This is a genomic window from Streptomyces sp. NPDC052040 (assembly GCF_044548405.1).
Taxonomy (GTDB): domain Bacteria; phylum Actinomycetota; class Actinomycetes; order Streptomycetales; family Streptomycetaceae; genus Streptomyces.
The window spans coordinates 1-230,686 of sequence record NZ_JBIUBV010000006.1; the positions used below are offsets into that span (position 1 = coordinate 1).

General features: G+C 72.0%; 188 protein-coding genes, 2 pseudogenes and 2 riboswitches (1 of these 192 cut by a window edge). Of the genes and pseudogenes, 83 read left to right on the forward strand and 107 right to left on the reverse strand.

Going from position 1 to position 230,686, the window contains the following annotated elements; translation table 11 throughout:
* Positions 1-293 precede the first annotated feature (293 nt).
* From ACIHAA_RS14505 to ACIHAA_RS14520, 4 genes are all read right to left on the reverse strand, one after another.
* Positions 294-983 carry an AAA family ATPase gene (locus ACIHAA_RS14505; protein WP_399816799.1) on the reverse strand — a complete coding sequence of 230 codons (690 nt, stop codon included), beginning with the start codon at positions 981-983 and terminating at the stop codon, positions 294-296.
* Between the two features lie 34 nt (positions 984-1,017).
* Positions 1,018-1,836, reverse strand: coding sequence for an ABC transporter permease (locus tag ACIHAA_RS14510; protein ID WP_399816801.1), 819 nt, complete (start codon positions 1,834-1,836; stop codon positions 1,018-1,020).
* Between the two features lie 91 nt (positions 1,837-1,927).
* Positions 1,928-2,899, reverse strand: a complete 972-nt coding sequence (locus ACIHAA_RS14515) for an ABC transporter ATP-binding protein (protein ID WP_399817409.1) — start codon at positions 2,897-2,899, stop codon at positions 1,928-1,930.
* Positions 2,900-3,010: 111 nt separating this feature from the next.
* Entirely contained in the window at positions 3,011-4,225 is a 1,215-nt protein-coding gene (locus tag ACIHAA_RS14520; protein ID WP_399816803.1) for an NYN domain-containing protein, read from the reverse strand.
* 225 nt (positions 4,226-4,450) lie between these two features.
* Here ACIHAA_RS14520 and ACIHAA_RS14525 point away from each other — a divergent pair, with 225 nt between their 5' ends.
* A complete protein-coding gene (locus ACIHAA_RS14525; protein WP_399816805.1) occupies positions 4,451-4,636 on the forward strand; it encodes a hypothetical protein in 186 nt (61 codons plus the stop codon).
* Positions 4,637-4,756: 120 nt separating this feature from the next.
* On the opposite strand, the gene dnaE is transcribed toward ACIHAA_RS14525, so the two are convergent.
* A complete protein-coding gene (dnaE, locus tag ACIHAA_RS14530; protein WP_399816807.1) occupies positions 4,757-8,296 on the reverse strand; it encodes a DNA polymerase III subunit alpha in 3,540 nt (1,179 codons plus the stop codon).
* Between the two features lie 344 nt (positions 8,297-8,640).
* Here dnaE and ACIHAA_RS14535 point away from each other — a divergent pair, with 344 nt between their 5' ends.
* From ACIHAA_RS14535 to ACIHAA_RS14550, 4 genes are all read left to right on the forward strand, one after another.
* The gene (locus ACIHAA_RS14535) at positions 8,641-9,966 is read left to right on the forward strand and encodes a DUF2252 domain-containing protein (protein WP_399816809.1); all 1,326 of its coding nucleotides are present in this window, start codon (positions 8,641-8,643) and stop codon (positions 9,964-9,966) included.
* Between the two features lie 93 nt (positions 9,967-10,059).
* Positions 10,060-10,752 carry a hypothetical protein gene (locus ACIHAA_RS14540; RefSeq protein ID WP_399816811.1) on the forward strand — a complete coding sequence of 231 codons (693 nt, stop codon included), beginning with the start codon at positions 10,060-10,062 and terminating at the stop codon, positions 10,750-10,752.
* Positions 10,753-10,833: 81 nt separating this feature from the next.
* Positions 10,834-11,673, forward strand: coding sequence for a thioredoxin domain-containing protein (locus tag ACIHAA_RS14545; protein WP_399816813.1), 840 nt, complete (start codon positions 10,834-10,836; stop codon positions 11,671-11,673).
* A 123-nt stretch (positions 11,674-11,796) separates the two neighbouring features.
* Entirely contained in the window at positions 11,797-13,458 is a 1,662-nt protein-coding gene (locus ACIHAA_RS14550; RefSeq protein WP_399816815.1) for an alkaline phosphatase D family protein, read from the forward strand.
* An 18-nt stretch (positions 13,459-13,476) separates the two neighbouring features.
* Here ACIHAA_RS14550 and ACIHAA_RS14555 read toward each other — a convergent pair whose 3' ends face one another.
* On the reverse strand, positions 13,477-14,046 hold the full coding sequence (locus ACIHAA_RS14555; RefSeq protein ID WP_399816817.1) for a dienelactone hydrolase family protein: 570 nt from the start codon (positions 14,044-14,046) through the stop codon (positions 13,477-13,479).
* Positions 14,047-14,150: 104 nt separating this feature from the next.
* Between ACIHAA_RS14555 and ACIHAA_RS14560 the strand changes: the two genes are divergently transcribed.
* Complete coding sequence (locus tag ACIHAA_RS14560; RefSeq protein ID WP_399816819.1) at positions 14,151-15,326, forward strand: mechanosensitive ion channel family protein; 1,176 nt, start codon at positions 14,151-14,153, stop codon at positions 15,324-15,326.
* A 12-nt stretch (positions 15,327-15,338) separates the two neighbouring features.
* On the opposite strand, the gene ACIHAA_RS14565 is transcribed toward ACIHAA_RS14560, so the two are convergent.
* From ACIHAA_RS14565 to ACIHAA_RS14590, 6 genes are all read right to left on the reverse strand, one after another.
* Positions 15,339-16,079, reverse strand: a complete 741-nt coding sequence (locus ACIHAA_RS14565; protein ID WP_399816821.1) for an SDR family NAD(P)-dependent oxidoreductase — start codon at positions 16,077-16,079, stop codon at positions 15,339-15,341.
* A 65-nt stretch (positions 16,080-16,144) separates the two neighbouring features.
* Entirely contained in the window at positions 16,145-17,731 is a 1,587-nt protein-coding gene (locus tag ACIHAA_RS14570) for a Na+/H+ antiporter (protein ID WP_399816823.1), read from the reverse strand.
* Positions 17,732-17,816: 85 nt separating this feature from the next.
* Positions 17,817-18,284: a GNAT family N-acetyltransferase gene (locus ACIHAA_RS14575; protein WP_399816825.1), complete on the reverse strand. Its 468-nt coding sequence runs from the start codon at positions 18,282-18,284 to the stop codon at positions 17,817-17,819.
* A complete protein-coding gene (locus ACIHAA_RS14580) occupies positions 18,281-19,225 on the reverse strand; it encodes an RluA family pseudouridine synthase (protein WP_399816827.1) in 945 nt (314 codons plus the stop codon). Before ACIHAA_RS14580 ends, ACIHAA_RS14575 begins: the two co-directional genes overlap by 4 nt.
* A 52-nt stretch (positions 19,226-19,277) precedes the next feature.
* Positions 19,278-19,877, reverse strand: coding sequence for a signal peptidase II (gene lspA / locus ACIHAA_RS14585; protein ID WP_399816829.1), 600 nt, complete (start codon positions 19,875-19,877; stop codon positions 19,278-19,280).
* 78 nt (positions 19,878-19,955) lie between these two features.
* A complete protein-coding gene (locus tag ACIHAA_RS14590; protein WP_399816831.1) occupies positions 19,956-21,137 on the reverse strand; it encodes a TraR/DksA C4-type zinc finger protein in 1,182 nt (393 codons plus the stop codon).
* Between the two features lie 1,249 nt (positions 21,138-22,386).
* Between ACIHAA_RS14590 and ileS the strand changes: the two genes are divergently transcribed.
* Entirely contained in the window at positions 22,387-25,518 is a 3,132-nt protein-coding gene (gene ileS / locus ACIHAA_RS14595; RefSeq protein ID WP_399816833.1) for an isoleucine--tRNA ligase, read from the forward strand.
* Positions 25,519-25,723: 205 nt separating this feature from the next.
* On the opposite strand, the gene ACIHAA_RS14600 is transcribed toward ileS, so the two are convergent.
* The 16 genes from ACIHAA_RS14600 to rsmH form a co-directional block, all read right to left on the reverse strand.
* Positions 25,724-26,920, reverse strand: a complete 1,197-nt coding sequence (locus tag ACIHAA_RS14600) for a DivIVA domain-containing protein (protein ID WP_399816835.1) — start codon at positions 26,918-26,920, stop codon at positions 25,724-25,726.
* A gap of 52 nt (positions 26,921-26,972) precedes the next feature.
* Positions 26,973-27,263, reverse strand: coding sequence for a YggT family protein (locus ACIHAA_RS14605; RefSeq protein ID WP_399816837.1), 291 nt, complete (start codon positions 27,261-27,263; stop codon positions 26,973-26,975).
* A gap of 49 nt (positions 27,264-27,312) precedes the next feature.
* On the reverse strand, positions 27,313-27,954 hold the full coding sequence (gene sepF, locus ACIHAA_RS14610; RefSeq protein WP_399816839.1) for a cell division protein SepF: 642 nt from the start codon (positions 27,952-27,954) through the stop codon (positions 27,313-27,315).
* Between the two features lie 129 nt (positions 27,955-28,083).
* Entirely contained in the window at positions 28,084-28,803 is a 720-nt protein-coding gene (locus tag ACIHAA_RS14615) for a YggS family pyridoxal phosphate-dependent enzyme (protein WP_399816842.1), read from the reverse strand.
* A 6-nt stretch (positions 28,804-28,809) separates the two neighbouring features.
* A complete protein-coding gene (pgeF, locus tag ACIHAA_RS14620; RefSeq protein WP_399816844.1) occupies positions 28,810-29,538 on the reverse strand; it encodes a peptidoglycan editing factor PgeF in 729 nt (242 codons plus the stop codon).
* Complete coding sequence (gene ftsZ, locus ACIHAA_RS14625) at positions 29,535-30,737, reverse strand: cell division protein FtsZ (protein ID WP_399816846.1); 1,203 nt, start codon at positions 30,735-30,737, stop codon at positions 29,535-29,537. Before ftsZ ends, pgeF begins: the two co-directional genes overlap by 4 nt.
* Before the next feature lie 279 nt (positions 30,738-31,016).
* Positions 31,017-31,802, reverse strand: a complete 786-nt coding sequence (locus ACIHAA_RS14630; RefSeq protein WP_399816848.1) for a cell division protein FtsQ/DivIB — start codon at positions 31,800-31,802, stop codon at positions 31,017-31,019.
* Positions 31,803-31,909: 107 nt separating this feature from the next.
* Positions 31,910-33,007, reverse strand: coding sequence for an undecaprenyldiphospho-muramoylpentapeptide beta-N-acetylglucosaminyltransferase (murG, locus tag ACIHAA_RS14635; protein ID WP_399816850.1), 1,098 nt, complete (start codon positions 33,005-33,007; stop codon positions 31,910-31,912).
* Between the two features lie 6 nt (positions 33,008-33,013).
* Positions 33,014-34,372, reverse strand: a complete 1,359-nt coding sequence (gene ftsW / locus ACIHAA_RS14640) for a putative lipid II flippase FtsW (RefSeq protein ID WP_399816851.1) — start codon at positions 34,370-34,372, stop codon at positions 33,014-33,016.
* Between the two features lie 129 nt (positions 34,373-34,501).
* Complete coding sequence (murD, locus tag ACIHAA_RS14645) at positions 34,502-35,929, reverse strand: UDP-N-acetylmuramoyl-L-alanine--D-glutamate ligase (protein ID WP_399816853.1); 1,428 nt, start codon at positions 35,927-35,929, stop codon at positions 34,502-34,504.
* Positions 35,911-37,002, reverse strand: coding sequence for a phospho-N-acetylmuramoyl-pentapeptide-transferase (mraY, locus tag ACIHAA_RS14650; RefSeq protein ID WP_399816854.1), 1,092 nt, complete (start codon positions 37,000-37,002; stop codon positions 35,911-35,913). Before mraY ends, murD begins: the two co-directional genes overlap by 19 nt.
* Positions 36,999-38,414 (reverse strand): UDP-N-acetylmuramoyl-tripeptide--D-alanyl-D-alanine ligase, encoded by a 1,416-nt coding sequence (gene murF / locus ACIHAA_RS14655; RefSeq protein WP_399816856.1) that lies wholly within the window; start codon positions 38,412-38,414, stop codon positions 36,999-37,001. The genes mraY and murF overlap by 4 nt, the downstream gene beginning before the upstream one ends.
* Before the next feature lie 4 nt (positions 38,415-38,418).
* Entirely contained in the window at positions 38,419-39,948 is a 1,530-nt protein-coding gene (locus ACIHAA_RS14660) for a UDP-N-acetylmuramoyl-L-alanyl-D-glutamate--2,6-diaminopimelate ligase (RefSeq protein ID WP_399817411.1), read from the reverse strand.
* A 204-nt stretch (positions 39,949-40,152) separates the two neighbouring features.
* Positions 40,153-42,114 (reverse strand): peptidoglycan D,D-transpeptidase FtsI family protein, encoded by a 1,962-nt coding sequence (locus ACIHAA_RS14665; RefSeq protein ID WP_399816858.1) that lies wholly within the window; start codon positions 42,112-42,114, stop codon positions 40,153-40,155.
* A 5-nt stretch (positions 42,115-42,119) separates the two neighbouring features.
* Positions 42,120-42,698, reverse strand: a complete 579-nt coding sequence (locus tag ACIHAA_RS14670) for a septum formation initiator family protein (protein WP_399816860.1) — start codon at positions 42,696-42,698, stop codon at positions 42,120-42,122.
* Between the two features lie 182 nt (positions 42,699-42,880).
* Positions 42,881-43,837 (reverse strand): 16S rRNA (cytosine(1402)-N(4))-methyltransferase RsmH, encoded by a 957-nt coding sequence (gene rsmH, locus ACIHAA_RS14675; RefSeq protein WP_399816862.1) that lies wholly within the window; start codon positions 43,835-43,837, stop codon positions 42,881-42,883.
* A gap of 443 nt (positions 43,838-44,280) precedes the next feature.
* On the opposite strand from rsmH, the gene ACIHAA_RS14680 reads away from it, so the two are divergent.
* The 4 genes from ACIHAA_RS14680 to ACIHAA_RS14695 all read left to right on the forward strand — a co-directional run bounded on the left by ACIHAA_RS14680 (position 44,281) and on the right by ACIHAA_RS14695 (position 49,977).
* Positions 44,281-44,823 (forward strand): beta-class carbonic anhydrase, encoded by a 543-nt coding sequence (locus tag ACIHAA_RS14680; protein WP_399816864.1) that lies wholly within the window; start codon positions 44,281-44,283, stop codon positions 44,821-44,823.
* A gap of 293 nt (positions 44,824-45,116) precedes the next feature.
* Positions 45,117-46,142 carry an AAA family ATPase gene (locus ACIHAA_RS14685; RefSeq protein WP_399816866.1) on the forward strand — a complete coding sequence of 342 codons (1,026 nt, stop codon included), beginning with the start codon at positions 45,117-45,119 and terminating at the stop codon, positions 46,140-46,142.
* Entirely contained in the window at positions 46,142-47,500 is a 1,359-nt protein-coding gene (locus ACIHAA_RS14690; protein ID WP_399816868.1) for a DUF58 domain-containing protein, read from the forward strand. Before ACIHAA_RS14685 ends, ACIHAA_RS14690 begins: the two co-directional genes overlap by 1 nt.
* A complete protein-coding gene (locus tag ACIHAA_RS14695; protein WP_399816870.1) occupies positions 47,497-49,977 on the forward strand; it encodes a DUF3488 and DUF4129 domain-containing transglutaminase family protein in 2,481 nt (826 codons plus the stop codon). Before ACIHAA_RS14690 ends, ACIHAA_RS14695 begins: the two co-directional genes overlap by 4 nt.
* 606 nt (positions 49,978-50,583) lie before the next feature.
* On the opposite strand, the gene ACIHAA_RS14700 is transcribed toward ACIHAA_RS14695, so the two are convergent.
* The 3 genes from ACIHAA_RS14700 to ACIHAA_RS14710 form a co-directional block, all read right to left on the reverse strand.
* Positions 50,584-50,967, reverse strand: coding sequence for a DUF3040 domain-containing protein (locus ACIHAA_RS14700; protein ID WP_399816872.1), 384 nt, complete (start codon positions 50,965-50,967; stop codon positions 50,584-50,586).
* Positions 50,968-51,243: 276 nt separating this feature from the next.
* Positions 51,244-52,014: a methyltransferase gene (locus ACIHAA_RS14705; protein WP_399816874.1), complete on the reverse strand. Its 771-nt coding sequence runs from the start codon at positions 52,012-52,014 to the stop codon at positions 51,244-51,246.
* Between the two features lie 299 nt (positions 52,015-52,313).
* Positions 52,314-52,910, reverse strand: coding sequence for an SAV_6107 family HEPN domain-containing protein (locus ACIHAA_RS14710; RefSeq protein ID WP_399816875.1), 597 nt, complete (start codon positions 52,908-52,910; stop codon positions 52,314-52,316).
* A 195-nt stretch (positions 52,911-53,105) separates the two neighbouring features.
* Between ACIHAA_RS14710 and ACIHAA_RS14715 the strand changes: the two genes are divergently transcribed.
* The 4 genes from ACIHAA_RS14715 to ACIHAA_RS14730 all read left to right on the forward strand — a co-directional run bounded on the left by ACIHAA_RS14715 (position 53,106) and on the right by ACIHAA_RS14730 (position 58,820).
* A complete protein-coding gene (locus ACIHAA_RS14715; RefSeq protein WP_399817413.1) occupies positions 53,106-54,119 on the forward strand; it encodes an ATP-binding cassette domain-containing protein in 1,014 nt (337 codons plus the stop codon).
* Positions 54,091-56,175 carry a YhgE/Pip family protein gene (locus ACIHAA_RS14720; protein ID WP_399816877.1) on the forward strand — a complete coding sequence of 695 codons (2,085 nt, stop codon included), beginning with the start codon at positions 54,091-54,093 and terminating at the stop codon, positions 56,173-56,175. The genes ACIHAA_RS14715 and ACIHAA_RS14720 overlap by 29 nt, the downstream gene beginning before the upstream one ends.
* A gap of 56 nt (positions 56,176-56,231) precedes the next feature.
* On the forward strand, positions 56,232-56,864 hold the full coding sequence (locus tag ACIHAA_RS14725) for a TetR/AcrR family transcriptional regulator (RefSeq protein ID WP_399816879.1): 633 nt from the start codon (positions 56,232-56,234) through the stop codon (positions 56,862-56,864).
* A 447-nt stretch (positions 56,865-57,311) separates the two neighbouring features.
* Complete coding sequence (locus ACIHAA_RS14730) at positions 57,312-58,820, forward strand: phytoene desaturase family protein (protein WP_399816881.1); 1,509 nt, start codon at positions 57,312-57,314, stop codon at positions 58,818-58,820.
* A gap of 107 nt (positions 58,821-58,927) precedes the next feature.
* Here ACIHAA_RS14730 and ACIHAA_RS14735 read toward each other — a convergent pair whose 3' ends face one another.
* The 5 genes from ACIHAA_RS14735 to ACIHAA_RS14755 all read right to left on the reverse strand — a co-directional run bounded on the left by ACIHAA_RS14735 (position 58,928) and on the right by ACIHAA_RS14755 (position 63,458).
* The gene (locus ACIHAA_RS14735) at positions 58,928-59,902 is read right to left on the reverse strand and encodes a hypothetical protein (protein WP_399816883.1); all 975 of its coding nucleotides are present in this window, start codon (positions 59,900-59,902) and stop codon (positions 58,928-58,930) included.
* 56 nt (positions 59,903-59,958) lie between these two features.
* Positions 59,959-60,882 (reverse strand): methylenetetrahydrofolate reductase [NAD(P)H], encoded by a 924-nt coding sequence (gene metF / locus ACIHAA_RS14740; RefSeq protein ID WP_399816885.1) that lies wholly within the window; start codon positions 60,880-60,882, stop codon positions 59,959-59,961.
* 96 nt (positions 60,883-60,978) lie between these two features.
* Positions 60,979-61,632 carry a thiamine phosphate synthase gene (thiE, locus tag ACIHAA_RS14745; protein WP_399816887.1) on the reverse strand — a complete coding sequence of 218 codons (654 nt, stop codon included), beginning with the start codon at positions 61,630-61,632 and terminating at the stop codon, positions 60,979-60,981.
* Between the two features lie 111 nt (positions 61,633-61,743).
* Positions 61,744-62,109 carry an Rv2175c family DNA-binding protein gene (locus ACIHAA_RS14750; RefSeq protein WP_399816889.1) on the reverse strand — a complete coding sequence of 122 codons (366 nt, stop codon included), beginning with the start codon at positions 62,107-62,109 and terminating at the stop codon, positions 61,744-61,746.
* A gap of 122 nt (positions 62,110-62,231) precedes the next feature.
* The gene (locus ACIHAA_RS14755; RefSeq protein ID WP_399816891.1) at positions 62,232-63,458 is read right to left on the reverse strand and encodes an NAD(P)/FAD-dependent oxidoreductase; all 1,227 of its coding nucleotides are present in this window, start codon (positions 63,456-63,458) and stop codon (positions 62,232-62,234) included.
* Positions 63,459-63,677: 219 nt separating this feature from the next.
* Positions 63,678-63,789: riboswitch (TPP riboswitch) on the forward strand.
* Between ACIHAA_RS14755 and thiO the strand changes: the two genes are divergently transcribed.
* The 5 genes from thiO to ACIHAA_RS14780 all read left to right on the forward strand — a co-directional run bounded on the left by thiO (position 63,787) and on the right by ACIHAA_RS14780 (position 68,947).
* Positions 63,787-64,962, forward strand: a complete 1,176-nt coding sequence (gene thiO, locus ACIHAA_RS14760) for a glycine oxidase ThiO (RefSeq protein WP_399816893.1) — start codon at positions 63,787-63,789, stop codon at positions 64,960-64,962. It overlaps the preceding riboswitch by 3 nt.
* Positions 64,959-65,159: a sulfur carrier protein ThiS gene (thiS, locus tag ACIHAA_RS14765; RefSeq protein ID WP_399816895.1), complete on the forward strand. Its 201-nt coding sequence runs from the start codon at positions 64,959-64,961 to the stop codon at positions 65,157-65,159. Before thiO ends, thiS begins: the two co-directional genes overlap by 4 nt.
* Positions 65,160-65,164: 5 nt before the next feature.
* Positions 65,165-65,959: a thiazole synthase gene (locus tag ACIHAA_RS14770; RefSeq protein ID WP_399816897.1), complete on the forward strand. Its 795-nt coding sequence runs from the start codon at positions 65,165-65,167 to the stop codon at positions 65,957-65,959.
* A gap of 113 nt (positions 65,960-66,072) precedes the next feature.
* Positions 66,073-68,007, forward strand: coding sequence for a Stk1 family PASTA domain-containing Ser/Thr kinase (pknB, locus tag ACIHAA_RS14775; protein WP_399816899.1), 1,935 nt, complete (start codon positions 66,073-66,075; stop codon positions 68,005-68,007).
* 58 nt (positions 68,008-68,065) lie between these two features.
* Complete coding sequence (locus ACIHAA_RS14780; RefSeq protein WP_399816900.1) at positions 68,066-68,947, forward strand: deoxyribonuclease IV; 882 nt, start codon at positions 68,066-68,068, stop codon at positions 68,945-68,947.
* A gap of 49 nt (positions 68,948-68,996) precedes the next feature.
* Here ACIHAA_RS14780 and ACIHAA_RS14785 read toward each other — a convergent pair whose 3' ends face one another.
* Positions 68,997-69,629 carry a sulfite oxidase-like oxidoreductase gene (locus ACIHAA_RS14785; RefSeq protein WP_399816901.1) on the reverse strand — a complete coding sequence of 211 codons (633 nt, stop codon included), beginning with the start codon at positions 69,627-69,629 and terminating at the stop codon, positions 68,997-68,999.
* Between the two features lie 159 nt (positions 69,630-69,788).
* On the opposite strand from ACIHAA_RS14785, the gene bfr reads away from it, so the two are divergent.
* Positions 69,789-70,268 (forward strand): bacterioferritin, encoded by a 480-nt coding sequence (bfr, locus tag ACIHAA_RS14790; protein ID WP_399816903.1) that lies wholly within the window; start codon positions 69,789-69,791, stop codon positions 70,266-70,268.
* Between the two features lie 9 nt (positions 70,269-70,277).
* Here bfr and ACIHAA_RS14795 read toward each other — a convergent pair whose 3' ends face one another.
* Together ACIHAA_RS14795 and ACIHAA_RS14800 are read right to left on the reverse strand one after the other, a co-directional pair.
* Positions 70,278-70,529 (reverse strand): bacterioferritin-associated ferredoxin, encoded by a 252-nt coding sequence (locus ACIHAA_RS14795; protein WP_399816905.1) that lies wholly within the window; start codon positions 70,527-70,529, stop codon positions 70,278-70,280.
* A gap of 169 nt (positions 70,530-70,698) precedes the next feature.
* Positions 70,699-72,051 (reverse strand): class II 3-deoxy-7-phosphoheptulonate synthase, encoded by a 1,353-nt coding sequence (locus ACIHAA_RS14800; protein WP_399816907.1) that lies wholly within the window; start codon positions 72,049-72,051, stop codon positions 70,699-70,701.
* A gap of 96 nt (positions 72,052-72,147) precedes the next feature.
* On the opposite strand from ACIHAA_RS14800, the gene ACIHAA_RS14805 reads away from it, so the two are divergent.
* On the forward strand, positions 72,148-72,204 hold the full coding sequence (locus ACIHAA_RS14805) for a trp operon leader peptide (protein ID WP_399817415.1): 57 nt from the start codon (positions 72,148-72,150) through the stop codon (positions 72,202-72,204).
* A 109-nt stretch (positions 72,205-72,313) separates the two neighbouring features.
* Positions 72,314-74,194 (forward strand): anthranilate synthase family protein, encoded by a 1,881-nt coding sequence (locus ACIHAA_RS14810; protein WP_399816909.1) that lies wholly within the window; start codon positions 72,314-72,316, stop codon positions 74,192-74,194.
* Between the two features lie 90 nt (positions 74,195-74,284).
* Here the strand turns inward: ACIHAA_RS14810 and ACIHAA_RS14815 are convergent, their stop codons facing one another.
* The 4 genes from ACIHAA_RS14815 to ACIHAA_RS14830 all read right to left on the reverse strand — a co-directional run bounded on the left by ACIHAA_RS14815 (position 74,285) and on the right by ACIHAA_RS14830 (position 78,348).
* On the reverse strand, positions 74,285-75,313 hold the full coding sequence (locus tag ACIHAA_RS14815; RefSeq protein WP_399816911.1) for a 6-phosphofructokinase: 1,029 nt from the start codon (positions 75,311-75,313) through the stop codon (positions 74,285-74,287).
* A gap of 210 nt (positions 75,314-75,523) precedes the next feature.
* A complete protein-coding gene (locus tag ACIHAA_RS14820) occupies positions 75,524-76,228 on the reverse strand; it encodes a response regulator (protein ID WP_399816913.1) in 705 nt (234 codons plus the stop codon).
* On the reverse strand, positions 76,225-77,457 hold the full coding sequence (macS, locus tag ACIHAA_RS14825; protein ID WP_399816915.1) for a MacS family sensor histidine kinase: 1,233 nt from the start codon (positions 77,455-77,457) through the stop codon (positions 76,225-76,227). The genes ACIHAA_RS14820 and macS overlap by 4 nt, the downstream gene beginning before the upstream one ends.
* A 114-nt stretch (positions 77,458-77,571) precedes the next feature.
* On the reverse strand, positions 77,572-78,348 hold the full coding sequence (locus tag ACIHAA_RS14830) for a 1-acyl-sn-glycerol-3-phosphate acyltransferase (protein ID WP_399816917.1): 777 nt from the start codon (positions 78,346-78,348) through the stop codon (positions 77,572-77,574).
* Between the two features lie 181 nt (positions 78,349-78,529).
* Between ACIHAA_RS14830 and ACIHAA_RS14835 the strand changes: the two genes are divergently transcribed.
* Positions 78,530-79,309, forward strand: a complete 780-nt coding sequence (locus tag ACIHAA_RS14835; RefSeq protein WP_399817417.1) for an alpha/beta hydrolase — start codon at positions 78,530-78,532, stop codon at positions 79,307-79,309.
* Complete coding sequence (locus ACIHAA_RS14840) at positions 79,302-79,862, forward strand: hypothetical protein (protein ID WP_399816919.1); 561 nt, start codon at positions 79,302-79,304, stop codon at positions 79,860-79,862. The genes ACIHAA_RS14835 and ACIHAA_RS14840 overlap by 8 nt, the downstream gene beginning before the upstream one ends.
* Before the next feature lie 30 nt (positions 79,863-79,892).
* On the opposite strand, the gene ACIHAA_RS14845 is transcribed toward ACIHAA_RS14840, so the two are convergent.
* The 6 genes from ACIHAA_RS14845 to ACIHAA_RS14870 form a co-directional block, all read right to left on the reverse strand.
* Positions 79,893-80,669 carry an endonuclease/exonuclease/phosphatase family protein gene (locus ACIHAA_RS14845; RefSeq protein ID WP_399816921.1) on the reverse strand — a complete coding sequence of 259 codons (777 nt, stop codon included), beginning with the start codon at positions 80,667-80,669 and terminating at the stop codon, positions 79,893-79,895.
* Between the two features lie 187 nt (positions 80,670-80,856).
* On the reverse strand, positions 80,857-81,810 hold the full coding sequence (locus tag ACIHAA_RS14850) for an ROK family glucokinase (protein ID WP_399816923.1): 954 nt from the start codon (positions 81,808-81,810) through the stop codon (positions 80,857-80,859).
* 175 nt (positions 81,811-81,985) lie between these two features.
* The gene (locus ACIHAA_RS14855) at positions 81,986-82,570 is read right to left on the reverse strand and encodes a DUF5304 family protein (RefSeq protein ID WP_399816925.1); all 585 of its coding nucleotides are present in this window, start codon (positions 82,568-82,570) and stop codon (positions 81,986-81,988) included.
* A gap of 104 nt (positions 82,571-82,674) precedes the next feature.
* On the reverse strand, positions 82,675-83,844 hold the full coding sequence (locus ACIHAA_RS14860; protein ID WP_399816926.1) for an ArsA family ATPase: 1,170 nt from the start codon (positions 83,842-83,844) through the stop codon (positions 82,675-82,677).
* 270 nt (positions 83,845-84,114) lie between these two features.
* Entirely contained in the window at positions 84,115-84,558 is a 444-nt protein-coding gene (locus tag ACIHAA_RS14865; RefSeq protein ID WP_399816928.1) for an SRPBCC family protein, read from the reverse strand.
* A 159-nt stretch (positions 84,559-84,717) separates the two neighbouring features.
* Positions 84,718-85,515 carry a metallophosphoesterase gene (locus ACIHAA_RS14870; RefSeq protein ID WP_399816930.1) on the reverse strand — a complete coding sequence of 266 codons (798 nt, stop codon included), beginning with the start codon at positions 85,513-85,515 and terminating at the stop codon, positions 84,718-84,720.
* A gap of 306 nt (positions 85,516-85,821) precedes the next feature.
* Between ACIHAA_RS14870 and ACIHAA_RS14875 the strand changes: the two genes are divergently transcribed.
* On the forward strand, positions 85,822-87,618 hold the full coding sequence (locus ACIHAA_RS14875; RefSeq protein ID WP_399816931.1) for an AMP-dependent synthetase/ligase: 1,797 nt from the start codon (positions 85,822-85,824) through the stop codon (positions 87,616-87,618).
* Positions 87,619-87,637: 19 nt separating this feature from the next.
* Here the strand turns inward: ACIHAA_RS14875 and ACIHAA_RS14880 are convergent, their stop codons facing one another.
* Both ACIHAA_RS14880 and ACIHAA_RS14885 read right to left on the reverse strand, forming a co-directional pair.
* On the reverse strand, positions 87,638-89,224 hold the full coding sequence (locus ACIHAA_RS14880) for a GMC oxidoreductase (RefSeq protein ID WP_399816933.1): 1,587 nt from the start codon (positions 89,222-89,224) through the stop codon (positions 87,638-87,640).
* Positions 89,225-89,374: 150 nt separating this feature from the next.
* On the reverse strand, positions 89,375-90,517 hold the full coding sequence (locus ACIHAA_RS14885; protein WP_399816936.1) for a glycosyltransferase family 4 protein: 1,143 nt from the start codon (positions 90,515-90,517) through the stop codon (positions 89,375-89,377).
* Positions 90,518-90,658: 141 nt separating this feature from the next.
* Between ACIHAA_RS14885 and ACIHAA_RS14890 the strand changes: the two genes are divergently transcribed.
* Positions 90,659-91,891: a glycosyltransferase 87 family protein gene (locus ACIHAA_RS14890; protein WP_399816939.1), complete on the forward strand. Its 1,233-nt coding sequence runs from the start codon at positions 90,659-90,661 to the stop codon at positions 91,889-91,891.
* A gap of 43 nt (positions 91,892-91,934) precedes the next feature.
* Here the strand turns inward: ACIHAA_RS14890 and ACIHAA_RS14895 are convergent, their stop codons facing one another.
* The 5 genes from ACIHAA_RS14895 to ACIHAA_RS14915 all read right to left on the reverse strand — a co-directional run bounded on the left by ACIHAA_RS14895 (position 91,935) and on the right by ACIHAA_RS14915 (position 98,109).
* Positions 91,935-93,167, reverse strand: a complete 1,233-nt coding sequence (locus ACIHAA_RS14895; RefSeq protein WP_399816941.1) for a hypothetical protein — start codon at positions 93,165-93,167, stop codon at positions 91,935-91,937.
* A gap of 569 nt (positions 93,168-93,736) precedes the next feature.
* A complete protein-coding gene (locus ACIHAA_RS14900; protein ID WP_399816943.1) occupies positions 93,737-94,840 on the reverse strand; it encodes an NlpC/P60 family protein in 1,104 nt (367 codons plus the stop codon).
* 259 nt (positions 94,841-95,099) lie between these two features.
* Entirely contained in the window at positions 95,100-96,140 is a 1,041-nt protein-coding gene (locus ACIHAA_RS14905) for an NlpC/P60 family protein (RefSeq protein ID WP_399816944.1), read from the reverse strand.
* 346 nt (positions 96,141-96,486) lie between these two features.
* The gene (locus ACIHAA_RS14910; protein ID WP_399816946.1) at positions 96,487-97,836 is read right to left on the reverse strand and encodes an NYN domain-containing protein; all 1,350 of its coding nucleotides are present in this window, start codon (positions 97,834-97,836) and stop codon (positions 96,487-96,489) included.
* A gap of 33 nt (positions 97,837-97,869) precedes the next feature.
* Positions 97,870-98,109, reverse strand: a complete 240-nt coding sequence (locus ACIHAA_RS14915) for a hypothetical protein (protein ID WP_399816948.1) — start codon at positions 98,107-98,109, stop codon at positions 97,870-97,872.
* 153 nt (positions 98,110-98,262) lie between these two features.
* On the opposite strand from ACIHAA_RS14915, the gene ACIHAA_RS14920 reads away from it, so the two are divergent.
* Entirely contained in the window at positions 98,263-98,958 is a 696-nt protein-coding gene (locus ACIHAA_RS14920) for a rhomboid family intramembrane serine protease (RefSeq protein ID WP_399816951.1), read from the forward strand.
* Positions 98,959-99,046: 88 nt separating this feature from the next.
* On the forward strand, positions 99,047-99,328 hold the full coding sequence (locus ACIHAA_RS14925; RefSeq protein ID WP_390742073.1) for an Lrp/AsnC family transcriptional regulator: 282 nt from the start codon (positions 99,047-99,049) through the stop codon (positions 99,326-99,328).
* 96 nt (positions 99,329-99,424) lie between these two features.
* Here ACIHAA_RS14925 and ACIHAA_RS14930 read toward each other — a convergent pair whose 3' ends face one another.
* From ACIHAA_RS14930 to ACIHAA_RS14955, 6 genes are all read right to left on the reverse strand, one after another.
* Complete coding sequence (locus ACIHAA_RS14930) at positions 99,425-100,786, reverse strand: aminotransferase class V-fold PLP-dependent enzyme (protein ID WP_399816954.1); 1,362 nt, start codon at positions 100,784-100,786, stop codon at positions 99,425-99,427.
* A 204-nt stretch (positions 100,787-100,990) separates the two neighbouring features.
* Positions 100,991-101,107, reverse strand: a riboswitch (SAM riboswitch).
* A gap of 140 nt (positions 101,108-101,247) precedes the next feature.
* A complete protein-coding gene (gene trpD, locus ACIHAA_RS14935) occupies positions 101,248-102,312 on the reverse strand; it encodes an anthranilate phosphoribosyltransferase (RefSeq protein ID WP_399816956.1) in 1,065 nt (354 codons plus the stop codon).
* Between the two features lie 136 nt (positions 102,313-102,448).
* Positions 102,449-104,110 carry a cytochrome bc complex cytochrome b subunit gene (locus ACIHAA_RS14940; protein ID WP_399816958.1) on the reverse strand — a complete coding sequence of 554 codons (1,662 nt, stop codon included), beginning with the start codon at positions 104,108-104,110 and terminating at the stop codon, positions 102,449-102,451.
* A complete protein-coding gene (locus ACIHAA_RS14945; RefSeq protein ID WP_399816961.1) occupies positions 104,107-105,165 on the reverse strand; it encodes a Rieske 2Fe-2S domain-containing protein in 1,059 nt (352 codons plus the stop codon). Before ACIHAA_RS14945 ends, ACIHAA_RS14940 begins: the two co-directional genes overlap by 4 nt.
* The gene (locus tag ACIHAA_RS14950; RefSeq protein ID WP_399816963.1) at positions 105,162-105,974 is read right to left on the reverse strand and encodes a c-type cytochrome; all 813 of its coding nucleotides are present in this window, start codon (positions 105,972-105,974) and stop codon (positions 105,162-105,164) included. Before ACIHAA_RS14950 ends, ACIHAA_RS14945 begins: the two co-directional genes overlap by 4 nt.
* A 112-nt stretch (positions 105,975-106,086) precedes the next feature.
* The gene (locus ACIHAA_RS14955; RefSeq protein ID WP_399816965.1) at positions 106,087-106,707 is read right to left on the reverse strand and encodes a heme-copper oxidase subunit III; all 621 of its coding nucleotides are present in this window, start codon (positions 106,705-106,707) and stop codon (positions 106,087-106,089) included.
* A 190-nt stretch (positions 106,708-106,897) separates the two neighbouring features.
* On the opposite strand from ACIHAA_RS14955, the gene ACIHAA_RS14960 reads away from it, so the two are divergent.
* Positions 106,898-107,299, forward strand: a complete 402-nt coding sequence (locus ACIHAA_RS14960; protein WP_399816966.1) for a hypothetical protein — start codon at positions 106,898-106,900, stop codon at positions 107,297-107,299.
* A 256-nt stretch (positions 107,300-107,555) separates the two neighbouring features.
* Here ACIHAA_RS14960 and ACIHAA_RS14965 read toward each other — a convergent pair whose 3' ends face one another.
* From ACIHAA_RS14965 to coxB, 4 genes are all read right to left on the reverse strand, one after another.
* Complete coding sequence (locus ACIHAA_RS14965; protein WP_399816968.1) at positions 107,556-108,830, reverse strand: Ig-like domain-containing protein; 1,275 nt, start codon at positions 108,828-108,830, stop codon at positions 107,556-107,558.
* 128 nt (positions 108,831-108,958) lie between these two features.
* Complete coding sequence (locus ACIHAA_RS14970; RefSeq protein WP_399816970.1) at positions 108,959-109,357, reverse strand: cytochrome c oxidase subunit 4; 399 nt, start codon at positions 109,355-109,357, stop codon at positions 108,959-108,961.
* Complete coding sequence (gene ctaD / locus ACIHAA_RS14975; protein ID WP_399816972.1) at positions 109,354-111,090, reverse strand: cytochrome c oxidase subunit I; 1,737 nt, start codon at positions 111,088-111,090, stop codon at positions 109,354-109,356. The genes ACIHAA_RS14970 and ctaD overlap by 4 nt, the downstream gene beginning before the upstream one ends.
* Positions 111,087-112,046, reverse strand: coding sequence for a cytochrome c oxidase subunit II (gene coxB, locus ACIHAA_RS14980; protein ID WP_399816973.1), 960 nt, complete (start codon positions 112,044-112,046; stop codon positions 111,087-111,089). Before coxB ends, ctaD begins: the two co-directional genes overlap by 4 nt.
* Positions 112,047-112,304: 258 nt before the next feature.
* Between coxB and ACIHAA_RS14985 the strand changes: the two genes are divergently transcribed.
* Complete coding sequence (locus ACIHAA_RS14985) at positions 112,305-113,687, forward strand: cysteine desulfurase/sulfurtransferase TusA family protein (RefSeq protein ID WP_399816975.1); 1,383 nt, start codon at positions 112,305-112,307, stop codon at positions 113,685-113,687.
* Between the two features lie 78 nt (positions 113,688-113,765).
* Here the strand turns inward: ACIHAA_RS14985 and ACIHAA_RS14990 are convergent, their stop codons facing one another.
* Positions 113,766-114,740, reverse strand: coding sequence for a carbohydrate kinase family protein (locus ACIHAA_RS14990; protein ID WP_399816977.1), 975 nt, complete (start codon positions 114,738-114,740; stop codon positions 113,766-113,768).
* A 132-nt stretch (positions 114,741-114,872) separates the two neighbouring features.
* On the opposite strand from ACIHAA_RS14990, the gene ACIHAA_RS14995 reads away from it, so the two are divergent.
* On the forward strand, positions 114,873-115,082 hold the full coding sequence (locus tag ACIHAA_RS14995; protein ID WP_399816979.1) for a hypothetical protein: 210 nt from the start codon (positions 114,873-114,875) through the stop codon (positions 115,080-115,082).
* Between the two features lie 184 nt (positions 115,083-115,266).
* Positions 115,267-116,856, forward strand: coding sequence for a hypothetical protein (locus ACIHAA_RS15000; protein ID WP_399816981.1), 1,590 nt, complete (start codon positions 115,267-115,269; stop codon positions 116,854-116,856).
* A gap of 82 nt (positions 116,857-116,938) precedes the next feature.
* Here ACIHAA_RS15000 and ACIHAA_RS15005 read toward each other — a convergent pair whose 3' ends face one another.
* Positions 116,939-117,295 (reverse strand): HesB/IscA family protein, encoded by a 357-nt coding sequence (locus ACIHAA_RS15005; RefSeq protein WP_399816983.1) that lies wholly within the window; start codon positions 117,293-117,295, stop codon positions 116,939-116,941.
* A gap of 331 nt (positions 117,296-117,626) precedes the next feature.
* On the opposite strand from ACIHAA_RS15005, the gene nadA reads away from it, so the two are divergent.
* The gene (gene nadA, locus ACIHAA_RS15010; RefSeq protein ID WP_399816986.1) at positions 117,627-118,811 is read left to right on the forward strand and encodes a quinolinate synthase NadA; all 1,185 of its coding nucleotides are present in this window, start codon (positions 117,627-117,629) and stop codon (positions 118,809-118,811) included.
* A gap of 89 nt (positions 118,812-118,900) precedes the next feature.
* Here nadA and ACIHAA_RS15015 read toward each other — a convergent pair whose 3' ends face one another.
* The 5 genes from ACIHAA_RS15015 to ACIHAA_RS15035 form a co-directional block, all read right to left on the reverse strand.
* The gene (locus ACIHAA_RS15015; RefSeq protein ID WP_399816988.1) at positions 118,901-122,026 is read right to left on the reverse strand and encodes an efflux RND transporter permease subunit; all 3,126 of its coding nucleotides are present in this window, start codon (positions 122,024-122,026) and stop codon (positions 118,901-118,903) included.
* Positions 122,027-122,215: 189 nt separating this feature from the next.
* Positions 122,216-122,890, reverse strand: coding sequence for a response regulator (locus tag ACIHAA_RS15020; RefSeq protein ID WP_399816990.1), 675 nt, complete (start codon positions 122,888-122,890; stop codon positions 122,216-122,218).
* Between the two features lie 19 nt (positions 122,891-122,909).
* Positions 122,910-124,247, reverse strand: coding sequence for a sensor histidine kinase (locus ACIHAA_RS15025; protein WP_399816993.1), 1,338 nt, complete (start codon positions 124,245-124,247; stop codon positions 122,910-122,912).
* Between the two features lie 236 nt (positions 124,248-124,483).
* On the reverse strand, positions 124,484-124,762 hold the full coding sequence (locus ACIHAA_RS15030) for a hypothetical protein (protein ID WP_399816995.1): 279 nt from the start codon (positions 124,760-124,762) through the stop codon (positions 124,484-124,486).
* A 66-nt stretch (positions 124,763-124,828) separates the two neighbouring features.
* Positions 124,829-125,626, reverse strand: a complete 798-nt coding sequence (locus ACIHAA_RS15035) for a PspA/IM30 family protein (RefSeq protein ID WP_399816997.1) — start codon at positions 125,624-125,626, stop codon at positions 124,829-124,831.
* Positions 125,627-125,926: 300 nt separating this feature from the next.
* Between ACIHAA_RS15035 and ACIHAA_RS15040 the strand changes: the two genes are divergently transcribed.
* From ACIHAA_RS15040 to ACIHAA_RS15050, 3 genes are all read left to right on the forward strand, one after another.
* The gene (locus ACIHAA_RS15040) at positions 125,927-126,556 is read left to right on the forward strand and encodes a DUF3043 domain-containing protein (RefSeq protein WP_399816999.1); all 630 of its coding nucleotides are present in this window, start codon (positions 125,927-125,929) and stop codon (positions 126,554-126,556) included.
* 218 nt (positions 126,557-126,774) lie between these two features.
* Positions 126,775-127,476 carry a class I SAM-dependent methyltransferase gene (locus ACIHAA_RS15045; RefSeq protein WP_399817419.1) on the forward strand — a complete coding sequence of 234 codons (702 nt, stop codon included), beginning with the start codon at positions 126,775-126,777 and terminating at the stop codon, positions 127,474-127,476.
* 84 nt (positions 127,477-127,560) lie between these two features.
* Complete coding sequence (locus tag ACIHAA_RS15050) at positions 127,561-128,625, forward strand: S1C family serine protease (protein ID WP_399817001.1); 1,065 nt, start codon at positions 127,561-127,563, stop codon at positions 128,623-128,625.
* A 130-nt stretch (positions 128,626-128,755) separates the two neighbouring features.
* Here ACIHAA_RS15050 and ACIHAA_RS15055 read toward each other — a convergent pair whose 3' ends face one another.
* Positions 128,756-128,968 (reverse strand): hypothetical protein, encoded by a 213-nt coding sequence (locus ACIHAA_RS15055; RefSeq protein WP_399817003.1) that lies wholly within the window; start codon positions 128,966-128,968, stop codon positions 128,756-128,758.
* Between the two features lie 113 nt (positions 128,969-129,081).
* Between ACIHAA_RS15055 and ACIHAA_RS15060 the strand changes: the two genes are divergently transcribed.
* Positions 129,082-130,281, forward strand: a complete 1,200-nt coding sequence (locus ACIHAA_RS15060; RefSeq protein ID WP_399817004.1) for a bifunctional adenosylcobinamide kinase/adenosylcobinamide-phosphate guanylyltransferase — start codon at positions 129,082-129,084, stop codon at positions 130,279-130,281.
* Here the strand turns inward: ACIHAA_RS15060 and ACIHAA_RS15065 are convergent.
* On the reverse strand, positions 130,270-131,256 hold the full coding sequence (locus ACIHAA_RS15065) for a class I SAM-dependent methyltransferase (protein WP_399817006.1): 987 nt from the start codon (positions 131,254-131,256) through the stop codon (positions 130,270-130,272). The two genes, ACIHAA_RS15060 and ACIHAA_RS15065, sit on opposite strands and share 12 nt — an antisense overlap.
* 205 nt (positions 131,257-131,461) lie before the next feature.
* On the opposite strand from ACIHAA_RS15065, the gene cobT reads away from it, so the two are divergent.
* The 3 genes from cobT to ACIHAA_RS15080 all read left to right on the forward strand — a co-directional run bounded on the left by cobT (position 131,462) and on the right by ACIHAA_RS15080 (position 135,238).
* Complete coding sequence (gene cobT / locus ACIHAA_RS15070) at positions 131,462-132,529, forward strand: nicotinate-nucleotide--dimethylbenzimidazole phosphoribosyltransferase (RefSeq protein ID WP_399817008.1); 1,068 nt, start codon at positions 131,462-131,464, stop codon at positions 132,527-132,529.
* A 146-nt stretch (positions 132,530-132,675) separates the two neighbouring features.
* Positions 132,676-134,517: a phosphatidylglycerol lysyltransferase domain-containing protein gene (locus ACIHAA_RS15075; protein WP_399817010.1), complete on the forward strand. Its 1,842-nt coding sequence runs from the start codon at positions 132,676-132,678 to the stop codon at positions 134,515-134,517.
* Between the two features lie 13 nt (positions 134,518-134,530).
* A complete protein-coding gene (locus tag ACIHAA_RS15080; protein ID WP_399817012.1) occupies positions 134,531-135,238 on the forward strand; it encodes a hypothetical protein in 708 nt (235 codons plus the stop codon).
* Here ACIHAA_RS15080 and ACIHAA_RS15085 read toward each other — a convergent pair.
* A complete protein-coding gene (locus tag ACIHAA_RS15085) occupies positions 135,172-135,939 on the reverse strand; it encodes a hypothetical protein (RefSeq protein ID WP_399817014.1) in 768 nt (255 codons plus the stop codon). The two genes, ACIHAA_RS15080 and ACIHAA_RS15085, sit on opposite strands and share 67 nt — an antisense overlap.
* A gap of 90 nt (positions 135,940-136,029) precedes the next feature.
* Between ACIHAA_RS15085 and ACIHAA_RS15090 the strand changes: the two genes are divergently transcribed.
* The 7 genes from ACIHAA_RS15090 (at position 136,030) to ACIHAA_RS15120 (ending at position 146,801) form a co-directional block, all read left to right on the forward strand.
* Entirely contained in the window at positions 136,030-136,815 is a 786-nt protein-coding gene (locus tag ACIHAA_RS15090; protein WP_399817017.1) for an adenosylcobinamide-GDP ribazoletransferase, read from the forward strand.
* A 181-nt stretch (positions 136,816-136,996) separates the two neighbouring features.
* On the forward strand, positions 136,997-138,544 hold the full coding sequence (locus tag ACIHAA_RS15095; RefSeq protein WP_399817019.1) for a leucyl aminopeptidase: 1,548 nt from the start codon (positions 136,997-136,999) through the stop codon (positions 138,542-138,544).
* Positions 138,545-138,897: 353 nt separating this feature from the next.
* Positions 138,898-140,286 (forward strand): dihydrolipoyl dehydrogenase, encoded by a 1,389-nt coding sequence (gene lpdA / locus ACIHAA_RS15100; RefSeq protein WP_399817021.1) that lies wholly within the window; start codon positions 138,898-138,900, stop codon positions 140,284-140,286.
* A gap of 103 nt (positions 140,287-140,389) precedes the next feature.
* Positions 140,390-142,204, forward strand: coding sequence for a 2-oxoglutarate dehydrogenase, E2 component, dihydrolipoamide succinyltransferase (gene sucB / locus ACIHAA_RS15105; protein WP_399817023.1), 1,815 nt, complete (start codon positions 140,390-140,392; stop codon positions 142,202-142,204).
* A 222-nt stretch (positions 142,205-142,426) separates the two neighbouring features.
* Entirely contained in the window at positions 142,427-143,050 is a 624-nt protein-coding gene (locus ACIHAA_RS15110; protein WP_399817025.1) for a GntR family transcriptional regulator, read from the forward strand.
* Positions 143,051-143,377: 327 nt separating this feature from the next.
* Positions 143,378-146,080 carry a pyruvate dehydrogenase (acetyl-transferring), homodimeric type gene (aceE, locus tag ACIHAA_RS15115; RefSeq protein WP_399817027.1) on the forward strand — a complete coding sequence of 901 codons (2,703 nt, stop codon included), beginning with the start codon at positions 143,378-143,380 and terminating at the stop codon, positions 146,078-146,080.
* Between the two features lie 202 nt (positions 146,081-146,282).
* Complete coding sequence (locus ACIHAA_RS15120; protein ID WP_399817421.1) at positions 146,283-146,801, forward strand: DUF4240 domain-containing protein; 519 nt, start codon at positions 146,283-146,285, stop codon at positions 146,799-146,801.
* On the opposite strand, the gene ACIHAA_RS15125 is transcribed toward ACIHAA_RS15120, so the two are convergent.
* Positions 146,791-147,639: a peptidoglycan recognition protein gene (locus ACIHAA_RS15125; RefSeq protein ID WP_399817029.1), complete on the reverse strand. Its 849-nt coding sequence runs from the start codon at positions 147,637-147,639 to the stop codon at positions 146,791-146,793. The two genes, ACIHAA_RS15120 and ACIHAA_RS15125, sit on opposite strands and share 11 nt — an antisense overlap.
* A 184-nt stretch (positions 147,640-147,823) precedes the next feature.
* Between ACIHAA_RS15125 and ACIHAA_RS15130 the strand changes: the two genes are divergently transcribed.
* Positions 147,824-149,017, forward strand: a complete 1,194-nt coding sequence (locus tag ACIHAA_RS15130) for a MarP family serine protease (protein ID WP_399817030.1) — start codon at positions 147,824-147,826, stop codon at positions 149,015-149,017.
* A gap of 68 nt (positions 149,018-149,085) precedes the next feature.
* Here ACIHAA_RS15130 and ACIHAA_RS15135 read toward each other — a convergent pair whose 3' ends face one another.
* Positions 149,086-149,574: a GNAT family N-acetyltransferase gene (locus tag ACIHAA_RS15135; protein WP_399817032.1), complete on the reverse strand. Its 489-nt coding sequence runs from the start codon at positions 149,572-149,574 to the stop codon at positions 149,086-149,088.
* A gap of 93 nt (positions 149,575-149,667) precedes the next feature.
* On the opposite strand from ACIHAA_RS15135, the gene ACIHAA_RS15140 reads away from it, so the two are divergent.
* Positions 149,668-150,570: a TIGR01777 family oxidoreductase gene (locus tag ACIHAA_RS15140; protein WP_399817034.1), complete on the forward strand. Its 903-nt coding sequence runs from the start codon at positions 149,668-149,670 to the stop codon at positions 150,568-150,570.
* A 208-nt stretch (positions 150,571-150,778) separates the two neighbouring features.
* Positions 150,779-152,215: an NAD(P)/FAD-dependent oxidoreductase gene (locus ACIHAA_RS15145; protein WP_399817036.1), complete on the forward strand. Its 1,437-nt coding sequence runs from the start codon at positions 150,779-150,781 to the stop codon at positions 152,213-152,215.
* A 3-nt stretch (positions 152,216-152,218) separates the two neighbouring features.
* On the opposite strand, the gene ACIHAA_RS15150 is transcribed toward ACIHAA_RS15145, so the two are convergent.
* A complete protein-coding gene (locus ACIHAA_RS15150) occupies positions 152,219-153,691 on the reverse strand; it encodes a regulator (RefSeq protein ID WP_399817037.1) in 1,473 nt (490 codons plus the stop codon).
* 299 nt (positions 153,692-153,990) lie between these two features.
* Here ACIHAA_RS15150 and lipB point away from each other — a divergent pair, with 299 nt between their 5' ends.
* The 4 genes from lipB (at position 153,991) to ACIHAA_RS15170 (ending at position 157,257) form a co-directional block, all read left to right on the forward strand.
* Positions 153,991-154,788 (forward strand): lipoyl(octanoyl) transferase LipB, encoded by a 798-nt coding sequence (gene lipB, locus ACIHAA_RS15155; RefSeq protein WP_399817039.1) that lies wholly within the window; start codon positions 153,991-153,993, stop codon positions 154,786-154,788.
* A 134-nt stretch (positions 154,789-154,922) separates the two neighbouring features.
* Positions 154,923-155,888 carry a lipoyl synthase gene (gene lipA / locus ACIHAA_RS15160; RefSeq protein ID WP_399817041.1) on the forward strand — a complete coding sequence of 322 codons (966 nt, stop codon included), beginning with the start codon at positions 154,923-154,925 and terminating at the stop codon, positions 155,886-155,888.
* 339 nt (positions 155,889-156,227) lie between these two features.
* Complete coding sequence (locus tag ACIHAA_RS15165) at positions 156,228-156,434, forward strand: hypothetical protein (protein ID WP_399817043.1); 207 nt, start codon at positions 156,228-156,230, stop codon at positions 156,432-156,434.
* 124 nt (positions 156,435-156,558) lie between these two features.
* On the forward strand, positions 156,559-157,257 hold the full coding sequence (locus ACIHAA_RS15170; RefSeq protein WP_399817045.1) for a DUF4191 domain-containing protein: 699 nt from the start codon (positions 156,559-156,561) through the stop codon (positions 157,255-157,257).
* Between the two features lie 189 nt (positions 157,258-157,446).
* Here the strand turns inward: ACIHAA_RS15170 and ACIHAA_RS15175 are convergent, their stop codons facing one another.
* Positions 157,447-157,914 (reverse strand): RDD family protein, encoded by a 468-nt coding sequence (locus ACIHAA_RS15175; RefSeq protein WP_399817047.1) that lies wholly within the window; start codon positions 157,912-157,914, stop codon positions 157,447-157,449.
* Between the two features lie 199 nt (positions 157,915-158,113).
* Between ACIHAA_RS15175 and glnA (ACIHAA_RS15180) the strand changes: the two genes are divergently transcribed.
* The 3 genes and pseudogenes from glnA (ACIHAA_RS15180) to ACIHAA_RS15190 form a co-directional block, all read left to right on the forward strand.
* The gene (gene glnA / locus ACIHAA_RS15180; RefSeq protein WP_399817049.1) at positions 158,114-159,523 is read left to right on the forward strand and encodes a type I glutamate--ammonia ligase; all 1,410 of its coding nucleotides are present in this window, start codon (positions 158,114-158,116) and stop codon (positions 159,521-159,523) included.
* 198 nt (positions 159,524-159,721) lie between these two features.
* Positions 159,722-160,642, forward strand: coding sequence for a zinc metalloprotease HtpX (gene htpX / locus ACIHAA_RS15185; RefSeq protein ID WP_399817051.1), 921 nt, complete (start codon positions 159,722-159,724; stop codon positions 160,640-160,642).
* A gap of 85 nt (positions 160,643-160,727) precedes the next feature.
* Positions 160,728-161,342 (forward strand): annotated as a pseudogene (locus ACIHAA_RS15190) (hypothetical protein); the annotation flags it as partial.
* Positions 161,343-161,578: 236 nt separating this feature from the next.
* Here the strand turns inward: ACIHAA_RS15190 and ACIHAA_RS15195 are convergent.
* Together ACIHAA_RS15195 and ACIHAA_RS15200 are read right to left on the reverse strand one after the other, a co-directional pair.
* Positions 161,579-161,854 carry a hypothetical protein gene (locus tag ACIHAA_RS15195; protein ID WP_399817053.1) on the reverse strand — a complete coding sequence of 92 codons (276 nt, stop codon included), beginning with the start codon at positions 161,852-161,854 and terminating at the stop codon, positions 161,579-161,581.
* A gap of 683 nt (positions 161,855-162,537) precedes the next feature.
* Positions 162,538-162,855 (reverse strand): hypothetical protein, encoded by a 318-nt coding sequence (locus tag ACIHAA_RS15200; protein ID WP_399817054.1) that lies wholly within the window; start codon positions 162,853-162,855, stop codon positions 162,538-162,540.
* Between the two features lie 389 nt (positions 162,856-163,244).
* Between ACIHAA_RS15200 and ACIHAA_RS15205 the strand changes: the two genes are divergently transcribed.
* The 5 genes from ACIHAA_RS15205 to ACIHAA_RS15225 all read left to right on the forward strand — a co-directional run bounded on the left by ACIHAA_RS15205 (position 163,245) and on the right by ACIHAA_RS15225 (position 169,327).
* Positions 163,245-164,006, forward strand: coding sequence for a hypothetical protein (locus ACIHAA_RS15205; RefSeq protein ID WP_399817056.1), 762 nt, complete (start codon positions 163,245-163,247; stop codon positions 164,004-164,006).
* A 329-nt stretch (positions 164,007-164,335) separates the two neighbouring features.
* Entirely contained in the window at positions 164,336-165,373 is a 1,038-nt protein-coding gene (gene glnII / locus ACIHAA_RS15210) for a glutamine synthetase (RefSeq protein WP_399817058.1), read from the forward strand.
* Between the two features lie 483 nt (positions 165,374-165,856).
* Positions 165,857-166,582, forward strand: a complete 726-nt coding sequence (locus ACIHAA_RS15215) for a winged helix-turn-helix domain-containing protein (RefSeq protein ID WP_399817061.1) — start codon at positions 165,857-165,859, stop codon at positions 166,580-166,582.
* 78 nt (positions 166,583-166,660) lie between these two features.
* On the forward strand, positions 166,661-167,719 hold the full coding sequence (locus ACIHAA_RS15220; RefSeq protein WP_399817062.1) for an NAD-dependent epimerase/dehydratase family protein: 1,059 nt from the start codon (positions 166,661-166,663) through the stop codon (positions 167,717-167,719).
* A gap of 114 nt (positions 167,720-167,833) precedes the next feature.
* Positions 167,834-169,327 (forward strand): DUF1996 domain-containing protein, encoded by a 1,494-nt coding sequence (locus ACIHAA_RS15225; RefSeq protein WP_399817064.1) that lies wholly within the window; start codon positions 167,834-167,836, stop codon positions 169,325-169,327.
* 101 nt (positions 169,328-169,428) lie between these two features.
* On the opposite strand, the gene ACIHAA_RS15230 is transcribed toward ACIHAA_RS15225, so the two are convergent.
* Positions 169,429-169,848 (reverse strand): hypothetical protein, encoded by a 420-nt coding sequence (locus ACIHAA_RS15230; protein ID WP_399817066.1) that lies wholly within the window; start codon positions 169,846-169,848, stop codon positions 169,429-169,431.
* A gap of 170 nt (positions 169,849-170,018) precedes the next feature.
* Here ACIHAA_RS15230 and ACIHAA_RS15235 point away from each other — a divergent pair, with 170 nt between their 5' ends.
* Together ACIHAA_RS15235 and ACIHAA_RS15240 are read left to right on the forward strand one after the other, a co-directional pair.
* A complete protein-coding gene (locus tag ACIHAA_RS15235; RefSeq protein WP_399817422.1) occupies positions 170,019-171,935 on the forward strand; it encodes a hypothetical protein in 1,917 nt (638 codons plus the stop codon).
* Between the two features lie 125 nt (positions 171,936-172,060).
* On the forward strand, positions 172,061-172,750 hold the full coding sequence (locus tag ACIHAA_RS15240) for a TetR/AcrR family transcriptional regulator (RefSeq protein ID WP_399817067.1): 690 nt from the start codon (positions 172,061-172,063) through the stop codon (positions 172,748-172,750).
* Positions 172,751-172,825: 75 nt separating this feature from the next.
* On the opposite strand, the gene pulA is transcribed toward ACIHAA_RS15240, so the two are convergent.
* The 6 genes from pulA to ACIHAA_RS15270 all read right to left on the reverse strand — a co-directional run bounded on the left by pulA (position 172,826) and on the right by ACIHAA_RS15270 (position 185,151).
* Positions 172,826-178,234: a pullulanase-type alpha-1,6-glucosidase gene (pulA, locus tag ACIHAA_RS15245; protein ID WP_399817069.1), complete on the reverse strand. Its 5,409-nt coding sequence runs from the start codon at positions 178,232-178,234 to the stop codon at positions 172,826-172,828.
* A 49-nt stretch (positions 178,235-178,283) separates the two neighbouring features.
* Positions 178,284-179,666: an alpha-amylase family protein gene (locus ACIHAA_RS15250; protein ID WP_399817071.1), complete on the reverse strand. Its 1,383-nt coding sequence runs from the start codon at positions 179,664-179,666 to the stop codon at positions 178,284-178,286.
* Between the two features lie 280 nt (positions 179,667-179,946).
* On the reverse strand, positions 179,947-181,626 hold the full coding sequence (locus tag ACIHAA_RS15255) for a glycoside hydrolase family 13 protein (RefSeq protein WP_399817073.1): 1,680 nt from the start codon (positions 181,624-181,626) through the stop codon (positions 179,947-179,949).
* Between the two features lie 223 nt (positions 181,627-181,849).
* A complete protein-coding gene (locus tag ACIHAA_RS15260) occupies positions 181,850-182,761 on the reverse strand; it encodes a sugar ABC transporter permease (protein ID WP_399817075.1) in 912 nt (303 codons plus the stop codon).
* Between the two features lie 13 nt (positions 182,762-182,774).
* Positions 182,775-183,779, reverse strand: a complete 1,005-nt coding sequence (locus ACIHAA_RS15265; protein WP_399817077.1) for a carbohydrate ABC transporter permease — start codon at positions 183,777-183,779, stop codon at positions 182,775-182,777.
* A gap of 97 nt (positions 183,780-183,876) precedes the next feature.
* Complete coding sequence (locus ACIHAA_RS15270; RefSeq protein WP_399817079.1) at positions 183,877-185,151, reverse strand: extracellular solute-binding protein; 1,275 nt, start codon at positions 185,149-185,151, stop codon at positions 183,877-183,879.
* Positions 185,152-185,604: 453 nt separating this feature from the next.
* On the opposite strand from ACIHAA_RS15270, the gene ACIHAA_RS15275 reads away from it, so the two are divergent.
* Together ACIHAA_RS15275 and ACIHAA_RS15280 are read left to right on the forward strand one after the other, a co-directional pair.
* A complete protein-coding gene (locus tag ACIHAA_RS15275; RefSeq protein WP_399817080.1) occupies positions 185,605-186,639 on the forward strand; it encodes a LacI family DNA-binding transcriptional regulator in 1,035 nt (344 codons plus the stop codon).
* A 184-nt stretch (positions 186,640-186,823) separates the two neighbouring features.
* A complete protein-coding gene (locus ACIHAA_RS15280; RefSeq protein WP_399817082.1) occupies positions 186,824-187,690 on the forward strand; it encodes a phosphatase PAP2 family protein in 867 nt (288 codons plus the stop codon).
* Between the two features lie 105 nt (positions 187,691-187,795).
* Here ACIHAA_RS15280 and ACIHAA_RS15285 read toward each other — a convergent pair whose 3' ends face one another.
* Complete coding sequence (locus ACIHAA_RS15285; protein ID WP_399817084.1) at positions 187,796-190,801, reverse strand: bifunctional [glutamine synthetase] adenylyltransferase/[glutamine synthetase]-adenylyl-L-tyrosine phosphorylase; 3,006 nt, start codon at positions 190,799-190,801, stop codon at positions 187,796-187,798.
* Between the two features lie 238 nt (positions 190,802-191,039).
* Between ACIHAA_RS15285 and ACIHAA_RS15290 the strand changes: the two genes are divergently transcribed.
* From ACIHAA_RS15290 to ACIHAA_RS15300, 3 genes are read left to right on the forward strand one after another with little or no spacing between them, the layout of a single operon-like run.
* Positions 191,040-191,948, forward strand: coding sequence for an alkaline phosphatase family protein (locus tag ACIHAA_RS15290; protein ID WP_399817086.1), 909 nt, complete (start codon positions 191,040-191,042; stop codon positions 191,946-191,948).
* Position 191,949: 1 nt separating this feature from the next.
* Complete coding sequence (locus tag ACIHAA_RS15295; RefSeq protein ID WP_399817088.1) at positions 191,950-193,260, forward strand: MFS transporter; 1,311 nt, start codon at positions 191,950-191,952, stop codon at positions 193,258-193,260.
* Positions 193,257-194,276: a TolB family protein gene (locus tag ACIHAA_RS15300; RefSeq protein ID WP_399817090.1), complete on the forward strand. Its 1,020-nt coding sequence runs from the start codon at positions 193,257-193,259 to the stop codon at positions 194,274-194,276. The genes ACIHAA_RS15295 and ACIHAA_RS15300 overlap by 4 nt, the downstream gene beginning before the upstream one ends.
* On the opposite strand, the gene ACIHAA_RS15305 is transcribed toward ACIHAA_RS15300, so the two are convergent.
* The 4 genes from ACIHAA_RS15305 to ACIHAA_RS15320 all read right to left on the reverse strand — a co-directional run bounded on the left by ACIHAA_RS15305 (position 194,264) and on the right by ACIHAA_RS15320 (position 197,237).
* Positions 194,264-194,719, reverse strand: coding sequence for a GNAT family N-acetyltransferase (locus ACIHAA_RS15305; protein ID WP_399817092.1), 456 nt, complete (start codon positions 194,717-194,719; stop codon positions 194,264-194,266). The genes ACIHAA_RS15300 and ACIHAA_RS15305 overlap by 13 nt on opposite strands.
* Before the next feature lie 71 nt (positions 194,720-194,790).
* Positions 194,791-195,114 (reverse strand): winged helix-turn-helix transcriptional regulator, encoded by a 324-nt coding sequence (locus tag ACIHAA_RS15310; protein ID WP_399817094.1) that lies wholly within the window; start codon positions 195,112-195,114, stop codon positions 194,791-194,793.
* Between the two features lie 110 nt (positions 195,115-195,224).
* A complete protein-coding gene (locus ACIHAA_RS15315; protein ID WP_399817096.1) occupies positions 195,225-196,136 on the reverse strand; it encodes an NADP-dependent oxidoreductase in 912 nt (303 codons plus the stop codon).
* 30 nt (positions 196,137-196,166) lie between these two features.
* A complete protein-coding gene (locus tag ACIHAA_RS15320) occupies positions 196,167-197,237 on the reverse strand; it encodes an alkene reductase (RefSeq protein WP_399817098.1) in 1,071 nt (356 codons plus the stop codon).
* Positions 197,238-197,448: 211 nt separating this feature from the next.
* Here ACIHAA_RS15320 and ACIHAA_RS15325 point away from each other — a divergent pair, with 211 nt between their 5' ends.
* Together ACIHAA_RS15325 and ACIHAA_RS15330 are read left to right on the forward strand one after the other, a co-directional pair.
* Positions 197,449-197,991 (forward strand): MarR family winged helix-turn-helix transcriptional regulator, encoded by a 543-nt coding sequence (locus tag ACIHAA_RS15325; RefSeq protein WP_399817100.1) that lies wholly within the window; start codon positions 197,449-197,451, stop codon positions 197,989-197,991.
* A gap of 259 nt (positions 197,992-198,250) precedes the next feature.
* A complete protein-coding gene (locus tag ACIHAA_RS15330; RefSeq protein ID WP_399817102.1) occupies positions 198,251-199,786 on the forward strand; it encodes an FAD-dependent oxidoreductase in 1,536 nt (511 codons plus the stop codon).
* Between the two features lie 204 nt (positions 199,787-199,990).
* Here ACIHAA_RS15330 and ACIHAA_RS15335 read toward each other — a convergent pair whose 3' ends face one another.
* Both ACIHAA_RS15335 and ACIHAA_RS15340 read right to left on the reverse strand, forming a co-directional pair.
* Positions 199,991-201,220 (reverse strand): aromatic acid exporter family protein, encoded by a 1,230-nt coding sequence (locus ACIHAA_RS15335; protein WP_399817104.1) that lies wholly within the window; start codon positions 201,218-201,220, stop codon positions 199,991-199,993.
* A gap of 455 nt (positions 201,221-201,675) precedes the next feature.
* Positions 201,676-201,846, reverse strand: a complete 171-nt coding sequence (locus ACIHAA_RS15340; protein ID WP_399817424.1) for a hydrophobic protein — start codon at positions 201,844-201,846, stop codon at positions 201,676-201,678.
* A gap of 139 nt (positions 201,847-201,985) precedes the next feature.
* On the opposite strand from ACIHAA_RS15340, the gene ACIHAA_RS15345 reads away from it, so the two are divergent.
* Positions 201,986-202,159, forward strand: a complete 174-nt coding sequence (locus tag ACIHAA_RS15345; RefSeq protein WP_399817106.1) for a CsbD family protein — start codon at positions 201,986-201,988, stop codon at positions 202,157-202,159.
* 303 nt (positions 202,160-202,462) lie between these two features.
* On the opposite strand, the gene ACIHAA_RS15350 is transcribed toward ACIHAA_RS15345, so the two are convergent.
* The 3 genes from ACIHAA_RS15350 to ACIHAA_RS15360 all read right to left on the reverse strand — a co-directional run bounded on the left by ACIHAA_RS15350 (position 202,463) and on the right by ACIHAA_RS15360 (position 207,176).
* Positions 202,463-203,311 (reverse strand): RNA polymerase sigma factor SigF, encoded by an 849-nt coding sequence (locus ACIHAA_RS15350; protein ID WP_399817108.1) that lies wholly within the window; start codon positions 203,309-203,311, stop codon positions 202,463-202,465.
* A 567-nt stretch (positions 203,312-203,878) separates the two neighbouring features.
* On the reverse strand, positions 203,879-206,119 hold the full coding sequence (locus ACIHAA_RS15355; protein WP_399817110.1) for a catalase: 2,241 nt from the start codon (positions 206,117-206,119) through the stop codon (positions 203,879-203,881).
* Positions 206,120-206,303: 184 nt separating this feature from the next.
* Positions 206,304-207,176, reverse strand: a complete 873-nt coding sequence (locus ACIHAA_RS15360; protein WP_399817111.1) for an SDR family oxidoreductase — start codon at positions 207,174-207,176, stop codon at positions 206,304-206,306.
* Positions 207,177-207,336: 160 nt separating this feature from the next.
* Here ACIHAA_RS15360 and ACIHAA_RS15365 point away from each other — a divergent pair.
* Positions 207,337-207,927 (forward strand): annotated as a pseudogene (locus ACIHAA_RS15365) (transposase); the annotation flags it as partial.
* 69 nt (positions 207,928-207,996) lie between these two features.
* On the opposite strand, the gene glnA (ACIHAA_RS15370) reads toward ACIHAA_RS15365, so the two are convergent.
* Positions 207,997-209,358 carry a type I glutamate--ammonia ligase gene (gene glnA, locus ACIHAA_RS15370; protein ID WP_399817113.1) on the reverse strand — a complete coding sequence of 454 codons (1,362 nt, stop codon included), beginning with the start codon at positions 209,356-209,358 and terminating at the stop codon, positions 207,997-207,999.
* Between the two features lie 336 nt (positions 209,359-209,694).
* Here glnA (ACIHAA_RS15370) and ACIHAA_RS15375 point away from each other — a divergent pair, with 336 nt between their 5' ends.
* Positions 209,695-210,876 carry a globin domain-containing protein gene (locus ACIHAA_RS15375; protein ID WP_399817114.1) on the forward strand — a complete coding sequence of 394 codons (1,182 nt, stop codon included), beginning with the start codon at positions 209,695-209,697 and terminating at the stop codon, positions 210,874-210,876.
* Between the two features lie 34 nt (positions 210,877-210,910).
* Here the strand turns inward: ACIHAA_RS15375 and ACIHAA_RS15380 are convergent, their stop codons facing one another.
* Positions 210,911-211,345: an RrF2 family transcriptional regulator gene (locus ACIHAA_RS15380; protein WP_399817116.1), complete on the reverse strand. Its 435-nt coding sequence runs from the start codon at positions 211,343-211,345 to the stop codon at positions 210,911-210,913.
* 185 nt (positions 211,346-211,530) lie between these two features.
* Between ACIHAA_RS15380 and ACIHAA_RS15385 the strand changes: the two genes are divergently transcribed.
* The 4 genes from ACIHAA_RS15385 to ACIHAA_RS15400 all read left to right on the forward strand — a co-directional run bounded on the left by ACIHAA_RS15385 (position 211,531) and on the right by ACIHAA_RS15400 (position 217,142).
* The gene (locus tag ACIHAA_RS15385) at positions 211,531-212,244 is read left to right on the forward strand and encodes a DUF3105 domain-containing protein (protein WP_399817118.1); all 714 of its coding nucleotides are present in this window, start codon (positions 211,531-211,533) and stop codon (positions 212,242-212,244) included.
* Positions 212,241-212,867 carry a DUF305 domain-containing protein gene (locus ACIHAA_RS15390; RefSeq protein ID WP_399817119.1) on the forward strand — a complete coding sequence of 209 codons (627 nt, stop codon included), beginning with the start codon at positions 212,241-212,243 and terminating at the stop codon, positions 212,865-212,867. Before ACIHAA_RS15385 ends, ACIHAA_RS15390 begins: the two co-directional genes overlap by 4 nt.
* A 442-nt stretch (positions 212,868-213,309) precedes the next feature.
* Entirely contained in the window at positions 213,310-215,247 is a 1,938-nt protein-coding gene (locus ACIHAA_RS15395; protein WP_399817121.1) for a protease pro-enzyme activation domain-containing protein, read from the forward strand.
* A 140-nt stretch (positions 215,248-215,387) separates the two neighbouring features.
* On the forward strand, positions 215,388-217,142 hold the full coding sequence (locus ACIHAA_RS15400; protein ID WP_399817123.1) for an NAD+ synthase: 1,755 nt from the start codon (positions 215,388-215,390) through the stop codon (positions 217,140-217,142).
* Positions 217,143-217,349: 207 nt separating this feature from the next.
* Here ACIHAA_RS15400 and ACIHAA_RS15405 read toward each other — a convergent pair whose 3' ends face one another.
* The 4 genes from ACIHAA_RS15405 to ACIHAA_RS15420 all read right to left on the reverse strand — a co-directional run bounded on the left by ACIHAA_RS15405 (position 217,350) and on the right by ACIHAA_RS15420 (position 222,330).
* Entirely contained in the window at positions 217,350-218,579 is a 1,230-nt protein-coding gene (locus ACIHAA_RS15405) for an MFS transporter (protein WP_399817125.1), read from the reverse strand.
* Positions 218,580-218,751: 172 nt separating this feature from the next.
* A complete protein-coding gene (locus tag ACIHAA_RS15410; RefSeq protein WP_399817127.1) occupies positions 218,752-219,711 on the reverse strand; it encodes an endonuclease/exonuclease/phosphatase family protein in 960 nt (319 codons plus the stop codon).
* A 300-nt stretch (positions 219,712-220,011) separates the two neighbouring features.
* The gene (locus ACIHAA_RS15415) at positions 220,012-220,632 is read right to left on the reverse strand and encodes a TetR/AcrR family transcriptional regulator (protein WP_399817129.1); all 621 of its coding nucleotides are present in this window, start codon (positions 220,630-220,632) and stop codon (positions 220,012-220,014) included.
* 105 nt (positions 220,633-220,737) lie between these two features.
* Positions 220,738-222,330 carry an MFS transporter gene (locus tag ACIHAA_RS15420; protein WP_399817131.1) on the reverse strand — a complete coding sequence of 531 codons (1,593 nt, stop codon included), beginning with the start codon at positions 222,328-222,330 and terminating at the stop codon, positions 220,738-220,740.
* Positions 222,331-222,684: 354 nt separating this feature from the next.
* On the opposite strand from ACIHAA_RS15420, the gene panB reads away from it, so the two are divergent.
* The 3 genes from panB to ACIHAA_RS15435 all read left to right on the forward strand — a co-directional run bounded on the left by panB (position 222,685) and on the right by ACIHAA_RS15435 (position 225,799).
* Positions 222,685-223,572: a 3-methyl-2-oxobutanoate hydroxymethyltransferase gene (gene panB, locus ACIHAA_RS15425; protein ID WP_399817133.1), complete on the forward strand. Its 888-nt coding sequence runs from the start codon at positions 222,685-222,687 to the stop codon at positions 223,570-223,572.
* Between the two features lie 383 nt (positions 223,573-223,955).
* Positions 223,956-224,981, forward strand: coding sequence for an ATP-binding cassette domain-containing protein (locus ACIHAA_RS15430; RefSeq protein ID WP_399817134.1), 1,026 nt, complete (start codon positions 223,956-223,958; stop codon positions 224,979-224,981).
* Positions 224,978-225,799 carry an ABC transporter permease gene (locus ACIHAA_RS15435; protein ID WP_399817136.1) on the forward strand — a complete coding sequence of 274 codons (822 nt, stop codon included), beginning with the start codon at positions 224,978-224,980 and terminating at the stop codon, positions 225,797-225,799. The genes ACIHAA_RS15430 and ACIHAA_RS15435 overlap by 4 nt, the downstream gene beginning before the upstream one ends.
* A 27-nt stretch (positions 225,800-225,826) precedes the next feature.
* Here the strand turns inward: ACIHAA_RS15435 and ACIHAA_RS15440 are convergent, their stop codons facing one another.
* Complete coding sequence (locus ACIHAA_RS15440) at positions 225,827-229,270, reverse strand: AfsR/SARP family transcriptional regulator (protein WP_399817138.1); 3,444 nt, start codon at positions 229,268-229,270, stop codon at positions 225,827-225,829.
* Positions 229,271-229,760: 490 nt separating this feature from the next.
* On the opposite strand from ACIHAA_RS15440, the gene ACIHAA_RS15445 reads away from it, so the two are divergent.
* The gene (locus ACIHAA_RS15445; RefSeq protein ID WP_399817141.1) at positions 229,761-230,558 is read left to right on the forward strand and encodes a site-2 protease family protein; all 798 of its coding nucleotides are present in this window, start codon (positions 229,761-229,763) and stop codon (positions 230,556-230,558) included.
* Here the strand turns inward: ACIHAA_RS15445 and ACIHAA_RS15450 are convergent.
* A protein-coding gene (locus tag ACIHAA_RS15450) for a hypothetical protein (protein ID WP_399817143.1) crosses the window boundary here: on the reverse strand, positions 230,548-230,686 show its 3' portion. The gene runs 74 nt beyond the window's last position; the window shows 139 of its 213 coding nt (coding positions 75-213); its start codon lies off the right edge, out of view; the stop codon is at positions 230,548-230,550. The two genes, ACIHAA_RS15445 and ACIHAA_RS15450, sit on opposite strands and share 11 nt — an antisense overlap.

Sequence of the window (230,686 nt, forward strand, 5' to 3'; positions counted from 1 at the left end):
ACCCCGCCCCGCGGCCACCGGGCCCCCCTGGGGCGGGGCGGCCCCCCCCCCCCCGCCCGGGGGGGGGGGGGGGGGCGGGACCCGGCCCCGCAGACCGCCGCCAGCGACCCTGACCGCTCGACGAACGGCCCGTCCTGCGCTACTACGGAAACATGTCGAAGAGGACACGCAAGCGCAAATGGCGCATGAAGAAGGGCCACGCGAATCACGGCCACCGTCCTGCATGACACCCGTCCAGGCGCCGGCCGGCCCCGCAGGGGCTGTTCCGGCGCCTCCGAGAAGGTCAGCGACGGCTAGGCCGAGGGGGGTGCGGCCGGGCCGTACGGGGTCGCGTAGGGGTCCGGGTCCCGGGGGCCGAACAGTGCCGTGAGGCCGAGGTGCACCACCAGGGTCGCCACCGACCAGGCCAGCAGCGCCCCCTTCGCCCCGAGCTTCAGCGGCGCGGAGAACGTCACGCCCTTGCCCACGGCCTTGGCGTGCGCCAGCACATCGCCCGAGGGGCCGAGCCAGACGCCCACCCGCCAGGCGAGCAGTGAGCCGAGCAGTCCGCCCACCGCGAGCGCCGCGACCAGGGGCACCCCGCCCCGCCTGCGCAGCAGGAACACGGCCAGCGCGCTGATCAGGCCGAACCCGGCCGCCAGCAGCGTGAACGTGCCGTCCACCCCGATGGCCTGCTCCCCCTCGGAGTCCTTGAGGTAGACCACCCAGGCGTTGTCGACGACGTCCCCCACGAGGGGCACCCGCGGCGCGAGCCAGGACCACAGCACCCCGAGCAGCGCCCCGGCGACCGCCACGGCCACCGTGATCACGGCGGCTTCCCGCAGCTCGGTCCTCATCCCGGGTCCGTCCGCCGGATACGCGGCCGTGGCGCCGTGCGGAGCGGGTCCCTCCCCGGCAGGCTCGGAGACGGCTTGCCACCCGTCGCCGGAGGAGTGCGAGGGCTGTTCGTGCGGCGGCGGAGGCGGAGTCAACGGAGCGGTCACCTTCACATCCTGCCAGTCGAATCTGTGCGCCGTGTCACCGGACGGCCGCCCGGCGGTACGCCCAGGTGGCCATGGCCAGCGAGACGGCCCCGACCCCGGCGCACACGGCCAGGTCGCCGAGGACCAGCGGCCAGTCCGGGTGCCCCCCGAAGGTCCGCGCAAACGCCTCGACCCCGTAGGTGGACGGCAGCAGATCCCGTACGAGCTGAATGGCCCCGGGCATCCGCCGGGCGGGCAGCACCCCGAGGAGCAGCGCCGCGGACATGCCCAACTGGCCGAGCAGGGTGGCCAGTTCGGGGCGTGGTGCGAGCAGCCCCAGCGCGGCGCCCAGCCCCGACAGGGCCGCCCCGGCGAGCGGGATCACCGCCACCAGCACCCAGAGATGGCCGAGCGGCAGTCCGAACAGGGCGCAGCCGAAGACGGCGGTGACCACCGTCCCGGGCACCGTGAAGGAGGCGTAGGCGCCCGCCGCTCCCAGGACCACCGCGGCGGCCGGCACCGGCAGTGTCGCGTAGTGGTCGAGGCCGCCGCTGCCGCGCAGCTGCCCGAAGTACTGGGCCAGCAGGTTGAGGCCGACGTACGCGACCACCAGCACGGACGACCCGGCGACCACGGAGCGGGCGTCCGCCCCGCCGTCCACCACCCCGCGCATCATGATCATGATGCCGACCGACTGGAAGACCGCCACGAACAGCAGCGGGATCCGTGCGACCCGCGCCCGGGAGAGCTGCGCCCGGTAGACGGCGGCGAGCGACGGCCACAGCCGGGCCCGGGGCCCGAGGGCGGCCTCGCCCCGGACGGCTTCCTCGGCCACCCGCGCGCCGGGCAGAACCTCGGCGGGTACGACACTCACCTCGTGCTGCTCCTCTTCGTTCCTGCCGCCACCCCGTCCCCCGCGGGGGCGGCACCCCTGCCGCTGCATACGGATCCGGCGCCTTCGGTGCTCATGCCTTCACCAGACCCTGGGTGCTGCCGCCGAGCGCCAGATAGACGTCCTCCAGGCTGGGCGTGGCCAGGGTGAAGTCGTCGAGGGCGGCGAAGGCCGTACCCCCGGTGACGGTGGCGACGGCCGCGCGCGCCTCCTCCGGGGCCATCCGCAGCGTCCAGCGGCGGCCGGACTCCACGGCGCGGGTCCGCAGCTCGGCGACCTCCGGGACCTCCAGCGGGGCCCGTTCGCGCCAGACGAGCTCGACCCGCACCTCCCCCGCGACCCGCTCCTTGAGCCCGGCGGGGGTGTCGCAGGCGATGACCCGTCCCCGGTCGAGGACGGCGACCCGGTCGAGGACGGTCTCGGCCTCGATGACGTTGTGGGTGACCAGCAGGACCGTCGTGCCGTACGCGGCCCGCCGCCGGTCCACGGCCGCCCAGACGGCACGCCGGGCGACGGGGTCCATCCCGGTGGTCGGCTCGTCGAGCACCAGCAGGGGGCGCTCCCCCATCAGGGCGGCGGCGAAGCAGGCGAGCCGTCGCTGACCGCCGGACAGCTTCTTCAGGGGGCGCCCGGCGATCGGCGTCAGTCCGAGTTCGTCGAGCACCGCGTCCCGCCGGGCACGGGCCTCGCGCAGATCGAGGCCGCGCAGCCGCCCGGTCGTCTCGGCCGCGAGGGAGACGGTGAGTTCGTCCAGGGCGGTGGACTCCTGCCCGAGGTAGGCGAGGATCCGTGCGGCCCGCTCGGGGTGGCGCACGATGTCGTGGCCGAGGATCTCCACGCTGCCGTGGTCGGGCCGCATCAGCCCGGTCAGCTGGCGTACGAGGGTGGACTTGCCGGCGCCGTTCGGCCCGAGCAGTCCGAAGACCTCCCCGCGCCGGACGTCCAGCCGTACGCCGTCGGTGGCCCGCACCTCGGGCGTTCCGGGGGCGCCGCGGCGCCCGCGCACGGCCGGATAGGTCTTGGTCAGCCCGCGCACGGCGCACACCACGTCGCCGTCCTGCCGTGGTGCCTGTCCGGTGCGCGTGTTCACAAAGGACGAGGGTAAGGGGTGGCGGACGCCGGGCGGCCCTCGGGGCCCGTCGGAGCCCCGGGCCGCCTACTCCCGCGCCGGGGCGGTCTCCGCCGTGGTGCGCTGGTCGATCTCCCGCCAGAATCCCGCCCGGATCGCGTACCGGTCGTGCTCGTCGATCTGGTCGTCCTTGTGGGCGAGCAGGCCGAAACGCGCCGCATAGCGCAGCAGTTCCCCGTCGATGCGGTGCGGCACCCGCGGGTACATGCCCGAGAGCTTCGGGAGCTGAGCGGGGTCGGCCAGACGTTCGATCCACCGTCGGGCGAACACCTGTCCTACCTCATAGGGGTCACCGCCGACCGTGGTGATGTCCTCCTCCCGGTCGGCCCACCGCTGTTCCGCGGTCGTCAGCTGCGCCAGCGTGGGCAGGGTGGAGGCCTCCGGCGACTCGGCCGCGACCGGCCGCTCCACCCAGCCCTTGTCGGACGACCAGCGCAGGGTGGCCCCGGCGGGCTGCTGCGCGGCCCCCTGCCCGGTCGAGCGCAGCGCGGCCAGGTCCTTCGGCGTGGGGACGCCCTTGGGTGCCGGGAGGCGCTCCGGGGAGCCGTTCCGCGAGACGGCCGCGGCGGCGTGCTCCGGCTCGGGCGCGGGGCGCTCGGCCGCCGCCGCGAGCGCCGACTCGGGCAGCGGCGCGGAGAGGATCGCGGTGATCTCCGGGCGCGGGTCCGGCGGGGGCGCGCACACCCCGCCCTGCTCCTTGGCCCGCAGGGCCCGGGTGATCCAGGCCCGGTCCAGCACCCGCCGCTCGTCGGCCTCGGCGACCAGGTCCTCGGACTGGTTGTAGTCGCCGTCCGCGGCCTGCACGGCCCACAGATGTACGGCGACCCCGTGCTCCTTGGCGGCCATCATCCCCGGCAGCAGGTCCCCGTCGCCGGTGACCAGCACGACGTCCGAGCAGGCGCGGTTGCGGGCCAGCTCGGTCAGCTCGGCGTGCATCGCGGCGTCCACGCCCTTCTGCGCCCAGCGTCCGTCGCTGCGGGTCAGCGCGCCCAGCCGCACGGTGACCCGGGGCATCACCCGCAGCCTGCGGTGCTCGGGCTGCGGGACCCGGTCGGGGGCGCCGTCGAACCAGTAGATGCGCAGCAGGGGCCGTTCCGTGTCGGACTCGGCGCGCTCGCGCAGCCCCTGGATGAGAGCGGCGTGGTCGACGGTGATCCGGGACCGCGAGGGCTCCCCGGCAAGCAGGCTGGCGGCAGCCCCCAGCAGATACCCGGCGTCCACCAGGACGATGCAGCGGTCCACGCGATCCACCCTCTTTCCGGGAGGTTTGCTTCGGGCTTGCTTCGAGTCTGCCCGACCACCGGGAGGTTAACGGCCCGAACTCGATCTTCGGCGTGGCGGATCGGAGGGCCTGCGCACGAACAGGCGTTGTCACACACGGTAATTATCCGACATGCGGCTGTTGTCAGCCTATGTGAATCTGGTCCCGGCTCTGGCCCTCAGATCCCCCTTAGGAGGCAGATCACCATGGCCAAGAACAAGAACCGCAAGCAGTCCGGTCCGCAGAACCGCTCCGCCAAGGCCGAGCAGGCCCAGGAGCAGAAGCCGCGCCGGGATGCCGCCTCGGAGTCGCACGAGTCCCCCATAGCCCACGTCCAGGGCAGCCCCTCGGAGGCCGCCCGCAAGAAGCAGAAGAGCTTCGGCCACAACTGAAGCCGTTTCCAGGGAACCTGAAGCCTCGTGCGGCCAGGGGAGCCCGGATATGCACCGAGGGGCGCACCCAGTGGCTGGTGCGCCCCTCGCGTATCGCCGCGGACCCGTCGGCCGGGGCGGTCAGCCCGTCAGGCAGGAGGGTCCGAGCAGGACCTTCAGGTCACCGTAGAGCGCGGGGTCCGGCTTGACGCGATGGCGGTCCAGCCGCAGGACGGTGGTCTTGCTCGGGCCCTGGAGCTTGATCCGCACCTCGCTGTCGCCCTTGTGGTGGCTGAGGATCTCGCCGAGGCGGCTCACCATCGGCGGGGTGACCTTCATCGCGGGGATGGTGAGCACCACGGGCGCGTTGGCGCCCGCGTTCGACAGGTCCGGGACCATGAGTTCCATCGCGACCAGCCGCGGCACGTCCTCGCGCTTGTCGAGGCGGCCCTTGACGAACACCACGGCGTCCTCGACGAGTTGGGTGGACACCAGCTGGTAGGTCGCCGGGAAGAACATGCACTCGATGGAGCCGGCGAGGTCCTCGACCGTGGCGATCGCCCAGGCGTTGCCCTGCTTGGTCATCTTGCGCTGGAGGCCCGAGATGATGCCGCCGATGGTGACGACCGCGCCGTCCGCGTGCTCGCCCCCGGTGAGCTGGGCGATGCCCGCGTCGGCCTTGTCGGACAGCACATGCTCCAGGCCGAAGAGCGGGTGGTCGGAGACATAGAGACCGAGCATCTCCCGCTCCTGGGCGAGCAGATAGGTCTTGTCCCACTCCTCGTCGGTGAACTGCACATCGAGTCCGAAGCCGGGCTCGCTGCTCTGCTCCTCCCCCATGCCGCCGAAGAGGTCGAACTGCCCCTCCGCCTCCTTGCGCTTGACCGCGACCACGTTGTCGATCATCGGCTCGTACTGCGCGGTGAGGCCCTTGCGGGTGTGCCCCATGGTGTCGAAGGCGCCCGCCTTGATCAGCGACTCGGTGGTGCGCTTGTTGCAGGCGACCGCCTCGACCTTGTCGAGGTAGTCGGGGAAGGAGGCGTACTTCCCCTTGGCCTTGCGGGACTTGATGATCGACTCGACCACGTTCGTGCCGACGTTGCGCACGGCTTCGAGGCCGAAGAGGATCACGTCGTCGCCCTGCGCGGCGAAGTTGTGCACCGACTCGTTGACGTTCGGCGGGAGCACCTTGATGCGCATGCGGCGGCACTCGTTGAGGTAGATCGCCGACTTGTCCTTGTCGTCCTTGACCGAGGTGAGCAGCGCCGCCATGTACTCGGCGGGGTGGTTGGCCTTGAGGTAGGCGGTCCAGTACGAGACCAGGCCGTACGCCGCGGAGTGGGCCTTGTTGAAGGCGTATCCGGCGAACGGGACCAGCACGTCCCACAGGGCCTGGATGGCCTCGTCGCTGTAGCCGTTCTTGCGGGCGCCGCCCTGGAAAATGGTGAAGTTCTTCGCCAGTTCCTCGGGCTTCTTCTTGCCCATCACCCGGCGGAGGATGTCGGCCTCGCCGAGCGAGTACCCGGCGATGATCTGGGCGGCCTTCTGCACCTGCTCCTGGTAGACGATCAGGCCGTGGGTGACGTCCAGGACCTCCCTGAGCGGCTCCTCCAGCTCCTTGTGGATGGGGGTGATCTCCTGCTGGCCGTTCTTGCGCAGCGCGTAGTTGGTGTGGGAGTTCATGCCCATCGGGCCCGGGCGGTACAGGGCCGACACGGCGGAGATGTCTTCGAAGTTGTCCGGCTTCATCAGGCGCAGCAGGGAGCGCATGGGGCCGCCGTCGAACTGGAAGACGCCGAGCGTGTCACCGCGCTGGAGCAGTTCGAAGGTCGTGGGGTCGTCCAGCGGGAGGCTCAGGAGATCGATGTCGATCCCCTTGTTGGACTGCACCATCTTGACGGCGTCGTCCATGATCGTCAGGTTGCGCAGGCCGAGGAAGTCCATCTTCAGCAGGCCGAGCGACTCACAGCTCGGGTAGTCCCACTGGGTGATGGTCACCCCGTCGGTGTGCCGGACCCAGACGGGGACGTGCTCGGTGATGGTCTCGCTGGACATGATCACACCGGCCGCGTGCACGCCCATCTGCCGCACCAGGCCCTCCACACCGCGCGCGGTGTCGATGACCTTCTTCACGTCCGGCTCGTTCTCGTACATCCCGCGCACCTCGCCCGCCTCCGAGTAGCGCGGGTGGTTCGGGTCGGTGATGCCGGCGAGCGGGATGCCCTTGCCTAGGACGTCGGCGGGCATGGCCTTGGTGATGCGGTCGCCCATCGCGTACGGATAGCCCAGCACGCGCGCGGAGTCCTTGATCGCGTTCTTGGCCTTGATGGTGCCGTAGGTGCCGATCATGGCGACCTTGTCGGCGCCGTACTTCTCCGTCACATACCGGATCACCTCGACGCGCCTGCGCTCGTCGAAGTCGATGTCGACGTCGGGCATCGAGATGCGCTCGGGGTTGAGGAACCGCTCGAAGATCAGACCGTGCGGGATCGGGTCGAGGTCGGTGATGCCCATGGCGTAGGCGACGATCGAACCGGCCGCGGAGCCTCGGCCGGGGCCGACCGCGATGCCGTTGTTCTTGGCCCACATGATGAAGTCGGCGACCACGAGGAAGTACCCGGGGAAGCCCATCGAGATGATGACGTCCATCTCGTAGTCCGCCTGCTTCTGGCGGTCCTCCGGGATGCCGCCGGGGAAGCGGCGCTCCATGCCGCGGCGCACTTCCTCCTTGAACCAGGTGACCTCGGTGTAGCCCTCGGGGATGTCGAACTTCGGCATCAGGTCGCGCTTCTCGAACATGCCGGTGGTGTCCACCATCTCGGCCACGAGGAGCGTGTTGGCGCAGCCCTCCTGCCAGGCGTCCGAGGAGTCGATGGCGTACATCTCGTCCGTGGACTTCAGGTAGTAGCCGGTGCCGTCGAACCTGAAGCGGTCCGGGTCGGAGAGGTTCTTGCCGGTCTGGATGCACAGCAGCGCGTCGTGGGCGCCGGCCTCGTGCGCGTAGGTGTAGTGCGAGTCGTTGGTGACCAGCGGCGGGATGCCGAGCTTCTTGCCGATCTCCAGCAGTCCCTCGCGGACCCGGCTCTCGATCTCGATGCCGTGGTCCATCAGCTCCAGGAAGTACCGGTCCTTGCCGAAGATGTCCTGGTAGTCGGCGGCGGCCTTCAGGGCCTCGTCGAAGTGGCCGAGGCGCAGCCGGGTCTGCACCTCACCGGAGGGGCAGCCGGTGGAGGCGACGATGCCCTCGGACCACTGGGAGATCGTCTCCTTGTCCATCCGGGGCCACTTCTGGAGCCAGCCCTCGGCGTAGGCGTCCGAGGAGAGGCGGAAGATGTTGTGCAGACCGGTGCTGTTCACCGCCCACATCGTCTTGTGGGTGTAACCGCCGGAGCCGGAGACGTCGTCCCGCTTCTGGTGCGGCTGGCCCCACTGGATCTTGCGCTTGTTGCGCCGGGACTCGGGGGCGACATAGGCCTCGATCCCGATGATCGGGGTGATGCCGGACTTCTGCGCGGTGTGGAAGAAGTCGTACGCGCCGTGCAGGTTGCCGTGGTCGGACATGGCGATGTGCGTCATGCCCATCTCATTGCACGCATTGAACATGTCCTTCAGCCGCGCGGCACCGTCCAGCAGCGAGTACTGGGTGTGGACGTGCAGGTGCGTGAACGGCGGCTTTGACACGGTTTCGGCCTCCAAGTGCTGATACGACGTACAGCGCCCGGCCCGGGGCGGTGGTCCGGGGGGCGCGCGCAGGCGGCGGTCGTCCGGCCGTCGGCGGACGGTCCGGGGGGACAGCTTGGAAGTCTATGCCTCGGGACTGACACTCGGCGGGCTCGGCCGCGTACCGTCCTCCGGAGGAAAACGCGGACCCCGCATCCGTACTTTTGTGCGATGGACACGGTTCCGCCTCCCGGGCCCTCGTGCCGGGGCGGCGGGCACTTTCCGCGTACGGTCGTCCGTTGGAAGGGAACGGGCGATCCGCTCCCACACGTCACGCACCATCCCGTACCTGGAGGCACCCCGCGATGTCGGTTCCGCAGCTCAGTGCTGAGCAACGCGGCGAGGAGATCCTCGCCGTCTTCGACACCGCCTTCGGCGAGCTGCTCGCCGCCGACCCGGCCGCGTTCCGCGTGAAGTTCCGCAAGATGGCGGCCTCCGCCTTCGCGTTCTACCGCGGCACGGCGTGCCTCTTCTGCCACGACCTGTCCGCCGAGAAGCGCGGCGGCCCCTATCTGGACGACCGCACCTCGCGGGTCTGGATCCACGGCGACCTGCACGCCGAGAACTTCGGCACCTACATGGACTCCACGGGCCGCCTGATCTTCAATGTGAACGACTTCGACGAGGCCTACGTCGGCCCCTTCACCTGGGACCTGAAGCGCTTCGCGGCCTCGGTGGCGCTGATCGGGTACGCGAAGGCGCTCGGCGACGAGCAGATCACCGAGCTGGTCCGGGTCTACGCGACGGCGTACCGGGAGCGCATCCACGCCCTGGCGACCGGCGCCAAGAGCGACGAGGTGCCGCCCTTCACCCTGGACACCGCCCAGGGCCCGCTGCTGGACGCGCTGCGCGACGCCCGCTCGCTGACCCGCTTCGAGCTGCTGGACTCGATGACCGAGATCCGCGACTTCGAGCGGCGCTTCGCCCCCGGCGGCGGCTCCGTCGAGCTGGACGCGGCCACGCGCTACAAGGTGCTCGCGGCCTTCGACGGCTATCTGGAGACCCTTCCGGAGTCGTCCCTGACCCGCCCGGACTCCTACCGGGTGAAGGACGTGGTCGGCCGCCGCGGCATCGGCATCGGCTCCGCGGGCCTGCCCTCGTACAACATCCTCCTGGAGGGCAACAGCGACGCCCTGGAGAACGATGTGGTGATCTACATCAAGCAGGCCCAGACCCCGGCGGTCTCCCGCCACATCACCGACCCGGCGATCCGCGGCTACTTCCAGCACGAGGGGCACCGCACGGTGATCTCCCAGCGTGCCCTTCAGGCACACGCCGACCCCTGGCTGGGCTGGACGGAACTGGACGGCGCGGGCCAGCTGGTCGCCGAGATCTCGCCCTACGCCGTGGACCTGGACTGGAGCGACATCGACGACCCGGAGGAGATCGCCGCGGTCGTCGCCGACCTCGGCCGCGCCACGGCCGCGATGCACGCGGCGGCGGACGACCAGTCCGGCGAGTCCCTGGTGCCCTTCTCCACCGAGCGGGCCATCGACGCGGCGATCGCCGCCGACGAGGAGGGCTTCCCGGAGCTGCTGGTGGACTTCGCGCACGCCTATGGGACCCGCGCCCGCACCGACCACCAGATCTTCGTGGACCTGTTCCGCAACGGCCGGATCCCGGGTCTGTGATCCGGCCCCGATCACACCTCCCACAACGCTCCCGTAACACCTGACGCCCCTTTAAGGACCCCTTACGGGAGCACGTGGGAAACTCTCCACGCCATGGACATATCCGGGACCCAGCTCAGAGCCGTGCGCGCGGCGCTGTTCACGACGGTGGTCGTGACCCTCAGCGGCGCGTCGCACGTGGTGCTCTCCGAGGTCCCCCTGCCGAGGGGGACGGTGGCCGCGGTCGCGGCCACCGTCTTCGTCGTCTCCTACGCGCTGGCGGGCCGCGAGCGGGGCTTCGCGCACATCGCCGCCCTGCTCGTCCCGCTGGAGCTGGCCGCCGACACGGTGTTCACCACGGGCCAGCACGCCTGCTACGGACGCGCGGGCGGCCCGGTCACCGGACCGCTGCACTCGGTGGGCCTGGACGTCCTGTGCGACGGCGGCAGCATGGGCTCCCCGCTCGCCCGGGTCGCCGGACCCGGCACGGACCGTCTCGCGGCGCTCCTCGCGCACGCCGACCCGGCCACCGCCTGGCTGCTGCTCGCCGCCCATGTGAGCGTCGGGCTGCTGGCGGCGGCCTGGCTGCGCCGGGGCGAGCGGGCGCTGACCCAGCTGCTGGGCGCCCTGGTCGCGACGGGCTTCCGCCCCCTGCTGCTGGCGGTCGCCGCGGTGCGGGTACGGCTCGAACCGGCCGTCCGGGCACCGCGCCCGGCCCTGCGCACCGCCACCGCCCGCATTCGGCTGTTCGTGCACTCCCTGGGACGGCGGGGCCCGCCGCGTCCGGTCGCGGCCGCCCTCGGCTGACGCCGGGGCGCCACCCCGAGCACGGACGTCCCCGAATCCAGTGCGCGCACCACCGGTGCGCGCGTCCCCAGGAGAACACCCATGAGCAAGCGGAACAGCCAGGCGGCGAAGACGGCGGCCCGGGAGCGGCTGCGCCAGGAGCGCGAGCGCGACGCCAAGCGCGCCAAGGTCAGGCGGCAGCTGGTCGTCGCCGCCTCGGTCGTCGCCGTTCTCGCGGCGGCGGGCGGCATAGGCTACGCCGTCGTCCAGAACAACAAGCCGGGCCACTGGGAGGCCGTGAAGAAGGACAAGGTCGTCGCCCCGGCCAACACCTCCGGCACCGACGGCACCACCGTCGTCCTCGGCAAGAGCAGCGCCACCAAGGTCCTCAAGATGTACGAGGACCCGCGCTGCCCGATCTGCAGCGAGTTCGAGCAGGCCGTCGGCCCCACGGTCAAGTCGGACTACGACGCCGGCAAGTTCAAGATCCAGTTCGTCGGCGGCACCTTCATCGACGGCGACGCCCTCGGCAAGGGGACCATCGGCTCGCGGGGCGAGGGCTCCAAGGCCGCGATGAGCGCCCTCGGCGCGGCGCTGAACGTCAGCCCGGAGGCGTTCCTGGAGTACAAGACCGCCCTGTACTCCAAGAAGTTCCACCCGGACGAGACCGAGGACACGTTCAAGTCCCACGACTACCTGATCAAGGTGGCGAACACGGTCCCCGCCCTGAAGAACAACGCCACCTTCGACAACGCGGTCAAGAACGGGACCTACGACGCCTGGGCGCTGGCCATGTCGAAGTCCTTCGACACCAACAAGGACGGCGTGACGGGCACCCCCACCCTCATGATGAACGGCAAGAAGATCACCGGCCCCGACGGCAACGCGCCCATGTCGGCGGGCGACTTCACCACGGCGATCAACGCGGCCCTCAAGGGCTGACCCGGCGTGCCGTCCGCGCGCGGGATTCGATAAACCTGCCGCAGACGACCGCATGTTGAAGAGCGGGCGAACATTTCGTGTTCGCCCGCTCTTTGTTCGTACCGGTCAGTAATCTGATCGGCCGTGACCAGTCGATACACATCGCCCGAGAGCTCCGGCTCCCTCTCCCCCCGCCGCCGCACGGTCGTCAAGGCCGCTGCCGCGACCGCCGTGCTCGGCGTCCCGCTCGCCGCCGCCCTGCCCGCCCGGGCCGCCGCCGACACCCCCGCCTTCCTGCACGGTGTCGCCTCCGGCGACCCGCTGCCCGACGGCATCCTGCTGTGGACCCGGGTGACGCCCACCTCCGACGCGGTGCCCGGCTCCGGGGTCGGTCCGGACACCCGGGTGGACTGGGTCGTCGCCACGGACAAGGCGCTCACCCGCGTGGTCGCCAAGGGGTCCGTCACCGCGACCGCCGCCTCCGACCACACCGTCAAGGCGGACGTGCGCGGCCTGACGCCGGCCACCGACTACTGGTTCGGCTTCTCGGCCGGAGGCACCGCCTCCCCGGTCGCCCGCACCCGCACCGCCCCGGCCGCGGACGCCTCCGTGGCGGGCCTGCGCTTCGGCGTGGTCACCTGCGCCAACTGGGAGGCGGGCTACTTCTCCGCCTACCGCCACCTCGCCGCCCGCAGCGACCTCGACGCCTGGCTGCACCTCGGTGACTACATCTACGAGTACAAGTCCGGCGAGTACGCGGCCCGGGGCACGGTGGTCCGCCCGCACGCCCCCGCCAACGAGATCATCACCCTCGCCGACTACCGGATCCGGCACGGCAAGTACAAGACCGACCCCGACCTCCAGGCACTGCATCTGAAGGCGCCGGTCATCGCGATCTGGGACGACCACGAGTTCGCCGACAACGCCTGGTCCGGCGGCGCGGTCAACCACACCGAGGGCGCCGAGGGCACCTGGACGGCCCGCAAGGCGGCCGCCAAGCAGGCCTACTTCGAGTGGATGCCGGTCCGCCCGGCGATCGAGGGCACCACCTACCGCAGGCTGCGCTTCGGCAAGCTGGCCGACCTGTCCCTGCTGGACCTGCGCTCCTTCCGCTCCCAGCAGGTGTCCGGCACCAGCGGCTCGGTCGACGACCCCAACCGCACGATCACCGGCCGCGCCCAGCTCGACTGGCTCAAGGCGGGGCTGAAGGCGTCCGACACCACCTGGCGGCTGGTCGGCAACTCCGTGATGATCGCGCCCTTTGTGGTCGGCTCCCTGACCGCGGACCTCTTCAAGCCGCTGGCCAAGCTGCTCGGGCTGCCGCAGGACGGCATATCCGTCAACACCGACCAGTGGGACGGCTACACGGACGACCGCCGTGAGCTGCTCGCCCATCTGCGGGACAACACCATCAGGAACACGGTGTTCCTGACCGGCGACATCCACATGTCCTGGGCCAACGACGTGCCGATCGACGCCGGGACCTACCCGCTGTCCGCCTCGGCCGGCACCGAGTTCGTGATCACCTCGATCACCTCCGACAACCTGGACGACATCGTCAAGGTCCCCCAGGGCGTGGTCTCCGCGGTCGCCGCACCGCTCATCGAGGCCGCCAACCGCCATGTGCACTGGGTGGACACCGACCGCCACGGCTACGGCGTGCTGGACATCACCGCCGACCGCGCGCAGATGGACTACTACGTCCTGTCGGACCGCACCAGCCCGAACGCCACCTCCTCCTGGGAGCGTTCGTACCGCACGCGCAGCGGCACCCAGCAGGTCGAGCGGACCTACGACCCGGTGTAGGGCGGGACGCCCGAGCGGCTACAGGCTTTCGAGGAAGCCGAGCGCCACCCGCCAGGTGGCCTCGGCGGCCTCCTCGTCGTAGTCCGGCAATTCGGGGTCGGTGTAGAGGTGGCCCGCGCCCGGGTAGCGGTAGATCTCCACGTCCGCGCCCGCCCGGCCCATCTGGAGATACCAGGCGCTCAGCCAGTCGTCCGTCTCGAACGGGTCCGGCTCGGCGACATGCAGCTGGACCGGCAGCTCGTCCACCGAGGCGCTCGGCGCCAGGTCCGAGGTGCCGTGCAGCAGCAGGAGCCCGCGCGCGTTGCTGTCGCCCAGCGCCAGGGTCTGCGCGACGGACGCGCCGAGGGAGAAACCGGCGTAGACCACGCCCCGCTCCGAGTACGGGGCGGCGGCCAGGACGGCCCGCTTGAGCAGCTCCTCCTTGCCGAGCCCGTCGTTGAAGGCCATGCCCTCCTCGACCGTCTCGAAGGTGCGGCCCCCGAAGAGGTCGGGGGTCCACACCTCGTGCCCGGCGGCCCGGAGCCGGTCGGCGGCGGCCGCGACCGCGGGCCGCGGTCCGTATGTCGAGTGGAAGAGGATGATGTTCATGAGCCCATGGTGCCAGCCGCCGCCGACACCGCTGTGAACAGCGGGTTCGCAGGGAGACGCGGGACACAGGTTCATGACGGCGCCAGCCGGTTACGTTCGAAGGCATGGAGAACGTACTGCGCCCGGTGATCGTCGTCGGCGGCTCGGTCGTGCTCACGCTGCTGGTCGGATGGGCAACGGACCTCCTGCTGCGCAAGGCGAGCGCCGGGCACCCCGAGACGCCCCTGTGGGGCCTGCTCCGCCGGGCCCTCATCCCCTACCAGCTGGTCCTGTGCGCCGCTCTGCTGAGAGGCTCCTACGACCAGGCACAGCTGCTGGAGGACCACCGGGACGGGATCGGACACATCCTGACCCTGGTCCTCATCGGCTCCGCGGCCTGGCTGGTGATCCGTATCGCGGGCGCCGTCGTCGAGACGTCGTACTCGCGCTACGCCCGTATGCACCGCGACCCGGCCCGGGTCCGGCGGGTGCGCACCCAGGTGTCGCTGATCATGCGGGTGGTGGCGGCGGTGGTCGGGGTGGTGGCGGCCAGCGCGATGCTGCTGACGTTCCCGACCATGCGGACGGCCGGCACCTCACTGCTGGCCTCGGCCGGGATCCTCGGCATCGTCGCCGGTGTCGCCGCGCAGTCCACACTCGCCAATCTGTTCGCGGGACTCCAGATAGCCTTCGGCGACATGGTCCGCATCGGGGACACGGTCGTGGTGAACAGCGAGTGGGGCACCGTCGAGGAGATCACCCTGACCTTTCTGACGGTACGGACCTGGGACGAGCGCCGGATCACCATGCCGGTGTCGTACTTCACCTCCAAGCCGTTCGAGAACTGGTCCCGCGGCGGCGCCCAGATGACCGGCATCGTCTACTTCCATGTCGACCACTCGGCGCCGGTGGAGGCGATGCGCGACAAGCTGCGCGACATCCTGCGCGAGTGCTCCGCCTGGGACGGCCGCGCCTTCGGGCTCAACGTCACCGACACCACGCCCAACACCATCCAGGTGCGGGCGCTGATGACCGCGAAGGACTCGGACGACCTCTGGACCGCCCGGGTGGCCGTCCGCGAGCAGATGATCCGCTGGCTCAACGAGGAGCACCCCTACGCGCTGCCCCGGGTCAACACGGGCGGCGCGGTCGCCCCGCCCAGCCGGAACGGCCATGCCTGGGCCGACGGCACGGCCCGGGGCGGCCACGAGTCGCGCGACACGGGGGACCTGGGGAGCTACGAGCTGCCGGACGGCCGGTTCCGCAAGGCCCCCGAGTCCTCGCGGACGGGCCGGGGCTGAGCGCCCCGCCCCTCAGTGGCCGCGCTCGGCACCGCCGTTGACCTGGATCACCTGGGCGGTGATGTGCCCGGCGCCGGGGGACGCGAGCCAGTGCAGTGTCTGGGCCACGTCCCCCGGTGTCCCGGCGCGGCCGGTCGACGTCTCGGCGATCAGCCGGTCGCGCCGCGCGGCGTCCATCGTGTCGCCGAAGAAGCCGGTGTCCTCGACATAGCCGGGCGCGACCGCGTTGACCGTGATGCCGCGCGGCCCCAGCTGCCGGGCCAGGTCGAAGGCGTACGGGTGCAGCGCGGCCTTGGCGGCGGCGTACGCCCCGCTGCCCGAGCCGCGGTAGGCGGCGATGGAGCTGAGGAAGAGGACCCGTCCGCCGGGTGAGGCGAGCCGGTCCCGCAGCGCCTCCGTGAGCAGCACCGCGGTGAGCAGATTCAGCCGGAAGTTGACCGTCCAGGTGTGCGCGACCGCCTCCAGCGGGTCGTCCGCCTCGGCCGGGGGCTCCAGATGGCCGGCGCCGCCCGCGCTGTGGATCAGGACGTCCACGGTGCCGAGTTCGGCCGCCGCGTACTCGGCGACCCGGCGCACGGCGCCCGGATCGCTCAGATCCGCCGCGTGGACGAGCGCGCCGGGCACGTCCGCCCGCTCCAGCACCTCTCTGCGGCGGCCGAGCAGCAGCACCCGGTCCCCGTCCGCCGCGAAGACCCGCGCCGCCGCGAGCCCGATCCCCGTGCCGCCTCCGCTGATCACCACGTTGCGTGCCATGATCCGATCGTACAAAGGCGGGCAGCGGAAGGACGGTTGCCTTCCGCCGGGCGGCCCGCCCGGTCTCAGCGCAGACTGCGGACGTCCAGATGGCGCAGCACCCGGTCGACGATCTCCGGGTCGGCTCCCGGTTCGCTGCGGGCGGCGAGCACCTCGTGCCGCGCCGCGCTCAGCATCTCCCCCTGGATCCTGCGCAGTCTCCGCAGGCGCTGCGCCCGCTGCTCATGCGCCTCGCGCCGCTCCTCGTCCCCCAGGTCCGGGCTGATCCGCACGCCGATGTCGACGGCCCGGCGCAGCAGCTGCTCGGACAGTTCCTCCGGCAGCTCCTCGACCTCCTCGATCTCCTTGAGCCGCCGCTTCGCCGCCTTGGCCGCGCGGACCGCCAGCCTCCGTTCGAACTGCTCCTCGCTCACCGTGTCGGCGCGCACCCCCAGCCGCTTGACCAGCCAGGGCAGGGTCAGCCCCTGGAGCACCAGGGTCGCCATGATCACCCCGAAGGCGATGAAAATGATCTCGTCCCGGTCCGGGAAGGGCGACCCGTCGTCCATGGCCAGCGGGACGGCGAGGGCCAGCGCCACCGAGGCCACGCCCCGCATCCCGGCCCACCACATCACCACGGTCTCCCGCCACGAGGTGGGGATCTCCTCGTCGTAGTCGCGCCGGGCGTGCAGACGCTTGGTGAGCCAGGTCGCGGGCAGCAGCCACAGCAGCCGTACGAACACCACGACGGCCACGATCGCGGCGGCCCAGCCGAGCATCTCGGTCCACCGCCCGGCCGCGGTGCGGATCGCATGGTGCAGTTCGAGCCCGATCAGCCCGAACGCGACCCCGGTGACCAGGGTGTCCACCACATCCCAGAACGTGTGTCCGGCCAGCCGCATCAGCACATCGTCGGGATCGCTCGCGTACTCGGCGAGGAACAGCGCGGTGACCAGCACGGCCAGCACACCGGAGCCGCGCAACTCCTCGGCCAGGACGTACGAGGCGTACGGCACGAGCAGGGTCAGCCCGACCTGGAGGGTGGCTTCCTCCAGCAGTCCGATCAGTTTGTTGGCGACCCAGCCGAGGGCGAGTCCGACGGCCAGCGCGACGACCGCGGAGAGCGCCAGTTCGAGCAGCGCCCTGGGCAGGGAGAAGCTCCCGGTGACGGCGGCCGCGATCGCGACGTGGTAGAGCACGATCGCGGTGACATCGTTGAAGAGGCCCTCGCCCTCCAGGATCGACACCAGTCGGCGGGGCAGCCCCAGTTGGCCGGCCACGGCGGTCGCGGCGACCGGGTCGGGCGGCGCGACCACGGCGCCGAGCGCGACCGCCGCCGCCAGCGACAACCCCGGCACCACGGCGTGCGCCACGGCCGCCACACACACGGTGGTGACGAACACCAGGGCGACCGCGAGCAGGAAGATCGGCCGTCTGTTGGCCGTGAACTGCCGCCAGGAGGTCCGGCGCACCGCCGCGTAGAGCAGCGGCGGCAGCAGGGCGGGCAGGATCAGCTGCGGCGGGATGTTCACATTGGGCACGAAGTCGGGCAGCGCGAGCGCGATCCCGAGCAGGGTCATCAGCACCGGGGAGGGGAGCCCCAGCCGGGCGCCGACCGGGACGCTCACCACGGCCCCGAGCAGCAGCAGGAGCAACAGGGCCAGCTGGTCCACGGTCAGCGCTCCGGGAGGTCGACGTTCAGACGGCGGACCCCCAGCCTGCCATGCCTTTCCCGGCGGCCGTCCCCGGCGTCCCGGATCACACCGGGCGGCGCATCGCCCGGTGCGGTATTCCGGCGTCGGGGAACTCCGGGCCGTAGGCGGTGTAGCCGAGCCGCTCGTAGAAACCCAGTGCCCGGGTCTGCGCGTGCAGGTCCACCGCGGTCAGCCCCCGTGCGCGGGCGGCGTCCTCGATGGCCCGCACCAGGGCCGCGCCGACGCCCAGACCGCGCGCCTCCCGGGTCACCGCGAGCCGTCCCAGGGAGCCGACCGAGGGATCGCCACCGGTTCTGCCCGCGGCCGCCTCCCCGTACAGCAGCCGTCCGGTGCCCAGCGGCACCCCGTCCTCGCGCACCGCGAGCACATGGTCGGCACCGGCGTCATGGGCGTCGTACTCGATGTCCTCGGGGACGCCCTGCTCCCGGACGAAGACCTCCTCGCGGACCGCGAAGCACGCCTCGCGGTCGGCGGGGTCCTCGGCGGGGCGCACGACGAACCCGGCGCTCACGCCCAGCTCTCCTCGCGGACCGTGTCCAGCGCCTTCTGGAGGTCGTCGGGGTAGGCGCTCTCCAGCTCGACCCACCGCCCGTCAGCCGGGTGTTCGAAGCCGAGGCGCACGGCGTGCAGCCACTGCCGGGTCAGGCCGAGCCGCTTGGCGATGGTGGGGTCGGCGCCGTAGGTCAGGTCGCCGACGCAGGGGTGGCGGTGGGCGGCCATGTGGACCCGGATCTGATGGGTGCGCCCGGTCTCCAGCTTGACGTCGAGCAGGGAGGCCGAGCGGAAGGCCTCGATCAGGTCGTAGTGCGTGACGGAGGGCTTGCCCTCGGCGGTGACGGCCCACTTGTAGTCGTGGTGCGGGTGACGCCCGATGGGTGCGTCGATGGTGCCGCTGGTCGGGTCGGGGTGGCCCTGGACGAGCGTGTGGTAGCGCTTGTCGACCGTGCGCTCCTTGAACTGGCGCTTGAGCGAGGTGTACGCGTGCTCCGACTTGGCCACCGCCATCAGACCGGAGGTGCCGACGTCGAGGCGGTGCACGATGCCCTGGCGCTCGGCGGCACCCGAGGTCGAGATGCGGTACCCGGCGGCGGCGAGACCGCCGATCACGGTGGGGCCCGACCAGCCGGGCGACGGATGCGCGGCCACACCGATCGGCTTGACGACGACGACCACGTCCTCGTCGTCGTGCACGATCTCCATGCCCTCGACCGGCTCGGCCACGATCTGCACCGGCGCGGGCGCCCCGGGCATCTCCACTTCGAGCCACGCGCCGCCGCTCACCCGCTCCGACTTGCCGACGACGGTGCCGTCGACCTGCACCTTGCCCGCCGCGGCGAGTTCCGCGGCCTTCGTGCGGGAGAAGCCGAACATGCGGGAGATGGCGGCGTCGACGCGCTCGCCCTCCAGGCCGTCGGGCACGGGCAGGGTACGGATCTCGGGAAGGGTGCTCACCCGTCGAGTATGCCGGACGGGTCGGCGGGCCCCGTACGAGAGCCCCCGGCGGTCAGTCCCGGTGGACCGTTCCGTCCGGGTCCAGACCGCGGAAGGACAGCAGCACGATCAGGATGCCGCCGCACACGATCGCCGAGTCCGCCAGGTTGAAGACGGCGAAGCCCTTGGGTGCGACGAAGTCCACCACCGCGCCCTTGAAGAGGCCCGGCGAGCGGAAGATCCGGTCGGTGAGGTTGCCGAGGGCGCCGCCGAGGAGCAGGCCGAGCGCGATCGCCCAGGGCAGGCTGTAGAGGCGGCGGGCGAGCCGGGCGATCACCACGATCACGGCGGCGGCGATCACCGTGAAGATCACGGTGAAGGCCTGGCCGAAGCCGAAGGCCGCGCCCGCGTTGCGGATCGCCTCCAGTTGCAGCCAGTCGCCGAGGATCCGGATCGGGGCGTGGTGCTCCAGTTTCGCGACCACGATCAGCTTGCTGACCAGGTCGAGGAGGTAGGCCAGGGCGGCGACGGTGAACAGGACCGCCATACGGCGCCCGCCCCGGGGGGCGGCGGGCTCGGTGTCCGGCGTCCCTGCCGCCGGGGCCCCCTCGGGCCCGGCCCCCGCCGCCTCTGGGATATCCGGCGTACCGATGATGCGCTCCGCCTCTGCCACGTGAGTCCCTCAACCTAGGTGCCTGACTGAGGACGAGAGTACGGCACGACCCCGCCGGACCCGTCGCTCAGGAGCCGCTCAGCGGCGTTCCTGTTTCTGCTTGCATTCCACGCACAGGGTGGCGCGGGGAAACGCCTGCATACGGGCCTTGCCGATGGCATTGCCGCAGTTCTCGCAGAGGCCGTAGGTGCCGGAGTCGAGGCGGTCGAGCGCCCGCTCGGTCTGCTCCAGCATCTCGCGGGCGTTGGCGGCGAGCGCCATCTCGTGCTCCCGCGTGATGTTCTTGGTGCCGGTGTCGGCCTGGTCGTCGCCCGCGCCGTCCCCGGAGTCGCGCATCAGACCCACGAGCGCCTGTTCGGAGGCGTCGATCTCACCGCGCAGCCGCACCGCGTCGCCCTCCAGCTCGGCACGTGCCTCGGCGACCTCCTCGGGAGTCCAGGGGTCCTCGCCGGGGCGTACCGCCAGTTCGCCGGGGGTCGCCGCCGCGAGCCGTGCCTTGGGCACCGCGGAGGGGGTCGTCGCCGCCGTGGCCGTGCCAGGAGTCTTCTTCGCAACCACCTTGGTGGCTCCCGTCTGCTCCGCGGCCCGGCCGGCGCCCGCCTTCTCGGCCGTGCTCCGATGGGCCGCACTCTGTGTGGGGGTGCTCTTCGCGGCGGTCCTCGTCGCCGCCTTCTCCGCAGCAGTCCTCTTCGCCGCCCCGCCGGTCGCCGCGGTCCTGTCGCGGGCCGCGGTCTTCCCGGCCGCCGGACGCCCGGGGCCGGACTTCTCCTCGGCCGCGCGCGCGGGGGCCTTGGCGGACGCCGCCTTCCCGGTGGTGACGGGCTTCCCCGCGGCCTTCTTCTTGGGCGGGGCGGTCTTCGCGGGCGCCGTCTTTCCGGCGCCCTCGGCTTTCCCGGCTTTCCCGGCTTTCCCGGTTCTCTCGGGTTTCCCGGTCTTCTCGGCGGCTGTCTTCTTCACGGCCGCCTTCTTGGCGATCGTCTTGGCGACGGCCGGTTTCCTGACAGCGCTCTTCTTGGCGACGCTCTTCTTGGCGACGGCCTTCTCGGCGGCCGTCTTCCTGGCGGCGGCCGGGTCGGCAGTGGCCCTGGTCGGCATGTCCTCGACGGCTTCCAACCGGGCCGTGTCCTCGACTGCCGCCTTCTTGGCCACTGCCTTCTTCACTCCCGCGGCTGCCTTGCCGGTGGCCGTCTTGGAGGTGGCCGCCTTGCCGGTCGCCGCGTTGCCAGTCGCCGTCTTACCGGTGGCCGACTTCCCGGTCACCGTTCTGCCGGTGGCCGACTTCCCGGCGGCGGTCTTGCCGACCGCCTTACCGGCAGCCGCCTTACCGGCAGCCGTCGTAGCCGCAGTCCCCTTACCAGCAGCCGTCACCTTCCCCGCCGCTTCCCCCGCGACAGACTTCCTCGCGACAGACTTCCTCGCGACAGACTTCTCCGCGGCAGCCGCTCCCCTGGCGGCCGTCCCCCCGGCAGCCGTCGAATCGGCGGGCTTTCTCGTGGTGCCCGTCCCACGGGCGGCCGTAGTGCCGCCCGGCTCAGTCGTGCCCGTGCCCATGGCTGCGGTCTTCCCGGCAGCGGCCCCGCCGGAGAGAGCGGCGGCACCGGCCGCCGAGGCCCTCTCCGCGATGCCCGCCGCCTCCGTGCGAGCCGATACCCCGACGACCGTCTTGCCGGTCGTCGGCTTTCCCGCGGCCGTCGCGCTCCCGGAGGTTCCCGGGGCCGCGGCGGCCCTTGTACGTCCGCTCCCGGCGGCGGCCGCACGCAGCGCCTTCACCGGCTTGGCCGTACGCCGCGCCGCTGCGCCGTGCGTGTTCTGCCTGCCGTTCACATCCCTGGCCAGGGGGCCGCTGGGCACTCCCGCGGCCGTGGATCTGCCGGATGCCGGCTGCTGTACGGCGGTCTTTTTCGCCACCATGCCGCGGCCCCTTCACAGATGGTGATTTCGCGCGCGAATCGTGCTGGGACGATAAATCGACTTCTGGTCCGCGGCAACGGGGCACGCCCACGATTCGCCCGCCCCGCAGGTGCCACGGGACGAGCCTGCATGCGTTGTGCCCAGCTCCCGGCCCGGTAATCCGTCCGGCCCGGTGGCCGGGGTGCCGATGGCCGCACCGCGCCATTCGGGTCACCCGGAATCCCGCGACGCCCCCGGCCCCGGGGGAGGAAAACCGGTCGGCCGCCGCGCGAGCGGCGCCGTACACTGGGCGGAGCGAAAAGCATGGATGGGGACGAGTAGCGGCGTAGGCAGCCCAGAGCGACCCGGGGACGGTGGGAGCCCGGGGGTGAGCGCGACGTGAAGATCACCCCGGAGCCGCCGGAAGAAAGCCCTGCCCAGGGCCGGTAGAACCGGTATCGCGACCCCAATGAGGGGGCTCACCGGAGCACAGGGCGCACCGGAGGGCCAAGGAGGGTGGTACCGCGGGAGCGCGCCGCACACGGCGTAGCAGGAATTCATCGGATTCCCGGCTCTCGTCCCTCCGACGGAAGGCAGTACGTCCGCCGGAGGAAGATCCATGACGCAGTACCGCCAGGTGCCCGCCCAGGTCGACCTGCCCGCACTCGAGCACGCCGTGCTCGACTTCTGGCGCGAGCAGAAGATCTTTGCCAAGAGCCTGGAGCAGTCCGAGGGCCGCCCCGAGTGGGTGTTCTACGAGGGCCCGCCCACCGCGAACGGCATGCCGGGCGCCCACCACATCGAGGCCCGCGTCTTCAAGGACGTCTTCCCGCGCTTCCGCACCATGCGCGGGTACCACGTGGGCCGCAAGGCCGGCTGGGACTGCCACGGGCTCCCGGTGGAGCTGGCGGTGGAGAAGGAGCTCGGCTTCAGCGGCAAGAAGGACATCGAGGCGTACGGCATCGCCGAGTTCAACGACAAGTGCCGCACGTCCGTCCTCCGCCACACCGACGCCTTCTCCGAGCTGACCACCCGCATGGGCTACTGGGTGGACCTCGACGAGGCCTACGTCACGATGGAGCCCGAGTACATCGAGTCCGTCTGGTGGTCCCTGAAGGAGATCTTCGGCAAGGGGCTGCTGGTCCAGGACCACCGCGTCGCCCCCTGGTGCCCCCGCTGCGGCACCGGCCTGTCGGACCACGAGCTGGCCCAGGGCTACGAGACGGTCGTCGACCCCTCGGTCTACGTCCGCTTCCCGCTCACCTCCGGTCCGCTGGCGGGCCGGGCCGCGCTGGTGGTGTGGACGACGACCCCCTGGACTCTGGTCTCCAACACCGCGGTCGCCGCGCACCCCGACGTCACCTATGTGGTGGCGACGAACGGCGAGGAGCAGCTCGTCGTCGCCGAGCCGCTGCTCGGCAAGGCGCTCGGCGAGGGCTGGGAGAGCACCGGGGAGACCTTCACGGGCGCCGAGATGGAGCGCTGGACGTACCAGCGGCCGTTCGAGCTGGTGGAGTTCCCCGAGCCCGCGCACTACGTGGTCAACGCCGACTACGTCACCACCGAGGACGGCACGGGGCTGGTCCACCAGTCCCCCGCCTTCGGTGAGGACGACCTCAAGGTGTGCCGCGCGTACGGCCTGCCGGTGGTCAACCCCGTCCGCCCCGACGGCACCTTCGAGGAGGACGTCCCGCTGGTCGGCGGTGTCTTCTTCAAGAAGGCCGACGAGCGGCTCACCGAGGACCTCCAGCAGCGCGGCCTGCTCTTCCGGCACATCCCCTACGAGCACAGCTATCCGCACTGCTGGCGCTGCCACACCGCGCTCCTCTACTACGCGCAGCCGTCCTGGTACATCCGCACCACCGCGATCAAGGACCGCCTCCTCGCGGAGAACGAGAAGACCAACTGGTTCCCGGACTCGGTCAAGCACGGCCGGTACGGCGACTGGCTGAACAACAACATCGACTGGGCGCTCTCCCGCAACCGCTACTGGGGCACCCCCCTGCCGATCTGGCGCTGCGAGGAGGACCACCTCACCTGTGTCGGCTCCCGCGCCGAACTGACCGGGCTGACCGGCACCGACCAGTCGGGCCTGGACCCGCACCGCCCGTTCATCGACGCGGTCACCTTCGACTGCCCCGAGTGCGGCGGCACGGCCACCCGTGTGCCGGAGGTCATCGACGCCTGGTACGACTCGGGCTCGATGCCCTTCGCGCAGTGGGGCTACCCGTACAAGAACAAGGAGCTGTTCGAGAGCCGGTACCCGGCGCAGTTCATCTCCGAGGCCATCGACCAGACCCGCGGCTGGTTCTACACGCTGATGGCGGTCGGCACCCTGGTCTTCGACCGGTCCCCGTACGAGAACGTGGTGTGCCTCGGCCACATCCTCGCCGAGGACGGCCGCAAGATGTCCAAGCACCTGGGCAACATCCTTCAGCCGATCCCGCTGATGGACCAGCACGGCGCGGACGCCGTCCGCTGGTTCATGGCCGCGGGCGGCTCCCCCTGGTCGGCCCGCCGCGTGGGCCACGGCACGATCCAGGAGGTCGTCCGCAAGACCCTGCTGACGTACTGGAACACGGTCGCCTTCCAGGCCCTGTACGCCCGTACGTCCGGCTGGGCGCCGAGCGGGGCCGACCCGGCCCCGGCCGACCGCCCGGTGCTGGACCGCTGGCTGCTCTCCGAGCTGCATGCGCTCACCGACCAGGTGACCGGCGCGCTGGAGGCCTACGACACCCAGCGCGCCGGAAAGCTCCTGTCGGCGTTCGTCGACGACCTGTCGAACTGGTATGTGCGCCGCTCCCGCCGCCGCTTCTGGCAGGGCGACAAGGCCGCGCTGCGCACCCTGCACGAGGTGATCGAGACGGTCACCAGGCTGATGGCCCCGATCACCCCGTTCATCACCGAGCGGGTCTGGCAGGACCTGATCGCGCCGGTCACCCCGGGCGCCCCGGAGTCGGTGCATCTGTCGTCCTGGCCCGAGGCGGACCTGCCCGCGATCGACCCGGAGCTGTCCCGGCAGATGGCGCTGGTGCGCCGCCTCGTCGAACTGGGCCGGGCCACGCGCGCGGAGTCGGGCGTCAAGACGCGCCAGCCGCTGTCCCGTGCCCTGGTCGCGGCGGCCGGGTTCGAGACGCTGGACCGGGAGCTGCACGCGCAGATCGCCGAGGAGCTGAACGTCGAGGGCCTGGCCTCGCTGAGCGAGGTCGGCGGCAGCCTGGTCGACACGACAGCGAAGGCCAACTTCCGGGCGCTCGGCAAGCGTTTCGGCAAGCGCGTCCAGGACGTGGCCAAGGCGGTGGCGAACGCCGACGCGGCGGCGCTGTCCCTGGCGCTGCGCGAGGGCACGGCCTCGGTGGAGGTGGACGGCGAGACGGTCGCCCTCGCCCCCGACGAGGTCATCATCACCGAGACCCCGCGCGAGGGCTGGTCGGTGGCGTCCGACGCCGGTGCGACGGTCGCCCTCGACCTGGAGATCACCGAGGAGCTGCGGCAGGCGGGCCTCGCCCGGGACGCGATCCGGCTGATCCAGGAGGCCCGCAAGAACAGCGGTCTCGACGTCGCCGACCGCATCGCGCTCCGCTGGACCTCCACGGACCCCGCGGTGATCGCGGCCCTGGCCGAGCACTCCGCGCTGATCGCGGACGAGGTCCTCGCCACGGCCTTCGCCCAGGGCGAGGCGGACGGCTCCTACGGTGAGCCGTTCACCGACGAGTCGCTGAGCCTCGTCTTCCGTCTGCGCAAGGCGTAACGGTCCGTCCGAAGGCCCGGACCCACCGGAAATTCACCGGTGGGTCCGGGCCTTCGGCATGGTGTCCGCACGCACAGCCGCTCCCACGATCGAACAGACGGAGCAGGAACACCCACCGCACGAAGCACAAGGGCGGGGCCCCGGATCACTCGATCCGGGGCCCCGCCCTGAACTGCTGCCGACACCTACGGCTGACTCACGGCCGTCAGTTGTCGTCCTCGTCGATGAGGAAACCGCGCATCGGCGAGGGCGCCTGGCCCATCTGCGACGGGCCCTGCGGACGCACCGGCGCCATCGGCTGGGTCATCGCCGGGGACATCTGCTGCTGGCCGCCGTAGGACGGAGCGGACGGGGCCGGGGCGCCGCCCATCGTCTGGTTGCCGCCGTAGGACGGGGCGCTCGCGCCCGCCGGGGCCATCGAGGGCGCCGACGGCGACGGCAGGGACGCCGCGGCCGGGGTGCGCGGCGGGGCCAGCGAGTCGTCGGCCTGGGTCTCCAGCTGACGCAGCTGCGACTCCAGGTACGACTTCAGACGGGTGCGGTACTCGCGCTCGAAGCCGCGCAGGTCCTCGACCTTGCGCTCCAGCGTGGCGCGGGCGGACTCCAGGGAGCCCATCGCGACGCGGTGCTTCTCCTGCGCGTCCCGCTCCAGGGCATCGGCCTTGGCACGGGCGTCGCGCTCCAGACCCTCGGCGCGGCTGCGGGCCTCACCGACGATCTTGTTGGCCTCGGAGCGGGCCTCGGCGATCGCCTGGTCGGCGGTCTGCTGGGCCAGCGAGAGGACACGCGCGGCGCTGTCGCCGCCGGGACCCTGACCGGGCATACCGGGACCGCCCATGGGGCCACCCATCGGACCGCCCATGGGGCCGCCCATCTGCTGCTGCATCGGGGGCTGGCCCCCCATCGGCCCCTGACCCATCGGACCCTGGCCCATCGGACCGGGTCCCTGGGGACCTCCCTGACCGCCGCCGGGGCCGGCAGGCAGCTGCGGGGCACCGCTCGGCAGCTGGGGCGGGCCACCCATGGGGCCACCCATCTGCTGCTGCGGCGGACCCGATATCCCGGCGGGCACGGGAGCCCCGGGACCGCGCATGCCCTGCTGAGGCATCCCCTGCTGGGGCATGCCCTGCTGCGGCATCCCCTGCTGGGGCATGCCCTGCTGGGGCATCCCCTGCTGCTGGTCCTGCGGCTCCGGAGGCTTCCGCATGTTCTGCTGGCTCTGCGCGGCGGCACGCGTCGCGGCGGCCAGCTTGGCGCGCAGGTCCTCGTTCTCGCGGAGCAGACGGGTCAGTTCGGCTTCGACCTCATCGAGGAAGGCATCGACCTCGTCCTCGTCATAGCCTTCTCGGAGGCGGACGGTCGTGAACTGCTTGTTCCGCACGTCCTCGGGGGTCAACGGCATCTCTTCACCTCAACGTAGTCATCGGCAGTCGGCAAGACCGTATCGTCCACAGTCACCTCGCGAGCTTGCCCACGACGGCGATCAGGATGTAGACGATGATCATCAGTACGAAGAAGGACAGGTCGAGCGCCACGCCCCCGAGACGCAGCGGCGGGATGAACCGCCGCAGAAGCTTCAACGGTGGATCGGTGACAGTGTAGGTGGCCTCCAGAACGACCACCATCGCCTTGCCGGGTTGCCACGAGCGGGCGAACTGGAACACGTAGTCCATGACCAACCGGAAAATCAGCACGACGAGGAAGCACATCAACGCGATGTAGACAACCTCCAGGAACACGCCCATGATCCGTGCTTCCCTCTCCCCTGTTCCGTGCTCTGTCCGGTGGTGCGTCTCAGCTCTGGTTGAAGAACCCGCCCTCTGCGATGCGGGCCTTGTCCTCCGCCGTGACATCGACGTTAGCAGGAGACAACAGGAACACCTTCTGCGTCACCCGCTCGATGCTGCCGTGAAGACCAAACACCAAACCGGCCGCAAAGTCGACAAGTCGCTTCGCATCTGTGTCGTCCATCTCAGTCAGATTCATGATCACCGGAGTGCCCTCACGGAAGTGTTCCCCGATGGTACGGGCCTCGTTGTAGGTCCGTGGGTGAAGTGTGGTGATCCGGTACGGCTCTCGTTCGGACACGACCTTGGGCATGATCACCGGTGCGTTCTTCTCCAGGCTCTGACGTTCTTGTGTGATGGATGCCACGGGCGCGATCCGGGCCGGACGCCCCGATTCAGCGACGGGCGAAGGGGAATGGGACACCGGTTCGCGCGGCGCGGGCGGCTGAACCACTCGTACCGATTCCTCCCGTTGGGGCTGAATCGTCTGATGCGGCGAGCGGGACGGCTCGTGCCGCCTGTGGTCCCGCTCCGGTTCCGGGTCGAGCTCGGGCTCGAAGTCGTCGTCGGGATCGAATCCCCGGCCGTCGTACCCATCGTCCTCCACGAGGCCGAGGTAGACCGCCATCTTGCGCATCGCGCCGGCCATGCTCTGAGTCCTCCGCTCTGTGGTGGATCGGCTGACGCCCGCCAAGTGCCCGCGATCCACGAGGTCGTTTAGCCCGCCTATCAGCGGTAATGACCATATTTTCTGCTGTGGTCCGACTTCTTGGCGACGTTACCCGAGCCTGGGTCGGACTCCGAGTACCGCGGTGCCGACGCGCACATGTGTCGCCCCGGCCGCCACGGCCTGCTCGAGGTCCGCACTCATCCCTGCCGAGACCATGGTTGCAGCCGGATGGGCCCGGCGCAGGTCGGTCGACAAATCCACCAACCGCTCGAACGCCGCCTGTTGACGCCCCGCGTACTCCCCGGTGAGCGGCGCGACGGTCATCAGTCCGTCCAGCCGCAGTCCCGGGGCCTCGGCGACCAGGTCGCCCAACTCTTCGATTCCCCCCGGGGCCACACCGCCCCGCTCCCCGCGGCCGCCCTCGTCCGCGTCCAGCGCGACCTGGAGGAGGCAGCCCAGCTCGCGCCCGGCGCGCACCGCCTCCTTGGAGAGCGCCGTGACCAGCCGGGCGCGGTCCACGGACTGCACCAGACCCGCGTAACCGACCACGGATCGCACCTTATTGGTCTGCAACTGACCGACGAAGTGCCAGGTGAGCGGCAGATCCGCGCAGGCGGCCGCCTTGGGCGCCGCGTCCTGGTCACGGTTCTCCGCGACGTCGCGCACCCCGAGTTCCGAGAGAATCCGCACATCGTCGGCGGGATAGGTCTTGGTGACCACGATCAGGGTCACCTCTTCCCGCTTGCGCCCCGCCCCCCGGCAGGCGGCCGCGATGCGCTCCTCGACCTGTGCGAGGTTTGCGGCGATGTACTGCTTACGGTCCGTCATGCCCCATCAGTCCAGCCAGACATAGCCCGCGAGCCGGCCCGTGGTCCGGTCGCGGCGGTACGAGAAGTGGTCACCCGACTCGAGCGTGCACACCGGTGACTGCGCCCGGTCGCACACCCCGAGCCGTTCGAGCTGCGCGTGCACCCCGGCGGTCACATCGACCGCGGGCGTGCCCCAGCTCGTCTCGGCGTGCGCCGTCGGCTCGACGGCGGACACCTCGGCGCGCATCGCGTCCGGCACCTCGTAGCACCGTCCGCAGACCGCGGGTCCGGTACGGGCGACGATCCGGGACGGCTCGGCGCCCAGTTCCGTCATCGCGCGGACGGCGGCCGGGACCACCCCGGCGACCATGCCGGGCCGCCCCGCGTGCGCGGCGGCCACGACCCCGGCGACGGGGTCGGCGAGCAGAACGGGCGTGCAGTCGGCGGTGAGCACGGCGAGCGCGAGGCCGCGCCGCGCGGTGACGACCGCGTCGACCTCGGGCACCGGCCGGTCGCCCCACGGCTCCTCGACCACGGCCACGTCCCGGCCATGCACCTGGTTCATCCAGACCACCCGGGCGGGTTCGAGCCCCAGGGACTTCGCAGCCAGTTCCCGGTTGGTGCGGACGGCCTCGGGGTCGTCACCGACCGCGCCGCCCAGATTGAGCTGCTCGTACGGAACGGCGCTCACCCCGCCCCACCGGTCGGTGAAGGCGAAGTGCGCGCCGCTCACGGTGTCGCGCTGTCCTATCACTTGAGGAAGTCCGGCACGTCCAGCTCCTCGGCCGCGCTGTCCGAGTAGGTCCGCGACGGCGGGATGGGCGGCGGGGTGACCGGCAGCTCGCTCACCGGCTCCGGGGCGGGCTCCGGCGCCTCCTTCGGCGTGACGCTGCCGAGCGAGCCGAAGGACGGACGGTTCTCGGCGGGCCGCGCCGGTGCGGGCTCCTCGCGCCGCGACGAGGAGGAGGAGGAGGAGCCGAGGACGTTCTCCCGCTTGGCCGGCGGCTGTCCGCCGTCGAACCCGGCGGCGATCACGGTGACCCGCACCTCGTCGCCGAGGGCGTCGTCGATCACGGCGCCGAAGATGATGTTGGCCTCGGGGTGCGCGGCCTCGCTCACCAGCTGGGCGGCCTCGTTGATCTCGAACAGGCCGAGGTCGGAGCCGCCGGAGATGGACAGCAGGACGCCGCGCGCCCCGTCGATGGACGCCTCCAGCAGCGGCGAGGAGATCGCCATCTCGGCCGCGGCCACCGCGCGGTCGTCGCCGCGGGCCGAGCCGATACCCATGAGCGCCGACCCGGCCTCCGACATCACGGACTTGACGTCGGCGAAGTCCAGGTTGATCAGGCCGGGGGTGGTGATCAGGTCGGTGATGCCCTGGACACCCGAGAGCAGGACCTGGTCGGCCGACTTGAAGGCGTCGAGGACGGACACCTGGCGGTCCGAGATGGACAACAGGCGGTCGTTCGGGATGACGATGAGGGTGTCGACCTCTTCGCGGAGTTCCGCGATGCCGTCCTCGGCCTGGTTGGCGCGGCGCCGTCCCTCGAAGGTGAAGGGGCGCGTGACCACACCGATGGTGAGGGCCCCGAGGGAACGCGCGATGTTGGCCACGACGGGCGCGCCGCCGGTGCCGGTGCCGCCGCCTTCACCGGCCGTGACGAAGACCATGTCGGCCCCCTTGAGGACCTCCTCGATCTCCTCGCGGTGGTCCTCGGCCGCCTTGCGGCCGACCGCCGGGTTGGCCCCGGCGCCGAGGCCGCGGGTGAGTTCACGGCCGACGTCCAGCTTGACGTCGGCGTCGCTCATCAACAGAGCTTGCGCGTCGGTGTTGATGGCGATGAACTCGACGCCCTTGAGACCGACTTCGATCATCCGGTTGATGGCATTGACACCACCGCCGCCGACACCGATGACCTTGATGACTGCGAGGTAGTTCTGCGGTGCTGCCACGTCGAAGGCCTCTCGCCTCGAATTACGTCGCCGTCGCTCCACGGGTGCCCCGCGGTCCGACGGCAGATGCCGAATGGGACGGTCCGAACGCCGACCCGAACCCTCACCCTGAAGTTTAGGGTTACCAGTGTGTCTGTTCCTTGGACTCTTCCGGACAGGACACTAAGTCGACAAGTGGCGCGCGTTCAACGAACACGCCGAACCTCCCGTTTTTCTTTTCACCCTATGTGATCAGCCGTAGCAGTGCCCAACCAGGGTGCTGGCCTGCGCGGATGTGCGTCAACTCCCTGATGACGCAGGGGCGGTGGGGACACTCACGTCGAAGTGCCGGGCGCGGGGCGCGGCTTTCATCAGTGCGGTGAGTGTCGCCGCCTTCGCCCGCCCCTTCTCGCCGCTGCCCCACAGCACGGTCCGGCCGTCGCCCAACTCCAGCGAGATGGAGTCGAAACTCCGCACCTCGACGGTACGGGTGGACCGGGCGACGGCGGCCGGGACGGCCTGCGCCACCAGGACCGCCTCGCGCACCAGCCGGTCGGTGCCGAAACGCTGGGCACCGGCCGGGCGGTCCTTCGCCAGGTCCAGCAGCGGAACATTCCCCGGCGGGCGTGCCACGGTGGCGAACCGGACGCCCTCCCGGTCCACTTCGACGTACTTCCCGCCGTCCTTGACGAGGAGGACGGCGGTGCGCTCGGTGACCGCGATGCCGATCCCATGGGGCCAGGAGCGGACGGCGTCCACCGTCTCGGTGCGGGGCAGCTTGCGGCGCACCCGTGCCTCGATCCCGTCGGTGTCCAGGGACGCCAGGGGGGCGCCCAGCGGCACATCGGCCGCCTCGCGCACCTGGGCCGGTGTCAGCACCCGGGTCCCGGTGACGGAGACGTGCCGGACGCGCAGCCACGAGGAGCCGTACAGCAGCCAGATGGAGCCGCCGCCCGCCAACATCAGGGCAAGCGAAAGGATGATGAGCACACGAAGGCGGCGCAGCCGTGCGAGCCGGGGCGGCGGGGGCGGGCCGGAGTCCGACTGCTGCCGTCTGCCGCGCTCGGCGGTCGTGGGTCCGGCCACGCGCCCTCCTTCTCCTGCCTCGGTTCTCCCCCGGCCTGCGGGCCGGGGGACCCCCACCGGGACGCGTCCGCGCCCCTTCGGCCCGCTCGCCGTGGCTACGGCCCGGGTCAGCCGGCGGCCCGCGCCGAGGCGACCGCCTCGTACACCATGCCGACGAGCAGGTCGTCGGCGTCCCGGCGGCCGAACTCGCTGGCGGCGCGGGACATCTGGTACAGCCGGTGCGGATCGGCGAGCACGGGCAGCACGTTCTGCTGGACCCAGTCGGACGTCAGCTCCGCGTCGTCGACCAGCAGTCCGCCGCCCGCCTTGACCACCGGCTGGGCGTTCAGCCGCTGTTCGCCGTTGCCGATGGGCAGCGGGACATAGGCGGCCGGGAGCCCGACGGCGGACAGCTCGGCGACGGTCATCGCGCCCGCACGGCAGAGCATCATGTCGGCCGCGGCGTACGCGAGGTCCATCCGGTCCACGTACGGTACCGGGACGTACGGGGGCATCCCCGGCATCTGGTGCACCTGCGGCAGTTCGTTCTTGGGACCGACCGCGTGCAGGATCTGGATACCGGCCTGCTGAAGGTACGGCGCGACCTGCTGGACCACCTCGTTGAGCCGACGGGCGCCCTGCGAACCGCCGGAGACCAGCAGCGTCGGCAGGTTCGGGTCCAGTCCGAACGCGGCGCGGGCCTCCGGGCGCACGGCGGCGCGGTCCAGGGTGGCGATGGAGCGGCGCAGCGGGATGCCGATGTAGCGGGCGCCGCGCAGCTTGCTGTCCGGCGTGGAGACGGCGACCTGGGCCGCGTAGCGCGAGCCGATCTTGTTGGCCAGGCCGGGCCGGGCGTTGGCCTCGTGGATCACGATCGGCACCCCGAGGCGCTTGGCGGCCAGATAGCCGGGCAGCGCCACATAGCCGCCGAAGCCGACGACGGCGTCCGCCTTGGTCCGCTCCAGGATCTGCTCGGCCGCCTTGATCGTCCCGCGCAGCCGCCCGGGTACGGTGATCAGTTCGGGGGTCGGCTTGCGCGGCAGGGGAACCGCCGGGATCAGCGCGAGGTCATAGCCCCGCTCCGGCACGAGCCGGGTCTCCAGGCCACGCTCCGTGCCCAGGGCCGTGATCCCCACGGTCGGGTCCTGCCTGCGCAGGGCGTCCGCGAGGGCGAGCGCGGGCTCGATGTGGCCGGCGGTCCCCCCACCAGCGAGTACGACATGCACCGAAATTCACCGCTCTCCGGACGAGCGCGCCGCCGAGGCACGCCGTCGCATCGTGTTCCATCTCCGAGGCTCCCGGCCGGACCCGGAGCCTCCCGCCCGCTTTCTACCAAAGCGAGGTTGCCGCAGCGCAAGCGCCGCCCGCGCACCGGGTTCGTCGCGCGCGAAGGCGATCAGCAGCCCGATGGCGAACATGGTCGGCAACAGGGCGGATCCTCCGTAGGAGAACAGCGGGAGCGGGACACCGGCGATCGGCAGCAGGCCGAGCACCGCACCGATGTTGATCACCGCCTGTGCGGTGATCCAGGTCGTCACGCCTCCCGCGGCATACCTGACGAAGGGGTCCTCCGTGCGTCCGGCCACGCGGATACCCGCATAGCCTAGAGCCGCGAAGAGGGCGAGCACCGACAGTGTGCCCGCGAGGCCCAGTTCCTCACCTGTGACGGCGAAGATGAAGTCGGTGTGCGCTTCCGGCAGTTGGCCCCATTTTTCCACACTGGCGCCCAGGCCCGAGCCGAAGATCCCGCCCGAGGCGAGCGCGTAGATGCCGTGCACGCCCTGCCAGCAGATGTCGTTCGGGCCGGGGTCGGTGGCTCCGATGCAGGCGAGCCGGTTCAGCCGGTGGGGGCTGGTCTCGATGGCGACGGCGGCGAGAACCAGGGCGACGGTCAGCACCCCGCCGAAGAGCCGGGTCGGCGCCCCGGCCAGCCACAGCAGCCCGAACAGGATCGCGGTCAGGATGATTGTCGTACCCATGTCCCCGCCCAGCATGATCAGGCCGAGCAGCATGAAGGTCACGGGCACCAGCGGGACCAGCATGTGCTTCCACTGGGTGAGCAGCCGCCTGTCCTGCTTGCGGGCGATCAGGTCGGCCCCCCACAGCACCAGGGCGAGCTTGCCGAACTCGCTGGGCTGGATCTGGAAGGAGCCGCCGAGCGAGATCCAGTTCTGATTGCCGTTGACTGCCACTCCTATCCCCGGCACCTGCACCAGGACCAGCAGGCAGATGGCTCCGGCCAGGATCGGATAGGCCAGCGCGCGGTGCAGTCGCACGGGCATCCGAGAGGCGACGAGCAGCAGCACGGCACCGATGCTGGCCGCGAGGAACTGCTTGCGGAAGAAGTACGAGCCGGGCAGGGACATCTGGAGGGCGGTGATCTGCGAGGCCGAGTAGACCATCACCAGGCCCAGCACGGTGATCAGCAGCGGGGCGCCGAGGATCAGGTAGTAGGCGGTGAGCGGCCGGTCCCAGGCGCGCCGGGCCCGGGTGACGAACCGGGTGACGGGGTTCTCCCGCGCGGTGCGGGCGGCCGCGGAGCCCCGGGGGGCGCGCTGGGCGGGCGGACGGCTGGTACGGCTACTTGGCATCGCTGCTCACTTCCCTGCCCCGGGAGCGCGTTCCGCCGGGAGTCCCGCGGGACCCTCCGGGCATCGCGGCATCCGCGTCACGCGTCCCTCCAAGGGTCCCGGGGCTCTGGCCGTGGCCGGGGCCCGCCGTCAGGCGTCGGCGGCGCCGAGTTCGCGGACCGCCTCCGCGAAGGCGTCGCCGCGCGTGTTGTAGTTGGTGAACATGTCCATGGAGGCACAGGCCGGTGCCAGCAGCACCGTGTCGCCCGCGGCGGCCAGCCGACGCGCCTCCCGCACGGCCGCACGCATGGCCCCAGTGTCCGTCTGTTCGAGGTCGACGACGGGCACCTTGGGCGCGTGTCGCGCGAGGGCTTCCCGGATCAGCGCGCGGTCCGCGCCGATGAGCACCACGCCCCGGAGCCGCCCCGCCGCTCCCGCGACCAGCTCGTCGAAGGTGGCGCCCTTGGCGAGGCCGCCCGCGATCCACACGATCGACGGGTACGCCGCCAACGAGGCCTCGGCGGCGTGGGTGTTGGTGGCCTTGGAGTCGTCGATGTACGCGACCCCGTCCACGTCCGCCACATGCGCGATGCGGTGCGCGTCCGGGGTGAAGGACCGCAGTCCGTCCCGTACGGCCCGGGCGGGCACCCCGAAGGCCCGGGCGAGGGCCGCGGCGGCCAGGGCGTTGGCGACGTTGTGCGGGGCCGGCGGGTTCACGTCCAGGACCTCGGCGAGTTCCTGGGCGTTGTGCTGCCGGTTCTCGACGAAGGCGCGGTCGACCAGGATGCCGTCCACGACGCCGAGTTGGGAGGGGCCGGGGGTGCCCAGGGTGAAGCCGACGGCCCGGCAGCCCTCCTCGACGTCCGCCTCGCGCACCAGGTCCTCGGTCGCCTTGTCCGCGACGTTGTAGACGCAGGCGATCCGATTGCCCTCGTAGATACGGCCCTTGTCGGCGGCGTACGCCTCCATCGAGCCGTGCCAGTCGAGGTGGTCGGGGGCCAGGTTGAGCACCACGGCGGAGTGGGCGCGCAGCGAGGGCGCCCAGTGGAGCTGATAGCTCGACAACTCCACGGCCAGCACGTCGTACTGCTCCTCGCCGAGGACGGCGTCGAGCAGCGAGACCCCGATGTTGCCGACGGCCGCCGTGCGCAGGCCCGCGGCCGTCAGGATCGAGGCGAGCATCTGCACGGTGGTGGTCTTGCCGTTGGTGCCGGTGACGGCGAGCCAGGGGGCCGCGTCCGGGCCGCGCAGCTGCCAGGCCAGCTCGACATCGCCCCAGACCGGGACGCCCGCCTCGGCCGCCGCGGCGAACAACGGCTTGTCGGGCTTCCAGCCGGGGGCGGTGATGATCAGCTCGGTGCCCTCGGGCAGGGTCGCGCCGTCGCCCAGGCGCACGGTGACGCCCAGCGCCCGCAGCTCCTCGGCCTGGGCCCGGGCCCGCTCGTCGTCGCCGTCGTTGACGACGGTCACGCGCGCGCCGAGCCCGTGCAGAGCCTTGGCCGCCGGGGGCCCGGAGACCCCGAGCCCGGCGACGGTGACGTGCTTCCCCTGCCAGTCGGTCACTTTTCCGCTGCCCATCCCGCGTAGAAGATACCGAGACCCACGATGACGCAAATGCCCTGAATGATCCAGAATCTGACCACCACCAGGACTTCTGACCAGCCCTTGAGTTCGAAGTGGTGCTGGAGTGGCGCCATGCGGAAGACCCGCTTGCCGGTCAGCCGGAAGGAACCGACCTGGATGACGACCGACATGGTGATCAGGACGAAGAGGCCGCCGAGCAGCGCGAGCAGCAGCTCGGTGCGGGAGCAGATGGCGAGACCGGCGAGTGCGCCGCCGAGGGCCAGCGAACCGGTGTCGCCCATGAAGATCTTGGCGGGCGAGGTGTTCCACCACAGGAAGCCGAGGCAGGCGCCCATCAGCGCGGAGGAGACGACCGCCAGGTCGAGCGGATCACGCACCTCGTAGCAGGCGGCCGGGTTGGTCAGGGTCTGCGCGTTGGCGCAGGACTCCTGGAACTGCCAGACACCGATGAAGGTGTACGCGCCGAAGACGAGCACCGAGGCGCCGGTGGCGAGGCCGTCCAGACCGTCGGTGAGGTTCACGCCGTTCGACATGGCGAGGATCATGAAGATCGCCCAGACCACGAAGAGCACCGGTCCGATGGTCCAGCCGAAGTCCTGGACGAAGGACAGCTTGGTGGAGGCCGGGGTGTTGCCGCGGGCGTCGGCGAACTGGAGGGCCAGCACCGCGAAGGCGATGCCGACGATCAGCTGGCCGGCCATCTTGGCCTTGGCCCGCAGACCCAGCGAGCGCCGCTTGACGATCTTGATGTAGTCGTCCAGGAAGCCGACCAGGCCCATGCCGCCCATCAGGCCGAGCACCAGCACACCGGAGAAGGTCGGCGTGGCCGGCTTGTCGGTGGTCCAGGTGGTGATCAGCTTGGACAGGAAGTAGGCGGCGATCGTCGCCAGGATGAAGGCGATGCCACCCATGGTCGGCGTACCGCGCTTGCTGGCGTGCTCGCGCGGCCCGTCGTCCCGGATGTACTGGCCGTAGCCCTTGCGGGCGAGCAGCTTGATCAGCAGCGGGGTGCCGATCAGGGTGAGGAACAGACCAATGACTCCTGCGAACAGGATCTGCTTCATCATCGGGCGGCAACCTCACCCTCGGCACCGGTCTCGAGCAGCGCCTGCGCCACGCTCTCGAGCCCGACCGACCGGGACGCCTTCACGAGTACGACGTCTCCCGGGCGCAACTCGCTGCGCAACAGGTCGACCGCCGCCTGTGCGTCGGACACGTGCACCGACTCCTCACCCCACGAACCCTCGTTGTATGCGCCCAGTTGCAGCCAGGACGCTTCCCTGCCCCCGACCGCGACGAGCTTGCTGACGTTGAGCCGGACGGCGAGCCGTCCGACCGCGTCGTGCTCGGCGAGCGCCTCGTCCCCCAGCTCGGCCATCTGTCCGAGCACCGCCCAGGTCCGCCGTCCCTTGCCCATGGCCGCCAGCGCGCGCAGGGCCGCCCGCATGGACTCGGGATTCGCGTTGTAGGCATCGTTGACGATCGTCACGCCGTCCGGGCGCTCGGTGACCTCCATACGCCAGCGGGAGAGGGAGCCCGCCCCGGAGAGCGCGGTGGCGATCTCAGCTGCGGACATGCCCAGCTCATGGGCGACGGCGGCCGCGGCGAGCGCGTTCGACACGTGGTGCTCACCGTACAGGCGCATGGTCACATCGCTGCACCCGGAGGGTGTGCGAAGGCTGAAGGCGGGCTGTCCGGTGTCCGTGAGTCGCACGTTCTCGGCGCGAACGTCCGCTTCGCCGGACTCTCCGAAAAGAGTCACCTTCGCCTTCGTACGGGATGCCATGGCCCGGACCAGCGGATCGTCGGCGTTGAGGACGGCGATGCCGCCCTCGTCCGCGGCGGGCAGGCTCTCGACGAGTTCGCCCTTGGCCCGGGCGATCTGCTCGCGGCCGCCGAACTCGCCGATATGGGCGGTGCCCACGTTGAGCACCAGTCCGATCCTCGGCGGGGTCAGACCGGTGAGGTAGCGGATGTGGCCGATGCCCCGGGCGCCCATCTCCAGGACCAGGAAACGGGTCTCCTCGGTGGCGCTGAGGGCGGTCAGCGGCAGCCCGATCTCGTTGTTGAACGAGCCGGGCGTCCACACCGTCGGCGCCTTGTGCTGGAGCACCTGGGCGATCAGGTCCTTGGTGCTGGTCTTGCCCGCGGAGCCGGTCAGCGCGACCACGGTCGCCCCGAGCCGCCGCACCACATGGCGGGCGAGGGCGCCGAGGGCGGTCTGGACGTCGTCCACGACGATCGCGGGCACGCCGACGGGGCGGGACGCCAGCACGGCGGCGGCACCCGCCCGGACGACCGCGTCCGCGTAGTCGTGCCCGTCCACGCGTTCGCCGACGAAGGCGGCGAACAGGCTCCCGGGCTCCACTTCGCGGGAGTCCCGGACGACGGGCCCGGTGACCCGGACGGACGGATCCGGTATGTCATGCGTCTGCCCGCCGACGGCTTCTGCGATCTCGGCGAGGGAGAGGGCGATCACAAGTTCATCCCTGGGTCTTCTGGATAGCTTCGCGAAGCACCTGGCGGTCGTCGAAGGGACGGACCACCCCGGCGATGTCCTGGCCCTGCTCATGGCCCTTGCCTGCGACCAGGACCGTGTCCCCGGGCTGCGCGCGGGCCACGGCGGCGGCGATGGCGGCGGCCCGGTCCTCGAAGACCTGCACCTCGCCCCGCTCGTGCGCCGGGACGGACGCGGCACCCTGGAGCATGGTGGCGAGGATCGCCAGCGGGTCCTCCGAGCGGGGGTTGTCGGAGGTCAGTACGGCCGTGTCGGCGAGCCGGGCGATGGCGGCGCCCATCGGGCCGCGCTTGGTGGTGTCCCGGTCGCCGCCGCAGCCGAGCACCACGTGCAGGCTGCCCTCGGTGACCTTCCGCAGGGCGCGCAGCACGGACTCGACGGCGTCGGTCTTGTGGGCGTAGTCCACGACCGCGAGATAGGGCTGCCCGGCGTCCACGCGCTCCAGCCGCCCGGGGACGCCCGGCACGGCGGCCACGCCGTCGGCGGCGCTCTGCGGGTCGAGACCGGCCTCGGCGAGGGCGACGATCGCGGCGAGGGTGTTGGCCACGTTGAAGGGGCCGGGCAGCGGCGACTTCGCCGTGATCCGCAGGCCCTCGGGACCGGCCACGGTGAAGACGGAGTCCAGTCGGCCGACCCGCACGTCCTCGGCACGCCAGTCGGCGTCCGGGTGGCCCTCGGCCGAGTAGGTGACGACCGGGACCCCGGCCTCCTTCGCCAGTCGGCGGCCGTACTCGTCGTCGAGGTTCACCACACCGCGGCGGCTGCGCTTCTCCGTGAAGAGCTGCGCCTTGGCCCGGTAGTAGTCCTCCATGTCGGAGTGGAACTCCATGTGTTCCGGGCTGAGGTTGGTGAAGACGGCGATGTCGAAGACGCAGCCGTCGACCCGGCCGAGGACCAGGGCGTGGCTGGAGACCTCCATGGCCACGGCCTCCACCCCGCGCTCGCGCATGACCGCGAACAGGGCCTGGAGGTCGGTCGCCTCGGGTGTGGTGCGCTCGGACTTGATGCGCTCGTCGCCGATGCGCATCTCCACGGTGCCGATCAGCCCGGTGGAGCGGGCCGTGCGCAGGCCGCCCTCGACGAGGTACGCGGTGGTGGTCTTGCCGGAGGTGCCGGTGATGCCGATCTGGAGCAGGTCCCGGCCGGGGCTGCCGTAGATCGTGACCGCCAGCTCACCCATCCGGGCGCGCGGGTCGTCGGCCACCAGGACCGGCAGCCCGGTTCCGGCGGCGCGCTCGGCGCCCGTCGGGTCGGTCAGTACGGCCACCGCGCCGAGGCTCGCGGCCTGGGTGACGAAGTCGGCGCCGTGCAGGCGGGCGCCGGGCAGTGCGGCGTACAGGTCACCGGGGCGGACGGCGCGCGAGTCATGGGTGATGCCCGTGACGTCTACGGCGCCGGCCGGGGACTCCGGGGCGGTCGCACCCAGCTGATCGGCCAGCTCCGCGAGGGGTACGGCGGAGACATGAACCGGTCGTGGCGGTCCCGGGTAGGTCACGGGAGCGGCCTTCTGGGCGGTGGGGGACTGATCAGCGTGTGGCACGGCGGTGAGCGTACCGGGCGTACCCCCGCCGGGGCTAAAACGGAGCCCGCGGGCAGCGTGGCCGGGCGGGGACGGGGGCGGGGTCCCGGCGTGGTTCCCCGGGTCGGGAGTGATCGTTGTCACGAGCTGGTTCCTGGTGGGTCTGGTCCGTGGTGCTGATCACGGGGTGAACGTGACGGGAAGGTTGGCGGGCGCGGCCCCGGTGGGCGGGACCTGGAGGGTTTTCAGGGAGAACTCCATGACCTGCTTGAAGATGGGGCCGCAGATCTGGCCGCCGAAGTAGCTGCCCTCGGTGGCGTTCTGGATGGCGCAGTAGACGGTGATGCGGGGGTTGTCCGCGGGGGCGAACCCGGCGAAGGAGGACGTGTAACCGCGGTACTTGCCGGTGGCCGGATCCACGCGGTTGGCCGTACCCGTCTTGCCCGCGACCCGGTAGCCGGGGATGCGCGCCTTGATGCCCGTGCCCTGCTCGTCGTCCACGACGGACTCCAGCATCTGGGCGACCGTCTTCGCCGTCTGTGTGCTGACGACTCTGGTCTCCTTGGGCTTGGGGGCCGGGGTGAAGCGGCCGTCCGGGCCCTTGGTGCCGCGCACCAGGGTGGGTTCGACGCGGACCCCGCCGTTGGCGATGGTCGAGTAGACGGACGCGGCCTGCATCGCGTTGATCGACACCCCCTGGCCGAAAGGAATCGTGTACTGCTGGGAGGTCGACCACTTTCCTGGCGGTGCCAGGATGCCCCGGGTCTCGCCCGGGAAGCCGAGTCCGGTGGGGCTCCCGATGCCGAACTTGCGCAGATACGAGTAGAGGACCTGGTTGGCCGCCTCCTGGGTCTTGCCGAGCTGGCCGGCCGCCAGGATGGTGCCGATGTTGCTGGACTTGGCGAGCACGCCGTTGAGCGTGAGGTACCAGGTCGCGTGGTCGACGTCGTCCGCGAAGAGCCGGTCGCCGCGGTGCAGCCGGTTGGGCACCGTGACATGGGTCAGCGGGGTGGCGGCGTTCTCCTGGAGCACGGCCGACATGGTCATGATCTTGGCGGTGGAGCCGGGCTCGTACGCGTCCTGGACGGCCGCGTTGCCGAGCGCCGCCGGGCTGGCCTTGGAGAGGTCGTTGGGGTCGAAGCCGGGCGAGTCGGCCATGGCCAGGATCTGCCCGGTGCGGGTGTCCTGCACCACCACATAGCCGCGGTCCGCCTTGGACTTCTTCACCTGCTCGGTGATGGCGTTCTGGGCGGCCCACTGGATGTCGCGGTCGATGGTCAGCTCCACGTCGGAACCGGCCACCGCGGGGGTCTCGGCGGAGCCCGCGGTGGGCACCAGCCGCCCGCCGGACTGGGCGTAGCGGATCTTGCCGTCCTTGCCCGTCAGTTCCCCGTTGAGCTGCTGCTCGACACCGCCGCCGCCCTTGCCCTCGGCGTTGACCCAGCCCAGTATCCCGGCGGCGAGGCCGCCGTTGGGGTACACGCGCTTGCTGGTGGGCTCGGCGAGGACCCCGGCGAGCACATTGACCGTGTTGCGCTCGGTTCCGGCCTTGGCCGCGAGGGTGTTCTTGAGGTCCTTGATCTGGTTCCAGACCTGGGGGGTCTGCCGGTGGGCCAGCACCACGTACCGGGTGTGCGGGGTCTTGAGCTTCCCGGTGAGATCGGCGGTGTCCTGGCCGAGGATCGGGGCGAGGAGGGTGGCGGCCTGCTGGGGGGCGTCCTGGATCTTGGTGGCGTCCGGGGTGAAGAGCGTGGGGTCGGCGGTGATGTCGTACGCGTCCACGCTGGTCGCCAGTTCGACGCCGTTTCGGTCGGTGATCTCGCCGCGTACGGCGGCCAGGGTGCGGCCCACATAGCGGTTCTGGTCGGCCTTGGCGGCGTAGGCGCTCGCGTCCACGGCCTGCACTTGGAGCAGTCGTACGACGAAGGCGAGCAGCACCAGGGTCAGGGCGAGCCCGACCAGGCGCAGCCGGGGGCGGGGGCTGCCGAGCCGGATGGCCCGGGGTGTGCGGGAGGCGGGGCGGCGGGCCGGGGCCGGGCGGCGCGCCGGGCGGGCTCCGGGGCCCGGGCGGCGCCGGGCGTCGGGGCGTACGGGCCGGGCGGGGCCGGGCACGCGGCGGCGCGGCGGTTCCCTGTCGGACACTTCCGTCACCTGCCGGGGGTAGAGGAGGGGGGTGCGGTCGGGGCGGGCGGCGCGGTCGAGGCGGGGGCCGCCGGGGGGGAAGCCGGGGGCGGCGCGGACGGGACCGCCGGGGCGAGCGGTGCCGTGGTGCCCGGGGACGGCCCGGCCGCGGGGTTCGGATACGGGCTGAGCACCTCGGGCGGACGCGCTGCCATGGTGTCCGCCGCGGGCTGCTGGGGGGCGGCCGAGGGGACGCCCTTGACGGTGCCGTCGGGGTCGAGGAAGGCGGGGTCGCCGCCGGGAACCATGCCGAGGTCGTGGGCCCGGCGCTGGAGGGCGTCCGGGGCGGAGTAGGCGTCCACGTCCCGCTGGAGGGCCTGTTCCTCGTCGGTGAGGTTCTTGGTCTGCCGTTGCAGGTCGTCGAGGCGGAAGGCGCCCTCGCTGAGCGCCGAGTTCAGCACCAGGAGGCCGATGAGGCCGCCGCCGAGCAGCACGACGACGAGCAGCACAAAGGGTGTACGGGCGGCGCCGCCGCCCCGGCCACCGACCGGGATGAGGCGTGCGAGCCGGGCGGCCCTCCCCCGGAGTTCGGGTTTTCTGCTCACCCGTCCTCCCGCCGTGCGGCGCCTGTGCGCCGCTGCCGTCGCCGGTGGCGGGCGGGGGGCGGCGCGGAGTTCCCCCGGGGCCGGTGCGGGCGTCCGCCGCCGGTCGGCGCGTCCGGGCGTTTCGGGGCCGCTCTGTTCACTCGCCCTCCCCTTTCGTCAGGCCCACTCGGCTTCCGTCGGGCTCACTCGGCGTCCTCGCGGATGCGCTCGGCACCCCGCAGACGCGCCGGGGCCGCACGGCGGTTCTCGGCGATCTCCTCCTCGCTGGGAAGTTCGGCACCGCGTGTGAGGAGCTTGAGCCGGGGCTGGTGGTGTTCGGGCACGACCGGGAGGCCGGGGGGCGCGGTGGTCGCGGCCCCGGTGGCGAACACCTGCTTGACCAGGCGGTCTTCGAGGGAGTGGTAGGACAGGACGGCGATCCGGCCGCCGACGGCCAGGGCCTTCACGGCGGCGGGGATCGCCCGCTCCAGGACGGCGAGTTCGCCGTTGACCTCGATGCGCAGCGCCTGGAAGGTGCGCTTGGCGGGGTTGCCGCCGGTCCGCTTGGCGGCCTGCGGCAGCGCGTCCCGGATCAGTTCGACGAGCCGTGCGCTGTTGGTGAAGGGCTCCTTCGCGCGCTCCCGCACGACCGCCCCCACGATCCGCTTGGCCTGCTTCTCCTCGCCGTAGGCACGCAGGATCCGGACGAGTTCGCCCGGCGGGTAGGTGTTGAGAACCTCGGCGGCGCTCACGCCCGTCGTCTGGTCCATGCGCATGTCGAGCGGGGCGTCCTGCGCGTAGGCGAAGCCGCGGTCGGCCTCGTCGAGCTGCATGGAGGACACGCCGAGGTCGAAGAGGACGCCCTGGACGCGGGCCAGGCCCAGCCGGTCGAGCACCGCGGGGAGTTCGTCGTAGACGGCGTGCACCAGGGTGGCGCGGTCGCCGAAGGGGGCGAGGCGCTCCCCGGACAGGCGCAGTGCCTCCTTGTCGCGGTCGAGGGCCACGAGCCGCGCCTCGGGGAACCGGGTCAGCAGGGCCTCGCTGTGGCCGCCGAGTCCGAGGGTGCAGTCGACGACCACGGCACCCGGCTCGGCGAGGGCCGGGGCCAGCATGTCCAGACACTGCCGGAGCATGACGGGCACGTGTCGACTTGTGCTCAAGGGGGCCTCTCAGATCCGGCGCGCCGGTCCGCACGGACGGCCGGCCGCCCCCCTCCGGACGACGCCGGGGACGCCCCCGCTCGGCGAGGGGGCCTGCCGGCGCCGGAAGCGTCAGCCGACCGGGAGCGGGAGGAGGCCGAGCCGTACGTACGCGCCGCGCACGCGGGGAGAATCCGGCGGGCAGCCGGCGTCTCCTGGGTGGACAGTCCGCGGGGAGAACGTCTCGCCTCCCACTTCGCGTCACTTTAGTCCACCCCGTGATGCGGTCAATCAACCGGCCTGCGCGTCGCCGCGCGGCCCGCGGCGGTGGACGGCGGAGCGGGGTTCACCCGTCCGGCAGTGGCTGCTCCTCGGCGTGGAGTGCGTCACAACAAGCCGCACTGTCGTTCTTTGTTCGCTCTCACAGCAGGCCGGGATCGGCCGTGACCAGTAACGTCATGGGTATGACGACTTCCGCATCCGTACCCGCCGGTCCCGAAGGCGCCATAGTGGGCACCGTCACCGATCGCCTCGTGGAGGCCAACCAGCGTTATGCCGCCGCGTTCAAGGACCCCGGGATGGACGCCCGTCCCGTGCTCCGGGTCGCGGTCGTGGCCTGCATGGACGCCCGGCTGGACCTGCACGCCGCGCTCGGTCTCGAACTGGGCGACTGCCACACCATCCGCAACGCGGGCGGCGTCGTCACCGACGACGTGATCCGCTCCCTGACCATCAGCCAGCGCGCGCTGGGCACCCGCAGCGTAGTGCTGATCCACCACACCGGCTGCGGCCTGGAGTCCCTGACCGAGGAATTCCGGCACGAGCTGGAGATGGAGGTCGGGCAGCGGCCCGCCTGGGCGGTGGAGGCGTTCCGCGATGTCGACCAGGACGTGCGGCAGTCGATGCAGCGGGTGCGCACCTCGCCGTTCCTGCTGCACACCGATGACATAAGGGGCTTTGTCTTCGATGTGAAGACGGGTCTGCTGCGGGAGATCGACCCCGCATAAGGGCCGGTCCGGTCCGCTCCGCGCAGGGGCCGATCCGGTCCACCCCGTCCTTTTACCACGCCTTACACACGTATTTCTTCGGACAATCACCCCGGTCCGGGTGGGCCAAAAGGCCGTAAGGCCGACATATCGCAGACAGTTATCCACAGCCGAGTGACACGAACCGGTAACGGCTACAAGAATGCGGATGTGGCGTCACTCGGAACTGTTCCGGGGTGATGTCCGTATTCGGGGTGGGCCGGTCCGCATCGCAGAGCGTCGGCCCGGAGAAAGTACGGGCCGAGGAGGGCCGGGTGACGACCTATGACGATCGAGCGAGCCTCACTGATCTGACCGCCACTGTGGAGCGCGTCCGCAGTTCGGTGGAAGGAGTGATCGAGGGCAAGCCCGAGGTCGTACGGCTTTCCCTGACCGTGCTGCTCGCCGAGGGGCATCTTCTGATCGAGGATGTCCCCGGCGTCGGCAAGACCATGCTGGCGAAGGCCCTGGCGCGCTCCATCGACTGCTCGGTGCGGCGCATCCAGTTCACCCCGGACCTGCTGCCCTCGGACATCACGGGCGTGTCCATCTGGGACCAGCAGCGCCGGGACTTCGAGTTCAAGCCGGGCGCGATCTTCGCCCAGATCGTGATCGGCGACGAGATCAACCGCGCCTCCCCCAAGACCCAGTCGGCGCTGCTGGAGTCGCTGGAGGAGCGCCAGGTCACCATCGACGGCCAGACCTATGAACTGCCCAGCCCCTTCATGGTGGTCGCGACCCAGAACCCGGTGGAGATGGAGGGCACCTATCCGCTGCCCGAAGCCCAGCGGGACCGCTTCATGGCCCGTGTCTCCATCGGCTACCCGAGCGCGGAGGCCGAGCTCCAGATGCTCGACGTCCACGGCGGGGTCAATCCGCTGGACGACCTCCAGCCGGTGGCGCACGCGCACGAGATCCTCAAGCTGATCGAGGCCGTCCGGGGCGTGCATGTCGCCGAGTCCGTCCGGCGCTATGCGGTGGACCTGGTCGCCGCCACCCGCACCCATCCCGACCTCAGACTGGGCGCCTCGCCGCGCGCGACCCTGCATCTGCTGCGCGCGGCGAAGGCGTCCGCGGCCCTGTCCGGCCGGGAGTTCGCCCTGCCGGACGACGTCCAGGCCCTCGCCGTGGCGGTCCTGGCCCACCGTCTGCTGCCCACCGCACAGGCCCAGCTGAGCCGCCGCACCGCCGAGCAGGTCGTCCAGGAGATCCTTCAGAACACCCCGGTGCCCGCGGCACCGCAGGCCTCGGGCCTCCCCCTGGGGCGGGGCTACGGCCAGCAGCCGCCCCGGAGGCCCTGATGACCCACGGGGGGACGGCGCCCGGCGCCCAGGACGAGCCGGGCGGACTGCGCGCCGCGCTCACCGGGCTGACCACCCGGGGGCGCTCCTTCCTGGCCGCCGGGATCGCGGCCGTCGTCTGCGCCTACGTCCTCGGCCAGGCCGATCTGCTCCGGGTGGGACTGCTGCTCGCGGTGCTGCCCCTGGTCTGCGCCGCGGTGCTCCACCGCACGCGCTACCGGGTCGCGGGCAGCCGCCGTCTGACCCCGGAGCGGGTCCCCGCCGGTTCCGAGGCCCGCGTCCATCTGCTGATGGACAACGTCTCCCGGCTGCCCACCGGACTGCTGATGCTCCAGGACCGGGTGCCCTACGTCCTCGGGCCGCGCCCCCGCTTCGTCCTGGACCGGGTGGAGCCGGGCGGCCGGCGCGAGGTCTCCTACCGGGTCCGCTCCGATCTGCGCGGCCGCTATCCGCTGGGCCCGCTCCAGCTCCGGCTGGCCGACCCCTTCGGCATGTGCGAGCTGACCCGCTCCTTCTCCGCCCAGGACACGCTGACGGTCGTCCCACGGGTGGACCCGCTGCCGCCGATACGGCTGACCGGCGAGGCGCGGGGCTACGGCGACGGGCGGCAGCGGTCGCTGGCCCTGGCCGGTGAGGACGATGTGATCCCGCGCGGCTACCGCCACGGCGACGACCTCCGCCGGGTCCACTGGCGCTCCACCGCGCGCTACGGCGAGCTGATGGTGCGCCGGGAGGAGCAGCCGCAGCGCGCCAGGTGCACGGTGCTGCTCGACGCCCGCAGGACCGCCTTCCGGGGCACGGGCCCGGACTCGGCCTTCGAGTGGGCGGTCGCGGGCGCCGCGTCCACCCTCGCACACATGCTCGAACGAGGCTTCTCCGTGCGGCTGTTGACCGACACCGGCACCTCGGTGCCCGGCGAGGGGGCGGACGGGTTCGCGGGCGCGAGCCCCGAGTCCGCGGACGCGGCCGGACTGATGATGGACACCCTCGCCGTGATCGACCACTCGGACGGCACGGGCCTGTCCCGCGCCTACGACGTGCTGCGCGGCGGGAACGAGGGACTGCTGGTCGCCTTCTTCGGCGGCCTGGACGAGGAGCAGGCCGCGGTGGCCGCCAAGATGAGCAGACGCAGCGGCCGCGCGATCGCCTTCCTGCTGGACAGCGAGGCCTGGGAGCGCGAACCGGCTGATGTGCCGGCCCCCCTGGACCGCGCCGAGGACCGGCTGCGGCTGCTGCGCGAGTCGGGCTGGACGGCGCTGGCGGTGCCCCGCGGCGTTCCGCTCGCGGAGCTGTGGCGCGAGGCGGACCGGCAGCGCTCCGGCGCGGGCACCCTCAGCGGTGCGGAGGGACGGTCATGAGCGGGCGGCCCCGGCTGGCGCTGTGCGCCGCGGCGGCGACGCTGGCCGCGGCCTGCGCGCTGCTGCCCCTGGTGTCCCCGATGACCTGGCTCTTCCAGGCGGCGTTCCTGGTGGCGGCGCAGACCGGGGTCGGCGCGCTGGCCCGACAGGTGCCACTGGCCCGTCCGCTGACCATCGCCTGCCAGGCGGTCACCGGACTGCTGCTGCTCACCCTGGTCTTCGCCCACGACCAGTCCCTCGCGGGCTTCATCCCGGGCCCCGACGCCATCCGCCACTTCGGGGAGCTGCTCCAGTCGGGCTCACAGGACGTGGGGCGGTATGCCATTCCCGCGCCGCTCACCCCCGGCATCCGGCTGATGATCGTCGGCGGGGTGCTGGTCATCGGGCTCCTGGTGGACGCGCTCGCCGTGACGTTCCGCTCGGCGGCCCCGGCCGGACTTCCGCTGCTCGCGCTGTACTCGGTGGCCGCGGGGCTGTCCCACGGCGCCGCCGACTGGCTGTGGTTCCTCGTCGCCGCGAGCGGCTATCTGATGCTGCTGCTGGCCGAGAGCCGCGACCGGCTCTCCCAGTGGGGCCGGATCTTCGGCGGCCCGCCGCGCGAACGGGAGCGGGGTACCGGCGGTGCCGTGGCCCCCGTCCGGGCCGGGCGCCGGATCGGGGCGGTGGCGCTGGGCGTCGCGCTGGTGGTGCCGCTCGCGCTGCCCTCGCTCACGGGCGGCCTGCTGGACGGCACCGGAAGCGGGGTAGGCGCCGGATTCGGCGACGGCAACACCATCTCCGCGGTCAACCCCCTGGTCTCGCTGCGCGACAGCCTCAATGTGGACCAGGACCGCCAGGTGATGGCCTACCGCACCAACTCGGACGACACCCAGGACATGTATCTGCGGATCGTCGCCCTGGACGACTTCGACGGCACGACCTGGCGGCCGGCCCAACGCCGCATCTCCGCCGTGCCGGGAACCCTCCCCACTCCGACGGGCCTCGCGGGCGATGTGCGCCGGACCGAGATCGAGACGCGGATCTCGGCGGCGGACTGGTACGCACAGGACTGGCTGCCGATGCCGTACCCGGCGACCGGGGCGAAGGTCAAGGGCAGCTGGCGCTACGAGCCGGTGGGCCGCACACTCGTCGGCGACCACGGCCAGACCACGCGCGGCCTCCAGTACGACGTCAAGAGCCTGATCGTGCAGCCGACCGCGGAGCAGCTGGCGGCGGCGCCGGAGCCGCCGGAGCCGCTGAAGCGCGACTTCACCAAGGTGCCGGCCTCGCTTCCGGCGATCGTGGCGCAGACGGCCCGCAAGGTGACCGCGGGCGCGTCCAACCACTACGAGCAGGCCGTCAGGCTCCAGGACTACTTCGCGCTCAACGGCGGCTTCACCTACAGCACCGAGGTGCAGGCCGGCACCGGCTCGAAGGCCATCGCCCGCTTCCTGAGGGACAAGCAGGGCTTCTGCGTGCACTTCTCGTTCGCGATGGCCGCGATGGCCCGGACCCTCGGGATTCCGGCCCGGGTGGCGGTGGGATTCACCCCGGGCTCCCCGCAGGCGGACGGGTCCATGTCGGTGGGGCTGCGGGATGCGCACGCCTGGCCCGAGCTGTACTTCGAGGGGGTCGGCTGGACCCGCTTCGAGCCGACCCCGACCCGCGGCACGGCCCCCTCCTACACCCAGTCGAACACGCCCAGCGGGGAGATTCCGGCCGTGCCGCAGCCGCCCCGGTCGGCCACGTCCGCGCCGTCCACGGCTCCCTCCGCGAGCGAGAGCTGCTCGGCGACCATGCGGAAGCTGGAGGCGTGCCCGGACCAGTCCGCGGGGGCCCTGGCGACCGCGGGGGACGACGGGCCGCCGTGGTACCGGGTCCTGGCCTGGACACTGCTGGGGCTCGCCCTGCTCGCGGTGCCGCTGGCGCCGATGCTGTGGCGGCTGCGGAGCCGGTCGGTACGGCTGGCCTCCGCCCGGCACGCCTCGTCCGGCCCCCGGACGTGCACCGGTGACGGTGAGATCGCGGTGGCCACGCTGCCGGGCGGGGTGCCCCCGGACGGGGCGGCGGACGCGGCCGCGGGCCACACCCTGGCCGTGTGGCGCGAGCTGACCGACACGGCCTGGGACTACGGCATCCCGCCGGACGAGGCCCTGACCCCACGCGGGGCGGCCGCCCGGATCGTGCGCCTCGGCCGCCTGGACGAGCCCGCCGCGGCCGCGGTGCACCGGCTGGCCGGTGCGGTGGAACAGGTCCTGTTCGCACCACGGCCATGCCCCGAGCCCGGTCTCGCCGAGGACGTGCGCACGGTACGCACGGCCCTGCGCTCCGGGGTCGGCCCCCGAACCCGGATACGCGCAGTGCTGGCCCCCCGCTCCGCCCTGCGCCTCCTCTGGACCGCCGGCGACCGCTGGGCCGCCTTTCGAGCGCACTGGACCGCCCGCCGGACACCGGGGACGCCGGGGACGCCGGGGGCGCCGGGAGAGCGGGGGGTCTGAGGCAGGCCGCTGGGGCGGGGCGGCGGACTGGGTTGCGGACCGGGGTACCGGGTCCGCGCGGGGGCGGTGGCCTGGGTTCTGAGCGGGGGATACCGGATCCGCGTGGGGGCCCGGGATCCGAGCCGGGATACCGGGTCCGCGCGGGAAGACTGGGTTCCGGCCCGGGGTACCGAGCCCGCGCGGGGAGACCTGGGTTCGGGCGGGGATACCGGGTCCGCCGCGCCGTGGCGGCGGGGTCTGGCCAGGGCGCCGGGGTCGGCTGGCTTCGGGCTGGGGCGGGATTTACGGGCCCGGGGCGGGGGTACCGGGGTCTGCCTGGGCTCCGAGCGCAGGGCGGACCTGCGCTACGGGCCCGGGGCGCGGGTGCCGGAGCTGCTGGCCGGGCTACGGTCCCCGGGTGGCGTGGCTGGGCTGTCGGTCGAGGGCTTTGGTGAGACGTTGGGCGGGGGCCTTCCCACGGGGCTGGCGGGGCCCCTCCGCTGGCCGGGCGGGGGCGGCGGGAAGGACCTCGCGGCCCCGGCGGGGGCGGTGGCATGGCTGAGGGGGCGGCCATCCCGTCGGATGGCCGCCCCCTCGCGGAAGTCTTCGGGCTGGTGCCCGGAGGGGCTAGTGGCCCTGTTCGTCCCGGCGGCGCTGCCAGCGCTGCTCGATGCGGTCCATCATGGAGCGTCGGGCGCGGGCCTGCCGACGGGCGCCCGGCGCACCCTGCTCGCCCGGCTTGGGCACCTTGCGCCACCCGGTCACCACAAGCACGGCACAGCCCAGCATGACGAGGAAGCCCACCACGCTGATCCAGATCTGCTTCGCGACCATTCCGGCCATGAGGAGCGCGATACCCACCAGGAAGCCCGCCGCCGCCTGGTAGACCCGTCGCCGGGTGTACGTACGCAGCCCGCTTCCCTCAAGCGCTGTCGCGAACTTGGGATCTTCGGCGTACAGCGCTCGCTCCATTTGCTCGAGCATTCGCTGCTCGTGCTCCGAGAGCGGCACGGAGTCCTCCTCATCGTGCAGTCGCCGGGGCGACCGGGGGTCCCCTTCAGGATAGGCAGGGAATCGCCCCCTTGAAACCCGCCCCTCTACGCCAATTGGCCAACCGGAACCCGCCATGGCAGTCCCGGCTCACTGAGGCTTCCATTCCCCAGTGGCCGACCCGTCATGCCGGGTGGTCTCCCTCGATCATACGGCGGGGACCGCCCGATCGGAGGTCCTGTGGCGTACTCCATCCACCGCCCCGCCGCTGATCAACGGCGGGGCGCCGCAGTCGACTCAGGCAGCGCCCGCGCCCCGGCTCTCGCCGAGGACATGGAGCTGGGTGGCAACGGCATGGAAGGCGGGGTCCTCGGCGGCCGCGGCCTCCAGGGCGAGCAGCGCGTCCAGGGCGCCCGGCTCGGTGTCCACCAGCACTCCGGGTACGAGATCCGCGAAGACCCGGACGCCGTGCACGGCGGCGACACCGAGGCCCGCCTCCTCGACGAGCGAGGTGAGCTGCGCGGCGGTGAAGCGGTGGGGAACGGGGTCGCCCTCCCCCCACCGGCCGTCCGGGTCCCCGAGCGCCTGCCGGGCCTCCTTGAAGTGACCGGCGAGGGCCCGCGCCAGGACCGCACCGCCGAGGCCCGCCGCGAGCAGGCTGAGGACACCGCCGGGACGCAGCGCGGCGACCACGTTGCGCACGCCTTCGGCGGGGTCGTCCACGTACTCCAGGACGCCGTGGCACAGCACGGCGTCGTAGCCCTCCCGCTCCACCACGTCGAAGAGGCCGTGGGCGTCGCCCTGGACACCGCGCACCCGGTCGGCGACGCCGGCCTCGGCGGCCCGCCGCTCCAGCGCGAACAGCGCGTTCGGGCTGGGGTCGACGACGGTGACCCGGTGGCCGAGGCGGGCGGCGGGCACCGCGAAGTTGCCGCTGCCGCCCCCGGTGTCGAGGACGTCCAGCACGTCCCGCCCCGTGGCCTTGACGCGGCGGTCGAGGGCGTCCTTGAGGACCTCCCAGACCACGGCGGTACGGAGTGAAGCGCGCGGGCGCATCGGGTCCGACACGGCAGTTGACTCCTCGGCGCGGCACCGCCTTCTGCACGGCGGAGCGATCGGTCGGCCTTCCCGACCCGCATCGGGGCGGAAGGCTCCAGGCGCCTCCACCCTATTGCCTCCGCCACAGTGCACGGAGCCCCGACCCACACCGACCGCACCGCCCCGCGGCGCCACCGCCCCGGGCCCCGGCCCGCGCCCCGGCATCCGCAACCCCAGCCGCGGCATCAACCGTGGTCGCAACCGTGGCTTCAACCCGTATGCATCGCCCCTTCCCCCCTCCCCCCTCCCGCCCCACCCCTCCTCGCCCCTCACCCCGCGTCCGGCATCCCCTCCCGCCGCTGCCCCTCCCCCAAAGGCCCTCCGCCCAGAGGTCCCCCGCCGCGAGGCCCCTCACCGGTCTGCTGGCGTGGCTGTGGCAGGACCGGCTGCAACACCAGCATTCGTTCGACGATGCGCAGGAACATCGCCGCGTCGCGTATCAGGTCGTCCGCGTCCCGGTCCCCGGCGGCGCCCGCGATACCGGCCTCGGCGCGGGCCCGGCGGTCGGCGCCGGAGGCGAACAACGCGCTCCAGTCGGTAAGTTCGGGAGCCATCTCGGACAGCACCTCCCAGGCGCTGCGGATCCGGGCGCGGCGGCGGGCGTTGAGCTCCGGCCGTCCGCGGGCGGCGAGCACCGCCGCGGCCGTGCGCAGGGCCGCGAGATGCGCCGTCGCATACCGCTCGTTGGGGGTGTCCAGGCGGGCCGCCTCGTCGAGTCCGGCGCGGGCCTGGGCGAGCAGGTCCAGTGCGGCGGGCGGGGCGGTGGACCGGCGCAGCACGGGGTGCACATCGCTCGCCGGGCCGTTCAGTGAGGGGGCAGGGCCGGTGGCGCGGCGCCGTGCGGCACCTGCGGAGTGGCTGGCCATGACGAACCTCCTGTCGTCTGCGTGACGGCGCTGTGGCCGTATGTGCACATCGTGCGGCACGGCACTGACAATCCGGCCTGACCAGCGGCTTTGCTCGATCTCGGGGGTTCGGGGTAACTTTTGAACTGACCAGTCAGTTCAAAACCGGGTCCCACGACTGGGCGCTCCGCCCAGGGGAACCAGGGGGGCATGGACATGCAGGAGGAAGCGGCCGGGGCCGCCGTGGAGGCCACGGACCTCGGCCTCAAGGGCCCGCGTGGCCCCGTGTTCCGGGGGATCCGGGTGGCGGCCCGGCCCGGCGCGCTCATCGCAGTGGAGGGGCCCTCGGGCTCAGGCCGCACCAGTCTGCTGCTGGCGCTCACCGGACGGATGAAGCCGACCGAGGGCAGTGCCGTGGTCGGCGGGCACCGGCTGCCCAAGGAGATGTCCGCGGTCCGCCGGATCAGCGCGGTCGCGAACATGTCGGGCGTCACCGATCTGGAACCGGCGCTGACTGTGGCCGAGCACCTGCGCGAACGCGCCCTGCTGGAGAGCCGGTTCGGGGACTCCCTGCGTGCGCTGCTGCGCCCCCGCAGCGAGCGCTCGGCGGCGGCGCGGCACCGTATCGACACGGCCGTCACCGCGGCCGGGCTCGACCTGGAGGCGCTGCCCAAAGGCCCCCGCACCGCCGTACGCGATCTGGAGCGGCTGGAGGCCCTGCGGCTGTCCATCGCGCTGGCCCTCATCAGCCGGCCGCGGCTGCTCGCGGTCGACGACACCGACCTCAAGCTCTCCCCCGCCGAACAGACCGAGACCTGGGCCCTGTTGAGGTCTCTCGCCGCGGCCGGGACCACCGTCTTCGCGGTGTGTGCCGAAGCCCCGCAGGACGTGACCGTGGTGTCGACGGCTTCCGGCTACCGCGTACCACAGGGCGAGGCCCCCGCCCCCTCCGACGAGCCCGCCAAGCCTTCCGAGCCCGTCGAGCCCTCCGAGCCCGCCAAGGACTCCACGGAATCCGAGAAGTCCGAGCCCGCCAAGGACTCCGCGACATCCGTGAAGTCCGCGCGCTCCGGGGACTCACAGGACTCCCAGAGCCCTCAGGGCTCCTCCCAGGGCTCCCAGGACACGGAGGCCGCCGCGGCCGCCACCCCCGATGAGCAGCCGTCCCGCGACGGCGCCGAAGACGACAAGGAGACGGCGGATGCGCTCGCCGAAACTGGCCGCGCTTGAGCTGAAGCGGTTCGGCAGGGGAAGGCTGCCCCGTGCGGCACTCGTCGCCCTCCTGCTGCTGCCGCTGCTGTACGGCGGTCTGTACCTGTGCTCCTTCTGGGATCCGTACGGACGCCTGGACCGCATACCCGTGGCGCTCGTCGACGACGACAAGGGCGCGACGGCGGACGGTCAGAAGATCACCGCGGGCGAGGACCTCGTCAAGGGACTGCGCGAGAGCAAGACCTTCGAGTGGCACGAGGTGGACGCGGCCGAGGCCAGGCGGGGTGTGGAGAACGGCACCTACTACCTGTCGCTGACCATGCCGTCCGACTTCAGCGCGCGGATCGCCACCAGCTCCGGGAAGTCCCCCGAGACCGGTGCCCTCCAAGTGCGCACCAACGACGCGAACAACTACATCGTCGGGCAGATCTCCAAGACGGTGTTCGGCGAGGTGCGTTCGGCGGCCTCCGCGAAGACCTCGCGGACCTTCCTGGACCGGATCTTCATCTCCTTCTCCGACATCCACGGCAAGACCGTGCAGGCCGCGCAGGGCGCCGACAAGCTCACCGGCGGGATCGGCAAGGCGGAGCAGGGCTCCAAGGCCCTCGCCGACGGTCTCGCGGAGGCCAGGAACGGCGGCGGCAAGCTGTCGGACGGCCTGACGAAGCTCACCCGGGGCGCGGGCGATCTGCACAGCGGGGCGCAGCAGATCGCGTCCGGTACCCAGGCGCTGGCCGACCGGGTGCACGGCGCGGCCGACCAGGTGCGGCCGTTCCTGAAGGAGAACGGACGGCAGATCGCCGACACCGCGACCCTGGTGGCCGACTCCTCGGGAGTGATCAGCGACCACCTCGACGCGTTCGTCAGCACGGCCCCGCTCGCCGAGAGCGGCACCCGCAAGGCGTCCGACGCGCTCAACGAGGTCTACGACCGGCGCTGCACCGACGCGCTGCTGCCCGACCCCGCCTGCGACGACCTGAAGAAGGCCCGGGACGCGGCGGCCCAGGCGGCGCAGCTGGCCCATGACGTGAACACCGTGGTGCAGGACTACCACGGGGACATGACCGCGCTGAAGGGCGATCTGACGACGCTCCAGCAGCAGGCGCGGGCCCTCGCCAAGGCGGCGCCGCACCTCTCCGGGGACCTCGACGACGCGGTCGCCAAGGTGGACGCGCTCAACCAGGGCGCCGCCCGGGTCGCCCAGGGAGCGGGCACGCTGCGCGGCGGACTGGGCACCGCCCAGGCGGGCGCCGACGATCTCAACGCGGGCCTGGACCGGCTGGCGTCGGGCGCGGTGGACCTCAACGGAGGCATGTACAAGCTGGCCGACGGCTCCGGGAAGCTGGCGGGCGGACTGCACGACGGGGCGTCGAAGATCCCCGACTACGACAAGCAGGACCGCGACCGGCGGACCGATGTCATGGCCGACCCGGTGCAGCTCGCGTCCCGGGACCTGCACCACGCGCCGAACTACGGCACCGGCTTCGCCCCGTACTTCATTCCGCTGTCCCTGTGGGTGGGCTCCATGGTGGCGTACATGCTGATTCCGCCGCTGAACCGGCGCGCGCTGTCGGCGGGCGCCTCGGCCCGGCGGATCACGCTGGCGGGCTGGCTGCCCGCGGCCGCCGTGGGGATCCTCCAGACGGGCGCCCTGATGGCCGTACTGCACTGGGCGATCGGCCTGGAGATGGTGCGGGCGGCGGGCACGGTCGGCTTCCTGTTCCTGGTCGCGGTGTGTTTCGCGGCCATCGTGCAGTGGCTGAACGCGCAGTTCGGCGCGGCGGGCCGGATCCTGGTGCTGGCCCTGCTGATGCTCCAGCTGACGTCCGCGGGCGGCACCTACCCGGTGCAGACCAGCCCCGGCTTCTTCAACGCGATCCACCCCTTCCTGCCGATGAGTTACGTCGTGCAGGCCCTGCGCAGGCTGATCACCGGCGGCGGACTCACCCCGGTGTGGCAGGCGTGCGCCGTGTTGACGGTGTTCACCGTGGGCGCCCTCGCGCTGACCGCTCTGACGGCCCGCCGCAAGCAGGTGTGGACGCTCAGCAGGCTGCACCCGGAGCTGACCCTGTGACGCCGACGGCCGGAGCTGCGCCCTCCGACGCGGCCTTTCCTGTGAGAATTACAGCCATGGAACACAGCAGTGCCTCCGCCCCGGGCGGCTCGGGTCGCCGCGCGGCGACCCGGCAGAAGCTCTACGAGGCGGCGGTCACCCTCATCGCGGAGCAGGGCTTCTCCGCGACGACCGTCGACGAGATCGCCGAGCGGGCGGGGGTCGCCAAGGGCACGGTCTACTACAACTTCGCCAGCAAGTCGGTCCTCTTCGAGGAACTGCTGCGGCACGGCGTGGGCCTGCTCACCGCCTCGCTGCGGGAGGCGGCCGAGGAGACGGACCGGGCGGGCGGCAGCAAGGTCGACGCACTGGACGCCATGATCCGTGCGGGGCTCGGCTTCATCTGCCGCTATCCGGCCTTCACCCAGCTGTATGTGGCCGAGCTGTGGCGCACCAACCGGGCCTGGCAGTCCACGCTCATGGTGGTGCGCCGCCAGGTGGTCGCGGCCATCGAGGACGTGCTGCGGGAAGGCGTGGCGAACGGTGAGTTCAGCGAGGAGATCGACATCCCGCTGACGGCGGCCGCGCTGGTCGGCATGGTGCTGGTGGCGGCCCTGGACTGGCAGTCGTTCCAGCCGGAGCGCTCCCTGGACGATGTGCACGCGGCGCTGTCGCGGCTGATCCAGGGGCGCGTGAGCGGCGCCCGGTAGCGCCTCCGCGCGCCGAAGCGCCGGTCCCGAGAAACAAAGCGCCGGTCCGGGTGGCCGCGTCCCCCGCGGCCGCCCGGACCGGCGCTCTGCCGTTCCCCCGTATCCCCTTGCGTTCCCCGTGTTCCCTTGTGTCCCCCGTTGCGGTCGTTCCCCCGGGTCTCCCCGTGCCTCGCTTCCGCCGAACGGGGTCGGCGGAAGGAGCGGGCAGGGGCGCGGAAGCCGTTCCGCCGCCCCGTGACGGCGGTTCCGGGCCACACCCCGTCTCCGTACCTCCACTGTCTCGTTCCCGCAGGTCGGAGCCCATCCGCGAAGATACTCATCTCCGCGTCTAGGTACAGATACTCAGATCCGGCCATCCGCCCCGCACCCGGTGGCCGGATCGGCGGCCATGGCGCCGGTCCGGGGCTCCCGGCGGGACTGTCGGCGGTCGCCGATAAAGTCACCGGCATGGCACGGATTGCGGTGATCGGCGCCGGGATGGGCGCGATGGCGGCCGCTGCCCGGCTGGCCGTCGCGGGCCACCGGGTGGTGGTGTACGAGCGTACGGAGACGTACGGCGGCGCGGTGCGCCGTTTCTCCCGCGACGGTTTCTCCTTCGACACGGGTCCGGGCCTGCTGCCCCTCCCGGCGGTCTACCGCGATCTGTTCGTCAAGACCGGCCGGGAACCGCTGGAGAGCTGTGTGGAGCTGGTCCAGGTGGATCCGTCCGCCCGCCATCTCTTCGCCGACGGCACGGAGGCCGCGCTGCCGAACGCGTCCCGCGCGGGTGCCGTCGCCGCGCTGGACGCGGCACTCGGCGGCGGGGCGGGCGAGCGCTGGGGCGACTTCCTGGTGCGGGCCCGTGAGGCCTGGGACCGCACCCGCAGGCCCCTGCTGGAGGAACCGCTGTGGCCCAACTGGGAGGTGCTGGCCGAGCGCGAGCCCTATCCGTCGGTGCCGCACCGCAGACTGCTGCGCACCCGGCGGGCCGTGACGCTCGCCGAGATCGGCGCGTTCGAACTGCGTGACGCGCGGCTCGCGGCACTCCTGGAGAGCCATGCGCTGGCGTACGGCCTGGATCCCCGGACGGCACCGGCGAGCGCGGCGGTGCTGCCGTATCTGGAGCACGCCTTCGGCACCTGGTATGTGCGCGGCGGGATGCGGGAGCTGGCCCGTGCCCTCCACGAGCGGTGTCTCACGCGGAAGGTGGAGTTCGTCTTCGGCGCGGAGGTCACCGGGATCGTCGAGAAGGACGGCCGGGCGGCGGGCGTGGAGCTGGCCGGGGGCGCGGGACAGGGCACGGTGGCGGAGGCGGACCAGGTGGTCGCCGGGGTCGCGCCCGCGGTGCTGGACCGTCTGATGCCGGGGACGGCGAGCGCGCGGGAGCCCGGCGGGGTCGCGGCCCCGCAGGGGCTGCCCGCCCGGCTGACGGTGCTGCTGGCACTGCGGGGCGGCCGCCCGGAGGGCTGCGCGCACCGCACGGTGGTCCATCCGGCCGACCGCGATGCCGAGCTGGACCGCCTGTTCGGCCCGGACACCGGGCTCCCCGCCACCCCGACGGTGACCGTGCTGCGCCCGGACGACCCCGCGCTGGTGCCCGACCCGGCCCATGAGGCGGTCACCCTGTCGGTGACCGTCCCGGCGGGCCTGGAGCTGTCCGCGGCCGAGGTGGACCGGGTCGTCGAGGCGGCCGAGCGCGCGATACCCGGCCTGCGCGAGAGGGTGCTGTGGCGGGAGGTGCGCACTCCGGGACACATCGCCGAGGAGACCGGCGCGCCCGGCGGCGCGGTCCCGGCACCGGCCCTCGCGGCGGGCGGCGGCCGGCTGCTGCACCCGTCCAACACCACGGCTCTGCCGGGCCTGTTGACGGCCGGCGGCTGGTCCCACCCCGGGGGCGGTCTGCCCCATGCGGGCATGTCGGGGGCCCTGGTCTCCGGGCTGATCGTGGAGGGACCCGGCTTCCGCGGCTCCCAGTGAGCCGGTCCGCCGGGAAGCGGCGCGACGACCGGACATGAGTGAGGGCCCGGTACGGGGTACCGGGCCCTCCACAGAGGGTCGGCCAAGGGTGTCCGACCGCCTCGGGCTCAGAAGCGGTAGTGCTCGTCGTAGCCGTGGCCCTGGGCGGTGCCGTTCGGTGCGGTGCCGTTCGGGGTGCTGCCGTTCCCCTGGTACGGATACGGCTGCTCCTGCGGGAGTTCACCGCCGAGCGCGTCGTCGGTGCTGCGCTGCTGGGGCACCCAGACGCCGCCGGCCGGGGTCTCGCCGTAGGTGCCCTGGGCGTACTGCTGCTCCTGCCCGTACGCCTGCTGGCCGTACTGCTGCTGCTCCTGGCCGCCGTAGGACGGGTCGTAGGTGCCGCCGCCGTAGGTCGCGGCGCCCGCGTACGGGTCCGCGTACTCCCCGTACTGCTGCGGGGTGCCCTCGTAGCCGTACCCCTGCTGGCCGTAGCCGGAGTAGCCGTCGTAGGCGTAGGCACCCTGGTGCTGCTGGTCCTGGCCCTGGGCCTGCTCCCCGTAGGTGGGGTCGGCGGCCGCCGCGTAGCCCGCGCCGGTGTAGACGCCGTAGGAGCCGGTCTCGTCGGGCAGGGGCTGCGGCTCGTAGACGGCGGTCGACTCGGCGGTGCTCTCCGTGGGCTGGGCGCGGGTGAAGACGTTGTCGTCGTCGTAGCCGTCGTCCTGCTGCGGGTGGTGGGCCGTGGCGGACAGCGCCTCCTCGGGGGCGCCGTCCGGCTCCGGTGCCGGTTCCTGCCGGGCCGCCTCGCCCCGGCGGCGCTTCTGCTTCTTGGCCCCGCCGGCCTCGCGCGGGCGGTTGCCGACCGCCCAGCCCTCCGCGAAACCGCGGCGGAAGGAGAGCGTCACATAGGTCTGCCCGACCGCGAACGCGATCGCGCCCAGGCCGATGACGATCACCGAGGGGATCAGCACGCCGAACACGACGCCGAGGAACCCGCCGAACGCCAGCAGCCGCCAGCGCAGCCGCGCCTTGTACTGAAGCAGCACCTCGCCGAGAAGCCACAGCGCGACGATGCCGAACGCGATGTAGAGGACCGCCCAGCCCATGTACGCCCCTCTCCCAGTGGCCGCTACGCAGTGTGTCGTAGGTGAGTGCGACCGGTCTAGGCCCGCTTCGGATGGTGCAGGCCCAGGTTTTCGTAGATTTCCAGCGTCGCCGTGGAGTTGTTGAGTGTAATGAAGTGCAGTCCGGGAACTCCCTCGGCCAGCAGCCTCGCGCAGAACTCGGTGGCGAACTCGATGCCAATCGAGCGTACAGCCGCCGGATCGTCCTTCGCTGCGAGGATCCGCTCTTTCAGGGCGTCGGGCAGGACGGCGTTGCTGAGCTGCGGCAGCCGCTCCAGCATCCGCACACTGGTGACCGGCATGACCTCGGGGATGACCGGGGTGGTGCAGCCGGCCGCGGTGACCCGGTCCCGCAGCCGCAGATACGACTCCGGCTGGAAGAACATCTGGGTGATCGCGTAGTCGGCGCCCGCCCGGCACTTGTCGACGAAGTGCGCGACGTCCGAGTCCCAGCTGGGCGAGCGCGGGTGCATCTCGGGGAAGGCGGCGACGCCCACGCAGAAGTCGCCCGCCTCCTTGATGAGCCGGACCAGGTCGGCCGCGTAGGTCAGACCCTTGGGGTGCGGGATCCAGTCGGCCATCGGGTCGCCGGGCGGGTCGCCGCGGACGGCGAGCATGTTGCGGATCCCGGCGTCGGCGTACTGGCCGATGATGTTGCGCAGTTCGGCGACCGAGTGGTTGACGGCGGTGAGGTGGGCGACCGGGGTGAGCGTGGTGTCGACGACGATCTGCTGGGTCTCCTTCACCGTGCCCGCGCGGGTGGAACCACCCGCGCCGTAGGTCACGGAGACGAAGTCCGGGGCGACCGCCTCGACCCTGCGCAGCGCGCTCCACAGGTTCCGCTCGCCCTTGGGGGTCTTCGGTGCCGAGAACTCGAACGAGTACGTCGTCTTGCCGGAGGCGAGGATGTCGCGCACGGTCCGCGCGCGATCAGTCCTCGTGGATGCGGTTCCGAGGGCCATATCGGCAGGTTAGTCAGCAAGGGGCTGTCCCCCAACCGGGCGCCTATGATTTGCCCGAATTGCCGTGTTGCTGTCCACCAGCCGGACACCGGGGCGTCACCGTGCGGCGCGCATCCGTTCGGCCAGCTCCGTGGCCGCCGCGCCCGGGTCGTCCGCCTCGGTGATCGCACGGACGACGACCACCCGGCGGGCGCCCGCCTCCAGCACCTGGTCCAGATTGCCGAGGTCGATGCCGCCGATGGCGAACCAGGGGCGGTCGGTGCCCAGCGCGGCGGTGTGCCGGACCAGGTCGAGGCCGGGGGCCGGGCGGCCGGGCTTGGTGGGGGTGGGCCAGCAGGGGCCGGTGCAGAAGTAGTCCACGCCGGGCTGTACGGCGGCGGACTCGGCCTCCGCCGCGGAGTGGGTGGAGCGGCCTATGAGGACGCCGTCGCCGAGGACGGCGCGGGCCGCGGGGACGGGGAGGTCGCCCTGGCCGAGGTGCAGGACGTCCGAGGCGGCGGCGTGGGCGACGTCCGCGCGGTCGTTCACCGCGAGCAGCTTGCCGTGGCGGGCGCAGGCGTCGGCGAAGACCTCCAGGTGCTCGAGCTCCTCGGCCGCCTCCATGCCCTTGTCGCGCAGCTGCACGATGTCGACTCCGCCGGCCAGGACCGCGTCGAGGAACTCGGCGAGATCGCCCTGACGCCTGCGGGCGTCCGTGCACAGATAGACACGGGCGTCGGCGAGCCGGGCGGTGCGGGCGGTGTCGGGCACGGTGGGTCCCCCCCCGGGGGGTCGGTGGCGTGCGGGCCGCGGCGGACGGGCCGGCCGAGGCCGGTCCCGTGGCGCCGCGGCCCGCACGCCGGACGGTCGTTCTCGATCGGATCAGACGGCGAGCGCCTGCGCGCGGCGCTTCACCTCCGTACCGCGATTCTCCCTGAGGGCCTGCGCGGGGGTGCCGGGCAGGGTCGGGTCGGAGGTGAACAGCCACTCGATCATCTCTTCGACCGTAAAGCCGTCGTCCCGCAGCAGGGTCAGGGTGCCGGACAGCCCCTTGACCACCTTGTCCCCGTCGATGAAGTCGGCGGGGACGTGCAGTGCGCGGTTCTCACCCCGGCGTACGGCGATGATCTGGCCCTCCTTGACCAGCTGCCGTACGCGGGTCACCTCCATGTCGAACGCCTCTGCGATGTCGGGGAGGGTGAGCCATGCAGGGACGAGAGCATCAATCTTTGCGTCAATCTCGGTCACAGGACAAGCGTGCCATCCCGGACTGACAGTCGGAAGCGGGGCACCTCCGGCGGAGTGCCCGGTTGCCTCCGGCGGTGGACGTCCGGGACCCCGGAACGGGGGACAGCCCCCGTTCCGGCAAGCTAGGCCGTCGCCTCCTTCAGCGGGCGTGACGGGTCGGCCAGCAGGTCCGGGTCCATCGGGGACCCCGACTCGATCAGACGGCGGCCCTGCGCCAGGTCCCGGGGGCGGCCCACCGCCAGCAGGCCCACCAGGCGGCCCGCGCGCAGCCAGCACACCGCCCAGGCGGCGCCCTGGGGGTTGCCGCGCCAGACGGTCGTGTCGGCGCAGGCGTGGTGGCCCACGTACTGGACGAAGCGGCCGAACTGCTCCGACCAGAAGTACGGCACCGGGTCGTACGCCATCGGCGTCTCCCCGATGATGTTGGCGGCCACCGTGCGCGGGCCCTGGAGGGCGTTGTCCCAGTGGTGGACCAGCAGGCGCTGCTCGTAGCGGCCCGAGGGGAAGGACGCGCAGTCGCCGACCGCGTACACATCCGGCACCGAGGTGCGCAGATGCTCGTCGGCCAGCACCTCCCCGTGCACGCCCAGGACGACGCCCGAACCGGCCAGCCAGGCGGTGCCCGGGCGTGCCCCGATGCCCACGACCACCGCGCCCGCGGGCACCCGGGTGCCGTCGTCGAGCACCACGGCCCCCGGCTCGATGCGGTCCACCCGGGCGCCGGTGCGCAGCTCGGCGCCGCTGTCCGCGTACCAGGCCGCCATCGGCGCGGCCACCTCGGCGGGCAGCGCCCCCGCGAGCGGCCGGTCCGCGGCCTCGACCACGGTCACCGCGCAACCCGCCTCGCGTGCCGCGGTGGCGAACTCGGCGCCGATCCAGCCCGCGCCCACCACCACGATGTCGTGCTGCTCGGCGAGGACCGGCCGCAGCCGCTCGGCGTCGTCCAGGGTGCGCAGCAGATGCACCCCGGGGACGCCCTCGGCGCCCGGCAGCCGGATCGGCTCGGCCCCGGTGGCGAGGACGAGCACGTCGTAGGGGACGGGCCCCTCGGCGGTGTCCAGCTCGTGGTCGGCGGGGCGCAGGCCGGTCACCTCGCAGCTGAGCCGCAGCTCGATGCCCAGGGCCGCGAAGTCGACGTCGAAGGCGGAGCCGTCGGCCTTGCCGAGCAGCACGGCCTTGGAGAGCGGTGGGCGGTCGTAGGGCTGGTGCGGTTCCGCCCCGATGAGGGTCACCGTGCCCGTGAAGCCCTGTTCGCGCAGCGCGACCGCGGTCTGCACCCCGGCCATGCCTGCGCCCACGACGACGGCGCGCCGCGCCGCACCGCCCCGTTCCTGCGTCTGCTCGCTCACCTGATCACCATAGTCACCTGACAATGCGTCAGTCAGGGGGCGTGCTGAGTGAGCTGCTGCACAGCACCCGGCCCGCCACCCGCGACGCCCCACCCCGGACCCCGCGCCCCGGACCCGCACGGTTGCCCCTGCGGCTACCCCGTCGCGGGCCGGACAACCCCGGCCGCCGGGAGGCTCGCTTACCGCCCGGGGCGGGCACGGGACTAGGGTGGCTCCCGTACAAGCACTCGCGGGAGCCCGGACGCACCGGGCTGAGAGGGAGGCTGGCGGCCTCCGACCGTACGAACCTGATCCGGGTCATGCCGGCGAAGGGAGGGGGCTGACGCCCATGTCATCCACACGTGCCCCGGACGTCCTCGTCGTCGGGGGCGGGGTCATCGGACTCGTCACGGCCTGGCGCGCGGCGCAGCGCGGCCTGGTCACGGCCGTCGTCGACCCCGCGCCGGGCGGCGGAGCCGCCCAGGTGGCCGCGGGCATGCTCGCGGCCGTCACCGAGCTGCACTACGGCGAGCAGACCCTGCTCGCGCTGAATCTGGAGTCCGCGCGCCGCTACCCGGACTTCGCCGCCGAGCTGGCCGGGGCGGCGGGCCTGGAGGTCGGCGACCTCGGCTACCGCCGGTGCGGCACCCTCGCCGTCGCGCTGGACGCCGACGACCGCGCCCATCTGCGGGAACTGCATGCCCTTCAGCAGCGGTCCGGCCTGGACGCGGAATGGCTGACAGGCCGCGAGTGCCGACGTCTTGAGCCGATGCTCGCGCCCGGTGTGCGCGGCGGGCTCAAGGCCGACGGCGATCACCAGATCGACCCGCGGCGGCTGGTCGCCGCGCTGCTCACGGCCTGCGAGCGGGCCGGGGTCGGCTTCCACCGGGAGCGGGCCGAGCGGCTGACGGTGGAGCGGGGGCGCGCCACGGGTGTGCGGACCACGGGCGGCCGCGAACTGGCCGCCGGGCAGGTCGTGCTCGCCGCGGGCAGCCTCAGCGGGCGGCTCGCGGGCGTGCCGGAGGAGGTGCTGCCGCCGGTGCGGCCGGTGAAGGGGCAGGTGCTGCGGCTGACCGTGCCGAAGCGGTATGCCCCCTTCCTGAGCCGTACCGTGCGCGCCGTGGTCCGCGGCGGCCAGCTCTACCTGGTGCCGCGCGAGAACGGCGAGCTGGTGGTCGGCGCGACCAGCGAGGAGCTGGGCTGGGACACGACGGTCACCGCGGGCGGGGTCTACGAGCTGCTGCGCGACGCGCACGAGCTGGTCCCCGGGATCACCGAGCTGCCGCTCACCGAGACCGTGGCCGGACTGCGCCCGGGCTCCCCGGACAACGCTCCGCTGCTGGGCCCGACGGAGCTGGACGGCCTGGTGCTGGCCACCGGGCACTACCGCAACGGCATCCTGCTCACCCCGGTGACCGGCGATGTCATGGCCCATGTCCTGACCACGGGCGAGCTGCCGGACGAGGGCCGCCCCTTCACCCCCCGGCGGTTCGCCGCCACCGCGCTCACGGAGCAGCCCGCATGAACATCTCGGTCAACGGAGAAAGCCGCCGGTTCGCTGCCGGCACCGCGCTCGACGCCGTCGTACGCGCCCTCACCACCGCCCCCTCGGGCGTGGCCGCCGCCCTCAACGAGACCGTCGTGCCGCGCAGCCAGTGGCCGTCGACGGCGCTGAGCGAGGGCGACCGCGTCGAGGTCCTCACCGCCGTCCAAGGAGGCTGATTCCCATGGCCGACGACCCCTTCGTCCTCGGTGGCAGCACGTTCTCGTCCCGGCTGATCATGGGGACCGGGGGCGTGCCGAGCCTCGATGTGATGGAACGGGCGCTGGTGGCGTCCGGTACGGAGCTGACGACGGTGGCGATGCGGCGCGTCGACGCCACCGTGCACGGCTCGGTGCTCTCCGTGCTCGACCGGCTGGGCATCCGGGTGCTGCCCAACACGGCGGGCTGCTTCACCGCGGGCGAGGCGGTGCTGACCGCGCGGCTGTCGCGCGAGGCGCTCGGCACGGATCTGGTGAAGCTGGAGGTCATCGCCGACGAACGGACCCTGCTGCCCGATCCGATCGAGCTGCTGGACGCGGCCGAGACCCTGGTCGACGACGGTTTCACGGTGCTGCCGTACACCAATGACGACCCGGTCCTCGCCCGGAAGCTGGAGGATGTGGGCTGTGCGGCGATCATGCCCCTCGGCTCGCCGATCGGCTCCGGGCTCGGCATCCGCAACCCGCACAACTTCGAGCTGATCGTCGAGCACGCGGGCGTGCCGGTGATCCTGGACGCGGGGGCGGGCACGGCCTCGGACGTGGCCCTGGCGATGGAGCTGGGGTGCGCGGGTGTGATGCTCGCCTCGGCGGTCACCCGGGCCCAGGAGCCGGTCCTGATGGCGGAGGCCATGCGGCACGCGGTGGAGGCGGGCAGGCTGGCCCGGCGGGCGGGGCGCATCCCGCGCCGCCGCTTCGCCCGGGCGTCGTCACCGGCCGGGGGCATGGCCCGGCTGGACCCGGAGCGGCCCGCCTTCTGACCGGCAGCCCCCGGCCGGACGGTGTGCGACGTGCGTCACAGCTCGGCTTCAGTCCCGGCCCGGGGCACCGCCGGGGCGGAGGTCCCGCCGCGGTCCCTCGTAGACTCGCAGGCGTGGATACGACCCTTCAGGACCCTCTCGTCGGGCATGTGCTCGACGGCCGCTACCGCGTCGACGCACGCATCGCGACGGGCGGGATGGCCACGGTCTACCGGGCCCTGGACACCCGCCTCGACCGCGTTCTCGCGCTCAAGGTGATGCACCCGACGCTGGCCGCGGACGCGTCCTTCGTGGACCGCTTCATCCGTGAGGCCAAGTCGGTCGCGCGGCTGGCCCACCCCAATGTGGTGCAGGTCTTCGACCAGGGAACCGACGGGTCCTACGTCTATCTCGCCATGGAGTACGTCGCCGGGTGCACCCTGCGGGACGTGCTGCGCGAGCGGGGGGCGCTCCAGCCCCGCGCCGCCCTGGACATCCTGGAACCGGTGCTGGCCGCGCTGGGCGCCGCGCACCGCGCGGGGTTCGTCCACCGCGACATGAAGCCGGAGAACGTCCTGATAGGCGACGACGGCCGGGTCAAGGTGGCCGACTTCGGCCTGGTCCGCGCCGTCGACACGGTCACCAACACCACGGGCACCGTCCTCGGCACCGTCTCCTACCTCGCCCCCGAGCAGATACAGCACGGCACGGCCGACCCCCGGGTCGACGTGTACGCCTGCGGGGTGGTCCTCTACGAGATGCTGACCGGCGCCAAGCCGCACGGCGGCACCTCCCCCGCCCAGGTGATCTACCAGCACCTCAACGAGGACGTGCCCCTGCCGTCGGCCGCCGTGCCGGGGCTGGCGATCGCCCTCGACGAACTGGTGACGGCGGCGACCGCCCGCAACGCCGAGCTGCGTCCGGTGGACGCGGTGGCGCTGCTCGGCCTGGTCCTGGAGGTCCGTACGGCGCTCACCGCCGAGGAGCTGGACGCCGTGCCGCCGGGGGCCCGGGCCGCGGACCACGACAACGCCCAGGACCGTACGAGTGTGATCCCGCTGCTGCTGCCGGTCCGCCCCGCGCGCGGCGGCGACAGCGACGGGGAGTCCGCCCACGACGCCGGTGCGCTCAACCGCACGAGCGTGCTGCGGACCCCGCCGCCCGAGCCCGCCGGGCGCACGGTCCGCCCCAAGCGGCTGCTGGTGCTCGTGCTCGCCGTCCTGGTGGTGCTCGGGGTCGGCGGTGGTGTCTGGTACATCAACTCCGGCCAGTTCACCAAGGTGCCGCCGCTGCTGGCGAAGACCCGGTCCGAGGCGTCCACGCGGCTGGAGCGGGCCGGGCTCGAGGTCGGGCAGGTCAAGCACGCCTACAGCGACACCGTCCGGCGCGGCACGGTGATCAGCACCGACCCGGCCGCGGGCAAGCGGATCCGTTCCCACGACGCGGTGGGGCTGACCCTGTCGGACGGCCCCGAGACGGTCCAGGTGCCCGATGTCCAGGGCGATCCGCTGGCCGGGGCTCAGGAGCGGCTGAAGAAGGCGGGCCTGGTGCCCGGCATGGTCAGTCAGCGGTTCGACGACGACGTGCAGAAGGGCTCCGTGATCGGCACGGACCCGGCGGCGGGCACCCGGCGCCACGGCGGTTCGGCGATCGCGCTGACCGTGAGCAAGGGTTCCGCGGTGGAGGTGCCCGACGTCACCGGCTCCTCGGTGGACGACGCCACGGGCCAGTTGCAGGACGCGGGCCTGAAGGTGCAGATCGCGGACACCCGGGTCACCTCCGACGAGGACGCCGGGCAGGTCGCGCAGCAGTCGCCGGGTCCGGGCGGCCAGGCCGCCGAGGGCGACACGGTGACCCTGACGCTCTCCAAGGGCCCCGAGCAGGTCGAGGTGCCGGACGTGACCGGCGACAGTGTGGACGACGCGAAGAAGGCCCTGGAGGGTGCGGGCTTCCAGGTCGACGAGGACCGGGGCCTGCTGGGTCTGTTCGGCGACACGGTCAAGCACCAGTCGGTGAAGGGCGGCGACAAGGCGCCCAAGGGCTCCACGATCACCATCAGGATCCGCTGACGGACCCCGGCGGGGGCCGCCCGCCGGGGCGTCCGGGCTCGCGTGACACCCTGGGAGAGTGAGCACTCTCCCGTCCCGTGACGCCCTCCCCCGCAACCCCGTCGGCAGCCATGTCCCCGTGGCGGGCGGCCTGCACTCCGTCGGTCTGGGTTATGCGCGGGACATCGGGGCCGAGACCGTGCAGGTCTTCGTCGCCAACCCGCGGGGCTGGGCCACCCCGCCCGGCCGGGCGCAGCAGGACGAGGCGTTCCGGGCCGCCTGCGCCGCCGAGCGGATCCCGGTGTACGTCCACGCGCCGTATCTGATCAACTTCGGCTCGCACACCGAGGCGACCGTCGAGCGGTCGGTGGAGTCCCTGCGGCACTCCCTGCGCCGGGGCCGGGAGATCGGGGCCCTGGGGGTCGTCGTGCACACCGGGAGCGCCACCGGCGGACGGGAGCGGGCGGTCGCGCTGCGGCAGGTGCGCGAGCGGATGCTGCCGCTGCTTGAGGAGCTGACGCACGAGGACGACCCGTATCTGCTGCTGGAGTCGACCGCGGGCCAGGGCGCCTCACTGTGCTCGCGCACCTGGGACTTCGGGGCGTACTTCGAGGCCCTGGACGCGCATCCGATGCTGGGCGTATGCCTGGACACCTGCCACATCTTCGCCGCCGGGCACGATCTCACCGGGCCGTCCGGGATGGACCAGACGCTGGACCTGCTGGTGGAGACCGTCGGCGAGGGGCGGCTGAAGCTGATCCACGCGAACGACTCCAAGGATGTGGTCGGCGCCCACAAGGACCGGCACGCCAACATCGGCTCCGGTCATATCGGCGAGGACCCGTTCCGGGCCCTGATGGCCCACCCGGCCACCGCGGGTGTCCCCCTGGTCATCGAGACACCGGGCGGGAAGGAAGGCCACGCGGCGGACGTGGAGCGGCTGAAGAAGCTGCGGGACTGATCGCCCGCCGCCCGGCCGCACGTCCGGTCCGGTGCCGGTCCGGTGCCGGTCAGAGCTCCGGGCCGTCCCCCGGTTCCTCCTGGTAGGAGTAGCGCTGCTCGCGCCAGGGGTCGCCGAGGTTGTGGTAGCCGCGCTCCTCCCAGAAGCCGCGCCGGTCGGCGGTCATGTACTCGATGCCGCGGACCCACTTGGGGCCCTTCCAGGCGTACAGCTGGGGGAGGACCAGGCGCACCGGGAAGCCGTGTTCCGCGGTGAGCAGTTCACCGTCCTTGTGGGTGGCGAAGATCGTGCGGTCCGAGGCGAAGTCGGAGAGGCGGAGATTGGCGCTGTAGCCGTATTCCGCCCAGACCATCACATGGGTGACGCCGGGGGCGGGCGGTGCGGTCTCCAGGATGGTGCGGGCCGGTATGCCGCCCCATTCGGCCCCGAGCATGCTGAACTTGGTGACGCAGTGCAGATCGGCCACCACGGTCGCGTACGGCAGGGCCGTGAACTCCTCGTGGTTCCAGCCGCGCTTCGCGCCGTCCGCGGTGGCGCCGAAGACCCGGAAGTCCCAGCGCTCGGGGCGGAATTTGGGCACCGGGCCGTAGTGCGTGACCGGCCAGCCCCGCTGGAGCCGCTGTCCCGGCGGGAGCTCGGACCGTACGGCTTCTCCTGACGCTCGCTCCACCGGATGCCCCATGCCTCCATCCTGACAGACCGCCGAGGGTGCATCCGACCAGCCGCAATACATAACCGGACAACTCCCACTAAGTGTGAACTTACTGGACGCCCCTCCTGGGCGGTGCAATCATGCGGCGCAACCCGCCAGTCCCCCCCCCGCTTGGAAGGAGCCCGGGCGATGCAGGGCGACCCCGAGGTCATCGAATTCCTCAATGAGCAGCTCACCGCCGAGCTGACCGCGATCAACCAGTACTTCCTGCACGCGAAGATGCAGGAGAACTTCGGCTGGTACAAGCTCGCCAAGTACACGCGGAGCGAGTCCTTCGACGAGATGAAGCACGCGGAGGTGCTGACCGACCGCATCCTCTTCCTGGACGGTCTGCCGAACTACCAGCGGCTCTTCCATGTGCGGGTGGGACAGACCGTGCGGGAGATGTTCGAGGCGGACCGGCAGGTCGAGGTGGAGGCGATCGACCGGCTGCGGCGCGGCATCGAGCTGATGCGGGAGAAGGGCGACATCACGTCCGCGAACATCTTCGAGTCGATCCTGGCGGACGAGGAGCACCACATCGACTATCTGGACACCCAGCTGGAGCTGGTGGAGAAGCTCGGCGAGGCGCTCTACATCGCCCAGCTCATCGAGCAGCCGGACAGCTAGCCGGACGGGCTAGGCGGCGTCCCGCAGGCTCCCGGGCTCGTCCAGGGAGGAGAGGACGGCCCCGCCCCGGTCGGCCAGCTCCCGGCGGGGGCAGGCGCCCCGGCCCAGCAGCGCCTGAATGCGCCGTACGCACGAACCGCAGTCCGTGCCCGCCTTGCTGGCGGAGGCGATCTGCCGGGGGGTGCAGGCGCCGTTCTCCGCGTGATCCTTGACCTGCTGCTCGGTGATGCCGAAGCAACTGCACACGTACACGCGGTTCACCTCCCGACGGGATTGCTGGGTCGTGCCGTCCCGATCGTTCGATGCTCGTTCGGTGAGGCAAACCTAACCTTACCCGTGGCCCCGGACCGGCAAAAGCGGGTCGGGGCGCGGATCGCATGTGATCCGCGCCCCACTTCACTCCGCTCCGGCGTCCGGGAAGATCGCCGGGTTACTGGTCCCGGTACATCTCCGCGACAAGGAATGCCAGGTCAAGGGACTGGCTGCGGTTCAGCCGCGGGTCGCACGCCGTCTCGTAGCGCTGGTGCAGATCGTCGACGAAGATCTCGTCGCCGCCGCCCACGCACTCGGTGACGTCGTCGCCGGTCAGCTCGACATGGATGCCGCCCGGGTGCGTGCCCAGCTCCTTGTGCACCTCGAAGAAGCCCTTGACCTCGTCGAGCACGTCGTCGAAGCGGCGGGTCTTGTGACCGGAGGCCGCCTCGAAGGTGTTGCCGTGCATCGGGTCGGTCACCCAGGCCACCACCGCGCCCGAGGCCGTGACCTTCTCCACCAGCTCGGGCAGCCGGTCGCGGACCTTGTCAGCGCCCATGCGCACCACGAAGGTCAGCCGGCCGGGCTCCCGCTCCGGGTCCAGGCGCTCGATGTACTGGAGCGCCTCCTCGGCCGTGGTCGTCGGACCCAGCTTGATCCCGATCGGGTTGCGGATCCGGGAGGCGAACTCGATGTGCGCGCCGTCCAGCTGGCGGGTGCGCTCGCCGATCCACACCATGTGGCCCGATACGTCGTACAGCTGTCCGGTGCGCGAGTCGGTGCGGGTCAGCGCCGACTCGTAGTCGAGCAGCAGCGCCTCGTGCGAGGAGTAGAACTCGACGGTCTTGAACTCCTCCGGGTCGGTCCCGCAGGCCCGCATGAAGTTCAGCGCGCTGTCGATCTCGCGGGCGAGCTGCTCGTAGCGCTGCCCGGAGGGCGAGGACCGCACGAAGTCCTGGTTCCAGGCGTGCACCTGGCGCAGGTCGGCGTAGCCGCCCGTGGTGAAGGCGCGCACCAGGTTCAGCGTCGAGGCGGAGGTGTGGTACATCCGCTTCAGGCGCTCCGGGTCCGGGATCCGGGACTCGGGGGTGAACTCGAAGCCGTTGACGGAGTCGCCGCGGTAGACCGGCAGGGTCACCCCGTCGCGGGTCTCGGTCGGCTTGGAGCGCGGCTTGGAGTACTGGCCGGCGATCCGGCCGACCTTGACCACCGGCACCGAGGCGGCGTACGTGAGCACGGCGCCCATCTGGAGCAGGGTCTTGAGCTTGTTGCGGATGTGATCGGCGGACACCGCGTCGAAGGCTTCCGCGCAGTCGCCGCCCTGCAACAGGAACGCCTCGCCCCTGGCGACGGCTCCCATCCGGGCGCGCAGCTGGTCGCACTCGCCCGCGAAGACGAGTGGCGGATACGACTCGAGGTCCGCGATCGCCTTGCGCAGAGCCTCGGGGTCGGGGTACTCGGGCTGCTGCGCCGCGGGCAGGTTTCGCCAGGTGTTGCCAGCGTCGGAGCTGGTCTTAGCGTTCACGGTCACGCCCCCAACACTACGGGGTCAAGGGAGGCCCACAGCGCCGAGCCCAGGAAGTGAGACGCCCGCTACACCGCGTGGGCATGGGGTACAGTGCGTCGCATGTTCGCGCACACGAACCAGTACTGGTGGTGGACCGCTTCTCCGGCGGCCCACTGACGCGCGTACCCACGACATTCCGCGAAGGCCGCCCGAGGGGCGGCCTTCCGTGTGTCCGGAGCCGTTCCCTCTCATCCCCAGAGTCGCCCCCCCGAGAGGACACGGACCCGTGCATCTGAGCGATCTGCTGACCGACCCCCGCCCGTTCGCCCTGCTCCGCCGTCGTACGCCCGGACACGATCACGACCGGGTGGAGGTGCTGCGCGGCCCGGTCCGGGAGTACGCGCGCCTGGCCGACCTCCCCGGCGAGGCGCTGGCCCTGGTCCCCTTCCGCCAGATCCGCGAACGCGGCTTCGACGTCCGCGACGACGGCACCCCGCTGCTGGCCCTGACCCCCGAGGAGTCCTGCGCCGTGCCGCTGGAACGGGCGCTGGCGCAGCTGCCGGACCATGACGTCCGGGTGGAGAACGGCGGCTTCGACGTGTCCGACGAGGAGTACGCCGGGATCGTCGAGCGGGTGCTGCGCGAGGAGATCGGGCGGGGCGAGGGCGCGAACTTCGTGATCCGCCGGACCTACGGGGGCCGGATCCCGGGATTCGGCCGGGCCGACGCGCTCGCGCTGTTCCGCCGGCTGCTGGTCGGTGAGCGCGGGGCGTACTGGACCTTCGTGGTGCACACCGGCGACCGCACCCTGGTCGGGGCCAGCCCCGAGGTGCATGTGCGGATGTCGGGCGGGACCGTCGTGATGAATCCGATCAGCGGCACCTACCGCTACCCGGCGGGCGGTCCGACCCCCGAGGACCTGCTCGGCTTCCTCGCGGACGGCAAGGAGACCGAGGAGCTGTCGATGGTGGTCGACGAGGAGCTCAAGATGATGTGCACGGTCGGCGACCGGGGCGGGGTGGTCGTCGGACCCCGGCTGAAGGAGATGGCGCACCTGGCGCACACCGAGTACGAGCTGCGCGGGCGGTCCTCGCTGGATGTGCGGGAGGTGCTGCGGGAGACCCTCTTCGCGGCCACCGTCACCGGCTCCCCGGTGCAGAACGCCTGCCGGGTGATCGAGCGGCACGAGGTGGGCGGGCGCGGCTACTACGCGGGCGCGCTGGCGCTGCTCGGCCGGGACGCGGGCGGCGCCCAGACCCTGGACTCCCCCATCCTCATCCGCACCGCCGACATCGGCGCGGACGGGCGGCTGCGGGTACCGGTCGGAGCCACCCTGGTGCGCGGTTCGGATCCGGCGGGCGAGGTCGCGGAGACGCACGCCAAGGCGGCGGGCGTGCTGGCGGCACTGGGGGCGGGGCCGTCGCGGCCCGCGGCGGAGCGTACGCGGCCGCTGCTGGCCGAGGACCCCCGGGTGCGGGCGGCGCTGGACGGGCGGCGCTCCCGGCTCGCGCCGTTCTGGCTGCGGATGCAGCAGCCGTCCGGGGAACCGGGCGGGCACGCCCTGGTGGTGGACGCCGAGGACACCTTCACCGCGATGCTCACCCATGTACTGCGGTCCTCGGGGCTGGAGGTGACCCTGCGGCGCTATGACGAGCCGGGGCTGCGGGAGGCGGTGCTCGGGCACGCGGGACCGGTGGTGCTCGGGCCGGGTCCGGGCGACCCGTCGGACACGGCCGACCCCAGGATGCGGTTCCTGCGGGAGCTGACGGCACGGCTCGTCCGGGAGCACCGGCACGGGGTGCTGGGTGTGTGCCTGGGCCATGAGCTGCTCGCGGCCGAACTGGGGCTGGAGATCGTCCGCAAGGCGGTGCCGTACCAGGGCGCGCAGACGGAGATCGACCTGTTCGGACGGCGGGAGACCGTCGGCTTCTACAACAGCTTCGTGGCGCACTGCGACGACGAGGCCGCGGCGGAGCTGGCCGCGCACGCCGTCGAGGTCGCCCGCAGGGAGGACGGCGAGGTGCATGCGCTGCGCGGGCCCGGTTTCGCCGGGGTGCAGTTCCACCCGGAGTCGGTGCTGACCCTGGACGGCGCTGCGATCGTGCGGGAGCTGACCGCCCGGCTGTGCGACTCCGGCGCGCTGTCCGGGCCCGGGACGGCCCGGTAGCCGCGGGCCACCGGGCGTGGTGCGGGGGTGCCCCGGTGCGGACGGCACCCCCGGTGGCGGCGGGACGGGATTCCCGGCCCCGCGGGCGGGTCAGCCGAAGAAGACGCCGACCTCTTCGTACAGCGCGGGGTCGACCGTCTTCAGCCGGGCGGTGGCCTCCGTGAGCGGGACGCGCACGATGTCGGTGCCGCGCAGGGCGACCATCTTCCCGAAGTCGGCGTCGCGGACGGCCTCGATGGCGTGCAGACCGAAGCGGGTGGCGAGCCAGCGGTCGAAGGCGCTGGGCGTGCCGCCGCGCTGGACATGGCCGAGCACCGTCGTCCGGGCCTCCTTGCCGGTGCGCTTCTCGATCTCCTTGGCGAGCCACTCACCCACGCCCGACAGGCGCACATGCCCGAAGGAGTCCAGTGACCCGTCCTTCAGCACCATCTCGCCGTCCCTGGGCATCGCGCCCTCGGCCACCACCACGATCGGGGCGTACGAGGCCTTGAACCGCGAGGTCACCCAGGCGCACACCTGGTCGACGTCGAAGCGCTGCTCGGGGATGAGGATCGCGTTGGCGCCCCCGGCCAGCCCCGAGTGGAGGGCGATCCAGCCCGCGTGGCGGCCCATCACCTCCACCACCAGGACCCGCATATGGGACTCCGCGGTGGTGTGCAGCCGGTCGATCGCCTCGGTCGCGATGTTGACGGCGGTGTCGAAGCCGAAGGTGTAGTCGGTGGCGGACAGGTCGTTGTCGATGGTCTTGGGGACGCCGACGACCTGGACGCCGAACTCGGCGGACAGGCGTGCCGCGACCCCGAGGGTGTCCTCGCCGCCGATCGCGATGAGCGCGTCGACCTCGTCCTTGGCGAGGTTGTCCTTGATCCGGCGGATGCCGTTCTCCTGCTTGAGCGGATTGGTGCGCGAGGAGCCGAGGATCGTGCCGCCGCGGGGCAGGATGCCGCGCACGGCGGGGATGTCCAGCTGCACGGTGTCGCCTTCGAGGGGGCCCCGCCAGCCGTCCCGGTAGCCGGTGAAGTCGTAGCCGTACTCCTGCACGCCCTTGCGGACGATGCCCCGGATGACGGCGTTGAGCCCGGGGCAGTCGCCGCCTCCGGTCAGTACTCCGACCCGCATGGAAATGTCCCTTCGCCGCGGTTGCCTGATGCGGGTCACGCTAATGGTGACCCACGTCACTTCGGCATGCCTCGAAAGGTCAATTCCGGTGAATTGTCGGGAAGTTGATCACCGAGGGTGGGGGGAACTTCACTCGAAGGTGGGCAGTTGAGGCGCGCGTGAGCGACTCACTCCCGTCCCGCGACCTCCCGCGCCCCGCTTCCGCGGGTGTCAGTCCTCGTCCAGCCCGCGTTCGATCGCGTAGCGCACCAACTCCACCCGGTTGTGCAGCTGGAGCTTGCCGAGGGTGTTCTGCACATGGTTCTGCACGGTGCGGTGCGAGATGACCAGGCGCTCGGCGATCTGCTTGTAGCTCAGGCCCTTGGCGACCAGCCGCAGTACCTCGGTCTCGCGGTCGGTCAGCCGGGGCGCCTCCGACTGCCCCGCACCGGCGGCGGAGACCGGCTCGGCGGCGAGACGCCGGTACTCGCCGAGGACCAGGCCCGCGAGGCCCGGGGTGAACACCGGGTCCCCGGCCGCCGTACGGCGCACCGCCTCCAGCAGCTCCTGGGTGGAGGCGGACTTCAGCAGATAGCCCGTCGCGCCCGACTTCACCGCCTCCAGCACATCCGCGTGCTCCCCGCTGGCCGACAGCACCAGGACCCGCAACGCCGGGTCGGCGCCCACGAGTTCCCTGCACACCTGGACCCCCGGCTTCGCGGGCAGATTGAGGTCCAGGACCAGGACGTCGGGCGCCGCGGCCAGGGCGCGGCGCACCGCCTGCTCGCCGTCGCCCGCGGTGGCGACGACCTCGAAGCCCGACTCGGACAGATCGCGGGCGACGGCGTCCCGCCACATGGGGTGGTCGTCGACCACCATCACCCTGATCGGTTCCTGCCGCACGTCCGTGGTGTCCGTGTCCGTGGCCGCGGTCATCGTGTCCCGGTCCTCCCCCGGGAGGCCCCGGGGCCTCCCGCGTCCTTCGGTATCTTCAGTTCCACTTCCGTGCCCTGGCCGGGCACCGAGACCAGCTCGGCGGTGCCGCCGAGATCGCGCAGCCGGCCCCGGATCGACAGGGCCACCCCGAGCCGCCCCTCGCCCTCGGCCTGGGCGAGCCGCCCCGCCGGGATGCCGGGCCCGTCGTCGCGCACGGTCACCACGACGCCGTCCGGCTCGTCCTCGACCAGGATCCAGGCGCGCGCCCCGGGACCGGCGTGGAGCCGGACATTGTCCAGGGCGGCACCCACGGCGGCGGCCGTCTCCCGTGCGGCGGCCGGGGCGAGCCGCACCGGGGAGCAGGGCTCGGAGAGCGTCACCCGGGCGCCCGCATAGGGGGCGAGCAGCAGCCGCAGGTCCAGCGGGCCGTCGTCGTCCGGCTCCTCGACCAGGCGGACGACCGCGCCGAACGCCGCGTCCTCGGACACCCGTGAGGGCGGCGCGAGGCCGCCGCTGACCAGGGTGCGCAGCGCGATCTCCTGCTCACCGGCCAGCCGTCCCAGCTCCGCGGCCTCCCCGCCCAGCGCGGTGCCGCGGCGCTGCACCATGGCGAGCACCTGGAGCACCCCGTCGTGGATGTCCCGGGCCAGCCGCTCCCGCTCCCGGGTCGCCGCCTCGATCTCCAGGGCGCGGGCGAGGGTGCGCTCGGAGGCGCGGGCCACCTCGACGACATAGCCGATCGCGATGGCGGCGACCCAGACGAGCACCACATTGTGGACGGTGTCGCGGGTGGGCGCGCCACGCTCGGCCAGATTGGCGGCGGCGACCAGGGTGGAGGCGAGGGCCGCCCAGCGCCAGCCGCCCTTGACGGCGTAGGCGAGGACGGAACCGGCGGTCCATATCGACGGCAGGGTCGGACCGCCCGCCAGGATCCGCTCATGGGTGTCGGCGAGGGGCGTGAGGAGGATGCCGGTGAGCGCGAGGGCGAGGTCGGTGGCGAGGAAGCGCTTGGTGCAGCTCGCCGCGTTCGCCACCCTGGGCAGGGTGGCGAGGGTCCAGCCGCACAGGACGACGTAGTACGCGACCGCGAGCCAGGGCCGGGGGAATCTGCCGTAGGCGGTGGCGAACAGCCCGATCGCGTACAGCATGGTGAGCACGCGGTAGGCGGCCAGCGCGCGCCACAGCGGCTGCTCGACCGACATCCTGACGACCCGCTCGCGCCTGGCCATGCCCCTCCCCCGCCCGGGCCGTTCCCCCGCGGGAGCCGCGGTGCCCCCGTCCCCTCGCCGCCGTACGGACCGTTCTCCCGCACCTCTGCCCGGCGTCTGCTCCTGCGGAGCGTCCTACGAGTCCGCCCGCTCCCCCTGGTCCTTCTCCGCCGCCTTCTCCGCCTTTTCCACGGCCTTCTCCGCCTGGGCGGCGTCCTTCTGGGCCTGCTTCTCAGCCTTCGCCGCATCCGCGATCTGCCGCTTGGCCGCGGTCGCGTACATGTCGACGTACTCCTGGCCGGAGAGCTTCATGATCTCGTACATGACCTCGTCGGTCACCGCGCGCAGCACGAAGCGGTCCGCTTCCATGCCCTGGTAGCGGCTGAAGTCGAGCGGTTTGCCGATCCGGATGCCCGGGCGCATCAGCTTGGGGACGACCTTCCCGGGCGGCTGGATCTTCTCGGTGTCGATCATGGCGACGGGGAGGACGGGCGCGCCGGTGGCGAGCGCCACCCGGGCCAGGCCGCCGGGCTTGCCCCGGTAGAGGCGGCCGTCGGGCGAGCGGGTGCCCTCCGGGTAGATGCCGAACAACTCACCGCGCTCCAGCACCTCGATGCCACTCTTGATGGCCGCCTCGCCCGCGCCCCGGGCGCCGGAGCGGTCGACGGGGAGCTGGCCCACACCCTTGAAGAAGGCGGCGGTCAGCCGGCCCTTGACCCCGGGGGTGGTGAAGTACTCGGCCTTCGCGATGAAGGTGACCTTGCGGTCCAGGACCGCGGGCAGGAAGAACGAGTCCGAGAAGGACAGATGGTTGCTCGCCAGTATGGCGGGACCCTCGGCCGGGACATTCTCCAGGCCTTCCACCCAGGGCCTGAAGGCGAGCTTCAGCGGCCCCCCGATGGATACCTTCATCGCGCCGTACAACAACCGAATGCCTCCTGTGTCTGTCGAACAGACCTTAACCCGGTCCGCCGTCAAAGAGCCCGACGGCCCTGGTCGGTGTCAGTGCCGTCGCGTACGGTGAAGTACCTGCAATCGACGTGTGCAGCCCCTTTTCCTGTCCAGCCCCCTTTTTCATGAACAGGAGACCGACGTGCCGGTCCTGCCCGGAGCCGAGCCGTACCGCCACGAGGGCGGGGAGATCGGCGTCCTCCTCTGCCACGGTTTCACCGGATCCCCGCAGTCGCTGCGCCCCTGGGCGGAGTATCTGGCCGGGCACGGCCTGACCGTCTCGCTGCCACTGCTGCCCGGGCACGGCACACGCTGGGAGGACATGCAGCTCACAGGCTGGCACGACTGGTACGCGGAGGTGGACCGGGCGCTGCGCGTCCTCACCGAGCGCTGCACGCAGGTGTTCGTGGCCGGTCTGTCCATGGGCGGAGCCCTGGCCCTGCGGCTCGCCGCCCGGCACGGGGAGGCCGTCAGCGGCGTCATGGTCGTCAACCCGGCGAACAAGGTGCACGGCCTGTCCGCCTACGCCCTCCCCGTCGCCCGCCACCTGGTGCGCACGACGAAGGGCATCGCCAGCGACATCGCCAAGGAGGGCAGCACGGAGGTGGGGTACGACCGGGTGCCCCTGCACTCCGCCCACTCCCTGCGGAACTTCTTCCGGGTGGTCGACGGGGAGCTGCCGCAGGTCACCCAGCCGCTGCTGCTTCTGCACAGCCCCCAGGACCATGTGGTCCCGCCCGTCGACTCGGCGCGGATCCTCGGCCGGGTCTCCTCCACGGACGTGCGGGAAGTGCTGCTGGAACAGAGCTACCACGTGGCGACGTTGGACCACGATGCGGACCGGATCTTCGAGGAGAGCCTCGCGTTCATCGGCCGGCTCGCGCCCAGTCTCGGCAAGGAAGGGACGGCCGCAGGTGGCTGAGCACGACTCCGACCGTGAGGACCGCGAGCCCGACGAGAAGGGTGTGCCCTTCGACGAGGAGGCCGCCTGGGCGGCGATCGTCGCCGGATACGGCGAGGAGCCGCCGGACCCGCCCGGCAGCAGACCCTTCCGGCCGATCGAGGACCTGGCGCTGCCCGATCCGGAGCCGATCGGGGGCAAGGGCGACGAGACGAAGACCGAGCCGGTGAAGCCGCTGGGCAGCTCGATCTCCTTCGCGCCCGGTGTGGGTCCCCGCGACCACACGGCGCCGGAGCCCTCGGAGGACGACTTCGACGAGGACGACGAGGGGCATTTCGTGCCCCCGGAGCCGCCGCCGCTGCCGACGGCCGACACCGCGGCGAAGTTCGCCTGGCTCGGCATGATCGGCGGCCCGGTGCTGCTGCTGCTCGCGGTGCTGCTCGGCTGGGAGATGACGTGGTGGCTCACCACGCTCGGCGTCGGCGGCTTTCTGGGCGGCTGCGGCACGCTGGTGGTGCGGATGAAGACCGACGACGAGGACGGCGACGGGCCGGGCCGGGGCGCGGTGGTCTGACCGGCCCGGCAGTCCGACCGCCCCGCCGCGTCACCGCGGTGAGGTGGGCCGTTTCGTCGCGGGCACCCGGAGGGCGGCCAGTACCGGAAGGTGGTCCGTGGCGGCCCGCAGATCCGCCGGGGTCACCCCCGGATGGCCCTGTGGGACACCGCAGCCCAGGACCTCGACACCGCCGGTGGCGAAGATCGCGTCGATGCGCTGGTACGGGTCGGACGGCGTCCAGGTGTGCTCGCCGCCCCAGGGGGTCCTGGCCCTGGCGTCCTGGAGTCCGGCAGCCAGGCGCGCGAAGGCGGGACCGTCGGGCCGCTCGTTGAGATCACCGCCGACGACGGCGTGCTCGGTACCGAGCCCGGCCAGCCGGTCGAGCACCATGCCGCTCTGGGCGTACCGCTCGTCCTTGTCCAGGCTGAGATGGCAGCTGACGACGCCGAGCCGGGCACCGCCGAAGCGTACGACCGCGGTCGCGAGGCCCCGCCGGTGCAGCCCCGGGGTGAGCGGCAGCAGTACGTCCTCGGTGCGCTCGACCGTGGCGCGGAGCGAGCACAGCAGGGCAGGTCCGGCGGCCGTGGCGCCGCCCGAGAGGACCGCCAGACCCGAGGCGGCCGCCAGCCGGGCGAGCTTCTTGCGCCAGCGGAAGAACCGGGGCGCCTCCTGCACCAGCACCAGGTCGGGTGCGCAGGCCCTGATCACCCGGGCGAGCGCGTCGGTGTCGTCGCGCATGGAGCGGATGTTGTAGCCGAGGACGCGGATGACGGCCGAACCGTCCGGCTCGGTGCGGGAGTTGGGCAGCGTGATCGTCGTCGCCATGCCGATCAACATACGCCCGGGCACCGGCCGCGGGCGGGCAGCGCCGGGCACCGGCCGCGGGCGGGCAGCGCCGGGTGGCGTCCGCGGGAGTGCGGGAACGGGTGGCGTCCGCGGGAGTGCGGGAACGGGGCGGAGGCGGCCGCCGCGGGGTGCCCCGACGTGCGGTCCGCTTCCGCCCCTGCTCGTCTCACATGATCGGGTCGGGCTCCCGGGCCAGGTCGGCGGCGCCGACCAGGCCCGCCTCGTTGCCCAGTTGCGCGGCGATCACATCGGCGACCGGGCGCCAGTTGCCGCCGACCAGCCAGCGCTTGTACGACTTGCGGATCGGGTCGAGGACCAGCTCGCCCTCGTCCGAGAGGCCGCCGCCGACGATGAAGGCGGAGGGGTCGAACAGCGAGGCGAGGTCGGCGAGCCCCGCACCGGCCCAGCGGGCCAGCTCACGGTAGGAGTCGACGGCCACCGGGTCGCCCTGGCGGGCGGCCATGGAGATGTGCTTGCCCTCGATGCCGTCGGGGCTGCCGTCGCCGAGCGAGAGCAGCAGCTCGGCGTTCTCGGGGGTGGCGTTGGCTCGCTGCTTGGCGTAGCGCACCAGGGCGCGGCCGGAGGCGTACTGCTCCCAGCAGCCCTGCGAGCCGCAGCCGCACAGCAGGCCGTCCGGGACCATCCGGATGTGGCCGAACTCGGCGGCCACGCCGAAGTGGCCGCGGCGGAGCTTGTTGCCGATGATGATGCCGCCGCCGAGACCGGTGCCGAGCGTGATGCAGATGACGTTGCGGTGGCCCTTGCCCGCACCGAACTTGTACTCGCCCCACGCGGCCGCGTTGGCGTCGTTCTCGACGACCACGGGGAGGCCCACGCGGGCCTCGACCTTCTCCTTCAGCGGCTCCTGGCGCCAGTCGATGTTCGGCGCGAAGTAGACCGTGGAACGCTGGCGGTTGACGTAGCCCGCGGCTCCGATCCCCACGCCGACGATCTCGTGTCCGGCACGGGCGCCCTCGACGGCTGCGGCGATGGCGTCCACGATGGCCTCGGGCGTGCCCGGAGTCGGCACCTTGTGGGTCGAGAGGATGTTGCCTTCCTCGTCGACCACACCGGCCGCGATCTTCGTGCCGCCGATGTCGACGCCGATGGTGAGTCCCATGAATCCCTCAGTTTCGGTCGAGCCCCGCTACGGCCAACCGTACCCGAGGGGGCTGAGGGCTGTCGGACGCTCCCCTGCGGCCCCGGGACCACTGCAAAGACCGCTCCGCCACGGTCCCCGCGCACCTCGCCGGGGGTCCGCGCCGCCCCCGGCCAAGGCCGATCCGTCCAGGCGATCAGTCCAGGTCGATGCGTTCTCCCGGCCCCTGCTCCCCGTCCCCGCGGCGGGGCCCGGTGTCGTCGGAGGCACGGCCGGTCCAGCGCCGCTCCTGGGCCTCGACGGCGGAGCGGTAGGCGGCGAGCAGCTCCGAGCCCGCGGTGGCGAGATGGTCGAATACATCCGGATTGCGCTCTATCACCGGTTCCACGGCAGCCTTGGCCTGCTGCACCACCTGCTGCACCATCTGCTGGGCCGCGCCCGAGGCCGCGGCGCCGAAGAGGGGGGTGGGCAGCTCGGACAGCTTGTCCGTGACGGCGTCGACGAGCCTGCGCAGCTCCTCGGCGGCCGAGCCGGGCGGGGATCCCTGGCGGGCCCGGCGGCGGGCCCGCTCCGCGGCGAGGTCCTCGGCACAGGCCTTGGCCCAGGCATCGGCGTCGGCGTCGGCGTCGGACGGCTCCTTGGGGCCTTCGCCCTTACCGAAGCTCTCGTACTTCTCCGAGCCCTCGGCGCCGCCCGGGGAGGCGGTGCCCCCGCCGGTGGAGTCGTTCCTGCCGTCGGCCGGCTCCTCCTGAGCGTCGGACGGGGGGCGCTCTTCGCTCATGGCGGACTCCTGACTGGCGGTTCGTACCTTCGACGGTACCCGAACGGGGGTACGCGATTCACCGGGTGCGCGGCCCGGTTCCGGGCTCCCGGAGGCGCCCCGGCTCACCCTTCCCGCGGCCACAGCTCCGGGTCGGGCGCGAACCGGATGCGCAGCCCGCCCTCCCGCAGTGCGGCCCCGGAGACCGTGCAGCGGCGCAGCGCCGACGGCAGCGGGACGATACGGCGGAACGCTCCCGCGGTCACGACCAGTTCGTCCCCGCGCCGGACGAGGTCGAGTTCGTCGCGTATGGCGCCGGGCAGCGGGATGTGCCAGACCAGTACGCCGTCCTCCGGTCGGCGGTCCTCGATGGGCCACTCCACCGGGGCGGGCGCGGGATTGACGGCGGGGGCGCCGAGCGCGGCGAGGTCGTCGGCGCCGCGCGGGTCCCGGCCGAGGTGGCGTACGGCGTGGACGGTGTGACCGCCGCGCCACTCCTCCACGGCCTTGCGCTGCTGGGCGACGAGCCCGGCGAGCCAGGGGTCGGGGGCGTCGTCGGGCAGGACCCGGGTGGCGACCAGGACCTCGGGGCGCAGACCGTGCAGGGCGAGACCGGTGGCGGCGGACCGGACGGCGTCGGCACCGGCCGGACCCGGCTCGGCGGCCAGCCATACGGTGGTGGCCCGGTCGGCGATGACGGACTCGACGGCGGCCAGTTCGACGTCCCAGCGGCCCGCCGTCTCATAGAGCCAGTCGGCGGGCATCGGCACGCCCGCGAGGCGGCCGAGGACGGGGCGCAGGGCGCGGGCGGCCTGCCGTTCCGGGGGCAGCAGCCGACGCAGATAGCGGCGGAGCTCCCCGGGCAGGGCGAGGAGGGCGAGAGCCTCGGGGGCATGCGGCAGGTCGACGACGAGGAGGTCATGGGCGTCCGAGAGGGCGGCGTCGCGCAGGGCCCGCAGCAGGGCGAGTTCCCCGGCGCCGGGGAGGGGGGTGACCTCCTCGGGGTCCAGCCGGGCGGCGCCGAGCAGGTCGAGGGCTCCGGAGGCACGGTCCTGGAAGGCGGTCAGGTCCGCCCGGAAGCGGGCGTCGGCGTCCGGCCGCCAGGCCGTGAGGCGGGGTGCGGCCTCGGTGGGGGTGGGGCCGACGGGGGTGCCGAGCACGGCGCCGAGGGTGTCGGTGCGGTCGGCGCTGAGTACGAGGGTGCGGGTGCCCTGGCGGGCTGCTTGCAGCGCGGTGGCCGCGGCGACGGTGGTACGGCCGGAGCCGCCGGGGCCGGTGATCAGGATGGTGCGCATGGGGGTGAACGCTACCGGTGCCCGGCCCCCGGACCGAGCAGGCCGCCGACGGACGCCACCCGGAGCGGACGGCCAAGGCCGCCCGACGACGACACCGGGAGCAGGCCGGTCGTCGGCGGCCCCGGCGGCGACACTCAGAGCCGCCGCCGACAGAGCCGCCCCCGGCGGAAGCGGCGAAACCGACCGCAACACCCGGAACGAGCCGTTCAGACACCCGGCCGCGAGACCCGGAGTATGCCCGGGAGCCGTCCGCCGCGGCGGACGGTTCCGCTACTCCTCGCCCGACTCCACCCGCTTCTTCAGGCCTGCCAGGGCCCGGTCGATGATGACCTTCTCGGCCTTGCGCTTGATCATGCCGAGCATCGGGATCTTGACGTCCACGGTCAGCCGGTACGTCACCTCGGTGCCGCCCGGGGTGGCCGGCTTGAGCAGGTAGGAGCCGTCCAGGGAGCGGAGCATCTGGGACTTGACCAGGGTCCAGGAGACCTCGCTGTCGCTGCGCCAGGTGTACGCCAGGGTCTGGTCGTCCTTGATCGCGCCCGCGTCCATGACCAGGCGGACCTGTTCGGCGCGGCCCTGGGCGTCGGTCGCCAGGACCTCCGCCTCCTTCACCTCGCCCGTCCAGTCCGGGTAGCGCGCGAAGTCGGCGATCACCCGCATGACGTCGGCCGGAGCCGCCTCGATCGTGATGCTCGAGCTGGTGTGTTCCGCCATCGCGGTGGCTCCTCCAGATGCGGTCCGGTGAGGGAGGGGTGCGCCCGTGCGCACGTGTGTGCAGCGTGAAGGCTACCGCGCACGCGCCGTGCCGCTACCACCGCGCCTGCGGTTCGGCCACCGGAGCCCCCGGCCCGGGGGCTCCCGGGGCTCCGCCGGTCACCACTCCAGCACCCAGGGCCTGCCGCTGCCCGCGAAGTGCCCCACGTTCACACACTCCGTCACCCCGATCCGCATGCGGTGCGCGAGCGGCTGGTGGACATGGCCGAAGAGCGAGTACCGCGGACGCGTCCGGCGGATCGCCTCGAGAAGCGCCCGGCTGCCGCGTTCGAAGCGGCGTGCCACCGTGTCGTAGACCAGGTCGGGGACCTCCGGCGGGATGTGGGTGCACAGCACGTCCACCTCGCCCACCGCCTCGATCTTCGCCGCGTACTCCTCGTCGCTGATCTCGAAGGGGGTGCGCATCGGGGTGCGCAGACCGCCGCCGACGAAGCCGAAGGTCCAGCCGCCGATCTCCGCCCGCTGGCCGTCCAGGACGGTGGTGCCGGGCCCGGCGTATTCCGGCCACAGGGCCGGCATGTCGACATTGCCGTAGGTGGCGTAGGTGGGGGCCGGGAAGGCGGCGAAGAGTTCCGCGTACTGTTTGCGCACCGCCCCCTCGATCGCCGCGGCGCGGCCCTCTCCCACTCCGGCCCACAGCCGGGCACCGAAGGCGCGGGCCTCCTCGAAGCGGCGGGCGGTGCGCAGCTCGACGATCCGGTCGGCGTTCTCCTTGCCGAAGAGGTCGGGGAAGATGCCGCGCGAGTGGTCGGCGTAGTCGAGGAAGAGGACCAGATCACCCAGACAGACGAGGGCGTCGGCCCCGTCTCCGGCTCTGGCCAGGTCGCGCGCGTTGCCGTGTACATCGCTGACCACATGAACGCGCGTTCTCGGTTTGCCGTCCGGTGTGGGTGTCATGACGATCAAGCGTAGGGCTGTGCGGCATGTGTGAACAGTGGCGGTCGGACCTGCGGTTACTGGCCAGTCAGGAAAGGCGTGGACTACTGTGCGCGAAGGAACGCCAAGACGTGTGACGCACAGAACATCTGACCGGGACCCCCTGTCCCGGACACCATACCGACGGGTAACGTCCGGGCAGTCCAGTCGAGCTCAGGGTTTCAGCCAACGACGGTCGTGGGAACCCTGCGCATCCGACCGAGCCTTGGACCGCACCGTCGCAGCACACAGAGTCGTGGCGTCGGCGCCCTATGAGGAGCAGCAGTCTTGCGCGAGTTCAGCCTTCCGGCTTTGTACGAGGTCCCTGCGGACGGAAATCTGACCGACATCGTCCGCAGAAACGCCGCGCAGCATCCGGACGTCGCCGTCATCGCCCGCAAGGTGGGCGGGGTCTGGCAGGACGTCACGGCCACCACCTTCCTCGCCGAGGTGCACAGCGCGGCAAAGGGGCTCATCGCCTCCGGTGTGCAGCCGGGAGACCGGGTCGGGCTGATGTCCCGCACCCGTTACGAGTGGACCCTGATGGACTTCGCGATCTGGAGCGCCGGGGCGGTCACCGTGCCGGTGTACGAGACCAGCTCGGCGGAGCAGGTGGAGTGGATCCTCGGTGACTCGGGCGCCACCGCCTGTGTCGTGGAGCTGGACGCGCACGCCGCCGCCGTGGAGTCGGTGCGCGACCGGCTGCCCGCGCTCAAGCACGTCTGGCAGATCGAGGCCGGGGGCGTGCAGGAGCTGGACCGGGCCGGCAAGGACGTCAGCGACGCCACGGTCGAGGAGCGCAGCTCGCTCGCCAAGGCCGACGACCCGGCGACGATCGTTTACACCAGCGGGACCACCGGCCGCCCCAAGGGCTGTGTGCTCACGCACCGCAACTTCTTCGCCGAGTGCGGCAACATCGTCGAGCGGCTGCGTCCGCTCTTCCGTACGGGCGAGTGCTCCGTGCTGCTCTTCCTGCCGCTCGCGCACGTCTTCGGGCGTCTGGTGCAGATCGCGCCCATGATGGCGCCCATCAAGCTGGGCTGCGTCCCGGACATCAAGAACCTCACCGAGGAACTCGCGGCGTTCCGGCCGACCCTGATCCTCGGTGTGCCGCGGGTCTTCGAGAAGGTCTACAACTCGGCGCGGGCCAAGGCGCGGGCCGAGGGCAAGGGCAAGATCTTCGACAAGGCGGTGGACACGGCGATCGCGTACAGCCGCGCGCTGGACGTCCCGTCCGGTCCGTCGTTCGGTCTGAAGATCAAGCACAAGGTGTTCGACCGGCTCGTCTACAGCAAGCTGCGCGCGGTGCTGGGCGGCCGCGGCGAGTACGCCATCTCCGGCGGCGCCCCGCTCGGCGAGCGCCTCGGCCACTTCTTCCGCGGCATCGGCTTCACGGTCCTGGAGGGCTACGGCCTGACCGAGACCACCGCGGCCACCGCCTTCAACCCCTGGGACCGCCAGAAGATCGGCACGGTCGGCCAGCCGCTGCCGGGCTCCGTGATCCGGATCGCGGACGACGGCGAGGTGCTGCTGCACGGCGAGCACGTGTTCCCGGAGTACTGGAACAACGAGGCCGCGACCGCCCAGGCGCTGGCCGACGGCTGGTTCCACACCGGTGACATCGGCACCCTCGACGAGGACGGCTATCTGATGATCACCGGCCGCAAGAAGGAGATCATCGTCACCGCGGGCGGCAAGAATGTCGCCCCGGCCGTGATCGAGGACCGCATCCGGGCGCATGCCCTGGTCGCGGAGTGCATGGTGGTGGGTGACGGGCGGCCGTTCGTGGGCGCGCTGATCACCCTGGACGAGGAGTTCCTCGGGCGCTGGGCGGCCGAGCACGGCAAGCCGGCGGGTTCCACCGCGGCGTCGCTGCGTGACGACCCGGATCTGCTGGCGACGATCCAGGAAGCGGTCGACGACGGCAACGCCGCGGTGTCGAAGGCGGAATCGGTGCGGAAGTTCCGCATTCTGTCCTCCCAGTTCGACGAGGACTCGGGCCACCTCACGCCGTCGCTGAAGCTGCGGCGCTCCGTGGTGGCGAAGGACTACGCGGACGAGATCGAGGCCATCTACCAGAAGTAGCGGGCCCGGAGCCCACGGGTCATGGCGCGGTGTCCTCGGCGAGGACCCGCGCCATGGTGCGTTCGGCGAGCGCGGTGATGGTGAGGAACGGATTGACGCCGAGGGAGCCCGGCACCAGGGAGCCGTCGGTGACATACAGCCGCGAACAGCCCTTGACCCGGCCGTAGTCGTCGGTCGCCCGGCCGAGGACGCAGCCGCCGAGCGGGTGGTACGTGAAGTCGTCGGCGAAGACCTTGCCGGTCGTGCCGAAGAGGTCGTAGCGGTAGATGGTCGCGTTGGCGGCGTTGACCCGGTCGAACAGCTTCTTCGCCATGCCCACGGAGACGGCGCTCTGGGCGGCGGTCCAGCCGAGTTTCGCCGAGTCCGTCGCGGCGTCGTAGGTGAAGGACGCGCGCTGCGGGTTCTTGGTGATCGCCAGATAGAGGCTGATCCAGTGCTCCAGGCCCATGGGCAGGGGCGCGATCTCGGCGAAGACCGGGTTGTCGGTGTTGGCCCAGTCGTCGATGCCCATCACGGGGATGGTCGACTCATGGGCGCCGACCGTGTCCCAGAGGTGGTTGGCGCGGCCCAGCATCACATTGCCGTTGGTGCCCCAGCCGGTGCCGACGCTCGGGTCGAGTCCGGGCAGGGCGCCCGTCTCGCGGGCGCGCACCAGCAGTTCGCTGGTGCCGAGGCTGCCCGCGCCGAGGAAGAGATAGGTGCAGGCGTACTGCTTGGTCTCGACGACCGTCCCGGTCAGGTCGATCCGGTCGGCGGTCAGCAGATAGCCGCCGTCGGGGGCCGGGCGGATCTCCCTGACCCGTTCCAGGGTGTTGATGGTGACCTGGCCGGTGCCGAGTGCCGCCGCCAGATAGGTCTTGTCGAGGCTGCGCTTGCCGTGGTTGTTGCCGTAGATGACCTCGCCCGCCAGCGCGGATTGGGTGGCGGTGCCTGCCGCCTCGCGCCGCATGTAGTCGAAGTCGTAGACGTTGGGCACGAAGGGGGTCTTCAGCCCGGTGTTGGCGGCGGCCTTCCGCGAGGTGCGGGCGAACCGGTACCACTCGGTCGACTCGAACCAGGCGGGGTCCACGGTGTTCACGCCGAGCATGGAGCGGGCACGCGGGAAGTACGTGGAGTACATCTCCCCGGCGTCGACGCTGGGGAACTGCTCGGCGAAGTAGGAGGGCAGCGGGGTCGGAGCCATGCCCCCGTTGACCAGGGAGCCGCCGCCGACGCCCCGGCCGACGTAGACGGACATCTGGTCGAAGTGGACGCGGTCGAGGACGCCGGGGTAGCGGCTGATGTCCCGGTTGACCACGTCCAGCCAGAGGAAGGTGGCGAGCGGCGCCTCGGTGCGGGTGCGGAACCACATCGCCCGCTGGTCCGGGGCGCTGGTGGAGCAGAACACCGTGCCGTCGGGTCCGGCGGTGTTCCACAGGCGGCCCATCTCCAGGACGAGGGTGCGGATGCCCGCCTGGCCGAGGCGCAGGGCGGCCACGGCGCCGCCGTAGCCGGAACCGACCACGATCGCGGGGGCGTTGTCCACCGCCGGGGGCTCGGCCGCGCGGGCGGACTGGAGGCCGACGCGGGTGAGACCGAGGGCGGCGGCCGTCTGGAGGGCCGCCATGCCCAGGATGTGACGGCGAGTCAGGTGACGATGCGTCAGGTTTTCTGTCATGTGCGCAGCATCTGCGGACTATTCGGTTCCGGCTAGGTGCGGCGTCCTGTGAGGTTGGGTCCGGGCGCCCTCCGGAACGGCCGGTGCCGCGACGGCCCCTCAGAGCAGCGCTTCGAGCCTCTCCGCCAGCAGGTCCCAGCGCCACTTCTCCTCCACCCAGCGCCGCCCCCGCTCGCCCATGCGGCGGCGCAGCTCCGGATCGCCCAGCAGGGCGACGATCCGGTCCGCGGACTCCTCGGGGGAACCGCCCCGCACCACCCAGCCGGTCTCCCCGTCCAGCACCGCGTCCGGGGCCCCGCCCGAGTCGCCCGCGACCACCGGGAGGCCGGTGGCGGACGCCTCCAGATACACGATGCCGAGGCCCTCGACGTCCAGTCCGCCCCGGCGGGTACGGCACGGCATCGCGAAGACATCGCCCGCGCCGTAGTGCGCGGGCAGCTCCGACCAGGGCACGGCACCGGTGAAACGGACGGCACCGGCGACCCCGGTCTCGTCCGCGAGGCGGCGCAGGTCCTTCTCGTAGGGGCCGCCCCCGACGATCAGCAGGACCGCCTCGGGCTCCTTGGCCAGGATCGACGGCATCGCCCGGATCAACGTGTCCTGGCCCTTGCGCCGGACCAGCCGGGACACACAGACCACCACCGGGCGGTCCGTGAGGCCCAGCCGGGCGCGGACCTCGTCGCCGCCGGAGCCGGGATGGAAGGTCTTCTCGTCGACACCCGGGGGCAGTTGCACCATCCGCCCGGCCGCCTGCGGGGTCAGCGCGGAGGCGATCCGCGAGCGGGTGTACTCGCCGAGATAGGTGATCGTGTCCGTGGACTCACCGATGCGGCGCAGCAGTTCGCGTGCCGCGGGCAGCTGGGCCCAGCCCGCCTCGTGGCCATGGGTGGTGGCCACCAGCCGCCGCGCCCCGGCCCGGCGCAGCGCGGGCGCCATGAGGCCGAGCGGGGCCGCCGCCCCGAACCACACCGAGGTGCAGCCGTGCTCCCGCAGCAGCCCCGCGGCCCGCCGGGTGGCGCCCGGGGTGGGCAGCAGCATCGTCGTCCGGTCCCGTACGACGGTGAAGGGCTGCTCCGCGTCGAAGGCGGCCGTCGCCTCGGCGCCCTCCCGGCCGCGCTTCCAGGTGGAGGCGTAGACGACCAGGCGCTCGGGGTCCAGGCGCAGCGCCATGTTGTGCAGGAACGCCTGGATGCCGCCCGGCCGGGGCGGGAAGTCGTTGGTCACGATCAGGGTCTTGTGCATCGTCGTCGACAGTACCGAATGGCGTGTGCGACCGTACTCACAGCTCCGTACGGCCGTGCTTCATGGCCCTCGCCCGGTCCGGCGGGCGATCATGGCTCCGCAGGGCGGACACGACGCGCGGGGCGCCGGAACAGGGGTCGGGTGGACATGCAGGGCACACGGAGGTTCCCGTTCGGGCTGCTCGCCGTCTGGGGACTGACGAGGGCGCTCCTGCTGCTCTTCGTCCTGCGGGTGTTCGTCTTCCCCGGCCCGGACGTCACCACCGACGTCTCGGTGATCTACCACGGCTGGTACGAGACCCTGCGCGGCGGAGCCTTCCCGCACGACGACGTCACCTGGCAGTACCCGCCCGCCGCCGCCCTCGCGATTCTCTCCCCCGCCCTGCTGCCCTTCCTGGACTACGCCCAGGCCTTCTACGTCCTCGCCCTCCTGGCCGACCTCGCGGTCCTCTGCCTGCTCGGGTACGCGGGCACCCGCCCGGGCAGGACCCTGCGCGGCGCCTGGCTGTGGACGGCCGGTGTCGCCCTGCTCGGCCCCACCGTCCTCGCGCGCTACGACGTGATGGTGACCGCCGTGGCCGTCGCGGCCCTCCTCGCGGGGGTGGCCCGGCCCCGGGTGCTGGGAGCGCTCGCGGCACTCGGCGCGCTGGTGAAGGTGTGGCCCGCGCTGCTGCTGGCGGGGGCCGCGAGCCGCCGGGCCTGGGTCTCGGCCGCGGCGACGGCGGGCGGCCTGGCCCTTCTGTTCGGCCTGACCGCCCCCGGCGCCTTCTCCTTCGTGACCGCCCAGCGCGACCGGGGCACCGAGGTGGAGTCGATGGGCTCGCTGGTCCTCCATGTCGCCCGGCACCACGGCTGGCAGGGACAGGTGCTGCTCAACTACGGCTCGGTGGAGTTCCTCGGCCCCTATGTGGACTGGATCAGCGCGGCGGCCCTGGCGCTGACCGTGATCGCCTTCGGCTGGCTGCTGCTCTGGCGGCTGCGCGTCCGCGGGCTGCGGCCGGAGGCCCTCGCGGACGCGGCCTTCGTGGCGGTACTGCTGTTCACGGTGACCAGCCGGGTCATCAGCCCCCAGTACCTGGTGTGGCTGGTGGGACTGGCCGCGGTGTGCCTGCGCCGCCGCGGCAGCCGGATGGTCCTGCCCGCCTGTCTGGTCCTGGCCGCCTGCCCGGCCACCGTCCTGGAGTTCCCGGTGTACTTCGCGGACGTCGTCGGCAGCGACCGGCTGGGCGTCACCCTGCTCTTCGTGCGCAACGGGCTGCTGCTGCTCGCCGCGGTGACGGCCGCCCGGGCGCTGTGGCGGACCACGGTCCCCGTCACCCCGCCCGCCGTACCGCCGGGGACCCCGCGCGCCGAGGAGTCCCTGACGCCCTCCTGACGGACCTGCGGCGGCGCGGGCGGGACCGGTTCGGCTCGTCCCGTCAGCGCAGTTGGTCCCGCAGATACGTCTGCCACTGGCGGGTGAACTCCGCCGGGGTCGTCCCAAGGACCCGCTTCAGGGCGGTCTCCACCGAGCCCTCGCGGGTGCGGTGGTCACCGACCGCCCGGTAGAAGGCGTTCAGCCGGGCCTCCCCCCAGCGGTCGGCGATCATCCGGCAGGCCAGCCAGCCGCCCTCGTAGGCCCCGGCGAGGGTCTCCGCGTCCCCGGCGAAGGCGAAGTCGGAGTCGCGGGGCAGCGCGGCCAGGATCCGTCCCCGGGCGACCGAGCGGGCGAGTTCGGGAGCCGCCTGCACGGGAGTGCGGCCGGTGCCGCGGTAGCCGACCCAGTCCGCGTAGCCCTCGGACAGCCACAGGGGCGTGGCCGGCGTGGTGTGGGCGCGGGTGGCCACATGGGTGGTCTCGTGCCGGAGCACGACCTGCTTGCCGAGGTCGCCGAGCGCGGCGTACGCGTCCGGGTTGACGATGATCCGGTCCGCGGGCGTCTGCCCGGTGCCGCCCGCCTCCCCGGTGGTGACAGCGGCGATCCCCCGGTACCCGGACGCGGACGCGCCGAGCAGCCGCGCCATGCCGTCCAGCGAGCGCGGTACGAGCACCACCACGTGCCGGGCCCAGTCGGTGCCCCAGGCGGCGGTGACGGCGGGCACCGAGCGGTCCGCGAGATCGGCGTAGGCCCGCAGGACGTCCCGGGGCTGCCCCTGGCCGAGGACCAGGCTGTGCGTGCCGCGGACGGTCTCGACGGCGCCCTGTTCCCAGAGCTGGCCGCCGGTCTTCCCGGCGGGCCGGTCGGCGCTGACGTACCAGCGGCCGTCGGTGCGGGTCAGCCGCAGCACCCGGTCGGTGGTGACCGGCGCCCGGTCGTAGCCCCGCACCCGGTAGCGCAGTTCGGCGTCGGCGCGCGCCTGGTCGCCGGTGCGGTGCAGCGCCGTGATCCGGTACGACCAGGCGGCCAGCGGCACGGACCGCAGATTGTCGAACTCCTGGGCCCCGGGTGCCGGGCGCGCTCCCGTGCCGGTCCCGGCCCCGGTGCCCGGCGCCTCGGTGGCGAGGAACCCGGTCCGGTTCCCGGACAGCACGGCGGCCGCCCGCTGGTCCAGGACCCGCTGCACGGCGGCCGTCTGGGAGTCCCGTGCGGACCCCCCGCCGCACCCCGCGACCCCGCCCAGCAGCAGCGCACAGCACGCCACGATCCCCGACGCCCGCCTCCGACCAGCCACCGTCCGATGGTACGCGGCGACCCCCCACCCCACGGGCGCCACGGCCAGGACGGGGGGGACGGTGCCCGCAGGACTCGGCCTCGGCCGTCGCGGCCAGGGCAGGGGGATGCTCCAGCCGAACTCGACCCCGGCGGCTGTGGTCAGGGCCGGGGGACGCCGCCCGCAGAAGTCGGCCCGGCCGCCACGGTCAGAGCCGGGGGACGACGCCCGCCGAACTCGACACCGGCCGCCGTGGTCAGGGCCGGGGTACGGCCCGGGCGGCCTCACCCTCCACCGCCGCGGCCAGGGCCGGGGGACGACGCCCGCAGGACGCACCCCCGGCTTCCGCGATCGGAACCGGGCTACGGCCCCGGGCGGCCGCACTCCCCGCAGCCACCGTCAGGGCCAGCTGACAACACCCGCCCGGCTCACCCTCGGCCGCCGCAGTCCGGGCCGGCCACGGCTCCCCTCGGCCTCACCCCCGACCATCGTGGTCAGGGCCCGGCGACGGTCCCCGCGGCACTCGACCCCGGCCGTCGCGATCGGAACCGGGGGACGGCCCCGGGCGGCCTCGCCTCTCGCCGCCGTGGTCAGGGCCGGGTGATCGAGGAGATCGGCATCATTCCGACCGGGTCGTAGCGGACCGCTGCTCCCGGGTGGGGGGCGTGGATGACCATGCCGCCGCCGACGTACATGGCGACATGGCTGGCGTCGGAGCGGTAGACGACCAGGTCGCCGGGGCGCGCCTGGGAGAGCGGCACCCGGTGCCCGGCGTAGCGCTGCTCCTGCGAGGTGCGGGGCAGCCCGATGCCCGCGTGCGCGTACGACCACTGCATCAGGCCCGAGCAGTCGAAGCCGGACGGTCCGCTGGCCCCCCAGATGTACGGGCGGCCGAGCGCGGAGCGGGCGGCGGCGACCGCGGCCGCGGCGCGCGCGTCGGGCGCGGTGGCGCCGGTCGCGAGATCGGCCGGTGCGGGCACCCGGGCTCCGGAGCGGGAGGCCCGGTCGTAGGCGGTGCGCTCGGTGGCCGGAAGGGAGGCGAGCAGCCGCCGCGCGGCGGCGAGTTTGCCCTCGACGGTCTTCTTGTGCCGGGCGACGGCCTGGCGGTTCTGCTCCAGGGCGGCCAGTTCACCGGTGGCGTCCGCGCGTTCCCGGTCCAGCTCGCGCAGGGCCGACTGGAGTTCCCTGAGCTGCCCGGCCTGGCGGGAGCCGATCCGTTCGAGCGTGGCCGCCCGGTCCAGGTACTCGCCCGGGTCGTCGGAGAGCAGCAGCCCGAGGGAGGAGGCGATGCCGCCGGCGCGGTACTGGGCCCCGGCGACCGAACCCAGCTCGTCCCGCAGGGCGTTGACGCGGCCCTGCTGGCGGGCGATCCGGTCCTGCGCCTGGCCGATCCGCCGGCGCAGCGCAGCGGCCCGCTCGGCCGCCCGGTCGTACGCCTCGGTGGCCTGCTCGGCCTCCTGGTACAGCCGGTCCACGGTGACCTGGGCGTCATGGCTGGGGGCGGCGTCCGCGGGTGCGGCTCCGAACGTCGTGGCGGCCGCTGCCGCCGCGGCGGCCGACAGCGCGGCGGCGGTCCTCCGCAGCGCCTGGTGCGCCTGGGGGGCGCCCGGCTCGGTGTCCCGTGGGCCCACCGGGCGCGGGGCGCTTCGGCCCCCGCCGAGGCCGGTTGGTGCAAGACGGCGATGGGACCCCACGACCGGTCGCTCTCCCTTCCGCTGACAAGGCCCCGCCGCACGGCGGGGAAACGCGGCAGACAGTAGCGGGGCGGTCACCCGTGGTCCAAAGGCCCGCAGGGGTGCGGACAGCACTGTGCCCCGCCGCTGACGCAGGTCATCGGCGGGGCACGGGGTCAGCGGGCGTCGCTGGAATTCGCCCGTTCGGGCGGAGTGGCAGCACGGCGCGCGGGGGACGCGGCGGCCTCGGACTCCAAGGACCGGACGCCGACGCGAAGCGTCAGACGCGGACGCCGAACATGAAGGGGCCGCCGATCGTGTCCATCGACTCGTAGCGGACGACGGTGCCGGTGCGCGGGGCGTGCAGGATCTGGCCGTTGCCCGCGTAGAGGCCCACGTGGTGGATGTCGTTGAAGAAGAAGACCAGGTCGCCGACCTTGAGGTCGTTCACCGAGTAGATCCGGGTGCCTATGTTGGCCTGCTCCTGCGAGGTGCGCGGGATGGAGACGCCGGCCTGGGCGTAGGACCAGGAGGTCAGGCCCGAGCAGTCGAAGGAGGACGGACCGGTGGCGCCGTAGACATAGGGCTTGCCGAGCTGGCTCTCGGCGGCGGAGAACGCGGCACCGGCGCGGCCGGAGGCGGAGCCGGTGTCCCCGCTGAGGACGCTGCGCTCACTGGCGCGGCTGGCGCGGTTCTGCTCCTCGTTGAGCTGCGCCTTCTGCTGCGCGGTGAGGGAGTTGAGCAGCTTCTGCGCCGAGGACAGCTTCCCCTGGACTTCCTGCTTCTTCTTGCCCAGCTCGGTCCGGGTGGCGGCGAGGTCCTTGAGCTTGTCGGAGGCCTCCTGGCGCTCCTGGGCCAGCTCGCGCTGCTTCTCCTGGATCTTCTTCAGCGCCTCGACCTGCTGGCTGCTCAACTGGTCGAGCGTGGACGCCTTGTCGAGGTAGTCGTCCGGGTTCGAGGAGAGGAACAGCTGCACGGAGGGGTCGATGCTGCCGGTGCGGTACTGGGCGCTGGCCATGGTGCCGATGCCCTCGCGCAGCTGGTTCAGCTCGTCCTGGCCCCGGGCGACCTTGTCCTGGAGAGCGGAGATCTGCTTCTCCAGGTTGTCCTGCTTCTCCTTGGCGCCGTTGTACTTCTCGGTGGCCTGCTCGGCCTCCTCGTAGAGCTTGTCGACCTTGGACTTGACCTCGTCCTTGCTCGGCTTCTCACTGGGAGCGGCGTTGGCGGCCTGGGCGCTGAAGGCCACAGCGGCGGCTGCGGCGGTGGTGAGCACGGTCACACGGGTGCGGCTCGGCTGCTTGGGTCGACGGTGGGACGCCACGGGGGCGAGCTCCTTCTTCCTTCAGCCGCCTACCGACACGCCGGCGGGCGGTGCCCTCCGCCGGTCACCCACCCCTTGTGAGTGATCACCCGCGCGAAGGTTCGAGGGCAAACCTAGTGACCTCGCTGTGATCAGTTCAAATCCTGAGCGGGAAAATCGCGGCTGCGCAATGCATTCTTTGCACAGAACTCACGTCGGGTGATGCCGCTTTGACACAACGTTGCCCACCACCCGTCCCAATTCGGGCATGCCTGACGGACGTTGCGCTTGGGACACAGGAGACCGATGGGACGTACGGCACAACGCGCGGGCACGGCACGGAAGTCCGTTATGCCCGGAAAGATCGCTATGACCGGGAAAACCGCTTGAGCAGGACGACCGAAGCAACCGGGCGGGCACCCGCCCTGGCGACCCCGTCGGCCACCTCGCGGTCGGTGGAGACCACGATGACCGGGCGGCCCGGCGGCTCCGCGCGCACCAGCTGGCGGATCAGCTCGTCGGCGGTGACGCCCGGCTTGGAGAACAGCACCCGCACCCCGCGCGGCGGCGCGAGCAGCACCGGGGCGGCCAGTTCGGCCCCGTCGAAGACGCAGGTGACCTCCGCGCCGGTCTGCGCGGCGAGCTGGGAGAGCTGTCCGAGAAGTCTGAGCCGCTGCTTCTCCAGCGGCATCTGCGGATAGCCGGTCTTGGTGACGTTGTAGCCGTCGACGACCAGATGCGCCTGAGGCAGCGCCAGCAACTGGTCGAGGATGGCGGGGTCGTTCTCGGACAGCGCGCGGGCGGCGATGTCCTTCGGCGTCATCCGGCCCGGTTCGACGGCGTCCACGGTCTCCGCGGGCCGCATCGAGACGGGCGGCAGCGCCAGCTCCCGCCGCAGCCCCTGGGCCGCGTCCAGCACGGTGTCCAGCAGCAGCCGTACCCGCATGTCCTCGACGCTGCGGCCCTCGCGGGCGCCGCGGCGCGCGGCCTCCAGGGCGGCCTCGGCCTCCCCGAGGCGCCCCTTCAGCCGCCGGGTCTCGCTCTCGGCCGCGGACACCTGCGCCTGGCTCTCGGCGCGGACGGTGTCCATCTCGCCGCGGGCCTTGCGCAGGGCGGCCTCGCCGCGCTTGACGTCGCTGAGCGCCGCCCGCAGCTTGCGGTGCAGCGATTCGGCCTCCTTGCGGGCCGACTCCAGCTCCCCGCGCAGCCGTTCAATCTCGTTGCGGGTCTGCTCGCGGGCGGCGGACAGCTCCCCGCGCAGCCGCTCCAGCTCGGCCCGGCTCTCCTCGTCGGCGCGCTCGGCGTCCGCCCGCTGGGCCTCCTCGCCCGCGGCGGTCACCAGCTTCACCCAGCCCGCCGGGCGCAGTACATAGGCCGCGGCCGCCACGTCCAGCGGGTCCGCGGCCGGGGGCGGCGAGCCGGAGTCGAGGGCGCCGGTCAGCTCCGGCTGGGCCTCTCTGAGCTTCTCGGCGATCCGCTGCCGGAACAGCGTGTCGGTCTCCAGGGCCGCCGCCATGGCGTTGCCCGCGAACTTGGCCCGGCGGTTGGGGGCGAAGCGGGCGTACTGCCGCAGCTGTGCGGGCAGTTCGGCCAGGGTCAGTCCGCCGAAGCTGTCCGAGACGATTCCCACGACCCGGCGGCGCACACCGTCGGGCAGCGGACGGTCGAGCACCTCAGCGGTGCCGTCGACCGGCTCCCCGCCCGAAGTCTCCACCATCCGTCACCCCAATATCCGTGCGGGCCGTCTCCCTCAGGAGGCGGCACCCGGCCTGTCCACGAGTTCCACCTGGTCCGCGGCGTTGCACCAGCGGCAGCGCACCGACTCGATGGTCTCACTGACCACCTCGCGCTCCTCAATCCTCGGTTCCCCGGCCAGATCGAGATGCACATACTCGACGACCTTCGACGAGCGCGTCACATCGAACCGGGTGAGGTTGCCGCAGAGCGTGCAGCGCCAGCGGGTCGTCTCGGTCGGCAGGGGAGCCGTCATCGTGGCTGCTCTTCCTTCCAGTCTCCGTGATGCGCCAGTTTCCCTGGAGCGTGTGGCTCGTAACCCTACGGCCTGCCGGACGGTCGCCGCCCGCCCCTCTCACGCGGCGAGGCACTCTGTGCGGATCGGTCCGCTTACGCCATGCTCTGTCCCATGATCAGCACCTGGAGCAGAACGGCCGGCCGGGCGCTGCGGACACAGTCGGCGCCGGTGACCTACGGACTGATCGTGCTGTGCTGTGTGATCTTCGTGCTGGGACCGGCCTCGGGACTGAATCCCGCGTACGGCAAGGGCGACGCGCTGCTCGCCGCCCAGCGGGCCTACTTCGCCCACTGGGGCGTGATCCCCGCGGAGCTGTTCGGCGGGGCGCCCCGGGCCGTCCTCACACTCGCGACGGCCCTGTTCATCCACGGCAGCTGGGTGCATCTGCTCGGCAACATGCTGTTCCTCTACGTCTTCGGGGCGATGGCGGAGGAGCGGATGGGCCATCTGGAGTTCGCCCTGTTCTACGGGGGCTGCGGCTGTCTGGCACTCCTCGGGTACGCGGCGGCCCACGCGCAGTCGGCGCAGACACTGGTCGGGGCCTCGGGGTCGATCTCCGCGGTGCTCGGCGCCTTTCTGTTCCTGTTCCCAGGAGCCAGGGTTACCAGTCTCTTCCCGTTCCTTTTCTTCCTGCCCCTGCGCTTCCCGGCCTGGGTGGTGCTGCCCTTCTGGGCCACGCTCCAGTGGATCGCCACCGGCCGCGCCGCCCAGGGCCCCGGCGTCGCCTACCTGGCCCACGTCGTGGGCTTCACCCTCGGCTTCCTCTACGCCTGGGCCCGCCACCCGGTCCTGGTGCCCCGGCCGTGAGACCCGGCGGGGAGGGACGTCTCTTGGTGCGGGGTGGGGCACGTCTTAGAGTGACAGTCCGAGCGTGCACCTAGGGAGACTGCCAGCCGTGATCACTGCGATCGTGCTCATCAAGACCAGCGTGGACCGGATCCCCGAGATCGCCGAGTCGATCGCCGCCCTGGACTGCGTCAGCGAGGTCTTCTCCGTCACCGGTACCTATGACCTCATCGCCATGGTGCGGGTGCAGGCCCACGACGACCTGGCGGACGTGATCCCCGGGCGGATCAGCAAGATCCCAGGCGTGCTGGCCACGGACACGCATGTCGCCTTCCGCACCTACTCCCAGCACGACCTGGAGGCGGCCTTCGCGATCGGGCTCGACAACTAGGGCCTCTCGTTTGGATCATGCCGGGCTCGATCCAAACGAAAGACCCTGGCCGGACGCAGACGGCCCGTCACCGCCGTGGCGGTGACGGACCCCCGGTCAGACCGCCGGGACGCAGCGGCCGTCCTCGGTGCGGTAGGTCCACCGCGCGCCGTCGCGGACCAGTTCGCCGACCGCGCGGACGAAACGTTCCACATGCTCGTCGGGGGTGCCCGCGCCGAAGCTGACGCGGATGGCGTTCAGTGAGCGCTCACCCGGCGCGGCGTCGGGGGCCCCGCACTCGCCCTGGGCGCCCGGGTCGCCGCCCAGCAGGGTGCGCACCAGGGGGTGGGCGCAGAACAGGCCGTCCCGGACGCCGATGCCGTACTCGGCGGAGAGCGCGGCGGCGAAGTGGGAGCTGTTCCAGCCCTCGACGACGAACGAGATCACGCCCACCCGGGCCGCGTCGTCGCCGAAGAGGGAGAGCACCCGGACCTCCGGGATCCCGGCAAGCCCGGCCCGCACCTCGCGGACGAGGCGCTGCTCACGGGCGACCAGGGTGTCGAAGCCCGCTTCGGTGAGGGCCTTGCAGGCCGAGGCGATGGAGTAGGCGCCGATCACATTGGGCGACCCGGCCTCGTGCCGCGCGGCGGTCTCGTGCCACTCCACGTCCACTCCCCCGTCCGTGCGCCGGGTGACCCTACGGCTGGCGCCGCCGCCCGCAAGATAGGGCTCGGCGGTACGCAGCCAGTCGGCACGGCCCGCCAGCACACCGGCGCCGAAGGGGGCGTAGAGCTTGTGCCCGGAGAAGGCGACCCAGTCGACATCGAGGTCCGTGACCGACACGGGGTGGTGCGGGGCCAGCTGGGCGGCGTCCAGCACGATGCGCGCGCCGTGCGCATGGGCGGCCTCCGCCAGTTCGCGCACCGGCCACAGCTCCCCGGTGACATTGGAGGCGCCGGTGACACAGACCAGGGCCGGTCCATGGGGGTCGCGCCCGGCGAGGGCCCGCTCCAGGGTCCGTACGGCCTGCTGGGGGGTGCGCGGGGCGTCCAGGACGGTGACCTCGGCGCCCCGCCAGGGCAGCAGCGAGGCATGGTGCTCGGTCTCGAAGACGTAGACCCGGCAGTCCTCCGGCAGGGCCCCGGCGAGGAGGTTGAGCGAGTCGGTGGTGGACCGCGTGAAGACCACCTGGTCCGCCTCCCGGCAGTCCAGGAACTCGGCGACGGTCCGGCGGGCGTTCTCGAAGAGGTCGGTGGACAGCTGCGACAGATACCCGGCGCCGCGGTGGACACTGCCGTAGTACGGCGCGTACGCGGCCACGTCGTCCCAGACCCGCTGGAGCGCGGGGGCGCTGGCCGCGTAGTCGAGAGCCGCGTAGGTGACTTCGCCGCCGGTGACGAGCGGGACGCTGACCTCCCGGCCCAGCACGGGCAGCGGAGCACAGACGGACGGGTCGCAGGCAAGGGTGGAGACGGACATGGGTGCACTCCCGTGAGGCAGGTGGGACCACCGTGCCGGAGGGTGCGCGGAACGGCGCGCGGTCCTGTCGACGGCACGGGGAAGGAAAAGGTGAAGCGGGGATGCGGAGGCGGGGCTCTGCGGCCCTACGGCATTCGCTTGCTCACGGAAGGCTCCCTCGAACGACCAGGACCCCTGGCCCCACGCCGGATACGGCGTGTGAGGGGTCCGCGCTTGCCGCAGACCTCGCTGCCTGCGACCTGGTCTTCACCCGGGGCACCCCGCCACGGACGGAGGGTTGCCGGACAGCCGGCCGGGGCCGAGTGGCTGTCGCTCATGACCTGGGAAGGACGCTAACGGACGTGATCGGGCGGTCGCAACAGCTGTCCGGATACCGGGACGTGGAGCCTTGACACGTACCCGGCTCGAGGGCAAACGACGGGGGAGCCCGGACGTGCCGTGCTCCCCCGTCGTGCTCGAGCTCAGCGGTGGCTCGCGGCCACCCAGCGCTCCAGCGTCCGCCGGGCGGACCCCGAGTCGATCGACTCCGCCGCCTTCTCCATCCCGGCGCGCAGCTGCACGGCCAGCGGCTCCCCGGTGGGCTCCAGGGCCACCAGCGCCGCCGCCGAGTTCAGCAGGACCGCCTCGCGCACCGGCCCGGTCTCCCCGTTCAGCACGCGCCGGGCCACATCGGCGTTGTAGGAGGCGTCGGCTCCGCGCAGCGCCTCGACCGGCACCAGTTCGAGACCGACGTCCCGGGGGTCGAAGGTCTCCTCGGCCACCGTGCCGTCACGGACCACCCAGACCCGGGAGGTGGAGGTCGTGGTCAGCTCGTCGAGTCCGTCGTCGCCCCGGAAGACCAGCGAGGAGTTCCCCCGCTCGGCGAGGACGCCCGCGACGATCGGCGCCATCCGCGGGTCCGCGACGCCCACCGCCTGCGCCTTCACCCGGGCCGGGTTGGTCAGCGGGCCGAGGACATTGAACGTCGTACGGATCCCGAGCTGTCCGCGCGCCGCGGCCACATGCCGCAGGGCCGGGTGGAACTTCACCGCGAAGCAGATGGTGATCCCGGCCTCCTCGGCCACCTCGGCCGTGCGCCGGGGGGTGAGGTCCAGATTGATGCCGAGCTTCTCCAGGACGTCCGAGGAGCCGGAGGCGGAGGACGCGGCCCGGTTGCCGTGCTTGACGACCTTCGCGCCGGTGCCCGCCACCACGATCGACGACATCGTGGAGATGTTCACCGTCTTCGCGCCGTCGCCGCCCGTGCCGACGATGTCCACGGCCGGACCCGGCACCTCGATCACATGCGCGTGCTCGTACATCGCCCGGACCAGACCGGTGATCTCCTCGACCGTCTCGCCCTTCGCCCGCAGCGCGACGACGAAGGCGGCGATCTGGGCGTCCGTCGCCTCTCCGCGCATGATGCGGTCCATCGCCCAGGCCGTGTCCTCCACGCTCTGGTCCTGGCCGTCCAGCAGCGCGTTCAGTACCCGCGGCCAGGAACGGGCCGCCGCGGTGTCGCCTCCAGCGGGGGTCACAGCGCTCATAAGCCGCTCCTGGGTACCTGTCCCGGTCGGGACGCACATTCTCGAACAGGTCCACCCTATCCAGCCCGGGGGACGGCAAAGGGCCCCGTCCGGTGCATCGGACGGGGCCCTCGCCGTGGCGTGGCGCGCTCAGCGATCAGTGGTGGCCGTGGCCGCTCGTGATCTCCTTGTACTCCTCCACCGTGGGCTTGGTGATCTGGCTGTCCTCGCCGTAGTAGGCGTTGCTCAGCCGGGCCCGCAGCTTCGCGGAGCCCTTGATCTTCCGCTCGACACCGTTCTTGTCGACCGTCGGACCGATCTCGGCAGGCTTGTACTGCTCGTGCGCCGTGAGCGTGTGCAGCTGCTCCTGGCTGAGCGGCTCGTGGACCTCGATGAACTCACCGTGCGGCAGCCGCTTGATGATGCCCGACTCGCGGCCGTGCAGCACCTTGTCGTGGTCGCGGCGCTGGAGGCCGAGGCAGATCCGCTTGGTGGCGATGAACACGAGCACCGGCACCACGAAGAAGGCGATGCGGACGAACCAGGTGATCGCGTTGATCGACAGGTGGAAGTGCGTGGCCCAGATGTCGTTGCCACCACCGACGAGCATCACGAAGTACCAGGAGATCCACGCGGCACCGAAGGCCGTACGCGTCGGCGCGTTGCGCGGGCGGTCCAGGATGTGGTGCTCGCGCTTGTCGCCGGTGATCCAGGACTCGATGAAGGGGTAGGCACCCATCACGGCCAGGGTCAGCGGGAAGAGCAGCAGCGGGATGAACACACCCAGGACGAGCGTGTGGCCCCACAGGTTGATCTCCCAGCCGGGCATGGCACGGATGAGACCCTCGGCCTGGCCCATGTACCAGTCGGGCTGGGCGCCCGTGGAGACCTGGTCCGGACGGTAGGGGCCGATGGCCCAGATCGGGTTGATCTGAGCGATCGCCGCGACGGCCGCGATCACACCGAAGACCAGGAAGAAGAAGCCTCCGGCCTTGGCCATGTAGACCGGCAGCAGCGGCATGCCGACGACGTTGTTGTTCGTCTTGCCGGGACCCGCGAACTGCGTGTGCTTGTGGTAGAAGACCAGGATCAGGTGGCCGACCATCAGACCGAGCATGATGCCCGGCAGCAGCAGGATGTGGATCGAGTAGAAGCGGGCCACGAAGTCGCCGCCCGGGAACTCGCCGCCGAAGAGGAAGAACGACAGGTACGTGCCGACGATCGGCACGGACAGGATCGCGCCCTCCATGAAGCGGACACCGGTGCCGGAGAGCAGGTCGTCCGGGAGCGAGTAACCGGTGAAGCCGGTGAACATGCCGAGGACGAACAGCAGGAAGCCGAACAGCCAGTTGATCTCACGCGGCTTGCGGAACGCGCCGGTGAAGAACACGCGCATCATGTGCACGAACATGCCGGCCAGGAAGACCAGCGCGGCCCAGTGGTGGATCTGCCGGATGAGCAGACCGCCGCGGACGTCGAAGCTGATGTGCAGCGCGGAGTTGAACGCCTCGCTCATCAGCTGGCCCTGGAGCGGCACATAGCTGCCGTGGTACACCACCTCGTTCATCGAGGGGTGGAAGAACAGCGTCAGATACACACCCGTGAGGATGATGATCACGAAGCTGTAGAGGCAGACCTCGCCCAGCATGAACGACCAGTGGTCGGGGAAGATCTTGCGCATGTTCGACTTGGCCAGGGAGTAGATCCCCAGGCGTCCGTCGGCCCAGTCGGCGACGCGCTCGCCGGCCGGTGCCTTTCCGCGCGCAGCGCCCGCGCCGTCCGTTGCGGATCGGCTCGTGTTGCTCGGTGTAGTGCTCATCCGCGCTCCCAGAAAGCAGGACCGACGGGCTCATCGAAGTCGCCGAGCGCCTCGAGGTAGCCGTCCGCGTTGACGCCGATGCGCAGCTGCGGCAGGGCGTGACCGGCCGGGCCGAAGATGACCCGGCCACCGTCGGAGAGGTCGAAGGTGGACTGGTGGCACGGGCAGAGAACGTGGTGCGTCTGCTGCTCGTACAGGGAGATCGGGCAACCGACGTGGGTGCAGATCTTCGAGTAGGCCACGATGCCCTCGTGGGACCACGAGAGTTCCTTCTTGTCCTTGATGTTCTCCGGCTGGAGCCGGACGAGCATCAGGGCGGCCTTCGCGATCTGCTTCTGGAAGTCCTCGTTGGTCTCCTCCAGGCCCTCGGGCCTGGCGAAGGTCAGCGAACCCACCGCGACGTCCGAGGCGCGCATCGGCTGGTTCGTGTTCACGTTGACGAGGAGCTTGCCCTTGGACCAGGCCGTGTGACGCAGCTTGGTGCCGGGCAGCGGACCCAGGTCGCGCAGCAGGAACAGGCCGGAGAGCGGCACCAGGGCCAGCGCGCCGAACATCGTGTTCCTGATCAGGGAGCGGCGACCGATCGCCGACTCCCGGGCGCCGTCGGCGAAGTCCGCGAGGACCTTCGCCTTGACCTCCGGCGCCGCCTCGATCGGGTGACGCTCGTCGGCGACCTCGACGTCGGACATCAGGGTGCGGGCCCAGTGGACCGCGCCCGCGCCGATCGCGAACAGCGCCACGCCCAGCGTCAGGCCCAGCGCGAAGTTCATCGCGCTGAGGTGCCCGATCGGGAAGACGTAGATCGACCTGTCGTTCGGGATCGTGACGTACGAGACGATGAAGGCGATGGTGGCCAGCATCGACAGGGTGAACATCAGGGCGACGGCGCGCTCGGAGCGCTTGGCCGCCCGCTCGTCGATGTCCTGGATCCGGTGCTCGTGGGGCGGCAGCCCCGGGTCGGCGAACGGGTTCTCCTCGTCCGCGACCGCTACGGCACCGTGATGGGTGTCCTGCTCAGCGGGCAGGTTCTCTTCGGGAATGTCTTGGCTACTCATGACTTCTTGGCCTTTGCGGTCCGAGCGGCGACCCAGACGGCGACCGCGATCAGCGCGCCCAGTCCGAAGATCCAGGCGAAGAGGCCTTCGGAGACCGGGCCGAGACCGCCCAGGTCGAGACCGCCGGGGTTGTCGGTCTGGTCACCGTTGACCGCGTTGACGTAGGCGATGATGTCCTTCTTGTTCTGCTGCGACAGGGTGGTGTCGGGGAAGGACGGCATGTTCTGCGGGCCGGTCTGCATGGCCTCGTAGATGTGCTTGGGCGCGACACCTTCGAGGCTCGGCGCGAACTTGCCGTGCGACAGGGCACCGCCCTCGCCGGTGATGTTGTGGCACTGCGCGCAGTTGGTGCGGAAGATCTCGCCGCCCTTGGCGATGTCGGCACCCTCGGGGCTGTAGTCGTTCGCCGTCGGCACGGCCGGGCCGGCGCCGAGCGAGGCGACATACGCCGCGATCTGGTCGATCTGGGCCTGCGAGTAGATGTTCCTCTTCTTAACCACCTGGGGGCCCTGGGAGGTGGCGGCCGGCATACGGCCGGTGGCCACCTGGAAGTCCACGGCCGCGGCGCCCACGCCGACCAGGCTCGGACCGTCGGAGGAGCCCTGACCCCTGGTGCCGTGGCAGCTGGCGCAGCCCACCTGGTAGAGCTTCTTGCCCTCCTCGATGGCGAGGGACTGGGAGGTTTCATCGGCCTGCGCCTTGCTCGCGGGCGCGAACGCGGCGTACAGCCCCCCGGTGGCCGCCAGCGCGAGGAGTAGGACGACGACAGCCGCCAGCGGATGGCGTCGTCGTGCGGAGAGCTTTTTCACGGATTACCCCGGTGTCAGGATCTTCTGCGTCGATGCTTCTGGAAATGGATCGGATCGTCGGGGTCGCCCGGTTCCCCCGCGGGGGTGCCCGTACGCCGCGGCCGACCCCCGATTACCTGATCAGGTAGATCGTGGCGAAGAGGCCGATCCAGACGACATCGACGAAGTGCCAGTAGTAGGACACGACGATGGCGGCGGTTGCCTGCTCATGGGTGAACCTGCGCGCCGCGTAGGTTCGGCCGAGCACCAGCAGGAAGGCGATGAGACCACCCGTCACGTGCAGGCCGTGGAAGCCGGTGGTCAGGTAGAACACCGAGCCGTAGGGGTCGGAGGACAGCGAGAGGCCGTCCTTCTTCACCAGCTCGGTGTACTCGAAGATCTGCCCGCCGACGAAGATCGCACCCATGATGAAGGTGACGATGAACCAGCCCCGGAGCTTCTTCACATCACCCCGCTCGGCCGCGAACACGCCGAGCTGGCAGGTCAGCGAGGAGAGCACCAGGATCGTGGTGTTGGTCGCCGAGAACGGAAGGTTGAGATGGCCCGCCATCTCCTTCCAGTGCGTCGGACCCGTCACCGATCGCAGGGTGAAGTACATCGCGAAGAGGGCCGCGAAGAACATCAGCTCGGAACTCAGCCAGATGATGGTTCCGACACTGGTGAGGTTCGGCCGATTGACCGACGGGTGCGCGTGCCCGGTTTCTACTGTCGTTGCTGTCGCCACGACCGACATTATGTCGGTCGCTTATCCCGCCCTCACTCCGGGGGGTGCCGTTCGGAGTGTCCGCACCGTGTGTAGTGCCCGTATGGCCCATCGAACGGCCCGTCGAAGCCATGTGCGGACCGGTGTTGACCGGGTGCCCGAGGGAGTAGCATCCGCCCCAACGGTCCGTTCCGTACGACGCCGATGTCCCGGAGGAAGCATGCAGCCGACCGCCACGGTGCTGGTCTACAGCGACGACTCCCGCACACGCGAGCAGGTGCGGCTCGCGGCCGGGCGCAGGCCCGCCCCGGACGTCCCCGAGGTCCGCTTCGTGGAGTGCGCGACACCCGCCGCGGTCGTCCGGGAGCTCGACCGGGGCGGCATCGACGTCTGTGTGCTGGACGGCGAGGCCGTGCCCATGGGCGGGATGGGCGTCTGCCGCCAGATCAAGGACGAGATCTTCGACTGCCCTCCGGCGCTGGTGCTGATCGCGCGCCCGCAGGACGCGTGGCTGGCGACCTGGAGCCGGGCCGACGCCGCCGTGGCGCTGCCGGTGGAGCCGGTGGAGCTGGCCTCCGCGCTGGCCTCGCTGCTGCGGCGACGGGCCCTGGCGAGCGCCTGACGGCGTTCTGACACCCGCACACCCGACACCCGACGCCCGGGAGCGGCTCCCACGGCCCGGGATGGCGCTCCATCAGCCCGAGGCAGCGCTCCACGGGGCCAGGACGGCTCGCGGGCCGGGGCGGCGCTCCCCGGGCCCTCAGACGGCTCCCGGAGCCCCTGTGGCCCCGGGTGTCCCACGGCACCCCTGTCCGCCGCCGGGAGCGTCCCGTGCCCCTGTGCGGGGCACGGGCCCCGACCGGGGCACGGGTGCCCGGTCACACCGACTGCGGCCGCAGCCTCGCGATGTCCGACGGGTTGGGTCCCGCCTTGTCCGGGGTCAGGGCGCTGCCCTTGCCCCACTTGGCCCAGTCGAGGTTCCAGTCGCCGAAGCCGTTGCCGAAGGGGTCCATCTCCGGGCCCCGGGAGTTGACGACCTGGACGATGTCGCCGAGGCGGACGGTGTCGAAGAACCAGTGGGCGTTGCCGGTGGTCATACCCGTGCAGCCGTGGCTGACGTTGGCGTATCCCTGGGAGCCCACGGACCAGGGCGCGGCGTGCACGTACTCGCCGCTCCAGGTCACCCGGGCCGCCCAATAGACCATCAGATCGAAGGAGTCGCTGGAGCCCGCGGAGATGCCGATGGTGGTTCCCCGCATCCGTACCGCGGACTGCTTGGCCAGGACGACCTTGATGCCGTTGCGGGTGTCGTAGCCGGGGCGGCCGGTGGTGACGGGGATCGTCCGGATCACCTCGTCGTTCTTGTAGACCGTCATCCGGTGCGCGGCGGCGTCCGTGACGGCGACCAGGCGGTCGCCGAGGGTCAGGTGCACGGGCTTGCTGTCGCCGCCCCAGACCTTGTCGGAGACCTTCACGCCCGCCAGGTTGCTGTGCACCGTGATGCTGGTGTGGGCGGGCCAGTACTCCTTGGGGCGGTAGTGCAGCGTCTTGTCGTCCACCCAGTACCAGGAGCCCTCCACCGCGGGCACCGAGTCCACCTTGAGGGCGCGCTCCACGATCGCCCGGGACGCCTTGTCCTTGACGGGCTGGCTGAGCGCGGCGGTGACGGGCTGTCCGACGCCGTAGGTGCCCGTGTCGGGGCCGAGGGCGACGTCGAGGGTCTTCTTGGCCTTCGGGGTGGCGGTGTCGAACTCGAGGACCTTGCGGCCGGGTGCGCCGTCCTCGTCCTCCGTGCTCACCTGCACCGTGTAGTGGGTGCCCGCGGCGAGCGGTGAGGTGCTGTGCCAGCGGCTTCCGTCGGCGTTGAGTTCACCGGCGACATAGCGTCCCCGGGAGTCCACGGCCGTGACGTCGGTGATCCGTCCGTCCGAGTCCGAGGCGGTGATCTCCAGGGGCTTGTCGGGGTCGGCCTTCTTGTCGTTGTCGGCAGGTGCGTTGTAGGCGATCTGGTCCGCCGCATCGAAGGGATGCGCGGCGAGCGGGTCGCCGTCGACGCCGCAGGCGACGGGGCCCGCGGCAAGGGATATCAGCAGCAGGGTGCAGCCGACGACCGTGCGGTGTCGTGGCCCCCGGAAGAAGACGAAGTGGCTCATGGCCTCACGCTATGAACCGCGCCCGGCCGCGGCGCGCCGAGTGGGCCGGGCGGGGGACGGAAAGCGAGGCAAAAGAGGGAGCCCGGACACTTCGGAGAGTGTCCGGGCTCCCGTGCGCACGGCGCGTGTTACTGGGTGCGGTTCTCACCGCGGTAGTACTCGAAGACCCAGCCCCACAGGCCCACCAGGATCAGCGGGGCGGAGAAGTACATCAGCCACCAGCCAATCGCGATGGACAGGAACGCCAGGGCGCCACCGATCGCGAGGGAGAGCGGCTGCCAGCTGTGCGGGCTGAAGAAGCCGACCTCACCGGCGTCGTCCGCGACGTCGGCCTCCTTGTTGTCCTGGGCGCCCGCGTCGACCCGCCGGGCCGTGAAGGCCAGGTAGTAGCCGATCATGACGCTCAGGCCGAAGGCCAGGAAGAGCGCGGTGGTACCGGCCGGCTCCTTCGACCACAGGCCGTAGATGGCGGCCATGATCAGGAGAAAGACGGCCAGCCAGAGGAACATCTTGCCCTGGATCTTCACTTGCCGGACTCCTTGCCATCAGCGACGGCCTTGCTGCCGGCACCCGCGTGCTCGAGCTGCTCGAGCGCGGTGATCTCCGGGTGGTGCAGGTCGAAGGCGGGGGATTCGGAGCGGATCCGCGGCAGCGTGAGGAAGTTGTGCCGCGGCGGCGGGCAGGACGTCGCCCACTCCAGCGAACGGCCGTAGCCCCACGGGTCGTCGACGCCGACCGGCTTGCCGTACTTGGCCGTCTTCCAGACGTTGTAGAAGAACGGCAGGATCGACAGACCGAGGACGAACGAGCAGATCGTCGAGATCGTGTTCAGGGCGGTGAAGCCGTCGGCCGCGAGGTAGTCCGCGTAACGACGCGGCATGCCCTCGGCACCCAGCCAGTGCTGGACCAGGAAGGTGCCGTGGAAGCCGACGAACAGCGTCCAGAAGGTGATCTTGCCGAGGCGCTCGTCGAGCATCTTGCCCGTGAACTTCGGCCACCAGAAGTGGAATCCGGCGAACATCGCGAAGACGACCGTGCCGAAGACCACGTAGTGGAAGTGCGCCACCACGAAGTACGAGTCGGAGATGTGGAAGTCCATCGGCGGCGAGGCCAGGATGACACCGGTCAGACCACCGAAGGTGAAGGTGATCAGGAAGCCGGTCGCCCAGAGCATCGGTGTCTCGAAGGACAGCGAGCCCTTCCACATCGTGCCGATCCAGTTGAAGAACTTCACACCGGTCGGGACCGCGATGAGGAACGTCATGAAGGAGAAGAACGGCAGCAGCACACCGCCGGTGACGTACATGTGGTGCGCCCACACGGTCACGGAGAGACCGGCGATGGCGATGGTGGCGCCGACCAGGCCCATGTAACCGAACATCGGCTTACGGCTGAAGACCGGGATGATCTCGGAAATGATGCCGAAGAACGGTAGCGCGATGATGTACACCTCTGGATGGCCGAAGAACCAGAAGAGGTGTTGCCACAGCAGAGCGCCGCCGTTGGTGGCGTCGAAGACATGGGCACCGAACTTGCGGTCCGCCTCCAGGGCGAACAGCGCGGCCGCGAGGACCGGGAAGGCCAGCAGCACCAGCACACCGGTCAGCAGCACGTTCCACACGAAGATCGGCATGCGGAACATCGTCATGCCGGGGGCGCGCATGCAGATGATGGTGGTGATGAAGTTGACCGAACCGAGGATCGTGCCGAAGCCGGAGAAGGCCAGACCCATGATCCACATGTCGGCGCCGATACCCGGCGAACGCACCACGTCCGACAGCGGGCTGTAGGCGAACCAGCCGAAGTCGGCCGCACCCTGCGGGGTGAGGAAGCCGCCGACGGCGATCAGCGAGCCGAACAGGTAGAGCCAGTAGGCGAACATGTTCAGCCGCGGGAACGCCACATCGGGCGCACCGATCTGGAGCGGCATGATCCAGTTGGCGAAACCGGCGAACAGCGGCGTCGCGAACATCAGCAGCATGATCGTGCCGTGCATCGTGAACGCCTGGTTGAACTGCTCGTTCGACATGATCTGCAGACCCGGCCGGGCGAGCTCGGCGCGCATGAGGAGCGCCAGCACACCGCCGATGCAGAAGAACGCGAACGACGTTGCCAGATAGAGCGTGCCGATCGTCTTGTGGTCCGTGGTGGTCAGCCACTTGACGACGACATTGCCGGGATTCTTGCGCCTGACCGGCAGCTCGTTCTCATATGAGCCCGTAGCTGCGGCGGCACCCTGGGGTTCGTTGAGGATGCTCACAGGTTGTTCGTCTCCCGGTTCTTCTCGTGGCTCGTCTGCGCGATGCCCGCGGGGATGTAACCGGTCTGCCCCTTCTTCGCCAGGTCCTTCAGGTGCTGCTCGTAGCGCTCGGGCGAGACGACCTTCACGTTGAACAGCATTCGGGAGTGGTCGACACCGCAGAGCTCGGCGCACTTGCCGCGGAAGGTGCCCTCCATGGTGGGGGTCACCTGGAAGGCGTTGGTGTGGCCCGGAATGACGTCCTGCTTCATCAGGAACGGCAGCACCCAGAAGGAGTGGATGACGTCACGCGAGGTGAGGACGAAGCGGACCGTCTCGCCCTTGGGGAGCCAGAGGGTCGGGCCGGGGTTGTTGGTCTGCGGGTTCCGCGTGCCCGGCGTACCGAAGTCGTAGACACCGCCGGCGTTCGCCGGGAAGTCCTTCTTGAACCGGTCCGGGATCGCGTTGAGATTCGGATCGGTCTTGGCGTCGCCGGTCACCCCGCCGACGGGGGTGACGTAGTTGAAGCCCCAGCTCCACTGGTAGCCGACGACGTTGATGGTGACGTCGGGCTTCTTGTCGAGGCTGAGGAGCTTCGACTCGTCGCGGGCCGTGAAGTAGAAGAGCACCGAGACGATGATCAGCGGGACCACGGTGTACAGCGCCTCGATGGGCATGTTGTACCGGGTCTGCGCAGGGACTTCGATCTTGGTGCGGCTGCGCCGGTGGAACATGGCGCTCCACAGGATCAGGCCCCACACCAGCACGCCGACGGCGAGCGCGGCCGCCCAGGACCCCTGCCACAGGGAGAGGATCCGGGGAGCCTCCTCCGTGGTCGGGGTGGGCATACCAAGGCGGGGGAAGTCCTTGTATGTGCAACCGGTGGCGGTCGCCAGGACCAGGCCCGCGGTCATTGCCTGCAGCAGCTTCCGCCGCATCGGGCGCCGCGGCGAGCGGTCGGAGCCGTTGGGACTCACGTAGCGCCTTCCCGAGAGTCTCGCCCGCGCGGTCGGCTGCGGCCTTCTCGCTGGTCGGTCGCCGCCCTGCGTCGGGCAGGGGTTTGGATGTTTATGCGGACCAAACCCTACTGGACGCCATTTGGGGTCGCGCGGGGAGGGTACCCAACGCGCCGCCGGACACCCCGAAGGGAGGGAATGCCCGTTTGTGGGCCCCTCCTGACGGGTCCTACGGCCGCCGCGAGGGGGCCCGTCGTTCGCAGGAGTTAGCGTTGCGGTGTGTCCTACTTCGACGCCGCCTCCGCCGCTCCCCTGCACCCCGTGGCCCGTCAGGCCCTGCTGGCCTCCGTGGACGAGGGGTGGGCCGACCCCGCGCGGCTGTACCGCGAGGGGCGGCGGGCCCGGATGCTGCTGGACGCGGCGCGGGAGGCGGCGGCCGAGGCGGTGGGCTGCCGCCCCGACGAGCTGGTGTTCACCCCGTCGGGGACCCGGGCGGTGCACTCCGGGATCGAGGGGGCGCTCGCCGGCCGCCGCCGGGCCGGACGTCACCTGATCGTGTCCGCGGTCGAACACTCCTCTGTCCTCCATTCGGCGGAGGCCTTCGAGGCCGCCGGGGGGACGGTGACCCGGGTGCCGGTCTCCCGGACGGGCGCCGTCGACGCGGAATCCTACGCGGCGGCGCTGCGCCCGGACACCGCGCTGGCCTGTCTGCAATCGGCCAACCATGAGGTGGGCACCGAGCAGCCGGTGGCCGAGGCGGCCGAGGTGTGCCGGGCGGCAGGGGTCCCGCTGCTGGTGGACGCGGCGCAGTCGCTGGGCTGGGGGCCGGTGGAAGGCGGCTGGTCGCTGCTGACGGCGAGTGCGCACAAATGGGGCGGACCCGCGGGGGTCGGGCTGCTCGTGGTGCGCAAGGGGGTGCGGTTCGCTCCGCAAGGCCCGCTGGACGAGCGGGAGTCGGGGCGGGCGGCCGGGTTCCCGGACATCCCGGCGATCGTGGCGGCCGCGGCGTCGCTGCGTGCGGTGCGGGCGGAGGCGGCCGGAGAGGCGGCCCGGCTGCGGGAGCTGACGGAGCGGATCCGGGCACGGGTGCCCGTACTGGTCCCGGACGTGGAGGTGGTGGGCGACCCGGTCCGCCGGCTGCCCGGGATCGTCACCTTCTCCTGTCTCTATGTCGACGGGGAGACCGTGCTGCACGAGCTGGACCGCGCGGGCTTCTCCGTCTCCTCGGGTTCGTCCTGTACGAGCAGCACGCTGACCCCGAGCCATGTGCTCAAGGCGATGGGGGTGCTGAGCGAGGGCAATGTCCGGGTGTCGCTGCCGACGGGGACCACGGCCGAGGAAGTCGACCGGTTCCTTTCGGTGCTGCCCGGTGTGGTGGCGGAGGTGCGCGAGAAGCTCGGAGCCCCGGCCCCGAGGGCGGCGACGGCGGCCTCCGGGGACGCCCTGGTGGTCGACGCCCTCGGCAGGCGGTGCCCGATCCCGGTGATCGAACTGGCGAAGGTGATCGGGGACGTCCCGGTGGGGGGCACGGTGCGGGTCCTGTCGGACGACGAGGCGGCCCGCCTCGACATTCCCGCATGGTGCGAGATGCGGGGGCAGCGCTACGAGGGGGAGGAGCCGGCGGAAGGGGGCTCCGCCTTCCTGGTCCGCCGGCTCTCCTAGGTTCTCTTGAGTCCTTGCGCCGCGGGCCCGCAGGTCCGTGCGCTCCGGCCTCCGCGGGGGCCGGTCAGCGGGCGGCGGTCAGGCGAGGTACTCCTTGACCTCGGCCGCGGCCTCCTCGCCGTAGGCCTTGGCGAAGCGGTCCATGAAGTGGCCCCGGCGCAGCTGGTACTCCTGGGTGCCCAGCGTCTCGATGACCAGCGTCGCGAGCATGCAGCCGACCTGGGCCGCGCGCTCCAGCGGGACGCCCCAGGCCAGGCCGGACAGGAAGCCCGCGCGGAAGGCGTCGCCGACGCCCGTCGGGTCGACCTTGGCCGTCTCCTCGGGCACACCGACCTCGATCGGGTCGCCGCCCGACCGCTCGATGCGCACGCCCCGCGCGCCGAGCGTGGTGACCCGGTGGCCGACCCGGCCGAGGATCTCGGCGTCGCTCCAGCCGGTCTTCGTCTCGATGAGCCCCTTCTCGTACTCGTTGGAGAAGAGGAAGGTCGCCCCGTCCAGCAGTATCCGGATCTCGTCGCCGTTCATCCGGGCGATCTGCTGGGAGAAGTCGGCGGCGAAGGAGACCCCCCGGGAGCGGCACTCCTCCGTGTGGCGCAGCATCGCCTCCGGGTCGTCCGCGCCGATCAGCACCAGGTCGAGTCCGCCCACCCGGTCGGCGACCGTCTTGAGTTCGATGAGCCGGGCCTCGCTCATCGCACCGGTGTAGAAGGAGCCGATCTGGTTGTGGTCGGCGTCAGTGGTGCAGACGAAACGGGCCGTGTGCTGGGTTTCGGAGATGCGGACGGAGGCGGTGTCCACTCCGTGCCGGTCCAGCCAGGCCCGGTACTCGTCGAAGTCCGAGCCCGCCGCGCCGACCAGGATCGGCCCGGTGCCGAGCTGCCCCATTCCGAAGGCGATGTTCGCGCCCACGCCGCCCCTGCGGACGTCGAGGCGGTCGACCAGGAAGGACAGCGAGACCGTGTGCAGTTGGTCCGCGACGAACTGATCGGCGAAACGACCGGGGAAGGTCATGAGGTGGTCAGTAGCGATGGAGCCGGTGACTGCGATACGCACGGCGAGGACACGCTCCTGTGGAGGTGGGAGATTGACAGTTCACGCTACCCGGTGGGCCCCCCTCACCGAAGCAGGCGAAACCACCCAGAAGTGGACTTTCTTCATCGACCTCGGTGTGCCTACCGTTTTCTCATGAGGAAGTCCGAATTCCATGACCTCGGCCCGCCGGACCCGGAAGGGGAGCTGGCGGCGCTGCCCGGCGACGGCGCCCGGATGGTCCCGCACTGGGCCCCACCCGAGAGGCCGGCCGCCCGTCCGGTCCCCCCTTCCCGGATCCGCGGTGTCAGGGTGCCGCCCTCCTCGGCACGCCTGCTGGACGCCCTGTCCGACTACGGGGACTGAGCAGGCCGGGACCGGCCCGGCGCGCCGGGGCGGGACGGGCCAGGGCGCGCACCGAGGGAACCGTGCGCTCCCCCGGTGCGTCCCATCGCCGTCCTCCTCGACGAGGAGGCGGGGTACGACCCCCGGGCGCTTTCTGCGGGCGGCCGGGGCCCCAGGAGGCAGCAGAGGCCGAAGGAGCGATGCGGTGAGCACCGAGCGACCCGACGACACAAGCGGCGTACCCGACGTCAGCGAGCCCGCGGGGGCCGCGCCACGGCGGCGGCTGTCCGCGGCGGCCGCCCCGGTCGTGGCCGCGGTCCTGCTCGTCGGTGGCGGCGGGGCCTATCTGGCCGCTGGCGCGTCCGGCCCGGCGGACGGCGCCCCGGTCGCGGAGGGCGGCACCACTCCCCCGCCGCTGGCCCTGGACGGCGGCACCGGAAGCGGCGCCGGGGGGCCCGCGCCGGGCATCGCGGTGGGCGAGCCGAACCCCTACGGCACCACGTACACCGCGGCGGGCACGCTCCCGGACGGCCCGAAGTCGGCTCCGGTGTACTGGGCCAAGGGCCGGGTGACGCAGGAGGAGGTGGCCCGGCTGGCCGGGGCCCTGCATCTGAGCGGCACCCCGAGGCTGGCCGACGGTGTGTGGCAGGTGGGCGCGGCACGCACCGGCGGGGAGCCGAATCTCCGGGTGAACCAGGACGCGCCGGGCACCTGGACCTTCACCACCACCGTGCCGGGCTCGGACAACTGCGTCCCGGGCAAGGCGTGCCGCCCCGGGGGCTCCGGGGCGGAGGGGGCGCGGTCCGGACCGGTGGACGAGCAGGCGGCGCGGCGGGCGGCGGCCCCGGTGCTCAAGGCTATCGGCCAGGACACCGCGAAGCTGGACGCGTCCCAGCTGATGGGCCAGGTGCGGGTGGTGAACGCCGAACCGGTGGTGGGCGGCCTGCCCACGCACGGCTGGACGACCGGGGTGCGGATCGGACCCGACGGCCGGGTCACCGGCGGCAGCGGCACCCTCGTGACACCGCAGAGGGGCGCCGTCTATCCCGTACTGGGCGCGAAGAGGACGCTGGAGCTGATGAACGCCGTGCCGCCGTCCTCGTACGGGCGCAAGGGCATCGGCGGCTGCACCGGTCCCGTGCCGGTCAAGGACCGGGACGAGAAGCCGTGCCCGGCGGACAGCTCCGCCGCGCGGCGGACCTCGGCGACCGTGCGGGGCGCGGTGTTCGGGCTGGTCGCGCACACGGCGGGCGGGAAGGCGGTGCTGGTGCCGTCCTGGCTGTTCGAGGTGGGCGGGACGGGGGCCCCGGGGAGCGGCGGCGCGTCCACGGTGGCGTATCCCGCGGTCGACCCGGAGTATCTGGCCGTGCCCCGGAACCCGGGCGGCCCGCGCCAGGCACCGGGCGGCCCGAGCGGTTCGCAGGCCCCGGCCCCGTCGACGAGCGCGCCGGGATCCCGGCCGACGCCCGCGCCGACGCACCGTGAGGTCAAGGTGCTGGGCTATCGCACCGACGGCCGGGACCTCACCGTCTCCTACGAGGGCGGGGTGTGCGCCGACTACGCGGCGTCCGTGCGCGAGGACTCCGACCGGGTGACGGTCACCGTGACCGAGACGCCCTGGCAGGGCAGGGTCTGCGCCATGATCGCCAAGGTCTACCACCGGACGCTTCAGCTGAAGGCGCCGCTCGGCGACCGCCGGGTGGTGGACGGGAACGGGAGCCCGGTCCCGCAGGAGACGTCGAGCACCCCGCCGAGGGAGTCGGTCTCGGGCGGCACGGGGGCGCTCCCCCGCTGACGGCGGCCGAAACGGCGGGAAGGCGGCGCCCCCCGTGGGGGCGCCGCCTTCCGTCACAGCCGGAGAATCGGCGGGTGCCGGTTCAGCTGAAGGAGTCACCGCAGGCGCAGGAACCCGTCGCGTTCGGGTTGTCGATGGTGAAGCCCTGCTTCTCGATCGTGTCGACGAAGTCGATCGTGGCGCCGCCCAGGTACGGGGCGCTCATCCGGTCGGTGATGACCTTGACGCCGCCGAAGTCCTTCGACACGTCGCCGTCGAGCGCGCGCTCGTCGAAGAAGAGCTGGTAGCGCAGGCCGGAGCAGCCGCCGGGCTGAACGGCGACGCGCAGTGCCAGGTCTTCCCGGCCTTCCTGGTCGAGCAGGGCCTTGACCTTGGCCGCGGCGGCGTCGGTCAGGATGATGCCGTCGGTGACGGTGGTGGACTCGTCCTGTACGGACATCTACATCTCTCCCGGGTTGTACGGAGACTGCTTGCCGACGGGTGCAACCGGCATGGCCCGGCATTCATTCCGGACCGAGAGCATTTTTTCGCTTCCCCCTTCATGCTCGCACATGCGCCGGAACACGGACAGCGGCCTGTGGACAGCACGGGGGCGGCACTGAGGGGCGGGGCGGGGCGGTCCTTCGGACCGGGATTCACGTCACATCGACACGATGCACATCGTCAAGCTGACGTGAAGCGGTTATGATAGATAGCGTCATTTAGACGAAAAGGCATGTCCCGCCGACCCCGCTGGGGCGGCGAGCCGCAGAACAGAAAGGGTGCGTGAGGTGACCACCGCCCAGACCCAGGAGCTCGACGTACAGCCGACGCCCCTCGCCCTCCTGCTGCTCGGCCGTGAGGCCGACCCGAGGAGCGAGCGAGGCGTCGAGTGCCCCGGCGACCTGCCCTCTCCGTCCGACCCGGACCTGGTCGCACGCGCCCGCGCGGCCAAGGAGAAGCTCGGCGACAAGGTCTTCGTGCTCGGCCACCACTACCAGCGCGACGAGGTCATCCAGTTCGCCGATGTGACGGGTGACTCCTTCAAGCTGGCCCGGGACGCAGCGGCCCGCCCGGAGGCCGAGTACATCGTCTTCTGCGGTGTGCACTTCATGGCCGAGTCGGCGGACATCCTGACGACCGACGACCAGAAGGTCGTCCTGCCGGACCTGGCGGCCGGCTGCTCCATGGCCGACATGGCCACCGCCGAGCAGGTCGCCGAGTGCTGGGACGTACTGACCGAGGCGGGGATCGCCGAACAGGTCGTCCCGGTCTCGTACATGAACTCCTCCGCGGACATCAAGGCGTTCACCGGCAAGCACGGCGGCACGATCTGCACGTCCTCCAACGCGCAGCGGGCCCTGGAGTGGGCCTTCGGGCAGGGCGAGAAGGTCCTGTTCCTGCCGGACCAGCACCTCGGCCGCAACACCGCGGTGCGGGACATGGGCATGTCGCTGGACGACTGCGTGGTCTACAACCCGCACAAGCCGAACGGCGGACTGACCGCCGAGGAGCTGCGCGCCGCCAAGATGATCCTCTGGCGGGGCCACTGCTCGGTGCACGGCCGCTTCAGCCTCGAATCGGTCGAGGACGTGCGGGCTCGGATCCCCGGGGTGAACGTGCTGGTGCACCCGGAGTGCCGCCACGAGGTGGTCGCCGCCGCGGACTACGTGGGCTCGACCGAGTACATCATCAAGGCGCTGGAGGCCGCCCCGGCGGGCTCCAAGTGGGCCATCGGCACGGAGCTGAACCTCGTCCGCCGCCTGGCGAACCGTTTCGCTCCGGAGGGCAAGGAAGTCGTCTTCCTGGACCGGACGGTGTGCTTCTGCTCCACGATGAACCGCATCGACCTCCCGCACCTGGTGTGGGCGCTGGAGTCGCTGGCCGAGGGCAACCTCGTCAACCGCATCGAGGTGGACCGGGAGACGGAGGCGTTCGCCAAGCTGGCGCTGGAGCGGATGCTCGCCCTGCCGTAGCCGTCCGGCTCCCCCGCAGCGGCCGGGGCCCGGTCCGCACCTGAGGGGTGCGGACCGGGCCCCGGCCGTTTTCTCCGTGCCGTCGCCGGTTACACCCCGGCGGGCTCCGGGTCGCCGGACTCGGCGGGCTCGGACGGTGCCCCGTCCTTGGTGGCCCGCTTCGCCGCCCGCTTCTTCGCGCGGCGCTCCTTGCGCAGCTCCAGCATCGCGTAGAGCGTCGGGACCAGCAGCAGCGTCAGCAGGGTCGAGGTGACCAGGCCGCCGATCACCACCACCGCCAGCGGCTGGGCGATGAAGCCGCCCTCGCCGGTGACGCCCAGGGCCATCGGCAGCAGCGCGAAGATGGTCGCCAGGGCCGTCATCAGGATCGGGCGCAGCCGGTGACGGCCGCCCTCGACCACGGCCTCCACCACGCCGTAGCCCTGCTCGCGGTACTGGTTGATCAGGTCGATCAGCACGATCGCGTTGGTCACCACGATGCCGATCAGCATCAGCATGCCGATCATCGCCGGGACGCCCATCGGGGTGCCCGTGGCCACCAGGAGGCCGATCGCGCCGGTCGCCGCGAACGGGATGGAGACCAGCAGGATCAGCGGCTGGGCCAGGCTGCGGAACGTCGCGACCAGCAGCATGAACACGATCGCCACCGCGGCGAGCATCGCCAGGCCCAGGTTCTTGAACGCGTCGCTCTGGTCCTGGGAGACACCGCCGATCTCGGCCGACGCGCCCGCCGGGAGCTTCAGCGCCTTGATCTTCGACTGGAGGTCGGTGCTCACCGCGCCCGTGTTGTCGCCGGTCGGACGGGCCGTGATCGTCGCCGCCCGCTGGCCGTCGATCCGGGTCATCGACACCGGGCCGTCCACCAGCTGCACCGTGGCCACGTCACCCAGCTTCACCGGTCCCAGCGGGAGCTTCTTGAGCTGGTCCAGGGTCTCGGCCGGCTTGGCCGCGCGGATGACGATGTCCCGCTCGGTGTTGTCCAGGACCGCTTTGCCCGCCTTGGTGCCCTGCACCGCCTGCGCGACGGCCGCGCCCAGCGTCTGGTCGTTGAAACCGGCCGCCGCCGCACGGGAGTTGGCCCTGACCGAGATGCGCGGCACGCTCTGCGACAGGTCGCTGGTCACATCCGTGACGTTCTTCAGCCCGGCGACCTCGGCGCGGACCTGCTCCGACGCCTTGGCCAGGACGCGCGCGTCGGCCGCCTTCACGACCACGCTCAGGTCCTGGTCGCCGAAGCCGTCACCGGCCGAGACCGTGGTCGTGCCGGTCCCGGACAGCTTCGACAGCCCGTCCTCGATCCGGTTCTGGACGTCCGCGTACTTCGCCGATCCGTCCAGCATCACGGTGTACGACGCCTGGTTGGTGTCCGTGCCGCCGCCGAACGCCGCCATGAAGCCGGACGAACCGATCGTCGCCTGGTAGTCCTTGACGCCCTTGACCCCGGCGAGCATCCGCTCGACCTTGCGGGCCGAGGCGTCCGTCGCCGACAGGCTGGTGCCCGGCTTCAACTTCTGCTTGATGCTGAGGACTTCCTGCTCGCCCTGGTCGAAGAAGTTCGTCTTCAGCAGCGGCGCCATGCCGAAGGTGCCCACCAGGACGACCACCGCGATGGCCACACTGGTCAGCCGGCGGCGGGTCGCGAAGCGCAGCACCGGCACGTAGAAGCGCTGGAGCCGGCTCCTGGCCTCCTTCTCCTCCGCCGCGCGCCGCGCCTCGTCCGGGTCCTCAGGGCGGTCCTTCGGCGCCCGCAGGAACCAGTACGACAGCACCGGCACGACCGTCAGGGACACCACCAGCGAGGCCAGCAGGGCCGCCGTCACGGTCAGCGAGAACGGGCCGAACAGCTCGCCCACCATGCCGCCGACCAGACCGATGGGCAGGAAGACCGCGACCGTCGTCAGGGTGGACGAGGTCACCGCGCCCGCCACCTCGCGGACCGCGGTGAGGATGGCGGTCTGCCGCTCCTCGCCGTAGCCGAGGTGCCGCTTGATGTTCTCCAGGACCACGATCGAGTCGTCGACGACACGGCCGATGGCGATGGTCAGCGCGCCCAGGGTGAGCACGTTCAGCGACACGTCGCGGGTCCACAGCACGATCAGCGCGAGGACCACCGACAGCGGGATCGAGACCGCCGTGACCAGGGTCGAGCGCACCGACGCCAGGAAGACCAGGATCACCAGGACCGCGAAGAGCAGACCGAGCGCGCCCTCGGTCGTCAGACCGCTGATGGACTTGGAGACCGCCGGTCCCTGGTCGCTGACCACGGTGATGGCGGCCCCGGAGCCGAGGTCCTTGCGCAGACCCGGCAGCTTGTCCTCGACCGCCTTGGAGATGGCGACCGCGCTGCCGTCGTGGTCCATGGTGACGGCCACCGCGAGGCTCGGCCTGCCGTCCGTGCGGGTGATCGAGTCGGCCGTGGCCTCCTGCTCCTTGACCGTGGCGACGTCCCCGAGGCGTACGGGCTTGCCGCCGCCCTGGCCGGTGACCATCAGGTCCTGGATCTGCGCGAGCGAGGTGAGGCCGCCGCCGACCTGGACCGTGCGGTTGCTGCCGTTCTCGTCGAAGGAGCCCGCGGGGACGGTCGCGCCGCCCGCCTGGAGCGCCTGGCCGAGCGCGACCGTGGACAGCCCGGCCCGCGCGAGCTTGGCGTTGTCCGGCGTGACGGTGACCTGGAGGTCGCGTACGCCGTTGACGGTCACCTGGCCGACCCCGGAGATGTCCTTCAGGGCGGGCACCACGGTGGTGTTCAGCTGGTCGGACAGGGCCTGCTGGTCCTTGTCCGAGGTGACGGCGAGCACCACGGTCGGGATGTCGTCCGTCGAGCCCGCGATGACCTGCGGGTCGACCGAGTCCGGGAGCTGGACGCGGGCCCGGTTGACGGCCTGCTGCACATCGGCGACGAGCTGCTTGGTGTCATTGCCGTAGTCGAAGGACGCCATGATGACGGCGTTGCCCTCGCTCGCCGTGGAGGTGACGCCCTTGATGCCGGAGACGGCCTTCAGGGTGTTCTCGAGGGGCTCGACGACCTGCTTCTCGACGACGTCGGGGGACGCGCCCTGGTACGGCACCAGGACGGAGACGACGGGCAGGTTGATGGTGGGCAGGAGTTGCTGTTTGAGCTGCGGGATCGCGATCGCCCCGAAGACGAGCGCGACAATCGACATCAGCGCTATCAGGGCCCGTTGCGCGAGGCTGAATCGTGACAGCCAGGACATGGGTCGGCGTCTCTCTCTGCTGAGCGGAAGGTGCGGGGCGCAAAGACCGCGCCCACCCGTACACCTTGCCGCATCGGCGGGTGCCGTTCCCTCGCCCCGAGGTCCCGTTCCCCGGCGGCCGTCTACTACGGGGGGAGTACGGCCCGGTGGAGGCCGCTCCACCCCGGGACGTACCGGGCCCCGCCCCGCTCAGTCCACCCTCGGGCGCACCAGTCCCGACTCGTAGGCGATGACGACCAGTTGGGCCCGGTCGCGGGCGCCCAGCTTGGCCATGGCCCGGTTGACGTGTGTTTTCACCGTCAGCGGGCTGACCTGGAGCCGCTCGGCGATCTCGTCGTTGGAGTGGCCGCCCGCGACCTGCACAAGCACCTCACGCTCGCGCCCGGTGAGGGTGCCGAGCCGGTCGGAGCGGGCGGGGTCGCGCCCGTCGTCGCCCTGCGCGAGGAACCGGGCGATCAGCCCCTTGGTGGCGGCCGGGGACAGCAGCGCCTCGCCGCCCGCCGCGACCCGGATGGCGTTCAGCAGCTCCTCGGGCTCGGAGCCCTTGCCGAGGAACCCGGACGCCCCGGCGCGCAGCGACTGCACCACGTAGTCGTCCACCTCGAAGGTGGTCAGTATGACCACGCGGACCCGGGCGAGGGCGGGGTCCGCGCTGATCAGACGGGTCGCCGCGAGACCGTCCGTGCCGGGCATCCGGATGTCCATGAGGACCACGTCGGCCTCCCTCTCCCCGGCCAGCCGGACCGCCTCGGCGCCGTCGGAGGCCTCGCCCACCACCTCCATGTCCGGCTCCGAGTCGACCAGGACCCGGAAGGCACTGCGGAGCAGCGCCTGATCGTCGGCGAGCAGGACACGGATGGTCATACGGGCCCTCCCTGGGCGGTCACACGCTCTCCTCGGCCGGGGCCGTCGTGCGCGTCTCGACCGGCAGGATCGCATGGACCCGGAAGCCGCCGCCGTAGCGGGGACCGGTGGTGAGGGCGCCGCCGAGGGCGGTGACACGCTCGCGCATGCCCAGCAGCCCGTGCCCGCCGCCGGGGCCGCCGTCCCCGGCGGCGGCCCTGGTCTCAGCCCCAGTCCCCGTCCCGGCTCCGGCGCGAACCGCCCGGCCGTGGTCGTACGTCCGGCCGTCGTGATCCGTCCGGCCGCCGTCATCGGGCCCCGCGTCGTCGCCCGCGCCGTCGTCCAGGACCGTGATCTCCACCCGGGGCCCCACCCGCACCACGCTGACCTCGGCCCGGGCGGTCCGGCCCGCGTGCTTGCGCACATTGGTCAGGGCCTCCTGGATCACCCGGTACGCGGCCAGGTCGACGGCGGCGGGCAGGGTGGTGCCGTGGTCGGCGCGGGCGACCTCCACGGGGAGTCCGGCATGGCGGAAGGTGTCGGCGAGCTCGTCGAGGCGGCCGAGGCCGGGGGCGGGCTCGGTGGGTGCCTCGGGGTCCCCGGACTGGCGCAGCAGACCGACGGTGGCGCGCAGCTCGTTCAGCGCGCAGCGGCTGGCCTCGCGGACATGGGCGAGGGCCTCCTTCGCCTGGTCGGGGCGCTTGTCCATGATGTGCGCGGCCACTCCGGCCTGCACATTGACCAGGGCGATGTGGTGGGCGACGACATCGTGCAGATCCCGGGCTATGCGCAGCCGCTCCTCGGCGACCCGGCGGCGGGCCTCCTCCTCCCGGGTGCGCTCCGCGCGTTCGGCGCGCTCCCGGATGGCGTGGACGAAGGCGCGGCGGCTGCGCACGGCGTCCCCGGCGGCCGCGGCCATGCCCGTCCAGGCGAAGAGGCCCAGATTCTCCTGGTCGTACCACGGGAGGGGGCCGGTGAGCATGGCGGCGCCGGTCAACGCGGTCATGGTGAGCAGCCCGACGCGCCAGGTGGTGGGGCGGTCGGTGGTGGCGGCCACGGTGTAGAGGGCGACGACCGCGGCCATCGCGACGGGGGCTCGCGGGTCGGCCGTGACCAGTTCCACGAGGGAGAGGGCTACCGTGGCCACCAGGACCGGCAGGGGGTGCCGACGGCGCGGGACGAGCGCGGCGGCCGCGAGCACCATCAGGGCCAGGCTGAGCCCCCCCGGGCTGCGCGTGCCCCAGGAGGTGCCGTGCTCTCCATGGGGGTCGGCGAAGGAGCTGGCGACCATGGAGACGAGGACACCGAGGGCGAGGGCGGCATCCAGGGCGAGGGGATGGGCGCTGATCCGGCACCGGGTGCGTTCTAGGGTGCTCACGGACTCACGGTACGGGGGGCCCGCGGCAGGCGGAACCAGGGTGTGCGGAAGCCTGCCGCTGCCGGGCACCCGCAGGCGCAGGGCGGCTGCCCGGGGCCCGGCGAGCGCGGACAGCCGGGAGCGGGTACACCGGCCCGAGGGGCGGCACCAAGGGTGCCGGGCCCCTCGGCCCGGGAGCAGACCATCGCCCCGGCCCGGGATCGGACCGTTGTGCTGCCCGGGTTCAGACCGTCGTCTCAGCCCGGGATCAGGCCGTCGTCGTCGAGCATCTCGCGGACCTCCGCGAGGCTCGCGTCCGGCGACGGCAGGATCAGCTCCGACGGCTCCAGGGCGTCGTCGGGCAGCGGAGTGCCCAGGCGGCGCACGGCGTCCAGGAGGGCGTTCAGGGTGCGCCTGAAGCCCTCCCCGTCGCCGCTCTGCATCTCCCGGAGCAGCTCGTCGTCCAGCGCGTTCAGTTCGGCGAAGTGGACGTCGTCCAGCTCCACCTGCCCCTCCCCCATGATCCGTACGATCATGTGGCCCTCCTCAGGCATGGGACCCGTCGGGTGACAGCGGTGTACGGGGGTCGCGGACGCGGGATGTCACTGCTTGTCGAAGCGCGGGGTGTCCTGCGGCTGGGACTGGGTCTGCCCCTTGCCGGTGCCGCCCTCAAGCGCCTGCCGCTGGTCGCCGGAGCCGCCCGCCAGCTCGGCCTTCATCCGCTGGAGCTCCAGCTCCACGTCGGTGCCGCCGGAGAGCCGGTCCAGCTCCGCCTGGATGTCGTCCTTGGCCATGCCGGAGGGGTCGTCCAGGGCGCCGGAGGCCAGCAGTTCGTCGATCGCACCGGCCCGGGCCTGGAGCTGTGCCGTCTTGTCCTCGGCACGTTGGATCGCCAGGCCGACGTCGCCCATCTCCTCGGAGATGCCGGAGAATGCCTCGCCGATCCGGGTCTGCGCCTGGGCGGCCGTGTAGGTCGCCTTGATGGTCTCCTTCTTGGTGCGGAAGGCGTCCACCTTCGCCTGGAGGCGCTGCGCCGCCAGGGTCAGCTTCTCCTCCTCGCCCTGAAGGGTCTGGTGCTGGGTCTCCAGGTCCGTCACCTGCTGCTGGAGCGCGGCACGGCGGGACAGCGCCTCGCGGGCCAGGTCCTCGCGGCCGAGCGCGAGCGCCTTGCGGCCCTGCTCCTCCAGCTTGGTGGACTGGCTCTGGAGCTGGTTGAGCTGGAGCTCCAGGCGCTTGCGGCTGGTCGCCACGTCCGCGACACCGCGGCGCACCTTCTGGAGCAGTTCCAGCTGCTTCTGGTACGAGTAATCGAGGGTCTCGCGCGGGTCCTCGGCCCGGTCAAGGGCCTTGTTCGCCTTCGCGCGGAAGATCATCCCCATACGCTTCATGACACCGCTCATGGGCTTCGCGCGCCCCCTTCTGACGGACTCCGGCTCACAGGTCTGCGACAGGACCCAGAGTACGGGCCCTGCAACCATTACCGCACTGTTCGGGGGCGGATGCGGTCATCCCCAAGGACGACTGCATGCCTTCCCGATCCGGCGTAGGGAGTAGGTGCCCCCCGAGGTGACGTACGGAAAGATTCCCGGATCACCCTGGTCGGCCACCCGGAGAACGCAGGTGGTCCTTCCTTTTGTGGCCCTCTGCCCCCTTTGCAGACGGCCGGTGTTGCCGGATCGTTCCCCGGCCCGCTGGGGTCCATGCGCGCGGACCCCGTACCCTTGGGTTTTGTGTTCCGTAGCCGTGCCAAGGATGAGAAGGCCACCGTCGCCGCCAGTGCGCAGGTGTCCGACTCCAAGCAGCCCCGTGACCCGCAGGCCAAGAAGGGTCGGCCCACGCCCAAGCGCAGTGAGGCCCAGTCCCAGCGCCGCAGCGTCGCCAGCACGCCAGTGACGCGCAAGGACGCCGCCAAGCGCCAGCGCGAGGCGCGCCGCGTCCAGCTGGAGAAGCAGCGCCAGGCGCTGGCCGGTGGGGACGAGCGGTATCTGCCCGCCCGGGACAGGGGTCCGGTGCGCAAGTTCGCCCGCGACCATGTCGACTCGCGCTTCAATGTGGCGGAGTTCTTCCTGCCGATGGCCGTGATCATCCTGGCGCTGAGCCTGGTGAAGGTGGCCTCGCTCCAGAACATCGCGCTGCTGCTGTGGCTGGTCGTGATCGTTCTGATCGTGCTCGACTCGATTCTCTCCGCCGTCCGGCTGCGCAAGCGGCTCGGTGAGCGTTTCGCGGGCCAGAACACCAAGGGCGCCGTTGCCTACGCGCTGATGCGCTCCCTCCAGATGCGCCGCCTCCGGCTGCCGAAGCCGCAGGTCAAGCGCGGAGAGCGGCCCTGAGCGCGGACGTCCTCCCCGAGGCGGACTCCGTTCCCGAGGCGGACTCCGTTCCCGGGGCTGTTCCCGTCCCCGGGGGCGCATCGCTCGCCGAGGGTGATTCCTGTCCCGAGGGCGACTCCCGCCCCGGGGCTGGTCGCGTTCCCGAGGCCGGCTCCCTTCCCGAAGCAGGGACGGATGCCGTGCCGTGCGGTCTGCGTGAGCTGGTGCGGCAGGAGCTGGTGGGCCGACAGCTCGACGAGCAGATAGCCGGGCGGTTCCCGGTCGGTCAGCGGCTGCGGGTGCTCGATGTGGGCATGGGCCGGGGCGCCCAGGCGTTGCGGCTGGCCCGGGCCGGGCACCGGGTCACCGGGCTGGAAGAGGACTCGGGTTCGATCGCGGTGGCCCGCGCGGCCCTGACCGGGGAGCCCGAGGGCATCCGGGAGCGGATGCGGATCATCGAGGGGGACGGCCGCGACACGGGGGTGCACTTCCTCCCGGGCAGTTTCGACGTGGTGCTGTGCCACGGGGTGCTGATGCATGTGGACGAGCCCGATCCGCTGCTGGCGGGACTGGCGCGGATGCTCGCCCCCGGTGGACTGCTGTCGCTGCTGGTGCGGAACGGGGACGCGCCAGCGATGCGTCCGGGGCTCTCGGGTGACTGGGACACGGCCCTCGCCTCCTTCGACACCACCGCCCGCGCCGACGGCCCGGGCCCTGTCGTACGTGCCGACCGGCTGGCGGCGCTGACCGCGACGCTCGCCGGGATCGGGGCGCCGCTGCACGCCTGGTACGGGGTGCGGGTCTTCACCGACACGGTGCCCGACGACGCCCTCCTCCCCGCGGACCCGGAGCGTCTGCTCGCCGCGGAGGAACGGGCGGGGCGCACGGATCCGTACCGCTCCGTGGCCGCCCTGCTGCATCTGTGCGGGGTCCGCGGCTGAGCCGTCACCCGTACGGGGGACCGCCGCCCCTCGTTGGGACGCGCAGGAGGGGCCGCGGGAGGCTTCCGAGGTGAGACTCGGGGCATGGACGCTGCTCATATACGTGCCCTTCGACGGTGCGTTCCGCTTCTCCTGTGGTGTCTGGTCCTGCCCGGCTGCACCGGCTCCGGTCAGTCGGGCAGGGCGGAGAGCCCGGCCGCGGCGCACTCCCCCTCCCCCACGACGGCCAACGAGCTCCAGAACGACTACCAGCGGGTCATCAAGAACGTGCTGCCGTCGGTGGTGCAGATCCAGGCCGGGGAGGCCCTGGGATCGGGCGTCGTGTACGACGACAAGGGGCACATCGTCACCAACGCTCATGTGGTGGGCACTGACAAGAAGTTCCAGGTGACCACCGCCAACAGCCAGCAGGTGCTCACCGCGAGCCTGGTCTTCTCGTATCCGCAGCAGGACCTCGCCGTCATCCGCCTCGACCGGGTCCCGCAGGGTCTGCGGCCGGCCGTGTTCGGCGACTCCGCGCAGGTCCAGGTGGGGCAGATCGTCCTCGCCATGGGCTCACCGCTCGGGCTGTCGTCCAGCGTGACCGAGGGGATCGTGTCGGCGACCGGGCGGACCGTCAGCGAGGGGAACAGCGGCGGCGGCACGGGCGCCACCCTCGCGAACATGGTGCAGACCTCGGCGGAGATCAACCCGGGCAACAGCGGGGGCGCGCTCGTCGATCTGAACGGCCGGGTCGTCGGGATCCCCACGCTGGCCGCCGTCGACCCCGAGCTGGGCAACGGCGCGGCGCCCGGTATCGGCTTCGCGATCCCGGCCTCGCTGGTGAAGACGATCGCGGACCAGATCATCAGGACCGGCCATGTCACCGACTCGGGGCGGGCCGCGCTCAACATCGCGGGCCGCACGGTGGTGAACAGCTCCTACCAGCCCGCCGGTGTCGCGGTGGCCGAGGTCGACCGGGGCGGCGCGGCCGACCGGGCGGGTCTGAAGGCCGGGGACGTCATCACACGGCTGGGCGACAAGGACGTCACCACCATCACCTCGCTCGCCGAGGCACTGGCGGGCGACAAGCCGGGGCAGCGGACGACGGTCACCTACGTCCGCAACGGCAGCCACAGGACCGTGGGCGTCACCCTGGGCGAGCAGTAGCCGAAAGGTGAGGGCGGGCGGGGCCTCACGGTCCCCCGCCCGCCCTCGCGCACCCGCCCCGCGGACGGCCCAGCGCCTCTCATAAAGGCCCGGTGAAGGCCGTGCAGGCCCGTAAAGGCCCGTACAGGCCCTAGGACTCGTCGCCCCGCAGACTCATCGGCCCGTAGATCTCCGTGCTGTCCTCGTACAGCCGGACCTGGTCGGCGCCGCCGTCGTGCAGTTCCCTCCAGTGCTCCCCGATCCAGGACTCGGCGTCCCCCTGGGTGGTGAACTCCTCGGGGACGACCGCGGGCTGCACCTCCGCCCCGTCGGCCTTCTCGAACCGCCACGCCCATGCCGCCATGTACGCCTCCCAGATGTGAGCACATGCAGAGCACCGGCCGGATCTTGGTCCGGCCGCTGTCCTGAGCGTAGCCGGACGCGCAAGACCGGGGACGACCCGGGAAAATCGGGTCCGTGGAACTGACTCTGCTCGGCACCGGTGCCCCCGCGGGACTTCCCCGCCCCGACTGCGCCTGCGCGGTCTGCGCGCGGGCGCTCGGCCCCGAGGCGCGCGCGGCGACCTCGCTGCTGGTGGACGGGGCGCTGCTGCTGGATCTGACGCCGGGGGCGGTCTTCGCGGCCGCCCGCGCCGGGCGTTCGCTGGGCGGGGTGCGCCAGGTGCTGCTCACGCATCCCCACGCGGGGCCCCCGGTGGAGGTCCCGGCGGGCCTGCCGCAGCCGGGCCGGGTGCCGGACGGGCGGGAGCTGGCGCTGCTGACCGGGCACCGGGTGCGGGCCCTGGCGATGGACGCCCCCGGCACGGGCTACGCGGTGACCGGCCCGGACGGCACCCGGCTGCTGTATCTGCCGCCGGGCGGGGCACCCGCGGGCCTCTCGGCGCCGGAGGAACCGTACGACCTGGTGGCCGCCGATGTGACCGGGCGGCCGGACGCGGTCGCGAAACTGCGGGCGGTGGGGGCCGTCGGGCCCACCACGGACGTGGTCGCCGTGCATCTGGACCACGGGGTGCCGCCGGGCGCCGAACTGCGGCGGCGGCTCGCGGCGGCGGGGGCGCGGGCGGTGCCGGACGGTACGACGCTGACCGTGGGGGCGTACGACGAGGTCCCGGACGTGCCGCGGCGCACGCTGGTGCTGGGCGGGGCGCGGTCGGGCAAGTCGGTGGAGGCCGAACGGCGGCTGGAGGCGTTCCCGGACGTGCTGTACGTGGCGACCGGCGGGACGCGGGGCGGGGACACGGAGTGGGCGGCGCGGGTGGCCGCGCACCGGGAGCGGCGGCCGGGGTCCTGGCGCACCACGGAGACCTGCGACCTGGTGCCGCTGCTGAAGGAGGACGGGCCGCCGCTGCTGATCGACTGTCTGTCGCTGTGGCTGACCGACGCGATGGACGCGGTGGACGCCTGGGACGACGCGGAGTGGGCGGGCGGTGGTGAGCGGGCGTTGCGGGGCCGGATGGCGGAGCTGGCGGCGGCGGTGCGGGAGACCCGCCGGACGGTGGTCGCCGTCTCCAACGAGGTGGGCTCCGGCATCGTCCCGGCGACGGCGTCCGGCCGCCGCTACCGCGATGAACTCGGCCGTCTGAACGCGGTGTTCGCGGCCGAGTGCGAGCATGTGCTGCTGATGACGGCCGGGCAGGCGCTGACGCTACGCGGGTGACGGCGGGGTGCGGGCGAGGACCCGGTAGTCGTGGGCGAAGCGGGTACGCCGCAGCAGGGGCGTCGGCGCGTGGTCGGCCGCCGTGGCCGCGGCCGCGGTCGGGGCCGTGCGCGGGGCGCGGGGTGCCGTCGCCGGGGCGGGCAGGGTCAGGGCCGGGGCGCCCGCCGGGGCGCCGGGCCGGTGCGTCTCCCGCCGGTCGGTGGCGACGATCGTGCAGCCCAGGGCGCGGAGTTCGGCCAGCAGAGCGGCCCGCGGCAGGAGATGGAGGCGGTACGGGTCGCCGTGGGCGATCCGTCGTCCGCCCAGCAGTCGGCCGAACACGCTGTCGGGGTCGGCGGCTTCGACGAGCAGATGGCCGCCGGGGCGCAGCACGGTCAGGGCGGCGCGCAGTTCCGCGCGCGGGTCGGGGGTGCGCTCCAGATGGTGCAGCATGCTGACGACGTCGTAGCGGGAGCGCAGGCGGGCGAGGACGGCCGGGTCGGTGAGGTGTCCGCGGTGGGCCTCCTCGATCCGGCCCGCGGCCCGTGCCCGGTGGACCCGCGGGGTGGGGTCCAGTCCGTCGAAGGAGGTGTACGGGTGGATCTCCCGGGCGGCTTCGGGGAAGCGGCCGTGGCCGGTGCCGACGTCGAGCCAGCTCTCCGGCTCCAGGGCGGGGCTCAGGGCGCGGGCGGCGGCCCGGTGGCGGCGGGCGCTCGCGCGGGCGCCGAGGCGGCCGGGCGCCGGGGACTCGGGGGCGTCCTCTCCGGGGTGCGGCCCGGGGGCGGGGCGGGGGTTGCGGAAGACATGGGCGCAGGTGCGGCACTCGTCCACGCCGGAGCCACCGGGCCGGGCGCGCACCCGGGTGCCGAGCCGGGTGGAGCCGCACCAGGGGCAGTCCTCGCGGCGCGGTTCCGGTGCCAACCGGGCGGCGTCCGGGGCGGGTTCGCCGGGGCGCTCGGCACGGCGCGCGGCGGCCGTCCGTGGGGTGCGGCGCATGGGCGGCTCCTGTGGCGACGGGGGTGGCGGCCGGGAAGGGGGCGGGACGACGGGCGACTGCGGCGACAGGGACGTACGGCCGGGACCGGGGCGGCCCGCGACCATACATTCCCAAAAGGTACGTAGAGGACACCACTCGGGGGTGCAATGACGTGCCGTCGACGTGGCGCCTCGACGCCCGATCGGGGCCGGTACTGTTCGGCGAATGAGCTCGCTTAATCTCGACGACTTCACCGATCTGATCGAGCGCCCCGACGGCGGGGTGCGCCGCGACGCGGAGGCGCGCCGGGAGCGTCAGACCGTGCCGCCCGGAGCCCTGGGGCGCCTCGACGACCTGGGCGAGTGGCTGGCGGCCGCGCAGGCCGCCGTACCGGTACGGCCGATCGGGCGGCCGCGCGTGGTGCTGTTCGCGGGCGACCACGGCATCGCCGGACTCGGCGTCTCCGCGCGCCCGGCGGGCTCCGCGGCGGAGCTGGTGCGGACGGTGCTGGAGGGCGCCAGCCCGGCGGCGGTCCTGGCGCGGCAGCTGAACGTGCCGGTGCGCGTGGTCGACATGGCCCTGGACTGCGACCCGGAGGAGCTGCCCGCGGAGGTCGTACGGCACCGGGTGCGGCGCGGCAGCGGACGTATCGACATCGAGGACGCGCTGACGCCCGAGGAGGCGGAGGCGGCGTTCCTGGCCGGGGTCGCCCTCGCGGACGAGGAGGCGGACGCCGGGACCGACCTGGTGGTCCTCGGCGATGTGAGCGTCGGCGGGACCACCCCGGCGGCCACCCTGATCGCCGCCCTGTGCGGCACCGACGCCTCCGTGGTGACCGGGCGCGGCGGCCGCGCCATCGACGACCTGGCCTGGATGCGCAAGTGCGCGGCCGTACGGGACGCGCTGCGGCGGGCCCGGCCGGTGCTGGGCGACCAGCTGCAACTGCTCGCCGCGGTCGGCGGGGCCGACCTGGCCGCCATGACGGGCTTCCTGCTCCAGTGCGCCGTGCGCAAGACCCCGGTGATCCTGGACGGGGTGGTGTCGGCGGCGTGCGCGCTGGTCGGGCAGCGGGTCGCGTTCCGTGCGCCGGACTGGTGGCTGGCCGGGCAGAACAGCGGGGAACCCGCTCAGGCCAAGGCCCTGGACCGGATGGCGCTGGAACCCCTCCTCGACCACGGGGTGACCGTCGGCGAGGGAACCGGGGCGCTGCTCGCGCTGCCCCTGGTGCAGGCCGCCGCCGCACTGGCGGCGGAACTCCCGGAAACCCCCGCACCGGCCGCGGACGCGGACTGACCGACCGACCGGAAGGCGGCGCCACGGACGACTGACGGGAGGAGGTGCGTGGACGCTGACGGGGCGGCGGTGCGCGGACGGCCGACCGTACTCCGCCCCCTCCCGGTACCCCGCACACCCCCGGCCGCCCCATATCATCGCCCTTCATGGGAGATGCCCGATTTACCGTGGACCAGGAGCGCACGGTTCGGCCGGGGGGCGAGGCACGACGGTCCAGTCGGGTTTCCCGGCGGGCCGCCGCGTGCGCCGTCTGGTACCTGCGCGCCGTCACCTTCATCAACTTCCTCTCCGCCGCATGGGTCTCCCTGGGGCAGGACGTACGGCGGCACAACCAGGAGAACCTCTTCACGCCGTACCTGCTGACCGCGGGTTTCGCCTCGGGCGTCTTCACGATGTTCCTCGCCGTCACCATGCGGCGGCGCAAGCGGGCCGCGTGGATCCTGAACCTCGTGCTCAGCGGGCCGTTCCTGCTGCTGTTCGCCTTCGCCATGAGTTTCCCGGAGATCCGGCAGTACGCGCAGAACTGGGTCTCCCTGGTCCTCACCGCGGGCTTCGTCGGGGCCCTCGTCGCCGGGCGGCGCGAGTTCTACGCCAAGGGCGACCGCTCCAACGCGAAACTCGCCGCCGTGGTCGCCGTCGGCGGACTGCTCGCCTGCTCACTCTTCGCCGCGCTCCTGGTGACCGTCACCAACCACGCCCACGACCCGCACCGCTCGACCTTCCTGGACCGCTGGCACTACGGCGCCCTGCGGCTGGTCTCGGTCGCCGTCGACGAGTCGCGCTACCCCGGCATCTCCACGCCGAACTGGGTCAACGTCACCATCAACGTGCTCAGCACCCTGCTGGTCCTCGCCGTCCTCTACGCCGCCTTCCGCTCCCGGCGCGCCGTCGACCCCCTCACCGAGGACGACGAGAAGCGGCTGCGGACGCTGCTCGCCCGGCACGGCGAGCGGGACTCGCTCGGCTACTTCGCGCTGCGCCGCGAGAAGAGCGTGATCTGGTCGCCCACCGGGAAGTCCGCGGTCGCCTACCGGGTCCTCGGCGGTGTCTCACTCGCCTCCGGCGACCCGCTGGGCGACCCGGAGGCCTGGCCGGGCGCCATCGAACCCTGGCTCGCCGAGGCCCGTGAGCACGGCTGGATCCCGGCCGTGATGGGCGCGAGCGAGGAGGCCGGGACCGTCTACGCGCGGCACGGGATGGACGCGCTGGAACTCGGCGACGAAGCCATCGTGGAGATCGCCGAGTTCACCCTGGAGGGGCGGGCCATGCGCACCGTCCGCCAGGCCTACAACCGGGTGCGGCGCGCCGGGTACACGGTGCGCATCCGGCGCCACGAGGACATCCCCGCCGAGGAGATGGAATTCCTGCTGGAGCGGGCGGACGACTGGCGGGACGGCGCCACCGAGCGCGGCTTCAGCATGGCCCTCGGACGGCTCGGCGACCCCCGGGACGGGCAGTGCGTGATGCTGGAGTGCACGGACGCCGAGGGGCGGCTGCGGGCGCTGCTGTCCTTCGTGCCCTGGGGGCCGCACGGGCTCTCCCTCGACCTGATGCGGCGGGACCGCGACGCCGAGAACGGGCTGATGGAGTTCATGGTCATCGAACTGCTGCGCCGCGCCCAGGAGATCGGAATCACCCAGGTGTCGCTCAACTTCGCCATGTTCCGCTCCGTCTTCGAACGTGGTGGGCGCCTCGGTGCCGGGCCGGTGCTGAGGCTGTGGCGTTCGCTGCTCAGCTTCTTCTCGCGCTGGTGGCAGATCGAGTCGCTCTACCGGGCCAATGCGAAGTACCGGCCCATCTGGGAGCCCCGGTTCCTGCTCTTCGAGAAGAGCGCGGACCTGCTGCGCATCGGTGTCGCCTCGGCACGCGCCGAAGGCTTCCTGGAGGCTCCGGGACTGCCGAAGTGGCTGCACCGCAAGCACCTGGAGTCGCACCGATCAGCAACGCCGGACGATGAGGAGCCCCGGACGATGAGGACCGCCGGATGAGCAGGACCGCCGGATGAACGCGCTCGCCCGCCTGGCCCGCGCCGAATGGGGGCTGCTGTACGTCACCGTGCGCCGGGCCCTCGCGCGACGGGGCCGGCGGGCGATCCCGATGACCCTCGGGGCCGTATGCCTGACGTCGGTCCTCCAGTTCGTGCAGAACCAGTCCTGGGGCTTCGGCATCGTCCAGCACATCGGGGCCGTACGGGCGCAGGAGCCGCTCGGCACGGCCCTGCTGCGCACCCCGTTCTCCCTCTTCGTACCGGCCCTCGACCTGCCCGTATGGGGAGCGCTCCTCCAGATCCTGTGCGTGTTCGGGATCGCCGAGCTCTGCCTCGGCTGGTGGCGCACGCTCGGCATCGCCTATGCCGCCACCCTGGCCGGCACGCTCTACGCGCGGGTGGGCGTCCAGTGGGGTGCGCACCATCCGCTGGGACTGCCCGCGACCGACGCGCAGGTCGTCGACACCGGCCCGTCGGCCGCGGTGATCGGGCTGGCGCTCTTCCTGTGCTGGCGCTACCGGGCGTATCTGACCGGCGGGATGGTGACCGCTGCGATGACCGCCGAAGTCCTGGTCAAGCGGAACCTCGCGGGCAAGGAGCACATCGCCGCCATCGCCGCGGTGGTGCTGCTGTGCGCTCTGTCGGTCCTGGTCCGTCACTGGCGCTGGCGCTGGGGCACCCGGGTGTCCTGCGAGTCGGGCCTGCCGCCGATCCAGTCCTGAATCCTGCGGCCGGGGCCCGCCCAGCGGCGGTCGTGGCGGTAGGCGCGCAGCCCCGCCCGGGCCCGGGCGCGCGGGCGGCGGCCGTAGAACCGCCGGGCCCAGGGCGAGCCGGGGCGGGCCAGCCGCAGGGCGCCGATGACGGCGATCAGCGGGACGATCACCCCGAAGAGCGCGGTTCGCGCCTTGCCCTTGCTCAGCGCGAGCAGTGAGAAGAGGAAGTTTGCGCCGACGCTCGCGATGACGAAGCCGCGCTCGTGCAGTTCGCCCGCGGAGACGTTGTTGACGCCGAACGGCGAGAAACCGGCCAGGAGCAGGCCGACCAGGGCCGCCGTGATCGCGACGACCTCCACGCTCTTGCGGCCCTGGTCCGTCCAGTAGACATCGTCGAGATGCAGGATCAGCGCGAACTCGTCCAGCACCAGGCCCGCCCCGACGCCGAAGAGGATCGCGCACACCCCGGCGCCCGGGCCGTGGCGGCTGCTGAACGCGCCGAAGCCGCCCACCACCACGAGGACCACACCGGGGACCACATGGTGGACGTGCACCCCCCGGGCGCTCACATTGCCGAACGGGCCCCGGCCCGCCCGGATGAGCCGGGTGACGACCCGGGTGACCACGAAGGTCAGCACGAACGAGGCCAGCGCGAGCAGCAGCGGGAGCTTGCCCGGCTCGACGATGTTGCGCTCCAGCCAGTGGCCCATGCGCCAAGTCTGCTCGCCGCCGCCCCGGACCGCCCGCCCGCCGGGCCGCCCCGTGACGGCCCGGCAGCGCCACTCCCGTACTCTTCGGCCGTGTCCGCTCCCTCCCGCCCGCACGGCCTCCGCTTCGCCTTCGGCACCCTGACCGTCCTGCCCGTCACGGTGACCCGCTGGGACCGGCGGGCCGCCCGCGGCGGCATGCTGTGCGCGCCGCTCGCGGGGCTGGTGGTCGGGGCGCTCGCCGGGACCGCGGGCGCGGCGTTGCTCCTGCTGGGCGCGGGTCCGCTCACCGCCGGGGTGGCCGCCACCGCCGTACCGGCCGTGCTGACCCGGGGCCTGCATCTGGACGGACTCGCCGACACCGCGGACGGGCTCGGCAGCGGGAAGCCCGCCGAGGAGGCGCTGCGGATCATGAAGCGGTCGGACATCGGGCCGTTCGGTGTGATCACCCTGGTCCTGGTGCTGCTCGCGCAGGTCGCGGCCCTCGCCGGGGCCTACGGCGACTCCTGGGCGCGGGGTCTGTTCGCCGCCGTCGTCTCCGCGGCGGCCGGACGCCTCGCCCTCACGCTCGCCGCACGCGAGGGCGTTCCGGCCGCGCGGCCGGAGGGTCTGGGGGCCGCGGTCGCGGGAGTGGTCCCGGTGGGCGCCGCCCTCGCCGCGGGGCTCGCCGTGACCGCCGCGGCCGCGGCAGGGGGCGCGCTGACCGGATCGTCCTACGGCGCCCTCCGTGCGGCGGCCTCGGTGGTGTTGGCGGCGGCCGCCGCCCAACTGCTGCTGCGCCACTGCCTGATGAGGTTCGGCGGGGTGACCGGCGACGTCTTCGGCGCCCTCGCGGAGACGGCGGCGACGACCGCGCTGGTCGTGCTGTCCGTCGGCTGAACCCGCCCGTGCCCGACCCGCCGCGCCGGGACCGGGCGCCACCGCGCGTACTCTCGTGCCGGGTGTTTCCCTGCCCAGGTGAAGACCGAACGATCGCAGCAATCTAGGGTCGGTTCCCGGGGCCGGTCGACCCCACCCCGTTCGGCCACCGAAACTCAATTGGAAGCGAGAATTCACCACCGTGACTGCTCTCACTCTCAGCACCGCTGCGGCGGCCGGCCTGCGCGCCGACGCGATCGTGGTCGGTGTCGCTAAGGGCGCCGAGGGCCCGGTCGTCGCACCGGGCGCCGAGGCCGTGGACCAGGCGTACGACGGCAAGCTGGCCGCCGTCCTGGAGACCCTGGGCGCCTCGGGTGCCGAGGGCGAGGTGACGAAGCTGCCCGCACCCTCCGGCTTCAAGGCCCCCGTGGTGGTGGCCGTCGGCCTCGGCGCCGCCCCGGAGAAGGACGAGGACTACGACGCCGAGTCGCTGCGCCGCGCCGCCGGATCCGCGGCCCGTGCCCTCGCCGGTGCCAAGAAGGCCGTCTTCGCACTGCCGCTCGCGGACGCCGCCGACGCCGGTGCCGTCGCCGAGGGCGCGCTGCTCGGCGCGTACTCCTTCGACGCGTACAAGGACAACGGCAAGAGCGCCAAGACCGGCAAGGGCGCCAAGAACGCCCGGAACGGCAAGGCTCCCCTCGCCGAGGTCGCCCTGCTCGGCGGCAAGCCCCGGGACAAGGCGTACAAGGCCGCCGTGGAGCGCGCCGCCGCCCTCGCCGAGGAGCTCAACCGCGCGCGCGACCTGGTCAACATGCCGCCGAACGACCTGAACCCGGCGTCCTTCGCGTCCCTCGCGCAGACCGCGGGCAAGGAGCACGGCCTCAAGGTCCAGGTCCTCGACGAGAAGGCGCTGACCAAGGGCGGCTACGGCGGCATCCTCGGCGTCGGCGCGGGCTCGGAGGCCCCGCCCCGCCTGGTGAAGCTGTCGTACACGCACTCCAAGGCGAGCAAGCACCTGGCCTTCGTCGGCAAGGGCATCACCTACGACTCGGGCGGCATCTCCCTGAAGCCGGCCGGCCACAACGAGACCATGAAGTGCGACATGGCCGGTGCGGCGGCGGTCTTCGCCGCGGTCGTGGCCGCCGCCCGTCTCGGTCTCGAGGTCAATGTCACCGGCTGGCTCGCGCTCGCCGAGAACATGCCCTCCGGGTCCGCCACCCGCCCCGGCGACGTGCTGCACATGTACAGCGGCAAGACCGTCGAGGTCCTCAACACGGACGCCGAGGGCCGTCTGGTCCTCGCCGACGCGCTGTGGGCGGCGTCGGAGGAGGAGCCGGACGCGATCGTGGACGTCGCGACCCTCACCGGCGCGATGATGCTGGCGCTCGGCGCGCGCACCTTCGGGATCATGGCGAACGACGACGCGTTCCGCACCGCGATCCACGAGGCCGCCGACGAGGTCGGCGAGGAGTCCTGGCCGATGCCGCTGCCCGAGCACCTGCGCAAGGGCATGGACTCCCCGACGGCGGACATCGCCAACATGGGCGAGCGGATGGGCGGCGGCCTGGTCGCCGGTCTGTTCCTGCGGGAGTTCATCGGCGAGGGCATCGCCTGGGCCCACCTCGACATCGCGGGCCCGGCCTACAACGAGCAGGGCGCCTTCGGCTACACGCCGAAGGGCGGCACCGGCTCGGCGGTCCGCACCCTGGTGCGGCTCGCGGAGCTGACCGCCGCGGGCGACCTCGGCTGACGCCGGGCGCACAGCGCACGCACCTCGAGGGCGGCCCCGGATGCCACGGCGTCCGGGGCCGCCCTCGTGCCCGCGCCGGGGCCCGCCGGACCGTGCCCGCCCCCGCGTAACGCCGCCGCGGCGTTACGCCCTCGACGAAATCCACGCGCGCCCGCACGGCCGCGACCTCCCGACGTGATGGATCAGACGTCCCAGACAGCGGCCCGGCGTCTCCTCGGCCGCCGACAAGTGCAAAGATGGGGTCTCGGCAGGACAGGGCCCCACCGAAGGGCCGAAGCATCAAGCGGCCGGACACCAGCCGCCTGCCGGTCATCGGAGACCGGCGTACGGCGCACATGCATGGAGGACGTGACGTGGCGAACGACGCCAGCACCGTTTTCGACCTAGTGATCCTCGGCGGTGGCAGCGGTGGTTACGCCGCGGCGCTGCGCGGGGCGCAGCTGGGCCTGGACGTCGCCCTGATCGAGAAGGACAAGGTCGGCGGCACCTGCCTGCACCGGGGCTGCATCCCCACCAAGGCCCTGCTGCACGCGGGCGAGATCGCCGACCAGGCCCGCGAGAGCGAGCAGTTCGGTGTCAAGGCCACCTTCGAGGGCATCGACGTCCCGGCCGTCCACAAGTACAAGGACGAGGTCATCTCGGGCCTGTACAAGGGCCTCCAGGGCCTGGTCGCCTCCCGCAAGGTGACCTACATCGAGGGCGAGGGGCGGCTGTCCTCCCCCACCTCCGTCGATGTCAACGGCCAGCGCGTCCAGGGCCGCCACGTCCTCCTGGCGACCGGTTCCGTGCCGAAGTCGCTGCCGGGTCTGGAGATCGACGGCAACCGCATCATCTCCTCGGACCACGCCCTCGTCCTGGACCGCGTGCCCAAGTCCGCGATCATCCTGGGCGGCGGCGTCATCGGCGTCGAGTTCGCCTCCGCCTGGAAGTCCTTCGGTGCCGATGTCACCGTCGTCGAGGGTCTGAAGCACCTCGTCCCGGTCGAGGACGAGAACTCCTCCAAGCTTCTCGAGCGCGCCTTCCGCAAGCGCGGCATCAAGTTCAGCCTGGGCACCTTCTTCCAGAAGGCCGAGTACACCCAGGACGGTGTCAAGGTCACCCTCGCCGACGGCAAGGAGTTCGAGGCCGAGGTCCTCCTCGTCGCCGTCGGCCGCGGCCCGGTCTCCCAGAACCTGGGCTACGAGGAGGCCGGTGTCGCCATGGACCGCGGCTACGTCCTCGTCGACGAGTACATGCGCACCAACGTCCCGACCGTCTCCGCCGTCGGTGACCTGGTCCCGACCCTCCAGCTCGCGCACGTCGGCTTCGCCGAGGGCATCCTGGTGGCAGAGCGGCTGGCCGGTCTGAAGACCGTCCCGATCGACTACGACGGTGTGCCGCGCGTGACGTACTGCCACCCCGAGGTCGCCTCCGTCGGCATCACCGAGGCCAAGGCCAAGGAGATCTACGGCGCGGACAAGGTCGTCGCTCTCAAGTACAACCTGGCGGGCAACGGCAAGAGCAAGATCCTCAAGACCGCGGGCGAGATCAAGCTCGTCCAGGTCAAGGACGGTGCCGTGGTCGGCGTCCACATGGTCGGCGACCGCATGGGCGAGCAGGTCGGCGAGGCCCAGCTGATCTACAACTGGGAGGCGCTGCCGGCCGAGGTGGCCCAGCTCATCCACGCCCACCCGACGCAGAACGAGGCACTCGGCGAGGCCCACCTGGCCCTGGCCGGCAAGCCGCTCCACTCCCACGACTGACGCCTTCGGTCTCCGGACGCGACGACACAGACTTCCGCTTCCCCCGGTCCCCGACCCCCCCTCGGACCGGGGGAGACCCCATCCGTAAGGAGCAACCGAAACCATGTCGGTTTCCGTAACCCTTCCGGCGCTCGGTGAAAGCGTCACCGAGGGCACCGTCACCCGCTGGCTGAAGGCCGAGGGCGAGCGTGTCGAGGCCGACGAGCCGCTGCTCGAGGTCTCGACCGACAAGGTCGACACCGAGATCCCCGCGCCCGCCGCCGGTGTGCTGACCTCCATCAAGGTCGCCGAGGACGAGACCGTCGAGGTCGGCGCCGAGCTGGCCGTCATCGACGACGGCACCGGCGCCCCCGCCGCGGCCCCGGCCGCCGCCGAGGCTCCCGCCCCGGCCGCCGAGCCCGAGCCCGCCCCCGCCGCCGAGGAGGCCCCGGCCGCCGCCCCGGCGCCCGCCGCCGAGGAGGCCCCGGCCGGTGGCGCCGAGGGCACGGACGTGGTCCTGCCCGCGCTGGGCGAGTCGGTCACCGAGGGCACCGTCACCCGCTGGCTGAAGTCGGTCGGCGACTCCGTCGAGGCCGATGAGCCGCTGCTCGAGGTCTCCACGGACAAGGTCGACACCGAGATCCCCGCGCCCTCCGCGGGCGTGCTCCTGGAGATCGTGGTCGGCGAGGACGAGACCGCCGAGGTCGGCGCCAAGCTCGCCGTCATCGGCCAGCCCGGTGCCGCCCCCGCCGCCGCCCCGGCCCCGGCCACCCCGGAGCCCGCCGCTGCCGCCCCGGCCCCGGCCACCCCGGAGCCCGCCGCTGCCGCCCCGGCTCCGGCCGCACCCGCTGCCCCGGCTCCGGCTCCGGCTCCGGCTCCGGCCGCACCCGCTGCCCCGGCCGCGCCCGCGGCCCCCGCCGCTGCCGCCCCGGCTCCGGCCGCGCCCGCCGCCCCGGCCGCGGCGCCCGCCCCGGTCACCCCGGCCCCGGCGGCCCCCGCCGCCCAGGCCACCGACGAGGGCGCCTACGTGACCCCGCTGGTGCGCAAGCTCGCCGCCGAGAACGGCGTCGACCTGTCCGGCGTCAAGGGCACCGGCGTCGGCGGCCGCATCCGCAAGCAGGACGTCATCGCCGCCGCCGAGGCCGCGAAGGCTGCCGCCCCGGCTCCCGCCGCGGCCCCGGCCGCCGCCAAGAAGGCCCCGGCCCTGGAGGCGTCCCCGCTGCGCGGCCAGACCGTGAAGATGCCGCGGATCCGCAAGGTCATCGGCGACAACATGGTCAAGGCCCTGCACGAGCAGGCCCAGCTGTCCTCGGTGGTCGAGGTCGACGTGACCCGCCTGATGCGCCTGCGCGCCCAGGCGAAGGACTCCTTCGCCGCCCGTGAGGGCGTCAAGCTCTCCCCGATGCCGTTCTTCGTGAAGGCGGCGGCCCAGGCGCTGAAGGCCCACCCGGTCATCAACGCCCGGATCAACGAGGCCGAGGGCACGATCACCTACTTCGACTCCGAGAGCGTCGGAATCGCGGTGGACTCCGAGAAGGGCCTGATGACCCCGGTCATCAAGCACGCCGGCGACCTCAACATCGCGGGCATCGCCAAGGCCACGGCGGAGCTGGCGGGCAAGGTCCGCGCCAACAAGATCACTCCGGACGAGCTGTCCGGCGCGACCTTCACCATCTCCAACACCGGTTCGCGCGGCGCCCTGTTCGACACGATCATCGTGCCGCCGAACCAGGTCGCGATCCTCGGCATCGGTGCCACGGTCAAGCGTCCGGCCGTCATCGAGACCGAGGAGGGCACGGTCATCGGCGTCCGCGACATGACCTACCTGACCCTCTCCTACGACCACCGCCTGGTGGACGGCGCCGACGCCGCCCGCTACCTGAGCGCGGTCAAGGCGATCCTCGAGGCCGGTGAGTTCGAGGTCGAGCTGGGCCTCTGACCGGGATCACAGACGAGGTCCCGGCGGACCTCCGAGCCACCGACAGGTGACCCGTTCCACGGCGCCCCCGTCCGGAATCTCCGGGCGGGGGCGGCCGCGTTTGTGCGCCCCCGCGCTGTGTAAGCCTCGTCTCACCTGCGGGAAAGCCCCCTCATGCGCCCTTCCCCCAGCGGCCGTCAGCCGTATTGTCTACACGTCGAACGCCCCGACTGAGGAGCCCTCATGACCGCGCCCGTCGTCCACTCGCTGCGCGAACAGATCCGCGAGCACATCGTGGAGGGGATCGTCAGCGGGCGCTGGAAGCCGGGCGAGCGGATCGTGGAGCGGCGGATCGCCACGGAGCTGGAGGTCAGCCAGACACCGGTGCGGGAGGCGCTGCGGGAGCTGGAGTCGCTGCGGCTGATCGAGTCGGCGCCCAACAAGGGCGTGCGGGTGCGCAATCTGACGGCCGCCGACCTGGAGGAGAGCTATCCCGTCAGGGCCGGTCTGGAGGCCATCGCGGCGGAGCTGGCGGCCGGGCGGCTGGCGGAGGACTGCTCGGCCCTGGAGCCGCACGTCACCGCCCTCTACGAGGCGGACCGCAGGGCGGACGGCACCGGCCAGGTGCGGCACACGGTCGCCTTCCACCGGGAGCTGGTGCGGGCGGCCGGGAACTCGGTGCTGCTGCACACCTGGGAGGGCCTGGGCATCGAGGTCTTCACGGCCCTGTCGATCCGCTGGCTGGGGACGGTGCAGCAGTCGTACGCCGAGGAGCACGAGGAGCTGGTGGCGGCGTTCCAGCGGCGTGACCCGAGGATCGCGGAGATCGTGAAGGCCCATGTCCTGGGGTGTGCCCCGCGGCCCTAGGGCCTCTGTCCCGGGGTGCGCCCCGCGGCCCCAGGGCCTCGTTTCCGACCCCGGCGGGAGCACCGGAGCCCTCCCCCGCGCGGACGCCCGCCACCTGCGAAAACAACGGGAAAAGGCGACACTCGGTGTCTTGTTCCAAGGCACCGCGTGCCTATTTTCGCGAAAAGAAGACCTTTTGGCCCCCTTCCCTTTGATCGATCATCGATCAGGGAGTTACAGTCGCCGACGGACTTCCACCGAAGTCCACCGCCCTGTCCTGCCAAAGACCAAGGGCACCCCCGACCCTTACCGATGAGGGCACCCCCTTCGACTGAGGAAGGCGGCGACATGACCGACCCCCAGGCCATCCAGCCGAGCGAGCTCGACCAGCTCCCGGACCGCGACCCCGAGGAGACCGCCGAGTGGCGGGCCTCCCTGGACGCCGTCACCAAGGCGGCCGGGCCGCACCGTGCCGCATACCTGATGCGCCGCACGCTGGAACGCGCCGAGGGCAACGGCATCGCGCTGCCCAAGCTGCTCGAGACCGACTACGTCAACAGCATCCCGACCGCCGCCGAGCCCGAGATGCCCGGCGACCCGGAGATGGAAGCCCGGATCACCGCCTGGAACCGCTGGAACGCGGCCGCGATGGTCACCCGGGGCAGCAAGCACGGCGTCGGCGGCCACATCGCCACCTTCGCCTCGGCCGCCTGGCTCTACGAGACCGGCTTCAACCACTTCTTCCAGGGCAAGGAGCGCGACGGCTCCGGCGACCAGCTCTACATCCAGGGCCACGCCTCCCCCGGCATCTACGCCCGTGCCTTCCTCGACGGACGGCTGACCGAGCACCACCTGGACAACTTCCGCCAGGAGGCGGGCGGCAACGGCCTGCCCTCCTACCCGCACCCGCGGCGGCTGCCCTGGCTGTGGGAGTTCCCCACGGTCTCCATGGGCCTCGGCCCGCTGTCGGCGATCTACCAGGCGCGCTTCAACCGGTACCTCAGCAACCGCGGCATCAAGGACCTCTCGGCGTCCCACGTCTGGGCCTTCCTCGGCGACGGCGAGATGGACGAGCCGGAGTCCACGGCGGCCCTCGCGCTCGCCGCCCGTGAGGAGCTGGACAACCTCACCTTCGTCATCAACTGCAACCTCCAGCGCCTGGACGGCCCGGTCCGCGCCAACTTCAAGATCGTGCAGGAGCTGGAGGCCCAGTTCCGCGGTGCGGGCTGGAACGTGGTCAAGACGCTGTGGGGCGGTGCCTGGGACGAGCTGTTCGCCCTCGACACCACGGGCGCGCTGGTCCGCCGGCTGCGCGAGGTGCCGGACGCGCAGGTCCAGACGTACCAGACCCGCGACGCCGCCTACATCCGCGAGGACTTCTTCGGCAAGGACCCGGCGCTCGCCGAGCTGGCGAAGCTGCTGAGCGACGACAAGATCCTCGACTGCTTCCACTTCTCGCGCGGCGGCCACGAGCCCCGCAAGGTCTACGCCGCCTACCGCGCCGCGGTCCGGCACAAGGGCGCCCCGACGGTGATCCTGGCGCAGACCGTCAAGGGCCACACCCTCGGCGAGGGCTTCGCGTCGAAGAACGCCAACCACCAGATGAAGAAGCTGACGGTGGACGAGTTCAAGGCGATGCGCGACCTGCTCCAGCTGCCGATCCCGGACGAGCGCTTCGCCGACGGCGTGGTGCCCTACGGCCACCCGGGCGCCGACTCCCCCGAGGTCCGCTACCTCCAGGAGCGCCGCGCGGCCCTCGGCGGCCCGGCCCCGGCCCGCCGTACGCACGCGCTCGCCCCGCTGCCCGCGCCCGCCGAGAAGGCCTTCGCCGCCTTCGACAAGGGCTCCGGCTCGCAGAGCATGGCGACCACCATGGCCTTCGTCCGCCTGATCAAGGACCTGGTCCGCGACCGGGAGACCGGCAAGCGCTGGGTGCCGATCGTCCCCGACGAGGCGCGCACCTTCGGCATGGAGTCGCTCTTCCCGTCCCTCGGCATCTACTCGCCGAAGGGCCAGACGTACGAGCCGGTCGACCGCGACCAGCTGATGTACTACAAGGAGGCCAAGAACGGCCAGATCCTCAACGAGGGGATCACCGAGGCCGGTTCGATGGCCGACTTCATCGCCGCTTCGACGTCGTACGCGACGCACGGCGAGGCGATGATCCCGTTCTACATCTTCTACTCGATGTTCGGCTGGCAGCGCACCGCCGACCAGATGTGGCAGCTCGGCGACCAGCTGGGCCGCGGCTTCCTGATCGGCGCCACCGCGGGCCGGACCACGCTGACCGGTGAGGGCCTCCAGCACGCCGACGGGCACTCCCCGGTGATCGCGGCCACCAACCCGGCCGCGCTGACCTACGACCCGGCCTTCGCCTACGAGATCGCCGTGATCGTCAAGGACGGTCTGCGCCGGATGTACGGGGAGGCGGCGCCGGGCGAGGACCCGAACGTCTTCTACTACCTCACGGTCTACAACGAGCCCCTGCCGCAGCCGGCGAAGCCGTCGGGCCTCGGTATCGACGAGGCCATCGTCAAGGGCCTGTACCGCTTCAACACGGCGGAGTCGGCGGGCCTGAGCCCCGCGGCCAACGCCCCGCGCATCCAGCTGCTGGGCTCCGGCACGGCGATCCACTGGACCCTTCAGGCGCAGCGGATGCTCGCCGAGGACTGGGGTGTCGCGGCGGACGTGTGGTCGGCGACGTCCTGGGGCGAGCTGCGCCGGGACGCCCTGGAGGCGGACGCGGCGCTGCTGCGGGGCGAGGAGCGGGTGCCGTACATCCGGCAGGCGCTCCAGAGCGCCGAGGGCCCGGTCCTCGCGGTCTCCGACTACATGCGCCAGGTCCCGGACCAGATCGCGCAGTGGGTGGAGCAGGACTGGTCCTCGCTGGGCGCCGACGGCTTCGGCCTGTCGGACACCCGTGACGCCGCCCGCCGCCACTTCGGGGTGGACGCCCCGTCGATCGTGGTCGCGGCCCTCGCCCAGCTCGCCCGGCGCGGCGAGGTCCAGGCGACGGCCGTCAAGGAGGCCCGGGAGAAGTACGGCCTGTAAGGGCCGCTGAGGCGGTGGTACGAAGGGGCACGGCGAACGCCGTGCCCCTTCGCCGTGTACGCCCGATGCCCGGTCCTGCGCCGCGCCGCGCGGGGCCGTGCTCCGGGCGCGGAAGGGCCGTGGGCGGGCGGTTCGGCGCACCCCGGCGTTTCCCGGTACTCCGCGTGCGTCCCACCGGCCGAGGGCCGATGCTGGTCCAGTGATGGACGAGACGGAGTTCTGGGAGCTGGTGGACGCGAGCCGCGAGGCCGCGGAGGGCGACCCCGACGAGCAGGCCGACCAGCTCGTCGAGCGGTTGCTCGGACGGGACCCGGACACCGTGCTGGACTTCGCCCGCCACTTCGAGTGGCGCTACAACCGGTCCTACCGCTGGGACCTGTGGGGCGCCGCCTGGGTGCTGCTCGACGGGGCGAGCGACGACGCGTTCGACTTCTTCCGGTGCTGGCTGATCGGCCAGGGGCGGGAGGTCTTCGAGGGGGCCCTGCACGACCCGGACTCGCTCGCCGGGCTCCTGGCGGACTTCGACGAGGAGGTCGACGGGGACGGCGAGGAGCTGGGCTATGCCGCGGACGAGGCCTATGAGCAGCTCACCGGGACCGTGGCGCCCGACCTGGGTATTCCGCCCGCGCCGTCCGAGCCGGAGGGGGCCCCCTTCGACCTGGAGGACGAGTCGGCGCTCGCCCTGCGCTATCCGCGGCTGTGGGAGCGCTTCAGGGAATGATCGGCGCCCGCACCGGCACGGGCCGCCGTAGCGGGTCGGGTCTGCCCTGGAGGCGGGCCGCCCGCTCCCGGATCGCGGGCAGCAGGGCGCTGAGGGCCGCGCCGGGGCAGCTGGTGGCAAAGCCGTCCCGGTGGCCCGCGAGGGCGGGCAGCAGGACGGCGGTGCCCGCCCTGTAGCGGCTCCTGCCGTTGCTGGACAGAAGCCGGACCGTGCTGCGGGGGTCGATGTCGGCGAGGCCGAGTTTCCACGCCGCCAGGGCGGCGATGGCATCGGTCATGGCGCGGGGCACGGGGACGCCCGCCGTGAAGGTGCCGATGGCGGCGATGCCCGCGGTGCGGTGGTTGAAGCCCTGGGTGTGAGCGCCGGTGACCGGGCGCTCGACGCCGCCCGCGCGGCCCTCGTAGACCTTGCCGCAGCGGTCGACGAGGAAGTTGTAGCCGATGTCGTCCCACCGGCGGTGGCCCGTCTGGCCCGCGTACAGCGATCTGATGATGCGGGGCGTGTCGGCGCACTGGTAGCGGTTGGACGAGTCGGTGTGGTGTACGAAGACCGCGACGACCTTGTCGTCGTAGCGTGGCGGCGGCTGGTCGGGGCCGGCCCCGTGCGCCCAGGCCGTGCGGGGCACGATGCGCGGCCTGGGCGCCTGGTGCAGCACGGCGGACCGGACCTCGACCGGGTGCGGGGCGAGGACGGCCACCGTCCGCCCCACCCGGGCCGGGCAGGTCGCCAGGGTGAAGGAGGCGGCGAATCCGGGCAGACAGCCGAGCAGCAGCAGGGCGGTGCCCGGGACCCGTACGCGCCCCGGGCGCACCGACCCGGCTCGTGGCAGGACACGCATGGCCCCACTCTCGGCCGGTCCGGGCGCCCGCGCGATGTGCGCTGTGCCACCTGGCGGAACCAATGCCCCGGTCCGGGACGTTTTTACAGGTCGACGTGCGTGGCCGTCATCCGGCGCCGCCGCGCTCGGCTGATCACTGGGCCCCTGCGGCGCGTATTCAGGGGTCCTAGAGAAAGGCGGCTTCGTGGATCTGCTCGACCTCCTGCTGATGCTCGTCATCCTGACGTACGCGGCTTCCGGCTACCGGCGCGGTCTGCTGGCGGGCTGTGTCTCGCTGGCCGGCTTCGTGGGCGGGGCCGTCCTCGGTGTGTGGATCCTTCCGTGGGTGATGCACCTGGTGACCCGGGGGACGACGGGGGCGACGGTGACCGCGGTGTTCACCGTGCTGGTCCCGGCGGTGCTGGGCCATGAGCTGGCGGGGCGCCTCGCGCTGCGGCTGCGGCGGGAGCTGGACCGGGCGGGCCGGGGGCCGCTCCGGGTCGCCGACGGGATCGGCGGGGCCGCGGCCAACACGCTGGCCGTGCTGCTGGTGGCGTGGGTGGCCGCGAGTGTGCTGGGCGCCTCCTCCTCCCCGCTGGTCACGGAGGCGATCCGGGACTCGCGGCTGCTGGGCTCCGTGCAGAAGGTGATGCCGGACACCACTCCGGTGTGGTTCTCGCGGGCCACCAACGCGCTCACCGAGGCCGGTTTCCCCCAGGTCTTCAACCCGTTCGAGAACGAGCCGACGGCCGGGGTGGCCAAGCCCTCGGGGGACGACGTCACCCCGAGCGCGACGAACGCCGCCAAGCTCAGCACGGTGAAGATCGAGGGCGCGTCGGGCACCGAGGGCCGGGAGGGCAGCGGTTTCGTCTACGCGGACCGGCATGTGATGACCAACGCCCATGTGGTGGCGGGCATCGACCACCCGGTGGTCCGGATCGGCGGTGTCGGCGCGGCGTACCCGGCCCGGGTGGTGCTCTTCGACCCGGACCGGGACGTGGCGGTGCTGTACGTGCCCCAGCTGCGCGCGCCGGTGCTGCGTTTCGACGGCGCGGCCAAGCGCAGTGACGCGGCCGTGGTGGCGGGCTATCCGGAGGACGGGGACCTCACCCTGCGGGCGGCCACGGTGGCGAACCGGATCCGGGCCACGGGCCAGAACATCTACAGCTCGGCCACCGTCACCCGGGACATCTACTCGATCCGCTCGACGGTGCTGCCGGGCAATTCCGGCGGCCCTCTGCTGACCACGGACGGCAGGGTCTACGGCGTGGTCTTCGCCCGCTCCACCTCGGACCCGGAGACGGGCTATGTGCTGACGGCGGACGAGGTCGCGGGCGACGCGGCGCGCGGGGCGACGGCCACGGATCCGGTGGACACGGGCAACCTCGTCACCCCCTGAGCCCCGGCCCGCGGGAGCCCCGCGCCCACGGCGCGGGGCTGCTCAGCAGCCGATCGGAAAGCGGCCGCTCACAGGAAGCGGCCCATGAGCACGTCGTCGACGTACGTGCCGTCCAGCAGGAACTCCTCGGGCAGCACGCCCTCCACGGTGAACCCCTCGGACTCGTACAGCCGCCGGGCCGGGGTGTTGTGGCCGAGGACGCGAAGGGTCAGGCGCCGGGCTCCGCGCCGTGCGGCCTCCTCCCGGGCGGCCCGCAGCAGCGCCCGTCCGACCCCCGCGCCGCGGGCCTCGTCGGCGACGGCGAGGCCCTGGATCTGCCGGACGTGCGCATTGCACTCCAGCGGTGTCGGATAGCCGAGCCGGAGGTAGCCGGCCACGGTGCCGCCGAGTTCGGCGACCAGATGGTCGCCCGGTCCGAAACGCGCGGTGAAGAAGGGGTCGTACGGCGCCTCGGGGCGCGGCTGGACGGAGTGCAGCGGTGACCAGATGGCGCGGTCGAGGCGGCCGAGCGCGTCCTCGTCGCCGAAGGTGGCCAGGCGTATGTACGGAACGGGCATGGGGGTCACTGTACGGCCGGGGCGCGGGAATCCGTCCGGTGTCTTCCGGGTCGCCGGACGGGTCGGCGGGGGCGTGCGGGGCAGGATGGGCGCATGGAACGTTCCCGAATCGCCGTGGCCGGTGCGTCCGGTCTGATCGGCAGTGCCCTGGTGCGATCGCTGGCCGCGGACGGACACGAGGTGGTGCGTCTGGTGCGGCGCGCGGCCCGGGGGGAGGACGAGGTCTGCTGGGACCCGGAGGGGCAGTACATCGACGCGGCGGGGCTGATCGGGTGCCGGGCGGTGGTGAATCTGGCCGGTGCGGGCATCGGCGACCGCCGCTGGACGGACGAGTACAAGAAGACGCTCCGGGACAGCCGGGTGCTGGGCACGGCGGCACTGGCGGAGGCGGTGGCCTCGCTGGCCGAGCCGCCGCGGGTGTTCGTGAGCGGCAGCGCGGTCGGCTTCTACGGCGAGACCGGGGACCGGGCGGTCGACGAGACGGCGCCGCCCGGGGACGGTTTTCTGCCGTCACTGTGCGTGGAGTGGGAGGAGGCGGCGGCGCCCGCGCAGGAGGCGGGGGTGCGGACGGTGTTCGCGCGGACCGGCCTGGTGGTGGCCCGTGAGGGCGGGGCCTGGGAGCGGCTGTTCCCGCTCTTCCGGGCGGGGCTGGGCGGCCGCATGGGGGACGGGCGCCAGTACTGGTCGTACATCGCGCTGCACGACGAGGTGGCGGCGCTGCGCCATCTCATCGACCGCGAGGACCTGTCCGGCCCGTTCAATCTGACGGCCCCCGAGCCGCTGACGAATCGTCAGATCACGGACGCCATGGGCCGGGTGCTGCACCGCCCGGCGCTCTTCCCGGTGCCCGCGGCCGCGCTGCGGCTGGCCCTCGGCGAGATGTCCGGGGACGTGCTGGGCAGTGCGCGGGTGGTGCCGAAGCGGCTACTGGAGTCGGGGTTCTCCTTTGCGTTCCCGGGGATCGAGGAGGCGCTGCGGGCCGCCCTGGAGCAGTAGAGAACGGTGCGTGCGCGGTGGCCACCGGGGTACGAGGGGCAGGGCATTGCCAAATTTGACCGTATGCGACCACCGTGCGACCGTGCTCTGCCGATGCGCGACTTTATCTGACCGTTCGCGGATCTACGCTCGATCCGAACTCGGGTATCTCCCACGGCAGTTGGGGGCATGACGTCTCCACCGGCCGCACAACCTCGAGGAGGGGCACGTGCTACAGCCCGTGTATCAGGCGGACGTCGTCATCGTGGGGGCCGGGGTCGCCGGTCTCGCGGCGGCCCACCGGCTGACCAGCGCAGGAGTCTCCACCGCGGTCCTGGAGGCCGCCCCGTACGTCGGCGGACGCATGTCGACCGAGAAGATCGACGGCTTCCGGCTCGACCGGATCGGACAGCTCCTGTCCACCGCGTACCCCGAACTCGGCCTGACGCCGGGTCTTGACCATCTTGTCCTGCGCCCCTTCGCACCGGAGGTCCTGGTGCACAGCGAGGGGCGCCACCACCGCGCGGGAGGCGCCGTTGCGGCAGGCGGCGCGGGAGGCGCACGGACCGCGCTCAGCGCTGTGCGTGCCCTGGCCGCCGCCCCGCGCGCGGCGTCCGTTCCCCGGCCGGGACAGGGCACGGGCCCGGCCCGTACGGCCCGCTCCCTGACGCCGGGTCCCCGCGGCACCCGCCCGTCGGCGGCGGGCGCCCGCCCGGCCGGGGCCCCGCTGGGCGGCGCCCTCGACCAGGCCCGGCTGGGTGCGGCCCTGTCCCGGATCGCCGCGACCCCGCTGGACCGGCTGCTGTCCCGGCCCGAGTCGGATGCCGGGCAGGCGCTCACCGCGCGCGGGATCCCCGCCCGCACCGTGGAGGGCTTTCTGCGCCCGCTGCTCGCGGCCCTGCTGTGCGACCCGGAACTGACCATGTCCAGCCGCTGCGCCGATCTCGCGCTGCACGCCTTCGCGAGCGGCCGCCTGTGCCTGCCGGAGGGCGGCGCGGAGATGCTGCCGGAGCTGCTGGCCCGGGCGCTGCCGTCGGGCACCGTGCACACCGGGGTCCGCGTCACCTCCATCTCCACCACCTCGGTGACCACCGCGGAACACGGCGAACTGCGCTGCCAGGCCGTCCTGCTGGCCACCGACGCCTCCGCCGCCGCCGAACTGCTGCCGGGGCTGCGGGTGCCGGACTTCCACCCCGTCACCGTCGTCCACCACACCATGGAGGAACCCCCGGCGACCGGGGACGCGCTGCTGCTCGACGCGGACCGCGACGGCCCGGTGGCCCACTCGGCGGTGGTCAGCGCGGTGGACCCGTCCCGGGCACCCGCGGGCCGCGCCCTGGTCTCCTCCACGGTCCTCGGCACACCCCCCGAGGACGTGGACGGTGCCGTACGGGCCCATCTGGCGCGGCTCTACGGCACCTCGACCGGGCGCTGGGAGACGCTCGCCGTGCACCACACCGCGCGGGCCGTACCCGCGATGCGGCCGCCGCACGATCTGCGCCGCCCGGTGCGGCTGCTGGCCGGGCTGTACGTCTGCGGCGACCACCGGGACACCAGTACGGTCCAGGGCGCGCTGCACTCCGGCCGCCGGGCCGCGGCCGCGCTCCTCACCGACCTGGGCACGGGCCCGACCCGGCTGGCGGACCCGCTGCCCACGGCGGCCTGAGGCTCAGCTCAGCGCGGCCACCTTGTCGCGGTACCCGCGCACGGGTGCCGCGTCCCGGTACGGCTCCAGCCGCCGTTCGAAGTCCCGTACGTACTCCACCGCCCGCACCGACCGCATCTCGGAGGCCTGTCCGGCGGCCTCGGCCGCCAGCTGGCAGGCGAGGTCCAGCTCACCGAGGCCGAGCCGGGCCGTGGCGAGCACCACCCGGCAGAACAGCCGGCTGCGGGCGTAGCCGGGCGCCCGCAGCTGGAGCGAGCGCTCGGCGTGCTGGACCGCGGCCCGGTACTGCTGGAGGTCCCGGTGGCAGTGCCCGAACTCGTCGGCGAGCTGCGCCTCGTCGAAGAACCGGACCCAGTGGGGCACCTCGTCGCCCGGCCGGGCGGACTCCAGCGCCCGCTCGGCCCGCACCAGCGAGGCGGTGCAGGCGCGCACCTCGCCGAGCACCCCGTGGCCGCGCGCCTCCACGGAGTGCAGCAGCGCCTGGATGACGGGCGGCGCGGTGGTGCCCACGCCCTGCTGGGCCACGCGGGCCAGCTGGACGGCCTCGCGCCCGTGGCCCAGATAGACGGCCTGGCGGCTCATGGTGATCAGCACATAGGCCCCGTACATCCGGTCGCCCGCCGCCTGGGCGAGCCGCAGCGCCTGGACGAAGTACCGCTGGGCGAGCCCGTGCGCCCCGATGTCGTACGAGGTCCAGCCCGCGAGCCGGGTCAGATCGGCGGCGGCGGCGAACAGCCGTCGGCCGGTCTGCTCGCCGTAGGTGCCGCGGAGCATCGGCTCCGCCTCGTGCTCCAGATAGCGCACCAGCGCCTGGCGGGCGTGGCCCCCGCCGTAGGCGTGGTCGAGGGCCCGGAACAGCTCGCCGACCGAGCGGAGCGCGGCGATGTCCCCGCCGGTGACCTTCTGGCCGGGTCCGCGCTCGGCCTGGCCGCGGCGGCGCGCGGACGCCCCGGCTTCGAGCACGGTCGAGAACCTGGGGGGCGCGGGGCGGCCCTGGGCGGGGACCCGGGCGGCCATCTCACCGCGGCTCACCCGGTCGTCGGCCCGGCCGATGAGCCAGTCCCGGCTGGGCACCACGAGCCCGGCCGGGGTGAAGGCGATCTTGCGCAGCTCGGCATGGCTGCCGGAGTCCTTGCGCCACAGACCGCTGACGATGTCCACGGCCTCCTCCGGGGTGGCGGCGAACTCCAGGCCCGCGTAGACCGGGGCGCAGGCGTCCAGGCCGAGGTCCTGTGCGGTGAGCCGCCGTCCGAGGCGGCGGGTGAACACCTCGGCGATGAGAGCGGGGGTGGTGCCGCGCGGCTGCTGGCCGCGCAGCCACCGGGTCACCGACGTCTTGTCGTATCTGAGGTCGAGCCCGTGTTCGAGACCCAGCTGGTCGACGCGACGGGCGAGACCGGCGTTGGAGAACCCCGCTTCTGCGATGAGCGCGGCGAGCTGTCGGTTGGGGGTGCGCTGCGCGGGTCGTTCCGTCATCTGCGGTGCGGTCTCCTGCCTTCCGGGCACCGCCACCGGCCGCCGGAAAGACCTGGTTAGGCCTTCCGGGTCCCGCGGTACCCGCATTTCCTTGGTGAGCAGCCCTGATGGCCTCATGGACGGCGCGAATGTAGCGGAGAGTGAGCGGGTGATCGCAGAGTTCCGGGGGCATTCATCCGATCGTGTGAGGATTGCCCGGTCCGGCTGACGAGCCACCGGAGGGTTCCGCCGCCCGGCCGGGACGTACAGTGGCGTGGGCGCCTTTCGCGCCTTACGAAGCTTCGAGGGAGGCGCTTGCCGTGAGTGAGCTGCGGTTCGTCCGTTTGGGGTTCGGGGCCGAGGCCGTCGAGTACCGGGAAGCCTGGGACGAGCAGCGCCGGGTGCACGCCGCCCGCTTCGCGGACGAGATTCCCGACACCTGCCTGCTCCTGGAGCACCCCCCGGTCTACACGGCCGGACGGCGCACGGCTCCCGAGGAGCGCCCCCTGGACGGCACCCCGGTTGTCGACGTGGACCGCGGCGGCAAGATCACCTGGCACGGCCCGGGGCAGCTGGTGGGCTACCCCATCCAGAAGCTGCCCCGCCCGGTCGACGTCGTCGCCCATGTGCGCCGCCTGGAAGAGGCCCTCATCCGCACCTGCGCGGACTTCGGCCTGGAGACCACCCGGGTCGAGGGCCGCAGCGGCGTCTGGGTCCTCGGCGACCCGGTGGAGCAGCGCCCGGCCCTCGGCGGGCTCTCCCTGGACTTCGACCCGCGACTGGCCGACGAGGAGTTCGACCCCCGGCTCAACGGTCCGGAGTACGCGCCCTCCAACGCCGGCCAGCGCCGGGAGGACCGCAAGATCGCAGCGATCGGCATCCGGGTCGCCAAGGGCGTCACCATGCACGGCTTCGCCCTGAACGTGAACCCCGACAACGTGTGGTTCGACCGGATCATCCCCTGCGGGATCCGGGACGCGGGCGTCACCTCGCTGGCGAACGAGCTGGGCCGGGACGTGACCATCGCGGAGGTGCTGCCGGTGGTGGAGCGCCACCTCAAGGACGTCCTGGAGAACGCAGAGCTGAGGCCGCGGGAGGTCGAGAAGGCGTCGGCCTGACCGTCGCCCTGGCCTCCGGCGGGGAATGCACCCCCTCTGCCGGAGGTTGGCCCACACACGGAGCCGCACACATCACGGGCGTACGCTGTGTACGCCGAAGAATCGAAGTCTACGCAGACAGGCAGGGAGCCGACGTGTCCGCAGTCGCACCCGACGGACGCAAGATGCTGCGCCTGGAGGTCCGCAACAGCCAGACCCCCATCGAGCGCAAGCCCGAGTGGATCAAGACCCGGGCGAAAATGGGTCCCGAGTACACGAAGATGCAGAACCTCGTGAAGAGCGAGGGCCTGCACACGGTCTGCCAGGAAGCCGGCTGCCCCAACATCTACGAGTGCTGGGAGGACCGCGAGGCCACCTTCCTCATCGGCGGTGACCAGTGCACCCGGCGCTGCGACTTCTGCCAGATCGACACCGGCAAGCCCGAGGCGCTGGACCGCGACGAGCCCCGCCGCGTCGGCGAGTCCGTGGTCACCATGGACCTGAACTACGCCACCATCACCGGTGTCGCCCGTGACGACCTGGAGGACGGCGGCGCCTGGCTGTACGCGGAGACGGTGCGCCAGATCCACGCGCAGACGGCGGACCGCGAGGGCGGCCGGACCAAGGTGGAGCTGCTCGCCCCCGACTTCAACGCGATCCCCGAGCAGCTCGCGGAGGTCTTCTCCGCCCGCCCCGAGGTCTTCGCGCACAACGTCGAGACCGTGCCGCGGATCTTCAAGCGCATCCGCCCCGGCTTCCGCTACGAGCGCTCCCTGAAGGTCATCACCGAGGCCCGCGACTACGGCCTGGTGACCAAGTCCAACCTGATCCTCGGCATGGGCGAGACCCGCGAGGAGGTCAGCGAGGCGCTGACGCAGCTGCACGAGGCGGGCTGCGAGCTGGTCACCATCACCCAGTACCTGCGCCCCTCCGTGCGCCACCACCCCGTGGAGCGCTGGGTCAAGCCGCACGAGTTCGTGGAGCTGAAGGAGGAGGCCGAGCAGATCGGCTTCTCCGGTGTGATGTCCGGCCCGCTGGTCCGCTCCTCGTACCGCGCCGGACGGCTGTACCAGATGGCCGTGGAGAAGCGCGGCACGTACATCGCCTCGCAGGCGGTGTGACACCGCGCGGGCTGACACCGTCCTCGCAGGCAGCGTGACGCCCGTCCGCACCTGCCGACGACACCCGGTTCACACCCGGGCGATGGCACCCCGTGCCACTTTTCGGGTGTGAATCCGCACACAAGCGACTACTCTCCGGCAGCGGCCGGTGGACGCGGTCCCGACCGTCCCCGCAGCGTGCGGGGCCGTCAGGGCCGCGTCAGGCTTTTGGCGGCTCATATCAAGGTTTCATTGGCGTTTGACCGGTCGGTCACGCCCTGGTAACACCAAACAGTGACGCTGGACTCACACCACGTACAACTCCTGTCCGAGCCGCCGACCCCAGGGGGGACCTCCACCATGCAGGCCGCGCCCGTACGCGCCACCGCCATCCCGTCCTTCACCGATGCACTCCGTGCCATCGAATCGCTGCTCATGAGCAGCGGCCAGCGCACCGCCCGCCAGAACGCCTGGACCTCCGTCCTGGAGGACCGCCGCCGCGCCAAGGACCGCGTCGAGGCGCAGCGCGTGTTCGACTCCGCGGCACCGTCCCGCATCCGCTCCTAGCGCGACCGGCCGCACTCCCCCGCACTCCCCGCCCGGCCCCGGAGCGTCCCCACCGCTCCCCCACCTCCCACCCACCCCGGCACTGCCGTCGTGGGCGCCTCCCGGGCCACGTAGACTTCGTGGCATGGCGAGGAAGGAACCGGCAGCGGACGCTGCGAACGCCGGGCGACTGAAGCAGATTGCCCTGACCTACAAGATGACCCGCAAGGCCGACCCCAAGATCGGTCTTGTACTCGCGGCTGTCGGAATCGTCACCTTCGGTGTCTTCCTCGCGATCGGCTTCTTGATCGGTCACCCCTACTATCTCGGCTTCTTCGGCCTCCTGCTCGCCTTCCTCGCGATGGCGATCGTCTTCGGACGCCGGGCCGAACGTGCCGCATTCGGGCAGATGGAGGGCCAGCCCGGCGCCGCCGCGGCGGTCCTGGACAACATCGGCCGCGGCTGGACCACCACTCCCGCGGTCGCGATGAACCGCAGCCAGGACGTGGTGCACCGCGCGGTCGGCAAGGCCGGGATCGTGCTGGTCGCCGAGGGCAACCCGAACCGGGTGAAGAGCCTGCTGGCCGCGGAGAAGAAGAAGATGGCCCGGATCGTCGCGGACGTGCCGGTGCACGACGTGGTCGTCGGTCAGGGCGACGGCCAGGTGGAGCTGAAGAAGCTCCGCACCACCATGCTGAAGTTCCCACGGGTGCTGAGTGGGCCGCAGGTGACCGCGACCAATGACCGGCTGCGGGCGCTGGGGGATCTGATGTCGAACATGCCGCTGCCGAAGGGGCCTTTGCCCAAGGGCATGCGGATGCCGCGGGGCGGTCGTCAGCGGTAGCGCCGACGCCGGCCTTGCGAGGTCTGGGCTTCGGGCCCCTGGAGAGCTGAGGTTCTCCGGGGGTCCCTTTTTTGCGCAGTTCCCCGCGCCCCTGAGGGGGTGGTCCTGCGGGGGTGATCGGGGAGTGCGGGCCGGTGGGGGGTGCTCGCGCAGTTCCCCGCGCCCCTTACGGGGCGCGGCCCCGGGGGGTCAGATGCGGACTTCCACCGTTTTGGCTACGCGGTCGTGGAGGCCGCGGCCGTCCCGGTCCCAGATCAGGGCGGGGATGGCCAGGCAGAGCAGGACCGTGCGGGTCAGGGTGCGCAGGGGGGCCACCCGGCCGGTGTCCACCCCGACGACCCGGATGCCGAACAGCCGCTTGCCGGGAGTGACGCCGATGGTGCCGACCGTCAGGACGCTCAGCACGAAGAAGATCAGCAGCGCCCAGTTCGGCGTGGCGGGGGTGTAGCCGTCCGTGATCAGGCCGTATGCGATCAGCACGCACAGGCCCCAGTCCACGGCCAGGGCGCCGATCCGGCGGCCCGGGCGGGCGATCGAGCCCGGCCCCTCCTCGGGCAGGCCCAGCTGCTCTCCCCGGTACCCGAAGTCCGCCCCGGCGTCTTCCATGGCCGCGCGGGGACCCGAGAGCCACGATCCGATTGCTTGCCTGTTGTCCACCCGACCACGGTACTGCGCCCGAATTCGGACACCGGAAGGTGGGGTACACGGACCACCAGCCGGTTAACCTGGGAGAAACAAACGGGTCACGCCCGAGAAATCCCTCGTCCCTATGGTCGGCTACAGCGTGTGCCACCGCACTGGCCGCACAAACGAACTACCACCCCGGCACGGACGGGCCGGGAGTAGGAGGAGCTGGATGTTCCAGAACGCCGACGAGGCCAAGAAGTTCATCGCGGACGAGGACGTCAAGTTCATCGACGTCCGCTTCTGCGACCTGCCGGGCGTCATGCAGCACTTCACGGTGCCCGTCGATGCGTTCGACCCGGACGAGGAGCTGGCCTTCGACGGATCTTCGATCCGTGGTTTCCAGGCCATTCACGAGTCCGACATGGCGCTGCGCGCGGACCTGTCGACCGCCCGGGTCGACCCCTTCCGCCGTGACAAGACGCTGAACATCAACTTCTTCATCCACGACCCGATCACGGGCGAGCAGTACTCCCGCGACCCGCGCAACGTGGCGAAGAAGGCCGAGGCCTACCTCGCCTCCACCGGGATCGCCGACACGGCCTACTTCGGTCCCGAGGCCGAGTTCTACGTCTTCGACAGCGTCCGCTTCGCGACCACCGCGAACGAGTCCTTCTACCACATCGACTCCGAGGCCGGGGCCTGGAACACCGGTGCCGTGGAGGACAACCGGGGCTACAAGGTCCGCTACAAGGGCGGCTACTTCCCGGTCCCGCCGGTCGACCACTTCGCCGACCTGCGCGCCGAGATCTCCCTCGAGCTGGAGAAGAACGGCCTGAAGGTCGAGCGCCAGCACCACGAGGTGGGCACCGCCGGCCAGGCCGAGATCAACTACAAGTTCAACACGCTGCTCGCCGCGGCCGACGACCTCCAGCTCTTCAAGTACATCGTGAAGAACGTCGCCTGGCGCAACGGCAAGACCGCGACCTTCATGCCGAAGCCGATCTTCGGCGACAACGGCTCGGGCATGCACGTCCACCAGTCGCTGTGGAGCAACGGCGACCCGCTGTTCTACGACGAGCAGGGCTACGCGGGCCTGTCGGACACCGCCCGCTACTACATCGGCGGCATCCTGCGGCACGCCCCCTCGCTGCTGGCCTTCACCAACCCGACGGTGAACTCGTACCACCGCCTGGTGCCGGGCTTCGAGGCGCCGGTCAACCTGGTGTACTCGCAGCGCAACCGCTCCGCCGCGATGCGTATCCCGATCACCGGCTCGAACCCGAAGGCCAAGCGCGTCGAGTTCCGTGCCCCGGACTCCTCCGGCAACCCGTACCTGGCCTTCTCGGCCCTGCTGCTCGCGGGCCTCGACGGCATCAAGAACAAGATCGAGCCGGCCGAGCCGATCGACAAGGACCTCTACGAGCTGGCCCCCGAGGAGCACGCGGGCGTCCCGCAGGTCCCGACCTCGCTCCCGGCGGTCCTGGACTCCCTGGAGGCCGACCACGAGTTCCTGCTCCAGGGCGACGTCTTCACGACCGACCTGATCGAGACGTGGGTCGACTTCAAGCGCACCAACGAGATCGCCCCCCTCCAGCTCCGCCCGCACCCGCACGAGTTCGAGCTGTACTTCGACGTGTGACAGACGCTTTTCCGTCTGTGTGTCGGGGCCGTCACCCTTCGGGGTGGCGGCTCCGCCGTGTTTCCGGGGGTGGACCGGGGCCGGGAAGGGTCCGGTAAGGGACTCTTTGCCTGCTGTGGTGCTGTTCGGGACCGGTTCATGGGCCGTGGGGGGCGCACAATGGGGGTGGGACGAGTGCCTGACTGCGGGGTGATGCAGATGCAGAGCCGTTTCCGGAGCGACCGGCGGCTGACCGTGCGGATGACGGTCACGCTGTTCCTGCTCGGGCTGCTGTACGTGGGCTTTGTGGCCGCGTTGATCGTATTGCTGAAGTCCTGGCTGCTGGTCGTCGTCCTGGTGGGCGCGATGTTCGTGGCGCAGTTCTGGTTCTCCGACCGGATCGCGCTGTTCGCCATGCACGGACGGGTCGTGGAGCGCGAGGAGTATCCCGAGCTGCACGCGGTGGTGGACCGGCTGTGCGCGATCGCGGACATGCCGAAGCCGGTGGTCGCCGTGTCCCAGATGGACATGCCGAACGCGTTCGCGACCGGGCGCAATCCCGACCATGCCGTGGTCTGTGTGACCACGGGCCTGCTGCGGCGGCTCGACCCCGCCGAGCTGGAGGGTGTCCTCGCGCACGAGCTGTCGCATGTGGCGCACAAGGACGTCGCCGTGATCACGGTCGCGTCGTTCCTCGGGGTGATCGCGGGTCTGATCGTGCGGTTCGCCTTCTACTCCCAGCTCTTCGGCGGCGGCCGCCGGGACCAGAACACCGCCGTCGTCTTCGCCGGTGTGCTGGGTGTCTCCGCGGCCGTGTACGCGATCAGCTTCCTGCTGATCCGGGCGCTGTCCCGGTACCGGGAGCTGGCGGCCGACCGGGCGGCGGCGCATCTGACCGGGCGCCCGTCGGCGCTGGCCTCCGCGCTCACCAAGGTCTCCGGGGAGATCGCCCGGATCCCGACCAAGGACCTGCGTACGGCGCAGGCCTTCAACGCCTTCTACTTCACCCCGGCGACCGGCAAGGAGCCCGGCATCGAGCGGTTCTTCTCCACCCACCCGACCTTGCAGCAGCGGCTTGAGCAGCTCGGCCGGATCTCCTCGGAGCTGGGCGAGGCGGCCACGCCCGGGAAGACCGGCTGAGCGGCCGGCGGGGGACGAGCGGGCCGGGGGGACAGTGGTGGTGGGTGGCGAGCGGGGCACGGGACCGCGGAAGGCGGGCTGAACATTGGGGCTGCTGGACATCCTGCTGGGCCGTACGAAGCCCGTCGCGCCCGATCTCGACCAGTTGTTCGCGCTGCCGTCGGCGGCCCTGACCCTGGAGGCGGCGGCCGGGTTCACGCCGACGGGCAGCGGCGCGGTGTGCTTCGCCACCGTGGAGGGCGCGGCCTTCGAGCAGACCCACCGGGAGGTCCAGGCGCTCCTGGACGCGGACACCGACCGCACGGGTCCGCCGGTGGAGCTGACGCGGGACGACTTCGGCTACTCCTGGCTGGTCTCCCGGCGCTCCCCCGGCCAACTGCCCGAGCTGGTCAACGATCTGCACGCGGTGAACAGCTCGATGGAGGTCAACGGCTTCGGGCCGCAGCTGCTGTGCTCGCTGGCCGGTTTCGAGTACGCGGACGGGGACGAGGAGGGCGGGGGCCGCCACGGGGGCGGCCCCCGCCGGAAGCTGGCCCTGGTCTATCTCTACAAGCGCGGCACCTTCTATCCCTTCGCCCCGCTCCCCGGCGGCGGTCAACGGCGGGACAACGCACTGGAGTTGCAGGTGAGGGCGGCGCTGGCGGGGGACCTCAGGATCGAGCAGGACCTGAGCCGCTGGTTCCCGCTGTGGGGGGGGCCCCCGCGGGGGGGCGGGGGGCCCCCGGGGGGCCCCCCCCCGGCCCCCCCCCCCCCCCCCCCCCCCCCCCCCCCCCCCCCCCCCCGCCGCCCGGGCGCGCGGGGGGGGGGGGGGGGGGGGGGGGTGGGTGTGGGTGGGGGGGGGGGGGGGGGGGGGCCCCCGCGGGGCCCCCCCCCCCCGGGGCGGGGGGCCGGGGGGGGGGGCCCCCCGGGGGGGGGGCGGGGGCCCGCCCCTGGGCCTCACCCGCTCTTCCCGCGCTCCTGGCGCCGGGTCTCGAAAGGGCGCTCACGGCGGTAGCGGCGCTCCCACTTGGCCTGCTGGTCGCGCCGTCGGCGGTACTGCTGGTAGGTGGCCGCCGAGCCCGGGGCGGCCCCCGCGCCCGGGGCCGCCGAGGACGAACGCCGTCCGTACTGGGCGTAGAGGAAGAGCAGGACGAGGGCGGCGAGCCACCAGGCGTGGTGGCCGAAACCCAGCAGGACGAGGACGACGATTCCGGCGATGACGATGGTGCCCATGACGGGACTCCGTGGCGTGGTGAGGGGTGGTGCCGACGCTTTCCGGCGGGGCCGCCGAGGGTGGGCGGCCGCCGGGGTGCGAGCAGCTCCCGCCCCGGTTCCGGTGCCTGGTCAACGGGCTGCACCGGCTCCGGGGAGCGGCGGGGGTGGCCGCGAGCGCACCTTCAGCGTAGGGAGGCGGTCACGGGCCGTGCATCTGCTTTTCGGCTGCCTGGCGCGGCCGTACGGGTTCCGGGGCTTCTACGCGGGCCGGGGGGTCGTGGGGCCCGGGCCGGTGCGGGGGCCGTAGGGGCCGGTGGGGCGGGGGCCCGTGCGGGTCGGGGGCCGCCCCGGGGGCCGGAGAGCACAGCGCGGGGCGAGGGTGCCGGTGACCGGGCGGAGAGCTCGGCAGGGGGCGTGGGAGGTGGTGCGGAAGTGCGGTTCGGCCGCCGTCGGGTTCGGTGGCGTGAGGCTCGGCGGCGTGGGGGTCGGTGGCGTGAGGCTCGGTGGCGTGGGGGTGTGTGCGTGGTGTGCCATCGCCTGGTCCGCCTTTCCGCGACGGCTCCCGATGCCGTCTCATCCCTCCATGAAGGACCGGACGGCGGCCGTCCGCATGCGGGATACGGCACTCCGGGTGACGGCGCCCGGCCGGGCACCCCCATGACGGGAGGCGCCCGGCCCGGCGGCCGTACCGCGTCGGCGGGTCAGCGGCAGTAGCGCATCAGCTCCCGCACCATGTGGCAGGTGGTGTCCGACGGCGGGTGCACTCCGATCTTCAGCGCGGTGCTGCGGATCGTCTCGTCGCGGGCCTGGTTCGGCACGTACACCCCGGAGTCCAGCAGGGCGATGGCGAGGCGCATCGCCTTCAGGCGCCGGTTGTGTGTGATGTACCAGCCGCGGTCCCGCCCCGGCGGGAGCGGGCTCCTCTCCAGCGGTGCGTACGGCAGGTCCAGCAGGACCGGCCTTCTGGCGGTGGACTGGGTGGGCTTCGGCTGTGGCTTCTGCGGTGCGGCAGCGGGCACGGGCATCCTCCTGTCGCGGTCAGGGAGTCGTCAGGACACCCGGCAACTCCCTCGAACACTGCCTCCATTCTACTGGCCGCCACTGACATCGAGGGAGTCTGCGTAGGGCATCAAATGCCCTGGTGGGGTGGGAGCTTGGGGCCCAGTTGACAGAGCTGGGGGATGAGGTTCGTGGGGTCTCTCAAATTCGAACAGGGCGGGGCGTCCCGGGTGCGTGCCGCCGTGTCCGCCCCGGTGGTACGCGGGACCGTCGACCTCAACTGCGGTGTGATCCACGTTACTTGGGCGACTTGCGCGACCGCTGAGCATCCCCGTCCGGGGTCCCGTACTTAGCGGCGTACCCAAAGCGACCGGCCGTCGCATCAGGCGGCCGGGGACAGGAGGCGCGTATGTCGCGCAGGAGGACCCTCAGCACGAGGAAGAAGATCGGGCTGACGGTCACCGCCGTCGCCGTGGCGGGCAGCGGGGCCTTCGCCCTCGCGGCCACCTCGAACGCGGCGAATGTGCAGACCGCGGCCACTTCCACGGCCTGTCAGGGCCTGGCCACCGCGTTCGGCAACAACGAGGCGTTCATCGCCGATCAGCGGGCCCACCCGGACGCCCAGTCGGCGGCCCGGATCGCCAACCGTGAGGCGGTGCTCTCCCTGATCAAGCGTCAGCAGGCGGACTCCGGCTGCAAGGTCGGCGAGTCCACCGGGGCGGGCGGGGCGGCGCAGTCCGGTGGTTCGATGCAGTCCGGGGGCTCGATGCAGTCCGGGGGCTCGATGCAGTCCGGGGGTTCGGCGCAGGCCGGGGGGTCGGCTCAGGACCCTCAGGCCGGGCAGTCCGGACAGGCCGGAAAGGCCGGGCAGGCGGGCGGTGCCGGGAAGGCCGGTGGTGCCGGGAACGGCGGGGCCGCCTCGGGGGAGCAGGTCTGCAAGGGCTCGACCGTGACGCTCTCCGGTGAGAGCGGCGCCCCCGCGGCGTCCAGCGGCCAGTTCCCCTCGGGCACCAAGCTGAAGGTCATCAATCTGGACAACAACAAGTCCACGACGGTGACGGTCACTTCGCCCTCGGGCAGCTGTGTGCTGCTGAACAACGCGGCGTTCGAGCAGGTCCGCGAGCCCGGCAAGTTCCTGATCCGCCATGCGCGGATCGAGAAGGTGGGCTGAGCCCGGCCGCTCGAAGGCTCCGGGAGGGGGTGGGTTCCGGCCTCCCGGACATGAGGGTGCGGGGCCCGTCGTTCGCGGCCACGAACGGCGGGTCCCGTGACCCGCGGGCGCGTCCGAGCGCCGCGCGGACGCACTCGGACGCGGACCCCCGGCCTCGTAGCGGACCCCCGGCCTCGCGTACGAGCCACCGGTCCCCTGCCCCCTCGGGTAACACGCGGTTCACGTGCGGGCAATCGGCGAGAAATCGCCTGTTGGCACACTGCCCGCAGGAACAGTGCGGCGCCGCAGCATCCGCGAGTGCGCCAAGAACCACCCGAAGGATGTGGCCCGTGGCCTTCAAGGCTGAGTACATCTGGATCGACGGCACCGCGCCGACGGCCAAGCTGCGCTCCAAGACGAAGATTCTGGCCGACGGTGCCAAGGGCGCCGAACTGCCGGTCTGGGGCTTCGACGGGTCCTCCACCAACCAGGCCGAGGGCCACTCCTCGGACTGCGTGCTCAAGCCGGTCTTCTCCTGTCCCGACCCGATCCGCGGCGGCGACCACATCCTGGTGCTGTGCGAGGTCCTCGACACGGACATGGCCCCGCACCCCTCCAACACGCGTGCCGCGCTGGCCGAGACGGCCGCCAGGTTCACCGCGCAGGAGCCGGTCTTCGGCATCGAACAGGAGTACACCTTCTTCGACGGCCCGCGTCCGCTCGGCTTCCCGGAGGGCGGCTTCCCGGCCCCGCAGGGCGGCTACTACTGCGGAGTCGGCGCCGATGAGATCTTCGGCCGCGAGATCGTCGAGGCGCACCTGGAGAACTGCCTCAAGGCCGGGCTCGGCATCTCCGGGATCAACGCCGAGGTGATGCCCGGCCAGTGGGAGTTCCAGGTGGGCCCGCTCGCCCCGCTGGAGGTCGCCGACCAACTGTGGGTCGCCCGCTGGCTGCTGTACCGCACGGCCGAGGACTTCGGTGTCTCCGCCACCCTGGACCCGAAGCCGGTCAAGGGCGACTGGAACGGCGCGGGCGCGCACACCAACTTCTCGACCAGGGCGATGCGCGAGGGCCCCGAGGGCTACGCCGCGATCATCACCGCCTGCGAGGCGCTCGGCGAGGGCTCCAAGCCCCTGGACCACGTCAAGAACTACGGCGCGGGCATCGACGACCGTCTGACCGGTCTGCACGAGACCGCCCCGTGGAACGAGTACTCGTACGGCGTCTCCGACCGCGGTGCCTCCGTGCGCATCCCCTGGCAGGTGGAGAAGGACGGGACGGGCTATCTGGAGGACCGCCGTCCGAACGCCAACGTGGACCCGTATGTGGTGACCCGTCTGCTGGTGGACACCTGCTGCACCGCCCTGGAGAAGGACGGCCGCGTCTGACGGCGCCCCATGTTCCCTGAAGGGGGCGTCCATCGGCCACGGTGGGCGCCCCCTGACGTACGCGTGGGCGTCCGGCTGTCCGCATGGTGGGACGACCTACGGCGGCCGCGCCTCGGGCCGCTCTCCCGTGCCGGACGAATCCGCTGGTCAACCAGCATGGTTCGGGTCTGGGCCGGTGGGTGACGGTGTCCGGTCCGTGAGAGAGGGCTGCTGCCGGGCCCGGCCGTCTGCTTCAATGGGCCCATGGCCAGCTTCCAGGAATGCAGCGCGACCGGGCGCCATGACCTTGAGCCCTTCTGGCCGTCCCGTCAGCACCACGACTTCGACCGGGTGTGTTGTCGCGCGAGGAACGCGCGGGCCCTCTAAAGCCGCTACCCCGGCCTTCGGCCCGCGCGCACGACGTACGTCCCCGACGTCCCGGGCCACGAACCCACGGCCGTCGGCCCTCCCGACGAACTCCTCGCGCGAAAGAGCTGACCCCTCATGGCGACTCCTCGTTCTCTGCCGTCCGCGCCCCCGACCACCCCGACCGCCGGTCCGACCGGCTCCGCACGGCACCGACTGCGTGCCGTGGACCGGGACGAGGTCGTGGATGTGCCGGACTTCCTGCCGCCGGGCGCCACCTGGCTGCCCGTGCCCCCGCACTCCCTGCCCGAACTGCCGGGCCGCCCCCCGATGATCGGCTATCTGGTCCTCGTACCGGCCGATCAGCGTCCGCCCTTCCCGCCCTTCCCGCCGTTCGCCGTGCCCGACCCGGCGGACGGCGGCCGCCAGGCCGACCTCCCGAACGGCCACCCGGCCGGCCTCCCGGCCGACCTCCCGACCGACGACGACCACGCGACCGCCCACCCGGCCGACCACTCGACCGGCCTTCCGTCGAACGCCGCCCCCGCCGCACCGGCCGCCGCCCCCCGCACCGGGGAGCCGCTCATCCGTATCGACCCCGCGCGCCGTACCGCCGAGGTGGCCGGGCGGCCGCTCGACCTCACCTATCTGGAGTTCGAGCTGCTCGCCCATCTGGTCGCCCATCCGCACCGGGTGCACACCCGGGACCAGCTGGTGGGCACGGTGTGGGGATACGGGCACGTGGGCGACGGGCGTACCGTCGACGTCCATGTCGCCCGGCTGCGCCGCAAGCTCGGAGCCGAGTACCGCCGCACGATCCAGACCGTACGGCGGGTGGGCTACAAGTACACGCCGAGCCGCTGACCCGTCCCGGCCGACGGCGGTTCTCCTGTCGGCAGATCCGGGTTCCGTACCGGGGCCCGGACGGGCAGGGTCGTCGGCATGAGGCTTCTGATCCTGGGCGGTACGGAGTTCGCGGGACGGGCGGTCGCCGAAGCGGCGCTCGCACGGGGCTGGGAGGTGACCGTCTTCCACCGGGGACGGCACCGGCCCCCGCCCGGCGTGCGGGAACTGCTGGGCGACCGCACCGCACCCGGCGGGCTCGCCGCGCTCGCCGGGGACACGGAGTCCGGCCCGGGCGGCGGGTCCCGCACCTGGGACGCCGTCGTGGACACCTGGTCGGCGGCGCCCCGCGCGGTGCACGAGGCCGCCCGGCTGCTGGCGGACCGGGCGGCGCGCCATGTGTATGTGTCGAGCTGCTCGGTCTACGCCTGGCCGCTCTCCCCGGGCTACGACGAGAACGCGCCCCTGGTGCAGGGGGCCGCGGCCGACGCGGAGCAGACGGAGTACGCGCGGGACAAGCGGGGCGGCGAACTGGCCGCCGCGGCGGCCTTCGGCGCGCAGGGCTCGCTGCTGGTGCGGGCGGGGCTGATCCTCGGGCCGTACGAGAACATCCACCGGCTGCCGTGGTGGCTCGGCCGGATCGCCCGCGGTGGTCCGGTCCTCGCCCCCGGGCCTCGTGAGCTGCCGCTCCAGTACATCGACGTACGGGATCTCGCCGAGTGGATCCTCGGCGCGGTGGAACAGGGGCTGAGCGGGCCCCGCAACCTCGTCGGGCCGCCGGGCCACGCCACCATGGGCGAGCTGCTGGAGGCCTGCGTACGGGTGACGGGCAGCGACGCCCGGCTGTGCTGGACCGCGCCCGAGGTGATCCTCGGCGCGGGGATCAGTCCCTGGACCGAGCTGCCGGTGTGGCTGCCGCCGGACAGCGACCTCCACGCCGGGCTGTACGGCGTGGACGTGTCCCGGGCGGTGCGGGAGGGGCTGCGCTGCCGTCCCGTGGCGCAGACGGTGGCCGACACCTGGGAGTGGGTGCGGAGCACCGGCGGGGACGCGCCACGCCGTTCCGACCGTCCGGCGGTGGGGCTCGATCCCGCGGTGGAGAGAAAGGTGCTGGCCGGGGGCGGGGACGGCGGTCCCGCGCCCCGGGAGATCTCATGAACTTCCAAGTTTTTCAGGGGTTTCTGAACGCCTCATGGGCCTCTTGCGTATGAGAGGGGGCCCGCTTCACCCCTGTCGGGCGCCTCCGCCCCGAAAGGAAGTCAGAGGAGTTCCATGGGACGCAACAGTCGAAAACGCCGTATGCCGCTGGCCACCAAGGCCATAGCCGCCTCGGCTGCCCTAGCGCTCGGTGGGGGCGGGTTGATCTGGGCGAACTACTACGCGTCGGCGCACGAGACGAACAACGCCTGGGGCAACCAGACGAAGTCCGCGAGCGCGCAGACGGCGACCATCTCCTGCCCGGACGTGGGCCAGCAGCTCACCAACGTGCCCCGCAACGCCCGCGGTGAGGTGGCCGGTGAACTGGCCAACCTGGACCGCCAGATCACCGACGCCTACCAGCGTCTGGCGACCACCCGGGACGCCCAGACCAGGGACGCGAGCTTCGTCCAGAACTCCATCCTCCAGCCGCTCCAGGACCGGCGGAAGGTGATCCTGGACCGGATCAAGCTGGAGATCTCCCGGGCCGGCGGCACCACCCCCAGCAGCCTCGACGCCCTCGCCTCCTGTGTCGGCACCCCCGCCAGCCAGACCAACGCGGGCGGCCAGCAGAACAACGGGGGCCAGCAGCAGAACAACGGCGGCCAGCAGAGCGGCGGCGGGCAGCAGCAGAACATCGGCGGGCAGGCGGGCAACGGCCCGGTGGCCGCGGACTTCGTCGACATCACCCGGGTCCGGCCGAACGTGGCCGCCAAGCCCCGGATGATGCGCAGCGGATCCGCCGGCACCTTCATCACCCGGTGCGGTGTGAACGCCAACAAGAACCACAACACCGACAACGTCATCGTGGCGCCCGGCGTGACCAACGGCGCGCACCACACGCACGACTACGTCGGCAACCAGAAGATCAACGCGTTCTCCAGCAACGACACGTTCCTCCAGGGCGGGACGAGCTGCCAGAACCGCAGCGACCTGTCGGCCTACTACTGGCCGGTGGTCCGGGTCCAGGACGGCAGCCAGGAAGTCGACCAGAACGCCGACGGCGGCGGCAAGGAAGGCAACGTCGGCCGGATCCTGACCCCCGTACAGGCCCAGATCAAGTACGTCGGCAGCCCGACCTCCAAGGTCGTCCCGATGCCCCAGTTCCTGCGCATCATCACCGGTGACGCCAAGACCACCACCAACGGTCTGGCCAACGCCAACGCGCACTGGAGCTGCACCGGCTTCGAGAACCGGGTCCAGCTGACCACGCAGTACCCGATCTGCCCGAGCGGCAGCAACGTGGTCCGCACCTTCGCCTTCCAGAGCTGCTGGGACGGCCAGAACATCGACAGCGCCAACCACCGTACGCATGTGGCCTTCGCCGACGCGCGCGGCAACTGCCAGAACGGCTTCAAGGCGATCCCGCAGCTGACGATGCGCCTGGTCTACAAGATCAACCCGCCGGTGCTCCGGAACGGTGTGGTGAAGAACGCCTACGCGGTGGACGGTTTCCCGGAACAGCTCCACAAACCGGCCACCGACCACGACGACTTCATCAGCATCACCACCGGCGGCCTGTCGAACAGGATCGCCAACTGCGTCAACTCCGGCCGTCAGTGCCAGTGAGCCGGATCGGCTGAGGCGGTGACCGCCTCGGAACACCCGGAACGAAGAAGGCCGGTGGCGGGAGATCCCGCCACCGGCCTTCTTGCGTCCGCCCCGGCGCCTCAGCCGCTGTGCCCGGCGTGCGCATGGTGGTCCACGCCGATCTCGACATCGCCCCCGAGGGTGCCGCGCAGCGCCTTGACCACCCCGTTGTCCCCGACGGCGACCCACTTGCGGCCCACCAGGTAGAAACCGCCGTAGTCCTTGGCGTCGTTGATCCACTCGCGCTGGCCCCGGTCGGTGGCGAAGGTGGCGAGCACGAACTTGCCGTCCCGGTTGGTGCAGATGGCCTGGCGGATCTCGTCGGCGTCGGTCTGGATGTCGGGCTTGCAGCGCACGTCCGCCGCCAGGTCCTCCAGGCTGCCGGTCGCGGTCGGCGGCGCCGTGCTCCCGGCGGCGGCCGTCCCGCCCGATCCGGCACAGCCGGTCAGCATCACCAGGGCGACGGCCGCACCGGCCACCAGCTTCTCGCGCGTCCTCATGTGTTCCTCCGGTCGTTCCGGCTCATGCCGCGGGAGGCCCCCACGAGGGCCCTGCCCTTCCGTACGGCTGGAACGCCTTGCGTGCTCAACGGCACCCCGGCCCGTTGCGGAACGCGGACTCCGGGCTGCCGGGAGGTGACCAACGCCCGGCGGTGCTCGTTCTGCTGGACGTGCAGCCACAGGATGTCGCTTCCCGCCCCGCGCCGGTCTCCGGACCAGCCGTCGAGGCCCTGTTCGCCGAGCACTACCCCCGGCTCGTCCGGCTCGCCCATCTGGTGCTGCCGCCGGGCCTCGGCGACCACCGGCGGGTGCTGACCGCGCACGCCCTCGCCCAGCGGGCCCTGCCCCGGGGGCGCGCGCTCGCCGCCGTGATCCCGGCCCAGAGCGGGGGCCGCCACGCGGGGGGACGCGACGAGGAGCAGGGGTACGCGCTGCTGCGCCTGCGGGTGGTGGGTGCGGCGCTGGAGGCGGACCGACCGCCCCGCGCAGGGGCCCGGCCCCGGCTGTTCCCGCTGCCGCCGCTGCTGCCGCAGGTGTGGGGGCTGCGGCTGCTCCCCCGTTCGGGCGGCGCCGAGGAACCGGCCCTGGAGCAGGGGCTGTCCGCGCTGTCCGGCCCGGCCCGCGCCGCGTATGTGCTGCGCGGTCTGGAGGGACTCCCCGAGGACGAGGTGCGCGAGGTGCTGGCCGGGGCGGGCGTCGCGGACCCGGGGGCCGCGGTCCGGGCGGCCGCGGCCGTGCCCCCGCGGGACGATCTGCTGCGCTCCCCCGGTCTGGATCCATGTGTGCTGCGGGTCCTGCCCACCGATCTGACGCGGCGCCGCCAGCACGCCAAGGCCGCGCTGGCAGCCGCGGCGGCCGTCGCGGTGTGCGGGGCGCTGCTGGTGGTGCCCGGCGGCGGCTGGGGCCCCGACGGCGCGGCGGCGCCCTCCGACGCGCAGAACCCGGCCGCCCTGGCCGCGCTGGATCCCGCCGCGCTGACCCGGGCGGCGCCGACGGCCTGGCGGACCTCGGCGCGCACCGACTTCTCCGTGTGGCCCGCCCGCGGCGCCCTGACCGGGGACCGGGCGCTGCTGCGGCGGGCGCTCGCCGTCTGGGCGCGTCCCGGGCAGCACGTCCAGGTCTCGGCCACTCCCGGCACCCCCGCGGGCGGCCCGCCCGGACCACCGCAACTGCTGTACGCGGGCAGGGTGGACGCGGCGCGGGTGGTGCTCCTCTACGACGGCCTGCGCATCGTGCGCTACGCGGAGCCGCAGAGCGGCACGGACCGGGCCGCGCTCGACCTCGCCCGCGCGGACACGGCGGCCGGGGCCGAGGCGGAGGCGGTGGTGCTGGGGCGTACCGCCGGTACCGTCCGCTATCTGACGGCCCCCTGGGTGACCGGGGCGGCGGAGCGGGACCTGCTGAGGCCGTCGGCCGGGGCGAGGGATCTGCGCCCGGCGGGCGGGGTGACGGCGCCGCTGGCGAGCCCGGCCCAGCGCAGCGGTGCGTGCACCTCCTGGAATGTGCTCCGGCTGGCGGACGGCTCGGGCACCCGGTTGCTGGCCGACCTCGGGGAACTGGTCCCGGCGCACCTCACCGTGGGGCGGCCCGCGGCGCCCCGGGAGGCGTCCGGTTCGGCGGGGCTGCGCGCCTGGGCGCCCCTGGCGTGCTCGCTGGCGGCGGTGCGGTCGGCGGGGGTGCGGTCGGTGAACGCGTGGGAGTACGCGCGGCAGCCGCTGCCGGACGGGTCCGGGGCGGCGGAGTGGGTGTGTACCCGGGCGGACACCTGGCGGGGCGACGAGCCGCGGGTGCTGGCGCAGTTCCGTACTCCGGGCGGCCGGTCCGGGGCGGTCGCGGCGCGGGCGGAGGACGTGGCGGCGTGCGGGGCGAAGGATCCGCATGTGCTGGCGGGGGTGTTGTGGAGGTCCGCGGGGGGTGCCTGGTATCTGCTCGCCGCGGGCAGCGGGGATCTCGCGTCGGTGCGGGTGTCCGGCGGGGTGCGCGGTTCGGCGCGGGGGAACCTGCTGGCGGTGCGGACGGAGCGGGGCGCCCGGGCCGGGCTGCGGGGCACCCTGGCCGACGGAAGGGCGGCCGCCGGGCTCCGGTGAGGCGCGGGTCGGCCGAATCCGCCCGCCGGACGTGGAAGGCGGGGTGGAGGAGTGGTGCCCCGGAGGTGAACACACCAGAGTGATCCGGCCGGTTCAAGGCTGGATTCAATCGGTAAGGTGTTCGCATGACAACCGGGGTACGCCGCAGATTGGGAGTCGACGAGCGACGGCAGCAGTTGATCGGCGTCGCGCTCGAACTGTTCAGCCAGCGCTCCCCGGACGAGGTCTCCATCGATGACATAGCGACCGCCGCGGGCATCTCGCGGCCGCTGGTCTACCACTACTTTCCGGGCAAACTCAGCCTGTACGAGGCCGCGTTGCAGCGTGCGGCGGAGAATCTGGCGAGCCGGTTCGACGAGCCGCACGAGGGCCCGGTCGGAGCCAGGCTGCTCCGGGTGATGCACCGCTTCTTCGACTTCGTGGACGACCACGGCCCCGGTTTCTCGGCGCTGATGCGCGGCGGCCCGGCGGTCGGCTCGTCGACGACCAACGCCCTGATCGACTCCGTCCGCCAGGCCGCGTACGAACAGGTCCTGTCGCATCTGGAGGTCGAGAACCCGCCCGTGCGGCTGGAACTGATCGTCCGCTCCTGGATCTCGCTGGCCGAGTCGACCGCGCTGATCTGGCTGGACGGCCGCCGCATCCCGCGCGCCGAGCTGGAGTCCCAGCTGGTGCACGACTTCGGCGCGCTCGCGGCCGTGGCCGCCGCCTATGACGAGGAGATGGCGGCCCTGGTGCGCCGCATGCTCGGGAGTGAGCCGGCCGACGGCCCCTTCGGGGACCTGGTCGGCCGGCTGATCACCCTCGCGTCCTGACGGCCCGGGCGCCCGGGGCGGCCGCGTGCAGTGCCGCGGCGGACCCGTGGGGCCGGGCCCGCCGCCGGGGTGCGGTCAGGCGCCCCGGGTGAACACCGCCACCGTGCGCGCCGGGACCGTGAAGGTGCCGGTGTCCGCCGCGTAGGAGGAGGTCTTCACCACCGGGTCCGCGCCGGACGCCTGCACCGGGTGCAGCCGGTAGTGCGCCCCGGCGAGGGCGCCGATCCGCTGCTCCTGCCGCTCGGGGGTGGCGTTGAAGACCACGACCAGGCCGCCGAGGGTCATGGTGATGACCCCGGGTGTCTCGTCCTTCCCGGACAGCGGGAAGGCCAGCCGGTTCTGCACCTGCGCGGCCGTGCCGAGGGAGAACGCCTTCTCCGTCGTACGGATCCTCAGCAGGTCCCGGTAGGCGGCCGAGGCGCCGTTGATCTGCGGGCAGCCCACCCGGACCGTGGCAAGGAGCGGCTTGGCCCAGGGCCACTTGGGCTGGTTGTCGGCCGCCGGCGGGAGTCCGCGCCCGAAGCCGTTGCCGTCCGCGCAGTTCCAGTGGACGGCGTTGAACCAGTCGCCGCTGTCGAAGGAGTTGCGGTCGAGCGACTTGGAGCGCAGCAGATCGGTGCCCGCCTGGGAGAGGGACGGCCCCTGGGAGAGGGCGGCCGTGGCCATCGCCAGTGTCTGCATCCGGGCCCGGTCGGGGGCGCCGGTCGAGGCGGGCAGCTTGTAGGTGAGCGCGTCGAAGAGGGACTCGTTGTCGTGCGCGTCCACATAGGCGAGGGCGTCGCCGGGCGCCGCCGCGTATCCGGCGGGGGCGCCGTTGTAGTCGATCTCCGCTCCGGTGACCGCCCTGCCGTCATCGTCGGTGAAGCGGTAGGCGGCGAGATCGCCGGTCAGGCCGACCTTGATCAGGTCCTGGTAGTGCAGCAGGCGGGCCTTCTGCTCGGCCGGAGTGCCGTTGGCCGCGGAACCGTTGGGGTCGGTGTACAGCCCGGAGGCGAAGCCCTGGACGCCGGGGTCGGCGTCGAAGGGGCTTCCGCCGCGTACGGCGTCGCGGGCGCGGTCGGAGAAGGTGGCGATGCCGGTGCCCGCCATGTTCTTCTGGGTGGCCTGGACGAAGCGTGCGTCGTTGGCGACCTCCCCGAAGTTCCAGCCCTCGCCGTAGAGGATGATCTTCTTCCCGTCGACGCCGTCCTTCGCGGGGGTCAGCGCGTCGAGGGCCTTGCGGACGGCGAGGATGTTGGCCTTGGGGTGGTGTCCCATGAGGTCGAAGCGGAACCCGTCGACCTTGTACTCCTTGGCCCAGGTGACCAGGGAGTCCACCACCAGCTTGCCCATCATGGCGTTCTCGGGGGCGGTGTTGGCGCAGCAGGTGCTGTTCGCCACCGAGCCGTCGGCCAGGAGCCGCTGGTAGTAGCCCGGCACGATCTTGTCCAGGACGCTGGTACCGGCCTGGCCGTCGGCCGCGGTGTGGTTGTAGACGACGTCCATCACCACCCTGAGGCCGTCCTGGTTGAGCGACTTGACCATGGTGCGGAACTCGGTGGTGCGCCGGGTGCCGTCCGGGTCGGTGGCGTAGGAGCCCTCGGGGACCGTGAAGTGGTACGGGTCGTAGCCCCAGTTGTAGGCGTCCTTCGCGGCGGTGGCGGCGACGCAGGCCTGCTGCCGGTCGGAGTCGGGTGCGAAGGAGGCGGGATCGCAGTCCGGGCGCTGCTGCTCGGACCGCTTCTCGGGCACGCTGGCGAAGTCGAAGGCGGGCAGCAGATGGACGTACGAGGTGCCCGCCTTCGCCAGGTCGCGCAGATGGCGGGAGCCGTCGCTGCCGCGGTCGGCGAAGGCCAGATAGGTGCCCCGGTCCCGCTGCGGCACGGTCGGGTCGGCGACGGAGAAGTCCCGGATGTGCAGTTCCTGGATCTGGGCGTCCCGGAGCGGCACCGCCTTCGGCTTCTTCAGGGCCGCCCAGCCGCTCGGGGCGAGGGCGGGGTCGTTCAGATCGGTGACGAGGCTGCGTCCGGAGTCGGCGGTGAGGGCGAGGGAGTAGGGGTCGGTGACCTCATTGGTGACGATTCTGCGGACGCTGGGCGCCCACACCGTCACCGCATACCGGTAGGGCCGGTTCTTCCAGGACGCGGGGCCCGTGACGGACCAGACGCCGGTCGCGGGGTTCCGGCGCATGGCGACCGAGGAGGTGCCGAGTGCGAGCCGCACGGACCGGGCGGTGGGTGCCCACACGGACAGGGTGGGGCGGCCCTGGTGGAAGACGGGTCCGAGGTCGGCCCCGGTCGCGTCGTACACGTCGTCCAGCACCCCGGCGGTCTGGACACCCGTCGCCGCCAGGACGGCTCCGTCAGCGTTCCGCTGGGAGGCCACCAGTTGTCCTCTGAGGGCCTCGCGGACCCGGCCGCGGTCGCGCGGGTCGACGGACCAGGCGGCGTAGTCCTTCAGCTGGGGGAACCTGGCCTTCTGGGCGTCGGTGAGGGTGGTCGGGGCCAGCCGCAGCCAGCGCTCGTCGTCGCTGGTCAGGGTCCCGTCCTTGACGGTGATGGAGCCGTCGTACGAGGAGAGGAGCTGGGTGGAGGCGGCGCCGTCGACGCCGTTCCAGGCGAGGGTGTTCCGGTCGATCCACACCGCCTTGGAGGTGGACAGGTCCAGGCCGGCGGCGCTGCCCGCGGGCTCCGGCAGCAGATGCTTCTCCTGGCCGTTCAGCAGCCACACCTCGGGCCCCTCGCCCTTGAGGTCGAGGGACTGATCGGCCGGGAGGTCCTTCTCGTCCCCCCGGTGGAGGATGTAGCTGAGGCTGGTGGCGCCGTCGGCGAGCGGCACCTCGAAGACCGCGCCGTAGGCGTCGGTGCGCACCGGCTTCAGCGGGCCGGACCAGTCGGTGGGGTGGGCGGCGCCGGTCCAGACGTGCAGCCCCCAGCCGTCGTAGTTCCCGTCGGCGCGGTGGTAGTGCAGCACCGCCCTGGTGGTGTCCGGCGCGGGGTAGTCGGCGGTGGGCCGCTGGGTGAGGACGGTGTCCTTGCCCTGCTCGATCCAGACCTCTCCGGTCCGGGTGACGTCGATGGTGCGGTCGGCGGAAACGTCCTTGGTGCCGTCCTTGTCGACGACGAGGAAGCCGACGCCGGAGGCGCCGGGCTTGAGTTTGACGTAGGCGAAGGCACCGTAGGCGTCCCGGCCGGTGAAGGGGTGGCCCTGGGGCCAGGTGGTCGCCTCGCCGTCGGCGAGGTCGCCCCAGGCGTACAGCCCCCAGTTCGCGTAGTCGCCGTCGGTGCGCCGGTAGTGGACGACCGCGTAGTCGCGGGAGGAGGCGGTGGGGACCGGCGGGGCGGGCGGGGTGCCGGTGGTGCTCGCGGCCGTCGCGCCCGCCGTGCGGCCCGCCGAGTCGATCACCACGGCCTTGTAGCGGAGGGCCGTTCCGGCGGGGACGCTCTTGGGGATGGTCTGGGTGACCTTGAAGGGGGCGTGGTCGGCGGAGCCGAGGGTGCGCCAGGGGCCGTTGCCGGTCTGGGCGGCGAAGACGACCCGGTTGAGCTGTCCCCCGTCGACGTCCGCGGTGAGGTCCACGGTGCCGGTGGCGCCCGCGGCCGGGGCCTTCAGGCCGATCTCCGGCTTCGAGGCCGGTGCGCCGAGCGGGCGGGCGGCCTTGAACACGACGGCGGAGCGCGCCGGGACGGTGACGGTGACCCGCTTGTCCGCGTCGCTCGTGACCGAGGCGTGGGTGCCGTGGATGCCGTGGAAGGTCATGTCCGCGGAGCCGGTGGCGAAGGCGGCCGTCCGCTGCTCGTCGGCGTTGTTGAAGGCGACGACGTATTCGGTGGAGTCGGTGCCGGTGCGGGAGAAGGCGTAGATCCCGGGGCCGTCGGCGGCGTAGCGCTCGGTCTGGACGCCGTCGGCGAGGGCCGGGTTGGCCGTGCGCAGCCGGGAGAGGGCGGCGATCTGCCGGTAGAGCGGGGCGCCTGTGTCGTACGCGTCGCTCGCGTGGGTGCGGTCGGTGCCGATCTCGTCGTCGTCGAGATAGTCCCCGACCCGGGAGGCGAACATGGTCTGACGGGCGTCCTTGTCGCCGCCGGAGCCGGTGAAGCCCTGTTCGTCGCCGTAGTAGACGACCGGGTTGCCGCGGCTGAGGAACATCACCTCGTTGGCGAACTCGTCCTTGCGCAGCAGTTCCGCGTCGGAGGCCTTCGGGTTGTCCTGCTTCAGGAAGTACCCGATCCGGCCCATGTCGTGGTTGCCGAGGAAGGTGACCTGTTCATAGGCGTTGGCCTTGTCGGTCGTGTACTTGTAGTCGTCGGCGAAGACACCCGCGAGGCCGCGTGCGCTGCCGCTCTGGGAGGCGTACTCCCGGGCGGCCTGCTGGAAGGGGAAGTCCAGGGTGGCGTCCAGCCTGCCCTGGGTGACATAGGGCGCGGTGACCGAGGGGTCGGCGGAGTAGACCTCGCCGAACATGAAGAAGTTCCGGCGGCCGTGGGCGGCGGCGTAGCGGTCGAGCGCGGTCGCCCACTGCGTCCAGAACTCCATGTCCACATGTTTCACGGTGTCGATCCGGAAGCCGTCGACGCCGAAGTCCCGCACCCAGCGCTGGTAGATCCGCTCCATGCCGTGGACGACCTCGGGGCGTTCGGTCCACAGGTCGTCGAGGCCGGAGAAGTCGCCGTAGGTGGCGTTCTCCCCGGCGTAGGTGGAGTCGCCCCGGTTGTGGTACATCGTCGGGTCATTGAGCCACGACGGGACCTTGAGGTCCTTCTTGGCGGCGGGGACGACGGGTGTGCGCGGGAAGGAGCCGGTGCCGACGACCGGGAAGCCCTTGGTGCCGTCCGCGTAATCGGCGTCGTCGAAGGGGCGGCCGTCCTTGGTCAGATAGGGGAAGGCGCCCTTGGACAGGTAGTCGTGGGAGGCGCCCTCGTAGTCGACGACATCGGCGGTGTGGTTGGTGATGACGTCGAAGAAGACCTTCATGCCCTTGGCGTGCGCCCCGGCGATGAGGTCGGAGAGGTCCTTGTTGGTCCCGAAGTGCGGGTCGACCCGGGTGAAGTCGGTGATCCAGTAGCCGTGGTAACCGGCCGAGGCGTCGGCGCCGGTGCCCTGGACGGGCTGGTTCTTGAAGATCGGGGCCAGCCAGATGGCGGTGGTGCCGAGGCCCTTGATGTAGTCGAGCCTGCGGGTCAGGCCCTTGAGGTCGCCGCCCTGGTAGAAGCCCTTGTCGGTGGGGTCGTAGCCGGTGGCCAGGCGCGAACCGGTCAGCCCGCCGCGGTCGTTGGACCGGTCGCCGTTGGCGAAGCGGTCCGGCATCACGAAGTAGAACTGCTCACGGGTGTCGTCGTGCCGGGCGGGCTCCGCCGCGAGCCGCGCGTCGGAGGGGGGCGCGGGCGGGGTGGCGGCCCCGGCGGTGGCGAGGGGCGGCAGCAGGGCCGCGGCGAGCGCGGTGAGGGTGAGGGCGACGACCCTGCTCCGGGTACGGCGCCTCCGGGGCGCCGGCCATCTCGGTATCACGGGTGTGAACTCCTTGGGACTGCGGCCCGTTCGGATGCGGGCCCTGGGGTCAGCAACTCGGTTTCCCGGCGTAGAGGGCGAGCGCGGTGTTCGGGGCGACGGCTGCCCGGAACGCGCCACCGCTGTCGACTGTGACGGTCCGGTTGCCCTGCACATCGCAGTAGGTACCGGCGGGCAGCGAGGTCTGGAACGACCGGTCGGCCGTGGTGCTCTCGTGGTTGATCACCACAAAGCCCTTGCTGCCGCGGCCGAAGGCGATGAGGTTGTTGCCGTTGTCCCACCACCGGGTGACCGCCTGGCCGCGGGTGGCGTTGCGGAAGGCGACCATGGACTTGATCTCCGGCCAGGCGTGCTGGCACTTCCAGCCGTCCTGCCAGCAGGCGTTGACCTGACCGCCGTTGGGCGGCCCCGCGTCCGCGTCGGACCACTCGTAGCCGGAGTTGATGTCGGGGGCGCCGTAGGGCCAGGCCAGCATGAAGACATTGGCCAGGGTGTAGTCGGCGCCGCTCTTGTAGTTCAGGGTGGAGCCGTTGCGCTCGGTGTCGTGGTTGTCCACGAAGACCCCGGCGACCGAGCTGTTCAGATAGCCCCAGCCCTCGCCGTAGTTGGTCAGATAGGCGAGTTTCTCGCTGGTGAACACCCGCTTGAGGTCGTAGGCGTAGCGGAACTCCTGGACGTCACCGTTGCCGGTGTACTCGGTGGGCTGGACCGCCTCGCCCGCGCCGTAGATGACTTCCTGCTTCCAGTACACGGCGGGGTTGCTCAGCCGGGACTTGATCGCGGCCAGGTCCTCGGCCGGGATGTGCTTGGCGGCGTCGATGCGGAAGCCGTCCACACCGAGGCCGAGCAGGTCGTTCATATATCCGGCGATGGTCTTGCGGACGTACTCCTCGCCGGTGTCCAGGTCGGCGAGGCCCACCAGTTCGCAGTGCTGGACGTTCCAGCGGTCCTGGTAGTTGCTGACCCGGGCGGTGCAGTCGTCGAAGTCGGGGTACGAGTACAGGCCCGGGTAGTCGTACTTCGTGTACGAGGAGCCGCCGGTGCCGGTGCCGCTGCCCGCCGACATGTGGTTGATGACGGTGTCCACGACGACCTTCACCCCGGCCGCGTGGCAGGCGCCGACCATGTCGGCGAAGGCGGTGCGGTCGCCGAGGCGGCCCGCGATCCGGTAGCTGACCGGCTGGTACGAGGTCCACCACTGGGGGCCCGGTATGTGCTCGGCGGGCGGGGAGACCTGGACATAGCCGTAGCCGGCCGGGCCCAGGGTGCGGGCGCACTCCTTGGCGACCGAGGCGTAGTTCCACTCGAACAGGACCGCGGTGACGTCCTTGGTGCCGGGGGGAGCGGCGTACGCGGTCCCGGCGGGAGCCGCGAGGGCGACGGACGCGGCCGCCACGAGGGCGAGGGCGCCGGAGAGCGTTCTGCTTGCCATGTGGGGGTCCTTCTCCGTTGAAGGCTCTGCCGAGGGCGCCCGCACGGTCCCCGGGATCCCTTGAAGAGAATTGCTGCAAGTTTTCAGCCACTTGCGGTGCAGCAGACCGTACGAGGACCTGCCCCGGCGGTCAACCCCCCGGACATGTTCCTGTCACATACGCGAAACAGCCCCGGATTGTGCCTGGTTGAGGCGGTATCCGGGGAGCGGACAGCCGCAGGGGCCCGCCGTCCCGGTCGGACGACGGGCCCCTGCAAGCCGTTGAAAGACGTGGAAGGAATCAGCCCGCGGTCCACCACACCGTGGTGTCGGCGGGCACCTTGGTCTCGCCGTCCGCCTCCGTCACCGCGTCGCTGGCCACCAGGACCAGACCGTGCGAGGGGACGACGACCGCCTCCCCGCTGGTGTTGGCGAGGCACACCACGTCCCCGCGGCGGAAGGCGAGCACCCCCTCGGGCGCCCGCAGCCACTCCACCGAGTCGCCCGCGCCCAGGCCGGGCTGCTCGCGCCGCACGGCGAGCGCGGTGCGGTACAGCTCCAGGGTCGAGCCGGGGACCCCCTGCTGGGCCTCGACGCTGAGTCCGCCCCAACTGCCGGGCTGCGGCAGCCAGCTGCCGCCGTCGCCGAAGCCGTACGAGGACCCCGTACGGGTCCACGGGATCGGCACCCGGCAGCCGTCACGGAAGCCGTCCTGGCCCGCGCCCCGGAAGTAGGCGGGGTCCTGGCGCACCTCGTCCGGCAGGTCCACCACGTCCGGCAGGCCGAGTTCCTCGCCCTGGTAGAGATAGGCCGAGCCGGGCAGCGCCAGCATCAGCAGGGTGGCCGCGCGGGCCCGCCGCAGGCCCAGTTCGCGGTCGCCCGCCACCCGGAGCTGGGTGCCGAGGCCGGGCTCGTTGGCGAAGCGGGTGGCGTGGCGGGTCACATCGTGATTGGAGAGCACCCAGGTGGCCGGGGCGCCGACCGGGCGCATGGCGTCGAGGGTGCGGTCGATGACCTCGCGCAGCTGCCCCGCGTCCCAGTCGGTGCCCAGATACTGGAAGTTGAAGGCCTGGTGCAGCTCGTCGGGGCGCACATAGCGGGCGGTGCGCTCGACGGTGGGCGTCCAGGCCTCGGCGACGAAGATGCGCTCGCCCGCGTACTCGTCGAGGACCGTGCGCCACTGCCGGTAGACGGCGTGGACGCCGTCCTGGTCGAAGAACGGCATGACCTCGTTGCCCAGCAGTTTGAGCTGGTCGTGGCCACCGAGGTCGGGCAGTCCGGCCGCCTTCACCAGACCGTGGGCGACATCGATGCGGAAGCCGTCGACGCCCATGTCCAGCCAGAAGCGCAGGATCGAGCGGAACTCGTCGCCGACCGCCGGGTGTTCCCAGTTGAAGTCGGGCTGCTCGGGGGCGAAGAGATGGAGGTACCACTCGCCGGGCGTGCCGTCCGGCTCGGTGACCCGGGTCCAGGCCGGGCCGCCGAAGATGGACTCCCAGTCGTTGGGCGGGAGTTCGCCGTTGCTGCCCTTGCCGGGGCGGAAGTGGTAGCGCTCGCGCACCGGCGAGCCGGGCCCCTCCGCGAGCGCCCGCTTGAACCACTCGTGCTGGTCGGAGGAGTGGTTGGGGACCAGGTCGACGATGATGCGCAGGCCCAGTTCATGGGCGTCGCGGATCAGCGCGTCGGCGTCCAGGAGGCTGCCGAACATGGGGTCCACGGCGCGGTAGTCGGCGACGTCGTAGCCCGCGTCGGCCTGCGGGGAGGCGTAGAAGGGGCTCAGCCACACGGCGTCCACCCCGAGGTCGCGCAGATAGGGAAGTCGGGATCGTACGCCCGCCAGGTCGCCCATGCCGTCGCCGTTGCTGTCGGCGAAGCTGCGCGGATAGACCTGGTAGATCACCGCGTCACGCCACCAGTCGCGGTGGGCGGCGACGGTGGCGAGGGCGGTGTTCGGGGCCGGGTCGGCGGAGTGCTGGCTCATGGCGTCCTTGATGCGGTGGGGGTCTTCGGCCCGGGCGGGGCCGGACGGACGGGACGGAGTCGGAGTCCGGGTCGTGACGTGGTGGCGTCGTGGAGTCGTGGAGTTGTGGCGTCGTGCGGAACGGGCGCGGGGGTGGTGCGGCGGCCGCGGTGCCGGCGGGGTCGGATACGGCACCGCGGCCGCCACCCGCGCGGATCAGGCGCGCGGGTGTCCCGGGGGCGGGTCAGCCCTTGGTGCCGCCCGCGGTGAGGCCGGTCACCAGGTTCTTCTGCACGAGGTAGAAGAAGACCGACACGGGTATCGCGATCAGCACCGCGGTGGCCGCCATCAGATTGCGCTGGGCGTCGTGCTCGCTGATGAAGCTCTGGAGTCCGACGGCGAAGGTGTACTTGTCGTCGCTGAGCATGAACGTCGAGGCGAAGGCGACCTCGCCGAACGCGGTGAGGAAGGCGTAGAACGCGGCGACCGCGAGGCCCGGCTTGGCGAGCGGCAGGATCAGCCGGAAGAAGGTGCCGAAGGGGGTGAGTCCGTCGACCCGTCCGGCCTCGTCGATCTCGAAGGGGATGGTGTCGAAGTAGCCCTTCAGCAGCCAGGCGCAGTAGGGCACGATCGTGGTGCTGTTGATCAGGATGAGCCCGAGGTAGCTGTCCACGAGTCCCAGGTCCGACATGATCTGGTACATCGGCACGATCAGCACGGCGATCGGGAACATCTGGGTGAGCAGCAGCAGCCACATGAACTTCTTGTAGCCGGGGAAGCGCATCCGGGAGACCGCGTAGCCGGTGGTGGCGGCGATCGCCACACCGATGACGGTGGTCCCGGCCACCACGACGAGCGTGCTCTTGAGCCAGTCGAAGAAGCTGGTGTGCTGGAGGACGAAGGAGTAGTTGTCCAGCGTCATCGTGTGCCAGATGCGGCCGGGGTGCAGATAGTCGTCCTTGTCCGGGCCGAGGGACAGGAAGATCAGCCAGCCCACCGGGAAGAACGCGATCAGGCTCGCCAGGATCAGCAGGGCGTGGGAGACGGCGGTGGCGAGGGGGCCGCGCCGCCCGCGTCCGCGCGCCCCGCGGCGCGGGGCGACGGCCGCGGCGGGCCGGGTCACCGCGGCGGAGGTCTCGACGGTCGTGGTGCTCATGGGAACTCCTGCCTCAGATCGCGAGCTGCTGCTCGTTGCGGTTCAGCCAGCGGCGGTAGAACGAGGTGAAGACGATCAGGATGGCCAGCAGCAGGATGCCGTAGGCGGCGGACTGCGCGAAGTCACGCGGCTGCTGGCCGAAGCCCAGTTGGTAGGCCCAGGTGACCAGGATCTGGGCGTCGGGGGCGGTGTTCCCGAACAGCAGGAAGATGATCGCGAACTGGTTGAAGGTCCAGATGACGCCGAGCAGCACCACGGTGGAGCCGACGGGCCGCAGGCCCGGCAGGGTGACGTGCCGGAAGCGCTGCCAGGGGCTCGCGCCGTCCATCTCGGCGGCCTCGTAGAGCGAGCCGTCGATGGCCTGGAGGCCGCCGAGCAGCGAGAGCATCATGAAGGGCACCCCGCACCAGGTGTTGACCAGGATGGCGGCGGCGCGCTGCCAGAAGGTGTCCTCCAGCCACTCGGGCTGCGGCAGGTGCACGGCGTGCAGGGCCGCGTTGACGATGCCGCCGTCGGCGAGCATGAAGCGCCAGCCGAAGACGGTGACGAAGGTGGGCACGGCCCAGGGCAGCACCAGCACCAGGCGGTAGAGGGTCCGGCCGCGGAACTTCTGGTTGAGCAGCAGCGCGAGGCCGAGTCCGATGGTGTAGTGCAGGGTGACGCAGAGGACGGTCCAGACGATGGTCCACAGGAAGTGCGACCAGAAGCGGTCGTAGGACGTCGGTCCGAACAGGATGTCCCGGTAGTTGTCGAGCCCGATGAAGTGGTAGGTGGCGTCGATGTGGTTGACGCCGATGGTGCGGGCGGTGTTGAGGCTGTTGGCGTCGGTGAGCGTGAGGTAGAAGCCGTACACCAGCGGATACAGCACCAGCACCCCGAGCACCACGGCCACGGGGGTGATCATCGCGTAGGCGTACCAGTGCTTCTGGTACGCGTTCTTGAGACGCCGGCCCAGGCCGGGCCGCGGCGCGCGGTCACCGTGGCGCTTGCCGGTCGCGCGGTCGATGACGACTGTCATGGTTCGACACCTTCGGGAAGTTCGAGGGGTGGGGCCTGGGCACGGCCGGGTGGCCGCCGGTTCCCTCCCCCGAGGGGGAACCGGCGGCCACGGGGGCTCACTTGCTGAAGTCGGGGACCAGCTTGGCTATCGCCAGCTCCGCGTTGCTCAGGCCCTTGTCCAGCGACTCCTTGCCACCGGCGATCTTGGGCAGCTCGGCGTCGAGCGGGACCCACAGCGAGCTGTACTCGGGCAGCGCCGGGCGCGGCCGGGCGGCGGCGAGCACGCCCTGGTAGCCCGCGATGCCGGGGTCGGCCTTGACCTGGGCGGTGTAGGCGTCCTGGCGCGTCGGCAGGGTGGAGTTCTTCAGGGCGATGGTCTCCTGGGACTTCGCCGAGGTCATGAAGTTGACGAAGGTCAGCGCCGCGTCCTGGTGGGCCTTGTCCGAGCCCGCGTAGACGGAGAGGTTGTGGCCGCCGGTCGGGGCGCCCGGCTTGCCGGTGGAGCCCGCCGGGACGGTGGCGATGCCGAGGTTGGACTTGTCCTTGAAGGCCGAGCCCTGGTAGAAGTTCGTGATCTCCCAGGGGCCCTGGACGATCGCGGCGACCTTGCCGTTGACGAAGGCGTCCTGGATGTGGGCGTAGGCGTCGGCGGTGGTGTCGGCCGCGTGCAGGCCCTTGCCGGAGAAGAGGCTCAGCCAGGTGCCGTAGGCCTTCTTCGCGGGCGCCGAGTCCACGGTGATCTTCTTGCCCGCGGCGTCGACGGTGTCGGTGCCCTCGCCGTAGAGGAAGCTCTGCGCGTAGTAGGACTGGGTGGAGCCCCAGTAGCCGTCGACGCCGGTCTTGTCCTTGACCTTGGCGGCGTCGGACTTCAGCTCGTCCCAGGTCTTGGGCGCCTCGGTGATCCCGGCCTTCTGGAAGAGGGCCTTGTTGTAGACCAGCGCGAGGGTGTCGGTCACCAGCGGCACACCGTAGGTCTTGCCCTCGTACTGGGCCTGCTGGACCAGGCTGGACTGGAACGCGGCCCGGTCCGCGAGGGCCTTGGTGCCGTCCAGCGGCAGGAAGTAGCCCTTCTTGGCGAAGGCGGGCGTCCAGCCGACCTCGGAGCGCAGCACATCGGGGGCACCCTGGGAACCGGCGGCGGTGTCGAACTTGTTCTGCGCCTGGTCGAAGGGGACGTCGACGTACTTGACCTTGATCTTCGGGTTGGCCTTCTCGAAGTCCGCGACCAGTGCCTTGTACGTCGGCGCCTCGTTGGTGGCGTTGGAGGTGTCCCACCAGGTGATGGTGACCGGACCGCCGGACTTGCCGCTGTCGCTGTCACTTCCGCCGCAGGCCGTCGCCGCGAGGGCAACGGACGCCACCAGCGCGGTGGCCGCTATGCCACGCCGCATGAGTTCTCCTTGAGGGTGAAAGCCCGGGTAGCTCGGACGGCGGTCCCGTCCGCCGCCCTGCCGACTGTGCCGAGGGGGTCCCGTCCGCTCGGGGAGCCGAGAGTGGAGGACGTCCTCCGGGCGACGTGAACGTAACAGCGATGCAACCGGCGCGAAAGAGCTTGCAGAAAAAAAGTGCAAGGGCTGACGATGGTTACCCGCCCGTGACCTCACCGTGAGAGCCGGTACACCGGGAATCCGGGCCGGTCTGCGGGGCCGTGGACGCTTGTGCAAGACTCTGCAAGCTCTTGCCACGCCTGGCGCGTGCGGGGACCATCCCCTTGCGGAGACCGAGCCGAATACGAAGGACGAGGGAGCGCGATGACGCAGCAACCCGCAGCGGGCCGGTCAGCCGCCCGGGGCCGGCGTCCGATCGGTGGGCAGGCCGAGACCCGGCCGGTACAGTCCCATCCCGTGACCACACGGCTGGCCGACATCGCGGCGCAGGCGGGAGTCAGCGAAGCGACCGTCAGCCGGGTCCTCAACGGAAAGCCGGGCGTCGCCGCGACCACCCGCCAGTCCGTGCTGGCCGCCCTCGACGTCCTCGGCTACGAGCGTCCGGTACGGCTGCGCCAGCGCAGCGAGGGCCTGGTCGGTCTGATCACCCCCGAGCTGGAGAACCCGATATTCCCCGCGCTCGCCCAGGTCATCGGCCAGGCGCTGACCCGCCAGGGGTACACCCCGGTGCTGGCGACCCAGACCCCCGGCGGGTCCACCGAGGACGAGCTGACGGAGATGCTGGTGGACCGCGGGGTCGCGGGCATCATCTATGTCTCCGGGCTGCACGCGGACACCACCGCCGACATGCAGCGCTATGAGCGGCTGCGCGCCCAGGGGGTGCCCTTCGTCCTGGTGGACGGCTTCTCCCCCAAGGTCCAGGCGCCGTTCATCTCCCCCGACGACCGGGCCGCGATGTCGCTGGCGGTCACCCATCTGGTGTCCCTGGGGCACACCCGGATAGGTCTGGCGCTCGGGCCCAAGCGGTTCGTCCCGGTGCAGCGGAAGATCGAGGGCTTCGTCCGTACGATGCAGGACCAGCTGGGGCTGTCCCCGGAGGACATCGAGTCCCGGCTGATCCAGCACTCCCTCTACACCCTGGAGGGCGGCCAGGCGGCGGCGGCCGCGCTCATCGACCGGGAGTGCACGGCGGTGGTGTGCGCGAGCGACATGATGGCGCTGGGCGCGATACGCGCGGCGCGGCAGCAGGGGCTGGAAGTCCCCACCGACATCTCGGTGGTGGGCTTCGACGACTCCCCGCTGATTGCCTTCACGGACCCGCCGCTGACGACGATCCGCAAGCCGGTCCCGGCGATGGGGCAGGCGGCGGTGCGGACGCTGCTGGAGGAGATCGGCGGAACGCCCGCGCCGCACAGTGAATTCGTGTTCATGCCGGAGCTGGTGGTGCGGGGTTCGACGGCTTCGGCGCCCGGGGAGCGCAAGCGTCCCTGAGGCCCGGGGAGCGCGGACGCCCCTCGGCCCGGGCAACGCACTCGCTCCTGGGCCCGGCGAGCGCAATCGTTCCTGGGCAGGAGGTGCCGGGCCGCCGTGCGCTCCCCCGGGTGGAGAACATGCGACCGCAACCCTTCCGGGGGATGAGCGGCGGCGGAATGCTTTTCTGGCAGACTCTGTCCTTATGGGTGACAGGACCGTGACGACAGCGGAGGGCCTCGGCCCTGCCGCGCCACCGGACGTCACGGACGGGACGGCGCACCGCCCGGGTCCCGGCCCGCTGCGCAGGCTCCGCACTCCGCGCCGTCCGCGCTTCTGGTTCGAAATCCTGCTCATCGGGGTCAGTTACTGGGTCTACTCCCTGATCCGCAACGCCGTGCCGGAGCAGAAGGCGCAGGCGCTGGCCAACGCGGACGGGCTGTGGCGCCTCGAACACCGGCTGGGGATAGCGGTCGAGGACTCGGTCAACCACGCCGTCAACTCGATGACATGGCTGATCGTCGGCATGAACTACTACTACGCCACACTGCACTTCGTGGTGACCCTCGCGGTGCTGGTGTGGCTGTACCGCAGCCATCCGGGGCGCTACGCGGCCACCCGGCTCGCCCTGTTCGCCACGACGGCGGTGGCGCTGCTCGGCTACTACTTCTTCCCGCTCGCGCCGCCCCGCCTGATGAACGGCGGGGACTTCGTCGACACGGTGGTGGTGCACCACACCTGGGGTTCGATGGCGTCGGGCGATCTGAAGCACATGTCGAACCAGTACGCTGCCATGCCCTCGATGCACATCGGCTGGTCGCTGTGGTGCGGTCTGACGCTGTTCGCGCTGGCCACCGTTCCCTGGGTGCGGATCCTGGGCCTGCTGTACCCGGCGGCCACCCTCACGGTGATCGTCGCCACCGCGAACCACTTCTGGCTGGACGCGGTCGGCGGGGCGCTCTGCCTCTCGGCCGGCTTCGCGGCGGCCTGGCTGTGGTACGGCGCGCTGCCCTATGCGCTGCCGCGCCGGGTGGCCGGCGGCGGTCCGCTGCTGGTGCCCGTGGAGGCGTGAGCCCCGCGGATTCCGCCGGGCGTGAGCCCCGCGGATTCCGCCGCCCCCGCCCCCGCCGTCCCGCCGTCCCGCCGTCCCGCCGTGGAAGATTCTTCTCCCCCGTCGTCAGACGCCGTAGAAGATCTTCTCCACCACGGTCCTGGCCCGGCGCGTCGTGCGTCGGTAGTCGTCCAGCATGTCGCCCGCGTGGCCCGGCCCGTAGCCCAGATAGCGGCTCACCGCGGCCAGCTCCCGCCGCTCGGAGGGGAAGGTGTCGCCCGCCCGCCCCCGGACCAGCATCACCGCGTTGCGCACCCGGGAGGCGAGCACCCAGGCCTCGTCCAGCACTTCCGCGTCCTCCGCGTCGATCAGCCCGGCCCGGCGGGCGGCGTCGAGGGCGGGGCGGGTACGGGTGGTGCGCAGGCCCGCCTCCGTCGCGCCGTGCCGCAACTGGAGCAGTTGCACCGTCCATTCCACGTCCGACAGACCGCCCCGGCCCAGCTTGGTGTGGAGTGTCTTGTCCGCGCCGCGCGGCAGCCGCTCGGACTCCATCCGGGCCTTGAGCCGCCGGATCTCGCGCACGGCGTCGCCGTCCAGGCCCGACTCCGGGTAGCGCAGCGGGTCGACGAGCTCGATGAAGCGGCGGCCCAGGTCCTCGTCCCCGGCCACCGGCTCGGCGCGCAGCAGCGCGTGCGACTCCCACACCAGCGACCAGCGCCGGTAGTACGCGGCGTACGAGGCCAGGGTGCGCACCAGCGGCCCCGACTTGCCCTCGGGGCGCAGGTCGGCGTCGACGAGGAGCGGCGGGTCGCTGCTCGGCAGCTGGAGCAGCCGCCGCATCTCCGCCACCACCTTGTTCGCGGCCTCGCCCGCCTCCCGCTCGTCCACGCCGTCCTGCGGCTCGTGCACGAACAGCACGTCCGCGTCGGAGCCGTAGCCCAGCTCGTGTCCGCCGAAGCGGCCCATGCCGATGACCGCGAACCGGGTGGGCAGGGTGTCGCCCCAGCCCGCCCGGACGACCGCGCGGAGGGTGCCTGCGAGAGTGGCCGCGGTCAGGTCCGAGACCGCGCAGCCGACCAGGTCGATCAGTTCGCCCTGGTCGGAGGGGGCGGGGGCGTCCTCACTGCCGTAGGAGCCGACGATGTCCGCCGCGGCGGTGCGGAACAGCTCGCGCCGGCGCACCCCGCGGGCCGCGGTGACCCCCTGTTCGGCGTTCTCCGCGCGGCGGACCGCGGCGAGGATCTCCTGCTCCAGCTGGGGCCGTCCGCGCGGTACGAGGCCGCCGCCGCTGCCGTCGCCGTCGCCGAGGAGGGCCACCGCCTCGGGCGCGCGCATCAGCAGATCGGGGGCGAGCCGTCCCGCGGACAGCACCCGGGCGAGGTTCTCGGCGGCGGCGCCCTCGTCCCGCAGCAGCCGCAGGTACCAGGGGGTCTTGCCGAGGGCGTCGGAGACCTTGCGGAAGTTGAGCAGGCCCGCGTCCGGGTCGGCGGAGTCCGCGAACCAGCCGAGCAGCACGGGCAGCAGGGTGCGCTGGATGGCGGCCTTGCGGGTGACTCCGGAGGCCAGGGCCTCCAGGTGGCGCAGGGCGGCGGCCGGGTCCGCGTAGCCGAGCGCCACCAGCCGTTCCCGGGCCGCGCCGGGACTCAACCGGGCTTCTCCGGGGGCGAGTTGGGCGACGGCGTCGAGCAGCGGCCGGTAGAAGAGCTTCTCGTGCAGCCGCCGTACGACACCGGTGTGCCGTTTCCACTCGCGCCGCAGCCCCGCGACGGGCTCGATGCGCAGCCCCAGGGAGCGGCCGAGGCGCCGCAGGTCGGCCTCGTCCTCGGGGACGAGATGGGTGCGGCGCAGCCGGAAGAGCTGGATGCGGTGTTCCAGGGAGCGCAGGAAGCGGTAGGCCTCGTCCAGCGGCACGGCGTCGGCGCGTCCGATGTAGCCGCCCGCCGCGAGCGCCTTGAGGGCGTCCAGGGTGGTGCCGCTGCGCAGCGAAGTGTCGGCCCGTCCGTGCACCAACTGGAGGAGCTGTACGGCGAATTCGACGTCCCTGAGGCCGCCGGGGCCGAGCTTCAGCTCGCGTTCGACCTCTCCCACGGGGATGTTGGCGACGACCCGGCGGCGCATGCTCTGCACATCGGCGACGAAGTTCTCGCGCTCGGCGGCCTCCCAGACGAGGGGGGCGAGGGCGGCCGTGTACTGCTCGCCGAGTTCCGGGTCCCCGGCGACCGGGCGGGCCTTGAGCAGGGCCTGGAACTCCCAGGTCTTGGCCCAGCGCTGGTAGTAGGCGAGGTGGCTGCTCAACGTCCGTACCAGGGGGCCGTTCCTGCCCTCGGGCCGCAGATTGGCGTCGACGGGCCAGATGCTGCCCTCGACGGTGGTCTCGGAGCAGATCCGCATCATGTGCGAGGCGAGCCGGGTCGCGGCCTGGAGGGCCTTGCGCTCGTCGCCGCCGTTCGCGCTCTCGCCGACGAAGATCACGTCCACGTCGGAGACGTAGTTGAGTTCATGGCCGCCGCACTTGCCCATCGCGATCACCGCGAGCCGGCAGAGCGCCGCGTCCTCGGGAGCGTCGGCGCGGGCCAGGGCGAGGGCGGCCCGGAGGGTGGCGGTGGCGAGGTCGGCCAGTTCGGCGGCGGTCTGGGCGACATCGGTGGTGCCGCACACGTCGCGGGCGGCGATGGACAGCAGGCAGCGGCGGTAGGCGACGCGCAGCGAGACGGGGTCGGTGACGTCCGCTAGCTGCTGTTCGAACTCCGCCACCCCGGGGTGCAGGTCCTGGGCCTCGTAGGTGACCAGTACGTGCCAGTCGCCCGGGTGGCGGGCCAGGTGATCGGCGAGCGCGGCGGAGGCGCCGAGGACGCCGAGCAGCCGGTCCCGCAGGGGCTTCGCCGCGATCAGCGTGTCGAGCAGCTCGCGCCGGGCGGTGGGGTCGGGCTGCGCCTCCAGGAGCCGGACCAGGCCGCCCAGCGCCAGATCGGGGTCGGCGGTCGCGCCGAGCGCCTCCAGCAGCACGGGATCGGCCTTGAGGGACGCCGGTTCGACGCTCTCCAGGAGGCGTTCGGCGGCGGAGGGGTCGGTGAAGCCGTGCCGCAGCAGCCGCGTGAAGGTGCTGCTCCTGCGTCCTTGGGGCACGGTCATCCCTCGGCCTCCCGGGCGTCGATCAAGGTACTGCGGCTTTGAGCGTAGCCCCAGTCCCCGGCGGGAGCGCCCGCGCGGTGTCCCGGGACGCGGGTTCCGGCCGGGGGCGCCGACGGACGCGGCAGGTGTTCACCGGCTCTTCATCCCCGGGCCCGGGCGGCGTGGAGCCCCGGCATATTGGCGTGTGCATGCTCTGTCCGTACCGCCACCCCGTCCCCTGCCCCCACCGGAGGCCGAAGTGTCCGGGAGTTCCGCGTACCGCCGTCGCCGTCGTGCCCGCCGTGCCCGTACCGCCGTGGCCTCCGCGGCGGCCCTCGCCGCCACGGCGTTCGGGCTGTGGGCCGGTCTCGGCGGCGAAGCGCCCGCGCATGCCGCGAGCGCCGTGCCGAGGCCGGACCACGTGGTCGTCGTGGTCTTCGAGAACCACGCCTACAGCCAGGTGATCGGCTCCTCCGGCGCCCCCTACATCAACTCGCTCAGGTCCGGCGGCGCGAGCCTCACCCAGTCGTACGCCGAGACCCACCCCAGCCAGCCCAACTACTTCGCGCTGTTCTCCGGCTCCACCCAGGGCGTCACGGACGACAGCTGCTACACCCCCGGCTTCTCCTCCGCCCCGAACCTGGCCGCCGAACAGCTCGCCGCGGGCCGGACCTGGGCCAGCTACAATGAGACACTGCCCGGCCCGGGCTCCACCACCTGCACCAGCGGCAGCTACGCCCGCAAGCACAACCCGTGGTTCGGCTTCGCCAATGTGCCGACCTCGTCCGCGAAGACGTTCGCACAGTTCCCGGCGGACTATGCGACGCTGCCGCAGCTGTCCTTCGTGGTGCCGAATCTGTGCAGCGACATGCACGACTGCTCGGTGTCCACCGGCGACACCTGGCTGAAGAACAACCTGGGCGCGTACGCCACCTGGGCCAGGACCCACAACAGCCTGCTCGTCCTCACCTTCGACGAGGACAACAAGCTCAGCGGCAACCGCATCCCGACCGTGCTCTACGGCCAGCCGGTCGCGGCCGGTTCCACCAGCTCCACCACGTACAACCACTACGACCTGCTGCGCACCCTGGAGGACACCCAGGGCCTGACCGCGCACGCGGGCAACGCGACCGCGGCCAAGGACATCACCGGCGTCTGGGCGTCCTGACGTGTATGTGGCGGACAGCCGCGCCGCCGGGCCGCCGGTGCCCGCGGACGGCGCCGTCCGGCTCCCCGCCGGGCGGCGCCGCGCCGCGGTCGCGCCCACGGTGCTCGCGCTCGGCACGGTCAGCCTGGTCACCGACGTCTCCTCCGAGATGGTCACGGCCGTGCTCCCGCTGTACCTGGTCACCGGACTCGGCCTGTCCCCGCTGGGCTTCGGTCTCCTGGACGGCGTCTACAACGGCTTCTCCGCGCTCGTCCGGCTGGCCGGGGGCCATCTGGCCGACCGCGGCGGCGGCCGCCACAAGTGGATCGCGGGCACCGGCTACGCCGTCTCCGCGCTGTGCAAGCCGCTGCTGCTGCTCGCCCACACCCTCACCCCCATCGGCCTGGTCCTGGCCGCCGACCGCACCGGCAAGGGGCTGCGGACGGCACCCCGGGACGCGCTGATCTCCCTGTCCAGCACACCGGAGACCCGCGGCCGCGCCTTCGGCGTGCACCGGGCGATGGACACGGCGGGCGCCCTGCTCGGACCGCTGACGGCCTTCCTGATCCTCCGCGCCACGGTGGACGGCTACGACGCGGTGTTCACGGTCAGCTTCTGCGTGGCCGTGGCGGGGGTACTGGTGCTGGTGCTCTTTGTGCCGGGGGGCAGCCGCGCCGAGGGAGCGGGCGGGGGCCCGGCGCTGCGGTCCGGCTCCCCCGGCCGTCCGACCCTCCGCGCCGCGGTGTCCCTCCTGCGCCGCCGGGAGTTGCGCCGGATCGCGGTCTGCGCGCTGCTGCTGGGCCTCGCCACGGTCAGCGACTCCTTCGTCTATCTGCTGCTGCAACGGCGCCTCGGCGTCCCGGACCGCCTGTTCGCGCTGCTTCCGCTCGGCACGGCGGCGGCCTTCCTGCTCCTGGCGGTGCCGTTGGGGCGGCTCGCGGACCGGGTGGGCCGGTGGCGCGTCTTCCTGACGGGCCACGGTGCGCTCCTCACGGCGTACGGCCTGCTGCTCACCTCCTGGCACGCGCCCGCGCTGCCGTACGCCGTACTCACCCTGCACGGCGCCTTCTACGCGGCGACCGACGGCGTGCTGATGGCGGCCGCTTCGGAGGGTGTCCCCGAGGCCCTGCGCTCCTCGGGTCTGGCCCTGGTGCAGACGGGCCAGGCACTGGCCCGGTTCGCCTGCTCGCTGGGGTTCGGGGCGCTGTGGACGGTGTGGGGCGACCGCGGCGCGCTGGCCGCGTCGACGGCGGCTCTGGCGGTGTGCGCGGCCTTCTCCCTGGTCCTCCGCCCCGGCGCGGCGGCCACCGACCGCCCGGAAGGCGCCGTATGACACCCCGCACCCGCATGCTGGTCCTGCTCACCGCGCTGATGGTGCTGGCTGGGGTCGCCACGGCCTCGGTGCTGCACGCGTCGGCGCGGGCGGAGCGCCGCGACCGCCCCCAGGCGGGCGGCCCCCGGATCGCCCCCGGCACGGTGGCCCTGAACCGGCGGGGCAGCATGGTGTTCCGCAATCTGGCGTGGGGACCGCACCGCGACGACCTGGTGACGGTCCCCGCCGCGGACCCCTCGGGCCCGCGCACCGCGTCCCCCGTCCACTGCCTGCGCTTCTACGCCGCCGGGGGCACCGGGATCTGCCTCCAGGCGGTGCACGGCCCCGTCTCGGACAGCTATCGCGCGGTCGTCCTCGACGCCTCCCTGCACCCCGGCGCCCGCTACGACGTCCCGGGCATCCCCTCGCGCGCCCGGGTGTCCCCGAGCGGCCGCTATGCCGCGTGGACGGCCTTCGTGGGCGGGGACTCGTACGCGGGGACCGACTTCTCGACCCGTACGGCGATCGTCGACACCCGCACCGGTGCGCTCACCCCGTCCCTGGAGGCGTACCGGATCGTCAAGGACGGGCGGCCGTACCACGCGGCCGACGCGAACTTCTGGGGCGTCACCTTCGCCGCCGACGACCGCACGTTCTACGCGACCCTCGCCACGCGCGGCAGGACCTATCTGGTCCGCGGAGATCTGCGCGCCCGCACGGTGACCGCCCTCCGCCCGAACGTCGAGTGCCCCTCCCTGTCCCCCGACGGCACCCGGATCGCCTTCAAGAAACGTGTTCCCGGCCTCCCCGCGGACGCGCCCTGGCGCCTCTACGTCCTCAGCCTGCGCACCGGCCGCGAAACCGCCCTGGCCGAGCCCCGCAGCGTCGACGACCAGGCCGTCTGGCGGGACGACCGCACCCTGGTCTACGCCCTGCCCGGCGACTACGGCGCCGATCTGTACACCGTCCCGGCCGACGGCACGGGCAGGCCGCGGCGCATCAACACCGCGGCCGTCTCCCCCGCCTACGTCAGCTGAGGCGGAGCCAGCCTCTTGAACATATGGACGTCCTCCGCGCCGCCGGGGAGTCCCAGGGTCCGTCCGGTCTCGACATAGCCATGGCGCTGGTAGAACGCCGGGGCCTGGAAGGTGAAGGACGACACGCACGCCCGGTCGCAGCCGCGCCGCAGCGCCTCCTCCTCCGCGGCCAGCAGCAGTCGGCTCCCCCAGCCGTCACTGCGGCTCCCCTCACGGATCCAGAGCATCTCGATGCCGAGCAGCCCGCCCCAGGTCCAGGCGGTCAGCCCCCCGATCAACTCCCCGGAGTCGTCGACGGCCTTCACCGACAGGGTGCCCTGGTCGGCCTCGCTGGTGCCGGTGGCCCGGAAGTTGAACTCGTCCAGCCCCTTGCCCAGCCGCTCATTGAGTTCCGCGTCCCGCTGCCCGACGCTCAACGTCCCACCGGCGTGCTCCTCGACCATGCCGCCGAGTCTGACACAGCGTCCGCTCCCGCATCCGCGCCTGCCGCGCGGCACTCGGGGGGTCTGCGCGATCAGCTGATGCGGTGCCGGGACCAGGAGCGGATCTGCTCCAGTGCGGGGAGCAGGGCCTGCCCGTCGGGGGTGAGGGTGTAGGTGGCGGGTCCGGGCGGGAGCCGGTCATGGGTGACGAGTCCGGCGTCGAGGAGTCCGCGCAGCCGGTCGGCGAGCATCTTGGTGCTGATCCCGCCCACCGCGGTGCTCAGTTCGCCGAAGCGGGCGGGCCGGGTGGCCAGGGTGTGGAGGATGACGCCGTTCCACTTCTGGCCGAGGACCTCGAACGCCATGGCGAGGTCCACGTCGGCCGTGAGCGGCGCGAGGCTGGTCCGTGCTGCCATTGGCTGGTGAGTCCTTCTGCTTGTGGTCGTGATGGGTGGGCCGCAGCCGGCCCGGGAAGTCCGGCTGCGGCCCGGGACCGCCCACCGTGGTGGACGGGGTCCTACCGGGGTCAGGGCAGCAGAACGGCCTTGCCCCGGTTACGGCGTGCCTCCAGATCGGCGTGGGCGTGGGCCGCGTCGGCGAGCGGGTAGGTCCGCCAGACGGGCAGGGTCAGCCTGCCGTCGGCGGCCAGCTGCACGAGTTGGGGCAGAGAGTCCTGCCCCGGGGTGTGGTCGGTGTTGCCGGAGCTGAAGCGGACGCCGTGCTGCGCGGCGGTCATGTCGGCGATGGTAATGACGTGTGCGGTGTCGCCGGTCAGGGTGACGGAGTCGGCCAGTACGCCCGCTCCGGAGGCGTCGAAGACGTGGTCGACGCCCTGCGGGGCCGCGGCCCTCACGCGCTGGAGCCAGCCGTCGCCGTAGCGGACCGCGGCCGCCCCGAGTGCGGTGAGGCGTTCGAGGTCGTGGTCCCCGGCCGTGGCCAGGACACTGACACCGCGGGCGGCGGCCACCTGCACCGCGATCGTGCCCACACTCCCCCCGGCACCGTGCACGAGAAGGGTCTGGCCCTGGCGCACGCCCAGCTCGTCCAGGACCCGTACCGCGGTCCGCCCGACCGTGACCAGCGACGCCGCCACCTCCCACGACACGGCCGCAGGCTTGGCGATTGGCCGCTCCAGCAGCGCGTACTCGCCGTAGCCGCCCCCGACCGTCCCGCCCAGGACCTCATCCCCCACGGCCACGCCCGCGCCGTCGCCGACGGCATCGACGACACCGGCCGCATCCAGGCCGGGCATCACGGGGAAGTGGGCCGGGACGGCCTTGGCCATCAGACCCGAGCGGATCTTCACATCGAGAGGATTCACCGACGCGGCCCGCACCCGGATCCGCACCTGACCCGGCCCCGGCTCCGGCGGGGTGACCTCGGTCAGCTTCAGCACCTCGGGCGCGCCGTATTCGGAGAAGGTGATCGCTTGCGACATTGCGGTAACTCCCGTTCGCAGGTGGTGGGGTCAGGCGGTGAGGGTGGGGTAGTCGGTGTAGCCGCGGTGGTCGCCGCCGTAGAAGGTGGCCGGGTCGGGGGTGTTGAACGGGCCGCCCGCCGCCAGCCGCCGCGGCAGGTCCGGATTGGCCAGGAACAGCGCCCCGAACGCCACCATGTCCGCGCTGCCGTCCTCCACCAGCCCCAGCGCCTCCGGGCCCGTCACCTCCGGATGGGTGAACGGGTTGAGGACGAACGTGCCGGGCCACACCGTGCGCAGCCGGGACGTCAGTTCGCGGTCCGGGCCCTCCATCAGGTGCAGATACGCCAGGTCCAGACCCGTGATCCGCTCCAGCAGAGCGGTGTAGACCTCGGCCGGGCGGTCCTCGACGATGTCGTTGTAGCGGTTGCCGGGCGAGATCCGCAGCCCCACCCGGTGAGCGCCGACCGCCCCCGCCACCGCCTCCACAACCTCCGCGGCGAACCGGATCCGGCCCTCGACGCCGCCGCCCCAGCCGTCGGTACGCAGGTTGGTGTTGTCCGCGAGGAACTGGTGCAGCAGATAACCGTTCGCACCATGGATCTCCACCCCGTCGAACCCGGCCTCCACCGCATTGCGGGCCGCATCCGCGAAGTCCGCGACCGTCCGCCCGATCTCCGCCCCACCCAGCTCCCGCGGAGTCACATACTCCTTCGGCCCCTCATGGGTGAAGACCCGGCCCTGCGCGGCCACCGCCGACGGCGCCACCGGCACCACACCCTCCGGCAGCAGACTCGGATGCCCGATCCGCCCCGTATGCATCAACTGCGCGAAAATCACACCCCCCTCCCGGTGCACCGCATCCGTCACCCCACGCCACGCCCGCACCTGCCCCGCCGAGTGCAGCCCCGGCGTATCCGGATACCCCTGACCCACCACCGACGGCTGCACCCCCTCCGTCACAATCAGCCCCGCACCCGCACGCTGCGCGTAATACGCCGCCATCGACTCCGTCGGCTCCGCACCCACCCCGAACGCACGACTCCGCGTCATCGGCGCCATCACCAAACGATTCGCAAGACGCATACCGCCCAGCACGATCGGATCGAAAGCAGTGGTCATGATCTCTTCAGCTCCCTAGGTTGCCTGTCCGAACAAGTAAATCACTTGTCCGAACAGTAAACGCCCTCCGGGCCAGTCCCCGTAAGCAGAAGTGAAGGAAGTAACACCGACCCGAACGGCCACATGAGGCGGCCTCCGGCAGACGGGGAAGCCTCGGCGCCCCTCGGCCGAAGGTAGGATCTACCTGTCCAAACAGGAGAGCGAGGAAGAGATGGCCGAGTCCACACCGGAGGCCGGGCACGATGCCGGAGTGACGGAAGTGACCGAACAGGAAGCCACCGTGCCGGTCCCCGGCGCGGCCGGCAGCGGGCCGATCAGCCACGCGATCTTCCGGCTCGCCCGCCTGCACCGCATGTTCGCGGGGCAGCTACTACGCCGCATCGGACTGCACCCGGGCCAGGAGCTGGTCATGATGCACCTCTGGGAACTGGGCCCACAGCGCCAGATCGACCTGGTGCGCCTGATGGACTCCGACGCCGCCACCATGACCCGCACCGTCCGCCGCCTGGAACAGGCGGGCTTCGTCCGCCGCCGCCCCTCGCCCACCGACAAGCGCGCCTCGCTCATCGAACCCACCGCGGCGAGCCATGCCCTGCGCCGCGAGGTGGAACGGGTCTGGAGCCAGCTGGAGGAGATCTCGGCCACCGGTCTCTCCGACGACGAGCGCGCGGGCGCCCTCGCCACCCTGGAACGCCTGGAGCAGAACCTCGTACAGGCCGCCACCCAACCCCCGGCACCGGACACGGGGGACTAAGGCATATCTCTTTGGCGCGTAACCGAGCGAGTGGTACCGAGATCAGCACAGTGGTACAGAAATCAGCGCATCCGCAGCCAGACGTGATCAATCAGGATCAGGCGATTATGTGCGGGTGGCGGTGTGGCAGGCGCCCCCGGGCCTGGCGAGTCAGGGGGTGGGTCGGCGGGCCATCAAGGTGCCTGCGGCGCAGGCGATCAAGGTTTCCGAGGGGGCGCGACCCCGCGTGTCACCTCGCCAGGACGGGCACTCGTCGGTCATGAATGCCGAACGAGATTTCCGGGGGTCGTACTGGATCGAGACCGCGCCGGCTGGCGAGCCCGCGCCTCCGCCGGCCAGGGATATCACCATCGACGTGGCGGTGGTCGGCGGCGGCATGGCGGGGCTCAGCACCGCCTGGGAGCTGGCATGGCGCGGGCGGGAGGTGGCCGTGCTGGAGGCGGGGCTTATCGCCGGCGGGGTCACCGGACACACGACGGCCAAGCTGACCGCTCTGCACACCCTCGTCTACGACCACCTGCGCCGCACCCGGGGTCGGGAGGGCGCGCGGCTGTACGCCCAATCACAGTCGGCGGCGATCCGTCGGGCTGCCGAGGCCGTCGCGGACCTGGGCATCGACTGCGATTGGGAGGAGGCGGCGGCCTGTACGTACGCCGAGTCCGAGCAGGGCGTCGCGGTACTGCCGGCGGAGGCCGAGGCCGCGCGCGAGGCGGGCCTGCCGGCCGAGTTCGTCACTGGGACGGAGCTGCCGTATCCGGTGGCGGGCGCGGTCCGGGTGACCGGGCAGGCCCAGTTCCACCCCGTGAAGTACCTGCACGCCCTGGCCGCCGATCTGCGCGCCCGCGGCGGCACCATCCATGAAGGGACCCGCGTCACCGGCCTCGCCGAGGGCGAACCCTGCGTCCTGACCACCGACGTCGGCATCAAGGTGCGGGCGCGCGAGGTCGTCGTCGCCACCCACTACCCCGTCTTCGACCGGGCGCTGCTGTTCACCCGGCTCTCCCCCCGCCGCGAACTGGTCGTCGCGGGGACCATCGACGCGGATGCGGCACCCCGTGGTATGTACATCACTCCCGAGCAGAACACCCGGTCCGTGCGCAGCGCCCCCCACACCGACGGACAACGGCTGCTGATCGTCACCGGTGAGCACTTCACCCCTGGCGCCGCGGACGTCGAGGAGCGCTTCGACCGGCTTGCCGCCTGGGCCACCGGCCGCTTCCCCGGGGTGAGGCTCACCCACCGGTGGGCCACCCAGGACAACGACTCCACCGACTCCGTTCCCCTCGTCGGTCCCCTCCACCCCGGCAGCCGCCACACCTATGTGGCCACCGGCTTCGGCGGCTGGGGCCTGAGCGGCGGCATCATGGCCGGCCGACTGATCAGTGACCTCATCGAGGGGCGGGAGGTCGAGTGGGCGGCCCTGTACGACCCCCGCCGCCTGGGTTCCGTGGTCCGCGAGGGCGGGTCGTTCCTCCAGCACCAGGCTCGCGTCGCCAGGCACTTCATCGGCGACCGGCTGCCGTCCGTCACGGCTCCTGCGCCCGAGGACCTCAGGCCGGGAGATGGCGCCGTCATCCGGGTCGGCGGCCACCAGTGCGCCGTGCACCGGGACGACAGCGGCCACCTCCAGGCCGTCTCGGCCCGCTGCACCCACCTCGGCTGCCTCGTCGCCTTCAACCGCGCGGAGCAGGCGTGGGAATGTCCCTGCCACGGCTCCCGCTTCGCCCCGGACGGCAGCATCCTCCAGGGCCCAGCGGTACGGCCCCTGGAGAAGCGGGAGGTCCAGTCGCCTTGACCGCAGTACGCGCAGCGATTCCGGCGCGACGTCGTCAACTGCTCACCGAACAATTGCTCTGATGGAAGATGGTCCCCAGCGCACCGACGACTTGAGTGGCCCTGCCGCCGAACACGGCGTTGCTTCCGGGTCCACGGACAGCAGGACGGTGTAGGGGGAATCCAACCATCCCTCGGCCTGGCGTAGGTGCGTGGCGACTGGTCGTCAGTGCGGGGGGCTTTCGGAGCGTGATGGCTTTCTTGCCGCAATCATGCTGACTTTGCGCGGCCGACAGCGGGCTGTCTGTTCGGCGCGGTCCATGTTGGCGGGGGCGCGTTCCAGTTCTACTGCGATGCGTTCGATGTCGTTCAGGAGCGCACCGCGCAGGATCAGGCAGTCGCGACGACGCGCGTCAGTTTCCTCCGGCATGCCGAGGAGTTCGTGGAGCGAGGAACGAGCGCCTGTCAGGGCGTCTTCCAGTTCTTCAGTGGTTGTACGTTTGACGTGTCCCGTCTGTTCCAGCCCGTCGGCCAGGTGGTGGAGCGCGTCGGCGCAGCCGCGGCGGAAGCTCGAGGAGAGGCAGTCCTCCTTTCCGTCGGCTCGCGCGTGGTCGAGTCCCCTGGCGAGCGACTGCAGGTGGGTGGCGCAGAGGTGAGCTGTGCAGATGGCTGACTCCGAGCGTGCGAGCAGGCGGTGCGAGTCGGCCGGGTCCGGGCGTGGGTTGAGCCGGGCGTTCTCCTGTTCGGCAGCCACTGAGGCTGCGGCCGCCCCGGCTTCGCCCGATATCCGTGCGGCTCGCTCCCTCCAGGTCGACGCGTCGGTGAGCGCCGAGCGGGCGTCCTCGGTGCTCAGGCTGTGAGCAGCGGTACGCAGCAGGTCGGCGAGGTTCGTGAACAGGGCTGCAACCCGCAGTCTGCGGTGCACGGGACGGCGGGCCGGCGCGGCGACCGTCTGCACGAGAGCGCCGCAGCCGGCACCGAGCGCCACTGCCGCCACGAGTTGCAGGCAGTACCCCAGATGCCCGCGGCCTGCGTCGAACGCAAAGATCGCCACCACGACGACCTGGAAGCCATGCTCTCCCAGTGGCCTGGGCCGCGCCAGGACCAGCCCGGCGAGCGCGAGCAGGACGAAGGTCCATCCATGCACGCCGGCCCACGAAGCGAGCCCGGCAGCCAGCCCTACCCCGACCACCAGCGCAGCTACGTACTGTGCCCCGTGGCGCAGGGACCGGTACAGCGTCGCCTGCGACACCAGCAGCGCCGTAAGCGGGGCAAATGACAAGACAGTGCGAGGCAGCAGCCAGCGCGCCAGATACCATGCTGCTGTCGCCGCCGCGGTCGCCTTGATAAGGAGAACGAGGTCGTCCCGCTCAGGGCCTTGTCCGCACAGACCGGCTTTCAGATATCCAGCCGTCCGGCGCACCTGAATGGCCAGCCTCCTGCCTATTCCTCCCATGAATCACACCACCTGCTCGACGTACTCGCGAAATTTCCAGGTACCCCGCCGGTCACAGCAAAACGGAGCTGAGGAAATTTCTCTCGCCCAGACCCTGCCGGTTCCGCGTCCAAGGCCGGCAAGGAGCCCCGTAGAGCGACACGAGCAAGGCGCCGCACCAAGACCAAGTCGGGCGTTTTTCTGGGCGGTTTGGGAGGTCCGCCCGTCACATCTGTGCGGAGCCTGCGCCGCGGGATCTCCCGACGCACCCGACGCCAGGGACGGGAGGGCCGGGAGGCTGCGCAGGCTCCACCGCGCAAGGCCCTTCCGCCCCCGACAACACCACGCCTACCCCCGTGGCCCTTGGGAACTCCTTCGTCCTGCCCGGACGGTTTTATGGACATGCTTTTCAGGCACACGCCTGGGCCCGACCGTCCGCGACGGTCGGGCCCAGGGCGGGGCAATGTGCTGTCAGGTCACCATCGGTACCAGCGGCCGCGGGTGCCTCCGGCGTTTGTGGAACGCATCACGAACCCGAGCAGCCACAGCACGAGCACGGCCACGGCCACCCACCACAGAATCTTGACGGCGAATCCGGCGCCGAAAAGGATCAGGGCGAGAAGCAGAACAAGAAGCAGGGGAACCATAGTCATCAACCTCCTGCGGCTCAGTGTGCCCTGCGGGCGGCCCTCCATTCACCGGCAACACCTTGTTTATGGAGAAAAAGCCGGGGCACCAGAGGCTTGGCCGCGACAGCGGCACCAGCCGTTTACGAGGAGGGGCATCATGTCTGCCAGCGAGAAGGCCAAGGCGAAGACCGAGCAGGCCAAGGGAAAGAGCAAGGAAACCCTCGGAAACGCCGTTGGCAACGACCGCATGGCCGCCGAGGGGCAGGCGGAAAAGACCAAGGGTGACGCCCGTGAGGCCAAGGAGAAGACCAAGGACACGCTGAAGCCCTGATGTGCTTCTTCTTGGAGCAGAGGGGGGCCGGTTATACCGGCCCCCCTCTGCTGTCGGCGATTTCGCACGCGGTTTGGGAGCTGCATCGGTCCCAGGCCGGGCAGACGGCCCCTCGCGGAATGGGCATTGCCGCGGCCCGGTGACCCGGCTACCCCTGGGACGCGAGGGTCTTCTGCGCGGGGATGCCCGGCAGGGCCCTGATCCTCTCCCCGGGCGGCGGAGGCACACTCCCATCGCGACAGGGAGACGGTCGCAGGGCGCCCAGGACGGAGGAGCGCTTGGGCCTGGCGGGCGCGGGCAGGCTCAGTGGGTGGCGAGCATCCCCTCACGCAGGCGCGCGAGGCAGCGGGAGAGCAGCCGGGAGACGTGCATCTGGGAGATGCCGAGGCGTTCGCCCATCTGAGCCTGGGTGAGTTCCTCCACGAACCGCATGTGGATGATCTGCCGGTCCCGCTCATCGAGATCGGCGACCAGCGGGGCCAGGGTATGGAAGTCCTCGACCAGTTCGAGCGCCGCGTCTTCGAGGCCGATGAAGTCCTGCAGCGCTCCCTCGCCCCCGCCGTCCTCACCGGTGCCCAGCGCGGCGTCGAGGGAGGCAGAGGTATAGCCGTTGGAGGCCAGCTGGGCCTCACGTACTTCGTCCTCGGACAGACTCATCAACTCGGACAGTTCCATGACTGTGGGGTTGCGGCCGAGGCGGCTGCTCAGTTCTTCCTTCGCGCGAGCCAGGTGGACACGGGCTTCCTGAAGTCGCCGGGGTACGTGCACGGCCCAGGAGGTGTCGCGGAAGAACCGCTTGATTTCGCCGACGACATAGGGGATGGCGAAGGTGGTGAACTCGACCTCGCGGGACAGCTCGAACCGGTCGATGGCTTTGATCAGGCCGATCATGCCTACCTGGACGATGTCGTCCATCTCCTCCGGCCCCCGGCTGCGGAAGCGGCCGGCCGCGAAGCGGACCAGAGACATGTTCATCTCGATCAGCGTGTTCCGCGCGTAGCTGTACCGCGGCGTGCCCTCCTCCAGCACCGCCAACTGGCGGAAGAAGAGCCTCGAAAGCTCACGCGCGTCCTTGGGGGGCACCTGAGAAGGGTCGGCGACCTCCGGGAGCTCGGGCGTCTGCGTGTGCTTCACCATCGTCATGGGCGTCATGCCGTTTCCCTCCCGAAATCAGGACACACCGCTGCGACCCGCCGAAGCGCGGCTGGCGAGCCACCGACTACCCCCTCATCCTGCACTCATTCCTGCTCCTTGCGTGAATCGGTGTCGAACATGGCCGGGGCGTTGGACTGCCTGCCGGATCACATTGCGGCCGCAGTCGACCAGGGCATCGAGCATCGTGGTCGCCGGGTGGCGAGGTGTCGTCGGCCGATCCCCTTCCAGCGCTCCTCCCGGCTCGCGGCCCAGAGCCGCTGAAGTGGCCGTGCCGACCCGCTGTCCCCTGGCCGCGGGGCCCCAGCACACCGCCCCTGGCCCGGCGCAGTTGCGCGTTCTGCACGGCGAGTTCGTCCCTCGAAGGGCCAGTGGCAGCCTGCGGCGGCCGGCCAGGGAGTCGTCGGCTGCCCGTCCGGCTTTCGGGCCCTGCCGGCAGGAGCCTGGCTGGCCCAGCAGAAATGTGTCGTCCTCGTGGGTGTGCTCCGCGGGGCTGGTGTGGCAGCGACCCGCTTCCTGCTCAGCCTCCGACGGGAGGCTGAGCAGCGGGACCCGCTGTACGACTGGTCAGCCGGTGGCGGGAAAGCGCTCCCAGACTCGGTGGGCGGCCAAGAGGCCGGTCAGCGATTGCAGGGTGGCGGTGGCGTTGGCGCCCACGACCACGCCGGCGGCGTCGGCGGGTACGGCCGCGCTCTCCAGTGCGCCCTCTCCGCCGGCCCAGGCTCCGATGGCTTTGCCGTGCCGGAAGCCTTCGGCCACCAGCAGAGTGACGCGCGGGTCGATCGTCGGCTGAGAGGTCCCCACAAGTGCGGCTTTGGCATCGCGGGCAGCGTCGGCGTCGCTGCCCCCGCCAGGGGGTCCTGCCAGCAGGATCGCGTCGAACTCCACGGATCGTGCGGTGACGTAGGTGCGCTGGATGGTCAGGGGGTCGTCTCCGTCGCCCAAGGGGGCGCCGGTCGGTGCGACGACCAGGGGAACCATGCCCGCTTGGAGCACTGCTTCCCGCACCTCGCGTACGCCGTCCAGGTCTCCTTCCGGGCCGGTGACGATGCCGATGACGCGACCGTCCGTGGGCCAGGTCTCGCCCACCTGGGAGAGGGCCGGGCTCGGTTCGACGTCGGCCGGCGCCGTGGTCGCTTCGGGCGCGGGCAGACCCAGCCCTGCCGCGACCTGACGGCACAGTTCGGGGTCGATGTTCGCGAGAACCAGCAGCGCTCTCTCCTTGACGGCCTGCTCGTAGCATTTGCCGAGCTCGAAGGTGTAGGCGCCGATGATGTGCTCGCGTTCCACCGGGCTCATGCTGAGCCAGAAGCGGCGGGGCTGGCTGAAGTGGTCCGCGAACGATTCGGGCGCCTCACGGACCTTCACTGCTTCCGGGAGGCGTACGGGCACCTCGATGTACGCGCCTGTCTCGGCGCCTGCCTGGAAGGGGCAGCCCCCGTCCAGAGAGTTGGGCCGGTAGGGGGCCACTCCACGGTGCACGGCTGTCTGGTGCATGCCGTCGCGCAGCATGTCGTTGACCGGGGCATGGGGGCGGTTGATGGGGATCTGGGAGAAGTTGGGGCCGCCCAGACGGGTGATCTGGGTGTCGAGGTAGGAGAAGAGTCGCCCGGCGAGCAGGGGGTCGTCGGTGATGTCGATACCGGGGACGAGGTGGCCGACGTGGAAGGCGACCTGTTCGGTCTCGGCGAAGAAGTTCGAAGGGTTGCGGTTGAGGGTGAGGAGTCCGACCGGCTGCACCGGGGCCAGTTCTTCCGGGACGATGTTCGTCGGATCCAGCAGGTCGATGCCCTCGAAGGTCTGCTCCGGGGTGTCCGGGAAGGTCTGAATGCCCAGTTCCCACTGCGGATATGCGCCGGCTTCGATGGCGTCGGCCAGATCACGGCGATGGAAGTCCGGGTCTACACCGCTGATGATCTGCGCTTCCTCCCACACCAGGGAGTGCACGCCGAGCTTCGGTTTCCAGTGGAACTTCACGAGCGTCGTGGCGCCCTCGGCATTGCACAGGCGGAAGGTGTGGACGCCGAAGCCCTCCATCATGCGGAACGAGCGCGGGATGCCCCGGTCGGACATGTTCCACAGCGTGTGGTGGGTGGCCTCGGTGTGCAACGTCACGAAGTCCCAGAACGTGTCGTGGGCGCTCTGGGCCTGCGGGATCTCACGGTCGGGGTGCGGCTTCCCGGCGTGGATGACGTCCGGGAACTTGATCGCGTCCTGGATGAAGAACACCGGAATGTTGTTGCCGACCAGGTCGAAGGTGCCCTCGGCGGTATAGAACTTGGTCGCGAAGCCCCGGGTGTCCCGGACGGTGTCGGCCGACCCCCGGGATCCCAGCACTGTGGAGAAGCGCACGAAGACCGGAGTTTCCGTGTCCGGAGCCAGGAAGGCGGCCTTGGTCACGGTCATGGCCGTGCCGTAGCTCTGGAACACGCCGTGGGCTGCTGCTCCGCGGGCGTGGACGACACGCTCCGGGATGCGTTCGTGGTCGAAGTGCATCACCTTCTCGCGCAGATGGTGATCCTGCAGCAGCACCGGACCACGAGGGCCCGCCTTGAGCGAATGATCGGTGTCATACAGCCGTACGCCCTGAGCAGTCGTCAGGTATGCCCCGGACTGCGCCATCCTGGCCCCGTCGGCCCCCGTAGGCTGCCCGGTGGGTGACACCGTGGCCGGCCCGCACTGGTCCGGCTTCGCCGCCAACGGCTCTCGAGGCTCAGTAGGTTCAGCGACCGACGGCGACTCGGAACCTGGCTTGCCGGGAATTCCTTCCTCCGGGCCCGTCCCGTCGCCGCGCATGGGCTTACTCATGAGTTCTTCCCCTCACCTTCGCGGGGAGTCGCTGTGCTCCCCGGGCATTGACTGATCGGGCCGGCCGACGCGCAGCCACCGCACCAGCACTGGCGAACCTCCCATAAGCGTGGAATATCACGCAGAAGGCGCGCCTGCTGACATCTTTGGTTGCAGCGGAGCGGACAGCAGGAGCGGCTGTCTGTCATGGCAGGGGGGTTCCGCCGGTGGCGTTCAGGATTTCCGCCGTGATGAAGCTCGCCCGTTCGGATGCGAGGAAGACGTAGGCGGGCGCCATTTCTGCGGGTTGGGCAGGTCGCCCCAAGGGGGCTTGCTTCCCGAATTCCTTGGTGTCGGGCATGGTGGCCGGGATCAGCGGAGTCCACACCGGGCCCGGGGCAACGGCGTTGACCCGGATGCCGTCGGAGGCGAGCATCTGCGCCAGGCCCTGGGTGAAGGTGACGATCGCGCCCTTGGTCATGGCGTAGTCCAAGAGGTGCGGGCTGGGCTTGTACGCCTGCACAGAGGTGGTGTTGATGATCGATCCCCCCGAGGGGATATGAGGCAGGGACATCCTGCACAGCCAGAACATGCCGTAGAGGTTGGTACGGACAACGCGGTCGAACTGCTGCGTGGAAATCGCCTGGATTCCGTCTGGCTGAGACATTTGGTAGGCGGCATTGTTGACGAGAATGTCGATGCGTCCGAATTCAGCGACAGCGCGATCGACCAGCCGTCGACATTGCTCTTCGTCGCGAATGTCGCAGGGAACAGCTACTGCTTTACGGCCCGCTCCCTCGACGAGCCGGGCGGTCTCGCGGGCGTCGTTCCCCTCCTCCGGGAGGTAGGTGAAGAGGACGTCGGCGCCTTCCCTGGCGTACGCAAGACAGACGGCGCGGCCGATACCCGAGTCGCCTCCGGTCACCACGGCCTTTCGGTTGTCGAGGAGGCCGCTCCCCTCATAGCTGGCCTCGCCGTGGTCGGGCGGCGGGTCCATGGGGCCGGTCCAGCCCGGGTGCTCCTGGCTCTGGGCGGGCAAGTCCGGGCGGGGGTGCTTGTGGGTGGGGGGCTCGTTCATGAATTAAGTACCTCGTTCCCTTTCAGACGGGCGGATTCAAGTACGAGGAGCACCAGGGCCTGCTCTCCTCGACTTCCAGGTGGTCGGCCATCAACTCCTCAAGCGTCTCGATCTCCCACCGGCATCCGCGTCTCGCTGGTCGTGTCACAGCCGGGTCCCCACCCCGCAGAAAGTCATTCCCGCCAGTACCTGGCCGCTCAGGACGCGCGTCCACTCCTCCGCTTGGAAGTACCGCACCAACTCGCCCTGGCGGGACCTGCCCGAGGAAATCGGCTCGTTCCGGACCGCTCACAAGCGGCTGTTCAGGTGGGCCGTCGACGGCCCATGGGAGAAGATCCTCGCCTCCGTCCTCGCGGCAGCGGATGCCGCCGACGGCATCGGCTGGACCGTCTCGGTCGGCTCAACCGTCGTCCGGGTCCACCAGCACGCCGCCGGAGCACTCAAAAGGGGGCCGACGACCGCAACGAGCCGGCCGACCACGCACTCGGGCGCTCCCGTGGCGGGCCGAGCACCAAGATCCACCTGGCTACAGACGGCCCTGCACGACCCTGGCTCCGGCCGTCACCGCAGGCCAGGCATCAACCGCCTCAAACAGTGGCGCGGCCTGGCCACCCGAACCGACAAACCCGCGATCGCCTACCAGGCCGCACTCCACCTCGCCGCCATCCTCATCCGGACACGGCGCCGGCCAAAGAGACAGGCCCCAAGAGCACCACGGCGCACCACACAGGCCGGGGCCGGCAGTCCATGACCGCCGGCCCCGCCCACCACGTCGTACAGGAAACCCGTTCCGCAACGGGCAACCCGCTTCGACCTGCTCCTACAGCACGGGCAGGTTCTTCCGCAGTTCGAACGCCGTGACCTCGGAGCGGTACTCCTCCCACTCCGACTTCTTGTTGCGCAGGAAGAAGTCGAAGACGTGTTCGCCGAGGGTTTCGGCGACGAGGTCGCTGCGCTGCATCAGGGCGAGTGCCTCGCCGAGGTTCTGCGGGAGGGGCTCGATGCCCATCGCGCGGCGCTCGGCGTCCGTGAGGGCCCAGACGTCGTCCTCGGCGCCCGGCGGCAGCTCGTAGCCCTCCTCGATGCCCTTCAGACCGGCAGCGAGCAGGACCGCGTAGGCCAGATAGGGGTTGGTGCCCGTGTCGATCGAGCGGACCTCCACCCGGGCCGAGCCGGTCTTGCCGGGCTTGTACATCGGGACGCGGACCAGGGCCGAGCGGTTGTTGTGGCCCCAGCAGATGTAGGACGGGGCCTCGCCGCCCGCGCCCGCGGTGCGTTCGGAGCCGCCCCAGATGCGCTTGTAGGAGTTCACCCACTGGTTGGTGACCGCGGAGATCTCCGCCGCGTGCCTGAGCAGTCCGGCGATGAAGGAGCGGCCGACCTTGGAGAGCTGGTACTCCGCGCCCGACTCGTAGAAGGCGTTGCGGTCGCCCTCGAAGAGGGAGAGGTGGGTGTGCATGCCGGAGCCCGGGTGCTCGGAGAAGGGCTTCGGCATGAAGGTCGCGTGCACGCCCTGCTCCAGCGCCACCTGCTTCATGACCAGGCGGAACGTCATGATGTTGTCGGCGGTGGAGAGCGCGTCGGCGTAGCGCAGGTCGATCTCCTGCTGGCCCGGCGCACCCTCGTGGTGGGAGAACTCGACCGAGATGCCCATGGACTCCAGCATGGTGATCGCCTGGCGGCGGAAGTCCATACCGACGTTCTGCGGGGTGTGGTCGAAGTAGCCGGAGTTGTCGGCCGGGGTGGGGCGGCTGCCGTCCAGGGGCCGGTCCTTCAGCAGGAAGAACTCGATCTCCGGGTGGGTGTAGAAGGTGAAGCCCAGGTCGGAGGCGCGGGCCAGGGCGCGCTTGAGGACATAGCGCGGGTCCGCGAAGGAGGGGGAGCCGTCCGGCATGAGGATGTCGCAGAACATGCGGGCCGTGCCGGGCGCCTCGGCGCGCCAGGGCAGCACCTGGAAGGTCCCCGGGTCCGGCTTGGCGATCATGTCGGACTCGTAGACCCGTGCGAAGCCCTCGATGGCGGAGCCGTCGAAGCCGATGCCCTCGTCGAAGGCCTGCTCCAGTTCGGCGGGGGCCACGGCGACGGACTTCAGGAAGCCCAGCACGTCCGTGAACCACAGGCGTACGAAACGGATGTCGCGCTCCTCCAGTGTCCGGAGCACGAACTCCTGCTGCTTGTCCATCTTCCGCTTCCCCATCCTTGCTGGTCAGGCCGCCTGTCGCCGATACCCACGGGAGAGACGGTCGGGCACCTGAGCATCCCACCACACAACCGTTTCGTCCGCGTTGCGGACCTTGATCGCCGGCCCGGCGAGGGGTCCGTGCGGCAGGTGTTCCGCTCTGCCGCCCATCTTGCCTGTTCGAGCGCCCGTACGTAACGGCCGGCCGCGTGGACGGGCCACTCCCGTCGGGTTCCGGCCCCGTTCACAGCCTTCTCTTAAACTTGAATCTGAGATGCAAGTTTTAGTAGCGTGGCGGCAGCCGAACAGGCGGCCCCGCCCCTGTGCAAAGGAGTTCCGATGCTGTCCGAGCAGTCCGCAGCCACCGTGCGCGCCACCCTTCCCGCAGTCGGCGCCTCCCTCGGAGAGATCACGGAGCGTTTCTACGACGGGCTGTTCGCCGCCCACCCCGGGCTGCTGCGGGACCTCTTCAACCGGGGCAACCAGGCGGCCGGCACCCAGCGCCAGGCGCTGGCGGGCTCGATCGCCGCCTTCGCCTCGGCCCTGGTGGCCCACCCGGACCGGCGCCCCGACGCGATGCTGGACCGCATCGCCCACAAGCACGCCTCCCTGGGCATCGCACCCGAGCAGTACGAGGTCGTCCACCGGCACCTCTTCGCGGCCATCGCGGAGGTGCTCGGCGACGCGGCCACCCCCGAGGTGGTGGCGGCCTGGAACGAGGTCTACTGGCTGATGGCGAACGCGCTGACCGCGATCGAGAAACGGCTGTACGCGGCGAGCGGGCAGAGAGGCTGGCGGACCTGGCGGGTCGCCGGGCGTGTCGAGGAGACCGCGGACGTCGCCACCTTCCAGCTCCGCCCGGCCGACGGCGGACCCGTCCCCGAGTTCCGCGCCGGGCAGTACGTCTCCGTCCGGGTCGCGCTGCCCGACGGGGCCCGGCAGATACGCCAGTACAGCCTCTCCGCGGCCCCCGGATCGCCGCTGCGGCAGATCAGTGTGAAGCGGGTGCAGGGCCGCAGCGGCCCCGACGGCGAGGTCTCCGGGCACCTCCACGCACGGGTGCGCGAGGGCGACACCGTGGAGCTGTCCGCGCCGTACGGCGATCTCGTCCTGGAGGCCACGGACGCCCCGCTGGTGCTCGCCTCGGCCGGGATCGGCGTGACACCCATGGTCGCCATGCTGGAGCAGCTCGCCCGTACCGGCCACACCGCCCCGGTCACGGTGGTGCACGCGGACCGCTCCCCCGCGGCCCACGCCCTGCGCGCCGAGCACGAGGGCTTCGCGGGGAAGCTGCCGGAGTGCGCCGTGCACTTCTGGTACGAGCAGGACGCCCCCGCCGCCGCGCACACCGGCCGGATCGACCTCTCCGCGGTGGCGGTCGCCCCCGGCACCCGCGCCTATCTGTGCGGTCCGCTGCCCTTCCTGCGGGCCGTGCGCACCCAGCTCCTCGACCGGGGCGTGGCACCCGCCGACATCCACTACGAGGTGTTCGGGCCGGACCTCTGGCTGGCCCGGGACTGAGCGACCGGGTAACCGTCCGGATGCCGGAACGGCCTCAGGGCGCCCGGGAGATCTCCAGCAGCAGCGGTCCCGTCGGCGCGGCCACCATGTCCTGGACCGTCACCGGGTCCAACGTCGCGAAGAACGCCTCCTGGGCCCGGCGCAGCGCCCCCCGCAGTCGGCAACCGGTGTGCAGGGGGCAGGGCGTGGCGCCCTCGCAGTCGACGACGTCGCCGTCCCCCTCGAAGGCGCGGACCACCGCGCCGACCGACGCCGTACGCCCCTCCTCGCTGAGCGCGAGGCCGCCGCCCCGGCCGCGGCGCGCCACCAGCAGGCCCATGTGCTGGAGTTCGGCGACGACCTTGGCGGCGTGCGTGTAGGGCACGTCCATGCTCTCGGCCACTGCACGGGTCGTGGGGCTGGACCCGTCCGCGACGGCGAGCCGCATCAGGACGCGCAGTGCGAGATCGGTGGAACGCAGCAGTCGCATGCCGCCAGCGTAAATCGCCGGGGCAAATAATGCGCATCTCGTGTTCACATTATCGGCGCGCAGGCCCCGCTCGGATCATGGGTGAAGGTCCCGCTCGGATCATGGGCGTGTCCGTTCGGTGTCCCGGCCTTCCGGCCCCACTAGCATCGGCGGTCCCGAACCTCCCTTCCCGCTAAGGACCGACCATGGGTTCCGCCAGTCAGAGCGGCTCCGCCGAGCGCAAGGCCCGGATAGAGGAAATGCGTCGTACAGAGAGCGCCCGGCAGCGGCGCAACCGGATCCTCACGATGACGGCCGCCGCGCTGGCCGTCGGCGGTCTCGTCGTCGGCGGGGTCGTCCTGCTCCAGTCGCAGAACGGCGACCGGGCCGCCGCGGCGACCGACGCCAAGGGCGGCACGGCCGGGGCCAAGGGCGATGCGACCGGGGCCGCGAAGACCACCCCGGGCCACTTCGTCACCGGCGCGGACGGCGTCCGGACCTGGACGGGCACGCTGAGCCGCACCCACACCACCCGGCCCGTGACCTATCCCATGGAGCCGCCGGTCGGCGGCGACCACAACCCGGTGTGGCAGAACTGCAACGGCAACGTCTACACCCAGCCCGTCAACAACATGAACGCCGTGCACTCCCTGGAGCATGGGGCGGTCTGGGTGACGTACAACGGCAGGGCGGCGAAGAAGGATGTCGACGCGCTCGCCGCCAAGGTGCGCAGGACGCCGTACACGCTGATGAGTCCCGTCGCGGACCAGAAGGATCCGGTCATGCTCACCGCCTGGGCCCACCAGCGCACGGTGAAGGGCGCCGACGACCCGGCGGTGGACCGGTTCCTCGCCGCCTATGTGCAGGGCGACCAGACGCCCGAGCCGGGTGCCCCCTGCACGGGCGGGCTGGGCGGATGAGGCACGTCGGCTGGATCACCGGGGCCGCGGCGGCGGCGCTCGTGGCGGCCGGGGCGATCACCTACGCCGCCGCCGAGGACACCACGCCCGCCCGGAGCGAGGTGCCCGCCGCGGACTCCGCGGACGCGGGCTTCGCCCGGGACATGGCGGTCCATCACCAGCAGGCCGTGGAGATGTCGTTCGTCGTGCGCGACCGCACCGGGAACGAGGAGGTGCGGCGGCTCGCCTACGACATCGCGCAGACGCAGGCCAACCAGCGCGGGATGCTGCTGGGCTGGCTCGATCTGTGGGGGCTGCCCAAGGTGTCCGCCGAGCCGCCGATGACCTGGATGGGCATGGGCGGCATGGCCTCCGGCAAGGACGGCGCGCTGATGCCGGGCATGGCCACCAACACCGAGCTGAAGAAGCTGAACACCCTGCGGGGCAAGCAGGCCGAGATCCTCTACCTCCAGCTGATGACGGACCATCACAAGGGCGGTGTGCACATGGCCGAGGGCTGTGTCGCCCGGTGCACCGTGGGCGCGGAGAAGCGGCTCGCCCAGGGCATGGTGGAATCCCAGCAGTCGGAGATCCAGCTGATGGCGACGATGCTCGGGGAGCGGGGCGCGAAGCCGCGCGACTGACCGGCGCGGGGCGCAGCCGCACGACCGATCGGCGCAACGCACACAGCCCCGCGACCGATCGGCGCAGGGAACACAGTCGCGCGAGCGATCGGCGCAGGGCGCACAGCCACGCGACCGATCGGCACGAGGTTCGGGGAACGGGGGCGCGGGGCAACGTAGTTGAACGGCGCGCGGCGGCGGCAGAGGGCTCCGGGAGCCGCCGCAAGGACCGCTCTCGGATTGCAATCCGGCCGTAACACAAGGGGGTTCTGCCAAACCCGGGCAAATGCCCCCTATCCGTGGCCGCTTGGTCTTCTCTTGGCTTTTTCATTCCCCTGGCATGAACAGTTCATCGACAGAGTTGCCCCCACGCGTGATCCATTCACCGCACCGTCACCGCGCGGTTGTCTCCGCGGATCACCGACCGACCACACATGCGACGAACCGCATCGCAGGGGGTTCTATGAGATCCAATCGCGCCAAGGCGCGCGCCGGGGTGAGCCTGGCAGCGACGCTGCCGCTGCTCACCGGCGCACTGGCGCTGGGCATACCCGCGGCTCACGCCGCGGACAACCCCGGCCGGGCCATGATCGCGGGCACCCAGCCCGCGTGGGCCACGGCCAAGGCGGACAAGGGCGCGACCGCGGGCAGTGCCCAGGTCTCGGCCCGTGTCTATTTCGCCGGTCGCGACGCCGCCGGCCTCGCCGCCTACGCGAAGGCCGTCTCCGACCCGCACTCGCCGCTCTTCGGCAAGTACCTGAGCACCCAGCAGACGCAGGCACGCTACGGCGCGACCAAGGCCCAGGTGGCCGCGGTCAAGTCCTGGCTGAAGTCCTCGGGCCTGAAGGTCACCGCCGTCACGCAGCACTACGTCGCCGTCACGGGCGACGCGTCCGCCGCCGAGAAGGCGTTCGGCACGAAGCTGCACAACTACACCAAGGGCTCGAAGACCTACCACGCGCCCTCGAAGGCGGCCTCCGCGCCCGCGGCCCTCAAGGGTGCCGTCCTGACCGTCACCGGCCTGGACAACGCCCCGCACAAGGCGGACCACAGCGACCAGCTGCCGCCGCCGGACGCCGTGTTCAAGAACGCCGGGCCGTTCTCCTCGTACTACGGCTCGAAGATCGCGAAGACGCTGCCGGACGCGTACGGCACCAAGATCCCGTACGCCGTCCAGGGCTACACCGGCAAGCAGCTGCGTGCCGCCTACGGCGCCGGGAAGTACACGGGCAAGGGCGTCCGGATCGCCATCACCGACGCCTACGCCTCGCCGACCATCGCCTTCGACGCGGCCACGTACGCGAAGAACAACGGCGACGCCGCGTTCACCACCAGCCAGCTGCACCAGTCGCTGCCGGACGCGTACACCCGGATCGACGAGTGCAAGGCCTCCGGCTGGTACGGCGAGGAGACCCTCGACGTCGAGGCCGCGCACGCGGTCGCCCCCGCCGCGAACATCACCTACGTCGGCGCCGCGTCCTGCTACGACGACGATCTGCTCGACTCGCTCAGCAAGGTCGTCGACAACCACCTGGCCGACATCGTCTCCAACTCCTGGGGCGACGTCGAGGCCAACCAGACGCCGGACCTGGCCGCGGCCTACGACCAGGTCTTCCAGTTCGGCGCGGTCGAGGGCATCGGCTTCTACTTCTCCTCCGGTGACAACGGCGACGAGGTCGCCCACACCGGGACGAAGCAGGTCGACACCCCCGCCAACTCGGCCTGGGTGACCGCGGTCGGCGGCACCTCGCTGGCCGTCGGCAAGGGCGACAAGTACCTGTGGGAGACCGGCTGGGGCACCGAGAAGGCCACGCTGTCCGCGGACGGCAAGAGCTGGACGGGCTTCCCGGGCGCCTTCACCTCGGGCGCGGGCGGTGGCACCAGCAAGAACGTGCCGCAGCCCTTCTACCAGAAGAACGTCGTCCCGAAGGCGCTGGCCACGGCGAACAGCGCCGCCGGCAACCGCGTCGTCCCGGACATCTCGGCGATCGCCGACCCGAACACCGGTTTCAAGGTCGGCCAGACCCAGACCTTCCCGGACGGGTCGCAGCAGTACAGCGAGTACCGCATCGGCGGCACCTCGCTGGCCGCCCCGGTGATCGCGGCCGTCCAGGCCCTGGCGCAGGAGGCCAACGGCGGTAAGGCGATCGGTTTCGCCAACCCGGCGATCTACGCCAAGTTCGGCTCGAAGTCGTTCCACGACGTCACGGACAACCCGACGGGCTCCGGCCTCGGCGTGGTGCGCGTGGACTACGTGAACGGCCTCGACGCGACCGGTGGTCTGAGCGTCTCCGTGCGCAGCCTCGGCAAGGACAGCTCGCTCCAGGCCGTCAAGGGCTACGACGACGTGACCGGCGTGGGCACGCCCGCCCCGGGCTACGTCGACTCCTGGCACCACTGACCGGCGGCTCGTCGCGGTAACCGCGTCGCGCCCGTCCCCTTCGGGGGGCGGGCGCACGTGTGTGCGGGCCCTGCGGCCCCCGTACCGCGCGTGGGATGGGCCACACCCCATTGCGTCGCTCTGACGATTACACTGGGCGGGTGCCTCAACTTCGCCTCGCCCTGAATCAGATCGACTCGACCGTCGGAGACATCGCCGCCAACACCGAGGCGATCGTCCGCTGGACCCGGCACTCCGCCGACCAGGGAGCGCACCTGGTGGCGTTCCCGGAGATGGCGCTCACCGGATATCCCGTGGAGGACCTGGCCCTGCGGTCGTCGTTCGTCGAGGCCTCACGCGCCGCCCTCACGGATCTCGCCGGGCGCCTGGCCGCCGAGGGCCTCGGGGAGCTGCCGGTGGTCGTCGGCTATCTGGACCGGTCCGAGAGCGCCCAGCCCCGGTACGGCCAGCCGGCCGGTGCCCCCCGGGACGCGGCCGCGGTGCTGCACCGCGGCGAGGTCGTCCTCGCCTTCGCCAAGCACCACCTCCCCAACTACGGCGTCTTCGACGAGTTCCGCTACTTCGTGCCCGGCGACACCATGCCCGTGGTGCGACTGCACGGGATCGACGTCGCGCTCGCCATCTGCGAGGACCTCTGGCAGGACGGCGGCCGGGTGCCCGCCGCGCGCAGTGCGAGGGCCGGTCTGCTGCTCTCGATCAACGCCTCCCCGTACGAGCGCGAGAAGGACGACACCCGGCTGGAACTGGTGCGCAAGCGCGCGCAGGAGGCCGGGTGCACCACCGCCTATGTCGCCATGATGGGCGGCCAGGACGAGCTGGTCTTCGACGGGGACTCGATCGTCGTGGGCCCCGACGGCGAGGTGATCGCCAGGGCGCCGCAGTTCACCGAGGGCTGTGTGGTGCTGGACCTCGACCTGCCGGCGGCGCACCCAGACGCGCCGGAGGGTGTCGTCGACGACGGGCTGCGCATCGACCGCCTGGTGCTGTCCGAGGAGCCGCTGCCCGCCTACGAGCCCGAACTGACGGGCGGCTACGCGGAGCGCCTCGAGGACGACGAGGAGGTCTACTCGGCGCTGGTCACCGGCCTGCGGGCGTATGTGGCGAAGAACGGCTTCCGGTCCGTCCTCATCGGTCTCTCGGGCGGTATCGACTCGGCGCTGGTCGCGGCGATCGCCTGCGACGCGGTGGGCGCCGAGAACGTCTACGGCATCTCGATGCCCTCGAAGTACTCCTCCGGGCACTCCCGGGACGACGCGGCGGAGCTGGCCCGGCGCACCGGACTGCACTTCCGTACGGTGCCGATCGAGCCGATGTTCGCCGCCTATATGGACTCCCTCGGGCTGACCGGCCTTGCGGAGGAGAACCTCCAGTCCCGGCTGCGCGGCACGCTGCTGATGGCGGTCTCCAACCAGGAGGGCCACATCGTGCTGGCGCCCGGCAACAAGTCGGAGCTGGCGGTGGGCTACTCCACCCTGTACGGCGACTCGGTGGGCGCGTACGGCCCGATCAAGGACGTGTACAAGACGTCGGTCTTCGCGCTGGCGCGGTGGCGCAACCGCGCGGCGGCGGAGCGCGGCCAGACGCCGCCGATCCCGGAGAACTCGATCAGCAAGCCGCCGAGCGCGGAGCTGCGCCCGGGCCAGGTGGACACGGACTCGCTGCCCGACTACCCGGTCCTGGACGCGATCCTGGACCTGTACGTGGACCGGGACCAGGGCGCGGACGCCATCGTGGCGGCGGGCTTCGACCGCGACCTGGTGGTGAAGACGCTCCGCATGGTCGACACGGCCGAGTACAAGCGCCGCCAGTACCCGCCGGGCACCAAGATCTCCCGCAAGGGCTTCGGCAAGGACCGCCGCCTCCCGATCACCAACCGCTGGCGGGAACGGGCGTAACACCACCACCGCGTCGCGGGGGCGGGGGGGGCCCCCCCGCCCCCGCGGCGGGGGGGGGGGGGGGGGGGCCCCGCCCGCCCCCCCCCCCCCCCCCCCGAACACCACCCGGGGGCGGGACCGGGCGAACCCCCCCCCCCGCGGCGCGCCCCGGGGGCCCCCCCGGGGCCCGCGGCGCGGTCGTGTGCGGGTCGGCTCAGCCGGGCGCGCTCAGCCGGGGACGTTCTCGATGTGTTCCGGGTGGTCCGGGACGTGGGTGGCGATCAGGCGTTCCCGGGCGGGGGCGGTCGTGCTGCGGCGGCGGTCCACCGTGTAGGCGAGGGCTGCCACGGCGAGGCCGAGGACTGCCAGGGCCGCGCCCGCCGGGGCCGGGGAGGTGACGCCGAACCCCGCGGCCAGGGCGAGGCCGCCGATCCAGGCGCCGCCCGCGTTGGCCAGGTTGAAGGCCGCCTGGTTGGCCGAGGAGGCGAGGGAGGGGGCCGCGGACGCCTTCTCCATCACCATCAGCTGGAGCGGGGAGCCGGTGACGAAGGCCGCCGTGCCGAGCAGCACCACGGCGAGGGCCGCGCTCCACTCGGCGCGCATCAGCAGCGGGAAGAACCCGAGCACCACGGCCAGCGCGGCCAGGCCGCCGAAGAGGGTTCCGCGCAGGGAGTGGTCGGCGAGCCGTCCGCCCGCCAGGTTGCCGATGGTCGCGCCCACACCGAACAGGGCCAGCAGCAGGGTCACGCTGGCGTCCGCGTATCCAGCCGCGTCCGTCAGCATCGGTGTGATGTAGCTGTACGCGGCGAACAGCGCGCCGAAGCCCGCCACCGTCGTGCCCAGCGCCAGCCAGACCGGCAGGGAGCGCAGGGCAGCGAGTTCGCCGCGCAGTCCGGCCGCCGTGGTGTGGGTGTGGTCGTGCGGAATCAGGAAGTGGAGCGAGGCGATCGCGGCCAGGCCGATCACGCCGACCCCGAGGAAGGTGGCCCGCCATCCCAGGTGCTGCCCCACCAGGGTGGCGACCGGCACCCCGGCGATGTTCGCGACCGTGAGGCCCATGAACATCAGCGAGACGGAGCGGGCCTTGCGCTCGGGGGCGACCAGCCCGGTGGCGACGACCGCGCCGACGCCGAAGAAGGCGCCATGCGGCAGCCCGCTCACAAAACGGGCGGCCAGCAGCGTGTCATTGCCGGGCGCCAGGGCCGAGAGCGCGTTGCCCGCCACGAACAGGGCCATCAGTCCGATGAGGACCGTACGGCGGGCGAGCCGCGCGGTGACCGCCGCGAGCAGCGGCGCGCCGATCACCACACCGAGCGCGTACGCCGAGACCAGATGCCCGGCGGTGGGGATGGATATGTGCAGGTCGTCGGCGACATTGGGCAGCAGGCCCATGATCACGAACTCACCGGTGCCGATGCCGAAGGCGCCCACGGCGAGGGCGAGCAGGGCAAGGGGCATGAGGGACCTTTCGAACGGGATGTCGTACAGGAGTCAAGTTCTCGATTCGTAAGTTCCTGTACGGAACAAAGGCTCTCATGCCCAGTATTCCCGGGGCCAGGGCCCGATCCGGAGGATCATCACGCGCGGCCGGGCGCAGTCACCCGTTGCCGGGCCGGGCCGCCGGGAACGGTCAGGAGTCCGTGCCGATTTTCACCCTCGCCGCGATCGGGAGGTGGTCGCTTCCGGTGCGCGGGAGGGTCCACGAGCTGACCGGCTCCACCCCCCGGACCATGATCTGGTCGATCCGCGCCATCGGGAACGACGCGGGCCAGCTGAACCCGAAGCCGCTGCCCACCGCGCCCTGGGTGGAGCGCAGCTGCGAGGTGACGGCGTTCAGGGCGCGGTCGTTCATGGTGCCGTTGAGGTCGCCCAGCAGGATCACCCGGCGCTGCCCCTCATCGGCGATGGCCTCGCCGAGCGCGTCCGCGCTGGTGTCGCGTTCCCGCGCGGTGAACCCCGCCGCCAGCTTCACCCGCACCGAGGGCATGTGGGCGACGTACACGGCGACCTCTCCGGCGGGCGCGGCGACGGTGGCCCGCATCGCGCGGGTCCAGCCCAGCTTGATGTCCACGGGCCGCACATCGGTGAGCGGGTACTTGCTCCACAGGCCGACCGTGCCCTGCACCGAGTGGTACTTGTACGTCGGCGCCAGCGCCCGCTCGTAGACCGGGACCGCGGAGGCCTTCAGCTCCTCCAGGGCCAGCACGTCCGCTCCGGAGGCGGCGACATCGCGGGCCGTGCCGGAGGGGTCGGGGTTCTCCGCGTTGACGTTGTGGGTGGCGACCGTGAGATCGCCGCCGCTGCCGGTCTTGTCGCCGAGCAGCCCCCCGAAGAGGTTCAGCCAGACCAGCGCCGGGAGCAGCACGGCGATCAGCGCGGTGGCCGACCTGCGCACCAGGGCGAGGATCAGCAGCAGCGGGACGCCCACCACTCCGAACCAGGGGAGGAACGTCTCGGTGAGGCTGCCGAGGTTGCCGATGTCATTGGGGATCCTGGCGTGCACCAGCATGACCAGCGCGAGCAGGACGGCCAGCGCGGCCGGCACCATGCCGCGGCGCCAGATGCCGCGGTCGTGGCGCAGGGTTCTCATCAGGCGCCGGAGCCGGGTTCCCGGGCGGTTCGGTCCCGTGCCTCCGGGACCCGTCTCCGTCATGTACGCCTGCGCCATACGTCGCCCTCACACCTTGCCGTGCTCACCGTCGCCCCCCGGGTTATGACCCTAGGGGATGATCGGCTCCGATCCTGCCGTCCCATGACGGCCGTACGCCGACGAGGACGTGGAAGGCGGTACCGGGAGTTCCGGTGAGCGGCACGAGAGGGGTCTCCTGTGACGAAACCCGCACATACGGGCGAGTAACCCGTGGGCCCGCCACGGGGTTGGGGGCGGACCTCAGGAGCTGACGGGCCGTAGCCCTTCCAGGATCGTGTCGACGACCCGCTCGGCCAGGCCTTCTTCGAGCTCGGCGCCGGGACGCAGCACGGAGCGCACCAGCAGGGGGCCGACCAGGATGTCGTTCATCAGCTCGATGTCCACGTCACCGCGCAGCTCGCCGTTCTCCTGCCCGCGGCGCAGGACTTCGAGTCCGAGGCGGCGCCGGGGGGCGACCACAGTGGAGTGGTAGGCGGCCCAGATCTTGGGGCTGCTCTTTATCTGGGCGTTCACCGTGCGCAGGATCGCCGAGGAGCGGCTGGCGAGGCCGCGCTGCCGCAGCGACTCCAGCAGCAGGACGAGGTCCTCGCGCATCGAGGTGCCGGGCAGTTCGGGGTCCTCGGGCTCGGCGGCGCGCAGCACGTCGACGAAGAGGTCCTCCTTGCTGCTCCAGCGGCGGTAGATGGTCGCCTTGCCGACGCCCGCGGTGCGGGCGATGCGCTCTATGGAGAGGTCCGCGAGGGGCACGCCCTCCTCCAGGAGCTTCATCACACCCTCGGTGATGGCCCGTTCGACGGCCTCGCTGCGGGGGCGTCCCCGTACGGGGCAGTCCTGGTGCGACCGGCTTTCGGCGAGGGTCACGTTCAACTCCGTCCTTGCTTGCTGGGGATCATCCTCCCCCGTGCGCGTCGGGGCCGGACAGGGCACCCGCCCGGTGACCGGCCCCGACGCGCCGTCAGGCATGTGTCAGTGGTCCGCCGCCACCAACTCCGCCTCCTTGCTGCCACTCTGCCCCGCGGGCGCCTTGCCGGGCAGGAAAAGCGCCACCACGATCACGCCGATCACGGCCACGCCCGAACCCCACAGCGCCGTCACATGCATGGCGTGCAGGAAGGCGTCGTTGGCGGGGGTGACCAGGGCCTTGCCATTCGGGCCGAGCTTGGCGGCCACGCCGAGCGTCGCCTCGATCGACTCGCCCGCGGTGTGCCGGACGCCCTCCGGAAGGAAGGCGAGCTTGTCCTGAATGCCGTTCCGGTACGAGGTGGAGAGCACCGAACCGAGGACGGCGATGCCCAGCGCGCCGCCGACCTGGCGGAAGGTGTTGCTGAGCGCGGACGCGGAGCCCGCCTTCTCGCGCGGCAGGGCCTGCATGATGACCACGCTGGTCGGGGTCATGATGTGGGCCATGCCGGTGCCCATGAGGAAGAAGACGACCTCCAGGATCCAGATCGGCGTGTCGGCCTTCAGGGTGGCGAAGGCGGCGAGCATCGCGGCGATGAGGATCATGCCCGCGGTGGTGGTGGCCCGGTTGCCGAACCGCTCCACCAGCAGCCGGGCCCGCGGCGCGAAGATCATCTGCGCGGCGGCCAGCGGCAGCATCAGCAGGCCGGTCTGGAGCGGCGAGTAGCCGCGGACGCTCTGGGTGTAGAAGACCGAGAAGAAGGTCACGCCCATCAGCGCGAAGAAGACCAGCGCGATCGCGGCGATGGCGGCGGAGAAGACCTTGTTCTTGAAGTAGGTGACGTCGATGGACGGGTGGTCGCTGCGCTTCTCGTGGAACACGAAGAACGCGAGGACGGCGAGACCGGCGGCGATCGTCGCCAGCACCTTGGCGTCGGTGAAGTCGGCGAGCTGGCCGCCCTTGATGATGCCGTAGACGAGCAGGACCAGGCCGATGACCGACAGGACCACACCCACGGGGTCGACCCGGCCGGGGCGGGGGTCGCGGGAGTCGGGGACCAGCCAGAGCATCAGGCCCAGCGCCACGATCACGATGGGCACGTTGATCAGGAAGACGGAGCCCCACCAGAAGTGCGCGAGGAGCACGCCGCCGGTGATCGGGCCTATCGCGATGGCCAGGCCGACGCCGCCGGCCCAGATGCCGATGGCCTTGGGCTGCTCGTCGCGCTCGAAGACGTTCATCAGGATCGCGAGCGTCGCGGGCATCACAAAGGCCGCGCCGAGGCCCATGACCGCGCGGAACGCGATCAGCTGGGTGGGTGAGCCGGACTCGGCCGCGAGCGCCGAACCGGCACCGAACACGACCAGACCGGCCAGCAGGGTCTTCTTGCGGCCCAGGCGGTCGCCGAGGAGGCCCGCGGTGAAGAGCAGCCCGGCGAAGACGAGGGTGTAGGCGTTGATGGCCCACTCCAGCTCACTCTGGGTGGCGCCGAGGCCGGTCGGCGCCGGGGAGGAGATCGTCTTGATGGCGACGTTCAGGATGGAGTTGTCGAGCACGACGATCAGCAGGCTGAGCATCAGAACGCCGAGGATGGCCCACCGGCGCCGGTGCACCGCCTCCGGCACCCGCCGTTCGACAGAGGCAGCTGGAGTAGTCATGGCCATGAGCGTAGGGGACTTAGGAAACGGAACCGTCTCGTATCGTAAAGTCTTTACGGAGACTGTGAACTCTTTACGGAAAGCTTAGGCGCGAGTCGGCCTACTAGGGTCTTTCGTTTGGATCGGGCCGGATCAGGGAGCGGGGTCTGGTGCCGTGCCTCGCAAGGCGGAGGAGGGCGTCATGGCGGAGCCATGGCAACCGACGACAACCCGGCGAGGCGCGGTGCCAGGGCCCGCGAGCCCGGCATGATTCACACGAGAGGCCCTATAGCCGCCCTTGGCACGAGGTGCCACCATGGGGGTGATCCGGGGACGCCGTCAGGGCGCCTCGAGATGACCGAAGGAGCCGTTGCGATGACGCAGCTTCCGGCTGCCCAGGGGCAGCCCGTGCAGGGTGCGCTCAAGCCGTCCGACAGCAGCAAGGCGCTGTACGGGGGCAAGAGCACCCGCCGCATCACCGTGCGTGACATCACCGCCGCCAAGGAGCGCGGCGAGAAGTGGCCCATGCTCACCGCCTACGACGCGATGACCGCGTCCGTCTTCGACGAGGCCGGCATCCCGGTGATGCTCGTCGGCGACTCGGCGGGCAACTGCCACCTCGGGTACGAGACGACCGTGCCCGTCACCCTCGACGAGATGACCATCCTCTCCGCCGCGGTGGTCCGGGGCACCCGCCGCGCCCTGATCGTCGGCGACCTGCCCTTCGGCTCCTACCAGGAGGGCCCGGTGCAGGCGCTGCGCTCGGCCACCCGCCTGGTGAAGGAGGCCGGGGTCGGCGCGGTCAAGCTGGAGGGCGGGGAACGTTCGCACCGCCAGATCGAGTTGCTGGTGGAGTCCGGCATCCCGGTCATGGCGCACATCGGTCTGACCCCCCAGTCCGTCAACGCGATGGGCTACCGGGTGCAGGGCCGGGGCGAGGAGGCCGCCGCGCAGCTGATGCGGGACGCCAAGGCCGTGCAGGACGCGGGCGCGTTCGCGGTGGTCCTGGAGCTGGTACCGGCGGAGCTGGCGGCCGAGGTGACGCGGTCCCTGCACATCCCGACCGTCGGCATCGGGGCCGGTCCGGACACGGACGCCCAGGTGCTCGTATGGACCGACATGCTGGGCCTGACCGGGGGCCGGGTGCCCAAGTTCGTGAAGCAGTACGCGGATCTGCGCCGGGTGATGGGCGACGCGGCGCGCGCCTTCGCCGAGGACGTCACGGGCGGAACGTTCCCGCTGGACGAGCACTCGGTGCACTGACCGGTCGCCGGACGGACCGGCGCTCGGTGCACCGGCCGACCGACCCACTGCGGGCCGTTTCAGGCCGGCCGCGCAGTTCCCGGCGCCCCTTCTGACGGGGCGCCCCGGCAGCCCGCCGATCTTCCCCCGTCGGCGGGCTGCCGCGTTTCCCGCACCCGGCCGGGGTGGGAACCGGTACCGCAGCAGCCGTAGGCACGCTGCCAGCGCCACAGCCGTGGGCACGGTGCCGACGCCGTAGCCATGGGCGCGGTGTCGGCGCCGTAGCCATGGGCGCGGTGCCGACGCCGTAGCCATGGGCGCGGTGTCGGCGGCGTAGGAGAGATGTCGGCTCCTGTCGGTGGCCTGTAGGCGGTTTGTCGGTGGCGGCTGGCACCTTGGTGGACATGACGCGAATCGACGACAAGCCCGAGGGCGCCGCCCCGGACACGGCCGTCACCGTACGGGGGCTGGTCAAGCACTACGGCGAGACCAAGGCCCTGGACGGTGTCGACCTGGATGTGCGCGAGGGCACCGTGCTCGGTGTGCTCGGGCCGAACGGCGCCGGGAAGACCACCCTGGTCCGCTGCCTGTCCACCCTCATCACCCCGGACGCCGGACACGCCGTGGTCGCCGGCTACGACGTCGTCCGGCAGCCCCGCCAGACCCGGCGCGTGATCGGCCTCACCGGTCAGTACGCCTCGGTCGACGAGAAGCTCTCCGGGTTCGAGAACCTGTACATGATCGGCCGCCTCCTCGACCTGTCCCGCAAGGAGGCCCGCAGCCGCGCCGACGGACTGCTGGAGCGGTTCTCGCTCACCGACGCGGCCAAGCGCCCCGCGCGCACCTACTCCGGCGGCATGCGGCGGCGGCTGGACCTCGCCGCCTCGATGATGGGGCGCCCGGCGGTGCTCTATCTGGACGAGCCGACCACCGGCCTCGACCCCCGCACCCGCAACGAGGTGTGGACCGAGGTCAAGCGGATGGTCGCCGAGGGCGCGACCGTGCTGCTCACCACCCAGTACATGGAGGAGGCCGAGCAGCTGGCCGCCGAGCTGACCGTCATCGACCGCGGCAAGGTCATCGCGGGCGGCCGCATCGACGAGCTGAAGGCCCGGGTCGGCGGCCGGACGCTGCGCGTCCGCCCGGCGGACCCGGCCGAGCTGCGCCCCACGGCCGCCACGCTCGACGAGTTCGGCCTCACCGGGCCCGGCGGGGCGACCGTGGACGACGAGACCGCCACCGTGCTGGTACCGATCCTCAGCGACGAGCAGCTGACCGCGGTGGTCGGCGCGCTCACCGCCCGCGGCATCACGCTCGCCGGGATATCCACCGAACTGCCCAGTCTGGACGAGGTGTTCCTGTCGCTCACCGGCCACCGTGCCAGTGCCCCGCAGGACGCGTCCCCCGCCCGTGAGGAGCTCGCCGTATGAGCACGGCCACCGTCACCGCGCGCCCCGCACCGGCCGCGGACGGCCGCATCGGGCTGCGCGGCAATCTGCGCCACATCGGCGCCCTGGTCCGCCGCAACCTGCTGTGGATCCGCCAGGACCCCGAGTCGATGTTCGACGCGATCCTGTTCCCGATCGTCTTCTGCCTGCTGTTCGTCTTCGTCTTCGGCGGCGCGATCTCCGGGTCCCACAACCGGCACGCCTACGTCAACTACGTGGTCCCCGGGCTGATGGCGATGATGGGCATGAACATCGCCCAGGCCGTCGGCACCGGGTTCAACGAGGACTTCCAGAAGGGCGTGATGGACCGCTTCAGGTCCCTGCCCATCAGCCGGGGTTCCGTCCTGATCGCCAAGGTCACCGTGGAGATCGGGCGGATGCTGCTCGCCACCGCGATCCTGCTCGCGGTGGGCTTCCTGCTCGGTCTGTCGGTGTCGAACGTGCCCGGTCTGTTCGCCGCCATCGGCCTGTCGATGGTCTTCGGTTTCGGCGTCATGTGGATCTTTCTGACCCTGGGCGTGGTGATGAAGAGCGCCCAGGCCGTCCAGGGAATGGGGTTTCTCGTGCTGATGCCCTTGCAGTTCGGTTCGTCGATCTTCGCCCCGCCCAGCACCATGCCGGGCTGGCTCCAGGCCTTCACGGACTACAACCCGCTGTCCACCCTCGCGGACGCGGCCCGGCACCTGATGAACGGCCACGACCCGGTGGCCCGTGACGTCCTGATGACTCTGGGCTGGTCGGTGGCCCTGACGGCGGTGATGGCGCCCATCGCCATCCGCAAGTACACCACCAGGACCTGACCCCCGCCGCGCAGCAGCCCGGTCGCGTCAGACGAGGGCGGTGGCCTCCTCCGCGGAGAGGCCGCCGCCCTCCGCGTATGCCGCCTCGTAGGCCGGGGCGCCCAGCACGGCACGGGCGGCCGCCTCGGCCCGCTCCCGGGTCTCGCGCTCCATCGTTCCCTGGAAGTGCCCGGGCGGCAGCAGCCGGTCGGCGGCGCCCAGGCAGGCCGCCGCGTCCCGGGCGCGACGCCCTCCGTCGGCCTCGGCGAGCGCGACCGCGGCGACCGTGAGGTGCGTCGAGGTCAGATGCGGCACGATCACCTGGGCCATCCGGTCCCCGGCGCACTCCAGCGCGCCCCGGACCTGGGCCAGGGCGTCGGCGTGGCGCTCCTCCAGCACATCGAGCCAGGCCTCCAGACCGAGCACGACGCCCTCGAAGACCGGGAAGGCCATCGCGCCGAACTCCTCGCGCAACAGGCCGACCTGCTCGCGCGCCTCCGGCACCCGGCCGGTGCGGCCGAACCACCACGCCAGGGAGAGCCGGGCGAACGGGTTGGCGTCCTGGGACGCCCCGCGGGACTCGTCGATGGCCTGGCGCAGCAGCCGCTCCCCCTGCTCGCCCTGCCCGGCCTCCAGCAGCGCGCCGCCGAGGCGGGCGCCGAGCACGGCCATCTGCGAGTGGGCGCCCAGCCGCTCGGCGTACTCCTGGGCGGCGCGGTAGTCGTCGGCGGCAGCCGTGTAGTCGCCGCGCCGCTCATGGGCCTCGCCACGGGCCGACAGGGCCTCGGCCACTCCCCAGATGTCACCGATCCGGTGGAACATCTCCAGGGCCTCGTCCGCGTCCCGGGTCGCGTCGCCCGCCCAGTCGGTGCGGTTGGCGAGCATGTTGGCGCGCATCTGGAGGGTCTGCGCCAGTTCCCAGGTGTAGCCGCGCTCCCGGCAGGTGCGCACGGACTCGTCGAGGATGGTGAGCAGCCGCTCCAGGTCGGCGCTGAACACCACCGCGAAGTACCACAGGAAGCCGGGCACCCGGCAGGTCTGCGGCTGGCCGGGGCGGTAGGTGTCGCTGATGACGCCGAGCCGCTCCCTGGCCTCGGGCGAGTCCCATTGCTGGGCCTCGATGTCCAGGAAGGCCAGATGGACCAGATGGGCGCCGCGCCGGGCCTCCTCCAGCAGCTCCGGGCGCATCGGCGGCGGGGCGTCGGTGCAGCGCTCGGGGAGGTCGGGCACCGGCCGGGCGGGCCCGGCGAAGGGGTCGGGGCCGAGCGCGACGACGGCGGCGCACCAGGTGCGGGCCTCGACGCGCAGATCGCGGATCTGCCAGTACCAGGTCAGGGAGAGCAGCAGGCAGAGCGCCTCCTGCTCGTCCCGGGCGGCGACGGCGCGGCGCAGGGCGGTGCGCACGTTCTCGTACTCCACCTGGAGCCGCTCGATCGCGGCGCGCTGGTCCGGGGAGCGCAGCAACGGGTCGGTGGTGCGGGCCAGTTCGCGGTAGTACGTGAGGTGGGCGCGTTCGGCCTCGGGGCGTTCGCCCGACTCGTCGAGCCGTTCCCCGGCGTACTCGGCGACGGTCTCCAGGAGCCGGTAGCGCATCTCCCCGTCGCCCGAAGGAGCGGCCGCCACCAGGGACTTGTCCACGAGTGAGCCGAGCGCCTCCAGCGCGGCGGGGCCGCACACGGCCTCGGCGGCGGTGAGGTCGCAGCCTCCGGCGAAGACGGAGAGCCTGCGCAGCACCGCGCGTTCGCCGGAGTCCAGCAGGTCCCAGGACCAGTCGACGACGGCCCGCAGGGTCTGCTGGCGGGGCAGCAGGGTGCGGCTGCCGGAGGTGAGCAGCCGGAAGCGGTCGTCGAGCCGGTCGGCGATCTGCCGCGGGGACAGCATCCGCAGCCGGGCCGCGGCCAGTTCGATGGCGAGCGGCAGCCCGTCCAGGCGGCGGCAGATCTCGGCGGCGGCGGCCGCGGTGTCCTCGTCGGTGTCGGTGCGGAAGCCGGGCCGGGCGGCGGCGCCGCGGTCGGCGAGCAGTTCCAGCGCGTAGGGCTGCGGCAGCGGGCCGACCGGGCGGAGCAACTCCCCCGGTACGCCGAGGGGTTCGCGGCTGGTGGCCAGCACCGTCAGCCCGGGGCAGCGTTCAAGGAGGTGCTCGACCAGGCGGGCGGCGATGTCCACGACATGCTCGCAGTTGTCGAGGATGAGCAGCATGCGGCGGCGGGCGCAGTGCTCGGCGAGCCGCAGCAGCGGGTCGTCGTGCCGGTCGGCCACGGCGCGCAGCTCCTCGGCGCCCGCGCCGCGCAGCACGGTCTCGCGTGCCCCGACGGCGGTCAGTACGGCCTCGGGCACGGCCTCCGGGTCGTCGACGGGCGCCAGTTCGGCCAGCCACACCCCGTCCGGCACCTCCTCGGCCACGGCCTCGGCGGCCTCCTGCGACAGCCGGGTCTTTCCGGCGCCGCCGGGTCCGAGCAGGGTGACGAGCCGGGCGGACGCGAGATCGCCGCGCAGGGTCTCGATGTCGGTGTCCCGCCCGACGAAGGAGGTGAGGCGGGCCCGGAGGTTGCCGGGGCGCGGCACGGCGGCGGGTCCCGGGAGGGCTTCCGGGACGGCCGGGGCCGCGGCGGCGGGGGGCCGGGCGGTACCGGCGGCCGGGAGCGCGGTGCCGGGAGCGGCGGGCACCGGGGCGGCGGCGGGCGGCGGCGTGAGGTGCGGTGCCGTGAGATGCGAGGGCGTGAAGTGCGGTGCCGTGAGATGCGAGGGCGCGGGGTGCGGCGGGGGGCCGTGCAGCAGTTCGGTGTGCAGGGCCCGCAGCTCCGGTCCCGGGTCGGAGCCGAGCCGGTCCGCCAGCAGCCGCCGTACGGCGTCGTAGGCGGCCAGGGCCTGCGCCGGACGGCCCGCGTCGCGCAGCGCGCGCAGCCGCAGGGCCTGGAGGGACTCGTCGAGCGGGTGGGCGTCGCACAGGGCGGTCAGCTCGGGCAGATACTGCTCGCCCTGGCCGAGGGCGAGGGCGGCGGCCAGCCGGGCGCGCCGGGCGTCGAGACGGCGGGTCTCCCAGCGGGCCCCCTCGGCGGTCCGGTCCGGGAGGTCGGCGAGGGCGGGCCCGTGCCACAGGGCGAGGGCGTCATCGAGGACGACCGCCGCCTTGGCGGGGTCGCCGTCGGCCATTGCGCGCAGCCCCTCCCCGGCGAGCCGCTCGAAGCGGTGCAGATCGACGTCGTCGGGGGCGGCCGCCAGCCGGTAGCCGCCGTCCGCGGACTCGACCGCGTCCGGCCCGACCGCCCGGCGGAGGCGACCGACCAGCGCCTGGAGGGCTCCGGTCGCGTCGGCGGGCGGGTCGCCGTCCCACACCTCCTCGACGAGGAGGCCGACGGGGACCGGTCTCCCGGCCCGCAGGGCGAGCACGGTCAGCAGGGCACGCAGCCGGGCCCCGCCGACCGGGACGGTCGTGCCGTCGGCGCGGAGTGCCTGGGTGGTGCCGAGAATGCGATAGCGCACGGGGTTCATTGTCTCCGGTGGCGAGGGAAGGACCGGCCTGCCCCGGGGGTCCCCGTCCCCGGCGGGGTCGGGAGCCGGGACGGCGGCGGCAGCACGAGCGGGGCGGTCACGGGCCCGGCGGGGTGGTACCGGGCCTGCCGGGCCCGACGGGGACGCCCGGGCCGCCGTGTCCGGCACCCGGCCGGGTTCCGCATGCCCACCTCCCCGCGTCCCCATGTCCCCCACGTCCCCATGTCCCCCACGTCCTCCTGTCCCCCACGTCCTCCTGTCCCCCACGTCCTCCTGTCCCCCACGTCTCCAGGTCCCTCACGTCTTCAGATCCCCGCGCTCCGATGTCCCCACGTCCCCACCTTCGCGGAACCCGGCCCCCTGGGCGAGACGTTTTCCGGGTGCGCCCGGTACGGTCGGGCAGTCCGTGCCGTGTCGTTTCCGACCCGGCTTCCGTCCAGACCGCGCCGGCCGTCCAGACCGTCTCCGTCCAGTCTGTCCAGGGAGTTCCATGACCACCGCCGCCACCGGGCGCAGCGACCGGAGGATCAGCCCCGTCTTCGTCGGGCTGCTGGCCGTGACGGCGGTCACCGGCTGGGCCGTCTGGAGCGGCTTCGCCGCACAGCCCGGGCTCGCCGTGTTCCTGTTCGTCACGGCCGCCTGGATCGTGTCGCTGTGTCTGCACGAGTACGCCCATGCCCGTACCGCCCTGCACAGCGGTGACATCTCGGTCGGGGCCAAGGGCTATCTGACGCTGAACCCGCTGAAGTACACCCATGCCCTGCTGAGCGTCGTCCTGCCGGTGGTCTTCCTGATCATGGGCGGCATCGGACTGCCGGGCGGCGCGGTCTTCATCGAGCGCGGCCGGATCCGCGGCCGCTGGCGGCAGAGCCTGATCTCGGCGGCGGGCCCGCTGACGAACGTGCTGTTCGCGGTGGTGTGCACGGCCCCGTTCTGGCTGCACGCGCTGGACGGGGTGCCCGCCCTGTTCCGCTTCTCCCTGGCACTGCTGGCGCTGCTCCAGGTCACGGCCTCGATCCTGAACTTCCTGCCGGTGCCCGGTCTGGACGGCTACGGGGTGATCGAGCCCTGGCTGCCCCTCGGCGTCAAGCGCCAGGTGGAGCCGTTCGCGCCGTTCGGGCTGCTCGCCGTGTTCGCGATCCTCGGGATCCCGTCGGTGGGCGCCGTGTTCTTCGACGCGATCGACGCGGTCCTGAGGGGGCTGGGCATCGACGATCTGCACCAGGCCTGCGGCTGGGAGCTGTACCGCTTCTGGCGGCCCGCTCCCGAGCTCTGCCTCAGCCAGTGACCCGGTCCCCGTCCCGGCCGCGGCCCCGGCGCAGCGAGAACCAGGCCATGTTGGAGGACACGGCCGCGAGCAGCACCCAGACGACGCCCAGCCAGTTGCCCCGGACGAAGGACACGACGGCCGCGGCG

Coding starts and splice junctions, on each gene's coding strand:
- ACIHAA_RS14525 (WP_399816805.1), top strand. CDS start 4,451: ATGGCCAAGAACAAGAACCGCAAGCAGTCCGGTCCGCAGAACCGCTCC.
- ACIHAA_RS14535 (WP_399816809.1), top strand. CDS start 8,641: ATGTCGGTTCCGCAGCTCAGTGCTGAGCAACGCGGCGAGGAGATCCTC.
- ACIHAA_RS14540 (WP_399816811.1), top strand. CDS start 10,060: ATGGACATATCCGGGACCCAGCTCAGAGCCGTGCGCGCGGCGCTGTTC.
- ACIHAA_RS14545 (WP_399816813.1), top strand. CDS start 10,834: ATGAGCAAGCGGAACAGCCAGGCGGCGAAGACGGCGGCCCGGGAGCGG.
- ACIHAA_RS14555 (WP_399816817.1), bottom strand. CDS start 14,046: ATGAACATCATCCTCTTCCACTCGACATACGGACCGCGGCCCGCGGTC.
- ACIHAA_RS14560 (WP_399816819.1), top strand. CDS start 14,151: ATGGAGAACGTACTGCGCCCGGTGATCGTCGTCGGCGGCTCGGTCGTG.
- ACIHAA_RS14565 (WP_399816821.1), bottom strand. CDS start 16,079: ATGGCACGCAACGTGGTGATCAGCGGAGGCGGCACGGGGATCGGGCTC.
- ileS (WP_399816833.1), top strand. CDS start 22,387: ATGACGCAGTACCGCCAGGTGCCCGCCCAGGTCGACCTGCCCGCACTC.
- ACIHAA_RS14600 (WP_399816835.1), bottom strand. CDS start 26,920: ATGCCGTTGACCCCCGAGGACGTGCGGAACAAGCAGTTCACGACCGTC.
- ACIHAA_RS14605 (WP_399816837.1), bottom strand. CDS start 27,263: ATGGGCGTGTTCCTGGAGGTTGTCTACATCGCGTTGATGTGCTTCCTC.
- sepF (WP_399816839.1), bottom strand. CDS start 27,954: ATGGCCGGCGCGATGCGCAAGATGGCGGTCTACCTCGGCCTCGTGGAG.
- ACIHAA_RS14615 (WP_399816842.1), bottom strand. CDS start 28,803: ATGACGGACCGTAAGCAGTACATCGCCGCAAACCTCGCACAGGTCGAG.
- ftsW (WP_399816851.1), bottom strand. CDS start 34,372: ATGCCAAGTAGCCGTACCAGCCGTCCGCCCGCCCAGCGCGCCCCCCGG.
- murD (WP_399816853.1), bottom strand. CDS start 35,929: ATGGGCAGCGGAAAAGTGACCGACTGGCAGGGGAAGCACGTCACCGTC.
- mraY (WP_399816854.1), bottom strand. CDS start 37,002: ATGATGAAGCAGATCCTGTTCGCAGGAGTCATTGGTCTGTTCCTCACC.
- ACIHAA_RS14680 (WP_399816864.1), top strand. CDS start 44,281: ATGACGACTTCCGCATCCGTACCCGCCGGTCCCGAAGGCGCCATAGTG.
- ACIHAA_RS14690 (WP_399816868.1), top strand. CDS start 46,142: ATGACCCACGGGGGGACGGCGCCCGGCGCCCAGGACGAGCCGGGCGGA.
- ACIHAA_RS14695 (WP_399816870.1), top strand. CDS start 47,497: ATGAGCGGGCGGCCCCGGCTGGCGCTGTGCGCCGCGGCGGCGACGCTG.
- ACIHAA_RS14710 (WP_399816875.1), bottom strand. CDS start 52,910: ATGGCCAGCCACTCCGCAGGTGCCGCACGGCGCCGCGCCACCGGCCCT.
- ACIHAA_RS14715 (WP_399817413.1), top strand. CDS start 53,106: ATGCAGGAGGAAGCGGCCGGGGCCGCCGTGGAGGCCACGGACCTCGGC.
- ACIHAA_RS14720 (WP_399816877.1), top strand. CDS start 54,091: ATGCGCTCGCCGAAACTGGCCGCGCTTGAGCTGAAGCGGTTCGGCAGG.
- ACIHAA_RS14725 (WP_399816879.1), top strand. CDS start 56,232: ATGGAACACAGCAGTGCCTCCGCCCCGGGCGGCTCGGGTCGCCGCGCG.
- ACIHAA_RS14730 (WP_399816881.1), top strand. CDS start 57,312: ATGGCACGGATTGCGGTGATCGGCGCCGGGATGGGCGCGATGGCGGCC.
- ACIHAA_RS14735 (WP_399816883.1), bottom strand. CDS start 59,902: ATGGGCTGGGCGGTCCTCTACATCGCGTTCGGCATCGTCGCGCTGTGG.
- metF (WP_399816885.1), bottom strand. CDS start 60,882: ATGGCCCTCGGAACCGCATCCACGAGGACTGATCGCGCGCGGACCGTG.
- thiO (WP_399816893.1), top strand. CDS start 63,787: ATGTCATCCACACGTGCCCCGGACGTCCTCGTCGTCGGGGGCGGGGTC.
- thiS (WP_399816895.1), top strand. CDS start 64,959: ATGAACATCTCGGTCAACGGAGAAAGCCGCCGGTTCGCTGCCGGCACC.
- ACIHAA_RS14770 (WP_399816897.1), top strand. CDS start 65,165: ATGGCCGACGACCCCTTCGTCCTCGGTGGCAGCACGTTCTCGTCCCGG.
- ACIHAA_RS14785 (WP_399816901.1), bottom strand. CDS start 69,629: ATGGGGCATCCGGTGGAGCGAGCGTCAGGAGAAGCCGTACGGTCCGAG.
- bfr (WP_399816903.1), top strand. CDS start 69,789: ATGCAGGGCGACCCCGAGGTCATCGAATTCCTCAATGAGCAGCTCACC.
- ACIHAA_RS14815 (WP_399816911.1), bottom strand. CDS start 75,313: ATGCGGGTCGGAGTACTGACCGGAGGCGGCGACTGCCCCGGGCTCAAC.
- ACIHAA_RS14820 (WP_399816913.1), bottom strand. CDS start 76,228: ATGACCGCGGCCACGGACACGGACACCACGGACGTGCGGCAGGAACCG.
- macS (WP_399816915.1), bottom strand. CDS start 77,457: ATGGCCAGGCGCGAGCGGGTCGTCAGGATGTCGGTCGAGCAGCCGCTG.
- ACIHAA_RS14830 (WP_399816917.1), bottom strand. CDS start 78,348: ATGAAGGTATCCATCGGGGGGCCGCTGAAGCTCGCCTTCAGGCCCTGG.
- ACIHAA_RS14845 (WP_399816921.1), bottom strand. CDS start 80,669: ATGGCGACGACGATCACGCTGCCCAACTCCCGCACCGAGCCGGACGGT.
- ACIHAA_RS14850 (WP_399816923.1), bottom strand. CDS start 81,810: ATGGGACTCACCATCGGCGTCGACATCGGCGGCACGAAGATCGCGGCC.
- ACIHAA_RS14855 (WP_399816925.1), bottom strand. CDS start 82,570: ATGAGCGAAGAGCGCCCCCCGTCCGACGCTCAGGAGGAGCCGGCCGAC.
- ACIHAA_RS14860 (WP_399816926.1), bottom strand. CDS start 83,844: ATGCGCACCATCCTGATCACCGGCCCCGGCGGCTCCGGCCGTACCACC.
- ACIHAA_RS14865 (WP_399816928.1), bottom strand. CDS start 84,558: ATGGCGGAACACACCAGCTCGAGCATCACGATCGAGGCGGCTCCGGCC.
- ACIHAA_RS14870 (WP_399816930.1), bottom strand. CDS start 85,515: ATGACACCCACACCGGACGGCAAACCGAGAACGCGCGTTCATGTGGTC.
- ACIHAA_RS14880 (WP_399816933.1), bottom strand. CDS start 89,224: ATGGCGGCCCTCCAGACGGCCGCCGCCCTCGGTCTCACCCGCGTCGGC.
- ACIHAA_RS14885 (WP_399816936.1), bottom strand. CDS start 90,517: ATGCACAAGACCCTGATCGTGACCAACGACTTCCCGCCCCGGCCGGGC.
- ACIHAA_RS14910 (WP_399816946.1), bottom strand. CDS start 97,836: ATGGTGGAGACTTCGGGCGGGGAGCCGGTCGACGGCACCGCTGAGGTG.
- ACIHAA_RS14915 (WP_399816948.1), bottom strand. CDS start 98,109: ATGACGGCTCCCCTGCCGACCGAGACGACCCGCTGGCGCTGCACGCTC.
- ACIHAA_RS14920 (WP_399816951.1), top strand. CDS start 98,263: ATGATCAGCACCTGGAGCAGAACGGCCGGCCGGGCGCTGCGGACACAG.
- ACIHAA_RS14930 (WP_399816954.1), bottom strand. CDS start 100,786: ATGTCCGTCTCCACCCTTGCCTGCGACCCGTCCGTCTGTGCTCCGCTG.
- trpD (WP_399816956.1), bottom strand. CDS start 102,312: ATGAGCGCTGTGACCCCCGCTGGAGGCGACACCGCGGCGGCCCGTTCC.
- ACIHAA_RS14940 (WP_399816958.1), bottom strand. CDS start 104,110: ATGAGCACTACACCGAGCAACACGAGCCGATCCGCAACGGACGGCGCG.
- ACIHAA_RS14945 (WP_399816961.1), bottom strand. CDS start 105,165: ATGAGTAGCCAAGACATTCCCGAAGAGAACCTGCCCGCTGAGCAGGAC.
- ACIHAA_RS14955 (WP_399816965.1), bottom strand. CDS start 106,707: ATGTCGGTCGTGGCGACAGCAACGACAGTAGAAACCGGGCACGCGCAC.
- ACIHAA_RS14960 (WP_399816966.1), top strand. CDS start 106,898: ATGCAGCCGACCGCCACGGTGCTGGTCTACAGCGACGACTCCCGCACA.
- ACIHAA_RS14965 (WP_399816968.1), bottom strand. CDS start 108,830: ATGAGCCACTTCGTCTTCTTCCGGGGGCCACGACACCGCACGGTCGTC.
- ACIHAA_RS14995 (WP_399816979.1), top strand. CDS start 114,873: ATGAGGAAGTCCGAATTCCATGACCTCGGCCCGCCGGACCCGGAAGGG.
- ACIHAA_RS15005 (WP_399816983.1), bottom strand. CDS start 117,295: ATGTCCGTACAGGACGAGTCCACCACCGTCACCGACGGCATCATCCTG.
- ACIHAA_RS15015 (WP_399816988.1), bottom strand. CDS start 122,026: ATGTCCTGGCTGTCACGATTCAGCCTCGCGCAACGGGCCCTGATAGCG.
- ACIHAA_RS15020 (WP_399816990.1), bottom strand. CDS start 122,890: ATGACCATCCGTGTCCTGCTCGCCGACGATCAGGCGCTGCTCCGCAGT.
- ACIHAA_RS15030 (WP_399816995.1), bottom strand. CDS start 124,762: ATGATCGTACGGATCATGGGGGAGGGGCAGGTGGAGCTGGACGACGTC.
- ACIHAA_RS15035 (WP_399816997.1), bottom strand. CDS start 125,626: ATGAGCGGTGTCATGAAGCGTATGGGGATGATCTTCCGCGCGAAGGCG.
- ACIHAA_RS15040 (WP_399816999.1), top strand. CDS start 125,927: ATGCGCGCGGACCCCGTACCCTTGGGTTTTGTGTTCCGTAGCCGTGCC.
- ACIHAA_RS15050 (WP_399817001.1), top strand. CDS start 127,561: ATGGACGCTGCTCATATACGTGCCCTTCGACGGTGCGTTCCGCTTCTC.
- ACIHAA_RS15055 (WP_399817003.1), bottom strand. CDS start 128,968: ATGGCGGCATGGGCGTGGCGGTTCGAGAAGGCCGACGGGGCGGAGGTG.
- ACIHAA_RS15065 (WP_399817006.1), bottom strand. CDS start 131,256: ATGCGCCGCACCCCACGGACGGCCGCCGCGCGCCGTGCCGAGCGCCCC.
- cobT (WP_399817008.1), top strand. CDS start 131,462: ATGAGCTCGCTTAATCTCGACGACTTCACCGATCTGATCGAGCGCCCC.
- ACIHAA_RS15075 (WP_399817010.1), top strand. CDS start 132,676: ATGGGAGATGCCCGATTTACCGTGGACCAGGAGCGCACGGTTCGGCCG.
- ACIHAA_RS15080 (WP_399817012.1), top strand. CDS start 134,531: ATGAACGCGCTCGCCCGCCTGGCCCGCGCCGAATGGGGGCTGCTGTAC.
- ACIHAA_RS15085 (WP_399817014.1), bottom strand. CDS start 135,939: ATGGGCCACTGGCTGGAGCGCAACATCGTCGAGCCGGGCAAGCTCCCG.
- sucB (WP_399817023.1), top strand. CDS start 140,390: ATGTCGGTTTCCGTAACCCTTCCGGCGCTCGGTGAAAGCGTCACCGAG.
- ACIHAA_RS15110 (WP_399817025.1), top strand. CDS start 142,427: ATGACCGCGCCCGTCGTCCACTCGCTGCGCGAACAGATCCGCGAGCAC.
- aceE (WP_399817027.1), top strand. CDS start 143,378: ATGACCGACCCCCAGGCCATCCAGCCGAGCGAGCTCGACCAGCTCCCG.
- ACIHAA_RS15120 (WP_399817421.1), top strand. CDS start 146,283: ATGGACGAGACGGAGTTCTGGGAGCTGGTGGACGCGAGCCGCGAGGCC.
- ACIHAA_RS15125 (WP_399817029.1), bottom strand. CDS start 147,639: ATGCGTGTCCTGCCACGAGCCGGGTCGGTGCGCCCGGGGCGCGTACGG.
- ACIHAA_RS15135 (WP_399817032.1), bottom strand. CDS start 149,574: ATGCCCGTTCCGTACATACGCCTGGCCACCTTCGGCGACGAGGACGCG.
- ACIHAA_RS15140 (WP_399817034.1), top strand. CDS start 149,668: ATGGAACGTTCCCGAATCGCCGTGGCCGGTGCGTCCGGTCTGATCGGC.
- ACIHAA_RS15150 (WP_399817037.1), bottom strand. CDS start 153,691: ATGACGGAACGACCCGCGCAGCGCACCCCCAACCGACAGCTCGCCGCG.
- ACIHAA_RS15165 (WP_399817043.1), top strand. CDS start 156,228: ATGCAGGCCGCGCCCGTACGCGCCACCGCCATCCCGTCCTTCACCGAT.
- ACIHAA_RS15170 (WP_399817045.1), top strand. CDS start 156,559: ATGGCGAGGAAGGAACCGGCAGCGGACGCTGCGAACGCCGGGCGACTG.
- glnA (WP_399817049.1), top strand. CDS start 158,114: ATGTTCCAGAACGCCGACGAGGCCAAGAAGTTCATCGCGGACGAGGAC.
- htpX (WP_399817051.1), top strand. CDS start 159,722: ATGCAGAGCCGTTTCCGGAGCGACCGGCGGCTGACCGTGCGGATGACG.
- ACIHAA_RS15195 (WP_399817053.1), bottom strand. CDS start 161,854: ATGGGCACCATCGTCATCGCCGGAATCGTCGTCCTCGTCCTGCTGGGT.
- ACIHAA_RS15205 (WP_399817056.1), top strand. CDS start 163,245: ATGTCGCGCAGGAGGACCCTCAGCACGAGGAAGAAGATCGGGCTGACG.
- ACIHAA_RS15215 (WP_399817061.1), top strand. CDS start 165,857: ATGGCGACTCCTCGTTCTCTGCCGTCCGCGCCCCCGACCACCCCGACC.
- ACIHAA_RS15220 (WP_399817062.1), top strand. CDS start 166,661: ATGAGGCTTCTGATCCTGGGCGGTACGGAGTTCGCGGGACGGGCGGTC.
- ACIHAA_RS15225 (WP_399817064.1), top strand. CDS start 167,834: ATGGGACGCAACAGTCGAAAACGCCGTATGCCGCTGGCCACCAAGGCC.
- ACIHAA_RS15230 (WP_399817066.1), bottom strand. CDS start 169,848: ATGAGGACGCGCGAGAAGCTGGTGGCCGGTGCGGCCGTCGCCCTGGTG.
- ACIHAA_RS15240 (WP_399817067.1), top strand. CDS start 172,061: ATGACAACCGGGGTACGCCGCAGATTGGGAGTCGACGAGCGACGGCAG.
- ACIHAA_RS15250 (WP_399817071.1), bottom strand. CDS start 179,666: ATGGCAAGCAGAACGCTCTCCGGCGCCCTCGCCCTCGTGGCGGCCGCG.
- ACIHAA_RS15255 (WP_399817073.1), bottom strand. CDS start 181,626: ATGAGCCAGCACTCCGCCGACCCGGCCCCGAACACCGCCCTCGCCACC.
- ACIHAA_RS15260 (WP_399817075.1), bottom strand. CDS start 182,761: ATGAGCACCACGACCGTCGAGACCTCCGCCGCGGTGACCCGGCCCGCC.
- ACIHAA_RS15265 (WP_399817077.1), bottom strand. CDS start 183,779: ATGACAGTCGTCATCGACCGCGCGACCGGCAAGCGCCACGGTGACCGC.
- ACIHAA_RS15270 (WP_399817079.1), bottom strand. CDS start 185,151: ATGCGGCGTGGCATAGCGGCCACCGCGCTGGTGGCGTCCGTTGCCCTC.
- ACIHAA_RS15280 (WP_399817082.1), top strand. CDS start 186,824: ATGGGTGACAGGACCGTGACGACAGCGGAGGGCCTCGGCCCTGCCGCG.
- ACIHAA_RS15285 (WP_399817084.1), bottom strand. CDS start 190,801: ATGACCGTGCCCCAAGGACGCAGGAGCAGCACCTTCACGCGGCTGCTG.
- ACIHAA_RS15300 (WP_399817090.1), top strand. CDS start 193,257: ATGACACCCCGCACCCGCATGCTGGTCCTGCTCACCGCGCTGATGGTG.
- ACIHAA_RS15305 (WP_399817092.1), bottom strand. CDS start 194,719: ATGGTCGAGGAGCACGCCGGTGGGACGTTGAGCGTCGGGCAGCGGGAC.
- ACIHAA_RS15310 (WP_399817094.1), bottom strand. CDS start 195,114: ATGGCAGCACGGACCAGCCTCGCGCCGCTCACGGCCGACGTGGACCTC.
- ACIHAA_RS15315 (WP_399817096.1), bottom strand. CDS start 196,136: ATGTCGCAAGCGATCACCTTCTCCGAATACGGCGCGCCCGAGGTGCTG.
- ACIHAA_RS15320 (WP_399817098.1), bottom strand. CDS start 197,237: ATGACCACTGCTTTCGATCCGATCGTGCTGGGCGGTATGCGTCTTGCG.
- ACIHAA_RS15325 (WP_399817100.1), top strand. CDS start 197,449: ATGGCCGAGTCCACACCGGAGGCCGGGCACGATGCCGGAGTGACGGAA.
- ACIHAA_RS15330 (WP_399817102.1), top strand. CDS start 198,251: ATGAATGCCGAACGAGATTTCCGGGGGTCGTACTGGATCGAGACCGCG.
- ACIHAA_RS15335 (WP_399817104.1), bottom strand. CDS start 201,220: ATGGGAGGAATAGGCAGGAGGCTGGCCATTCAGGTGCGCCGGACGGCT.
- ACIHAA_RS15340 (WP_399817424.1), bottom strand. CDS start 201,846: ATGGTTCCCCTGCTTCTTGTTCTGCTTCTCGCCCTGATCCTTTTCGGC.
- ACIHAA_RS15345 (WP_399817106.1), top strand. CDS start 201,986: ATGTCTGCCAGCGAGAAGGCCAAGGCGAAGACCGAGCAGGCCAAGGGA.
- ACIHAA_RS15350 (WP_399817108.1), bottom strand. CDS start 203,311: ATGACGCCCATGACGATGGTGAAGCACACGCAGACGCCCGAGCTCCCG.
- ACIHAA_RS15355 (WP_399817110.1), bottom strand. CDS start 206,119: ATGAGTAAGCCCATGCGCGGCGACGGGACGGGCCCGGAGGAAGGAATT.
- ACIHAA_RS15360 (WP_399817111.1), bottom strand. CDS start 207,176: ATGAACGAGCCCCCCACCCACAAGCACCCCCGCCCGGACTTGCCCGCC.
- glnA (WP_399817113.1), bottom strand. CDS start 209,358: ATGGACAAGCAGCAGGAGTTCGTGCTCCGGACACTGGAGGAGCGCGAC.
- ACIHAA_RS15375 (WP_399817114.1), top strand. CDS start 209,695: ATGCTGTCCGAGCAGTCCGCAGCCACCGTGCGCGCCACCCTTCCCGCA.
- ACIHAA_RS15380 (WP_399817116.1), bottom strand. CDS start 211,345: ATGCGACTGCTGCGTTCCACCGATCTCGCACTGCGCGTCCTGATGCGG.
- ACIHAA_RS15385 (WP_399817118.1), top strand. CDS start 211,531: ATGGGTTCCGCCAGTCAGAGCGGCTCCGCCGAGCGCAAGGCCCGGATA.
- ACIHAA_RS15390 (WP_399817119.1), top strand. CDS start 212,241: ATGAGGCACGTCGGCTGGATCACCGGGGCCGCGGCGGCGGCGCTCGTG.
- ACIHAA_RS15395 (WP_399817121.1), top strand. CDS start 213,310: ATGAGATCCAATCGCGCCAAGGCGCGCGCCGGGGTGAGCCTGGCAGCG.
- ACIHAA_RS15405 (WP_399817125.1), bottom strand. CDS start 218,579: ATGCCCCTTGCCCTGCTCGCCCTCGCCGTGGGCGCCTTCGGCATCGGC.
- ACIHAA_RS15410 (WP_399817127.1), bottom strand. CDS start 219,711: ATGAGAACCCTGCGCCACGACCGCGGCATCTGGCGCCGCGGCATGGTG.
- ACIHAA_RS15420 (WP_399817131.1), bottom strand. CDS start 222,330: ATGACTACTCCAGCTGCCTCTGTCGAACGGCGGGTGCCGGAGGCGGTG.
- panB (WP_399817133.1), top strand. CDS start 222,685: ATGACGCAGCTTCCGGCTGCCCAGGGGCAGCCCGTGCAGGGTGCGCTC.
- ACIHAA_RS15430 (WP_399817134.1), top strand. CDS start 223,956: ATGACGCGAATCGACGACAAGCCCGAGGGCGCCGCCCCGGACACGGCC.
- ACIHAA_RS15435 (WP_399817136.1), top strand. CDS start 224,978: ATGAGCACGGCCACCGTCACCGCGCGCCCCGCACCGGCCGCGGACGGC.
- ACIHAA_RS15440 (WP_399817138.1), bottom strand. CDS start 229,270: ATGAACCCCGTGCGCTATCGCATTCTCGGCACCACCCAGGCACTCCGC.
- ACIHAA_RS15445 (WP_399817141.1), top strand. CDS start 229,761: ATGACCACCGCCGCCACCGGGCGCAGCGACCGGAGGATCAGCCCCGTC.